Annotated in this window: 208 protein-coding genes, 2 tRNA genes and 2 pseudogenes (2 of these 212 cut by a window edge); 85 read left to right on the top strand and 127 right to left on the bottom strand. The window is 65.2% G+C overall.

Translation table 11 applies throughout. The annotated features are described in order from the left end of the window. From ACZK4Z_RS09925 to ACZK4Z_RS09915, 3 genes are all read right to left on the bottom strand, one after another. Window positions 1-601: the 5' portion of a helix-turn-helix transcriptional regulator gene (locus ACZK4Z_RS09925; RefSeq protein ID WP_125895372.1), read on the bottom strand. 182 nt of this gene lie to the left of the window's left edge; only the first 601 of its 783 coding nucleotides appear in the window; the start codon lies at window positions 599-601; its stop codon lies off the left edge, out of view. 152 nt (window positions 602-753) lie between these two features. Further along, window positions 754-1,879, bottom strand: a protein-coding gene (prfB, locus tag ACZK4Z_RS09920; protein ID WP_097048047.1) for a peptide chain release factor 2 whose coding sequence is annotated in 2 segments (ribosomal slippage) — window positions 754-1,803 and window positions 1,805-1,879 — 1,125 coding nt in all. Because the reading frame shifts where the segments join, the coding sequence is not laid out codon by codon here. 70 nt (window positions 1,880-1,949) lie between these two features. Next, a complete protein-coding gene (locus tag ACZK4Z_RS09915; protein ID WP_478451509.1) occupies window positions 1,950-2,852 on the bottom strand; it encodes a LytTR family DNA-binding domain-containing protein in 903 nt (300 codons plus the stop codon). A 135-nt stretch (window positions 2,853-2,987) separates the two neighbouring features. On the opposite strand from ACZK4Z_RS09915, the gene ACZK4Z_RS09910 reads away from it, so the two are divergent. The 3 genes from ACZK4Z_RS09910 to ACZK4Z_RS09900 all read left to right on the top strand — a co-directional run bounded on the left by ACZK4Z_RS09910 (window position 2,988) and on the right by ACZK4Z_RS09900 (window position 6,537). Then, complete coding sequence (locus ACZK4Z_RS09910; protein ID WP_478451508.1) at window positions 2,988-4,193, top strand: acyltransferase family protein; 1,206 nt, start codon at window positions 2,988-2,990, stop codon at window positions 4,191-4,193. Between the two features lie 78 nt (window positions 4,194-4,271). Continuing rightward, on the top strand, window positions 4,272-5,252 hold the full coding sequence (locus ACZK4Z_RS09905) for a phosphatase PAP2 family protein (RefSeq protein ID WP_478451507.1): 981 nt from the start codon (window positions 4,272-4,274) through the stop codon (window positions 5,250-5,252). A 127-nt stretch (window positions 5,253-5,379) separates the two neighbouring features. After that, a complete protein-coding gene (locus tag ACZK4Z_RS09900) occupies window positions 5,380-6,537 on the top strand; it encodes a hypothetical protein (RefSeq protein WP_478451506.1) in 1,158 nt (385 codons plus the stop codon). A gap of 91 nt (window positions 6,538-6,628) precedes the next feature. Here ACZK4Z_RS09900 and ACZK4Z_RS09895 read toward each other — a convergent pair whose 3' ends face one another. After that, window positions 6,629-9,541, bottom strand: a complete 2,913-nt coding sequence (locus ACZK4Z_RS09895; protein ID WP_478451505.1) for a VIT domain-containing protein — start codon at window positions 9,539-9,541, stop codon at window positions 6,629-6,631. 131 nt (window positions 9,542-9,672) lie between these two features. Between ACZK4Z_RS09895 and ACZK4Z_RS09890 the strand changes: the two genes are divergently transcribed. Further along, window positions 9,673-10,722 (top strand): DUF1176 domain-containing protein, encoded by a 1,050-nt coding sequence (locus tag ACZK4Z_RS09890; RefSeq protein ID WP_478451503.1) that lies wholly within the window; start codon window positions 9,673-9,675, stop codon window positions 10,720-10,722. 85 nt (window positions 10,723-10,807) lie between these two features. Here the strand turns inward: ACZK4Z_RS09890 and recJ are convergent, their stop codons facing one another. The 6 genes from recJ to ACZK4Z_RS09860 all read right to left on the bottom strand — a co-directional run bounded on the left by recJ (window position 10,808) and on the right by ACZK4Z_RS09860 (window position 19,666). After that, entirely contained in the window at window positions 10,808-12,565 is a 1,758-nt protein-coding gene (gene recJ, locus ACZK4Z_RS09885; protein WP_478451502.1) for a single-stranded-DNA-specific exonuclease RecJ, read from the bottom strand. A gap of 160 nt (window positions 12,566-12,725) precedes the next feature. Further along, complete coding sequence (locus ACZK4Z_RS09880; protein ID WP_189719519.1) at window positions 12,726-13,643, bottom strand: phosphoglycerate mutase; 918 nt, start codon at window positions 13,641-13,643, stop codon at window positions 12,726-12,728. Between the two features lie 4 nt (window positions 13,644-13,647). After that, the gene (gene greA, locus ACZK4Z_RS09875; RefSeq protein ID WP_026347191.1) at window positions 13,648-14,112 is read right to left on the bottom strand and encodes a transcription elongation factor GreA; all 465 of its coding nucleotides are present in this window, start codon (window positions 14,110-14,112) and stop codon (window positions 13,648-13,650) included. Between the two features lie 8 nt (window positions 14,113-14,120). After that, window positions 14,121-17,363 (bottom strand): carbamoyl-phosphate synthase large subunit, encoded by a 3,243-nt coding sequence (carB, locus tag ACZK4Z_RS09870; protein WP_071229307.1) that lies wholly within the window; start codon window positions 17,361-17,363, stop codon window positions 14,121-14,123. Between the two features lie 148 nt (window positions 17,364-17,511). Beyond that, window positions 17,512-18,639, bottom strand: a complete 1,128-nt coding sequence (gene carA, locus ACZK4Z_RS09865; protein ID WP_478451501.1) for a glutamine-hydrolyzing carbamoyl-phosphate synthase small subunit — start codon at window positions 18,637-18,639, stop codon at window positions 17,512-17,514. 355 nt (window positions 18,640-18,994) lie between these two features. Continuing rightward, entirely contained in the window at window positions 18,995-19,666 is a 672-nt protein-coding gene (locus tag ACZK4Z_RS09860; protein WP_240792142.1) for a 4-hydroxy-tetrahydrodipicolinate reductase, read from the bottom strand. Between the two features lie 138 nt (window positions 19,667-19,804). Here ACZK4Z_RS09860 and ACZK4Z_RS09855 point away from each other — a divergent pair, with 138 nt between their 5' ends. The 4 genes from ACZK4Z_RS09855 (at window position 19,805) to ACZK4Z_RS09840 (ending at window position 22,181) form a co-directional block, all read left to right on the top strand. Next, window positions 19,805-20,566: a 3-oxoacyl-ACP reductase gene (locus ACZK4Z_RS09855; RefSeq protein WP_478451500.1), complete on the top strand. Its 762-nt coding sequence runs from the start codon at window positions 19,805-19,807 to the stop codon at window positions 20,564-20,566. A 4-nt stretch (window positions 20,567-20,570) separates the two neighbouring features. Beyond that, window positions 20,571-20,966: a MerR family transcriptional regulator gene (locus tag ACZK4Z_RS09850; RefSeq protein WP_121503177.1), complete on the top strand. Its 396-nt coding sequence runs from the start codon at window positions 20,571-20,573 to the stop codon at window positions 20,964-20,966. A gap of 55 nt (window positions 20,967-21,021) precedes the next feature. After that, window positions 21,022-21,603 carry an NAD(P)H-dependent oxidoreductase gene (locus ACZK4Z_RS09845; RefSeq protein ID WP_293796857.1) on the top strand — a complete coding sequence of 194 codons (582 nt, stop codon included), beginning with the start codon at window positions 21,022-21,024 and terminating at the stop codon, window positions 21,601-21,603. A 116-nt stretch (window positions 21,604-21,719) separates the two neighbouring features. Beyond that, window positions 21,720-22,181, top strand: coding sequence for a DUF4304 domain-containing protein (locus tag ACZK4Z_RS09840; RefSeq protein WP_346485290.1), 462 nt, complete (start codon window positions 21,720-21,722; stop codon window positions 22,179-22,181). Between the two features lie 142 nt (window positions 22,182-22,323). On the opposite strand, the gene ACZK4Z_RS09835 is transcribed toward ACZK4Z_RS09840, so the two are convergent. From ACZK4Z_RS09835 to ACZK4Z_RS09825, 3 genes are read right to left on the bottom strand one after another with little or no spacing between them, the layout of a single operon-like run. Beyond that, on the bottom strand, window positions 22,324-22,578 hold the full coding sequence (locus ACZK4Z_RS09835; protein ID WP_253144509.1) for a DUF6587 family protein: 255 nt from the start codon (window positions 22,576-22,578) through the stop codon (window positions 22,324-22,326). Further along, a complete protein-coding gene (gene feoB / locus ACZK4Z_RS09830; protein ID WP_478451499.1) occupies window positions 22,578-24,443 on the bottom strand; it encodes a ferrous iron transporter B in 1,866 nt (621 codons plus the stop codon). The genes ACZK4Z_RS09835 and feoB overlap by 1 nt, the downstream gene beginning before the upstream one ends. Then, window positions 24,440-24,694: a FeoA family protein gene (locus ACZK4Z_RS09825; protein ID WP_032128790.1), complete on the bottom strand. Its 255-nt coding sequence runs from the start codon at window positions 24,692-24,694 to the stop codon at window positions 24,440-24,442. The genes feoB and ACZK4Z_RS09825 overlap by 4 nt, the downstream gene beginning before the upstream one ends. A 119-nt stretch (window positions 24,695-24,813) precedes the next feature. On the opposite strand from ACZK4Z_RS09825, the gene ACZK4Z_RS09820 reads away from it, so the two are divergent. From ACZK4Z_RS09820 to ACZK4Z_RS09795, 6 genes are all read left to right on the top strand, one after another. Next, window positions 24,814-25,602: an enoyl-CoA hydratase-related protein gene (locus tag ACZK4Z_RS09820; RefSeq protein ID WP_478451498.1), complete on the top strand. Its 789-nt coding sequence runs from the start codon at window positions 24,814-24,816 to the stop codon at window positions 25,600-25,602. A 2-nt stretch (window positions 25,603-25,604) separates the two neighbouring features. Then, on the top strand, window positions 25,605-26,006 hold the full coding sequence (locus ACZK4Z_RS09815; protein WP_180837625.1) for a VOC family protein: 402 nt from the start codon (window positions 25,605-25,607) through the stop codon (window positions 26,004-26,006). Beyond that, window positions 26,003-26,899 (top strand): hydroxymethylglutaryl-CoA lyase, encoded by an 897-nt coding sequence (locus ACZK4Z_RS09810; protein ID WP_125895386.1) that lies wholly within the window; start codon window positions 26,003-26,005, stop codon window positions 26,897-26,899. The genes ACZK4Z_RS09815 and ACZK4Z_RS09810 overlap by 4 nt, the downstream gene beginning before the upstream one ends. A 100-nt stretch (window positions 26,900-26,999) precedes the next feature. Next, window positions 27,000-27,770 carry an SDR family oxidoreductase gene (locus ACZK4Z_RS09805; protein ID WP_075674580.1) on the top strand — a complete coding sequence of 257 codons (771 nt, stop codon included), beginning with the start codon at window positions 27,000-27,002 and terminating at the stop codon, window positions 27,768-27,770. A 49-nt stretch (window positions 27,771-27,819) separates the two neighbouring features. Then, window positions 27,820-28,386 (top strand): elongation factor P-like protein YeiP, encoded by a 567-nt coding sequence (yeiP, locus tag ACZK4Z_RS09800; protein ID WP_005409468.1) that lies wholly within the window; start codon window positions 27,820-27,822, stop codon window positions 28,384-28,386. After that, on the top strand, window positions 28,376-28,909 hold the full coding sequence (locus tag ACZK4Z_RS09795; protein WP_049400134.1) for a hypothetical protein: 534 nt from the start codon (window positions 28,376-28,378) through the stop codon (window positions 28,907-28,909). Before yeiP ends, ACZK4Z_RS09795 begins: the two co-directional genes overlap by 11 nt. Before the next feature lie 50 nt (window positions 28,910-28,959). Here the strand turns inward: ACZK4Z_RS09795 and ACZK4Z_RS09790 are convergent, their stop codons facing one another. From ACZK4Z_RS09790 to ACZK4Z_RS09775, 4 genes are all read right to left on the bottom strand, one after another. Continuing rightward, window positions 28,960-29,655: a COG3650 family protein gene (locus ACZK4Z_RS09790; RefSeq protein WP_253144500.1), complete on the bottom strand. Its 696-nt coding sequence runs from the start codon at window positions 29,653-29,655 to the stop codon at window positions 28,960-28,962. Between the two features lie 83 nt (window positions 29,656-29,738). Beyond that, on the bottom strand, window positions 29,739-30,131 hold the full coding sequence (locus ACZK4Z_RS09785; protein WP_293796829.1) for a nuclear transport factor 2 family protein: 393 nt from the start codon (window positions 30,129-30,131) through the stop codon (window positions 29,739-29,741). Then, entirely contained in the window at window positions 30,112-33,261 is a 3,150-nt protein-coding gene (locus ACZK4Z_RS09780) for a multidrug efflux RND transporter permease subunit (protein WP_478451496.1), read from the bottom strand. Before ACZK4Z_RS09780 ends, ACZK4Z_RS09785 begins: the two co-directional genes overlap by 20 nt. Window positions 33,262-33,297: 36 nt before the next feature. Beyond that, on the bottom strand, window positions 33,298-34,446 hold the full coding sequence (locus tag ACZK4Z_RS09775) for an efflux RND transporter periplasmic adaptor subunit (RefSeq protein WP_172711742.1): 1,149 nt from the start codon (window positions 34,444-34,446) through the stop codon (window positions 33,298-33,300). A gap of 129 nt (window positions 34,447-34,575) precedes the next feature. Between ACZK4Z_RS09775 and ACZK4Z_RS09770 the strand changes: the two genes are divergently transcribed. Next, window positions 34,576-35,292 carry a response regulator gene (locus ACZK4Z_RS09770; RefSeq protein WP_188348094.1) on the top strand — a complete coding sequence of 239 codons (717 nt, stop codon included), beginning with the start codon at window positions 34,576-34,578 and terminating at the stop codon, window positions 35,290-35,292. Next, window positions 35,292-36,368 (top strand): ATP-binding protein, encoded by a 1,077-nt coding sequence (locus tag ACZK4Z_RS09765; RefSeq protein ID WP_478451495.1) that lies wholly within the window; start codon window positions 35,292-35,294, stop codon window positions 36,366-36,368. The genes ACZK4Z_RS09770 and ACZK4Z_RS09765 overlap by 1 nt, the downstream gene beginning before the upstream one ends. Here ACZK4Z_RS09765 and ACZK4Z_RS09760 read toward each other — a convergent pair. The 3 genes from ACZK4Z_RS09760 to ACZK4Z_RS09750 all read right to left on the bottom strand — a co-directional run bounded on the left by ACZK4Z_RS09760 (window position 36,346) and on the right by ACZK4Z_RS09750 (window position 39,933). Continuing rightward, window positions 36,346-38,142 carry a DUF7844 domain-containing protein gene (locus ACZK4Z_RS09760; RefSeq protein WP_478451494.1) on the bottom strand — a complete coding sequence of 599 codons (1,797 nt, stop codon included), beginning with the start codon at window positions 38,140-38,142 and terminating at the stop codon, window positions 36,346-36,348. The two genes, ACZK4Z_RS09765 and ACZK4Z_RS09760, sit on opposite strands and share 23 nt — an antisense overlap. A 40-nt stretch (window positions 38,143-38,182) precedes the next feature. Continuing rightward, window positions 38,183-38,482, bottom strand: coding sequence for a DUF2388 domain-containing protein (locus tag ACZK4Z_RS09755; RefSeq protein ID WP_014037036.1), 300 nt, complete (start codon window positions 38,480-38,482; stop codon window positions 38,183-38,185). Between the two features lie 62 nt (window positions 38,483-38,544). Then, complete coding sequence (locus ACZK4Z_RS09750; protein WP_049400143.1) at window positions 38,545-39,933, bottom strand: FAD-binding oxidoreductase; 1,389 nt, start codon at window positions 39,931-39,933, stop codon at window positions 38,545-38,547. Between the two features lie 169 nt (window positions 39,934-40,102). Here ACZK4Z_RS09750 and serA point away from each other — a divergent pair, with 169 nt between their 5' ends. Then, window positions 40,103-41,344, top strand: a complete 1,242-nt coding sequence (serA, locus tag ACZK4Z_RS09745) for a phosphoglycerate dehydrogenase (RefSeq protein WP_125895396.1) — start codon at window positions 40,103-40,105, stop codon at window positions 41,342-41,344. 77 nt (window positions 41,345-41,421) lie between these two features. Here serA and ACZK4Z_RS09740 read toward each other — a convergent pair whose 3' ends face one another. After that, entirely contained in the window at window positions 41,422-42,036 is a 615-nt protein-coding gene (locus tag ACZK4Z_RS09740) for an NUDIX hydrolase (RefSeq protein ID WP_125895397.1), read from the bottom strand. Between the two features lie 133 nt (window positions 42,037-42,169). On the opposite strand from ACZK4Z_RS09740, the gene ACZK4Z_RS09735 reads away from it, so the two are divergent. The 5 genes from ACZK4Z_RS09735 to mtnC all read left to right on the top strand — a co-directional run bounded on the left by ACZK4Z_RS09735 (window position 42,170) and on the right by mtnC (window position 47,669). Beyond that, window positions 42,170-43,645 (top strand): amino acid permease, encoded by a 1,476-nt coding sequence (locus ACZK4Z_RS09735; RefSeq protein WP_121503164.1) that lies wholly within the window; start codon window positions 42,170-42,172, stop codon window positions 43,643-43,645. Between the two features lie 82 nt (window positions 43,646-43,727). Continuing rightward, window positions 43,728-45,155 (top strand): amino acid permease, encoded by a 1,428-nt coding sequence (locus ACZK4Z_RS09730; RefSeq protein WP_049424691.1) that lies wholly within the window; start codon window positions 43,728-43,730, stop codon window positions 45,153-45,155. A gap of 523 nt (window positions 45,156-45,678) precedes the next feature. After that, window positions 45,679-46,320 carry a methylthioribulose 1-phosphate dehydratase gene (locus ACZK4Z_RS09725; protein ID WP_478451492.1) on the top strand — a complete coding sequence of 214 codons (642 nt, stop codon included), beginning with the start codon at window positions 45,679-45,681 and terminating at the stop codon, window positions 46,318-46,320. Window positions 46,321-46,412: 92 nt separating this feature from the next. Continuing rightward, window positions 46,413-46,970 (top strand): 1,2-dihydroxy-3-keto-5-methylthiopentene dioxygenase, encoded by a 558-nt coding sequence (locus tag ACZK4Z_RS09720; protein WP_005409451.1) that lies wholly within the window; start codon window positions 46,413-46,415, stop codon window positions 46,968-46,970. A 3-nt stretch (window positions 46,971-46,973) separates the two neighbouring features. Beyond that, the gene (mtnC, locus tag ACZK4Z_RS09715; RefSeq protein WP_478451490.1) at window positions 46,974-47,669 is read left to right on the top strand and encodes an acireductone synthase; all 696 of its coding nucleotides are present in this window, start codon (window positions 46,974-46,976) and stop codon (window positions 47,667-47,669) included. An 80-nt stretch (window positions 47,670-47,749) separates the two neighbouring features. On the opposite strand, the gene ACZK4Z_RS09710 is transcribed toward mtnC, so the two are convergent. The 6 genes from ACZK4Z_RS09710 to ACZK4Z_RS09685 form a co-directional block, all read right to left on the bottom strand. Further along, the gene (locus ACZK4Z_RS09710; protein ID WP_478451489.1) at window positions 47,750-50,368 is read right to left on the bottom strand and encodes a beta-mannosidase; all 2,619 of its coding nucleotides are present in this window, start codon (window positions 50,366-50,368) and stop codon (window positions 47,750-47,752) included. A 91-nt stretch (window positions 50,369-50,459) separates the two neighbouring features. Beyond that, window positions 50,460-51,686, bottom strand: coding sequence for an AGE family epimerase/isomerase (locus ACZK4Z_RS09705; protein WP_100468325.1), 1,227 nt, complete (start codon window positions 51,684-51,686; stop codon window positions 50,460-50,462). Then, entirely contained in the window at window positions 51,683-52,678 is a 996-nt protein-coding gene (locus ACZK4Z_RS09700) for a carbohydrate kinase family protein (protein WP_032130344.1), read from the bottom strand. Before ACZK4Z_RS09700 ends, ACZK4Z_RS09705 begins: the two co-directional genes overlap by 4 nt. Window positions 52,679-52,685: 7 nt before the next feature. Then, the gene (fucP, locus tag ACZK4Z_RS09695) at window positions 52,686-53,942 is read right to left on the bottom strand and encodes an L-fucose:H+ symporter permease (RefSeq protein WP_373695424.1); all 1,257 of its coding nucleotides are present in this window, start codon (window positions 53,940-53,942) and stop codon (window positions 52,686-52,688) included. A gap of 116 nt (window positions 53,943-54,058) precedes the next feature. Then, window positions 54,059-55,108, bottom strand: coding sequence for a LacI family DNA-binding transcriptional regulator (locus ACZK4Z_RS09690; RefSeq protein WP_049424705.1), 1,050 nt, complete (start codon window positions 55,106-55,108; stop codon window positions 54,059-54,061). A gap of 96 nt (window positions 55,109-55,204) precedes the next feature. Further along, a complete protein-coding gene (locus ACZK4Z_RS09685; protein ID WP_478451488.1) occupies window positions 55,205-57,670 on the bottom strand; it encodes a GH92 family glycosyl hydrolase in 2,466 nt (821 codons plus the stop codon). A 1,053-nt stretch (window positions 57,671-58,723) separates the two neighbouring features. Here ACZK4Z_RS09685 and ACZK4Z_RS09680 point away from each other — a divergent pair. Then, entirely contained in the window at window positions 58,724-61,801 is a 3,078-nt protein-coding gene (locus ACZK4Z_RS09680; RefSeq protein ID WP_125892809.1) for a TonB-dependent receptor, read from the top strand. A 200-nt stretch (window positions 61,802-62,001) separates the two neighbouring features. Then, window positions 62,002-62,196 carry a heavy-metal-associated domain-containing protein gene (locus ACZK4Z_RS09675; protein WP_021204511.1) on the top strand — a complete coding sequence of 65 codons (195 nt, stop codon included), beginning with the start codon at window positions 62,002-62,004 and terminating at the stop codon, window positions 62,194-62,196. Window positions 62,197-62,275: 79 nt separating this feature from the next. On the opposite strand, the gene cueR is transcribed toward ACZK4Z_RS09675, so the two are convergent. The 20 genes from cueR to hisS form a co-directional block, all read right to left on the bottom strand. Continuing rightward, entirely contained in the window at window positions 62,276-62,731 is a 456-nt protein-coding gene (cueR, locus tag ACZK4Z_RS09670) for a Cu(I)-responsive transcriptional regulator (protein WP_125892811.1), read from the bottom strand. A gap of 11 nt (window positions 62,732-62,742) precedes the next feature. Next, on the bottom strand, window positions 62,743-65,244 hold the full coding sequence (locus ACZK4Z_RS09665; protein WP_125892813.1) for a heavy metal translocating P-type ATPase: 2,502 nt from the start codon (window positions 65,242-65,244) through the stop codon (window positions 62,743-62,745). Window positions 65,245-65,417: 173 nt separating this feature from the next. After that, entirely contained in the window at window positions 65,418-68,375 is a 2,958-nt protein-coding gene (locus ACZK4Z_RS09660; RefSeq protein WP_279912696.1) for a TonB-dependent receptor plug domain-containing protein, read from the bottom strand. Window positions 68,376-68,778: 403 nt separating this feature from the next. Further along, window positions 68,779-69,510 carry a copper homeostasis protein CutC gene (locus ACZK4Z_RS09655; RefSeq protein ID WP_049424717.1) on the bottom strand — a complete coding sequence of 244 codons (732 nt, stop codon included), beginning with the start codon at window positions 69,508-69,510 and terminating at the stop codon, window positions 68,779-68,781. Beyond that, on the bottom strand, window positions 69,507-70,505 hold the full coding sequence (locus ACZK4Z_RS09650) for a glycosylasparaginase (protein ID WP_478451487.1): 999 nt from the start codon (window positions 70,503-70,505) through the stop codon (window positions 69,507-69,509). Before ACZK4Z_RS09650 ends, ACZK4Z_RS09655 begins: the two co-directional genes overlap by 4 nt. Before the next feature lie 51 nt (window positions 70,506-70,556). Then, the gene (locus ACZK4Z_RS09645; protein ID WP_478451486.1) at window positions 70,557-71,579 is read right to left on the bottom strand and encodes a glucokinase; all 1,023 of its coding nucleotides are present in this window, start codon (window positions 71,577-71,579) and stop codon (window positions 70,557-70,559) included. Between the two features lie 84 nt (window positions 71,580-71,663). Continuing rightward, on the bottom strand, window positions 71,664-71,948 hold the full coding sequence (locus ACZK4Z_RS09640; RefSeq protein ID WP_005409434.1) for a hypothetical protein: 285 nt from the start codon (window positions 71,946-71,948) through the stop codon (window positions 71,664-71,666). A gap of 36 nt (window positions 71,949-71,984) precedes the next feature. Then, window positions 71,985-73,574 (bottom strand): calcineurin-like phosphoesterase C-terminal domain-containing protein, encoded by a 1,590-nt coding sequence (locus ACZK4Z_RS09635; RefSeq protein WP_478451485.1) that lies wholly within the window; start codon window positions 73,572-73,574, stop codon window positions 71,985-71,987. 154 nt (window positions 73,575-73,728) lie between these two features. Next, on the bottom strand, window positions 73,729-74,349 hold the full coding sequence (gene hisIE, locus ACZK4Z_RS09630) for a bifunctional phosphoribosyl-AMP cyclohydrolase/phosphoribosyl-ATP diphosphatase HisIE (RefSeq protein WP_075674606.1): 621 nt from the start codon (window positions 74,347-74,349) through the stop codon (window positions 73,729-73,731). Then, window positions 74,339-75,115, bottom strand: a complete 777-nt coding sequence (gene hisF / locus ACZK4Z_RS09625; RefSeq protein WP_478451483.1) for an imidazole glycerol phosphate synthase subunit HisF — start codon at window positions 75,113-75,115, stop codon at window positions 74,339-74,341. Before hisF ends, hisIE begins: the two co-directional genes overlap by 11 nt. Further along, complete coding sequence (gene hisA, locus ACZK4Z_RS09620; protein WP_478451482.1) at window positions 75,109-75,843, bottom strand: 1-(5-phosphoribosyl)-5-[(5-phosphoribosylamino)methylideneamino]imidazole-4-carboxamide isomerase; 735 nt, start codon at window positions 75,841-75,843, stop codon at window positions 75,109-75,111. Before hisA ends, hisF begins: the two co-directional genes overlap by 7 nt. Continuing rightward, window positions 75,840-76,442, bottom strand: coding sequence for an imidazole glycerol phosphate synthase subunit HisH (hisH, locus tag ACZK4Z_RS09615; protein WP_478451481.1), 603 nt, complete (start codon window positions 76,440-76,442; stop codon window positions 75,840-75,842). The genes hisA and hisH overlap by 4 nt, the downstream gene beginning before the upstream one ends. Further along, the gene (gene hisB, locus ACZK4Z_RS09610; protein WP_478451479.1) at window positions 76,439-77,512 is read right to left on the bottom strand and encodes a bifunctional histidinol-phosphatase/imidazoleglycerol-phosphate dehydratase HisB; all 1,074 of its coding nucleotides are present in this window, start codon (window positions 77,510-77,512) and stop codon (window positions 76,439-76,441) included. The genes hisH and hisB overlap by 4 nt, the downstream gene beginning before the upstream one ends. Continuing rightward, window positions 77,509-78,603, bottom strand: coding sequence for a histidinol-phosphate transaminase (hisC, locus tag ACZK4Z_RS09605; RefSeq protein WP_478451478.1), 1,095 nt, complete (start codon window positions 78,601-78,603; stop codon window positions 77,509-77,511). The genes hisB and hisC overlap by 4 nt, the downstream gene beginning before the upstream one ends. Beyond that, entirely contained in the window at window positions 78,600-79,895 is a 1,296-nt protein-coding gene (gene hisD / locus ACZK4Z_RS09600) for a histidinol dehydrogenase (protein WP_478451477.1), read from the bottom strand. The genes hisC and hisD overlap by 4 nt, the downstream gene beginning before the upstream one ends. Beyond that, entirely contained in the window at window positions 79,892-80,803 is a 912-nt protein-coding gene (gene hisG, locus ACZK4Z_RS09595) for an ATP phosphoribosyltransferase (protein ID WP_032129944.1), read from the bottom strand. The genes hisD and hisG overlap by 4 nt, the downstream gene beginning before the upstream one ends. Window positions 80,804-80,837: 34 nt before the next feature. Then, on the bottom strand, window positions 80,838-81,146 hold the full coding sequence (locus ACZK4Z_RS09590; RefSeq protein ID WP_088025802.1) for a YerC/YecD family TrpR-related protein: 309 nt from the start codon (window positions 81,144-81,146) through the stop codon (window positions 80,838-80,840). Window positions 81,147-81,488: 342 nt separating this feature from the next. Further along, window positions 81,489-82,451 carry an IS110 family transposase gene (locus ACZK4Z_RS09585; protein WP_182266802.1) on the bottom strand — a complete coding sequence of 321 codons (963 nt, stop codon included), beginning with the start codon at window positions 82,449-82,451 and terminating at the stop codon, window positions 81,489-81,491. Between the two features lie 312 nt (window positions 82,452-82,763). After that, the gene (locus tag ACZK4Z_RS09580) at window positions 82,764-83,030 is read right to left on the bottom strand and encodes a hypothetical protein (protein WP_478451476.1); all 267 of its coding nucleotides are present in this window, start codon (window positions 83,028-83,030) and stop codon (window positions 82,764-82,766) included. Between the two features lie 26 nt (window positions 83,031-83,056). Next, window positions 83,057-84,454, bottom strand: coding sequence for a histidine--tRNA ligase (gene hisS / locus ACZK4Z_RS09575; RefSeq protein ID WP_014037003.1), 1,398 nt, complete (start codon window positions 84,452-84,454; stop codon window positions 83,057-83,059). 129 nt (window positions 84,455-84,583) lie between these two features. On the opposite strand from hisS, the gene ACZK4Z_RS09570 reads away from it, so the two are divergent. Continuing rightward, the gene (locus ACZK4Z_RS09570; protein WP_032127414.1) at window positions 84,584-85,336 is read left to right on the top strand and encodes a Crp/Fnr family transcriptional regulator; all 753 of its coding nucleotides are present in this window, start codon (window positions 84,584-84,586) and stop codon (window positions 85,334-85,336) included. A gap of 101 nt (window positions 85,337-85,437) precedes the next feature. On the opposite strand, the gene thrC is transcribed toward ACZK4Z_RS09570, so the two are convergent. Genes thrC through thrA form a run of 3 tightly spaced genes read right to left on the bottom strand, consistent with a single transcriptional unit; the run spans window position 85,438 to window position 90,169 of the window. After that, the gene (gene thrC, locus ACZK4Z_RS09565) at window positions 85,438-86,724 is read right to left on the bottom strand and encodes a threonine synthase (RefSeq protein ID WP_478451474.1); all 1,287 of its coding nucleotides are present in this window, start codon (window positions 86,722-86,724) and stop codon (window positions 85,438-85,440) included. 29 nt (window positions 86,725-86,753) lie between these two features. Further along, window positions 86,754-87,668, bottom strand: coding sequence for a homoserine kinase (locus ACZK4Z_RS09560; protein WP_478451473.1), 915 nt, complete (start codon window positions 87,666-87,668; stop codon window positions 86,754-86,756). Then, window positions 87,665-90,169: a bifunctional aspartate kinase/homoserine dehydrogenase I gene (gene thrA / locus ACZK4Z_RS09555; protein WP_478451472.1), complete on the bottom strand. Its 2,505-nt coding sequence runs from the start codon at window positions 90,167-90,169 to the stop codon at window positions 87,665-87,667. The genes ACZK4Z_RS09560 and thrA overlap by 4 nt, the downstream gene beginning before the upstream one ends. Before the next feature lie 27 nt (window positions 90,170-90,196). Between thrA and ACZK4Z_RS09550 the strand changes: the two genes are divergently transcribed. After that, window positions 90,197-90,517, top strand: coding sequence for a hypothetical protein (locus ACZK4Z_RS09550; protein ID WP_162489745.1), 321 nt, complete (start codon window positions 90,197-90,199; stop codon window positions 90,515-90,517). Window positions 90,518-90,526: 9 nt separating this feature from the next. Here ACZK4Z_RS09550 and ACZK4Z_RS09545 read toward each other — a convergent pair whose 3' ends face one another. Both ACZK4Z_RS09545 and ACZK4Z_RS09540 read right to left on the bottom strand, forming a co-directional pair. Continuing rightward, entirely contained in the window at window positions 90,527-91,477 is a 951-nt protein-coding gene (locus ACZK4Z_RS09545; protein ID WP_049462024.1) for a DMT family transporter, read from the bottom strand. A 160-nt stretch (window positions 91,478-91,637) separates the two neighbouring features. Beyond that, window positions 91,638-92,336 (bottom strand): helix-turn-helix domain-containing protein, encoded by a 699-nt coding sequence (locus ACZK4Z_RS09540; protein ID WP_049462025.1) that lies wholly within the window; start codon window positions 92,334-92,336, stop codon window positions 91,638-91,640. An 81-nt stretch (window positions 92,337-92,417) separates the two neighbouring features. Between ACZK4Z_RS09540 and ACZK4Z_RS09535 the strand changes: the two genes are divergently transcribed. After that, window positions 92,418-93,197 carry a DUF6491 family protein gene (locus tag ACZK4Z_RS09535; RefSeq protein ID WP_478451471.1) on the top strand — a complete coding sequence of 260 codons (780 nt, stop codon included), beginning with the start codon at window positions 92,418-92,420 and terminating at the stop codon, window positions 93,195-93,197. Here the strand turns inward: ACZK4Z_RS09535 and ACZK4Z_RS09530 are convergent. The 3 genes from ACZK4Z_RS09530 to ACZK4Z_RS09520 all read right to left on the bottom strand — a co-directional run bounded on the left by ACZK4Z_RS09530 (window position 93,194) and on the right by ACZK4Z_RS09520 (window position 95,161). After that, window positions 93,194-94,246 carry a linear amide C-N hydrolase gene (locus ACZK4Z_RS09530; RefSeq protein WP_032127421.1) on the bottom strand — a complete coding sequence of 351 codons (1,053 nt, stop codon included), beginning with the start codon at window positions 94,244-94,246 and terminating at the stop codon, window positions 93,194-93,196. The two genes, ACZK4Z_RS09535 and ACZK4Z_RS09530, sit on opposite strands and share 4 nt — an antisense overlap. Window positions 94,247-94,313: 67 nt before the next feature. Then, window positions 94,314-94,727: a DUF6691 family protein gene (locus ACZK4Z_RS09525; RefSeq protein WP_478451470.1), complete on the bottom strand. Its 414-nt coding sequence runs from the start codon at window positions 94,725-94,727 to the stop codon at window positions 94,314-94,316. After that, window positions 94,724-95,161 carry a YeeE/YedE family protein gene (locus ACZK4Z_RS09520; RefSeq protein ID WP_478451468.1) on the bottom strand — a complete coding sequence of 146 codons (438 nt, stop codon included), beginning with the start codon at window positions 95,159-95,161 and terminating at the stop codon, window positions 94,724-94,726. The genes ACZK4Z_RS09525 and ACZK4Z_RS09520 overlap by 4 nt, the downstream gene beginning before the upstream one ends. An 86-nt stretch (window positions 95,162-95,247) precedes the next feature. Here ACZK4Z_RS09520 and ACZK4Z_RS09515 point away from each other — a divergent pair, with 86 nt between their 5' ends. Further along, window positions 95,248-95,568, top strand: a complete 321-nt coding sequence (locus tag ACZK4Z_RS09515; RefSeq protein ID WP_071228893.1) for an ArsR/SmtB family transcription factor — start codon at window positions 95,248-95,250, stop codon at window positions 95,566-95,568. 3 nt (window positions 95,569-95,571) lie between these two features. Here ACZK4Z_RS09515 and ACZK4Z_RS09510 read toward each other — a convergent pair whose 3' ends face one another. From ACZK4Z_RS09510 to ACZK4Z_RS09490, 5 genes are all read right to left on the bottom strand, one after another. Continuing rightward, entirely contained in the window at window positions 95,572-96,000 is a 429-nt protein-coding gene (locus tag ACZK4Z_RS09510; protein ID WP_478451467.1) for a BLUF domain-containing protein, read from the bottom strand. Between the two features lie 83 nt (window positions 96,001-96,083). Beyond that, window positions 96,084-97,217, bottom strand: coding sequence for a hybrid sensor histidine kinase/response regulator (locus ACZK4Z_RS09505; protein WP_049421342.1), 1,134 nt, complete (start codon window positions 97,215-97,217; stop codon window positions 96,084-96,086). Then, a complete protein-coding gene (locus ACZK4Z_RS09500; protein ID WP_293794822.1) occupies window positions 97,214-97,789 on the bottom strand; it encodes a chemotaxis protein CheB in 576 nt (191 codons plus the stop codon). Before ACZK4Z_RS09500 ends, ACZK4Z_RS09505 begins: the two co-directional genes overlap by 4 nt. After that, window positions 97,789-98,613, bottom strand: coding sequence for a CheR family methyltransferase (locus tag ACZK4Z_RS09495; RefSeq protein ID WP_005409408.1), 825 nt, complete (start codon window positions 98,611-98,613; stop codon window positions 97,789-97,791). Before ACZK4Z_RS09495 ends, ACZK4Z_RS09500 begins: the two co-directional genes overlap by 1 nt. Then, window positions 98,610-101,720, bottom strand: a complete 3,111-nt coding sequence (locus tag ACZK4Z_RS09490; protein ID WP_478451466.1) for a response regulator — start codon at window positions 101,718-101,720, stop codon at window positions 98,610-98,612. Before ACZK4Z_RS09490 ends, ACZK4Z_RS09495 begins: the two co-directional genes overlap by 4 nt. Before the next feature lie 151 nt (window positions 101,721-101,871). Here ACZK4Z_RS09490 and ACZK4Z_RS09485 point away from each other — a divergent pair, with 151 nt between their 5' ends. Beyond that, window positions 101,872-103,035, top strand: coding sequence for a two-component system sensor histidine kinase NtrB (locus ACZK4Z_RS09485; protein WP_478451465.1), 1,164 nt, complete (start codon window positions 101,872-101,874; stop codon window positions 103,033-103,035). Further along, window positions 103,025-103,384 (top strand): response regulator, encoded by a 360-nt coding sequence (locus tag ACZK4Z_RS09480; RefSeq protein ID WP_010482617.1) that lies wholly within the window; start codon window positions 103,025-103,027, stop codon window positions 103,382-103,384. The genes ACZK4Z_RS09485 and ACZK4Z_RS09480 overlap by 11 nt, the downstream gene beginning before the upstream one ends. Window positions 103,385-103,414: 30 nt before the next feature. Here ACZK4Z_RS09480 and ACZK4Z_RS09475 read toward each other — a convergent pair whose 3' ends face one another. Beyond that, on the bottom strand, window positions 103,415-103,981 hold the full coding sequence (locus tag ACZK4Z_RS09475) for a TetR/AcrR family transcriptional regulator (protein WP_107431768.1): 567 nt from the start codon (window positions 103,979-103,981) through the stop codon (window positions 103,415-103,417). A gap of 171 nt (window positions 103,982-104,152) precedes the next feature. On the opposite strand from ACZK4Z_RS09475, the gene ACZK4Z_RS09470 reads away from it, so the two are divergent. Further along, window positions 104,153-104,983, top strand: coding sequence for a universal stress protein (locus tag ACZK4Z_RS09470; RefSeq protein ID WP_032127431.1), 831 nt, complete (start codon window positions 104,153-104,155; stop codon window positions 104,981-104,983). On the opposite strand, the gene ACZK4Z_RS09465 is transcribed toward ACZK4Z_RS09470, so the two are convergent. Next, window positions 104,931-105,824: a helix-turn-helix domain-containing protein gene (locus ACZK4Z_RS09465; protein ID WP_049421337.1), complete on the bottom strand. Its 894-nt coding sequence runs from the start codon at window positions 105,822-105,824 to the stop codon at window positions 104,931-104,933. The two genes, ACZK4Z_RS09470 and ACZK4Z_RS09465, sit on opposite strands and share 53 nt — an antisense overlap. A 146-nt stretch (window positions 105,825-105,970) precedes the next feature. On the opposite strand from ACZK4Z_RS09465, the gene ACZK4Z_RS09460 reads away from it, so the two are divergent. Then, window positions 105,971-106,528 (top strand): GNAT family N-acetyltransferase, encoded by a 558-nt coding sequence (locus ACZK4Z_RS09460; RefSeq protein ID WP_132809997.1) that lies wholly within the window; start codon window positions 105,971-105,973, stop codon window positions 106,526-106,528. 7 nt (window positions 106,529-106,535) lie between these two features. Here the strand turns inward: ACZK4Z_RS09460 and ACZK4Z_RS09455 are convergent, their stop codons facing one another. Next, window positions 106,536-107,009, bottom strand: coding sequence for a GNAT family N-acetyltransferase (locus ACZK4Z_RS09455; protein ID WP_262220526.1), 474 nt, complete (start codon window positions 107,007-107,009; stop codon window positions 106,536-106,538). A gap of 108 nt (window positions 107,010-107,117) precedes the next feature. Between ACZK4Z_RS09455 and ACZK4Z_RS09450 the strand changes: the two genes are divergently transcribed. Continuing rightward, entirely contained in the window at window positions 107,118-108,008 is an 891-nt protein-coding gene (locus ACZK4Z_RS09450; RefSeq protein ID WP_478451463.1) for a dihydrodipicolinate synthase family protein, read from the top strand. Window positions 108,009-108,044: 36 nt separating this feature from the next. Here ACZK4Z_RS09450 and ACZK4Z_RS09445 read toward each other — a convergent pair. Next, window positions 108,045-108,113 (bottom strand) — tRNA-Arg (locus tag ACZK4Z_RS09445). 293 nt (window positions 108,114-108,406) lie between these two features. On the opposite strand from ACZK4Z_RS09445, the gene ACZK4Z_RS09440 reads away from it, so the two are divergent. Then, window positions 108,407-108,772 (top strand): DUF6713 family protein, encoded by a 366-nt coding sequence (locus ACZK4Z_RS09440; protein WP_478451462.1) that lies wholly within the window; start codon window positions 108,407-108,409, stop codon window positions 108,770-108,772. Here ACZK4Z_RS09440 and ACZK4Z_RS09435 read toward each other — a convergent pair. Beyond that, window positions 108,766-109,266: a hypothetical protein gene (locus ACZK4Z_RS09435; RefSeq protein ID WP_478451461.1), complete on the bottom strand. Its 501-nt coding sequence runs from the start codon at window positions 109,264-109,266 to the stop codon at window positions 108,766-108,768. The two genes, ACZK4Z_RS09440 and ACZK4Z_RS09435, sit on opposite strands and share 7 nt — an antisense overlap. Before the next feature lie 471 nt (window positions 109,267-109,737). On the opposite strand from ACZK4Z_RS09435, the gene ACZK4Z_RS09430 reads away from it, so the two are divergent. Beyond that, a complete protein-coding gene (locus ACZK4Z_RS09430) occupies window positions 109,738-110,013 on the top strand; it encodes a hypothetical protein (RefSeq protein ID WP_478451459.1) in 276 nt (91 codons plus the stop codon). Here ACZK4Z_RS09430 and ACZK4Z_RS09425 read toward each other — a convergent pair. From ACZK4Z_RS09425 to ACZK4Z_RS09415, 3 genes are all read right to left on the bottom strand, one after another. Next, window positions 110,010-110,459: a BLUF domain-containing protein gene (locus tag ACZK4Z_RS09425; RefSeq protein ID WP_346484651.1), complete on the bottom strand. Its 450-nt coding sequence runs from the start codon at window positions 110,457-110,459 to the stop codon at window positions 110,010-110,012. The two genes, ACZK4Z_RS09430 and ACZK4Z_RS09425, sit on opposite strands and share 4 nt — an antisense overlap. Window positions 110,460-110,942: 483 nt before the next feature. Next, window positions 110,943-111,296 carry a hypothetical protein gene (locus ACZK4Z_RS09420; protein ID WP_478451458.1) on the bottom strand — a complete coding sequence of 118 codons (354 nt, stop codon included), beginning with the start codon at window positions 111,294-111,296 and terminating at the stop codon, window positions 110,943-110,945. After that, entirely contained in the window at window positions 111,297-111,557 is a 261-nt protein-coding gene (locus ACZK4Z_RS09415; RefSeq protein ID WP_478451457.1) for a hypothetical protein, read from the bottom strand. It abuts the gene before it with no gap. Between the two features lie 346 nt (window positions 111,558-111,903). Here ACZK4Z_RS09415 and ACZK4Z_RS09410 point away from each other — a divergent pair, with 346 nt between their 5' ends. Further along, the gene (locus tag ACZK4Z_RS09410; protein ID WP_478451456.1) at window positions 111,904-113,478 is read left to right on the top strand and encodes an N-acetylmuramoyl-L-alanine amidase; all 1,575 of its coding nucleotides are present in this window, start codon (window positions 111,904-111,906) and stop codon (window positions 113,476-113,478) included. Between the two features lie 37 nt (window positions 113,479-113,515). Here ACZK4Z_RS09410 and ACZK4Z_RS09405 read toward each other — a convergent pair. From ACZK4Z_RS09405 to ACZK4Z_RS09385, 5 genes and pseudogenes are all read right to left on the bottom strand, one after another. Beyond that, a pseudogene (locus ACZK4Z_RS09405) lies at window positions 113,516-113,689 on the bottom strand (SOS response-associated peptidase family protein); the annotation flags it as partial. A gap of 72 nt (window positions 113,690-113,761) precedes the next feature. Beyond that, window positions 113,762-114,337, bottom strand: a complete 576-nt coding sequence (locus tag ACZK4Z_RS09400; protein WP_197618003.1) for a hypothetical protein — start codon at window positions 114,335-114,337, stop codon at window positions 113,762-113,764. A gap of 169 nt (window positions 114,338-114,506) precedes the next feature. Then, window positions 114,507-115,151 carry a hypothetical protein gene (locus tag ACZK4Z_RS09395; protein ID WP_478451455.1) on the bottom strand — a complete coding sequence of 215 codons (645 nt, stop codon included), beginning with the start codon at window positions 115,149-115,151 and terminating at the stop codon, window positions 114,507-114,509. A gap of 22 nt (window positions 115,152-115,173) precedes the next feature. After that, the gene (locus ACZK4Z_RS09390; RefSeq protein WP_478451454.1) at window positions 115,174-115,494 is read right to left on the bottom strand and encodes a hypothetical protein; all 321 of its coding nucleotides are present in this window, start codon (window positions 115,492-115,494) and stop codon (window positions 115,174-115,176) included. A gap of 54 nt (window positions 115,495-115,548) precedes the next feature. Further along, window positions 115,549-117,228, bottom strand: a complete 1,680-nt coding sequence (locus ACZK4Z_RS09385) for a hypothetical protein (protein WP_478451453.1) — start codon at window positions 117,226-117,228, stop codon at window positions 115,549-115,551. On the opposite strand from ACZK4Z_RS09385, the gene ACZK4Z_RS09380 reads away from it, so the two are divergent. Then, window positions 117,199-117,933, top strand: coding sequence for a tyrosine-type recombinase/integrase (locus ACZK4Z_RS09380; RefSeq protein ID WP_478451451.1), 735 nt, complete (start codon window positions 117,199-117,201; stop codon window positions 117,931-117,933). The genes ACZK4Z_RS09385 and ACZK4Z_RS09380 overlap by 30 nt on opposite strands. Before the next feature lie 6 nt (window positions 117,934-117,939). Here ACZK4Z_RS09380 and ACZK4Z_RS09375 read toward each other — a convergent pair whose 3' ends face one another. From ACZK4Z_RS09375 to ACZK4Z_RS09360, 4 genes are all read right to left on the bottom strand, one after another. Further along, entirely contained in the window at window positions 117,940-118,896 is a 957-nt protein-coding gene (locus ACZK4Z_RS09375) for a hypothetical protein (RefSeq protein WP_478451450.1), read from the bottom strand. Between the two features lie 21 nt (window positions 118,897-118,917). Further along, a complete protein-coding gene (locus ACZK4Z_RS09370; protein WP_478451448.1) occupies window positions 118,918-119,913 on the bottom strand; it encodes a hypothetical protein in 996 nt (331 codons plus the stop codon). Further along, a complete protein-coding gene (locus tag ACZK4Z_RS09365; protein WP_478451447.1) occupies window positions 119,910-120,428 on the bottom strand; it encodes a DUF6932 family protein in 519 nt (172 codons plus the stop codon). Before ACZK4Z_RS09365 ends, ACZK4Z_RS09370 begins: the two co-directional genes overlap by 4 nt. 125 nt (window positions 120,429-120,553) lie before the next feature. After that, window positions 120,554-120,630: transfer RNA gene (locus ACZK4Z_RS09360), tRNA-Arg, on the bottom strand. A gap of 109 nt (window positions 120,631-120,739) precedes the next feature. On the opposite strand from ACZK4Z_RS09360, the gene ACZK4Z_RS09355 reads away from it, so the two are divergent. The 6 genes from ACZK4Z_RS09355 to ACZK4Z_RS09330 all read left to right on the top strand — a co-directional run bounded on the left by ACZK4Z_RS09355 (window position 120,740) and on the right by ACZK4Z_RS09330 (window position 126,539). Beyond that, entirely contained in the window at window positions 120,740-121,330 is a 591-nt protein-coding gene (locus tag ACZK4Z_RS09355; protein ID WP_478451445.1) for a phosphatase PAP2 family protein, read from the top strand. A 109-nt stretch (window positions 121,331-121,439) separates the two neighbouring features. Next, window positions 121,440-121,748 (top strand): hypothetical protein, encoded by a 309-nt coding sequence (locus tag ACZK4Z_RS09350; RefSeq protein WP_478451444.1) that lies wholly within the window; start codon window positions 121,440-121,442, stop codon window positions 121,746-121,748. Between the two features lie 88 nt (window positions 121,749-121,836). Further along, the gene (locus ACZK4Z_RS09345; RefSeq protein ID WP_010484747.1) at window positions 121,837-122,943 is read left to right on the top strand and encodes a polysaccharide biosynthesis/export family protein; all 1,107 of its coding nucleotides are present in this window, start codon (window positions 121,837-121,839) and stop codon (window positions 122,941-122,943) included. 13 nt (window positions 122,944-122,956) lie between these two features. Next, entirely contained in the window at window positions 122,957-123,649 is a 693-nt protein-coding gene (locus tag ACZK4Z_RS09340; protein WP_478451442.1) for a YjbF family lipoprotein, read from the top strand. After that, window positions 123,646-124,419 (top strand): capsule biosynthesis GfcC family protein, encoded by a 774-nt coding sequence (locus ACZK4Z_RS09335; RefSeq protein ID WP_478451441.1) that lies wholly within the window; start codon window positions 123,646-123,648, stop codon window positions 124,417-124,419. The genes ACZK4Z_RS09340 and ACZK4Z_RS09335 overlap by 4 nt, the downstream gene beginning before the upstream one ends. Then, complete coding sequence (locus tag ACZK4Z_RS09330) at window positions 124,419-126,539, top strand: YjbH domain-containing protein (protein WP_478451439.1); 2,121 nt, start codon at window positions 124,419-124,421, stop codon at window positions 126,537-126,539. The genes ACZK4Z_RS09335 and ACZK4Z_RS09330 overlap by 1 nt, the downstream gene beginning before the upstream one ends. 190 nt (window positions 126,540-126,729) lie before the next feature. On the opposite strand, the gene ACZK4Z_RS09325 is transcribed toward ACZK4Z_RS09330, so the two are convergent. Together ACZK4Z_RS09325 and ACZK4Z_RS09320 are read right to left on the bottom strand one after the other, a co-directional pair. Further along, the gene (locus ACZK4Z_RS09325; protein ID WP_478451437.1) at window positions 126,730-128,958 is read right to left on the bottom strand and encodes a polysaccharide biosynthesis tyrosine autokinase; all 2,229 of its coding nucleotides are present in this window, start codon (window positions 128,956-128,958) and stop codon (window positions 126,730-126,732) included. 38 nt (window positions 128,959-128,996) lie between these two features. Then, window positions 128,997-129,437, bottom strand: a complete 441-nt coding sequence (locus ACZK4Z_RS09320) for a low molecular weight protein-tyrosine-phosphatase (protein ID WP_049421330.1) — start codon at window positions 129,435-129,437, stop codon at window positions 128,997-128,999. A 309-nt stretch (window positions 129,438-129,746) separates the two neighbouring features. On the opposite strand from ACZK4Z_RS09320, the gene ACZK4Z_RS09315 reads away from it, so the two are divergent. The 15 genes from ACZK4Z_RS09315 (at window position 129,747) to ACZK4Z_RS09245 (ending at window position 145,537) form a co-directional block, all read left to right on the top strand. Then, window positions 129,747-131,168, top strand: coding sequence for an undecaprenyl-phosphate glucose phosphotransferase (locus ACZK4Z_RS09315; protein ID WP_478451436.1), 1,422 nt, complete (start codon window positions 129,747-129,749; stop codon window positions 131,166-131,168). Between the two features lie 99 nt (window positions 131,169-131,267). Next, window positions 131,268-132,602 carry an oligosaccharide flippase family protein gene (locus tag ACZK4Z_RS09310; protein WP_478451435.1) on the top strand — a complete coding sequence of 445 codons (1,335 nt, stop codon included), beginning with the start codon at window positions 131,268-131,270 and terminating at the stop codon, window positions 132,600-132,602. Between the two features lie 66 nt (window positions 132,603-132,668). Continuing rightward, the gene (locus tag ACZK4Z_RS09305; RefSeq protein WP_478451434.1) at window positions 132,669-133,457 is read left to right on the top strand and encodes a glycosyltransferase; all 789 of its coding nucleotides are present in this window, start codon (window positions 132,669-132,671) and stop codon (window positions 133,455-133,457) included. Further along, entirely contained in the window at window positions 133,454-134,764 is a 1,311-nt protein-coding gene (locus ACZK4Z_RS09300; protein ID WP_478451433.1) for a polysaccharide pyruvyl transferase family protein, read from the top strand. Before ACZK4Z_RS09305 ends, ACZK4Z_RS09300 begins: the two co-directional genes overlap by 4 nt. A 2-nt stretch (window positions 134,765-134,766) precedes the next feature. Beyond that, complete coding sequence (locus ACZK4Z_RS09295; RefSeq protein ID WP_478451432.1) at window positions 134,767-135,876, top strand: glycosyltransferase; 1,110 nt, start codon at window positions 134,767-134,769, stop codon at window positions 135,874-135,876. Then, window positions 135,866-137,002, top strand: a complete 1,137-nt coding sequence (locus ACZK4Z_RS09290) for an EpsG family protein (RefSeq protein ID WP_478451431.1) — start codon at window positions 135,866-135,868, stop codon at window positions 137,000-137,002. Before ACZK4Z_RS09295 ends, ACZK4Z_RS09290 begins: the two co-directional genes overlap by 11 nt. Before the next feature lie 10 nt (window positions 137,003-137,012). Beyond that, window positions 137,013-137,561, top strand: coding sequence for an acyltransferase (locus ACZK4Z_RS09285; RefSeq protein ID WP_478451430.1), 549 nt, complete (start codon window positions 137,013-137,015; stop codon window positions 137,559-137,561). A 63-nt stretch (window positions 137,562-137,624) separates the two neighbouring features. Beyond that, window positions 137,625-138,662, top strand: coding sequence for a UDP-glucose 4-epimerase GalE (gene galE / locus ACZK4Z_RS09280; protein WP_478451429.1), 1,038 nt, complete (start codon window positions 137,625-137,627; stop codon window positions 138,660-138,662). Window positions 138,663-138,820: 158 nt separating this feature from the next. Beyond that, window positions 138,821-140,353, top strand: coding sequence for an L-piperidine-6-carboxylate dehydrogenase (gene amaB / locus ACZK4Z_RS09275; RefSeq protein ID WP_478451428.1), 1,533 nt, complete (start codon window positions 138,821-138,823; stop codon window positions 140,351-140,353). A 40-nt stretch (window positions 140,354-140,393) separates the two neighbouring features. Continuing rightward, the gene (locus ACZK4Z_RS09270) at window positions 140,394-141,203 is read left to right on the top strand and encodes an SDR family NAD(P)-dependent oxidoreductase (protein ID WP_478451426.1); all 810 of its coding nucleotides are present in this window, start codon (window positions 140,394-140,396) and stop codon (window positions 141,201-141,203) included. A gap of 219 nt (window positions 141,204-141,422) precedes the next feature. Then, window positions 141,423-141,707 (top strand): DUF4190 domain-containing protein, encoded by a 285-nt coding sequence (locus ACZK4Z_RS09265; RefSeq protein WP_010484694.1) that lies wholly within the window; start codon window positions 141,423-141,425, stop codon window positions 141,705-141,707. Between the two features lie 5 nt (window positions 141,708-141,712). Beyond that, window positions 141,713-142,483, top strand: coding sequence for a class I SAM-dependent methyltransferase (locus ACZK4Z_RS09260; RefSeq protein ID WP_478451425.1), 771 nt, complete (start codon window positions 141,713-141,715; stop codon window positions 142,481-142,483). Between the two features lie 8 nt (window positions 142,484-142,491). Then, a complete protein-coding gene (locus tag ACZK4Z_RS09255; protein WP_293794770.1) occupies window positions 142,492-143,547 on the top strand; it encodes a quinone-dependent dihydroorotate dehydrogenase in 1,056 nt (351 codons plus the stop codon). A gap of 8 nt (window positions 143,548-143,555) precedes the next feature. Next, the gene (murB, locus tag ACZK4Z_RS09250) at window positions 143,556-144,617 is read left to right on the top strand and encodes a UDP-N-acetylmuramate dehydrogenase (protein WP_478451423.1); all 1,062 of its coding nucleotides are present in this window, start codon (window positions 143,556-143,558) and stop codon (window positions 144,615-144,617) included. 32 nt (window positions 144,618-144,649) lie between these two features. Further along, window positions 144,650-145,537 (top strand): DMT family transporter, encoded by an 888-nt coding sequence (locus tag ACZK4Z_RS09245; protein ID WP_478451544.1) that lies wholly within the window; start codon window positions 144,650-144,652, stop codon window positions 145,535-145,537. A 141-nt stretch (window positions 145,538-145,678) separates the two neighbouring features. Here ACZK4Z_RS09245 and ACZK4Z_RS09240 read toward each other — a convergent pair whose 3' ends face one another. From ACZK4Z_RS09240 to ACZK4Z_RS09230, 3 genes are all read right to left on the bottom strand, one after another. After that, entirely contained in the window at window positions 145,679-146,683 is a 1,005-nt protein-coding gene (locus ACZK4Z_RS09240) for a phosphotransferase (RefSeq protein WP_478451421.1), read from the bottom strand. 99 nt (window positions 146,684-146,782) lie between these two features. Then, window positions 146,783-147,817 carry a DUF418 domain-containing protein gene (locus tag ACZK4Z_RS09235; protein ID WP_478451420.1) on the bottom strand — a complete coding sequence of 345 codons (1,035 nt, stop codon included), beginning with the start codon at window positions 147,815-147,817 and terminating at the stop codon, window positions 146,783-146,785. Continuing rightward, entirely contained in the window at window positions 147,814-148,404 is a 591-nt protein-coding gene (locus tag ACZK4Z_RS09230) for a TetR/AcrR family transcriptional regulator (RefSeq protein ID WP_071228922.1), read from the bottom strand. The genes ACZK4Z_RS09235 and ACZK4Z_RS09230 overlap by 4 nt, the downstream gene beginning before the upstream one ends. Window positions 148,405-148,547: 143 nt before the next feature. Between ACZK4Z_RS09230 and ACZK4Z_RS09225 the strand changes: the two genes are divergently transcribed. Next, on the top strand, window positions 148,548-148,973 hold the full coding sequence (locus ACZK4Z_RS09225; RefSeq protein ID WP_088025763.1) for a DoxX family protein: 426 nt from the start codon (window positions 148,548-148,550) through the stop codon (window positions 148,971-148,973). Here ACZK4Z_RS09225 and ACZK4Z_RS09220 read toward each other — a convergent pair. Both ACZK4Z_RS09220 and ACZK4Z_RS09215 read right to left on the bottom strand, forming a co-directional pair. Then, window positions 148,946-149,749, bottom strand: coding sequence for an APH(3')-II family aminoglycoside O-phosphotransferase (locus tag ACZK4Z_RS09220; protein ID WP_478451418.1), 804 nt, complete (start codon window positions 149,747-149,749; stop codon window positions 148,946-148,948). The genes ACZK4Z_RS09225 and ACZK4Z_RS09220 overlap by 28 nt on opposite strands. 41 nt (window positions 149,750-149,790) lie before the next feature. After that, window positions 149,791-150,294, bottom strand: coding sequence for a DUF2938 domain-containing protein (locus tag ACZK4Z_RS09215; protein WP_478451416.1), 504 nt, complete (start codon window positions 150,292-150,294; stop codon window positions 149,791-149,793). 55 nt (window positions 150,295-150,349) lie between these two features. Between ACZK4Z_RS09215 and ACZK4Z_RS09210 the strand changes: the two genes are divergently transcribed. From ACZK4Z_RS09210 to ACZK4Z_RS09200, 3 genes are read left to right on the top strand one after another with little or no spacing between them, the layout of a single operon-like run. Next, window positions 150,350-151,015, top strand: coding sequence for an ArsR/SmtB family transcription factor (locus ACZK4Z_RS09210; RefSeq protein ID WP_478451415.1), 666 nt, complete (start codon window positions 150,350-150,352; stop codon window positions 151,013-151,015). A 14-nt stretch (window positions 151,016-151,029) separates the two neighbouring features. Next, window positions 151,030-151,758, top strand: coding sequence for a GNAT family N-acetyltransferase (locus ACZK4Z_RS09205; RefSeq protein WP_478451414.1), 729 nt, complete (start codon window positions 151,030-151,032; stop codon window positions 151,756-151,758). 28 nt (window positions 151,759-151,786) lie between these two features. After that, window positions 151,787-152,503 carry an SDR family NAD(P)-dependent oxidoreductase gene (locus ACZK4Z_RS09200; protein WP_478451412.1) on the top strand — a complete coding sequence of 239 codons (717 nt, stop codon included), beginning with the start codon at window positions 151,787-151,789 and terminating at the stop codon, window positions 152,501-152,503. Here the strand turns inward: ACZK4Z_RS09200 and ACZK4Z_RS09195 are convergent. Then, a complete protein-coding gene (locus ACZK4Z_RS09195; protein WP_478451410.1) occupies window positions 152,497-154,008 on the bottom strand; it encodes an MFS transporter in 1,512 nt (503 codons plus the stop codon). The genes ACZK4Z_RS09200 and ACZK4Z_RS09195 overlap by 7 nt on opposite strands. A 120-nt stretch (window positions 154,009-154,128) precedes the next feature. Between ACZK4Z_RS09195 and ACZK4Z_RS09190 the strand changes: the two genes are divergently transcribed. Continuing rightward, on the top strand, window positions 154,129-155,031 hold the full coding sequence (locus ACZK4Z_RS09190; protein ID WP_478451409.1) for a LysR substrate-binding domain-containing protein: 903 nt from the start codon (window positions 154,129-154,131) through the stop codon (window positions 155,029-155,031). Window positions 155,032-155,094: 63 nt separating this feature from the next. After that, a complete protein-coding gene (locus ACZK4Z_RS09185) occupies window positions 155,095-157,041 on the top strand; it encodes an EAL domain-containing protein (protein ID WP_478451408.1) in 1,947 nt (648 codons plus the stop codon). Here the strand turns inward: ACZK4Z_RS09185 and ACZK4Z_RS09180 are convergent. Continuing rightward, window positions 157,038-157,649 (bottom strand): TetR/AcrR family transcriptional regulator, encoded by a 612-nt coding sequence (locus ACZK4Z_RS09180; RefSeq protein WP_049398557.1) that lies wholly within the window; start codon window positions 157,647-157,649, stop codon window positions 157,038-157,040. The two genes, ACZK4Z_RS09185 and ACZK4Z_RS09180, sit on opposite strands and share 4 nt — an antisense overlap. Window positions 157,650-157,753: 104 nt before the next feature. On the opposite strand from ACZK4Z_RS09180, the gene ACZK4Z_RS09175 reads away from it, so the two are divergent. Next, window positions 157,754-158,830 (top strand): MBL fold metallo-hydrolase, encoded by a 1,077-nt coding sequence (locus ACZK4Z_RS09175; protein ID WP_478451407.1) that lies wholly within the window; start codon window positions 157,754-157,756, stop codon window positions 158,828-158,830. A gap of 80 nt (window positions 158,831-158,910) precedes the next feature. On the opposite strand, the gene ACZK4Z_RS09170 is transcribed toward ACZK4Z_RS09175, so the two are convergent. Continuing rightward, complete coding sequence (locus ACZK4Z_RS09170; RefSeq protein ID WP_071228931.1) at window positions 158,911-159,207, bottom strand: hypothetical protein; 297 nt, start codon at window positions 159,205-159,207, stop codon at window positions 158,911-158,913. A 198-nt stretch (window positions 159,208-159,405) separates the two neighbouring features. Here ACZK4Z_RS09170 and ACZK4Z_RS09165 point away from each other — a divergent pair, with 198 nt between their 5' ends. After that, a complete protein-coding gene (locus tag ACZK4Z_RS09165; RefSeq protein WP_478451406.1) occupies window positions 159,406-162,525 on the top strand; it encodes a galactose-binding domain-containing protein in 3,120 nt (1,039 codons plus the stop codon). 175 nt (window positions 162,526-162,700) lie between these two features. Here the strand turns inward: ACZK4Z_RS09165 and ACZK4Z_RS09160 are convergent, their stop codons facing one another. From ACZK4Z_RS09160 to ACZK4Z_RS09120, 9 genes are all read right to left on the bottom strand, one after another. Continuing rightward, window positions 162,701-163,675 carry an ABC transporter substrate-binding protein gene (locus ACZK4Z_RS09160; protein WP_478451405.1) on the bottom strand — a complete coding sequence of 325 codons (975 nt, stop codon included), beginning with the start codon at window positions 163,673-163,675 and terminating at the stop codon, window positions 162,701-162,703. 16 nt (window positions 163,676-163,691) lie between these two features. Further along, on the bottom strand, window positions 163,692-165,437 hold the full coding sequence (locus ACZK4Z_RS09155; RefSeq protein ID WP_478451404.1) for an amino acid ABC transporter permease/ATP-binding protein: 1,746 nt from the start codon (window positions 165,435-165,437) through the stop codon (window positions 163,692-163,694). After that, window positions 165,434-165,985: a GNAT family N-acetyltransferase gene (locus ACZK4Z_RS09150; protein WP_125892936.1), complete on the bottom strand. Its 552-nt coding sequence runs from the start codon at window positions 165,983-165,985 to the stop codon at window positions 165,434-165,436. The genes ACZK4Z_RS09155 and ACZK4Z_RS09150 overlap by 4 nt, the downstream gene beginning before the upstream one ends. Beyond that, window positions 165,982-167,202 (bottom strand): M20 aminoacylase family protein, encoded by a 1,221-nt coding sequence (locus ACZK4Z_RS09145; RefSeq protein WP_346484686.1) that lies wholly within the window; start codon window positions 167,200-167,202, stop codon window positions 165,982-165,984. Before ACZK4Z_RS09145 ends, ACZK4Z_RS09150 begins: the two co-directional genes overlap by 4 nt. A 4-nt stretch (window positions 167,203-167,206) precedes the next feature. Further along, window positions 167,207-168,550, bottom strand: a complete 1,344-nt coding sequence (locus ACZK4Z_RS09140; RefSeq protein ID WP_329810478.1) for an LLM class flavin-dependent oxidoreductase — start codon at window positions 168,548-168,550, stop codon at window positions 167,207-167,209. Between the two features lie 18 nt (window positions 168,551-168,568). After that, the gene (locus ACZK4Z_RS09135; protein ID WP_478451403.1) at window positions 168,569-169,546 is read right to left on the bottom strand and encodes an MsnO8 family LLM class oxidoreductase; all 978 of its coding nucleotides are present in this window, start codon (window positions 169,544-169,546) and stop codon (window positions 168,569-168,571) included. Window positions 169,547-169,560: 14 nt separating this feature from the next. Then, window positions 169,561-169,938: a DUF3088 family protein gene (locus ACZK4Z_RS09130; protein WP_219626372.1), complete on the bottom strand. Its 378-nt coding sequence runs from the start codon at window positions 169,936-169,938 to the stop codon at window positions 169,561-169,563. A gap of 142 nt (window positions 169,939-170,080) precedes the next feature. Continuing rightward, on the bottom strand, window positions 170,081-170,668 hold the full coding sequence (gene msuE / locus ACZK4Z_RS09125; protein WP_478451402.1) for an FMN reductase: 588 nt from the start codon (window positions 170,666-170,668) through the stop codon (window positions 170,081-170,083). A 118-nt stretch (window positions 170,669-170,786) separates the two neighbouring features. Beyond that, a complete protein-coding gene (locus tag ACZK4Z_RS09120) occupies window positions 170,787-173,363 on the bottom strand; it encodes a TonB-dependent receptor plug domain-containing protein (RefSeq protein ID WP_478451401.1) in 2,577 nt (858 codons plus the stop codon). A gap of 312 nt (window positions 173,364-173,675) precedes the next feature. Between ACZK4Z_RS09120 and ACZK4Z_RS09115 the strand changes: the two genes are divergently transcribed. Both ACZK4Z_RS09115 and ACZK4Z_RS09110 read left to right on the top strand, forming a co-directional pair. Beyond that, window positions 173,676-174,677, top strand: coding sequence for a helix-turn-helix domain-containing protein (locus ACZK4Z_RS09115; RefSeq protein ID WP_478451400.1), 1,002 nt, complete (start codon window positions 173,676-173,678; stop codon window positions 174,675-174,677). A 123-nt stretch (window positions 174,678-174,800) separates the two neighbouring features. Continuing rightward, window positions 174,801-176,045 (top strand): hypothetical protein, encoded by a 1,245-nt coding sequence (locus ACZK4Z_RS09110; protein WP_478451398.1) that lies wholly within the window; start codon window positions 174,801-174,803, stop codon window positions 176,043-176,045. Window positions 176,046-176,088: 43 nt separating this feature from the next. On the opposite strand, the gene ACZK4Z_RS09105 is transcribed toward ACZK4Z_RS09110, so the two are convergent. Both ACZK4Z_RS09105 and ACZK4Z_RS09100 read right to left on the bottom strand, forming a co-directional pair. Beyond that, a complete protein-coding gene (locus ACZK4Z_RS09105; RefSeq protein WP_478451396.1) occupies window positions 176,089-177,858 on the bottom strand; it encodes an oleate hydratase in 1,770 nt (589 codons plus the stop codon). Window positions 177,859-177,999: 141 nt separating this feature from the next. Beyond that, window positions 178,000-178,524: an N-acetyltransferase family protein gene (locus ACZK4Z_RS09100; protein WP_478451395.1), complete on the bottom strand. Its 525-nt coding sequence runs from the start codon at window positions 178,522-178,524 to the stop codon at window positions 178,000-178,002. 166 nt (window positions 178,525-178,690) lie between these two features. On the opposite strand from ACZK4Z_RS09100, the gene ACZK4Z_RS09095 reads away from it, so the two are divergent. From ACZK4Z_RS09095 to ACZK4Z_RS09085, 3 genes are read left to right on the top strand one after another with little or no spacing between them, the layout of a single operon-like run. Beyond that, complete coding sequence (locus tag ACZK4Z_RS09095; RefSeq protein WP_478451393.1) at window positions 178,691-179,146, top strand: SRPBCC family protein; 456 nt, start codon at window positions 178,691-178,693, stop codon at window positions 179,144-179,146. A gap of 10 nt (window positions 179,147-179,156) precedes the next feature. Continuing rightward, entirely contained in the window at window positions 179,157-179,489 is a 333-nt protein-coding gene (locus tag ACZK4Z_RS09090; protein ID WP_005409330.1) for an ArsR/SmtB family transcription factor, read from the top strand. 2 nt (window positions 179,490-179,491) lie between these two features. Beyond that, the gene (locus tag ACZK4Z_RS09085) at window positions 179,492-179,950 is read left to right on the top strand and encodes an SRPBCC family protein (protein ID WP_032129304.1); all 459 of its coding nucleotides are present in this window, start codon (window positions 179,492-179,494) and stop codon (window positions 179,948-179,950) included. Between the two features lie 72 nt (window positions 179,951-180,022). On the opposite strand, the gene ACZK4Z_RS09080 is transcribed toward ACZK4Z_RS09085, so the two are convergent. Next, window positions 180,023-180,805 carry a 3-hydroxybutyrate dehydrogenase gene (locus ACZK4Z_RS09080; RefSeq protein ID WP_478451543.1) on the bottom strand — a complete coding sequence of 261 codons (783 nt, stop codon included), beginning with the start codon at window positions 180,803-180,805 and terminating at the stop codon, window positions 180,023-180,025. Between the two features lie 152 nt (window positions 180,806-180,957). Here ACZK4Z_RS09080 and ACZK4Z_RS09075 point away from each other — a divergent pair, with 152 nt between their 5' ends. Continuing rightward, on the top strand, window positions 180,958-182,376 hold the full coding sequence (locus ACZK4Z_RS09075; protein WP_478451391.1) for a M1 aminopeptidase family protein: 1,419 nt from the start codon (window positions 180,958-180,960) through the stop codon (window positions 182,374-182,376). Between the two features lie 12 nt (window positions 182,377-182,388). Here ACZK4Z_RS09075 and ACZK4Z_RS09070 read toward each other — a convergent pair whose 3' ends face one another. From ACZK4Z_RS09070 to ACZK4Z_RS09060, 3 genes are all read right to left on the bottom strand, one after another. Then, the gene (locus ACZK4Z_RS09070) at window positions 182,389-182,868 is read right to left on the bottom strand and encodes a hypothetical protein (protein WP_346484697.1); all 480 of its coding nucleotides are present in this window, start codon (window positions 182,866-182,868) and stop codon (window positions 182,389-182,391) included. Between the two features lie 85 nt (window positions 182,869-182,953). Beyond that, window positions 182,954-183,685 carry a hypothetical protein gene (locus tag ACZK4Z_RS09065; RefSeq protein WP_329893210.1) on the bottom strand — a complete coding sequence of 244 codons (732 nt, stop codon included), beginning with the start codon at window positions 183,683-183,685 and terminating at the stop codon, window positions 182,954-182,956. Between the two features lie 98 nt (window positions 183,686-183,783). Beyond that, entirely contained in the window at window positions 183,784-184,623 is an 840-nt protein-coding gene (locus ACZK4Z_RS09060) for a type 1 glutamine amidotransferase domain-containing protein (protein WP_478451389.1), read from the bottom strand. Window positions 184,624-184,719: 96 nt separating this feature from the next. Between ACZK4Z_RS09060 and ACZK4Z_RS09055 the strand changes: the two genes are divergently transcribed. After that, window positions 184,720-185,643: a LysR family transcriptional regulator gene (locus ACZK4Z_RS09055; RefSeq protein ID WP_478451388.1), complete on the top strand. Its 924-nt coding sequence runs from the start codon at window positions 184,720-184,722 to the stop codon at window positions 185,641-185,643. Between the two features lie 544 nt (window positions 185,644-186,187). After that, entirely contained in the window at window positions 186,188-186,544 is a 357-nt protein-coding gene (locus tag ACZK4Z_RS09050) for a hypothetical protein (RefSeq protein WP_478451387.1), read from the top strand. 69 nt (window positions 186,545-186,613) lie between these two features. Here ACZK4Z_RS09050 and ACZK4Z_RS09045 read toward each other — a convergent pair whose 3' ends face one another. The 10 genes and pseudogenes from ACZK4Z_RS09045 to moeB all read right to left on the bottom strand — a co-directional run bounded on the left by ACZK4Z_RS09045 (window position 186,614) and on the right by moeB (window position 200,611). Beyond that, a complete protein-coding gene (locus ACZK4Z_RS09045; RefSeq protein ID WP_478451385.1) occupies window positions 186,614-187,675 on the bottom strand; it encodes a hypothetical protein in 1,062 nt (353 codons plus the stop codon). A gap of 32 nt (window positions 187,676-187,707) precedes the next feature. After that, entirely contained in the window at window positions 187,708-189,393 is a 1,686-nt protein-coding gene (locus tag ACZK4Z_RS09040; protein WP_478451384.1) for a hypothetical protein, read from the bottom strand. Beyond that, window positions 189,390-190,583 (bottom strand): N-6 DNA methylase, encoded by a 1,194-nt coding sequence (locus tag ACZK4Z_RS09035; RefSeq protein WP_478451382.1) that lies wholly within the window; start codon window positions 190,581-190,583, stop codon window positions 189,390-189,392. Before ACZK4Z_RS09035 ends, ACZK4Z_RS09040 begins: the two co-directional genes overlap by 4 nt. A 172-nt stretch (window positions 190,584-190,755) precedes the next feature. After that, a pseudogene (locus ACZK4Z_RS09030) lies at window positions 190,756-191,989 on the bottom strand (IS3 family transposase). Window positions 191,990-192,085: 96 nt separating this feature from the next. Next, window positions 192,086-193,651, bottom strand: coding sequence for a glutamine-hydrolyzing GMP synthase (guaA, locus tag ACZK4Z_RS09025; RefSeq protein ID WP_478451380.1), 1,566 nt, complete (start codon window positions 193,649-193,651; stop codon window positions 192,086-192,088). Beyond that, window positions 193,648-194,124: a hypothetical protein gene (locus tag ACZK4Z_RS09020; RefSeq protein WP_478451379.1), complete on the bottom strand. Its 477-nt coding sequence runs from the start codon at window positions 194,122-194,124 to the stop codon at window positions 193,648-193,650. The genes guaA and ACZK4Z_RS09020 overlap by 4 nt, the downstream gene beginning before the upstream one ends. Window positions 194,125-194,231: 107 nt before the next feature. After that, window positions 194,232-195,689 carry an IMP dehydrogenase gene (gene guaB / locus ACZK4Z_RS09015; RefSeq protein ID WP_164161824.1) on the bottom strand — a complete coding sequence of 486 codons (1,458 nt, stop codon included), beginning with the start codon at window positions 195,687-195,689 and terminating at the stop codon, window positions 194,232-194,234. Between the two features lie 572 nt (window positions 195,690-196,261). After that, window positions 196,262-197,140, bottom strand: coding sequence for a bifunctional methylenetetrahydrofolate dehydrogenase/methenyltetrahydrofolate cyclohydrolase FolD (gene folD / locus ACZK4Z_RS09010; protein ID WP_014036908.1), 879 nt, complete (start codon window positions 197,138-197,140; stop codon window positions 196,262-196,264). A 283-nt stretch (window positions 197,141-197,423) separates the two neighbouring features. Continuing rightward, complete coding sequence (locus ACZK4Z_RS09005; RefSeq protein WP_478451377.1) at window positions 197,424-199,256, bottom strand: monovalent cation:proton antiporter-2 (CPA2) family protein; 1,833 nt, start codon at window positions 199,254-199,256, stop codon at window positions 197,424-197,426. 218 nt (window positions 199,257-199,474) lie between these two features. After that, a complete protein-coding gene (gene moeB / locus ACZK4Z_RS09000) occupies window positions 199,475-200,611 on the bottom strand; it encodes a molybdopterin-synthase adenylyltransferase MoeB (protein WP_478451375.1) in 1,137 nt (378 codons plus the stop codon). A gap of 89 nt (window positions 200,612-200,700) precedes the next feature. Between moeB and ACZK4Z_RS08995 the strand changes: the two genes are divergently transcribed. The 4 genes from ACZK4Z_RS08995 (at window position 200,701) to ACZK4Z_RS08980 (ending at window position 204,454) form a co-directional block, all read left to right on the top strand. Next, complete coding sequence (locus ACZK4Z_RS08995; RefSeq protein WP_478451373.1) at window positions 200,701-201,516, top strand: helix-turn-helix domain-containing protein; 816 nt, start codon at window positions 200,701-200,703, stop codon at window positions 201,514-201,516. Window positions 201,517-201,590: 74 nt separating this feature from the next. Beyond that, complete coding sequence (locus ACZK4Z_RS08990; protein WP_329892095.1) at window positions 201,591-202,220, top strand: LysE family translocator; 630 nt, start codon at window positions 201,591-201,593, stop codon at window positions 202,218-202,220. Between the two features lie 94 nt (window positions 202,221-202,314). Then, a complete protein-coding gene (locus tag ACZK4Z_RS08985) occupies window positions 202,315-203,097 on the top strand; it encodes a lysine transporter LysE (protein ID WP_478451372.1) in 783 nt (260 codons plus the stop codon). Between the two features lie 139 nt (window positions 203,098-203,236). Beyond that, window positions 203,237-204,454 (top strand): amidase family protein, encoded by a 1,218-nt coding sequence (locus ACZK4Z_RS08980; RefSeq protein ID WP_478451371.1) that lies wholly within the window; start codon window positions 203,237-203,239, stop codon window positions 204,452-204,454. A gap of 307 nt (window positions 204,455-204,761) precedes the next feature. Here the strand turns inward: ACZK4Z_RS08980 and der are convergent, their stop codons facing one another. The 7 genes from der to ndk form a co-directional block, all read right to left on the bottom strand. Beyond that, window positions 204,762-206,159, bottom strand: coding sequence for a ribosome biogenesis GTPase Der (gene der, locus ACZK4Z_RS08975; RefSeq protein WP_049453247.1), 1,398 nt, complete (start codon window positions 206,157-206,159; stop codon window positions 204,762-204,764). Window positions 206,160-206,176: 17 nt separating this feature from the next. Next, window positions 206,177-207,385 (bottom strand): outer membrane protein assembly factor BamB, encoded by a 1,209-nt coding sequence (bamB, locus tag ACZK4Z_RS08970; RefSeq protein ID WP_121503076.1) that lies wholly within the window; start codon window positions 207,383-207,385, stop codon window positions 206,177-206,179. Then, a complete protein-coding gene (locus ACZK4Z_RS08965) occupies window positions 207,385-208,023 on the bottom strand; it encodes a YfgM family protein (RefSeq protein ID WP_478451370.1) in 639 nt (212 codons plus the stop codon). Before ACZK4Z_RS08965 ends, bamB begins: the two co-directional genes overlap by 1 nt. Before the next feature lie 65 nt (window positions 208,024-208,088). After that, on the bottom strand, window positions 208,089-208,961 hold the full coding sequence (locus ACZK4Z_RS08960; protein WP_189719610.1) for a RodZ domain-containing protein: 873 nt from the start codon (window positions 208,959-208,961) through the stop codon (window positions 208,089-208,091). Between the two features lie 18 nt (window positions 208,962-208,979). Next, window positions 208,980-209,765 (bottom strand): type IV pilus biogenesis/stability protein PilW, encoded by a 786-nt coding sequence (gene pilW, locus ACZK4Z_RS08955; RefSeq protein ID WP_032130491.1) that lies wholly within the window; start codon window positions 209,763-209,765, stop codon window positions 208,980-208,982. Then, window positions 209,752-210,957, bottom strand: a complete 1,206-nt coding sequence (gene rlmN / locus ACZK4Z_RS08950; RefSeq protein WP_005409296.1) for a dual-specificity RNA methyltransferase RlmN — start codon at window positions 210,955-210,957, stop codon at window positions 209,752-209,754. Before rlmN ends, pilW begins: the two co-directional genes overlap by 14 nt. Before the next feature lie 10 nt (window positions 210,958-210,967). Beyond that, window positions 210,968-211,393: a nucleoside-diphosphate kinase gene (ndk, locus tag ACZK4Z_RS08945; protein WP_008265389.1), complete on the bottom strand. Its 426-nt coding sequence runs from the start codon at window positions 211,391-211,393 to the stop codon at window positions 210,968-210,970. Window positions 211,394-211,718: 325 nt separating this feature from the next. Here ndk and ACZK4Z_RS08940 point away from each other — a divergent pair, with 325 nt between their 5' ends. The 3 genes from ACZK4Z_RS08940 (at window position 211,719) to ACZK4Z_RS08930 (ending at window position 216,084) form a co-directional block, all read left to right on the top strand. Beyond that, on the top strand, window positions 211,719-212,372 hold the full coding sequence (locus tag ACZK4Z_RS08940; RefSeq protein ID WP_006431024.1) for a TetR/AcrR family transcriptional regulator: 654 nt from the start codon (window positions 211,719-211,721) through the stop codon (window positions 212,370-212,372). Window positions 212,373-212,411: 39 nt separating this feature from the next. Beyond that, window positions 212,412-214,784: a 3-hydroxyacyl-CoA dehydrogenase/enoyl-CoA hydratase family protein gene (locus tag ACZK4Z_RS08935; RefSeq protein ID WP_180836855.1), complete on the top strand. Its 2,373-nt coding sequence runs from the start codon at window positions 212,412-212,414 to the stop codon at window positions 214,782-214,784. A gap of 91 nt (window positions 214,785-214,875) precedes the next feature. Further along, complete coding sequence (locus ACZK4Z_RS08930; RefSeq protein ID WP_478451368.1) at window positions 214,876-216,084, top strand: acetyl-CoA C-acyltransferase; 1,209 nt, start codon at window positions 214,876-214,878, stop codon at window positions 216,082-216,084. A gap of 618 nt (window positions 216,085-216,702) precedes the next feature. Here ACZK4Z_RS08930 and galU read toward each other — a convergent pair. The 8 genes from galU to cmk form a co-directional block, all read right to left on the bottom strand. Continuing rightward, window positions 216,703-217,581: a UTP--glucose-1-phosphate uridylyltransferase GalU gene (gene galU, locus ACZK4Z_RS08925; RefSeq protein ID WP_164081207.1), complete on the bottom strand. Its 879-nt coding sequence runs from the start codon at window positions 217,579-217,581 to the stop codon at window positions 216,703-216,705. Beyond that, entirely contained in the window at window positions 217,578-219,491 is a 1,914-nt protein-coding gene (locus tag ACZK4Z_RS08920) for a polysaccharide biosynthesis protein (RefSeq protein ID WP_032130079.1), read from the bottom strand. The genes galU and ACZK4Z_RS08920 overlap by 4 nt, the downstream gene beginning before the upstream one ends. Window positions 219,492-219,494: 3 nt before the next feature. Further along, the gene (locus ACZK4Z_RS08915; protein WP_049399455.1) at window positions 219,495-220,484 is read right to left on the bottom strand and encodes an MraY family glycosyltransferase; all 990 of its coding nucleotides are present in this window, start codon (window positions 220,482-220,484) and stop codon (window positions 219,495-219,497) included. A 3-nt stretch (window positions 220,485-220,487) separates the two neighbouring features. Continuing rightward, window positions 220,488-221,666, bottom strand: coding sequence for a lipopolysaccharide assembly protein LapB (gene lapB, locus ACZK4Z_RS08910; protein ID WP_005416232.1), 1,179 nt, complete (start codon window positions 221,664-221,666; stop codon window positions 220,488-220,490). 6 nt (window positions 221,667-221,672) lie between these two features. After that, entirely contained in the window at window positions 221,673-221,957 is a 285-nt protein-coding gene (locus tag ACZK4Z_RS08905; protein ID WP_010484569.1) for a LapA family protein, read from the bottom strand. A 77-nt stretch (window positions 221,958-222,034) separates the two neighbouring features. Continuing rightward, window positions 222,035-222,340 (bottom strand): integration host factor subunit beta, encoded by a 306-nt coding sequence (locus ACZK4Z_RS08900; RefSeq protein ID WP_005409286.1) that lies wholly within the window; start codon window positions 222,338-222,340, stop codon window positions 222,035-222,037. Window positions 222,341-222,427: 87 nt separating this feature from the next. Then, window positions 222,428-224,113 carry a 30S ribosomal protein S1 gene (gene rpsA / locus ACZK4Z_RS08895; RefSeq protein WP_005416230.1) on the bottom strand — a complete coding sequence of 562 codons (1,686 nt, stop codon included), beginning with the start codon at window positions 224,111-224,113 and terminating at the stop codon, window positions 222,428-222,430. A gap of 198 nt (window positions 224,114-224,311) precedes the next feature. Beyond that, window positions 224,312-224,989 carry a (d)CMP kinase gene (cmk, locus tag ACZK4Z_RS08890; protein ID WP_125895521.1) on the bottom strand — a complete coding sequence of 226 codons (678 nt, stop codon included), beginning with the start codon at window positions 224,987-224,989 and terminating at the stop codon, window positions 224,312-224,314. A 197-nt stretch (window positions 224,990-225,186) separates the two neighbouring features. On the opposite strand from cmk, the gene ykgO reads away from it, so the two are divergent. The 4 genes from ykgO to ACZK4Z_RS08870 all read left to right on the top strand — a co-directional run. Beyond that, entirely contained in the window at window positions 225,187-225,312 is a 126-nt protein-coding gene (gene ykgO, locus ACZK4Z_RS08885; RefSeq protein ID WP_005409283.1) for a type B 50S ribosomal protein L36, read from the top strand. 176 nt (window positions 225,313-225,488) lie between these two features. Continuing rightward, complete coding sequence (locus ACZK4Z_RS08880) at window positions 225,489-225,788, top strand: hypothetical protein (RefSeq protein ID WP_423175526.1); 300 nt, start codon at window positions 225,489-225,491, stop codon at window positions 225,786-225,788. Window positions 225,789-225,827: 39 nt separating this feature from the next. Then, entirely contained in the window at window positions 225,828-226,865 is a 1,038-nt protein-coding gene (locus ACZK4Z_RS08875; protein ID WP_478445700.1) for an agmatine deiminase family protein, read from the top strand. 162 nt (window positions 226,866-227,027) lie between these two features. Next, window positions 227,028-227,273, top strand: the start of a protein-coding gene (locus ACZK4Z_RS08870; RefSeq protein ID WP_005409280.1) for a carbon-nitrogen hydrolase. It continues 642 nt past the right edge of the window; only the first 246 of its 888 coding nucleotides appear in the window; it begins with the start codon at window positions 227,028-227,030; its stop codon lies off the right edge, out of view.

Here is a 227,273-nt window from a genome sequence, read left to right as displayed (position 1 = left end):
CCTCGGCCAGCGCAAGGAACGGGGCCTTGTCCGGCGCCTGCGCCATCGCCGCGCGGAAGCCTGCCAGCAGGCCGCGGGTCATTTCTTCCCAGTTGAGGATCAGCGTGCGGTACGGCGGGTACAGGAACATCAGCCGCAGCGTGTTGCGCTCATGTGGCGCCAGCTGGCTGTAGTCCACGAACAGGTCGGCGATGGCCGGGTTCCAGGCCAGGATGTCGTAACGGGTATTGCGCACGTAGGCCGGGATCGGCTGCATGGCCTCGACCAGCTGGCGCAGGCCGTCGGTCACGCTCTCGTCCGGTGATTCCAGCGGCACGCCGTAGCCGGACAGCGCGAACGCGTAGGCGCGTTCGTCGTCGCTCATGCGCAGCACCTGCGCCAGCCGCTCCAGCACCTCGGGCGAGGCGCGCACTTCGCGACCCTGCTCGATCCAGGTGTACCAGCTGACACTGACCCCGATCGCCAGTGCCACTTCCTCGCGCTTCAGGCCCGGGGTACGCCGGCGCCCGGCCGGCAGGCCGAGCGTGGCGGGATCGACACGGGCGCGGCAGGCCTTGAGGAAGCCGCCGAGTTCCTTGCGTTCACTTTCGCTGCGCATCATCGGCCCGTCCTACACTTTGTAGCGTCGAGCCATGCTCGACGCATCCACCAGCTCGCGAAAAGCAGCCGAGCATGGCTCGGCTCTACACAAAAACGGTTCAACCACCCTCGGCGTTGCGCACGAGGGTGATGATATCCGCGCAGGCACGTCGATCAGGCATCGACGCGCTTGGAGCCCACGGCCAGGCCGGCCTTCAGGCTGGCCTCGACGAACTCGTCCAGGTCGCCGTCCAGCACCTTCTGCGTATCCGAACGCTCGATGCCGGTACGCAGGTCCTTGATACGGCTCTGGTCGAGCACGTAGTTGCGGATCTGGCTGCCCCAGCCGATGTCGGACTTGGTGGCTTCCACGGCGTCCTTCTCGGCGTTGCGCTTCTGGATCTCCAGCTCGTACAGCTTGGCGGCCAGCATCTTCATCGCGTTGTCGCGGTTCTGGTGCTGGCTGCGGCCGGTCTGGCAGGCCACGACGATGTTGGTCGGGATGTGGGTGATACGCACCGCCGACTCGGTCTTGTTCACGTGCTGGCCACCGGCACCGGACGAACGGTACACGTCGGTACGCAGGTCGGCCGGGTTGATGGTGATGTCGATGTTGTCATCGATCTCCGGCGACACGAACACCGAGGTGAAGCTGGTGTGGCGGCGGTTGTCCGAGTCGAACGGCGACTTGCGCACCAGGCGGTGCACGCCGGTCTCGGTCTTCAGCCAGCCGTAGGCATAGTCGCCTTCCACGCGCAGCGTGGCCGACTTGATGCCGGCGACGTCGCCACCGGAGACTTCCATCAGCTCGGTCTTCCAGCCGCGCGATTCACACCAGCGCAGGTACATGCGCAGCAGGATCTCGGCCCAGTCCTGGGCTTCGGTGCCACCGGCACCGGCCTGGATGTCGACGAACGCGGCAGCATTGTCCATCTCGCCGGAGAACATGCGCTGGAACTCCAGCTTCTCCACGTGCGACTGGTGCTTGTCCAGGTCGGCGACCACGGCCAGCGCGGTGTCTTCGTCCTGTTCGGACTCAGCCAGCTCAAGCAGTTCGGTGGCATCAGCCAGGCCGTCCAGCACCGAGGCGATGCCGCCCACGGTCTTTTCCAGGCTGGAACGCTCGCGGCCCAGGTTCTGGGCGTATTCGGCGTTGTTCCAGACGTCGGGGCTTTCCAGCTCCCGCGTTACTTCTTCAAGACGCTCTTTCTTGGCGTCGTAGTCAAAGATACCCCCGAAGCGACAGCACGCGATCGGTCAGATCGGTGATGCGCTGGCGGACAGGATTCAGTTCGATCATGTCGGCGGTTATGCATTCAAAAGATGACTGGTAATGATACCGCAGGCCGGGGATGCCCGGAATGAGGGCCTCACCCTGCCCCCAGCGCCTGCCGCAGCAGCGGTAGCTGGCGCCGGCTGCAGGGCACCTTCGCCCCGTCGGCCATGTGCAGCAGGGCCTCGCCGCCGTCCAGCGGCTCGATCGAGCGCAGCTGGCCCCGATGGATCAGCCAGCTGCGGTGCGGACGCAGGAACTCGCCCGGGTCCAGCCGCTGTTCCAGTACCGCCATGGTGATCCGCAGCGGGTAGTCGTGGCCGCGTACCCGCAGGTTCACGTAGTTCCCCGCCGCCTGGGCGTACTCCACGTCGGCGGTGGCGACCAGGAACTCCTTGCCCAGCTTGCGCACCAGGAAGTGCTGGGGGCGCTCGACCGGCTCCACCGGCGGGCCGACATCGGGCTCGGCCAGCAGGTGCGCTTCCCCCTGCCGCTGGCGGCCGAACCAGGCCACGGCGTGCACGGCAATCACCAGCAGGCTGTAGGTCTGCACGTCCTTGAAGAACTCGTAGAACCACTGCGCCGGCCAGGCGCCATAGGTGTAGTGCTGGCCAATCAGGGCGAAGGCCAGCTTGCGCATCAGCACCATGGCACTGACATGCAACAGCCACCAGGCAACGCCACCCAGCACGTAGAAGCCGATCCGGCGCCGCCAGGTGTCTGCATGCAACGGCCAGCGGTGAGCGGCGGCATGCAGAAGTGCCAGCAGGCCCAGGCTGGCAACCGCACTGCTGAACTCCTCGATCGAGACAGTCCCTGCGGAAAAGGGCTGCGCGTCGCGCAATGCCCGCATCCACTGCGCCAGCACATTGCCTGCGGCGGTGCCCAGGAACAGCAACGACCAGAATGCGACGGCAAGCCCGGGGCGACGCGTTCGTTCTGCAACTGGGGCGGTCAGCGCCGCCGAATCTCCATTCTCCATGCCTCCATTGTTGCCCATCCGGCTCCATGCGCATCAGCCATTGGTCCCAGCCACCCCACCACTGGCCCCTGAACGTCCGCCATCGCGCCCCATCCACTGGCATCCGGGCCTTGGCTGGCAGAGCGTGCAGCTTCCTCCCGAAGCCCGCCGCTCATGCACCGTCGCCACGACTTGGACACCCTGCGCATCGCCGCCTTCGCCCTGCTGATCCTCTACCACGCCGCCATGGCCTACGTGGCCGGCTGGGACTTTCACCTCAAGAGCACCTACACCTCCGAATGGCTGCAGTGGCCGATGATCGCGCTGAATCGATGGCGCATGCCGCTGCTGTTCGCCATCAGCGGTATCGCGCTGGGCCTGTCCCTGCCCGACCGGGGCCGGTTGCAGCACACCCTCCGCCGTGGCTGGCGCCTGCTTCTGCCATTGCTGTTCGGCATCGTCGCCGTCGTGTCCCTGCAGGCCTACTACGAAGCGCTGGACAAGGGCGACGTGGCACCGGGGCTGGCCCGGTTCCTGTGGCGCTACTGGCAGTTCCAGCCGTGGCCGGGCGCGCATTTCAGTGGTGCCGCCTACGGCTTCACCTGGAACCACCTGTGGTATCTGGCCTACCTGCTGCCTTACACCGTACTGGCGGTGGTACTGGCCAGCCTGCTGCGTCCACTGCGCAAGCTGCTGCCAGGCTGGCAGCCGAGCGACCGCCTGCTGGGCGCCTCACTGCTGGTAGTGCCAGTGGCCTGGCTGGCCTGGTCCCTGCTGGTACTGATGCCGCGTTGGCCACCCACCCACGCCCTGCTGGACGACGTTTATGTACATGCCGAGTCGCTGCCGCTGTTCCTCGGCGGCTTCCTGGCGGCACGCTGGCAGCGCGGCTGGGATCTGCTGGTGCGCGGGCGTCGCGTGACCCTGGCCCTGGCGGCGCTGGGGCTCTGCCTGGAGCTGGGCATCCGCGCACTGGCCCGCCTGCCGCATGTGGGCGATCTGGATGCGTGGGTGCTGGCATTGCCGTGGGCCCAGACCGAACGCGTCGGCCGCGCGTTGTATACGTGGTGCATGCTGCTGACCCTGTTCGGCTGGGCGCGGGTGCTGCTGTCCCGCCCGTGGCCAGGCCTGGGCTATTGCGGGGAAGCGGTGTTCAGCTGGTACAGCCTGCACCAGACCGTGCTGATCGTCTTGTTGTACGCGCTGCGACCGTTGCAGCTTGGCCCATGGCTGGAGCCTGCCTTGCTGGTGGCCGGCACGGTCGGCGGCTGCCTGCTGATCCACGAACTGCTGATCCGCCGCGTGCGCTGGCTGCGTCCGCTCTTCGGCCTGCGCGCCGCATCGCCATCGCTGCTCGTGGCACGTGTTGCGCCGGTTTAGAGCCGAGTCCACACTCGGCTGCTTTGGCGCGGTTCTGTTGAGCTGCGCCTGATTACCAACGGATGATGAGGACAACGGATGTTCCAGACCCACTGGCACCTGTGGCTGCAGCAGACTCTCGACAGCGGCTGGATGCTGGCGCTGATGCAGTTCATCAGCATGCTCGGCTATGAAATGGCCTATACCGCGCTGATCCTGGTGTGTGCATTCGGGGCACGCCTTCGCGCTGGCCTCTGCGTGATGCTGGCGGTGCTGCTGATGGCCTGTGCCACGCATGCAATCAAACAGGGCGCCGCCCTGCCCCGTCCCTCCGACGTGGATGCGGCGGTGCTGGACAAGGGCGAGCCTTCGCACCCGTTCGTGGTGGATGGTGGCGGCCACACTTTCTGGTCGCTTCCCGATGCGCAGGCCACCGCCATGCTGCGCGCCCAGCCGCATGCCGACTATGGTTTCAACAGCGGCCACGTAGGCATCACCACGGCCGCAGGCGTTGCGCTGCTGCTGGCGTTCGGCATCCGCCGCCGCTGGCTGCGCTGGACGCTGATGCTGGGCTGGCCGCTGCTGATGGCGCTGTCACGGATGTACCTGGGCCGGCATTTCCTGGCCGACGTGCTGGGCGGATGGCTGATCGGCATCGGCGTGGCTCTGTTGGCATGGCAGCTGATGCCAGGGATGCGCTCAAGCAGGCAATGGCAACTGCCGGTCCTGTTGGGGCTTGGCGTGCTGCTGGCATGGGCGGCGGCGACCACCCACTTCGTTCCAGTTGGTGAAGCCGGGCGACTGCTCGCGCTGGGCCTGCTGGTGGCGTGGATGCAATGGCGCGGCTGGCCGGTGGATCCGAAGAACATCGTGCAGCGGGGGTTGCGCGTGCTGGCTGTGGTGGTGATCTATCTACTGGCACGGCCGTTGATCGATCTGTTCGCCGCGGCCATTCCGCTGCCTGATGTACCGGCGACCGAAGTGCTGTGGCAGACCGTTGGCACGCTGTTGATCCTCGGTGGCGGTGTGGCACTGGCGCGGTGGATGCAGTGGATTCCGCATGGGGTCTCCAAGGTCTGAGACTAACCCTACCTGTTGGTTACCTTCACGGCATTTGCAACTATTCGCATTGGATGTTCCCAAGAACCTTGCGATTCTCCCTGGTCGCCTTCCAGACGGAAGTGGACCTTTGCCCTGGAGACCTGCAATGGATCAATCCGACATCAATATGCTGGCCGCCTTCATTGAATCAGAGGAGGCTGCGCTTGCTGAAGAACGTCAGGGCGACTTCTATCCGAGTTATCACTATCAACTCGCGGCACTCGCACCAAGGGCTGGTAACGGCCTGCCCCAGGATATGCTGCAACGCTTCTACTTCCATTGGCTGCGAGTGGGAGACTGGAAGGTCGCAGGACTTCCGCAGAGAGACTTTCCCATCCTTGTTGCCGCGTACCAGGAGCTCACGAAGCTCCCTGTGGGCTACGACACACGCCAGCCAGGCCTCAGCCTCCCGCATCTCTTCTGCTTCGGCTTCAATGAACATGGCGAGCTGCCAAGCGGTGTGGTTACCAATGCCGCGGATCTGAAACAGCGCACGCGTCTGGTGGAGCACTGCAGGAAGTACCAGTCGTTCCAGGCCCAGCGAGAGAAGGTCGATAAATTTCTGCCATATCGCCCATTTGCGCGAACCATTCTCGAGACAGCTCGGTTCCTGCAACACGATATCAAGGGTATGGGTCGAATCCTCTATTGGGGCATGGCGCTCATTGCACTGCTCGATGAGGACACACGCATCCAGATGACAAACGACCTGATAGCCAGGAACTGGCCCGAAGACAGGGAACGCGGCCACGTGCTCTCCCTGCTTCATCACACCGCCGAGGCGACCCGGCCCCATTGCGCAGCGGACGCCGAGTTCGACGTTCTCTGCGAACATCTGGCGCAGCTGCACGACACCCGGATCATGACGAGCGACGCAGTCCAGTTGGCGCAGCGGGAGGGCTGGCACGTTGACAACATCCGTGATTGGAATGCCAGCATCACCCTCTATCACGGAGGTGAGTACAGCAGCGAGCCGGGGCATCCCCGGATCAGACTTGATCTCAACAGCTGGCCTGATACCCCTTGGTCAATCAATCTGAGCGTCGGCAATGGCTCCTACGTCGCCTACCGGGACGAACCCACCAGCAATGATTTCCAATTGCCGCCAATCATCGGCGCCACGCTTGATTATTTCCCTGAATGGGTCAAGCAGATAAACGCACGACTAGGAATCAATCTGGTTCCAGACACTGGCTCAGCTGCATCTGCCTACAAGAATCGTACGTTGGCTAGACAACTCGACGCATGGATGCGCGGGAAATAGCAGCAGGATTGCGTCGTATAGAGCCGAGCATGGGCTCGGCTCTACATCGAGGCAGTCGAGCAAGCTCGACTCTACATATGCCTGGGGTCGGTCATTTCACCTCGAACTCACCCACCAGCACCGTCTCGGCACGATCCTTCAATCGCATCGTGACCACCTGGTCCTTCTGCTTCGGCGTGCCCCAGTGCGTGGTCAGCCGCAGCATCAGGGTCGTCGCACCGGTCACCAGCTGCTGGCGGCTGCCGAAGTAATTGGCCTCCACCTTGTACTTGCCGGGCTTGGCATTGCGCAGCGAGAACTGCTCGGGGCCATAGCCGCCGGTGAAGTCCTGCGACATCTGCCCGCCTTGGTAGGTCAGGCGGTTGCCGTAGTACGAGCGCTCGCCGTTCGGGTCGGTCACCCACAGGTCCATGTCGCTGTTGTCGGCATCCCACGACAGCACCACGCGCAGGTCCAGCGGCATCGCCTGCAGCAGGCGCGGGTCGATGCTGCGGGTATCCAGCCGTGGCGTGCTGCGTGCCACCAGGTTGTTCAGCTCATCCAGCGCGATCAGGGCGATGCCGTCGAAGCGGTTGTCCCACGGCCGCACCACCACCTGATACAGCGGCGCCAACGCCTGCTGCGGCTTGCCCGCAGCCGCCAGTGCCAGGCCAAGATCGCGGAAGCTCTGCGGTTCTTCCTGGCCCATCGCCAGCACCTGCTCGAACACCGGCACCGCCAGCGCGGGGGCATCCGCCTGCATCAACCGGTAGCCGAGCACACGCAGCAGGTGGCGGTTGTCCAGGTCCATCTCGGCCAGGTTCGACAGCACGCGCAGTGCAAGTTCGCGCTGGCCCTGCTCCAGCAACAGATCGGCCACATCGAGGAAGAACGCGCTGCTGTCGGCATGTGCATCGCGCTCGGCCAGGTAGCGGTCATACAGTTGCGACGCCGGGCCCTGGCGCAGCCGCCGGGCGATGGCCGAATCCGGCTGCCAGGCCGCCAGCTGGATGCCGAGCTCGCCCTCGTTGGCGGCAGCGGGCGCAGCGACACGACCACCAGTGACCGTGATTGAATCCAGGGCCTTGTTCGATGCGGACGCTGAGCGACGTGCACGCGCGCTGCTGGCTTCCATGCGTTGCTCGGCGGCTGCGGCCATCGGTGCCGGCGCGGGCGGTGCCGCGGGGGCCGGCGCAGCGAGCATCGCCACCGGCGCCGAGTCCATCGCGTAATCCGCGGATGCAACTTCCAGCGCCCCGCCCTTCAACTGCGGAGGCGCTCCCTTCGGCCAGCTTCGGTTCCACCACTGCTGGCGCTCCTTCCAGCGTGCGGCAACCTGGTCCAGGCGCTGGCGATCGGCGGCGGCGCGATCGCTCACCTGCCGTGCGAAGCGGGCATCGTACTCGGCGCGCAGTTTGCCGGACGGGCGGATCGCGTAGCGCAGGTAGTCCTCCAGGGTTTCCAGCACGATCAGCGAGGTGTCCGGTCCGACCTGGCCGAACTGCTGCGACAGCAGTTGCATTGCCTCGCGGTTGCCTCGGCGGTCGGCGCCGAGTTGCTGCAGACGGGCCTGCGCCCACAAGCCGGCCAGCAGCTCACCGTCGTCACTCTTCTGCGTTGCCGGCAGCGCCTGCCATTCACCGCCGCCCACGCGCACCCGCATCGGCACGCCGTCCGCCGCAAGGCGGGCATGCAGCCATAGCCAGCCTTCGGCCTCGCTGCGACGATCGATCACAACATCCTGTACGCCACGGCCCGCATCGACCTGCACGTCCAACGGCGACGACAGCAGTTCGCGAGCGGCCGCATCAACATCCTTGCCCAGCGCGACAAAGCGACCGCCATGCGCTTCGCTCCAGCCGCGCAGGCGCACTACATCGGTTCGCGCACCAGCACTGCTGACCGCGAACAGGCGCTGCTGCGGTGCGAGTGCTGGCAGTGCTTCCGGTCCATAGGTCAGCAGGCCATCGCTGACCAGCAGGTATTCCTTCACGCTCGGTTGCGGCTGCCACTGCGCCAGCGCGCTGGCACCGTCAGGGCGTACGGCCTGCAGTGCTGCACGCAGCTCGCTCCAGTTGCCTGCACGGACACGGAAGCGACGCATCGGTTCGGCACGGTCACGCAGCACGGTCAATGCCACAGTGCCGTCACCCAGCGCTGCGAAATAGCGATCCAGCAAGGCGAACTCACGTGTGCGATCGCGCTGGCCCGCCGAACCGGAACCGTCCCACAGCAGGCCGATTTCGCTGGGAAGCGTGCGCGGCGTGCGGCTGACCGTCACCGGCAGCTGCGCCAGCAGGTAGTGACCATCCTGCCAGGGTGCCACCTGCACCTGTGCCTGACGTGCCGCCGGCAGGCTCCACTGCAGCTGCGCCGGCAACTGCGCGCCCCTGCCCTGCCACTGCAGCCGGCCTGCGTTGATACGGAACGGAGCCGTACCTGCGGTGGCCGCTTCCGGCGCCTGCAGCTTCAGCTCAACCGATGCAGCGCCAGCGGCGAACTGCAGCGGCAGCGTCCACTGCCAGCCCTGGCCGGCGAAGGCCAGCGGTTCGCGAATCACCAGCTGCACGCGTCGGCTGCCACCGGCCGGCAGCGGATAGATGCGCAGGCGGAACTGGTTGCCGGCGGTCTGTTCCAGCAGGCCCGGGTCGACACCGCGGCGGGCGATTTCCTCGAATACCTGGCGGCCACGGTCCTTGGGCACCGGCACGGCGTCACGCAGTTCACCGTTGATGTCCAGCGCGAAGCCCGTGATCTGCTGGCCATCGGCCAGCGGGAACTGCAGCTCGCCCTCCAGCACGCGCCGGTTCGGGTTATGGAATTCGAGGGTGATCCGGGTCTGGGCGACGCCGGCCTGGACCTCGCCTTCGATGCGGGCGCGCTGCAGTTGCACCGGCTGTTCGGCGGCGGGCGCAATCAACAGCGGGGTGGTGGCTTGCGGCCTGGCAATGCGTGGCGACTGAGCGCCGACAGGCCCGGCCGCGAGGGCCAGCAACAACACAGCGCAGCAACGGACGAAGACCATGACAGGGCTCCAGAGGGATCGTGGACATTTGAACGCACGGACAGCCGGAATGGGGTTGGACCGTGCGCGGCTTTTCTTTGCCCGCATCCACAGGCACCATGCCCCACGCTCCCACACGCGCAAGGATGCCGATGCGATTGCCCCTGCTGGCCACTCTGTTGGCACTGGCCTGCCCCCTGACGGCCCTTGCTGCGGCTCCGGCCAAAAGCCTGTATTTCCAGCACCACGACTGGGTCGTGGCCTGTGACAACACCTTGACCTGCCGCGCCGCCGGCTACGCCACCGACGATGACAGCACCCTGAGTGTGCTGCTCACCCGCAAGGGCGGCCCGGATCAGGCCATCCAGGGCCGCCTGACGCTGCAGCCGGAAGAAGGCCAGACCCAGCCCAAGGGCGCGCTGCATCTGCGCATCCAGCAACAGGACCTGGGTGTCCTTGCTCCCTTGAAGAGCGCAGGCAGGCACAGCTTGACTGCTGCGCAGACCAGCGCACTGCTTTACGCATTGGTGCGCGGCGGTGGAATCAGCGTGACCGATGGCGCTGGCCATCGCTGGCCGCTGTCGGACAAGGGTGCCGCAGCGGTACTGCTGAAGATCGATGAGTACCAGGGCCGCCTCCGCACGCCCGGCGCCGTGATGCGCAAGGGCAGCATGCCTGAATCCAGCGTCCCCGCCGCACTGCCGGTGCCGGTGGTGCGCAAGGCCGCCACCCTGGACTCGACCCCGGACGACCCGGCGTTCGCGCGGCTGGCCGCCTCACCCGCCCTGCGCGCAGCACTGCGTGCCACGCTGGAGGACGACAGCTGCGAAGGTCTGCAGGAAACTGATGCCGACGTTCCGCTCAGCAACTCCCCGCTGCAGGTCCGGCGCCTGGACGCGCAGCATGTGCTGGTCACGGTCCCGTGTTGGCGCGGGGCCTACGACATCGGCGATGGCTATTGGGTCGCGCGCCCGCAGGCGCCGTTCCAGGCGCAATGGGTGACCAGCGATGCCATCGACTACGACGATGGCCAGATCATTGCCGCGCAGAAGGGCCGCGGCCTCGCTGACTGCATTTCGCACGCAGCCTGGACGTGGGACGGGACGAACTTCATCGCGACGTCGGAGGTGGCACCTGGGCTATGCCGGGGCGTGCCAGGGGGCACCTGGGAACTGCCGATGCTGGTCAGCGAGGTCCGCTGACGTCACAGAAAAAGGGGACGGAGGGGATTAAGTCGCTTGTGCCTTGTTTGCCACTTGCGACTTAATCCCCTCCGTCCCCTTTTTCTCAAGCAGGCAGGCAGTGCTCGACGATCAGTTGGATGGCGCTGCCGCCGCGATAGTCGTCGCAGGCCAGTCGATAGGCCAGATGCACATGACGGCCGGGTGCGTTGCCGTGCCAGCCGCCGAAATGGATCGCGTTGATCGTGCCGGGTACACCGGGCAGGCGCAGTTCCAGCTTCAGGTGGCGCTCTTTCAACACGCGCCAGTTGGCCACTTCGAAGTGGCCATCGAACAGCGGCTCGGGGAAGCCCTGGCCCCACGGTCCAGCCAGGCGCAACGCATCGGCGTGGCGATGGTCGAGCTCGTCTGCGGCCAGTTCGCCGTCGCTGAGAACCTGCTGCTGCAATGCTGCGGGGTCGAGCATTTCCAGCACGACAGCCACGAAGGCCGCCTTGAAGTCATCGACGTGATCCAGCCGCAGGCTGAGGCCGGCCGCCATGGCGTGACCACCGAAACGTTCGATCAGACCCGGATGCCGCGCATCGACCAGCGCCAGTGCGTCACGGATGTGCAGGCCGGGAATCGAGCGCGCCGAGCCACGCAGCGTGTCGGCACCGGGTTCTGCAGGCGCGAAGGCGATCACCGGGCGATGCAGGCGATCCTTCATCTTCGACGCGACCAGGCCGACCACGCCCGGGTGCCAATCGGCGTCGAACAGGCAGGCCGCCACCGGTCGCTGGCCGGCCATGTCCAGCACCACGCGGGTCAACGCCTGCTCGGCGTCGTCAGTCATCGACTGCTGCACGGCGCGCCGTTCCGAATTGATCTGCTCCAGCGTCTGCGCGATCTCGCGCGCCTGGCGCGGGTCTTCGGTCAGCAGCAGCGCGATGCCCAGCGCCATGTCTTCCAGCCGGCCCGCCGCGTTCAGGCGCGGGCCGAGTGCGAAGCCGATATCGGTGGCGGTCAGTCGCGCGGCATCACGGCCACTGGCTTCGATCAGCGCACGCAGGCCGACACAGCCCTGCCCTGCGCGTAGACGGCGTAGGCCCGCACTGACCAGCGCACGGTTGTTCGGATCCAGTGCCACCAGGTCGGCAACGGTGCCCACCGCCACCAGGTCCAGCAGCGTGGTCAGGTCCGGCCCCTTGCCATCGGCAAAGACGCCGGCCTCGCGCATCTGCCGGCGCAGCGCCATCAGCACGTAGAAGATCACGCCGACACCGGCCAACGACTTGCTGGGGAAGGCATCGCCGTCCAGATTCGGATCGACGATGACATCGGCAGGCGGCAGCTGCGGACCGGGAAGATGATGATCGGTGACCAGCACCTGCCAGCCACGCGCCTTGGCCGCGATGACACCCGCGTGGCAGGCAATGCCGTGGTCGACCGTGACCAGCAGATCCGGCTGCAGCTCGGCCAACTCCTCCACCAGTGAAGGTGACAGGCCATAGCCGTGCACCATGCGGTTCGGCACCGCGTGGAAGACATGCTGCGCGCCGAGCATGCGCAGGCCACGCACACCGACCGCACAGGCGGTAGCACCATCGCAGTCGAAATCGCCGACCACCAGGATGCGCTTGTCGTTGGCGATGGCCTCGACCAGCAGGCCTACTGCATCGTCGATGCCGGTCAGCAGCTCGGGCGCATGCAGGCTGCCCAGCTTCGGCAGCGCCAGCTCCGGGGTACCGGCACCGCGACTGGCGTAGAGCCGCGCCAGCAACGGCAGAGTGCCCTCCGGCCAGTTGGCGGGCGCAACCGCATCGCGGCGGCGGATCGTCGGCGTATCAGAGGAGGGCTGCACGGCATCGGCGGCAAGGGACATCGGCATCGCCGGTTACGAAAGACAGAGGGATGATACCGCGCGTGGGAGAGGCTGGCGGGATTGCGCCCGGCTCCTGCGGTAGTGCCGGCCGCTGGCCGGCAACCCCGGCAAACGTCCAGGGTCAGAGCCGTTTTCCGATGGAAAACGGATCCGATCCCGCTCAATCGTGAAGCTGCCGCGGCTTTTTCCAGAACTGCCAGCGCTGGCCACGATCCAGCTGGAACTGCAGGCCATCCTCGAAATCCAGCACCAGTCGCTGCAGCTCGCCGCGTTTCAGCGCGGCCAGCAGTGGCCGGATCGCATCATTGCCGAGCTGCTGCAGGGAGCGCAGCTGGCGCAGGTCGACCAGTGCATCCACCGCCTGCTCGCCATCCACGGCCACGCCCGCCGCCAGAGCCAGGCCCTGCAGCAGGGCATCACGACTGCGCACCTGCGCATGCGCCGTGCTGACCGACACTGGCATCACGCCACCGCCCCAGAACCACAGCGAATTGATCGGCTGTTGTCCCTGCGCGGCGCGCTGCTGGTTCCAGGAATGGTTGTGCAGCAGCACCTGCGCTTCGGTCATGAGCGCCCGCCAGCGGCGACCGCCCTCGCCTTCCGGCAGGTGCGAGAACAGGTCATCGCCCAGCACCTCGTCCGGACTGTCGAAGTCCGGCAGGGCCAGGTCGATCGGAAGCCGCAGGTACCAGCGCGAGGGGTCGGGCGCGTCGAGCACGAACCCGGCATCGGCGAACAAGGGCTGCAGCACCGGCAGCAGGGCCAGGCAGTCGGCCAGCGTCGGCCGCAACGTTTCGCCGTAGGCCATCATCCGCGCGCCGTGCATGTCCGGCACCATGCAGGCCGGATCGGCACGCAGCCAGCACGCGCCGGCAGCATCGCCGACGTCACGCTGGCGGCTCAGTGCGGCCACCGGCCAGTGCGGCGCAGCGACCGTGAAATGGCGCTGCAGCTGTGCCCGCTCGCCGGCTTCGAACTGCGAGGCGTTGGCGCGGCCCAGGGCACGCGCCACGTCATCAGGCAGCGCAGCCGCGGCAAAGCGGCTGCGCGCGGGCAACAGCAGGGTCGCCGTTGCCACCGGGTCAGTCCACGTAGCTGACGCTGACGATCTCGTACTCGCGCTGGCCTGCCGGGGCGTCGATCACGATCGAATCGCCTTCCAGCTTGCCGATCATCGCGCGCGCCACCGGCGAAGAGATGGCGATCAGGCCCAGCTTGATGTCCGCTTCCAGGTCACCGACGATCTGGTACTTCTTCTCTTCGTCGGTTTCCACGTCGGCCAGGGTCACGCTGGCGCCGAACACCACCTTCGAGCCGGCATTGAGCTTGCTCACGTCGATGATCTCGGCGTGCGACAGCTCGCCTTCCAGCTGCTTGATGCGGCCTTCGATGAAGCCCTGCTCCTCGCGCGCGGCGTGGTACTCGGCATTTTCCTTCAGGTCGCCATGCTCACGCGCTTCGGCGATGGCCGCAATGACCTTCGGGCGCTTGACCGACTTCAGGTGATCCAGTTCGTCGCGCAGCTTCTGCGCGCCCTTCATCGTGATGGGGGCTCTCATGCATTCAACTCCTTGTGCAGCTCCTGCAGCGACCAGACGGGGCCGGTGCCGCGGAATTCCAGTGAATCCACCAGCGCCTTGGCGCCGGCAATGGTGGTCGAGTAGGTGACGCGATGCTGCAGCGCCTCGCGACGGATCGAGAACGAGTCGTTGATCGCCGAACGACCTTCGGTCGTGTTGACGATGTAGACGATCTCGCCGTTCTTGATCGAGTCGACGATGTGCGGACGGCCTTCGACCACCTTGTTGATGATCTCGCAGTCCATGCCGTGCTGCTGCAGCCACGCGGCGGTGCCACGGGTGGCGACCAGGCTGTAGCCACGCGCCAGCAGCGCCTTGGCCACCGGCAGAACGCGCTTCTTGTCCGGATCGCGGACCGAGACGAAGGCCTTGCCGACCGGCGGTGCCTTGATGCCACCGGCCTCCTGCGCACGCGCGAAGGCAGCGTTGAAGGTGCGGCCGACGCCCATCACCTCACCGGTGGAGCGCATCTCCGGCCCGAGGATCGGGTCGACGCCCTGGAACTTGGCGAACGGGAAGATCGCCTCCTTCACCGAGTAGTAGTCCGGCACGATTTCCTTGGTCGCGCCCTGCTCGGCCAGGGTCTTGCCGGCCATGCAGCGGGCGGCGATCTTGGCCAGCGGCATGCCGGTGGCCTTGGACACGAACGGCACGGTGCGCGAGGCACGCGGGTTCACTTCCAGCAGGTAGATGGTGTCGGCACCTTCATCGCTGGTCTGGATCGCGAACTGGGTGTTCATCAGGCCGACCACGTTCAGGGCCTTGGCCAGTTCCACCACCTGGCGACGCAGCTCGGCCTGGGTTTCAGCCGACAGCGAGTACGGCGGCAGCGAGCACGAGGAATCGCCCGAGTGCACGCCGGCTTCTTCGATGTGCTCCATCACGCCGCCGATCAGGACGTTGCCCTGGGCATCGGCAATGATGTCGACATCGCACTCCACGGCATTGTCGAGGAAGCGGTCCAGCAGCACCGGCGAATCGTTGGACACCTTCACCGCGTCGCGCACGTAGCGGGCCAGGTCGGCTTCGCCGTAGACGATTTCCATCGCACGGCCGCCCAGCACGTAGCTCGGGCGCACCACCAGCGGGTAGCCGATCTCGCGGGCCAGCAGCAGGGCTTCCTGGTCGTTGCGGGCGATGCGGTTCGGCGGCTGCTTCAGGCCCAGCTTGTCGACCAGCTGCTGGAAGCGCTCACGGTCTTCAGCCAGGTCGATGGAGTCCGGGCTGGTGCCGATCACCGGCACGCCGTTGGCTTCCAGCGCGCGCGCCAGCTTCAGCGGGGTCTGGCCGCCGTACTGCACGATCACGCCCTTCGGCTGTTCCAGTTCGACGATTTCCAGCACGTCTTCCAGGGTCAGCGGTTCGAAGTACAGGCGGTCGGAGGTGTCGTAGTCGGTCGACACGGTTTCCGGGTTGCAGTTGACCATGATGGTTTCATAGCCATCCTCGCGCAGCGCCAGTGCCGCGTGCACGCAGCAGTAGTCGAACTCGATGCCCTGGCCGATGCGGTTCGGGCCACCACCCAGGATCATGATCTTGTCGCGGTTGCTCGGCGCGGCCTCGCACTCGTCCTCGTAGGTCGAGTACAGGTAGGCGGTGCCGGTGGAGAACTCACCGGCGCAGGAATCCACGCGCTTGTAGACCGGGCGCACCTTGTGCGCACGACGCAGCGCGCGGATGGCGGCTTCGTTGGTGCCGGTCAGCTGCGCCAGGCGCGCGTCGGAGAAGCCAGCGCGCTTCAGCTTGCGCAGGCGGGCGGCGTCCAGCGCGTCGATGCCACCGGCAGCGACGTCGGCTTCGGCCGCGATGATTTCCTCGATCTGGTCCAGGAACCAGTGATCGATGAACGACAGTGCGTAGATCTCTTCCACGCTCATGCCGGCACGGAACGCATCGGCGACGAAGAACAGGCGCTCCGGGCCCGGGGCCTTCAGCTCGCGGCGCAGGGTCTGCAGGTCTTCTTCATTGCTCAGGTCCAGGCCGGTCGGGTCGAAGCCGACCTTGCCGGTTTCCAGGCCACGCAGCGCCTTCTGCACCGACTCCTGGAAGGTACGGCCCATCGCCATCACCTCGCCCACCGACTTCATCTGGGTGGTCAGGCGGGCGTCGGCAGCCGGGAACTTCTCGAAAGCGAAACGCGGGATCTTGGTGACGACGTAGTCGATCGACGGCTCGAACGAGGCCGGGGTCAGGCCACCGGTGATTTCGTTCTTCAGTTCGTCCAGGGTGTAACCCACGGCCAGCTTGGCGGCGACCTTGGCGATCGGGAAGCCGGTGGCCTTGGAGGCCAGCGCCGAAGAACGCGACACGCGCGGGTTCATCTCGATGACGACCACGCGGCCGGTCTTCGGGTTGATGCCGAACTGCACGTTCGAGCCACCGGTATCGACGCCGATCTTGCGCAGCACGGCGATGGAGGCGTCGCGCAGGCGCTGGTATTCCTTGTCGGTCAGGGTCTGCGCCGGGGCCACGGTGATCGAGTCACCGGTGTGCACGCCCATCGGGTCCAGGTTCTCGATCGAGCAGACGATGATGCAGTTGTCCGCGGTATCGCGGACCACTTCCATCTCGAACTCCTTCCAGCCCAGCACCGACTCTTCCACCAGCACTTCGGTGGTCGGCGACAGTTCCAGGCCGCGGCTGACGATCTCGACCAGCTCTTCGCGGTTGTAGGCGATGCCGCCACCGCTGCCGCCCAGGGTGAAGCTGGGGCGGATGATGGTCGGGTAACCGACGCGGGTCTGGATCTCCAGCGCTTCGTCCAGGGTGTGGGCGACGGCGGCGGTCGGGCATTCCAGGCCGATCTCACCCATGGCGACGCGGAACAGCTCGCGGTCTTCGGCCATGCGGATCGCTTCGCGTTTGGCGCCGATCAGCTCGACGTTGTACTTCTCCAGTACGCCGTTGTCGGCCAGGTCCAGCGCGCAGTTCAGCGCGGTCTGGCCACCCATGGTCGGCAGCAGCGCATCGGGCTTTTCCTTGGCGATGATCTTCTCGACCGTCTGCCAGTTGATCGGCTCGATGTAGACGGCGTCGGCCATCTCCGGGTCGGTCATGATCGTGGCCGGGTTGCTGTTGACCAGCACCACGCGGTAACCCTCGTCACGCAGGGCCTTGCAGGCCTGGGCGCCGGAGTAGTCGAACTCGCAGGCCTGGCCGATGACGATCGGGCCAGCACCGATGATGAGGATGGTCTTGAGGTCAGTGCGCTTGGGCATTTTCTTCTCTAAGTCAGTACAGCGTGACAAGGGGGGTGATCGCACGCTGTCGATCAGGAATCTTGATCCGCAGCACCGCGCCAGCGGCAGCAGCGATGCGGGGTTTACGGTCCATCGCGACGCCACCGGCGGGCCGGCGGCGTACTGATCACGCCTTGGCCTGCTCCATCAGCACCACGAAGCGGTCGAACAGCGGACCGACATCGGTCGGGCCCGGCGACGCTTCCGGGTGGCCCTGGAACGAGAACGCCGGCACGTCGGTGCGGGCCACGCCCTGGTTGGTGCCGTCGAACAGCGAACGGTGGGTCACGCGCAGGGTCGGCGGCAGGGTCGCTTCATCGATCGCGAAGCCGTGGTTCTGCGAGGTGATCATCACCCGGCCGCTGTCCAGGTCCTGCACCGGGTGGTTGGCACCGTGGTGGCCGTGGCCCATCTTCATGGTCTGCGCGCCCGAGGCCAGGCCCAGCAGCTGGTGGCCCAGGCAGATGCCGAAGGTCGGGATCTTCACCTCGATGAAGGTCTTGATCGCTTCGATGGCGTAGTCGCACGGTTCCGGGTCACCCGGGCCATTGGACAGGAACACGCCGTCCGGCTTCAGCGCCAGCACTTCGGCGGCCGGGGTCTGTGCCGGCACCACGGTCACTTCGCAGCCACGCTCGGCCAGCATGCGCAGGATGTTGGTCTTCACGCCGAAATCGTAGGCCACGACCTTGTACTTGGCCGGCACGCTGACGAAGGCGTTGGCATCCAGGTCCAGCTGGCCCTCGGTCCAGGTGTAGGTCTTCTCGGTAGTGACGACCTTGGCCAGATCCATGCCCTTCAGCCCCGGGAACTTGCGGGCGGCTTCCAGTGCCTTTTCCACGTCGATGTCACCGGCCATCAACGCACCGTTCTGCGCGCCCTTCTCGCGCAGGATGCGGGTCAGCTTGCGGGTGTCGATGCCGGCGATGGCGACCACGCCACGCTGGATCAGCCAGTCCTGCAGCGACACCTGGCTGCGCCAGTTGCTGGGACGGCGGGGAACATCGCGCACGATCAGGCCGGCCGACCACACCTTGGACGCTTCATTGTCCTGGTCGGTCATGCCGGTGTTACCGATATGCGGATAGGTCAGCGTGACCATCTGCCGGGCGTAGGACGGGTCGGTCAGCACTTCCTGGTAGCCGGTCATGGCGGTGTTGAACACCACCTCACCGACGGACAGGCCGGGCGCGCCTACGGATTCGCCCTCGAATACGGTGCCGTCTTCGAGGACGAGGATTGCGGCTTGGGTCACGGGAATCTCACTTTGGCTACCGAGGGGGCTGCCGAAGTCACGCCTGCGCTTCACGGAAATCCGGTTGCAAAAAAGCGCGGACGTGCGGTCTGGGACCGGTCCGGCTTTCGTGATTCGGCGAGTGCGAATTGTAGCGCTGCCGGGGCGCTCGCGCCAGCGGTTATCGCACTTCATGAACAGGCGATTGCGCATTCATTTCAATCCGGCGGCGTATGCGGGGTCCGCCGCCAGATCGTGCCAGCCGCTGGCCGGCAATCTGCATATCATCAGGCGCCTGGTAGTGCCGGCCGCTGGCCGGCAATCCCCACGCCTTCGGGCGCCCGCAAGCTGCCGGCCAGCGGCCGGCACTACCGCCTTACTGCAGCAGGTCCCGCACCCGGTAGCTGCCCGGGGCGCGGCCCTGCAGCTGGCGGGCGGCAAACAGGGCGCCGCGGGCGAAGATGTCGCGGTTGGTGGCCCGGTGCACCAGCTCGATGCGCTCACCCAGGCCGGTGAACTGCACCAGATGCTCGCCGACGATGTCACCGGCACGCAGGCTGGCGTAATGCGGCTCCGCCCCGCCCCGCTGCGCGGCCGCGCCCAGGGTCAGCGCGGTGCCCGACGGCGCGTCCTTCTTCTGCGTGTGGTGCGACTCGACGATGTCACAGTCCCAGCCGGCCAGCGCCTGCGCCGCGCGCTCGACCAGCTCGTCCAGTACCGCCACGCCCAGGCTGAAATTCGACGCCCAGACCAGCGGGATGGACGCCGCCGCGGCCTCCAGCGCCTGCCGCTGTGTGCTGGAGATGCCAGTAGTGCCCGAGACCAGGCCCGCACCCCGCTCCACGCACAGCGCCAGCATCGGGTCGAAGCCCTCCGGCAGGCTGAAGTCGATCGCCACATCGAACACCGGCGCGCCAGGCAGTTCGCTGGCGCCGAAGAACGGCACGCCGTCGACCACGCGCTGGGTCGGCGCACGGCCGGTTACCGCAGCCACGATCTGCAGGGTTTCGGGATGTTCGGCGGCCAGCCGCAGCAGGGCCTGGCCCATGCGCCCGGAGGCACCGTGAATGAGCAATCGCAGGGGAGTCTGGTTCATGCCCGCAGGCTAGCGGCAGCACGCCCGCTCCGGCAAGCGCCATCGCTGCTACGCTGCATGCCCTTTCATGCAATGGATGGCAGCTCCTTCATGCAGATCAGCGAACAGCTGGTGCTGGTCACCGGCGCCGGCCGCGGCCTTGGCAAGCACATCGCCCGCGCCTTCGCCACCCAGGGCGCCCGCGTCATCATCAATTACCACCGCAGCGAAGCCGCCGCACGTACGCTGGCCACTGAGCTGGGCGGACAGGCGATCGCGCTGCCGGCCGACGTCACCGACCGCGCCCAGGTCGATGCGATGCTGCAGCACGCGCTGGCCCACTTCGGCCAAGGTGTCACCACCGTGGTCAACAACGCGCTGGCCGCTTTCTCGTTCAATGGCGATGCCCGCGACGGCGCCGCGGAAATCGGCTGGCCGGCCTTCCAGGCGCAGTTCGAGGGCAGCGTGCGTGGCGCACTGAACACCGTGCAGGCCGCCCTGCCCGGGATGCAGGCCCGCCGTTTCGGTCGCGTCATCAACATCGGCACCAATCTGTTCCAGAACCCGGTGGTGCCCTATCACGACTACACCGCTGCCAAGGCCGCGCTGCTGTCGCTGACCCGCACCCTGGCCGGCGACCTCGGCCCGCATGGCATCACCGTCAACATGCTGTCCGGCGGCCTGCTGCGCACCACCGATGCCAGTTCCGCCACGCCGGAAGCAGTATTCGACTACATCGCCGCCAACACCCCACTGCGCAGCGTCACCACCCCGACCGAATTCGCCGATGCCGCGCTGTTCTTCGCCAGCCCGTGGTCACGCGCGGTGACCGGCCAGAACCTGGTGGTGGATGGCGGACTGGTGCGGGACTGAGCCGATGCGCATCTCCGAGGTCAGCCGCCTGACCGGTGCCAGCGCCAAGGCCATCCGACTGTACGAGGCGCGCGGCCTGCTGCCGCCGGTGCCACGACTGAACCGCTACCGCGACTACAGCGAACAGGACGTGGCCTGGGTGCAGCTGATCCGCCAGGCGCTGGGGCTGGGTATCACGCTGGCGGCAATCTCGCGCCTGCAGGGCCGCGACGGGCGGCTCGACTGGCAGGCAGTGCTGGCCCTGCTTGAGCAGCAGCGCAGCCGCATTGCCAGCGAGCGGGCACGGCTGGCGCAGGTCGAGCTCGACCTGCAGCAGGTCAGCGACGAACTGCAGCAGTGGCTGCTCTCCGGCAGCAATGACTGCGTGCTGGAACCCAGCGGCTGCACGACCCAGGCTTGACTCTGCCCTTGGGGCAGACCGCAGCCTCGCGCACTTTCCATTGCCCGAGGTTGCCGTGTCCCGTTCCATCCTGATCCTGCTCGGCCATCCCGACCGCGACAGCCTGTGCGGCGCCCTCGCCCAGCGCTATGCCACGGCCGCCGAGAACGCCGGTCATCGGGTGCGACTGATCGCACTGGGCGACCTTGAGTTCGATCCCGTGCTGCGCCATGGCTATCGCCAGATCCAGCCACTGGAAGCCGATCTGCAGGACGCCGCCGATGCGATCGAGGCCTGCGATCACCTGGTGCTGGTCTACCCAACCTGGTGGGGTGCGATGCCGGCGCTGCTGAAGGGCTTTTTCGATCGTGTGCTGCTGCCGGGGTACGCCTTCCGCTACCGGCGCGATTCGGTGTGGTGGGACCGGCTGCTGGCCGCGCGCAGCGCGCGGGTGATCACCACGCTGGATACGCCGCCCTGGTACTACCGCTGGATCTACCGCGACCCGGGCATCACCCAGATCCGCGCCACCATTCTGGAATTCTGCGGCATCCGCCCGGTGCGGGTCAGCCGTCTCGGTGCGGTGCGCAGCAGTACCCCAGCACAACGCAGCAAGTGGCTGGCGTTGGCAGCAGAGCTGGGTTCACGCGCCAGGTAGATCCACGCCATGCGTGGATGAAATGCCGGCCACATTCCATGTGTCGCGTTTGCCAATTGACCGCCAGGCACCGCGCCTCAAGGCTGTAGGCACTTCTTACGGCCCAGGCAAAGCCCATGAAATCCTCGACTGTCTTCAGCAAGTGCGCCAGGAAGACCGGCTTTTCCGGCACGTCGACGACCCGCTACCGCTTGCTGGATGCCGCCCTGCTTGTCGTCAATCACCAACGCGCCAGCGAAAGCCGGGGCTTCTATGTGAATGCCGGGCTCTACTTTCCAGAACTGCTCGCGTATCCCCTCGCGCCTGACGACCTTGAAACCGCCTTCAGATACCGCTCCAGCATTCCCACGCCTCATGTCGACTGGCGGATCGAAGAGACGCCCGGCCTGCGCCGGGCTTTTATCCAGCAGGATCTGGATGATCTGCTGGAGGCCGGCAATCGCGATGGGATGAAATGCCTGCTGCTCGATGCCCTTGCCGACGTGGCGGGCTTCGCGACAACCCATGGAAACAGGGAGTCGGTGCGGCGATTGAATCAGGACGGAAGTTTCCGCGCGATCATCCGTAGAGAGGTTTGAATCCAGCCGAGGTCCGGTAGATCCACGCCATGCGTGGCGGCCATGCGTGGCGGAAAACCCACAGTAGATCCACGCCATGCGTGGATGAAGCCCGCAAGCGTGCGAACCAAGGTTCGCACCCACCAGGGCAGGAAAAGCAGCGTCAGTGCTGCTTCGGCGGAGTCGGCCCGCAGCTGTCGCAACCGCCACAGGCACCACCACCGCCCGTCGCCGGCGGCGCGATTTTCCGCCCCAGCGCCTGCAGCCAGGCAGCGCGGCCCGGCTTCAGCAGGGCCAGCGCCAGCGCCCCGCGCAGCCTGCGCACGGTGCCGGGGAACTGCTTCTTCAGCACCACCCAGGCACTGACCAGCACGGCCACCGCGATGATCAGGTACTGCAGCAGCAGGCCGGTATCCATCAGCCGCCTCCCAGTGCCTTGGTCACCTGGTAGGTGATCAGCGCCGCCACGTAGGCCGCCGCGAACAGGTAGAACGCAGCGAAGCCCATCTGCTTCCACGAGTTGGTCTCGCGCTTGATGGTGGCCAGCGTCGAGATGCACATCGGGGCATAGATGTACCAGACCAGCAGCGACAGTGCGGTGGCCAGCGACCAGCCATCGCTGATCAGCGGGGTCAGCGCCTGGCTGGCGGCATCGTCATCGGCTGCGGACAGCGCGTACACGGTCGCCAGCGAGGACACCGCCACTTCGCGCGCGGCCAGGCCCGGAATCAGCGCAATGCAGATCTGCCAGTTGAAGCCCAGCGGCGCGAAGAACACCGCCATCGCATGGCCGATCTGGCCCGCATAGCTGTAATCGATGGCCGGCATGGTGGCGCCGGCCGGAGCCGCCGGGAACGACAGCAGCACCCACAGCAGGATGGTCAGCGCCAGGATGATGCCGCCGACACGCTTGAGGAAGATCATGCCGCGCTCATACAGGCCCACCGCCAGGTCGCGCAGGTGCGGCAGGCGGTACGACGGCAGCTCCAGCATCAGCGGGTGCTCGCTCTTGTCGCGGCGCCACTTCTTCATGATCCACGACATCGCCAGCGCACTGAGAATGCCAGCCGCATACAGGCCGAACAGCACCAGGCCCTGCTGGTTGAACACGCCCCACACCGTCTTCTGCGGGATGAAAGCGCCAATCAGCAGTGCATACACCGGCAGGCGCGCCGAGCAGGTCATCAGCGGCGCCACCAGGATCGTGGCCAGGCGGTCACGCGGGTCCTGGATGCTGCGCGTGGACATGATGCCCGGCACCGCGCAGGCGAAGCTGGACAGCAGCGGGATGAACGAGCGACCAGACAGGCCGGCGGCGGCCATCATGCGGTCGAGCAGGAACGCCGCACGCGGCAGGTAGCCGGATTCCTCCAGCACCAGGATGAAGAAGAACAGGATCAGGATCTGCGGGAGGAACACCACCACGCCACCCACACCGGCGATGATGCCGTCAGTCAGCAGGCTGGCCAACGGGCCTTCCGGCAGCACGCTGCCAACGAAGGCACCAAGCCAGGCGAAACCGGCCTCGATGCCATCCATCAACGGTGTCGCCCAGGCATACACCGCCTGGAAGATCAGGAACATCACCACCGCCAGGCTGATCAGGCCGAACACCGGGTGCAGCAGCCAGCGGTCCAGCGCGTCGTCGACTTTGGCGGTCCGTGCCGGCATGCGCACGGCCACTGACAGGATCTCGCGCACCTTGGCGTGGTAGTCGATGCCACCTTCCGGGCCCGGCACCGGCGCATCCAGGTGCGGCACCATCGCATCGAGGCGCTCGACCAGGGCCTTGGCGCCCTGCTTGCGCACCGCCACGGTTTCCACCACCGGCACGCCCAGCTCGCGCTCCAGCGCGGCCACGTCCACCTGGATGCCACGGCGCTGGGCCGCATCGACCATGTTCAGCGCAACCACCATCGGCTTGCCCAGCTCGCGCAGTTCCAGCGCGAAGCGCAGGTGCAGACGCAGGTTGGTGGCGTCGATCACGCACAGCAGCACGTCCGGTGCAGCCTCGCCCGGGTAGAAGCCCCGGCACAGGTCACGGGTGATCGCCTCGTCCAGGCTGGCCGGGTGCAGGCTGTAGGCACCGGGCAGGTCGAGTACGGCGAACTCGCGGCCGGACGGCGCGCGCAGGCGGCCTTCCTTGCGCTCAACGGTGACGCCGGTGTAGTTGGCAACCTTCTGCCGGCTGCCGGTCAGCTGGTTGAACAGCGCGGTCTTGCCACTGTTGGGGTTACCGACCAGCGCAATGCGCAGGGGCGCGGTAGAAGTTGCAGCGGTCATGCGCGACGCTCCTGGCGGTTGGCGTCGACCACGACGCGCTTGGCTTCACTGATCCGCAGCGCAAACCGGGTGAACCCGACCTGCACCAGCAGCGGCTCGCCACCGACCGGGCCCTTGGCCACCAGGCGCACTTCCTCGCCCTTCACGAAACCCAGCTCGCGCAGGCGACGGGCGATGGCATCGTTGGCATGGAGGTCCTGCACGGACTCGACCACGGCCGAGGCGTGCAGCGGCAGTTCGGACAGCGTCATCTAGCGCATTCTCTGCTGGATGTAAATGGTTCTCGATTCTAACATTCCCGCGTCGCGTCATGGCCCATGACCAATGGCCCGCTATGATCCATACAGGTATGGAGTGACCCTGGAATCCCATGAACGATGCTTTGCAGATCGAGCGCAGCGGCGCCGTCCTCACCCTCTGGCTGAACCGGCCCGAGCTGCACAATGCCTTTGACGCCGGCTTGATAGCGCGGCTGACCGCCGCCCTCGAAGCCGCCGGACGCGACGACGCGGTGCGCGCGGTAGTGGTGGCCGGCCACGGCGCCTCCTTCTCGGCCGGCGCCGACATGCAGTGGATGCGTGGCATGGCCGCCGCCAGCGAGGCCGACAACCGCGAGGACTCGCTGGCCCTGGCGCGGCTGATGCGCACCCTGGACGAGCTGCCCAAGCCGACCCTGGCCCGGGTCCACGGCGCGGCCTTCGGTGGCGGCGTCGGCCTGGTCGCCTGCTGCGACATCGCCATCGCCAGCACCGCGGCCCGCTTCGGCCTGACCGAAAGCCGCCTCGGCCTGCTGCCGGCGGTGATCTCGCCCTACGTGATCGAGGCCATCGGCCCGCGCCAGGCCCGTCGCTGGTTCGCCACCGGCGAGCATTTCGACGCCGAGACTGCGCTGCGCATCGGCCTGGTCCACCTGCTGGTCGAGCCGGAACGCCTGGACGAGGCCGTGCAACGCCAGCTGGCCCTGCTCGACAAGGCCGGCCCGATCGCTTCTTCCAGCGCCAAGCAGCTGGTGCGGCAGGTGCGTGACAGCCATGACCGCGATGCCCTGGATCGCGATAATGCCGCCCTGATCGCGCGCCTGCGGGTGTCCGCCGAGGGCCAGGAAGGCCTGGGCGCCTTCCTCGACAAGCGCGCGCCCCACTGGGTCACGGAAGCCTGAACATGCTCGATCATCTTGGTTTGACCAGCGCCGACCTGGCGCGCAGCAAGACCTTCTTCCTGCAGGCGCTGGCGCCGCTGCAGATCGGCGTGGTGATGGAAGTCACCGCCGAACAGACCGGCGCGCACGACCACATCGGCTTCGGCAGCGAGGGCAAGCCGTTCTTCTGGCTCGGCAATGGCGGCACCGCCAGCCACGGTGTGCACGTGGCCTTCGCCTGCGCCAGCCGCACCCAGGTGGACGCCTTCCATGCCGCTGCCCTCGCCGCCGGCGGTCGCGACAACGGCGCGCCGGGCCTGCGCCCGTGGTACCACCCCGACTACTACGGCGCCTTCGTGCTCGACCCCGACGGCAACAACATCGAGGTGGTCTGCCATCGCCCCGTCAGCGAGGTGGCCGCATGAGCGACTACGTCCGCATCGTCGAAGTCGGCCCGCGTGACGGGCTGCAGAACGAAAAGCAGTCGGTGTCCACCGCGGACAAGATCGAACTGATCAACCGCCTGTCGGCCACCGGCCTGCGCAGCATCGAGGCGACCAGCTTCGTCAGCCCGAAGTGGATCCCGCAGCTGGCCGATGCCGCTGAGGTCTACGCCGGCATCCAGCGCCGGGCCGGCATCCACTACCCGGTGCTGGTACCGAACGAACAGGGCTACGACCGCGCCCGTGCGGTGGGCGTGGAGGAAGTGGCGGTGTTCACCGCAGCATCCGAAGCGTTCAACCGCACCAACACCAATGCCGGCATCGACGAATCGCTGGCCCGGTTCGAGCCAATCCTGCGCCGCGCCGCCGCCGATGGCGTGCGCGTGCGCGGCTATGTCTCCACCGTGCTCGGCTGCCCCTACCAGGGCGAGGTGCCACTGGCCGACGTGGTGCGGGTGGCGCGTGCCCTGCACCAGATGGGCTGTTACGAAATCTCGCTGGGCGACACCATCGGCGTCGGCACCCCGCGCAAGGCACGGGCGATGCTGCAGGCGGTTGCCGCCGAGATTCCGATGGCCGCACTGGCCGTGCACTTCCACGACACCTATGGCCAGGCCATCGCCAACATCGCCACCTGCCTGGAAGAAGGCGTGCGCGTGGTCGACAGCGCGGTGTCTGGCGCCGGTGGCTGCCCGTATGCCAAGGGCGCCAGCGGCAATGTCGCCAGCGAGGATGTGGTCTACCTGCTGCAGGGCCTGGGCCTGGACAGCGGCGTGGACCTGCCTGCACTGGCCGAGACCGGCCGCTGGCTGGCCAGCCTGCTCGGCCGCGCCACTGCCAGCCGCACCGGCCAGGCACTGGCCGCCGCCGGCTGACCGCCGCACTGCGCCGCCCTGCAGCGGCGGCGCAGTGCACAACAGCGGCGGTCGCGGCTTCCGTTAGAATCGGCGGTTCTCGAACCTGCAGGACCGTGCAATGCAGCTGTCTTCCGTACGTGCCGTGATCACCGGCGGCGTCTCCGGCCTCGGCCTGGCCGTGGCCCAGCACCTCGTCGCCCAGGGCGGCAAGGTGGCCCTGTTCGACCTCAACGACGACAAGGGCGCCTCCGCCGTCGCCGATCTGGGTACCGACAAGGCCCGCTACTTCAACGTCAACGTCAGCGATGAAGCGGCCGTCTCGGCAGCCATCGACCAGGCCCACGATTTCCTCGGCGGCCTGAACGTGGCGATGAACTGCGCCGGCATCCTCGGCGCCGGCCGCGTGCTGGGCAAGGAAGGCCCGATGCCGCTGGCCGGCTTCCAGGGCACGGTGATGGTCAACCTGGTCGGCAGCTTCAACGTTGCAAAGGCCGCGGCCAACCGCATGCAGCACAACGAGGCCGGCACCGACGGCGAGCGCGGCGTGATCATCAACACCGCCAGCATCGCCGCCTATGAAGGCCAGATTGGCCAGGCCGCGTATGCCGCCAGCAAGGGCGGCGTGGTGTCGATGACGCTGCCGATGGCGCGCGAACTGTCGCGCTTCGGCATCCGCGTCAATACGATTGCTCCAGGCGTGTTCTGGACGCCGATGGTCGACGGCATGCCCGAGGCGGTGCAGCAGTCGCTGGCCGCGTCGATCCCGTTCCCGTCGCGCCTGGGCAAGCCGGAAGACTTCGCCAGCCTGGTCGGCTTCATCCTCGGCAACACCTACCTCAATGGCGAGACCATCCGCCTGGACGGCGCTACCCGCCTCGCTCCGAAGTGATTCCCCCCGGGCGCCGGGACGGCGCCCTCCCCCAACGACCTAGATCACCATGAAAGCCAACGACATCAAGAAGGGCAACGTCGTCGAGTACAACAACGGCGTGTACCAGATCCGCGACATCGAGCGCAGCTCGCCGCAGGGTCGCGGCGGCAACGTCCGCTTCCGCTTCATCATGTACAGCGTGCCGGGCGGCAACAAGCTCGATGCCAGCTTCGATGCCGACGACAACCTGGTCGAGGTCGAACTGCTGCGCCGCCAGTCCACCTATTCGTACAAGGACGGCGATGCGTTCGTGTTCCTCGATGACGAGGACTACACCCCGTACACCCTGGACGCAGACGTGATCGGCGACGACGCCGGCTACATCACCGACGGCCTGACCGGTATCTACGTGCAGGTGATCGACGAACAGCCGGTGGCGATCCAGCTGCCGGCCTCGGTGGTGCTGGAAGTGATCGAGACGCCGCCGGAACTGAAGGGTGGCACCGCCACCAAGCGCCCGAAGCCGGCCAAGCTCAACACCGGCATCGAAATCATGGTGCCGGAGTACATCGTCAACGGCGAGCGCGTGCTGGTGAACACCGCCACCGGCGAATTCGCTGGCCGTGCCGACTAAGCGCCTTGCGCTGATCGGTTGCCTGTCCCTGCTTGCGGCATGTTCGCCGCAGGCAGCGGACAATGCTGCCGACGCCACGCCAGCCGAACCGGCCGTGACCGCCGCACCAGCGGTGGAGGCACCGGCCGCCGTGGAGGCCATCGCCGAAGCGGAGCCCGCTACCGAGCAGCCCTCGGGCGAAGAGGACCTGGACAAGGTACGTGCAGCCGCAGGCTGTCCGGTCCCGGAGGATGTGTATGACGTCGACGACGTGCGCATCTACTGCGCGATGCCGGCCGACGTGCAGGCCTTCCTCGCGCGCGAGAACACCTGCCAGCATTTTGCCGGCGAAGAGCCGTACGACGACGAGCGTCGCCGTGAACTGGAAGAGGCCAGCGCCAAATACTGCGAAGGCCGCGAGAAGAACTTCACCGATCTGGTCGCGCGTCATCGCGGTGACTGCGCTGTCCGCGCAGCGCTGATCGGGATCAACGGCCGCTATGACCTGGACTTCGATCTCGACCTGAAGCCCTGCGGGGGCTGATCGATGCACGCCGGGCATGGCCCGGCGTCACCGATCCGCGGAATCGGGCGTTACTTCGCGCCGAAATTGCCGCAGCCGTGGTACTGGCGGGTGCCGATGGTCAGGTTCACCTTGGCCTCGAACGCCTCACCACTCATGTCGTCCTGGCAGGTGGTGCGCTGGAAGCTGAGCTTGACGTCGGTACCGTCGGACGCCTTGCCACTCCATCCGTCGGCCCCCTCGGCGGGCTTGGCCACATCGAAGCGGCGCTCGCCGTAATCGACTTCCACCTGCAGGCCCGGCGCATCGCCGTCAACGACTGCAAGCCAGCCGGGTTCATTGCCGGTGGCACGGAACGCGGCATTGCCGGCGCTGCCATCGCCTTCGGTGGCTTCGACCGCATGGCACTCGCGATCGGCCTCGCCCTTCAGGCTCAACAGGCCGTCATCGCTGCCCTTGGTCCAGAAGCTGTTGCCCTGGCCATCGCCATACTTCGCGCCCGACGCCGCACGCTCGGAGGTCATGGCGAAGGTACGTTCGCCGATCACTACCGTCGCCGCATCCTCGCCATTGAAGGTCGCGCGCACGTTCAGATCACCACACCGGTACATGGTCTCGCTGCCGGTACCGGCGCCGGTGCTGGCAGCCGGTTCGGGCGCGGCCGGCGGCGCGGCATCAGTGCCGCCCGCAGCGGGTGGCTGTGCCGGCTGGCACGCGGCCAGGACCAACCCGAGGGAGGCTGCCAACAGACTGGGGACTACACGCATGGCTCGACTCCTTGTCGACACTACAGAGATCTTCGACCCTACCACCTGCCGGTGAGCGGGGCCTGAAAGCGGCCTGACCGCACTCACGCGGCCAGCACCGCCATCGACAGCAACTGTGCGCCACTGTCGCCGGAACTGCAGGTCCAGACCCGCAGCAGGCGCAGTTTCAGCTCGCGCTCCTGGCCCTGCCCGCGCACCGACAAGCGCACGTCACTGGACAACAATGCCAGGCGTCCGCACAGCAGCGTTTCCACCGCGTGCAACTGCAGGTTCCGTACCTGCAGGCCACCGGCCAGCCAATCGCCCAGCCACGGCAGGTCGAGCATGCGGCCGCCATGGCCGTCCATCATGAACAAGGCCGGCGATACCAGCGCGGTCAGCGCATCGTGATCATTTTCCAGCAGCGCTGCGCACAGGCGCTGCTCCAGCGCCATCAACTGTTGCTCGTGCAGATCTTCAACGATGTTCCGTTCCATCCACGATTCCTTCCGGCATCGGCCGGCGCCTGCGCAGGCGCTGCGCGATCCACTGCCGCGCACCCTGCACTACTACATAGAAGACCGGCACGAAGAACACCGCCAGCACGGTCGCACTGACCATGCCGCCGAACACGCCGGTTCCGATCGCCTGCTGGGTTTCCTTCGATGCGCCCTGCGCCAGCATCAGCGGCACCACGCCCAGCGCGAACGCCAGCGAGGTCATTACGATCGGCCGCAGGCGCAGCCGTGCCGCCTCCAAGGCCGCTTCGACCAGGCCACGGCCCTGCTGCTGCAGCTGGCGTGCGAACTCGACGATGAGGATCGCGTTCTTCGCCGACAGCCCGATCACCGTGATCATGCCGACCTTGAAGAACACGTCGTTGGGCATGCCGCGCAACAACACGGCGGCGACCGCGCCGAGCAGGCCCAGCGGCACCACCAGCATCACCGCCAGCGGAATCGACCAGCTCTCGTACAGCGCCGCCAGCACCAGGAACACCACCAGCATCGACAGCAGCAACAGCCACGGCGCCTGCGCACCGGATTCGCGCTCCTGCAGCGACTGGCTGGTCCATTGCAGGGCGAAGCCAGACGGCAGCTTCTCCGCCAACCGCTCCATCTCCGCCATCGCCTGACCGGTCGACACGCCGGAGGCCGGGGCGCCGGACAGATTCAGCGCCGGGAAGCCGAGATAGCGCTGCAGCTGCAGCGGCGCCTCGGTCCAGTGCGGGGTCACCAGTTCGGACAGCGCCACCATGCCGCCCTCGCTGTTACGCACGTACAGCTTCAGCACGTCCTCCAGTTCCATCCGGTGCGAGGCGTCTGCCTGCAGGATCACCTGCTGCAACCGGCCCTTGTTGGGGAAGTCATTGACGTACTGCGAGCCCATCGCAGCCGACAGCGTGCTGCTGATGTGTTCGAAGCCCACGCCCATCGCCTCGGCCTTGGCCCGGTCGATGTCCAGCCGCACGCTGGTGCCGGCCGGCAGGCCATCGGCATGCACCTCGGACAGCAGCGGGCTGGCCTCGGCCAGCTTCAGCAGCTGCTGCAGGGCCGCGCGTAGTTCGGCCTGGCTCTGCCCAGTACGCGCCTGCAGGGCGAGCGAGAAGCCGGACGAACGGCCCAGGCTGTCGATCGCCGGCGGCATCACGCTCATCACCTCGCCCTCGGCAATCGTGGACATCGCCTTCTGCGCGGCCTCCACCTCGCCGGCCGCGGTGGCGCCTGCACGCTCGCTCCAGTCCTTGAGCATGGTGTAGGTCAGCGCCGCGCTCGGGCCGGAGCCGGAGAAGCTGTAGCCGAGGATCGACTGGTTGGAGCCGATGCCCGGACGCGAGGCCACGTGCCGCTCGTAGGCTTCGACCACGGCCAGCGTGCGCTCGGCGGTGGCTTCGGCCGGCAGCTGGATCGAAGTCATGAAATAGCCCTGGTCTTCTTCCGGCAGGAATGCGCCCGGCAACCAGTGCAGGCCCAGCAGCAGCGCCACCACCAGTGCGGCGAACACGCCCATCACCCGCCCACTGCGCTGCAGCACCGAGGCCACGCCACGCTGGTAGCGCCCGGTCATCTTCTCGAAGCCACGATTGAAGGCACCGAACAGCCCGACACGACCATGGTGTCCATGGGTATTCGGGCGCAGCAGGGTCGCGCACAGCGCCGGCGTCAGGCTCAATGCCAGCAGCGCCGAGAACAGGATCGACACCGCCATCGCCACGGTGAACTGGCGGTAGATCGCGCCCACCGAGCCGCTGGCCAACGCCATCGGAATAAACACGGCAGTCAGCACCAGGGTGATGCCGATCACCGCACCGGTCAGCTCGCGCATCGCCTTGATGGTGGCCTCGCGCGGCGGCAGTCCTTCCTCGGCCATGATCCGTTCCACGCCCTCGACCACCACGATGGCGTCGTCGACGATGATGCCGATCGCCAGCACCATGCCGAACATGGTCAGCACGTTGATCGAGAAGCCCAGTGCCAGCATCACCGCGAAGGTGCCGAGCAGCGCGATCGGTGCGACCAGCGCCGGAATCAGCGTGTAGCGCCAGTTCTGCAGGAACAGGTACATCACCGCGAACACCAGCAGCATGGCCTCCAGCAGCGTCTGCACCACCTTCTGGATCGAGATCTTCACGAACGGTGCGGTGTCGAACGGAATGCTCGACTCCACGCCGCGCGGCAGCAGCGGCGCCAGCTCGGCCATGCGCTCGCGCACCGCCGACGCGGTGCGAACCGCGTTCGCGCCAGGACTTAGCTGCACGCCGGCGGCGGTGGCCGGATGGCCATCCTCGCGGGTGCCCCAGGCATAGCTCTGCGCGCCCAGCTCGACGCGGGCGACATCGCCCAGCACCACCCGCGAGCCGTCGGCCCCGGCGCGCAGCACGATGGCAGCGAACTGCTCCGGCGTGGACAGCTGGCCATCGGCACTCAGCGGCACGGTGATGCGCTGGCCCGGAACACCCGGAGAATCGCCGATGCGCCCCGGCGAGATCTCCAGGTTCTGCTGCTCGATGGCAGCGGCCACGTCACCCATGGTCAGCCCATAGCCGGTCAACCGGGTCGGATCCAGCCACACGCGCATCGCCTGTTCGGCACCGAACAGCTGCACGCGGCCGACGCCATCGATGCGGCGCAGCTCCTCGATGATGTTGCGCGCCATGAAGTCGCCCAGTGCGGCCTCGCTGACGCTGGCATCCGGCGAACGCAGGCCGACCAGCATCAGGAAACCGGAATCGGCGGCCTCCACGAACAGGCCGTTCTGGCGCACGCTGCGCGGCAGGCGCGGCTCGATCGCCTTGATCCGGTTCTGCACGTCCACCTGCGCCAGCTCCGGGTTGGTGCCCGGCTTGAAGGTGGCGGTGATCGAGGCTTCGCCGGAGGTGTCCACCGACGACTCGAAGTACAGCAGGTGCTTGACGCTGGACAGCTCGCGCTCGATCAGGCCGACCACCGCGTCATTCAGCGTCTGCGGGCTCGCACCCGGGTAACTGGCATAGATGCTGACGCTGGGCGGGGCAACCGCCGGATAGCGCTCCACCGCCAGCCGCGGGATCGCCAGCACACCGGCCAGGATGATGAAGATCGCCAGCACCCAGGCGAACACCGGGCGATCGATGAAGAAACGTGCCATGTTGGATTTTCCTGGAGGGACCGGCTCGGTAGAGGCTCAGCCCTTGCTGCCGGCCTGCACCGCGCCGGCGCTGGCGACCGGCATCTGCCAGTCGCGCGCATCGACCACCACGCCTTCCTGCAGGCGCTCCTGGCCTTCGACCACCACCTTTTCGCCCGCCTTCAGGCCGGTGCGCACCAGCCATTGGCGATCGACACTACCGTCCACTTCCAGCGTGCGGATCACCGCCTTGCCATCGCCACCGATCACCCAGGCATAGGCCTGGCCACCGGCACTGCGCAGCACGGCCTGCTGTGGCACGGTCAGCGCGCTGGCCGGCGCACCCCGCGGCACCTTCGCGCGCACGTACATGCCGGGCAGCAGCTGGCGCTGCGGGTTGTCGACCAGGATGCGCAGGATCACATCACCGGTGCGCGCATCGACATTGATACCGGAGAACAGCATCTGGCCACGTTCGGGCAGCGGCTTGCCGGCCGCACCGATGATCGTCACCGGCAGCTCGCCGCCACCGGCAGCGCTGCGCTGCAGCGACTCCAGCTGCGCGGCCGGCTGGCGTACATCGACGTAGACCTGGTCGATCTGCTGCACCACCGCCATCGGCTCGGCATCGGCCACGCCGACCAGTGCACCTTCGGTCACCAGCGCCTGGTCGATGCGGCCGGCAATCGGCGCGCTGACCGTGGCATAGCGCAGATCGAGCTGGCGACGCGCCAGGATCGCGCGCGCTTCGTTCACCGCGGCACGGGCCTGTTCGTACTCGGCACTGGCATCGTCGCGGTGCTGCTGGCTGACCGCCTGCGCGGCCGCCAGCGCATGCAGGCGCTGCGACTGCACGCGGCTGCGGCCCAAGGCTGCCTCACTGCGCTGCAGTGCGGCCAGTGCCGAGTCGACATCGGCACGGAACGCCGCCGGATCGATCTGGAACAGGGCCTGGCCGGCGCGCACTTCCGCACCCTGCTCAAACAGCCGGCGCTGCACGATGCCGCCCACTTGGGCACGGATCTGTGCGGTGCGTACGGCGGCCACGCGGCCGGGCAGTTCGTCATCGCGCTGCACGACCTGCGGGCCGACAGTAACCACGCTGACGCGCGGTGCCGCTTCGGGCGTGGCTTCGGGGGCGGAGCAGGCCGTCATGGCCAGGGCGAGGGCCGCGATCAACGCGACCGGAGTCCTGAAGGTTCTCATTGCTGTGCACAATGCCGCGCGGGCGGCTGATAGGTTCTGAAGCGTGCAGTCTGCGGGGCGATGATGGGGTTTCGATGGAGGAACTGTGGAGATACGATGGAGGCAAGCACCTTAAGGCCCCGCCCCTGCATGCATGCCGCCCCTGCCCTCGCCGCCCTCGTCCTGATCGTCGAGGATGAGGCCGAGATCGCCGACATTCTTACCGCCTATCTGGAACGCGAAGGACTGCGTACGCTGCGCGCCGCCGACGGCCACAGCGCACTGGACCTGCATCGCAGCGCCCGCCCCGACCTGGTCCTGCTCGACGTGCAGCTGCCGCGGCTGGATGGCTGGAGCGTGCTGACCCAGCTGCGCCAGCGCGGCGAGACGCCGGTGATCATGCTGACCGCACTGGACCAGGACCTGGACAAGCTGACTGCGCTGCGCATGGGCGCCGACGACTACGTGGTCAAGCCGTTCAATCCAGCCGAAGTGGCAGCGCGCGTGCGCGCCGTGCTGCGGCGTACGCTGCGTGGCTCGCGCGTGGACGCACCGACCGCACTGCGCGCGGGCCCGTTGCTGATCGACTCGGCCACCCATGCCGTGCATGTGGAAGGCGACGGCTACAGCCACGAAGTGCTGCTCACGCTCACCGAGTTCAAGCTGCTGCACTGCATGGCGCTGGCGCCGACCCGCATCTTCAGCCGCAGCGAACTGATGCACGAATGCCTGCCGGAAAGCGAGGCGCTGGAGCGCACGGTCGACAGTCATGTCAGCAAGCTGCGCCGCAAGCTGGATGAAGTGGGCATGGTCAATGTGCCGGCCAGCGTGCGTGGCGTCGGCTACCGGTTGATGGCCGACCGCTGATGGCCCGCCTGCGCCGCTCCGGGCTCAGCCGCCACATCATCGTCTCGATGTCGTTGATGGTGATCGGCGTCATCGTGATGATGATCCTGTCGTCCTGGCTGCTGTATGCGGTGCTGGTCGAATTCTTCCCCGGCACTACCGAGGAACCGGAAAGCTGGCTGCCGACCGGCCCTGAACTGGCATGGATGGTCGGCGTGATCCTGACCGGCCTGGCGCTGGCCATCGCCGCCTCGTTCCGTCTTGCCCATCGCATCCTGTCGCCGTTGAATTCGCTGGTGGACAGCGTGCGCGCGCTCGCGGGCGGCGACCTCGGTGCCCGTGCCAGCGTCGAGGAAAACTCGCCGGGCGAAGTGGCCACCTTGGTCGAGGACTTCAATGCCATGGCGCGGCGGCTGCAGCACGTGGAGAGCGAGCGTGCGATGTGGCATGCAGCCATCGCCCATGAACTGCGGACTCCGGTGACGATCCTGCGCGGCCGCCTGCAGGGCCTGGCCGAGGGCGTCTTCCAGCCGGACGAATCACAGTTCCGCAGCCTGCTCGCCCAGGTCGAGGGCCTGTCACGACTGATCGAGGATCTGCGCGTGCTGAGCCTGTCCGACAATGCGCGGCTGGACGTGCGCCGCGCACGTACCGACGTGGTGGCCGAAGTGTATTCGGTGATGACCCTGGTCGATCCCCAGTTCCGCGCCGCCGGCTTCGTGCTGGAGCTGGAAACCAGCCGCGAAGAACACAACGCGCACTGCGACCCGACCCGCCTGCGCCAGGCGCTGCTGGCGCTGCTGGAGAACGCGCGCCGCTATGCCAGCCCGGGCAAGGTGCGGATTGCCGTGCATGACACACCGGGCCATGTGCAGGTAGCGATCGAGGATGAGGGCCCGGGCATCGACCCTGAGCTGCACGCCGACATCTTCTCTCCGTTCATGCGTGCCGACGGTTCGCGTTCGCGCCAGGGTGGCGGTAGCGGGCTCGGCCTGGCGGTGGTCAAGGCCATCGCCGACGCGCACGGCGGCCGCGTCTACTGCACGGCGGGCAACGCTGGTGGCAGCCGTTTCGTTATCGAGCTGCCGCGCCAATAGCCGGCGTGGCTGCCTGTTCCCGCAGGCGGGCACCGAGCGCAGCGAGGTTGGCGTCGATCGCATCCATTTCGTTGCGCTGCTTCTCCGGCAGCTGCTGACGCAGCTGTACGCGCAGCGCCTGCCAGGCCGGCACCGCCTGTGCGCTGGCGGTGGCAACCGCTTCGGCCAGCACCGCCTGCTCATCGGCCAGCGGCAACCCGTAGCCGCCGTCCGCCAGCAGCGTACCCGGGCGCAGCCATTGCCCACCCTGCTCCAGCAACTGGCGCAGGCCCCGGGTCTCGGCACTGTCCGGTGCGGCCAGCAGGCGCCGTTTCAGCACATCGCGCGCGCGCAGCTCGGCGCGGCGTTGCGCAGCCTGTTCCAGCAGCAGCAGGCCGGCGCTTGCGCGCAGGTCGCCCTGCAGCAACCACAGCGCACGCTGCTGTGCGGGCAGCTTCAACCAGCCGCGTACGTCGCGTGCGGGCAATGCCAGCTGGGCTGCCGCCGCGCCGAACAACTGCTGGTAGTGATCGCGTGCCGAGGCGAAGTAGTAACCCTGCGCCTGTGCTGCATTGCGGTCCGTGAGTACCTGCTCGTCCAGCACATGCAGCTGCGACAGCCGACGCTTCAAACCACGCGGACTCAGCTGGGCCAGCCCGGCCTCCCCCAGCCGAGGCACACCCGCCTGCAGCAGCTTGGCGGTTTCCACCGCGCAGTTGTTGCTGACGAAGTAATAGCGCCCGTCATAGCTCCAGTGCACCTGCGCAGTGCGCTCGAGCAGGCTGGCGATCTCGCCGGGCGACAACTGCAACGGCAGCGACTGCAACCCGCGCAGTTCCACCTTGGTGTACTCATCCACCACCTGCTGCAGCGGCAGCACGAACAGTCGCGACGGGTAGCCACCGGTAAGGCCACGCCAGTTGGAAATCTGCACGTCACCAACGAAGGCACGGAACGAAAGCACACGGTGGTATTCCAGGTCCAGGCGACAGTCCGGCCCCGGCGCACGGCCCGGCCGGCAGATCACCAGCCGCAGCATGCTGTGGCCCCAGCGGCTCATCGGCTGCGCGCTGCCTTCGGCAAACAGGTAGTCCACCGCGTAGACGCGTGCCGGGTCGAGGTGCAGCAACGACGCCGCACCCTCTTCCGGTTCGGCCTGCAGCAACGGCAGTGTCGTAGCGCATTGCGGCTGCGGCAACGAAGGCGGCGTTCCAAAATGCATCTGGTACCACTGCGCCAGTGCCGGTCGCCGGCAGGCGAATTCACTGTCGAGCACGAAATGCTCGGCGTTCACTGCCAGGTACTCGGCCGGATCTTTCAGTTCATACGCATCGGGACTACGGTCTCGGAAGTCATTGCCGCCACGGCCGAGATGCCACGGCTTGCGCTGCCACCCGGCCAGATCACGCCAGCGCACACTGCGCGACCAGTTCGCCGCCGTACGGTCGGCAACATGGGTCAGTTCGTGTACCAGCGCGCTGCGGCGTGCGCGCCGGGCGCCGGGCATGCCGTCATCCAGAAGATCGCGGCGCAACGTGATGCGGCCGGCGAAGGCGCGGCCATGCACCTCGGCGGGAAGGCCATCACTCCAGCGCACCTGCACCTGCGCCGGCAGGGCGCGCAGCAGGCCATCTGGCAACAATGACTGCACGTCGGCCAGGGTCTGCGTCGCCACCTGCTGCTGTGCAGGGCTCAGCCCTGCAGGATCGAGCTGCAGGCGATCGGCCGCGTGCGCGACGTGGGCGATCAGCAGTAGAGCCACGCCATGCGTGGCTGCGTTCCGTGCAGATGTCATGGCGTTGCCGGCCAGCGGCTGGCACTACCCGAAGGCGGGATCAACGTGCCAGCAGCGCGCGGGCCAGTTCCAGATCGCTCTGCTGCTGTGCGGCAGTGCTCTGCTCACGCAGGTGGACCAGCGCCGCTTGCAGGCGGGCACCACGGATCTGGCCGTCGCTTGCGACGAACGCAGCGGCATCGTCGCGCGCAGCCAGTACCACCTTGTCATCGCCCGAGCTGCTGCCCGAGGAACCGGAGGAAGCGCCCGTGGCGGAACCGGCCGACGTGCCGGCGAAGCTGGAAGCGAAGCCGGCCAGCGGCAGGGACAGCAGGGCGAGCAGCAGAAGCGGACGGGTCATCGGTTCGAAGCCGGTTGTTAGGAAGCGTGGAGCGTAACGGGTGCGTGAAGGATTTGCCCGGCTCAAACGTCGAACAGCTTGCCGGGATTCAGCCGCGCTTGGGGATCGAACGCGCGTTTGACCGCCTTCATCAGGGCGATCTCGGCCGGGCCGCGGGTGCTGTCCAGGTAGCCCTTCTTGACCAGGCCGATGCCGTGCTCGGCCGAGATGCTGCCATCGAAGCGGGCCAGCACCTGCGCCAACAGCTTGGTTACGTGCTCGCATTGCGCCACGAAATCAGCGTCGCTGGTGTCGTCCGGCTTGAGCACATTGATGTGCAGATTGCCGTCACCGATGTGGCCGAACCAGACCACGTCGAAATGCGGATAGGCCTGCCCGATCAGCGCCTGGGTCTCGGCCAGGAACGCCGGCATCGACGAGATCCGCACCGAAACATCGTTTTTGTAGGGCTTGTAACGGGCAAGCGACTCAGTGATGCCTTCGCGCAGGCGCCACAGCTGCGCGGCCTGCGCGTCGCTGGCACTGATTACGCCATCGCTGACCCAGCCATTGCCCATGCAGTCCTCGAACGCGGCCATCGCCGCCGCTTCCTGGGCCTCGTCGCCCGCGGCGAACTCGGTCACCACGTAGTACGGATGCACCTCGTCGAACGGTGCCTGTGCGCCATGTGCCAGCACGTGCTCCAGCGCCCGGTCGGTGAAGAATTCGAAGGCCTGCAGCTGCAGGCGCGCGCGGAACGCGGCGAACACCTGCATCAGAACTTCAAAGCTCGGCACTGCCAGCAGCATCACGTTGCTGGCCGGCGGCGGGTCGGTCAATTTCACTGTGGCTTCGACGATCACACCCAGCGTGCCCTCCGAGCCGATCAGCAGCTGGCGGAAGTCATAGCCGCTGGAGTTCTTGATCAGCCCCTTGTTGAGTTCCAGCAACTCGCCGTCAGCGGTGACCACCTTCAGCCCTGCGATCCACTCGCGGGTGTTGCCGTAACGGATCACGCGGATGCCACCGGCATTGGTGGCGATGTTGCCGCCGATCGAGCAGGACCCGCGCGCGGCGAAATCCACCGGGTAGATCAAGCCATGGTCCAGCGCGGCATTGTGCACGGCTTCCAGCGGCATGCCGGCCTGCACCACCAGGGTGCGATCGACCGCGTCGTAGGCCAGCGCCTTGTTCATCCGTTCCAGGCTGAGCACCAGCTCGCCGTTGGCGGCCACCGCGCCACCCGAGAGGCCGGTGCGGCCACCGGACGGCACCACGGCCACGCCCTCGCCTGCGCTCCAGCGCATCACCGCCTGCACTTCCTCGACCGTGGCCGGCAGTGCGATCGCCAGCGGCGCCGGCGTCCAGCGCCGGGTCCAGTCGCGCCCGTAATGCTCCAGGTCGGACGGATCGGTCTTCAGCTTCAGGCCGGGGCAGGCTTGTTGCAGCGAGGCAATGCGGGAATCGGTCATGACGGTCCAGCGCGGTGCGTGAAGAACGGGCAAGCGTGCCAGCGGCACGCGCCAGCGTCCAGCCCCGCAGCCGTGCAGATAGCTACGGATGCAACCAATTGCGCACTGCACCATGGTCGCTGCGATCTGGCATAGTGGTCAGCCCCTGTCCCACTGGCCGTGTCGCCCCATGTCGCCGAAGAAGACCTCGTTCCCGAAGCAGGATATCCGCGTGCTGTTGCTGGAGGGGGTCAGCCAGACCGCCGTGGAGGTATTCAGCGCCGCCGGCTACAGCCAGATCGAAGCGCACACCAAGGCGCTGCCCGAGGACGAACTAAAGGCGCGCATCGCCGAGGCGCACATCGTCGGGATCCGTTCGCGCACCCAGCTCAGCGCCGAAGTGCTGGCCGAGGCCAAGCGCCTGATCGCGGTGGGCTGCTTCTGCATCGGCACCAACCAGGTCGACCTGGACGCGGCCGAGCTGGCCGGCATCCCGGTGTTCAATGCGCCCTATTCGAACACCCGCAGCGTGGCCGAGCTGGTGATTGCCGAGGCCATCATGCTGACCCGTGGCATTCCGCAGAAGAATGCCGAGTGCCATCGCGGCGGCTGGTCCAAGTCGGCCAGCGGCAGCCATGAGGTGCGTGGCAAGACCCTGGGCATCATCGGCTATGGCCACATCGGCACCCAGGTCGGCGTGCTGGCCGAATCGCTGGGCATGCAGGTGATCTTCCACGACGTGGAAACCAAGCTGGCGCTGGGCAATGCGCGTGCTGCGGCCAGCCTGGACGACCTGCTGGCCCGCGCCGACATCGTCACCCTGCACGTGCCGGAGACCCCGTCCACGCAGTGGATGATCGGCAGCACCGAGCTGGCGAAGATGCGCAAGGGCGCGCACCTGATCAACGCCGCGCGCGGCACCGTGGTCGACATCGATGCGCTGGACGCGGCGCTGGCCAGCGGCCACGTCGGCGGCGCCGCGCTGGACGTGTTCCCGGTCGAGCCGAAGGGCAATGGCGATATCTTCGAATCGCCGCTGACCCGCCACGACAATGTGATCCTGACCCCGCACGTGGGCGGCAGCACGCTGGAGGCGCAGGACAACATCGGCGTGGAGGTGGCGGCCAAGCTGGTGCGCTACAGCGACAACGGCAGCACCCTGTCGGCGGTCAACTTCCCGGAAGTGACCCTGCCCGAACACGAAGACAGCCTGCGCCTGCTGCACATCCACCAGAACGTGCCGGGCGTGCTGTCCAAGGTCAACGAGATCTTCTCGCGCCACAACGTCAACATCGACGGCCAGTTCCTGCGCACCGACCCGAAGGTGGGCTACGTGGTGATCGACATCACCGCCAGCGAGGAACAAGCCGCCGCCGTGCGCGACGAGCTGGCCGCGATTCCGGGCACGCTGCGCACGCGCATCCTGTACTGAAAAAAGGGACGGAGGGGATTAAGTCGTTTGCGGCACATGCGGCGTAAACGACTTAATCCCCTCCGTCCCCTTTTTCTTCAGCGCGTCAGCCACCGGCGCGCCATGCGCTGCATGGATTCGTCCGATTCCGGATCGGCGGCGACCTCGGTCACCGGCCGCCAGGCCAGCTCCAGCGATTCCTCGCTGAGCACGAAGGCCTCGCCACCCAGCGCCCGGATCACGAAACGCACGTCGTAGTGCCAGTGCCCCGGCACGTCCTTGCGCTCCGGAATCCAATGCTTGTCCAGATCGAAGATGGCCGGGTCTTCCAACACCAGGCCGCTCAGGCCCGACTCCTCCTCGGCTTCCTTCAGCGCCACCTGGGCCAGGTCGCGGTCGCCGTCGGCGTGGCCGCCCAGCTGCAGCCAGCGCTGCAGCTTGCGGTGATGGGTCAGCAGCAGGCGCTGGCCGTCGGCACTGACCAGCCAGCAGCTGGCGGTGAAGTGGCCGGCCAGCCGTTCGCGCCGGAACGGATCTTCCGGATCGTCCAACAATGTGCCGAATTCGGCAGCCAATGCGTCGTGGGCGGGCTCGCGGCGGGCGTAGTCCCGCAGCAGGCCACGCAGGCGATCGTCAAGCACGGCAAGGGTTTCGGCGGTCTGGCTCATGAATGGGCGGCGTTTGGAAAAATACTGCTCATTATCGCCGTTCATTGTTGCGATTGCGCTTGTGCGTTGGCTTCAGCTTTGGCTAAGGTACAGCGGGCCGTTCGCGCGGCCTTCACCATTCCAGGGTTGCCGGCAACGTATCGGCGGCCCACCCAATCCGATCACTAGGAAGTACTGCATGCTGAAAGCTCTGTTGAGGGTCAAGCCGGTTGAACCGGCCGGGCACGTCGATGCTGGCGAACCCATCGAAGGCAGCCTGGACGGCGAAGCCACGTTGAAACGGACCCTCACGGCTAAACACCTCATCCTGCTTGGCGTGGGTGCGGTGATCGGCGCAGGTATCTTCGTGCTGACCGGCCAGGCTGCGGCCAACCACGCTGGCCCGGCAGTGATGCTGTCGTTCGTCATCGCCGGTTTCGCCTGCGCCCTGGCGGGCCTGTGCTACGCCGAATTCGCGGCGATGATGCCGGTCTCCGGCAGCGCCTACTCCTACTCCTACGCCACCCTCGGCGAGGGCATGGCCTGGTTCATCGGCTGGTGCCTGGTGCTGGAATACCTGTTCGCCTCGGCCTCGGTCGCGGTGGGCTGGTCGGCGTACCTGATCAGCTTCATCACCACCACGCTGCACATGCCGTTCCCGGATGCGCTCAGCGCAGCCCCGATCGCCTGGACCGGCAGCGAGTTCATCGCCTCAGGCAAGCTGTTCAACCTGCCTGCAGTACTGATCGTGGCGGCGGTGTCCGGCCTGCTGTACGTGGGCGTGACCCAATCGGCCTTCGTCAACGCGATCATCGTGGCGATCAAGGTCACCGTCATCTGCCTGTTCATCGGCATCGGCGCGGCCCACATCGACCCGGCCAACTGGCAGCCGTTCATCCCGGAAAACACCGGCGTGGCGGGTGAGTTCGGCTGGAGCGGCGTGTTCCGTGCGGCCACCATCGTGTTCTTCGCCTACATCGGCTTCGATGCGGTCTCCACCGCCGCCGGTGAAACCAAGGACCCGCAGCGCAACATGCCGATCGGCCTGCTCGGCTCGCTGGCGGTGTGCACCATCGTCTACATCATCGTCTGCGCGGTGCTGACCGGCATGATGCCGTACCACCTGCTGGGCACCGACAAGCCGGTGGCCACCGCGCTGGAACCCTACCCGACCCTGTCCTGGCTGAAGACCCTGGTCGAGATCGGCGCCATCGCCGGCCTGTCCTCGGTGGTGCTGGTGATGATGATGGGCCAGACCCGCATCGCCTACACCATCTCCCGCGACGGCCTGCTGCCGAAGTTCTTCGGCAGGGTCCACGCCCGCTTCCGCACCCCGTACGTCGCCACCATCGTGGTCGGCGTGATCGCCGCGGCACTGGCCGGCCTGGTACCGCTGAACGTGCTGGGCGAACTGGTCTCGATGGGCACCCTGCTGGCCTTCGCCACGGTCTGCATCGGCGTGCTGGTGCTGCGCTATACCAAGCCGGAGATCCACCGCCCGTTCCGCGTGCCGGCGGTGTGGATCATCTGCCCGCTCGGCGCAGCCACCTGCCTGTTCCTGTTCTGGCAGGCGTTCGTGGTGCACTGGCACCTGTTCGTTGGCTGGACGCTGCTCGGCCTGCTGATCTACCTGGGCTACGGCATCCGCAACAGCAAGCTGGCCAAGTCGCCCTGATCCGCCTACGGGCCGGCCTCGCGCCGGCCCGTCCGTTTTCCCCGCGCGCCGGTCATGGCGCGCTTCGACAAGACCACCACACATGTTCAAGCAACTGTGGGCCACCAAGCACCCGCATGCCGCCCATGAAGACGCCAACGGCCTGAGCCTGCGCCGCCACCTCGGCCCCTGGGGGCTGACTGCCCTGGGTATCGGCGCGGTGATCGGCGGCGGCATCTTCGTCATCACCGGCCAGGCCGCCGCCAACCACGCCGGCCCGGCCATCATGCTGTCCTTCGTACTGGCCGCCATCTGCTGCGCCTTCTGCGCACTGGCCTACGCGGAATTCGCCTCGATGGTGCCGGTCTCCGGCAGCGCCTACACCTACACCTACGCCACCTTCGGCGAGCTCTCGGCCTGGTTCATCGGCTGGATGCTGGTGCTCGAATACGGCGTCTCCGCCTCGGCGGTCGCGGTCAGCTGGACCGGCTATTTCCTCAGCCTGCTCAGCCAGTTCGACATCCATCTACCGGCGGCGCTGGTCAGTGCCCCACTCGATGCACAGCTGCGCCCCACCGGCGCGATCGCCAACCTGCCGGCCGCCGCGCTGGTGCTGCTGCTGACCTGGCTGTGCTACGTCGGCATCAGCAAGTCCTCGGCGATGAACATGGCGATGGTCGTGCTCAAGACCGGCCTGATCGTGCTGGTCATCGTGGTCGGCTGGAAGTACGTGGACACCAGCAACTGGACCCCGTTCATTCCGGCCAACGAAGGCCCCGGCAAGTACGGCATGGAAGGCGTGCTGCGCGGTGCGGCGATGGTGTTCTTCGCCTACATAGGCTTCGAGGCGGTGTCGGTGGCGGCGCAGGAATCGAAGAATCCACAGCGCGACATGCCGTTCGGCATGATGCTGTCGCTGGTGATCTGCACCGTGCTGTACATCGCGATGGCCGCAGTGATGACCGGCCTGGTGCCGTTCCAACTGCTGGGCACCGACGAGCCGGTGGTGACCGCGGTGGCCGCGCATCCGCAGCTGGGCTGGTTGCGCTGGGTGGTCGAGGTCGGCGCACTGGTCGGCCTGTCCTCGGTGGTGCTGGTGATGATCATCGGCCAGCCGCGCATCTTCATGATCATGGGCCGCGACGGCCTGTTGCCGCCGGTGTTCACCAAGATCCACCCGAAGTACCGTACCCCGCACATCAACACGGTGATCACCGGTATCGGCATCGCGCTGCTGGCGGCGCTGTTCCCGCTGGACATCCTCGGCGAGCTGACCTCGATGGGCACGCTGATCGCGTTCGCGGCGGTGTGCGCGGGCGTGCTGATCCTGCGCCGCACCCAGCCGGACCTGCCGCGTCCGTTCCGCATGCCGATGGCGTGGCTGATCTGCAGCCTGGGCGTGCTGAGTTGCCTTGCCCTGCTGTCGGCGATGACGATGCACAACTGGATGCTGATGGGGGTGTGGACGTTCGTCGGCTTCGTGATCTATTTCTGCTACGGGTTCAGGCACAGCCGCCTGCGGGTGAAGTAAAGGGATTGCAGGGCCTGCGGCCCTGCACCCGCCCGGAGCAACGGCAACAGCTGGGCTGAGGGGTTTGGCGGGGAGGCATGGGTTCGCGGGGGACGCCGTGAATCCGTCCATGGAGGCTTAGCCGCGCCATCCATGGCGCGGATACCCCCGCGAACCCATGCCTCCCCGCCCATGACAGTCTCCCGGCGCATCCGGTGGATCCACGCCATGCGTGGATGAATTCGGTCTGGGAAATGAATTCTCTGTAGAGCCGAGCCATGCTCGGCTCCGAGCAAGCGCAGCGCCGCGACCCGCTTCTGCCTTTCCTTCTTCACTCCGTGGCTGACGCGCACGGAACCTGTCCGTGGTCGGGCGGGTGGGTTGTGCAGGGGTGTCCGCGGCATGGATGCCGCGGCCAAGCCCCCAAGGAAGGGTCTACGGCGTCCCCTGCACAGCCCACCCGCCCGGCCAAAGCAAGAAATCCAGCCCGGCGAGACAGCCACGAGGGGCTCAGCCGTTGGCCGAATCCAGTAAAATCGCCGGCATGAACGCCCCCACCTTCCCGTACGACACCGCGCGCCTGAGCGAACTGGCCCAGCTGCTGATCGACAACGTCCGCGAACTGGCCCAGGCCGGCTGGACCCCGGCCACCAGCAGCAACTTCTCCCACCGCCTGGACGACCGCCACGCCGCGATCACCGTCTCGGGCAAGGACAAGGGCCGCCTGATCGAGGACGACATCATGGTGGTGGACTTCGATGGCAAGGCCGTCGGCCGCCCGCTGCGCCCCTCCGCCGAAACCCTTCTGCACACCCAGCTGTACCGCCGCTTCCCGGAAATCGGCTGCGTACTGCACACCCATTCGCCGGTGCAGACCATTGCCTCGCGCCTGTACGCGCCGCAGGGTCATGTGCACCTGGAAGGCTACGAACTGCTGAAGGCCTTCGCCGGCAACAGCACCCACGAGATGGCCATCGACGTACCGGTGTTCGCCAACACCCAGGACATGAACGTGCTTTCGAAGCAGGTCGATGACCTGCTCGACCGCCAGAACCTGTGGGGCTACCTGATCGACGGCCATGGCCTGTACGCCTGGGGCCGTGACATGGCCGAGGCGCGGCGCCACCTGGAAGCCTTCGAATTCCTGTTCCACTGCGAACTGGAACTGCGCAGGCTGCGCGGCTGAACCCGCGCGCAGGTGCAGATGCCGATCCGGAATCTGCACCTCGCCCCCACCCTGATACCCTGTCTTCCCCCCGAGACGTTCAAGCTGCCGCCATGAGCCGACTGCGCATCTACGACGACACCCGCCCCGAATCGCCGCTGCTGGACACCCAGGACGGCGCGGTCATCGCTGCCGAACTGCAGAAGATCGGCGTCACCTTCGAGCGCTGGCAGGCCACCGCACCGGTTGCGCCCGGCGCCAGCCAGGAGGAAGTGTTCGCCGCCTACCGCGCGGACATCGATCGTCTGGTCGCCGAGCGCGGCTTCAAGAGCGTGGACGTCGCCTCGATCGCCCCGGACAACCCGAACCGCGCCGAGCTGCGGAAGAAGTTCCTCGACGAGCACTTCCACAAGGAAGACGAGGTGCGCTTCTTCGTCGCAGGCTCCGGCCTGTTCACCCTGCACGTGGGTGACAAGGTCTATGAGATCGAGTGCGTGAAGGACGACCTGATCGCCGTGCCCGATGGCACCACCCACTGGTTCGACATGGGCGACGAGCCCAGCTTCGTGGCGATCCGCTTCTTCACCGAGCCGGATGGCTGGGTCGGTCACTTCACCGGCACCGACATCGCGCAGAAATTCCCCCGTTACGTACCTACCCAGGCGTCCTGATCCATGCAGCCCCGCGTCATCCTGACCGATATCGAAGGCACCACCAGCAGCATCTCGTTCGTCAAGAACGTGCTGTTCCCCTATGCCCGCAAGGCGCTGCCCGCGTTCGTCGCCGAGCACGGCCAGCAGCCGGAAGTCCGCCGCTGGCTGGATGCGGTGGCCACCGAGATCGGCGGCGCCTGCGAGGACAGCCTGGTGGCCGAGACGCTGCAGGGCTGGATCGACCAGGACCGCAAGCACACCGCACTGAAGGCGCTGCAGGGCCTGATCTGGGACGAAGGCTACCGCCGCGGCGACTACACCGCGCACTTCTACCCGGAAGTGGCGCCGGTGCTGAAGGGCTGGCACGCCTCCGGCCTGCCGCTGTACGTGTACTCCTCCGGCTCGGTGCCGGCGCAGAAGCTGTTCTTCGGCTTCAGCGACGCCGGTGACCTCAGCCCGTTGGTGTCGGGCTGGTTCGACACCGAAGTCGGCGGCAAGCGCGAGGCCGACAGCTACCGCCGCATCGTGCAGGCCATTGGCGTGCCGGCCGGCGAGATCCTGTTCCTGTCGGATGTGGTGGAAGAACTGGATGCTGCCCGCGAAGCCGGCCTGCAGACCCGCCTGATTGATCGCCTGGATGACTACCCGCTGCCGCGCACCGGCCAGGCCGCCAACGGCCACGAGCGGGTCGAGAATTTCCAGCAGATCCAGCTGTAAGCAAAATGGTAGATGCCAACCTTGGTTGGCATGTTTCGGGGTGCCAACCAAGGTTGGCACCTACCAATGCGGGATACCCCTCAACGGTCGTTGAGGGTCTTCACCTTCAGCGCTTCGCGCAGGGTCACCAGGTCCACCGGGCCACGCACTGCGATGTCGCGGGTTTCGCCCGGCAGCAGATCCAGCAGGTTGTCTTCCACCTGCACGTCCAATGCACCGAAGTCGATCCACGCCGAACGCATGTAGGCCGCGCTTTCCAATCGCAGACGGTAGTGGTCGCCGTCAATGGACAGGCTGGCCTTGAGCTTCTGCCGCGGCAGGATCTGATCCTTGGCCTCAACGAAGCCGACCACCTGGCGGGCACTCACCGCCCCGTTCTGCAGCAGTTCGAACACGGCCACCGTGCGCTTTGGATCGGCACCGGCCAGCAATTCGGCGTCGCGGAAATCACCGATCGAGGTGACACCGGCGGCAGCCAGCGACACCGCTTCCTCGCGGCGGCGAAGCACCTTGCCGTCTACATCCACCACCCGCAACCGCCAGCGTGCATCCAGCGCGGCACCGTCGTTGATCAGGCGCACCCGCGTACTGCCCTCGTCGCGCAACGCCGCCACCGCCACCGGCGCGAAGAAACGCCGCGCGGCGAAGTGCAGCGCCTTCCAGCGACCGAAGTAGTCCACGCTGGACCATGAAGCACCTGGCCAGACGTCGTTGAGCTGCCAGTACAGCGAGCCCATCGTGTACGGCCGCGAGGCGCGATGATGCAGCGCCGCCAGTGCGATGCCATCGGCCTGCATCACCTGGCTGAGGTAGACGAAGTCCTCGAAGTCCTTCGGCGTGCCGTAGCCCAGTTCGATGTAGTGCAGCAGGCGGCTGTTGCCCTCGCCGGCCATGAATTTCTGGTGCGCGCGGATCACCGGGCTGTCGATGCGCTGCTCGGCGCGGGTGGCGATCTGGTCCACCGTCGCCACCGACGGCCACGCCTGCAGCCCGTACTCGGACATGAAGCGCGGGGTCTCACGCAAGTAGGCCTGCACCGGAAGCGCTGGATTGCCCCAGACCTGCCAGTAGTGCTTGTCGCCGCGGGTGGAATCGTTGGCCTTCTCATCCAGATCATTGCTGGGCGAGCTGGACCAGTACGGCACGCCCAGCCCCTCCTCACCCACCACCTGGCGCAGGTCGTTGCCGAACAGGTCGACGTAGCCCTGCCAGACCTTCGCCGCAAATGCCGGGTCGGCCGCCTTCAGGTCGCGGCCGTGGCCCCAGTCCTTCCAGGCGGTTTCTTCCTCGTTGTTGCCACACCACAGCACGATGCTGGGGTGATGGCGCAGCCGGCGCACGTTGTCGCGCGCCTCGGCCACCACGCTTGCCCGGAAGGCCGGATCGTAGCCCGGCTGCATGCCGCCGCCGAACATGAAGTCCTGCCAGACCAGCAGGCCCAGCTCATCAGCGATGTCAAAGAACGCATCGTCCTCGTAGTAGCCGCCGCCCCAGTTGCGCAGCATGTTCATGTTGGCGTCGCGCGCGGCGGTCAGCACCTGGCGCAGGCGTGCGGCATCGACGCGTGCGGGGAAGGCGTCGAACGGAATGACGTTGGCGCCCTTGGCAAAGATCTCCACACCATTGATGACGAAGGCGAAGCCCTGCCCTCCCTTGCCGTCTTCCTCGCGGCGCAGTTCGACCGTGCGCAGGCCGATGCGCTGCTCGCGCGCCAGCGTTGCATCGCCGCCACCATCCAGGCGAGCCTTCACGGTATAGCGATCCTGCGCACCATGGCCCACCGGCCACCAGCGCCGCGGCGTGGCCAGCTCAACCGGCAGCTCAACCGTATTCTGGCCCGGCTTCAGCAACACCGTGCGTTGCACCTGGGCAACGTTGCGGCCTTCCGGATCCTGCACATCCACAGTGACCATCGCAGAACCGGCAGCGCTGCCCTGCTCCACCTGCAGCAATACCGCCAGCTTCGCCTGCTCTGCACTCAATGCATCGGTGCGCACGGCAAGATCGGTCAGACGGTGCGCGTCCCAGGCCTGCAGGTCGACCCCGCGCCACACGCCGGCGGTGACATAGCGCGGGCCCCAGTCCCAGCCGAAGTGATAGGCCGGTTTGCGCGCGAAGTTGCCGACCATCGCGTCTTTGGGCTCATCCCCATAGGGTGAAGGATAGTTGCCGGCAATCTTGTGCGGCATCGCCTGTACGCTCGGCAGCAGCGTGCGGATCGGTGAGCGGAACACGATCTGCAATTCGTTGCCGCTCGCGCGCAGGCGCCCGTCCACACGTGCATGCCACGTGCGGTGCGCGTTGTCCGCGCGCAGCAGCGGCTTGCCGTTGAGGCTGACCTCGGCGAAGGTATCCAGCCCGTCGAAACGCAGCTCGGCATTCGGCTTGGCCAGCGTCGCCGCATCCACGTCAAAGCGGGCGCGGTACTCCCAGGCAGCCAGGCCGATCCATTGCAGCTCGGCCTCGGGTGCACCGACGTACGGATCGCGGATCAGCCCATGCGCCAGCAGGTCGGTGTGCATGCTGCCCGGCACCTTCGCCGCCCGCCATTGCTGCAGGCCCGGGTGGGCTGCACCCTCGGCGTCGCCGGGCAGCATGCGGAATTCCCACTGCGCCTGCAGAGGCGCTGCAGTTGCCGGGAAAGCGGAGGCTGCGACCAGCAGCAGGAGCAGACGGACAACGAGGGAAAGGCGATGCACGTGGCGCTCCTGTTTTTCCGCCGGGCGTGACCCAGCGCTACCGATTTCGGATTGCCAGGCATGGCCTGGCACTACTGCATTCGAACGATCTTCAACGCACGACGTTCAACACTTCGTAGCACGCGCCCATGGTGTGGTAATCCACCTTGCCGGCAGGGCTTTTCTCGTCGCTGTACTTGCGGTTGTCGGCATCGAGAATGCGGAACCATGCACCGTACTGGTGGTCGACGAAGTGCTCCCACGAATACGCCCAGATGCGTTCGTACCACTGCCAGTAGCGGTCATCGCCGGTGCGCTTGGCCATCAGCGCGGCCGTAGCCAGCGTTTCGGCCTGCACCCAGAAGTACTTGTCATCGTCGCAGACGAAGCTGTCGCCGCCGATCGGGGCGCCGTCCATACCGGGCTGCCGGCGCGATTCCGGTGCGAAGCCGTAGTACAGGCCACCACGGGTGTCGTCCCAACTGCGTGCGACGGCGACGTCGAACAGATGCTGCGCGGTCGGCACCAGCCAGTCGGCCTGCACGTGGCGATCGAGGATCAGCAGCAGTTTGGCCCACTCGGTCTGATGCCCCGGCTGGAAGCCCCACGGGCGGAACAGGTGCTTGGGATCGTCCAGGTTGTAGTCCCAGTCGATTTCCCAGTTCACATCGTAATGTTCCCAGACCAGGCCACCGGCCTTGGCGGCCTGGCGGCGGGTCATGTTGTCGGCCAGCTGCAGCGCGCGCTCGACATAGCGCTGCTCGCCACTGGCCTCGAACGCGGCCAGCATCGCCTCGCACATGTGCATGTTGGCGTTCTGGCCGCGGTAGCCAGTGAAGCTCCACTGGCCGTCAGCCTCGTCCTTGTACAGGCCATGCTGCGGCTCCCAGAAGCGTGCTTCCAGCAGCTGCCAGGTCTCGTCCATCCAGTCGCGCGCCTGCTCGATGCCCGCCTTCAGCGCGCAACTGTAGGCCAGCAGCACGAAGGCCACGCCGTAGCAGTGGTTCATATCGTCCTCGACCTTGCCGTCGCGCAGGGTCCAGGCATAACCGCCGGTGGCCGGGTTGCGGTGCACCTCGCGCAGATAGCGCACGCCATGCTCGACAGCCTCCCGGTATTCGGCATTGCCGAACTCGCGGTAGGCCATCGCATAGTTGAAGACGAAGCGGGTGCTGCTCACCAGGTGGCGGTGGCTGGCATCGTAGATGCTGCCGTCATCACGGAAGTAGTGGAAGAAACCGCCGTCCGGATCGATGCAGCGCGGGTGGTAGAACGCCATCGTGTCGGCGATATGCGCGCGCAGGAACGCGGGCGAACGGAAATCGGGCGAGGTGCTCATGCGGTAATGTCCTGGGCCTGCAGCAGCTGCTGCACTTCATCGAGCGAGGGCATCGCGGCGAACGCGCCCTTGCGGGTAACAGCCAGCGCACCCACGGCGGCACCGAAGCGCAGCGTGGCGGTGATCGCCTCCGGGTCCTGGCAGAACGCGGCAAAGCCTGCGCCCGCCCCACCACGCTCCAGCAGGCCGACCAGCACGCCACCGACGAAGGCATCGCCGGCGGCCGTGGTATCGACGGTGGCCACGCGGAAGCTGGTGACCGTGCCGTGGTTGTCGCGCGTGTACCAGTGCAGCGTGGCCGCACCATCGGTAACGATGACCCAGCGCGCCTGCGCGGCCAGAAGGCGCTTGAGCACCACTGACTCGCCATCGGCACCCAGCGGTGCCGCCAGGTAATCCAGCTCCTCGCGCGACAGCTTGACCAGGTCGGCGCGCTCCAGCGCCTGCCACAGGCGCGGCGTCGGATCTTCGTTGGCTGGCCACAGAGCCGGGCGCAGGTTGAGGTCCAGGCTGACCACCGCACCGGCGGCACGGGCGCGCTCCATGCCGGCGAAGGTCGCCTCGGCGATGGCCGGCTCGGTCAGGCTGTTGGAACAGACGTGGAAGCACTGCGCGCTGTCGAGGCACTCCGCCTGGAAGTCACTGTCACGGAACAGCAGGTCAGCCGCCGGCGGGCGGTAGAAACTGAAGCTGCGCTCGCCACTGGCATCCAGCGCGACGAAGGCCAGCGCAGTCTTGGCGGCGTCGGTGCGCACGATGTAATCCGTGCCCACGCCGTGCTCGACCAGACTGTCGGCCAGGAAGTCACCGAACATGTCGCGGCCAAGCATGCCGACGAACTGGGTCTTCGCCCCCAGCCGCGCAGCCGCCACCGCGACGTTGGCCGGCGCACCGCCGGCGTACTGCAGGAACGCGCGCGGGGTATCGGCCGAGGCCGGCGGCTGCGCTAGTAGATCGATCAAAATTTCGCCGAAGCAGACAATGGCACCCATTTCCGACTCAGCCTCCCTGCGTTGCGGAAGCCGGCGGGCGCGAACCCACCAGACCGTAGAAGATGATGTAGACGTAGCAGACCACCGGCAGCACGAAGCTGAGGTGCAGACCGATGCGGTCGGCCAGCATGCCCTGCAGCAGCGGGATGATCGCGCCGCCGACAATGGCCATGATCAACAGGCTGGACGCCTTGTTGGTCAGCGGGCCCAGGCGTTCGATGGCCAGCGAGAAGATGGTCGGGAACATGATGGAATTGAACAGACCGGTCGCCACGATGCCGTACAGCGCGACCTTGCCACCCGACGCCAGCGTGACGCCCAGCAGCACCACATTGGCCACTGCGAATCCGGCCAGCAGGCCGCGCGGCGAGTACTTGGCCAGCAACCACGCACCTGCAAAGCGACCAACCATGGCGCAGCCCCAGTAGGCCGACACATAGTGCGTGGCCTGCTGTTCAGTCATGCCGCCGATCTCCGGCAGTGCCAGGTAGTTCACCATCAGGCTGCCGATGGACACCTCAGCACCGACGTAGAAGAAAATAGCCAGCACGCCGAAAAGTACGTGCGGATGCTTGAGTGCATCCAGCAGCGTGTGGTGGCCGCTGTCGGCCTGCTCGGTGGTCTCGGTCAGGCTGGGCAGGCGGAACAGGTAGACGAACACTGCCAGCAGCACCAGTGCGATGGCCAGGCCCACGTACGGGCCCTGCACCGACTGCGCTTCGGCGGTACGGTAGGCAATCTGTTCGGCCACGGGCAGCGCGTTGATCTCGTCGCCGCTCTTCACTGCGGTGCTCAGAATCAGGAAACCACCAAACAGCGGCGCCAGCGTGGTACCCAACGAGTTGAGTGCCTGCGCCAGGGTCAGACGGCTCGATGCGGTCTGTTCCGGGCCCAGCAGCGCAACGTAGGGATTGGCTGCCACCTGCAGCACGGTAATGCCGGTAGCAAGTACGAACAGCGAACCAAGGAACGCTTCATAGGTGCGCAATGCGGCCGACGGCCAGAAGCCCAGCGCGCCCACGCCGGCGATCAGCAGGCCGGCGATGATGCCCTTCTTGTAGCCCAGGTGGGCCACCAGCCGACCGGCCGGCACCGACATCAGGAAGTACGCGCCGAAGAAGGTGAACTGCACCAGCATCGCGCGGGTGTAATTCAGTTCGAACACCGCCTTCAGGTGCGGAATCAGCACGTCGTTGAGGCTGGTCAGGAAGCCCCACATGAAGAATATGGTGGTGGCAACCGCCAGAGCAGCACGGACATTCATGACCGGCGCCTGGCTGCTGGAGGTACCCGATGGACGGGGCGTTGCGGAGATCGGCATGCGGTACGCGCCTCGATGCGCGGAAGGTCGTTGTTGCGTGGAAGGGGTGTACGGAGGAATCAGTTCGGTCGTGCGGCACTGCTTTCGCGGATGCGCAGCTGCACCGGCGCAACCGTGCGCCGTGGCGGCGCATCCGGTTCGTCCAGTCGTTGCAGCAGCAGCGCGGCAGCTTGCCGGCCCCGCTCGCGCGGATCGGCAGTGAGTGTGGTCAACGGCGGCACCGCGACCGACGCCTCGGAAATATCATCGAAACCGGTAACGGCAAAGTCACCGCCCGGACGGATGCCACGCGAATTCAAGCCCAGCATCAGGCCCAGCGCGACGGTGTCGTTGTAGCAGACCGCTGCACTCGGGCGATGTCCGTCGGCAAACAGCTCATCGGTGCGCGCCGCAGCTTCCAGGCGGTTCGGCGCCGACTCGATCATCCAGCCCGGCGGCAGCGACAGACCGGCCTCGGCCAGCGCCTGCTGGAAACCGGCACGGCGCTGGTGGCACGAGCTCGATGCAGCGTGGCCGCCGAAGAAGGCGATCTGGCGATGGCCGCGCTCGATCAGGTGGCGCGTGGCCAGATAGGCGCCGTGCTGGTTGTCCAGGGTCAGGAAATCCCAGTCGGCCCCGTCCAGCTCGCGGTTGAACAGCAGCACGTTGGCGTTGGCACCCAGCGCCTGCCGCAGCAGCGCGGTGTCGCTACCCTCGGCCGGCGACAGGATCAGGCCGGCCGGTGTGTGCTCCATCAACGTGGACAGCACTGCCTGCTGACGCTCCGGCGACTCGCCGGTGCTGCCGAGCAGGGTCACGTAACCGCGTCCGCCCAGCGCCTCGTCCACGCCAGACGCGAATTCGGCGAAGAACGGGTTGGACAGATCGTTGATCACCAGCGCGATGCTCGACGAGGTCCGCCGGCGCAGGTTGGCCGCCGCGCGGTTGTAGACATAGCGCTGGCGGCGCAGTTCGGCCTCGACCTTGGCGCGGGTATCGACGTTGACCAGCGGGCTGCCGCGCAGCACCAGCGATACGGTTGCCCGTGACACGCCGATGGCACGCGCGATGTCGGTCACCGTCACCGCCTTGCCGGCGCGCTTGCTGGGACTGCTGCCGTTGTCGTTCATCGTCTTCCCGGACTCCGCTGGATGCTCAAGCCTAATGGATCAGGGCCCTGTCGTGCCGTGCCGTTCGCTGGGTCACCGCGAACGGCACAATCCGTCTCAGCGCAGCTGGCTACCCGGTGCCGCACACCAGGACACCGGCAGGTCCTTCACCGCCGTGCCCCAGCCCTGCTCCGGCGCCTTCGCATCGAGCGCGAACTGCAGGCGCGGGCCCTGCTGCAGCTGGTTCCAGTCCAGCCACACCGGCGCATGCGCCTGGCCATCGACCTTCACAACCTGCACGTACTGCAGGCGGCGGCCATCGGCACCCGGCGCGTCGATGCGCAGGGTGCGGCCATTGCCCATGTCCACTTCCACCTTGCTGAAACGCGGGGTATGCAGCAGGAACTGGCCGCTGCCCGGCACCGCCGGATACACACCGATGGCACTGAACAGGTACCAGGCCGACATCGTGCCGAGGTCATCATTGCCGGTCACGCCATTCGGGGCATTGGTGAACAACTGCTGCGCGGCACGCACCACGGCAGCGGTCTTCCACGGCTGGCCGATCAGCGTGTACAGCCACGGCGAGTGCAGGTCCGGCTCGTTGTTCGGGTTGTAGCGGAACTGGTTGTAGTAGCTGTACGGCCCGACCACCCACTCCTTGCGGGCTGCATTGAGCGGGTCGGCCTGCAGCGCGTCCATCGCGAAGAACGCATCCAGGCGGCGGCCAGCCTGTTCGCGGCCATCCATCGCTTCGACCAGGCCCGGCACGTCCTGCTGCGCCAGCCACTGATACTGCCACGCCGTCCCCTCATGGAAACCATGGTGCGAGCGCGGGCTGTAATGGCCATCGGCCGGCGTGTACCACTGGCCGTCCTCGGTACGCGGGCGCGGGAAACCGGTGAAGCCGGTCTCGGCATCGCGCACCTGCGGGTCCCACACCTTGCGCCAGTTGCGGCCGCGCTCACGCAGCGTCGCCGCGTCCTGCGCGTGGCCGAGGCCATCGGCCATCTGCGAAAGCGCGCAGTCGGCCAGCGCATATTCCAACGTGGCCGAACCGCCGTGGTGCGGATCGACGTCCATGCCCTTGGACGGGAACGCGCGGTCGTAGACCACGTAGCCCTTGTCCAGGTAGGTCGGGTTACCGGAACGGCCGGCCATGCGCGAGTTCAGCGGCGGCGTGCCGAACGCATTGCGACGCAGCGCATCCCACGCCTGTGATTCGCGGCCCTTGAGCGCACCGAAGCGCCACAGGTCGACCATGAACGGCGTGACCGGATCGCCGGTCATGATGTTGGTCTCGAAGTTGGCATAGCCCCAGCGCGGCAGCCAGCCACCCTGCTCGTCGATCGCCAGCAGGGTACGGCCGATGTCACGCGCCACGTCCGGGCGGGTCAGCGCCAGCCACTGGTTCTGCGCGCGGTAGGTATCCCACAGCGAGAAGTACTCGTAATAGGTCCAGCCATCGGCGCGGTGGATACCATCGTCATAGCCGCGATAACGGCCGTCGGCGTCGTTGCCGGTCATCGGCTGCAGCAGCGCGTGGTAGGCCGCACTGTAGAACACGGTGCGGTCATCGGACGTACCGCCCTGCACACGCACCCGACCCAGCTGCTCGCGCCACGACTGCTGGGACAGCGCACGCATGCGGTCGAAACCGAGCAGCGCCCCACCCTGCATGCCGTCTGCGCGCAGATTGATGCGCGCGCCTTCGGCGTCCACATGCGAGATCGCGCTGACCGCCGTCACCGACTGGCCCTTGGCCAGGTCGAAGCTGAGCCAGGCGCCGTTCGGCTTCTGCTCGCCTTCCATGCTGTGGCGCGCACCCGGCAGGCCACCGCCTTCGCCCCAGGTACCGTGTGCCTTGAACGGGCGGTCGAACTCGATGCGGAACCAGGTGGTGTACTGATGGCCACCACAGAAACTCTTGGTGACCAGCTTGCCTTCCACCACGCGGTCGCCGACCACATCAACCACGCTGCCGATCACCGAGTGGCGCTCGTTCGCCTGGCCGACATTGACCAGCACGTGGCCATCGCCACTGCGCTGGCTGAAGGTGTAGCGCTCGGCCGCGGCACGCGTACGCGCGGTGGTCTCGGCATCGATGCCGCCGTAGCTGGTCAGCCGCACCTTGTAATAGCCCGCCTGGCCGATCTCGCCGTCATGCGTGTACGACGCGGCATAGGCCTTGTGGTCAAACTTCTTCGCGTTGCCGGTATCGAAATCGCCGCCGGGACCGATCGAACCGGTCACCGGCAGCACCGACACCTGCCCGCCCTGCTCCCAGCAACCTGCGCCGGAGATGAAGGAGTGGCCGAAACCGCGGATCTTCTCGTCGTCGTAGCGCCAGCCCGAATAGTGGCTGCCGATCGGGCTGACCTGGATCAGGCCGAACGGTGCCGACGCGCCCGGGAACGTGTTGCCGTCGTCCTTGCTGCCGATGAAGGTGTTGACCTCGCGCTCCAGCGCAGCCGGCGCGGCCTGCAGCAGCACCGGCACTGACGACAGTGCGAGCAGGCAGGCCAGGCGCAGCAGCGGGCGCGAGGACACTGGGACGGCGGGATCGGACGGCACTGGACGCATGTCGGGTTCCTGTAGTCGATGAGGCGGAGGCAGACGGCCGGGGCCGTCCGGCACCGTTCCGCTGAGCCCCGCCATGACTGGCAGAAAGCTCCCCCTGGAATGACGCCCGACCCACCAGACCGTGAATTTAGATCGATTCAAGTAGAGCATGCAGGTTCAGCCGAATGCATTCTGCGGCGCAGCATGAGAGGGGGGGTTCGGCAGGGCTGCGCCCTGCACTCGCTCCGAGCTGGAGCAACAGCAACAGCAACAGCTGATTTCCTGTGGGGAGGCGGGGTGGGTCCGGTTGCGGGGGCCGCTGCAAGTACGTCCATGTAAGCTCGGTCGCCGCATCCATGCGGCTCACGCCCCCGCAACCGGACCCACCCCGCCTTCGACAGTTTCTCGCGATCTGCAGTAGATCCACGCCATGCGTGGATCAATCTCTGTCGGATAACGAAATCAATCGGGATCAGATCCGTTTTCCAACGGAAAACGGATCTGACCCCATGACCTCGCGTGATTCCAGGACCTATCCAACCGTCACCAGGAAACTGTCGGGGGTGGGGCGATGTGGGCTGGCAGGACCGTTGGCGCCATGGATGGCGCCATCGAGCCCCCATGGACGGGTTTACGGCGTGTCCTGCCAGCCCACACCGCCCCGCCAAACCAGCAGAAACCCAGAGCCGCTTTGGCTTTGGCTTTGGCTGTTGCCGGCCAGCGGCCGGCACTACAGCAGGTGCAGGGCGCAGCCCTGCCGCCCCACCCTCCCCTGCGCACGAAAACGATTTCACTGATTTCAGCAAACCGTCATGCCTTCGCCACGCCAGTACCATATTGCGGAGCAGCATGCGCCCGCGGGCGACCCATGCTAAAAAACGCCCGCCCATCGCTTAGATCGATCCAAGAACGACACTGCGATGGCCGGGAGTTGGGGGAGCAGCAACAGGACGTACCAGGCCACGCGCACGGTGCTACTGCCACTGCATGGCAATAGCGACAATGTCACTTCAAATTAGATCGATTCAAGTTGTCCGTGCCACGTCACCGGATCAATCCAGGAGAGAGGGAGAGATGGGAATGAAGCATTCAACACGTACGCATGGCCAGGACGCACTGGCGCTGGCCATCGCGCTGGCCTTGGCCGCCGCCGTCATTCCGGCTGGCGCCGCCGCGCAGCAGGCCGCTTCCACCGGCTCGCAGGAAGCCACCAACCTGGACAGCGTCCAGGTCACCGGCTACCGCTACGCCATTGAAAAGAGCCTTGAGCAGAAGCGCGACGCCAACGCCGTGGTCGAAGTGATCACCGCCGAAGACGTCGGCAAGTTCCCCGACAAGAACGTGGCCGACGCACTGCAGCGCGTGCCCGGCGTGGTCATCACCCGCAGTGGCGGCGAAGGCAAGAGCGTCAGCGTGCGTGGCCTGGCACCCGACCTGACCCTGACCCAGTTGAACGGCAACTACGTGGCCACGTCGGAAACCAACGACGAAGCCACCCGTTCGTTCAACTACACCCTGTTGCCGTCGAACATGCTGTCCAGCGCCGAGCTGTTCAAGTCGCCGGAAGCACGCATCGATGAAGGCGGAATCGGCGGCACGGTCATCCTGCACACCCGTCGCCCGCTGGACATGGAATCCAACTCGGGCTTCGTCACGCTCGAGGGCACCTCCTCCGATACCCACCACGATATCGACCCGCAGGCGTCGGCCCTGTATTCGTGGCACAGCAAGGACGAGCGTTTCGGCGTGCTGATCGGCGTGACGCAGCAGAAGCGCACCACCCGCACCATGGAAGCCAGCACCGAGGACTACCAGTGGTATGGCGCCGGCAAGGCGCGCGATGCCTATGGCAACGTGCAGGCGCAGGATGGTATCCACTACTGGTGGGGCAAGTCCGGCTTCAACAACCAGACCGGCGGCAACTACAGCGACTTCTTCATGCCGACGTCGGTCAACTTCGCGGTGAAGGAAGAGAAGCGCGAACGCAAGGGCGGCCAACTGACCTTCCAGTTCAAGCCGGTCGACAACGTTACGATGACGGCCAACTACTTCCGCTTCGAGCTGCAGGGTGACTACACCCAGAACATGCTGAAGATTCCGGAATGGAGCATGGCCCGCTTCAACGGCGATGGAAACTGGGCCGGCGGCCGCCTGCTCAACGGCCTGGATTTCGATCCCAGCGGCAACACCGTTACCGGCGCCCAGTTCGAAAAGCTGGCTGGAAAGACCTACTACTGCAGCGAAGACCAGGCCAAGGCCGCTGGCCTCAAGCCCGGCGGCTGGGGCCCGGACGACTGCACGGTTCCGACGCCGCAGCTGACCGGTGGCTACAGCAAGGAAAAGGCGCTCTCGCAGACCGCTGACCTGACCATCGACTGGGACATCAGCCCGCTGTGGAAGGCCTCGTTCACCGGCGGCCGTACCTGGTCCGAAGGTGGTCCGTCGATGAACTTCCGGATGTCGGCCAAGCCGCGCCGCAAGGTCGGCAACGATTACCTGTCGGGCAACCTGTACAGCGCCTGGGACCTGACCGGTACGCCGTCGGCCACCTTCTCGCCCGACCTGCAGCAGCAGCTGATGAACGGCATCGCCGAAGTCGACACCGGCTCGACCGATTCGTCGTGGAAGCGCACCGAGGTCAAGCAGAACTACTTCCAGGCTGACGTCACCAAGCTGTTCGAGTCCGGCTGGCTGGACTCGATCCAGTTCGGCGCCAAGTACCGTGACGGCAAGGTCCACCGCAATACCGGCAACACCTACTGGGTGTGCCCGGGCCGCGACCCGGCCGACTATGACAACAGCCGCTACCAGAGTGGCTGCGATCCGACTGCGGGCGACGCGCAGCCGGGCTTCTTCCTGTCCAATCCGATCAACAACATCGCGGGCGGCTTCAATGCCAACGTGTTCCCGGGCATCAACTACCCGGCCTACATCGATTACCTGAACAAGACCTACGGTGGTTCTCACAACCGCACCGAGGAAGACTTCGTCTACAACGTCAACGAGAAGATCTACTCGGGCTACTTCCAGGCCAACTTCCGCACCGAACGCGTGCGCGGCAATGTCGGCGTGCGCGTGGTGCGTACCAAGCAGTTCGCGCAGTCCTCCGACTCGATCGAGAAGTTCAACGACTACTTCCTGGACAACGCGTCCGGCGCACCGATGGCGTGCACCGATCCGGCCGCTGCGGCCTACCCGACCTACAGCTGCGAGAGCGGCTTCGTGCGCCTGCCGCACGATCTGGCGCAGAGCAAGACCTACAGCCTGATCGGCGTGGATCGCACCTACACTGACGTACTGCCGAGTTTCAATATCGCCTGGGACATCACCGACACGCTGGTGCTGCGTGGTGCCGCGTCGAAGGTGATCGCCCGCCCCGGCTACACCGACATCGCAGCACCGGGTGCACTGAGCTACTACAGCGAGGAGTACGTCAATGATCGCCGCGTTGCCGGTGGCGCATCGACCGCAGGCTGGGTCGGCCAGGGCAGCAACAAGCAGCTGGAACCGTTCAAGGCCACCCAGTTCGACCTGGGCCTGGAGTGGTACTTCCAGCCGGGCGCGGTCGCCGGCGTCGGCCTGTTCCGCAAGAACGTGGACAACTTCACCCTGCCGGTGGTGCGCGACACGCCGATGGTCATCAACGGTGAAGCGGTGAACGTGCAGCGCTACGAGACCCAGGCCAATGGCCGCGATGGTGTCTCGCAAGGCGTCGAGCTGTATGGCCAGTACACCTTCGATTTCGGCTTCGGCGTGCAGGCCAACTACACCTACAACGACACCAACCTGGCCTCCATTGTTCTGGACGGTCAGGAAATCGGCTCCTCGCCACTGGTCGGCAGCGCCAAGAACCAAGCCAACGTGACGGTGTTCTACGAGAACGAGAAGTTCCTCGCGCGCGCCTCGTTCAACCGTCGCGGTCAGGTTGTCGGTGGGCTCAACAATGGCCTCACCGTCTACACCGAGCCGTATGACCAGCTGGATCTGAACGTGGCCTACAACCTGACCCCGGACTGGACCCTGACCGCCTCGGTGATCAATGCCACCAAGTCCGAGCAGCGCGTGCACCTGGGAAGCGACACCAAGGCACGCCTGATCTCCAATACCTACGCAGGCCGCCAGCTGTACTTCGGCGCTACCTGGAAGTTCTAAGGCAACACCGGGTTGCCCGGGCCCGCCCCGGTGCAACCCACGCCCCGCCCTGGCGGGGACGTTCCTCCACGGCAGCCGCGCTGGTACAGGTGGCTGCCGTTTTCATTGGTGCTTTGTCTTCGGTTCAGCCCTGCGCTTGACCCTGCCAATGTTGGAAGGTGCACACTGGCGCCACCCCAAGAGCACCGAAGGAGCTACAGATGGAATTCCACGTGGAAGGCATGACCTGCGGCGGCTGCGCACGCAGCGTGACCAAGGCGATCGAGCTGGTCGATCCGCAGGCCAGCGTGCAGGCAGATCCCGCCAGCCGTCGCGTGCAGGTACAGACCTCGGCCAGCGAAGCGCAGATCGTGGCGGCGCTGACCGATGCAGGCTTCCCGCCGCGCACGGCCTGATCCCCTAGCCTGCGCCTGCAACGAAAAACCCGCCCGGTGCAGCTGCACCGGGCGGGTTTTTCATGTATGCAACGCCAGGTCAGTGCTTGTGCGTGCGGCGCCGTACTGCACCGGTCTTCGCGGTCTCCGGCGGTGCCAGGGTCTCTTCATCCTCGCCCAGCCGCTGCAGGATCGGGCATTCCGGGCGCTCATCGCCCGCACAGCAGCTGATCAACGACTTCAGCGTGTCGGCCATCTGCCGCATGCTTTCGATACGCTGCTCCAGGTCGGCGATGTGCTGTTCGGCAAGTTGCTTGACGTCGGCACTGTGCCGCGAGGTGTCGTTCCACAGGCCGAGCAGATCGGTGATCTCGGCCACCTGGAAGCCAAGATCGCGCGCCCGCCGAATGAAGCGCAGGCGGTGGATGTCCGCCTGCGAGTACGCCCGGTAGCCGGACTCGGTGCGATCGGCCGCGGGAATCAGGCCGATCTGTTCGTAGTAGCGGATCATCTTCGCCGAAACGCTGGAGGCCTTGGCGGCTTCACCGATGTTCATGCGGTTCTCCTTCAGTGGCTCGCGGCGGGGGTATCCGCCATCGGCGCCTGGAAGCGGCGCAGGCGCAGCGCGTTGCCCAGCACGAACACGCTGGACAGCGCCATCGCACCGGCGGCGAACACCGGCGACAGCAGCACGCCCCAGACCGGGTACAGCACGCCGCCAGCCACCGGAATCAGCGCGGTGTTGTAGGCAAAGGCCCAGAACAGGTTCTGCCGGATGTTGCCCAGCGTTGCCTTCGACAGCGCGATGGCATTCGGCACGCCCTGCAGGTTGCCCGACATCAGCACCACATCGGCCGACTCCACCGCGATATCGGTGCCGGTCCCGATCGCCAGGCCGACATCGGCCTCGGCCAGCGCCGGCGCATCGTTGATGCCGTCACCAACGAAGGCGACATGGCCGTGCGTGGCCTTCAAGCGACGCACCGCTTCGACCTTGCCTTCCGGCAGCACCTCGGCAACGACTTCATCGATACCCAGCTGGCGTGCGATCGCCTGCGCGGTGCCGGCATTGTCGCCGGTGATCATCGCCACCTTCAGGCCCAGCTGGTGCAGTGCCGCGATCGCGGCCGGCGTGCTCGGCTTGATCGGATCGGATACTGCGATGATCGCTGCCAGGCGTCCATCGATGGCCGCGTACAACGGCGACTTGCCCTGCGCGCCGAGTTCGGCCGCCAGCGCCGCAAATGCAGTGATGTCCACGCCCAGGTCGCGCATGAAGCGATCAGCACCGACCTCCACACGCGCACCCTCCACGCTGGCGCGTACACCCATACCGGTGACCGATTCGAAGTCGACCATGGCCGGCAATGCGAGGCCCTGCTCGGTGGCTGCATCGACAATGGCACGGGCGATCGGATGCTCCGAACGTGACTCCACGGTAGCCACCGCGGCCAGTACCGTGGCGCGATCAAAGCCGTCGGCGATCTCCAGGTCGGTCAGGCGCGGGCGGCCTTCGGTCAGCGTGCCGGTCTTGTCCACCGCCACCACCTGCGCGTCCTTCAGCAACTGCAGTGCTTCACCCTTGCGGAACAGCACGCCCATCTCGGCGCCACGACCGGTTCCGACCATGATCGACGTCGGCGTCGCCAAGCCCATCGCGCAGGGGCAGGCAATGATCAGCACCGCCACCGCATTGACCAGCGCAAAGCTCAGCGCCGGCGATGGGCCGAAGATCAACCAGACCAGGAACGTGGCCAGTGCGGCCAGCATCACCGCCGGCACGAACCACAGGGTGACCTTGTCGACCACCGCCTGGATCGGCAGCTTCGAGCCCTGTGCCTGTTCGACCATGCGGATGATCTGCGCCAGCATGGTCTGCGCGCCCACCGCCGTGGCACGCACGGTCAATGCACCTTTCTGGTTGACCGTGCCGCCGACCACGCTGCTGCCCGGCTGCTTCTCGACCGGAATCGGTTCGCCACTGATCATCGACTCGTCGATGTAGCTGCGGCCCTCGATCACCTCGCCATCGACCGGCACGCGCTCGCCCGGGCGCACTTCCACCACATCGCCGCTCAGAACCTCGTTGACCGGGATCTCGATCGTGCGGCCGTCACGGATCACATGCGCGACCTTGGCCTGCAGGTTGACCAGGCGCTTGATCGCCTCGGAGGTACGGCCCTTCGCGCGCGCCTCAAGGAAGCGGCCGAGCAGGATCAGCGCGACGATCACCGCCGCTGCTTCGTAGTAGACGTTCACCGTGCCCGGCGGCAGCAACCGCGGTGCAAAGGTCGCCACCACCGAGTAACCGAACGCTGCGGCGGTACCCACCGCCACCAGCGAGTTCATGTCCGGCGCCAGCCGCAGCAGTGCCGGGAAACCCTTCTGGTAGAAACGGCGGCCGGGAATGGCCAGCACCAGCAGGGTCAGTACGAACTGCAGGTACCAGCTGGTCTGCATGCCGAGGGTGGCCATCACCCATTCGTGCATGCCGGGAATCAGGTGCGAACCCATTTCCAGCACGAACACCGGAAGTGCAAGTGCGGTGGCCACGATCAGGTCGCGTTTCAGTTCGGCGCGCTCGGCATCCTTCTTTTCCGCCGCTTCGTCATCGGACTGAACGCCCGCTTCGATGGCATGGGCGGCATAACCGACCTTGTCGATGGCCGCTATCAGCGCGTCTACGCCCGCAACGCCGCGCACGGTCGCACGCTCCGTGGCCAGGTTGACGCTGGCTTGGCTGACGCCCGGTACCGCCAGCAGCGCGCGCTCGACGCGGCCGACGCAGGAGGCACAGGTCATGCCTTCCACTGCCAGCTCGATGGTGCCGGCCGGCACGTCATAACCCACCCGCTCCACCGCCTGGATCAGCGCGGCGCGATCAACCGGACCGGACGCGCGGATATCCGCACGTTCGGTGGCCAGATTGACCGAAACACTGCCGACGCCCTCGACCTTGGACAGCGCCGCTTCGACACGACCGACGCAGCTGGCGCAGGTCATGCCCTCGATGGGCAGGCTGATGGTGGACGGGCTTGCGGGGACTGCAGTGGCGCGGGGCGTGCTCATGATCGGATTCCCGGGGTTCCTTCTGGATGCGGACAGGCTAAACCTTGCCATCGTGGGAAGGTCAAATCCAGCCACCCCGGGGTTCATGAAGGGATTCATCCACGCATGGCGTGGATCTACCGGGCGGACGGGGGCGCCTTGCGGATCAAGGCCCGACGCCCCCGCTGTCCGCCTCAGAAGGTGAACACGTACTCCAACGCGAACTCGCGGCCAACCGCGCCGAGCAGGCGGGTCGGGGCGAAATCGTAGTCCAGCTTGTACGGGTCCTTGTGGTTCCAGCTGGCCGAGTTGAACGCGTTGTTGACGTAGACGTTGACCTTGGCGTGCTCGGTCACCTGGTAGCCCACGTTGAAGTTCCAGGTGATGAACGGCCCGACCCGCCCGTAGTAGCGCGCCGTCTGCTGGCCGGCGTTGGGATTCGGATTCGGCGAGCCGTCCGGACGCGTCGCCGGCTCCAGGCAGTTGAGCGACGGGCTGTCGCTGGGCACGTAACCATCGGCGAACGGCAGGCAGCCGCCAGGATTGTTCAGGCGATCGGTGCCCCAGTGATAGCGCACGCCCGGCACCGAACCGATGCGATCGGCATAGACATTGGCGTTCCAGTTGCCGCGCTGCCAGGCCAGGCTTGCACGCAGCTTGCTGCGCAGGTCGCGATCGCGGCGTTCCGGATTCGGATCGTTGGCGTAGCGCTGTTCCTTGGTTGAGATCTGGTTGGTGTAGTTAAGGCCGAGCTGGAAGCTGCCCCACTGCGCGGTTTCAAGGCGATAGCGTGCGGTCAGGTCGATGCCGCGCACTTCGCGGCTGGCCAGGTTGAACGGGCCACGTTCAATCGATACCAGGCGACCATTGCTGTCACGGTTCACGCGGGCCAGGATGCCAGCGCAATACTCGCCACCGGCCGGATTGGCCCACGGCGTACCGTCCATGTTCTTGCCGGTCAGGCAGCCCGCTTCGCTGGCCAGCACCTCGTCGGCGCCAACGTCGACGATCATGTCTTCCAGCTTGATTGCCCAGTAGTCGGCACTGACCGACAGATTGGGCATCACGTCCCAGACGAAACCGACCGTCCACGAATCACCGGTCTCCGAGCGCAGCAGCGGCGTGCCACGCCGGTTCACGTCGAACGTGTACCAGACATCGGTATTGCCCACGCCACAGTTGTTGACCAGGTACGCGCCGCTCTGGATGCAGCGCAGGCGGTCATAGGTCTGCACTTCGGAGCTGCTGGGCTGGCCCAGCAGGTAGTGCATGTCCGGCGCATGGAAGCTGGTGGCATAGGAGCCGCGCACCAGCAGCGACTCCACCGGGCGCCATTCCAGGCCGACATTCCAGGTGGTCTCCTTCTGGCTGCCGATGTCCAGCGCTTCGCCGCTGTTGTCAGCCTTGTAGCTGCCATAGCGGTCATAGCGCGCGGCCGCAGTGGCGGTCACGCTTTCCAGCAGCGGAATCTTGAACTCGACACCGGCCGAATAGCGGGTGCGCTCGCCGCCACCGCGATCGACGTTCTGCAGGTCGAAGTCGATGCCGGCGCGCGGATCCGGACTGAGGTGGTAGCCCTGCTGCGCGACTTCGGCCACCGCCGCGAACGAGATCGGGCCGGCCCAGCCCTGGAACAACTCGCCGGTGATATCCGCCGAAGCCTGATTGACCCATGAGGACGCACGGTTCTTCGCCACGGTGCCCATCTGCCAGTACTGATCCGGCGTCAGCGGGTTCCACCAGCGCGATTCGTTCAACGCATAGATCGCCTCGCCGTCGGCGGTAGTGCCCAGCTTCGGGCCGAGGAAATAGTCGTACGACTTCTGCTTGTCGACCACGTTCTGCCGCTCTTCAACGCGGTAGTAGGAACGCCCCACCGTGGCGCTCCAGTCGAAGCGATCGGCCAGGCGACCACGCAGGCCCGCACTCCAGTCCCAGGACAGTTCACGGTTGGTGTTGCGCAGCGTATCCAGGCCGCCCACCTCGTTCGGGGTGAACTGGCGCACGCCGAGGATCGGGCGATTGCGGTTGGCATCCCAGTAGTAGCCGTTGTCATCGTCGATCAGCGACACGCCGGGCGGATTGGTGCCCCAGATCGCTTCGGAACGGTATACCGCCAGGTTGGTCCAGGCCTGCAGGTCGTTGCTGAAATCGAAGGTGGCATACAGGTTGCCGGACACGTTCTCGGCACCGCCGGTGAGCAGCCAGTTGGCGTAGTCGGCGCTCATGCCGCACAGGCGGCCGGTGTTGGTGATGGTGTTGGCGGCGTAGTTGTAGACCAGGCGATCGGCGGTGTAGTACTCCCCGTCGAACTTCTCGCAGGTGCCGGTGGGCGGCGCCAGGCGCTGGCCGGTGGTGGGATCGATCAGCGCCAGGCCGGCGGTGGGACGGAAGCCGACCTTGCGTTGTTCCATGTTCCAGGACGGGTACGGCGCATCGTCGGCATCGTCCATCTGCGGACGGTCACGGCCGAACAGCGGATCGCGCTTGGTGTACTGCAGCGCGTAGGTCACGCTCCAGTTGTCGCCGGTCTTGCCGCCGGCCCAGGACAGATCCCAGGTATCGCGACCGCCTTCGGTGGAGGTGCCGCCGCGCACGCGCACTTCGTCGCCGTCGTAGTTCGTCTTCAGGATGACGTTGACCACGCCGGCGATCGCATCCGAGCCATAGATGGCCGAGGCGCCACCGGTCAGCACTTCGATGCGCTCCACCGCGGCAGCGGGAATGTTGCCGTAGTTGGAGAAGTTGGTTTCGCCGCCGTAGGGCAGCGGGTAGTCCGCTACGCGACGCCCGTTGACCAGCAGCAGCGAACGGTTCGGGCCCATCCCGCGCAGGTTCAGGCCGCTGGCATTGGGCGTGTGCGAACCCCACTGCGAGGCCGCCTCGACGGTACCGGTGGCTTCAGTGAGCGTCTTCAGTGCGTCGTAAACGCTGACGAAGCCTTCCTTCTGGATCTGTGCGGCGGTGATCACGTTGACCGGCGCCGGGCCTTCAACGCTGGCGCGCTTGATGCGCGAACCGGTGACGGTGACCGCGTCGAGATCCTTGGTGGACGAACTGGCGGCCTCCTGCGCGCTGGCCGCCAGGGGCAACAGGGCCAGGACCAGGGCCTGGGACAGCAGATGACGACGCTTGCGGACGATCTGAGCCATGGGTGGTTGCTCTTCGAAAGTGTGGACGCACGGACGGGTGGTGGCGCGGCACTACGGCTGATCCGGGCACCTGGATCGGTTCAAGACCGTCCCGACACCCTCCCCTGTGGATCGATCCAAACTAAAGCACAGCTGAACCACGCCCGGCATGCGGCGACGCAGCAACACGTGGCGTAATGCCGTTATCGGCTGCAGGTATCCAAAACAATCAACGGGTTGCGAAACATCGCTGAGAAGACGGCGCACACGTCGATGACACGATCGCGACAATCGTGCGCGGAACTATTTTGTCCGTGGCGGGCCGGCATACGGGGTCGGATCCCCTCAAGGAGGGGCCCTGACCCGACTGCATCCAGATGGAGTCAGAGCCCTTCTGCGAAGGGATCCGACCCGGGGCTTGCGATCAGGCGTCCAGCGCCTGCCGCAGCGCGGCTACGGTGGCGGTGGCGGTCTGGCTCCAGTCCGGGTCCAGCCCTCGCAAAGCCGGGTTCTGGAACTGCATGGCCGAGCGCCGCAGGCCCTTGGCCGAGGCGTGCAGTTCGGTGCAGCCGGTCTGCCTTGCCACGGTAGCGATGTTGCCCGGTGCCAATCCGGCACCAGCCATCACCGTAATGCGGCCTGCTGCCTGGGTAACGAGGCCTGCCAGCACATCGGCACCCGCCTCGGCACTGACCTGACCGCCCGAGGTCAGCACGCGCTGGCAACCCAGCCCGATCACCTGCTCCAGCGCCGCCGGCAGATCGCGGGCGGCATCGAAGGCACGGTGGAAGGTCACCTGCAACGGCCCGGCAGCCTGCACCAGCTCGCGGCACAGCGCCACGTCGATCCCGCCCTGTACATCCAGCGCGCCGATCACCACGCCATCGCAGCCCAGTGCGCGGCACTGCGCGATGTCACGCAGCATCAGTTCGGCTTCCAGCCCGTCGTAGTGGAAGTCGCCCGGGCGCGGCCGCACCAGCACGAACAGCGGAATCGACAGGCGTTCGCGGGCAATCGCAATGCTGGCGAACGACGGTGTGGTGCCGCCTTCGGCCAGGTTGTCGAACAGCTCGATGCGGTCGGCACCGCCGGCCTGCGCGGCCAGCGCCGATGCCAGCGAATTACTGGCGATCTCCAGGGTGAGCCGCGTGCTCACGTCTGGGTGCTCGTGTAGATCGATGGCGAGTCGCGCAGGTCATCCTGGCGCTGCCCATCGCAGACCGCGTAGACAAAGCCGCGATGCAGCGCGTAAGCGCCGACCTCGCCCTGCTTGTTCATGGCCAGGAAGCAGACCTGCAGTGTCTTGCTCGCTTCCGGGCGCTTGCGCACCACGCGGTCGATCGCTTCGCGGCAGGCCTGCGCCGGCGAGCGCCCCTGGCGCATCAGCTCGACCACCAGGAACGAGGCGGCGTTGCGGATCATCTCTTCACCCACGCCCGAAGCAGTGGCCGCGCCCACTTCGTTGTCGACGTACAGGCCGGCACCGATGATCGGACTGTCGCCAACGCGACCGTGCAGTTTCCACGCCATGCCGCTGGTGGTGCAGGCACCGGCCAGATGGCCCTTGGCATCCAGCGCCAGCATGCCGATGGTGTCGTGGTTGTCGCTGTTGCCGGGAATACCGCGGCGCTCGGCATTGATCTGTGGCTGGTACTTCTCGGTCTTCAGCCACTCGCGCCAGGCCGCTTCGGCCTGCGGCGTCAGCAGGTGCTTGCGTTCGAAGCCCTGCTGCACCGCGAACTGCTGCGCGCCCTCGCCCACCAGCAGCACGTGCGGGCTGTTCTCCATCACTTTGCGCGCCACCGACACCGGATGCAGGATGTCGACCAGCGCCGCCACCGCACCACAACGGCCATCGCCATCCATGATGCTCGCGTCCAGGCTCAGCACGCCGTCGCGATCCGGATTGCCGCAATGGCCGACGGTGGGGTTGCACAGCTCGCTCTCGGCCCAGCGTGCGCCTGCTTCCACCGCATCCAGTGCGCTGCCACCCTGCGCCAGTACTTTCCATGCGGCCTGGTTGGCCGGCACGCCGAAGTCCCAGGTCGAAACCACCTTGGCCCCACCCTGCGTGCGCGCCTGCACGCCCGGCAAAGCCGCCATGCCTGCGGCCAGTGCACCGGCCTGCAGGAACTGCCTGCGATCCACCATCGTCCCCTCCCAGTCTGCAATGCACGGCCGGCCCGATGCCGGCCCTGCCGATCAGTCGTGCATGGGCTGCCGTGCGGCGTGCCAGACCGCTGCACCGAGCACGCCCAGCTGGCCGTGCTCCACGCGCCATACCGGCACCTGGCGCAGCACTTCGGTCAGCACGCCCTTGTTGAGGAAGCGCTCACGGAAGCGGCCATCGGCCAGGAAATCCTGCACATGCGCGGAAATGCCCCCGGCCAGGTACACCGAACGCGCGCCGACGGCGATCGCCGCGTCGCCGGCCAGGCTGCCCAGCCAGGCACAGAAGACCTGCAGCGTTTCCACCGCCAGTGCATCCTCGGCGCTGCGCGCCGCGCCGATCAACGCCTCGGTGCTGGTCCACACCGGGGTGACGCCGCGCAGTTCGCACAGGCACGGATACAGGTTCATCAGGCCACTGCCGGACAGCACGCGCTCGTTGTCCACGTGCGCCCAGCGCTGCAGCAACTTGCCCAGCACCTGCAGTTCCAGCGCGTTGCCGGCGCCGAGCGCGGCATGACCGATCTCGCTGGCCAGCACCGGGCGCTCGCCATCGGCGAAACGCAGCGCGGCGCCCAGGCCGGTACCGGCACCCAGCACCAGCGCCGGAAAGGCCTGCGCCGGATCGGCGTCGCCATTCAGTGGGACCAGGGTTTCCGGCTGCAGGTACGGGATGGCCAGCGCCACCGCTTCGAAATCATTGATCAGCTGCAGTTCGCGCAGGCCGGACTGTTCGCGCGTGGTCGACAGCGAGACTGTCCACGGCAGGTTGGCATTGATCAGCACATCGCCATCGAGCAGGCCGGCGATGGCGACCACCGCGGTCTGCACCGGCTGGCCAAGGCCTGCGGTGAAATCGGCCAGGATCGCGGCCAGGCTGGGATGCTCGGCGCAGGCATAGGTGCGATGGCTGCCCAGCAGCGGCGCGTGGCCGGGTTGGGTCTCAGCCAAGGCCAGGCGGGCGAAGGTGCCGCCGACATCGGCAACGACCAGATGGCGCGGAAGACCGCCGCGGGCGGAGTCGGAGGAAACCGGGGACGCTGCTGCGATGGTCACGCTGGCCTGCTTGGATCGATTGAATCGCCCCGATTCTCAGGCATCGGGGCGGCTTTGCCTAGCACGCCGATGGTTCAGGTTGGCCTACATGCCTTCCTGTTCGGCCACCTGCACACCATCCACCAGCACGCGCAGCCGCTGCGGGCGGAAGCCGGCAAACAGCAGCGGCCGGGTGCGCTCGACCAGCACTTCGTGGCCGGCGATGTGACGCAGCCACGACTGTACCAGCGAGAACGAGAAGTGGGTGCCCGGATGCAGCGGGTGCTGCACCCAGACCTTCTCGGTGGCGCTCTGCAGCAGCATCGCGCCGGTGAACCAGTGGCGGCTGAGGGTCACCGGCGTGGTGCCGGCCATGAAGCGGATATCCATGCGGGGTCCTTTCGCGTTGGGCAGCGGCGCCCTGGATCAGGGCTGGGCAGTCTGCAGGCTGTAGCTGGTGGTGGCGGTGAACACTGCACCATCAGGCTGGGTGGAGCGTACCTCGACCTTGTGGCTGCCCACCGCCAGATCGGTCGGCAACGCGCCGCGCCACAGGTGCGGCGATGCAGTGGCCTCCGGCGAGCGATCGTAGCCACGCAGGCTGCTGGCCAGATCATCGGCCACGTTCTCCACCATCAGGCGCGGATCGGGCTGGCTGACCTGCTTCATCGGCTGCCAGGCGCCGCCATCCACGCGGTACTCGACCACGCTCGCGTCCTCGCCCATGTAGACGTTGGCATAGATGCCCCAGGCCGGGTAGGCGCCCTGGCGCAGCACCTTGGGTGCATGCAGGCCGATCTGCTCGGTGGCCGGCTGGCCGGCCACGCGGTACTGCAGCTTGTAGCTGCCGTTGCCGGCCACGTCGAGCAGCGCATAACCCTTCGGTGTGCCATCGCTCATGGTGCTGTCCGGCACGCCGGCGGCATTCTTGACGCCCGACCAGAACGCACCACAGTTGGCACCGACGTTGTATTCGTGCAGCGGCTTGTCACCGTTCCAGCCCTCGGCCTTGCCGTGGTAGACGTGCTGCTGGGTGTGGCTGTGGCCGCTGAGCACCAGCACGTTGCGGAAGTCCTTCAGCAGGTCGAACAGGCGCTGGCGGTCGGCGTGACGGAAGGTCTCGCGCCCCGGCGCCGCGTCGAACAGCGGGATGTGCATGCCCAGCACCAGCAGGCGGTCCTTGTGCAGGCCCTTCAGGTAGCTGGCGAGGAAAGCGAACTGGTCTTCGCGCAGGCCACCGACATACTTCGGCTTAGCCTTGGGGTCATACACCACGTCGTCCAGGAACACGAAACTGGCGCCGCCCTCTTCCACCGCGTAGGTGTCCGGGCCGTAGATGTTGCGCCAGCTGTCCAGCGAATGCTCATCGCTGGCCGCATCGAAGTCGAGGTCGTGGTTGCCCGGCACGTGGAACCACGGCAAGCCGAGCGCGGTGGTGACCTTGTTGATCGCCGGGTACAGGGTCAGGTCATCGTTGACGATGTCACCCAGGGTGGTGCCCATGCGCGCCCTGGTCTGGCCAACCAGCGGCGCCACGATCGACTGCTGGTAGTAGCCGATGTCCTTCAGGCTGGCGGTCTGCGAATCGGTGAACACCAGCATCTGGAAACCACGGCGGCTGTCATGGCGGTCCGCCTGCAGCGCGAAATCCCAGTTGCGGGTGATATCGCTGGTGGCGGCGATGCCACCGTACTTCAGTGCGGGCGAGCCATTCGGGCGGTAGTGGCGCCAGAACGACGGCAGGCCGTCGGTCGCCTTCGGGAAGGCGTAGGCATCGGGCTTGATCACGAATACGGTCTGGCCGTCGCGCACCGGCAGGCTGTAGCTGCCGTCGGCGGCCGTCTTGACGATGGTCTCGCCGTTGGAAACCTGCACCCCGGCCAGACCCGGATCGGTCGCACCCCGCCCGGGCCTGCCGTCGCGCTCCAGATAGACCTTGCCGCTGACCACGGTATCCGCGGCCCAGGCCGGCGAGGTCAGCAACAGGCAGCACAGCCAGGCGGCAGGCAGTTTCATGGGCGGTCCGGGAAAGAAAGACCGCCTATTGTAGATTCCGTTGATGACATCGCGCACGCGGTGGCGCATTGCCGGTAGTGCCGGCCGCTGGCCGGCATCCAGCCGATGCCCGACGATCATGAGGTTGCCGGCCAGAGGCCGGCACTACCGTTCCTCAACGATGGCGCTTTTCCAGCACCGCCCGCGCATCATCCAGCGACAGCCCGCGCGCGCGCAGCAGCACCAGCAGGTGATACAGCAGGTCCGAGGCCTCGCCCAGCAACGCCTCGTCATCCTGCGCCACGGCGGCCAATGCGGTCTCCACGCCCTCCTCGCCCACCTTCTGCGCGATGCGGCGGATGCCGCCCTCGAACAGGCTGGTCGTATAGCTGCCCGGCGGACGCTGCGCTTCGCGCATCGCCACCAGCTGGCCCAGCCCGCCCAAGAAGTCCTTTGGCGCCTGGTCGAAACAGCTCTCGGCACCGGTGTGGCAGGTTGGCCCTGCCGGGCGTGCCATCACCAGCAGGGTGTCGGCATCGCAGTCGACACGGATCGACTGCACCACCAGCACGTTGCCGGACTGCTCACCCTTGGTCCACAACCGCTGCTTGCTGCGGCTGAAGAAGGTCATGTGGCCGATGGCCAGCGTGGCCGCCAATGACTCGGCACTGACATAGCCGAGCATCAGCACCTGCAGGGTATCGGCATCCTGCACCACCGCCGGCAACAGGCCGTCGCCCTTGCCCCAGTCCAGCGCCTGCAGCGCATCCAGCGACGGCCTCACTTCAATAGACATCCCGCACCTCGATCTGCTGTCCGCGCAGGTAGCGCTTCAATTCTGGAATAGCGATGGCGCCGCTGTGGAACACACTGGCCGCCAACGCGCCGTCGACGTCGGCCTGGTCGAAGGCCTCGGCGAAGTGCTCCATCGCGCCGGCACCGCCCGAGGCGATCAGCGGCACCTGGCACAGGGCCCGCGCCTGCTGCAGCTGCACGACATCGTAGCCACGGCGCACGCCATCGCTGTCCATGCAGTTCAGCACGATCTCGCCAGCGCCACGCCGTTGTGCTTCGACAATCCAGTCCAGCGTGCGCAGCGCCACCGCTTGGGTCTTGCCCGGGTCGCCGCTGAAACGGCGCACCCGCCACTGGCCATCCGCCTCGCGAACCGAATCGACACCGACCACCACGCATTGCACGCCAAACTCGTCTGCCAACTCGGTGATCAGCTCCGGGCGGCCCAGCGCCGGCGAGTTGATCGACACCTTGTCGGCACCGGCGAACAGCACGCGGCGCGCGGTTTCCACGCTGTCGATGCCACCGGCCACGCAGAACGGAATATCGATCAACCGCGCGATGCGCTCGATCCAAGCCACGTCCACCGAACGCGCTTCGGGGCTGGCGCCGATGTCATAGAACACCAGCTCGTCGGCGCCCTGGTCGCGATAGCGCTGGGCCAGTTCGGCGATGTCGCCCATGTCGACGTGGTCGCGGAAGCGCACGCCCTTGACCACGCGACCGTCGCGCACATCCAGGCACGGAATGATGCGTCGGCTCAACATGCCAGCGCCTCCGCCAGGTCCATGCGCTGCTCCAGCAGCGCCTTGCCGAGGATCGCACCGCCGCAGCCCACACGTCGCGCTTCGGCCACATCGGCCACGTTGCGGATGCCGCCGGAGGCCTGCACCACCACGCCCGGCAGCAGCGCCGACAGGTGCTGGTAGAGACTGATGTTGGGCCCGGCCAGCATGCCGTCGCGGGCGATGTCGGTGCACAGCAGATGGCGCATGCCGGCGCGCGCGTAGCGCCGGGCCAGGTCATCCAGGGTCACCCCGGCGTTCTCGGTCCAGCCGTGCACCGGCAGCTGCCACTGCCCCTGTGCGTCCTGGCGAGCGTCCAGCGCAATCGTGATGCGCTCGGCGCCGAACTCTTCCAGCCAGCCGACCACTTCATCGGGACGGCGCACCGCCAGCGAACCCACCACCACGCGGTTGGCACCAGCATCGAGAATGCGCGACACATCATCACGACCGCGCACGCCGCCACCGGTCTGCACCCGCAATGGCGTCTGCCCGCGGATATCCGCCAGCAGCGGCGCGAGCGTGTAGCCACCGGCGCGCGCAGCGTCCAGGTCGACCAGATGCATCCACTGCGCACCCTGCGCGGCAAAGGCCTGCGCGCGCGGCAGCGGATCGTCGCCATAGGAGGTTTCCTGCGCATAGTCGCCCTGGCGCAGCCGCACCACGCGGCCGTCGCGGATATCCAGCGCGGGGTAGACGATGAAACTCATGCAGTAGTGCCCTCGAGGAAGTTGCGCAGCATCAGCGAGCCGGTCTCGCCGGAGCGCTCCGGATGGAACTGTGCGCCGTAGTAGCGCCCCTGCTCCACCACAGCGGTGAACAGGCCACCGTGGTCGCAGGCAGCGACGGTGTGGGTATTGAGCGGCGCCGCATAGCTGTGCACGAAGTAGGCGCTCGCGCGCTCCGGCACACCGCGCAGCAGCAGCGATTCGCGCAGCGGGAGCAGGCGGTTCCAGCCCATGTGTGGCACGCGGATGCCGCAGGCCGGCACCAGCTTGCGCACGACGCCGGGAATCAAGCCCAGTGTCTCGACGCCGGCCTCCTCGGAGCGCTCGAACAGCAGCTGCATGCCCAGGCAGATGCCCATCAACGGAACTTCCAGTCGTTGCAACAGCTCCACCAGGCCCTGTGCGTGCAGGCGCTGCATGCCGGGACCGGCGGCGCCGACGCCGGGCAGGATCACCCGCTGCGCACCGACCAGACCGTCCGCATCGCGCACCAGCCGCACCGTCGCGCCCAGGCGCTCCAATGCGTAGCGCACCGAGCCCAGGTTGGCACCGCCGGCGTCGATCAGCGCAACGTCGCTCACAGCGCCCCCTTGGTGCTCGGCAGTGCCGTGCCCTGGCGGGCCAATGCCGGGCGCAGCGCGCGCGCCAGTGCCTTGAAGCAGGCCTCGACCTTGTGGTGATCGTTGTCACCGCGCACCTGCAGGTTGAGGTTCAGGCCGCTGGCATCGCACAGCGAACGGAAGAAGTGCGGCACCAGCTCGGTCGGCATATCGCCCACGCGCTCACGCTTGAACTCGCCCTCGAACACGAAATAGGGGCGGCCGCTGAAATCCAGCGCAGCGCTGGCCAGGGTCTCGTCCATCGGCAGGGTGAAGCCGTAGCGGCCGATGCCGCGCTTGTCGCCCAGCGCCTCGCGCAGGGCCTGACCCAGCGCCAGCCCGGTGTCCTCGATGGTGTGGTGCTCGTCGATGTGCAGGTCGCCCTCGGCCTGGATGTCCAGCGCGAACCCGCCGTGCTTGCCGATCTGTTCCAGCATGTGGTCGAAGAACGGCAGTCCGGTGGCGATGCGCGCATCACCGGCACGGTCCAGATCCAGTTCAACTCGGATCTTCGTCTCCTTGGTGTTGCGCTGGACCACCGCGATGCGTGGCGCGTCGGCCAGTGCGTGGGCGATGCCCGGCCAGTCCCACTCGCCACCGAACTGTTCAGTGCGCAGCTGGAAGCCACGGATGTTGAGGTTGTCGGCGAACTGCAGGTCGGTGATGCGGTCGCCGACCATGCCCGAGCGCGCCCAGTCGATGCTGCGGTCCTGCAGGTAGGCGGTCATCAGGCCGATGCCCGGCTTGCGGGTCGGCGCATTGTCCTGCGGCCAGCTGCAGTCGATCAGCACGTCACGGAAGGTGATCCCCTGGCTCTCGAAGATCTGCAGCATCAGGTCGTTGGGGCCATCGAAGCTGGCGCGCGGATAGCTGTCGCTGCCGAGGCCATCCTGGTTGGTGACAATCACGAACTGGTAGCCGGCATCGCGCAGCTTCAGCAGCGCCGGGATCACCTGCGGCACGAAGCGCAGCTTCTCGTAGGCGTCGATCTGGAAATCGGACGGCTCCTCGATGAGGGTGCCGTCGCGGTCGATGAACAGGATCGGTGTCATGCTGCGGCCCTCCGCGCCGACAGGGCCGCAAGCACGCGGTCATTCTCTTCGGGGCTGCCGATACTGATGCGCAGTGCATCACCCAGCTGCGGCGCGGCGCGCTGGTCGCGCACCACCACACCGGCATCCAGCAAGGTGTCGAACGCTGCCTGCGCATCAGCGAAGCGGACCAGCAGGTAGTTGCCGGCCGAGCGGTACACGCGACGAACGCCGGGCAGGCCTGGCAGCGCCGCGAACAGGCGTTCGCGCTCGGCAATGACCGTGGCTACGCGCTCGGCGGTGCGTGCCAGTGCGGCCGGCTGCAGCGCCTGCACGGCCAGCTCGGCGCACGGGGTCGGCACCGGGTACGGCGCCTGGCAGCGCCGCAGTACGGTAATCAGTTCCGGCGCGGCGATCAGGGTGCCGATGCGCGCGGCCGCAAGTGCGTGCGCCTTCGACAACGTGCGCAGCACTGCCAGATTGGCATGCGTGGCCAGCAACGTGGTCGCCGACGGGCGCTGCGCATACTCGACATAGGCCTCGTCCACCACCACCAGCGCCTGCCCACGCAAGGCAACCGCCACGCGCTCGACCTCGTCCAGGGTGATATCGCTGCCGGCCGGGTTTGACGGTGCGCACAGGAACACCAGCGTGGCATTGCGTGCCCTGGCCGTGTCGATCACAGCATCCAGATCGGCACGCAGGCCGTCTTCGGTATCCACCAGGGGCACTTCAATCGGTGCGGCGCCCTGCAGGCGCGCGCAGACCGCGTACATGCCAAACACCGGCGGCGTGACCAGCACGCCATCGCGGCCCGGCACGCACAGGGCACGCACCAGCAGATCAATGGCTTCGTCGCTGCCACGGCCGATCAGCAGCTGCGGCGGCGTCACGCCGTACAGCGCCGCCAGGCCCTCACGCAACGCCAGCGGCTGCGGCTCCGGATAACGCCGGCTGCTGCCCGCGGCGTCGGCCGGATTGGCCCAGGCCGACTCGTTGGCGTTCAACCAGACCTCGCCCTGCACCGCCGCGCTGCGCGCCGAACTGTAGCCGGCGAAGGCCTGCAGATCGGGGCGCACCAGTGCGAGCACCTCATCGATAGCCGCGTTCATGCCGCTGCCTCCATGCGAAGCGCAACCGCACGCTCATGCGCATCCAAGCCTTCGGCGCTGGCGATGATGCGTGCGCAGCCGCCGATTGCCGCCAATCCTGCAGCGCTGGCGCTCTGTACGCTGATCAGGTTCTGGAAGCTGGCAACGCTGACGCCGCTGTAGGCACGTGCGGCACCGGCGGTGGGCAGCACGTGATTGGTGCCGCTGCAGTAGTCGCCCAGCGCTTCGGGGGTGTAATCGCCCAGGAACACCGAGCCGGCGGCCTGCACCTTGTCCAGCCACGCGCGCGGATCGCGCAGGGCCAGGATCAGGTGCTCGGGCGCATAGAGGTTGCTGATCGCGAAGGCCTCGTCCAGCGAATCGACCTGGATCAGCCGCGACGCCGACAACGCCTGTCGCGCGATCTGCTGGCGCGGCAGCAGGGCCACCTGGCGCTCCACCGCTGCCTCGACCGCCGCCAGCATCGCGGGGTCGTCGGTCAGCAGCAGTACCTGCGAATCCGGACCGTGCTCGGCCTGCGACAGCAGGTCGGCGGCAACGAACGCCGGATTGGCGCCGGCATCGGCGATCACCAGTACTTCGGAGGGACCAGCCGGCATATCGATGGCGGCGGCGCCATCCTGTGCGACCTGCTGCTTGGCTTCGGTGACGAAGCTGTTGCCGGGCCCGAATAGCTTGTCGCAGGCCGGAATGCTGGCCGTGCCATAGGCCATCGCGGCGATCGCCTGCGCGCCGCCCAGCTTGAACACGCGCTGCACGCCGGTCAGGCGCGCGGCCACCAGCACTGCCGGATCGGCGCTGCCATCGGCGCGCGGCGGCGTACACAGCACCACCTGCGGGCAGCCGGCCAACTGCGCCGGAACGCCCAGCATCAACGCGGTGGACGGCAACGGCGCGCTGCCGGCCGGTACGTACAGGCCCACCCGGCCGATCGGGCGCAACATGCGTTCGCAGACCACGCCCGGCGCGGTTTCAACTGCATAGCCTTTGCCCATGCCAGCGGCGTGGAAGCGCGCGATGCGTTCGGCGGCTTCGACCATCGCCTGTCGCAGTTCGGCGGGCACGGCGGCTTCGGCAGCGGCGAATTCGGCTTCGGAAACTTCAAACGAGGCCAGCTCGACACGGTCGAAACGTGCAGTAATCGCACGCAATGCGTCGTCGCCCTGCGCGCGCACCTGTGCAATCAGGGCCGCCACCGCGTCACGGGTCTGCTGCGCCACGGTCTGCACCGGGCGGGTCAATGCCGCGCTGCGCGCGGCCTCATCAAGTCGGGACCAGATCAGACGGTTCATGCCAGCGACCGCTCCACGCTCAGTACCATCAGGCCCTGCGCACCCGCGCGCTCGAGTTCCTCCATGCGCTGCCAGCTCAGCGGGCCGGGGCACATGGTCTGCAAGCGCAGCGCACCGCCATCGGCCGGCAACCGCACCAACGGCTCGGCATCGGCCAGCAGCTGCGCCAGCGCGTCGACGCGGTCCTCGCTGGCACGGAACATCAACAGCTTGCGGTCCTGGCGCTGAACCACGCCGTCGAGGCGGCGCAGCAGCATCGCGCGCAGCGATGCACGTGCATCATCCGGCGCGCGCACCGCGCCGGCCAGCACCGCCTCGCTGTCGAGCAGGTTGTGCACTGGGGTCAGCTGATTGGCGCGCAGGGTGGCGCCGCTGGACACCAGATCGCAGATCAGGTCGGCGGTGCCCAGGCGCGGGGCGATTTCCACCGAACCGGACAGCTCGACCACCTGTGCGTCCACGCCCTGCTCGGCCAGCCACTGCTTGAGGATGGCCGGGTAGCTGGTGGCGATGCGGGTGCCGGCCAGCTGCGCCGGACCCTGCCACTGCCATTCCTCGGGCACCGCCAGCATCAGCCGGCACTGGCCGAAGCCCAGCCCGCGCAGCGCCTGGTAGGCGTCCGGCAGGCCGATCTGACGGCGTGCCGCGGCCTGTTCGTCCAGCTCGTTGCGGCCGACGATGCCGAGGTCGCAGACGCCGTCGGCGATCAGGCCGGGGATGTCGTCGTCGCGCACCAGCAGCAGGTCCACCGGCAGCGATTCGCCGTAGCAGAACAGCTTGTCGCGGCTCTCGCGCCAGCTCAGGCCGCAGGCGCTGAGCAGGTTGCGGGCGGGTTCGGCCAACCGGCCACTCTTCTGGATGGCGATACGCAGCCGGTCTCGTGCCGGCGCTGCCTGGGTTGCACTCATGGGGGATGTCTCGAAGTTCGGAACGGGGCGCGGATCAGCGCGAAGCAAGGCGGTCGATGGCGGCGGCATAGCCTCGATGGCCATGCTCGAGCGTGCGTGCCACCCGTCCGGTGGTGGTCACGCTGACGCCGGTGCGCTCGTGAATCTCGCGGTACGGCACGCCCTGCTGCAGCAGCGGCACCACCTTCCAGCGGTCAGCCATGGCTTCCAGCTCGGCCGGGGTGCACAGATCACGCAGGAAGGCTTCGACCTGTTCCGGCTCGCGCAGGGCGGCAAAGGCTTGGGCCAGGGCTTCCAGGTCGGCCTTCGGGTCTTTGGCGGCAATCTCGGGGCGGGCTTTCACGGGGTCGTTTCCATGCATCAATGTAATAGCGCGTTAGTACGTTAACGCATTCTTGCGCAGTGCGTCAAATCGAGGATTGAGGGGGCCGCAGGGCTGCTGCCCTGCACCCGCAGAGGCAAGAGCCAGAGCAACAGCAAAAGCCGGTTTCCTGAGCGTTGGCGGGCAGGGTCCGGTGGCAGGGGACGCCGTAAACCCGTCCATGGGGGCTTGGTCGCGGCATCCATGCCGCTCACACCCCTGCCACCGGCCCCACCCCGCCTTCGACAGTTTCCCGCGATCTTTCAGAATGGCGTGGGTCGGATCGAAACCGGCTTTTGTAGAGTCGAGATCCTATGTTCGTGGTCAAGCCTGCTGGAAGCAGGCTTGACCCACCTTCAGCATGGCCGGATCGAAGTCCCGGCCGCTTTTGAAGACACCCCAGGCGATCCTGGCCAGCTTTCTGGCCAGGATGTTGAAGACGGCGGTGCTGGGGTGACCGCGTTTTGACAGCTCGTCGTAGAGCGGTTGCCCCCGACGACACCGCTTGAGCCCCATGGCGGCCATGTAGAGCATCTGGCGCAGCACTGGCGCGCCCTGTTTGGACAGCCGACGCCGTCCCGTTCTGCCGCCAGACTCGTTAGGCCGGGGATCCAGGCCGGTGCAGGCGATCCACGCGTTGGCGTTGGCCAACGGCCAGCGCGTCATGTAGTAGATCAGGTGAGCGGCGACGGCAGGGCCGACACCAGGGATGGTCAACAGGCGCTTGTAGAGCGTGCCATGCTCTCCATCGCGACCCAAGCGCTGCAGTTCGCTTTCCAGCTCGGACAGCGTCCCAGCCAGAGCGCAGAACAGATCTGACAGCTCCCCGGGGGCACTTTTGCTTACCCCGAAGGATTGCTCCAGGCGCGCGCGTGTCTTTACCAGCGTCTGCCGCTTGCGCAGCAAATCGTGCATCTGCTGCTGCTCATCGGTACGCGGTACGTATTCACGCAGGCGATCGTTCTCCTTCTTCACGTACCGGGCGATCGCTTCGGCGTCCATGGCGTCCGTCTTGCCACGCGAGCCCGTCGCCCGGCCGTAGTGCTTGATCAGACGTGGATTGATCACATAGACAACGTGGCCTGCCTGGCCAGCCATCCGAGCCAACAACTCGTAGTACCGCCCCGTCGCCTCCATGCCAATCCGGCATCGCTGGGGCAAGGTGTTGAGCCACTGGGCTATGCCGGCCCGGGTGTTGGCGATCCTGTCGCCGGCCTTGCGGTCGGCCACTGCCGGTACGAACTCCTTGGAGTCCACGTCCACGCCAATATCGAGAGAATCAGACATTTGTACGGCTCCCAGCTATCTTTAAGGGGCTGGGGTGGTACCGCACCGACGTTAGCTTGCCTACATCGACGATCCCCTTTGGGGGCCGTACGATCCTTTATCGACGTTCGTGTGCGGGATGGGGATCGCTCGACTCGTCTGTCGGCTAGTATCCGCAGATGCATGCTTGACGGTCCCTCCACCCTGGCTCCTACATACCGCGTAGGAGCCGGGAGGAACATACAAGCCATGCTCGACTGCTGTTCGCCCTAAAACGCAGAACGCCCACCAAAGGGCGGGCGTTCTGCTTTCAAATCAACAATCTGGCCCGACTCAGGGCAGACAGCGCACCTCCGCCTGCAGCGCGCCGCGCCGCAGGCATTCGCCGAACAGGCTGCCCTGCCGGCTCGGCCGGGACTGAATGTTTTCCAACGCCCCCGCACCTGCCGTGCACTTGCGCGAGGCCAGGGCCTGAAGGTCGTCCTCCAGCTGTGCGCGGTCGATCGCATGGCAGCGATCAACCACCAGCCGATACTGCCCCGGACCGATCCGCGTGCTGTGCAGCGCCGGGTCGCTCTGGCAGCCCGCCAGCAGGAGCACGCTCAGCACTCCTGCGGCGGCAGGCTTCACACCATCGCCTTGGACTGCTCCAGCTCCACCAGAAGGGTGCTGGCCAGTTCGTCGCGCGACACTTCGAACTGCTGCTCGCGCAGCAGGTCCTTCACCGCAACCACACCGCGCGCCAGTTCATCCTCACCCGCCAGCACCACGAAGCGGATGCCTGCCTTGGCCGCGTACTGGAACTGCTTGCCGATCTTCTTCGGCTCCATCTGCACTTCGGTGTTGATGCCACCGGCACGCAGGCGGCGGGCAATGTCCAGCGACTGCGGCATGCCCTGCTCGTCCATCAGTGCAACCAGCGCCTGTACGCTGCTGGCTTCGATGCCGTCGATCAGGCCGGCCTCACGCAGCTGCCAGAACAGGCGCGACAGGCCGATGGAGATACCGACGCCCGGCAGCTTCGACTTGCTGTAGTGGCTGGCCAGGTCTTCGTAGCGGCCGCCCGAGCAGATCGAGCCGATCTGCGGGTGGTCGGTCAGCGTGGTCTCGTAGACGGTGCCGGTGTAGTAATCCAGACCGCGCGCGATGGAGAAGTTCAGGCAGTAAGCGGTTTCCGGCACGCCCAGCGCCTGCACCAGCTGCAGCACTTCGCGCAGTTCGGCGACGCCGGTGCGCAGGATCTCCGAAGAACCGGCGTCGGCTTCCAGCGTCGCCAGCTGCGCCAGCGCATCGGCATGGCCCTGCGAACGCACGGCGACGAACGCCAGAATCTTCTCGACCTGTTCTGCCGGGATGTTGAAGCCCTCGCCCACCAGCGTCTCGCGCACATAATCGGCGCCGCGCTTGTCCAGCTTGTCCACTTCGCGCAGCACCGCCAGCTGGCGCTCGCCTTCGGCCACGCCCAGGCTCTCGAAGAAGCCGCGCATCAGCTTGCGGTTGTTCAACTGGATACTGAAATCACCGATGCGCAGTTCAGAGAACACCGCATGGATGACCGCCAGCACTTCGGCGTCGTACCGCACGCTCAGGCTGTCCTTGCCGATCACATCGATGTCGCACTGGTAGAACTCGCGGAACCGGCCGCGCTGGGCGCGCTCGCCGCGGTAGACGCGCTGCATCTGGTAGCGGCGGAACGGGAAGGTCAGTTCGTGTTCGTGCTCGGCCACGTAGCGCGCCAGCGGCACGGTCAGGTCGAAGCGCAGCGCCATTTCCGGCAGCGAGCGATCGCCCGACTCGGCCGCGTTCGCCAGCGCCCCGGTGGACTGCACGAAGTACACCTGGCGCTCGGTCTCGCCACCGGACTTGGTCAGCAGCACGTCGGACAGCTCGAACACCGGCGTCTCCACCGGCAGGAACCCGAAGCGCTCGTAGTTGCGGCGGATGACGTCCAGCATGCGCTGGAACGCAATCTGCTCGCGCGGCAGCAGTTCAAGGGTGCCGGGCGGGGTACGGGGCTTGATCACGGGCGGAACTCCTGCTGGAACGGGACGTGGGAGGGGGCGACATTCTAGCGCCCCCGCCACGGGCAGGGTCGAACGGCCGCTTGAAGTATCATAAGGCCCTCCCCGCCCGCGATACGCCCCCCCCGCAACATGTCACGGCCTTCCGGCGCTCCGCCCGCCACCAACGATCCCGCCTCGCCGTCCTGCACCACGCTGGACTGCCTGCACTGCTCGGTTCGCCACCTTGCGGTGTGCTCGGCGCTGTCGCCCGATGAAGTGCAGGCGCTGGAGCAGGTCACCGTCTCGCAGCAGGTCAGCATGGGCAGCACGCTGGCCCGCACCGGTGAAGAGCGCGACCATGTCTATACATTGACCGGCGGCGCACTGCGCCTGGTGCGCACCCTGGCCGACGGCCGCCGCCAGATCAACGGCTTCGTGCTGCCCGGCGACTACCTGGGCCTGAGCGGCAGCGACCACCATCGCTACGACATCGAGGCCATCGCCGACAGCCGCGTCTGCCGCGTCGCGCTGCCACAGATGAAGGCCCTGCGCAGCCGTTTCCCGCACCTGGAGCGCAAGCTGCTGCAACGTGCCTGCCAGGAGCTGGATGCCGCACAGGATGCCGCGCTGGCACTGGCGCGCCTGCAGCCGGCCGAGAAGCTGGCCGATTTCCTGCTGCGCCTGGCCGCGCGCGAGGCCAAGCTGGGTGGCGACGGCCTGCGCGTATCGCTGCCGATGGGCCGCGGCGATATCGCCGACCATCTGGGCCTGACCATGGAAACGGTCAGCCGTACCTTCACCAAGCTGCGCCAGCAGGGGTTGATCGCCTTGCCCCACCTGAACGTGGTGGAGATCCTCGACGAGGATGGGCTGCGTACGCTGGCCGGTGAAGGGTTGATCTGACCGCATCGCGGTTCATGGGGTTGCCGGCCAGCGGCCGGCACTACCAGATAACGCAGCACGGGTAGTGCCGGCCGCTGGCCGGCAACCGCGTCCCTCTCCGCTCAGCGCAGCAGTACCTCACGCAATGCGGCGTAATCGGCCGACAACGGTTCGGCGTGCGCCGGCCGCTGCAGCAACGCATCCAGTGCAGGCGGCACCGCCACCGTTTCGCCGATCAACGGCTCGACCACGGCCTCGAACTTGGCCGGATGCGCCGTGGCCACCACCGCCCAGTCGCCCTTGGCACCGCGCGCACGCAAGTCCTGCAGCACCTTCACCGCCGTCGCCGTGTGCGGACAGAACAGCTCGCTGCGGCTGGCATGCGCTGCCGCAATCGTCGCGCGGATGGTCACGTCATCCACCGCGAATGCACGGAACGCAGCACGCAGTTCCGCGTCGTCGCCGTGGTAGAGCCAGCGCAGTCGCTCGAAGTTGCTCGGCGCACCCACGTCCATTGCATTGGCCACCGTCGCCACACTGGCCTGCGGCTGGTACTCGCCGCCATTGAAGTACGCCGGCAGCACCGCATTGGCATTGGTGGCCAGCACGATCTGACCGATCGGCACGCCCAGCGCGCGCGCCAGCACGGCCGCCATCGCATTGCCCAGGTTGCCGGTCGGCACCACCAGATTGAGCCGGCGACGATGCGCCGCGTAGTGGCTCAACGCCGCATGCGCGTAATAGCTCATCTGCGGTAGCAGTCGGCCCAGGCTGATGCTGTTGGCCGAGCTCAACGGCACCTGCGCCTGCAGTTCGCGGTCAGCCAGTGCCTGCTTGACCATCGCCTGGCAATCGTCGAACGCGCCCGCCACACGCAGGGCCTGGATGTTGTCGCCGAAACAACCGAGCTGATGCGCCTGGCGCGGAGATACGCGGCCATCCGGATACAGCACCACCACGCGCACGCCCGGCTGGCGATGGAAGGCCGCTGCCACCGCAGCCCCCGTGTCGCCGGAGGTGGCGACGACAATCGTCAGATCGCGGTCCTTGCCGGCCTGCAACTGCGACAGCGTACCGGCCAGGAAGCGCGCGCCGATGTCCTTGAACGCCGCGGTTGGTCCATGGAACAGCTCCAGCACGTGGTCACCATCGCCGAGAGCGCGCAGCGGGACCGGGAAGTCGAAGGCGTCGCGACAGATCGATGGCAGAGCAGACTCCAGCGCGTCGCCAGCAAAGAACGGCATCAGCAGATCGGCGGCGGTATCGGCCAGCGTCGCGCCGGCCTGCAGCTCACGTGGCGCCGGCAGCATCTGCGGAACATACAGCCCGCCATCGGGCGCCAATCCGGCGGCGATCGCCGCGCTGAGGCCAACGGCCGGAGACTGGCCGCGGGTCGAAACAAATTGCATGGGTTCGGTATCCAGTAAAGGGGTAGGATTCAGCACAAGCGGGCTCCCGGTGCATCCAGCGGTGACACCCAGGCATCGCTGTCAAAACCTGCGGCGGCGAATGCCGCCTGCACCGGTGTGGCGGCGGCACGCGCCTGGTCGGCATCCTCGAACCAGGCGAACACGCTGGGACCGGCACCGGAGATGCCTGCGCCCATTGCATTGGCCGACAGCGCCGCATCACGGGCAGCTTCGAAGCCGGCAATCAATCCGGCCCGGCGCGGCTCCACCAGCACGTCGCGCAGTCCCGCGCGCACCAGTGCGGCATCGCTGCGATGGCAGCCACTGAGCACCAGCGCGAGGTTCGCGCTCTGCGCCACGAACTCGCCCAGCGCATAGCTGCCCTGCAGCGCCTGGCGTGCGCGGCGCGTTTCCAGCACCGCGTGCGGATGCACCAACAGGCTGTGCCAGGTAGCCGGCACTGGAATCGGCAGCAGCCGATCGGCCGTGCACAGCGCAAGACCACCCAGCAGCAGCGGCCCCACGTTGTCACCGTGGCGGCCACCACTGGCCACCGCCTCGCCATCCAGCGCAAACGGATACAGCGCCTCGCGCGACAGCGGCACATCCAGCAGCGCGTTGGCGGCGACCAGCGCCGCGACACTCGACGCTGCCGAACCGCCCATGCCGGAACCGAACGGAATGCCCTTGTCGATCTCCACCGCGAAACCGAAGTCCAGGCCCAGCCCTGCGCGCAGCGACATCAACGCTGCACCCGCAGTGTTTCCAGCCGCATCCAGCGGCAAATCAATGGCACTGCCGCGGATCGCCTCGATGCGCACCAGCGGCTCATCGATGCGGCGCACGCTCACGGTATCGCCAATGCCGGCAATGGCATGGCCGAGAATATCGAAGCCCACCGCCACGTTGGCCACCGAGGCAGGCGCGAACGCACGTGCGATCACAGGCGCGCTCCTTCACCGGCCGCGACCCGCAGCAGGTCGGCAAACACACCCGCCGCGGTGACTTCCGGGCCGGCGCCCGGCCCCTGCACCACCAGCGGGTTGTCGCAGTAACGGCGGGTGCGGAACTGGACCACGTTGTCGGTCAGCCGCAGGTTGGCGAAGGCATGATCGGCCGGCAGTTCCTGCAGGCCGACCGAGGCGCCGTCGGCACCCAGCCGTGCCACATAGCGCAGCACCGCCCCCCGCGCCCGCGCGTCCTGCAGGCGCTGCAGCAGGCTGGCATCAGACTCACCCAGCCGCGCCATGAACTCATCCACGCTGCCATCGCGCAGCAGCGCCGGCACCAGGCTTTCCACCTGTACCTGTTCCAGGCTGAGCGCGTGGCCGGCTTCGCGGGCCAGGATCACCAGCTTGCGCGCCACATCCACGCCCGAAAGATCATCGCGCGGGTCCGGCTCGGTGTAGCCCATCGACCGCGCCTGCGCGACCAGCTGCGAGAACGGCTGGCTGCCATCGAAGCGGTTGAACAGCCAGGCCAGCGTGCCGGAGAAGATGCCTTCAATCGCCAGCACCTCGTCCCCGGTATCGACCAGATCGCGCAGCGTGGTGATCACCGGCAGGCCTGCGCCGACCGTGGCCTCGTAGCGGAAACGCGCGCCACTGGCCGCCGCTGCAGCACGGATGCGCTGGTAACGCGGCAGCGGCCCGGCACCGGCCTGTTTGTTGGGGGTGACCACATGGATGCCGGCCGCCAGCCAGCCCTCATAGCGCTCGGCCACCTCGGCACTGCCACTGCAGTCGATCACCACCGCATGCGGCAGGTGTGCGGCCAGCAGGTGCTCGGTGAAACGATCCAGATCGCTGGACTCGCCGGCTTCGCGCAAGGCCTCCCGCCAGTCGGCGTGCAGGCCATCCACTTCCAGGCGCATGCGCGAACGCGAGGCCAGCGCGCGCAGGCGCAGATCCACATTGGCCTTGGCCAGCAGCTGCGGGCGTGCGGCAAGCAGCTGGTCCAGCAGTGCGGCACCGACGTTGCCCGGCCCGATCACACCGACCGCAAAGGTCTGCGGCGACAGCCAGAAGCCGGCATGCGCGGCGCGCAGGGCGCGGGTGGCATCGGCACTGTCCACCGCCACCGAAATGTTGCGTTCGGACGAGCCCTGCGCGATCGCCAGGATGTTCACCTGCGCACGGCCCAGCGCCTCGAACAGACGTGCGGCCACACCGGGCTGGCCGGCCATGCCGTCACCGACCGCGGCCAGCACGCTGACCCCCTCGCTGACCTGCACGCGTTGCACCTGGCCCACCGACAGCTCATGCGCGAACGCATGCAGCAGCGCTTCGCGGCCACGGCCGGCTTCAGCAGCACGCACCACGCAGCAGATCGAATGTTCCGACGAACCCTGCGAGATCATCACCACCGACACCTGCGCCTGGCGCAGGGCGGCGAATACGCGCTCTGCAGTGCCCGGCACGCCGATCAGACCGGTGCCTTCCAGGTTCAACAGGGCCAAGCCGGGGCTCAGGGTCAGGCCCTTCACCGGCCCACGCGGCGAGCGCTCGGCACTGATGCGCGTCCCCGGATGCGCCGGCTGGAAGGTATTGCGGATGAAGATCGGCAGGCCGAGGCGGATCGCCGGCGACATCGTCTGCGGGTGCACCACCTTGGCGCCGAAATAAGCCAGCTCGCAGGCCTCGTCGTAGCTCAGCGACTCCAGCTGCACCGCCTCGGGCACCAGCCGCGGGTCGGCCGACAGCACGCCGTCGACATCGGTCCAGATGTGCAGTTCATCGGCGTTGAACAGCGCGGCGAAGATCGCGCCGGAGTAATCGCTGCCGTTGCGGCCGAGCGTGGTGATGCGGTCATGACGGTCACGGGCGACGAAGCCGGTAGCGACCAGACGTGGCTGCGGATGCTGCAGGCGCCACTTGGCCAGGCGGTCGGCGCTGGCTTCCCAGTCGACATCCACGCCCAGTTCGCCATGCCCCACCACCAGTACGTCGCGCGCATCCAGCACTGCACAGTCTGCGCCCAGCGCCTGCAGGTGCGTGCCGAGCAGCTGCGCGGAAAACACTTCGCCCAGGCCCTGCACGCGGTCGAGTACTTCGCGTGGCAGCTCGCCGATCACCGCCAACGCTGCCAGCACGTCGGCCAGTTGATCGAAGCGGGCGTCGATCCATTCGACGGTCTCGCCCACCTGCTCGCCCAGCAGCGCCACAGCGGCGCCACGATGGCGCGCGCGCAGCGCATGCCAGGCCTCGCGCCAGCCTTCGTCCCTCTTGGCTGCCAGCTGGGCCAGATCGATCAGTGCGTCGGTGACGCCCTTCATCGCCGAGACGACAGTGACCTGCAGCGATTCGGGGCGGGCCAGCAGCAGGCCGGCAACATGGCGGTAGCGTTCGGCATCGGCCACCGAGGTGCCGCCGAACTTGTGCACGACGATGGACGGTGCAGCCAGATCGGCCGGGGCAACGGGATGAGCGGGGGCGTGGGAAGACATGCAGACCTCGGTAGGAGGCCCCGTCGCATGCAGGTGTCGAGTTTCCCCGCCACCTGTATGGTGCGGGGCCGTGGTTTTCGGGAGTTACACGAAGACGACGGGCCGCACCAGGGCAGTGGTGACGGTGGTGGTGGTAATGGTGGTGGTGGCGACCGGCGCAGTCGAACGGCCCGCAGTAGCGGGGGCGATCAGGCTGGCGTGGGCGGCATCAAGAACCATGACGCACAGAAAACACCGTGCGCCGGGCCGCTGTCAAGTGCTGCGGTGCAAAAAGTCGTTGCCGCGATCATCGGCCAACGTGCCGGCATTTGGTTGCATCTGAGACAAAGCGGCCATCAGTATGCTTGACGGCCGCATTCAGCCGGCATGTTCGGCGATCGCGCGGGGCGTGCGATGCGCATGCGCGCACAGCATCACGCCGGCCACCAGGAACACGATCGCCAGCGCTTCGAGCAGCGAGGGCCAGCGCTGCTGCCAGGCGAATGCGTAGAGCAACGCGAACAGGGTCTCGAACACGATCATCTGGCCGGTCAGGGTCAGCGGCAGCAGGCGGCTGGCACGGTTCCAGAACGCATTGCCAAGGATCGAGGCGACCACCGCCACACCCGCGCTGATCGCCCAGAAACCACTCCACTGCGCCGCCGTGTGCCCGCCGGTGTGGCCGATGAAGGCCATCGGCACCAGCAGTAGAGCCAGGCCGCCGGTGGTGACACCGGTCAGCAGCGACCAGTCGTGGCTGGACAGATCCGGTCGGCGCGCCAGCCAGCGGCTGTTGCCGATCGAGTACAACGCCCACGAGAACAGCGCGCCGAACGCGCACAGCAGGCCGATCAGGCGCTGCCGCCACGGTGTCGCGAGGTGCTCAGACATCAGTGCTTCCCAGCCAACCAGTGCCACGCCCAGCACGCACAGGCCCAGTGCCGGCAGCAGCTGCTTGAGCGGCACCGCGCCCTGCTCGCGCACACCGACCAGGGTCACCACCACCGGAATCAGGCCGACAATCAAGGACGCCGCCGCACCGCCGGCCCACTGCACCGCCGTCGCCAGCAGCAGGAAGTACACCAGGTTCCCGGCCAGGCTCAGCCACAACAGGCCGATCCACTCGGCGCGGCCCAGCCGTGGTGCCAGCCGCTTCCAGCGCGGCAGCAGCAGGGCTACAGCGATCAGACCGTAGACCAGATAGCGGCCGGCCGACAGTTGCAGGGCATTGAACGACTGCAGCACGGCGGGCGCGAGGAAGACCACGCCCCACAGCGCGCCAGCGGCAACGCCATTGGCGATGCCCAGGGCCATCGGGTTGTTGCGCATTCGGGTTCTTCGGGGGGAGAGAACAGGCCGCGCAGTGTAAGCGCTGGCCGCTGGGCGCTCTTGACCGAGGCTACTGCCCTCCCGCCTTTGTAGCGTCGAGCCATGCTCGACTGCCGTTCGCCAGGTGGTCGGTGCAGAAGCAGTCGAGCATGGCTCGACGCTACAGTCCGGCGTTCCTGCGCCACGCGGCGGGGGTCTGCCCACACTCACGGCGCAGCGCGCGGGTCAGTGCGCTCTGCTCGGAATAGCCTGCGGCCAGCGCGATATCACTGATCGGCGCCGTGCTGGTGCGCAGCTGGTGCTTGGCCCAGCGCAACCGGCTTGCACTGAGCCAGGCCTGCGGGCTGAGCCCGAACTCACGCTGGAACAGCGCGTGCAACCGGCTCTCGCTGACCCCGACAGACGCGGCCATGCGCGCCACCGGCCACGCCTGGCCCGGATCGGCCTGCACTGCCGCACACAGTCCCTGCATGCGCGCGCCACTGCCGGCCGGTGCAAATACCTGCAGCAGCTGCGGCAGCAGGGCCGGCATCGGCTGCCCGTCCTGCACGCCCGCCAGGCGTTGTCGCAGCGCATGCGGCAGGTGCAGCCAGCGCTGCCGGCACAGATGCTCCTGCGTGCCGTCATCAAGCACGCCGGGAGGACAATCGACGATCACGAAACCGTTCGGGCCATCGGCCATCTGGTCATGCGCTTCGCCGGCCGCAACGAAAACCCCCTGCAGCAGGTCGAGGCGGCCACCGCGGCCTTCCATCTCGAAGTGCAGTTCGCCCTGCAGCGGCAGCACCCATTGCGCGTAGTCATGGCGGTCCAGGCCGGTGGCCTGGCCGTAGTGCCGCAGATGGAAGATGGCGCCCATCCGCGCAGTGTGCGCGTGTAGCAACGGCCGTGCAAACCGCTGCTATAGTCGAGCCGTCATCCAACGCAGGGAGTGCAGGACATGACCCATCGGCAGGTGTCACTGATGCTCGCCACCAGCCTCGGCCTGGCGCTCGCAGCTTCGGTCTCAGCACAGGAGCGTACGCCCCCGGCCCCGCACTGCATGGACGCGGTCGGCGTGCAGGAAGTGGAGCAGGCATCACCGCGCTCGATCGCACTGCGCGCCGCCTCCGGACAGGCCTATCGCATCGACTTCAGCGAGGATTGCCCCGGCGTCCGCGGTGCTACCTCGCTGAAGCTGGAAGCACCTGCCGGCTGGGCCTGTGGTCGCCCCAGCGAACGCGTCGTGGTCGACGGCCGCCGCTGCGCCGTCAGTGCGGTCACCCCGCTGCAGGATCGCGACTACGCCAGCGTCGCCCGCGACAGCGACCGCCTGCGCACGGCCACCCTGCCCGCCGTGACCATCCGCGAGCGCAAGGAAATCCGCCGCAGCTTCGGCGGCTCACCGTCGTACTGCTTTGCCACCCGCAACGTGCGTGCCTGGTCATCCGACCCGCAGGGCATGCTGGTGGAGACCAATCCGCGCCGCAATGGCGGCCACCGCTACTACCGGGTCGAACTCGGCAGCCACTGCCGCCAGCTCGACCGTGCGCCGCAGCTGAGCTTCCACTCGGGCCTGCAGAACGGCCTGATCTGTGGCAATCCCGGCGATCGGATCATGACTGCCGAGTTCGAGACAGACGATCTGCGCGGTGAAAGCATCGCCCCACTGCCGCAGTACACCCGCGGCAGCTGCACGATCCAGGCGGTCTACCCGGCCTCCAGCCAGGCGTCGAACTAACCGTCGACGCCAAGGAAGGTGAACGGTGCGCTGGGCACGAACTGGCCCAGTGCATCGCCGGCAAAGGTGTTGCGCTGGTCCTTGCCAAGATCGAGCTTGAGCACCTGGCCGCCGAAATCGACCTTGTTCAGATCGACCCAGAAGGTGTTCGGGGTCAACGCCGACTCGAAGAAGTACAGCCGCCGCTTGTGATCGGCCACCGTGCGCCAGCGCGTGGATGAGATGTTCGGCTCACCCGGCGTGGTGATGCCATACGGCACCGACGCATTGCGGATCACGCTGAACACACTGGCCAGCGCCTCCACCGGATCTTCGGCCTTGGGAATGGCGTTGATGTAGAACGAGGCGCGCGCGAAACGATCGGCGGAGCGGTTGGTGCCCGGCAGCATCACCGTGCCGCCGATCTGCTGCCAGTAGCTGTTGAGGGCCAGCTGCTGCTCGAAGATCGGCGAGTTGGTCATCACCTGATAGCGGCGGTCATGGTGAATCACCTGGCGACCGCCGATGTACTCGACGATGGCGCTGTCGCCGGTGGCATCGGACAGCGACAGGTGCAGCGTCGCCTGGCGGTCTTCGCCCGGCACCTTGTCGGTGACGATCGAGTACGGCTCACGCTTGAGCGCCGCGACCGCCTCGTCCACGGTGGCGAAATTGTCCAGCACATACTGCGCCCACAGCGAGATCGCCAGTCCCGGCTTGTTGCCACGCTGCTGCGGATACTCCGATTCCACCAGCCACAGCAGGTTGGCCACCAGCCCCTTCTCGTTCATGCCATCGGTGGTCGACACGTCGTAGCCGGTGGCCACCACGCTGCCGTAGCGCGCAGTCCAGGCCAGCGATTTCGGACCGGCCAGGCCGGTGCGTGCGATGCCACGCGGCAACACGTAGAGGTTGGTCGCTACATCGACCTTCCAGTCCATCGAGCGCGCAGTGATCACATCGCCGTTGTCGCCCCGATACACCGCACGCGTGCAGGCCAGTGCCGGCGTGATCGCAGATGCCAGCGCCATGGCCAGCATTGCCTTTCCCTTCCACTTCATCCGTGCCATGTCGTTACGCTCCTTTCCCCGTGGTCCGTCGATCTGACCCGATCCATGGTGACACAGGGGTGAAGCCTCAGCGCACGAAGCGATCGTGCAGCCAGAAGCCCACCACCATGGCAGGCACGAACCACAGCGCTTCACGCGATGCGACAGCCAGCCCGGCGATGGCCGGTCCGGGGCAGTAACCAGCCCATCCCCAGCCGATACCGAACAGTGCAGCGCCCAGCAGCAGGCGAGCATCAACATCACGTGCACTGGGTAGCTGGAAGCGCAGCGCGAACCACGGCTGCGCGCGTCGCAGTACCCAGCGCTGCCCGACGGCACTGACCAGCAGTGCCGAGCCCAGCACCCACATCAACGTTGGATCAAAATCACCGGCCACATCGAGGAAGCCGAGTACGCGACGCGCGTCGGTCATCCCCGAAAGCGCCAGTCCCGCGCCGAACAGCGCACCCGCCGTAGCGGCGGCCACGACCGCGCGACTCATGCCAGGCCTCCGCCGTGACGGACCAGGAACGTGGTCAGCATCGCGCAGGCCATGAACACCAGCACTGCCAGCAGCGAGCGCTTCGAGCCGCGGGCCATGCCACAGACGCCATGACCACTGGTACAACCACTCCCCAGGCGCGTGCCGAAGCCCACCAGCAGGCCAGCGCCGATCAACTGCCAGGCAGGCAAGGCATCGCGCAGCAGCACACGTGGCGAGGCCTCGGGCAGCGACTGCCACCACAGCACCCGCCCCGCTGCTGCGAGCAGCCCCAGCAGGAATGCCCAGCGCCAGCCACGCTCGCCTTCCGCTGCGCGCAGGCTGCCCGCAGCGATCCCGCTGATACCCGCCACGCGCCCGACAGTGGCGAGCAGCAACACCGCGGCGGCGCCGATCAGCGCTCCGCCAGCCACCGCAGTCCATGGCAGGTTCATGCCCTGCCCTCTTTCACGCCGCTCATGGGATTGCCCTTTGATTTAGATTTATCTAAATTAGACACTTCTAAACAAAAAGGTCAACCATGGCCCGCACCCCGCTCGACAGCGCCGCCATGGCCGAACACGCCGCAGAGGCTGCAACGCTGCTTAAGAGCCTGGCCCATCCTGCGCGGCTGCGCGTACTGTGCCGCCTGGTCGAAGGTGAGGCACCAGTACCGGAACTGCAGGCATTGACCGGCCTCAGCGCATCGGCGCTGTCACAGCATCTGGCGGTGCTGCGCGAACTGGATATCGTCGCGACGCGTCGCGAAGCGCAGGCCATCCACTACCGCGTGATTGAAGGGCCCGCACTGGGCGTGCTGCAGGCGCTGCATGCCGCCTACTGCGGCGGCACTTCGCGTTGACACTCAGCCGGCGTGCAGGGCAGGCTGCACGACGTTGTCGAGCAGATCCACCGGGGTCGGCTCCGAACGATCACCTTCCAGCGCCCGGCTGAAACCCGACCAGTCGCTGGCCGACAGCTGGCGCAGCAGCGCCGCATCCACCGGCAACGCGCGCATCGACCAGTACGGAAACTGACGCTGGCCCAGGCGGCCGCGCGCCAGCTCGATGATGTCGACATGGCTGCCGGCCTGCAGGATGCGCTCGTACACCGAATCGATACCGTCCGGCGGCCCCTCGATGTACTGCAGGAATCGCCCGCCGTCATGCAGCAGCACACCGGTCACGCCCGCCATCTTGTTGAAGCGGGCGGCATCGTCGACCAGCGCCTGCAACCGTTCAGCGGAAAGATCCGGCAACGCCTGGCTGACGTAGGCGATGGCACGCAGTGGCATGGTGCTTCCTTGACAAGATGTACACCCACGGTAGCAGTTGCGGACGAGTTCGTCTCAGTGCCCGCGGATGTTTCCTGAAGAATTCAGTTTGCCGCTGCAGGCAGCCCTTCTGCGCGTCTCGGCAGCAGGGCTTCGAACACCACCTGCCCGGCCTCGTTGCGCGCTGCGATGCGCCCTCCGTGCGCGCGCACGAACTGATCGACGATATACAGGCCCAGCCCCAGGCCCTTGCTCTGGTGGAAGCTGGCCTTGAACGGTTCGAACAGCCGCGGCAGCAGCGCGTCGTCGATCCGGCCGGCATTGCTGACCCGCAGCAGCACGCTGCGCGGATCGCGCCCGTCCACCTCCACCCTCGCCTCGCTGCCGTGGGTGAGCGCGTTGCCGACCAGATTGGCGGCAACCTGGCCGAGACGGTCCAGATCGCCCTGCAGCCGCGTATCGCCGTGCATGTCCAGATGGATCCGGTCCGCGCCATGCGCGCTGCCGGCTTCGGCCACCACCGCGCGGGTCACGTCGGCCAGATCGCAGGCACTGGCCTGCAGCCGCAGGCCACCGCTGCGGATCCGCGAGAAGTCCAGCAGCTGTTCGACCATGCGTGCCATGCGCAGGGTGCTGGCCTCCAGGTACTGCAGGGTCTGCTGCGCACCCGCATTGTCCTGCGGGATCTCCAGCGCCAGCTTGTCACTGCACAGCAGGATCGCCGACAGCGGCGTGCGCAGGTCGTGGGTCAGCACCGCCGCCATTGTTTCGTTGAGCTTGAGCGCGCGTTCCAGCGCCTCGTTGCGCGCCTTCAGCAGCTGCCGCTGCTGGTAAAGCTCGATGAAGACGTTGACCTTGCTCAGGATCACCTGCGGCGCCACCGGCTTGTGCAGGAAATCGACCGCACCGCTCTCGTAGCCCTTGAACACGCGCAGGGGATCATCCGGGGAGGCGGTCAGGAAGATGATCGGCACGTCGCGGCTGCGATGCGAACCGCGCATCAGTTCGGCCAGGGTGAAGCCATCGATCTCCGGCATGTGCACGTCCAGCAGGGCCAGTGCCACCTCGTGCTCGAGCAGCAGCTCCAGCGCCTGCGCGCCGGAACCGGCCAGCAGCAGATTCACGCCCTCGCGCTGCAGCAGCGCCTGCATGGCCACCAGGTTCTGCGGCACGTCATCGACGATCAGCAGGTTGACCGGGGACTGCGACTGCGCAGGGTCCGGTGGCAGCAGGTTCATGCAAACAACTCCTTCAGGCGACGACACATCAGTTCAAGGGGCAGCACGGCATCGGCGCCGGCGTACTGCAGGGCGGAGGCCGGCATCATCGACGCTTCGGCTTCCTCGGGACATTGCAGCCAGGCACGGCCACCGGCACGGCGCACGGCGGCAACGCCCTCGCTTCCATCACTGCTGGCACCGGTCAGCAGCAGGGCCAATACCCGCCTGCCGAACACCGCAGCAGCGGAGTCGAACAGCGGATCGATGGCCGGACGGGAGAACAGCACCGGCGCATCCACCGACAACGCCACCGCCCCCTCGTCCTCCACCAGCAGGTGGTAATCCGGCGGCGCGAATGTCACCGTGCCCAGCTGCAACGGCTGCTTGTCTTCGGCTTCGCGCACCGGCAGCGCGCAGTACGGCGCCAGCACCTCGGCGATGCGGCTGGTGCGGTCACGCGGCAGGTGCAGCACGGCCAGTACCGGCACCTGCAGCGTCGCCGGCAGCGCACCGAGTACGGCCTGCAGGGCCGCCACGCCACCGGCAGACGCGCCGATCACCAGCACGGCAGGACGCGCCGGCGGCGCCATCAGGCCACCTTCCGGTACAGGCGGTGCTCGCGCGAACAGACCTCGAAGGCGTCATGGTGGCACCCGAACTGCAGCGATTCCTTGCTGCCAAGACCGAGGAAGCCCCGGTGCACCAGCGCTTCGCGGAACAGGCCGACAGCGCGGTCCTGCAGGTCGCGGTTGAAATAGATCAGCACGTTGCGGCACGACACCAGGTGCACTTCGGAGAACACGGTATCGGTGGCCAGGCTGTGGTCGGCGAACACCACGTTGCGGCGCAGCTGGCGGTCGAACACCGCGCCGTCGTAGGCCGTGGCGTAGTAGTCGGACAACGACGCCGTGCCACCGGCCGCCAGATAGTTGCGGCTGAACTGGGCCATCCGGTCGATACCATAGGCGCCCGCCTCGGCGGTGGCCAGCGCGGCCGGATTGATGTCGGTGGCATAGACGATGCTGCGCTCGAGCAGGCCTTCCTCATGCAGCAGGATCGCCAGCGACCACACTTCCTCGCCCGTGCTGCAGCCGGCCACCCACAGCTTCACCGAGGGATAGGTACGCAGCACTGGCACCACCTGCTCGCGCAGCTCACGGAAATACGCAGGGTCACGGAACATCTCCGAGACCTGCACGGTGAAGAACTGCATGGCCTGGGCGAACAGGTCCGGCTCGTGCAGCAGCCGGTACTGCAGGTCGACCAGCCGCTCGCACTCATAGCGCTGCATCGCCTGGCGCATGCGCCGGCGCAGCGACGACACCGCATAGCTGCGGAAATCGTAGTGGTAACGCTGGTACAGCGCCTCCAGCAGGACCTTCAGTTCCAGGTCGAACAACGCCTGTTCGTTCATTGCCGCGAGCACCAGACCCGGCACAGCGAGACCAGCTTGTCGACGTCGATGGGCTTGGCGATGTAGTCGTTGGCACCGGCCTGCAGGCAACGCTCGCGGTCATCGGGCATGGCCTTGGCGGTCAGCGCGATGATCGGCAGGTCCTGCAGGTGACGTTGCGCGCGGATCTCGCGCATCGCGGCCAGGCCGTCCTTCTCCGGCATCATGATGTCCATCAGCACAAGGTCGACCTCGCGCTCGGCCAGGCGATCCACCGCTTCCTGGCCGTTGCGCGCGATCTCCAGCGTCACGCCCAGCGGCTCAAGCACGCTGGACAGCGCGAAGATGTTGCGTACGTCATCCTCGGCCAGCAAAACAGTACGGCCATCGAGCACGGTGTCGCGACGGCGGGCCTCGCGCAGCAGGCGCTGCTGGTCGGTGGGCAGGCTGGCTTCCACGCTGTGCAGGAACAGGGTGACCTCATCCAGCAGGCGTTCGGGCGAACGCGCGCCCTTGATGATGATGCTCTTCGAATAGCGGCGCAGGCGCTGCTCTTCCTCGCGGCCGAGCGCGCGACCGGTATAGACGATCACCGGCGGGAAGCCGACATCATCATTGCCGGCCATGTGCTCGAGCAGGTCGTAGCCGCTGCCGTCGGGCAGCGACAGGTCCATCACCATGCAGTCGAAGGTGACCGTGCTGAGTTGCTCCAGCGCGCCGGCCAGCGTTCCCACTGCAACGATCTGCAGCTGATCACGGCCCAGCAACAGTTCCAGGTTGTGGCGCAGCTCGCTGTCGTCCTCGACGATCAGCAGGCGCCGCACGTCGCGCTGGCTGGTCTGTTCCAGCTGTTCGATGGCCGTCACCAGCCGCTCGCGCGTGGTCGGCTTGATCGCGAAACCAATCGCACCCAGCTCGCGCGCCACCTGGCTGCGGTCCATCGCCGAGACCACGTGCACCGGGATATGCCGGGTATCGGGGTTGCGCTTCAGGCGCTCCAGCACGCTCAGGCCGGACACGTCCGGCAGGCCGATATCGAGCAGGATGCCGTTCGGGCGCAGTTCGCTGGCCAGGGTCAGCGCCTCTTCGGCGGTCCCGGCCACCACACAGTCGAAGTCCAGTTCATGGGCCAGGGCCACAAGCGCTTCGGCGAACGTGGCGTCGTCCTCGACGGCCAGGATCAAGCGGCCGGCGCGTTGGCGACGGCCGCGGTCATCGGCCACGCTGGCGGTGATGGGCGCCACGGATGCAACGGTCGGTGCGACAGGGGTGCGCGCAGCGATCGGCGGCGCAGGCTGCGGCGCAGGCGCTATTGAGGCGGCGGCAGGCACTTCGCGCGGCTCCGAAACCGGCGCGCCCTGCAACGGCAGTTCCAGGATGAAACAGCTGCCGCGACCCGGTTCACTGTCGACCTGGATGCTGCCACCCATGCGCTCGGCCAGATCGCGCGAGATCGACAGGCCCAGGCCGGTGCCACCGTAGCGGCGGCGGGTGCTGCCATCGGCCTGGCGGAAGGCTTCGAAGATGACCTGCAGCTGCTCGCGGGCAATGCCGATACCGCTGTCGCAGACCTCGAAACGGATGCGTCCTTGACCGCCCGCACGCACGTGCAGGCTGACCTTCCCATGCTCGGTGAACTTCACCGCATTGGCCAGCAGGTTCTTCAGGATCTGCTGCAGGCGCTGGCTGTCGACCACCAGCTGGCTGGGGGCCAGCGCATCGGCCTCGATCTGCAGGGCCAGGCCCTTCTGCCGCGCCATCGGCTCGAAGGTCTCGCGCAGGCGCTGCAGTACGCTGCCCGTCACCACCACTTCATCGGCCAGCTCGACGTGGCCGGCCTCGATGCGCGACAGGTCCAGGATGTCGTTGATCAGCGCCAGCAGATCGTTGTTGGACGACAGGATCGCGCGCGCATACTTCACCTGTTCTTCGGTGAGCGTGCCGTCCTTGTTGTCGGCCAGCAGCTTGGCCAGGATCAGCGAGCTGTTCAGCGGCGTGCGCAGTTCATGCGACATGTTGGCCAGGAACTCGGACTTGTAGCGCGAAGTGGCGGCCAGTTCGTTGCTGTTGCGCACCAGCTGGCTCTGCGCGACCAGCAGCGCCTGCTTCTGCGCTTCCAGCTCATGGGTGCGCTCCTCCAGCTGGACGTTGCTCTGTTCCAGCTCGGCCTGCTGTTCTTCCAGATGGGTCTGCGAGTGCTGCAGGCTGCGGCTCTGCTCTTCCAGCTCCTCATTGGCCACGCGCAGCTCTTCCTGCTGGGCCTGCAGTTCCTCGCCCTGACGCTGCGATTCCTCCAGCAGCACCACCAACTGTGCGCGCAGCAGCGATGCACGCAGCGCCATGCCGATGGTCTCGCCACAGCGCTCCAGCAGCTCGACATCGAGTCGATCCTGTTCGCCGGCGCGGGTGCGTCCCAGTTCAATGATGCCCACCACCGCGCCATCGCTGCTGATCGGCGCCAGGATGCGCTCGCGCACCGGCAACCGCCCCAGGCTGGTCTGCAGCTCAAGCACCGCATCATCACCCCCATGCAGGTGGCGGATGCGCTCGTCCCGTGCCACCTGCCCGGCCACGCCTTCCTGCAATGCCAGCGACGCCGGCATACCGGACGGCAACGCCAGGCCGCCGGTCAGCTGCAGTCGCCCGCCTTCCAGGCGGTAGACGGCGGCGACGTCGGCCTGCAGCTGGGCCCCCAGGCTGGTCGCCGCCGCCTCGGCGATCTGCTCCGGCCCCAGATCACCGCGCAGGCTCATCGCCACCGCGTTCTCGGCCTCCTGCAGCCACAGCGCGCGCATCGCGTCGCGCCGCGCCTGGATGGCGCGGGAGACGATCAGCGCGATCATCAGGAACGCACACCCGCCAATGCTGCGGTTGACGAACGAAAACGCCGAGTTGGAGCTGGCCGGGGCAACGTTGTAGCCGATGATCAACAGGATGCAGGCGACGACGGTCACGATGAACGGCGCGCGTGCACTGCGCTGGAACAGCGTGACGCCGACAGCGAGGAAGTACGCCAGCCAGACGGCGTAGCCCAGCGGAACCACCAGTTCCAACGCAATGGTCGCTGCCAGCAGTACGGCGGAGGTCATCCAGATCCAGCGGTCACGCGTAGTCGCACCAGGACGCATGCAGGTCGGTTCCAGAGCACAAAGGGTGGGTGATGGTACTCCGTGTCGTATTCAGCCGCACAGGACCATTGGCACGTGCCGCGCCTGCACGCACTCTTCACACTGCACTGCCTAGCTTCACGTCCCTTCCAGGGGTAATGCTCATTTCCACGTGGACGCAGCTGCTTCTACGACGTCCGTGCTGACGGACCCTTCCCGCCAACTGCGACTGCTGATCGACAGCGTGCGCGACCATGCGCTGTACCTGCTTGATCCGGATGGCATCGTCTGCAGCTGGAACCCGGGTGCGGAGCGCATCAAGGGCTATTCAGCCGATGAAGTGGTCGGCACCCACTTTGGTCGCTTCTACCTGGCCGCCGACCGCGAGGCAGGAGAACCGCAACGCCTGCTCCGCCATGCAGCGCAGCATGGCCACGTTGCCAATGAGGGCTGGCGGGTACGCCGCGATGGCTCGTCATTCCGTGCCAGTGTTGTCATCGAGCCGGTGGTTGAAGCGGGTGAGCTGCTCGGCTTCGTCAAGATCACCCGCGACATCACCGAGCAGTGGCAGGCACAGCGCCTGCTGCGTGATGCCCAACGAGCGCTGCGCAATACCCAACAGTTCGAGACCGTCGGCCGACTCAGCCGCGGCCTGTCGCATGAGTTCAACAATCTGTTGACCACCATCGGCAACGCGCTGGACCTGCTGTCCCTGCGCGTGAACGGTGACGATGCACGCGCCGCCGAGCTGCTTGATGCGGCGCAGACTGCGACCGATCGCGGTGCGCTGCTGACCCGCCAGCTGCTGGCCTTCAGCACCGGCCAGACCCTGATTCGCGAGCCTCTGGATATCAATGCGCTGATACGGCAGTGGCTGCCGGACCTGCAACGCGCCTGCCCGCCCACGGTGGTGCTGGATGCCCAGCTGGCGCCCGGCCTGCCTGCGATCAACACCGATGCGCTGCAGCTGCAGACGGCGCTGGCCAATCTGGTCGCCAATGCCGCGGATGCTACCCTTGAAGGCGGCCGCATCCTGATCGGCACTGCACTGGAGCATCGCCTCGACCCGGATGCGGACTCCACGCTGCAACGTGGCTATGTCACCCTCAGCGTCTGCGATGAGGGCCACGGGATGGCGGCCGACATCGCCGAACGGGCGACCGAGCCGTTCTTCACCACCAAGGACATCGGCAAAGGCAGCGGCCTGGGCCTGAGCCAGGTGTTCGGATTTACTACCCAGAGCGGCGGCTTCGTCGACGTGTCCACCACGCCCGGTGTCGGCACCACGGTCAGCCTGCTGCTCCCCGCAATGGAGGACCCTGCCGATGACCGATGACCCGATCCGCGTGTTGATGGTGGAAGACCAGACCGATCTGCGTGAAATGATCGGCCTGGCCCTGCGCGACCTCGGCATCGACGTGGCCACGACCGCCGATGCGCATGAGGCCGCCGCCCTGCTGAAGGGCGAAGCGCGTTTCGACGTGGTGTTCAGCGACGTCAGCATGCCCAACGGCATGTCCGGCATCGAGCTGAGCGAGCACGTGGCACGCGAGCAGCCGCAGGCACGGATGATCCTGTCGTCCGGTTATGCGCGCTCGCAACTGCCGCCCCTGCCGGAACAGGTGGAATTCCTGCCCAAGCCGTACCGCCTGCGCCAGCTGGTGCAGTTGTTGAAGCAGGCGTAAGCCACGGCGCCCCGGCAGCAGGCCCCTGGGTCAACCCTTCATCGCTCCCCGCTGGAACGAAGCCAGCAGCGTAGAGGCTGCCGCTGCCGGCGCCAGCCGACCGCGCGCCAGTGACCAGGTGATGCCGTAGAAGCAGGTCCAGTAGAAGTCCGCGAGCCACACTGCGGTGAAACCAACGTTGAACTCTCCGGCCGCCTGACCACGCAGGAAGAAGGCCTCGAAGCGCTCGCCGATCGGCGCCCAGCGCTCCGGCAGCAGATGCAGGTCACCCTGGCGCTGCTGCTCTTCCATCATCCGCGCGAACAGCAGCGTTACCAGCTCCCAGTCCGCCAGCAGCGTGGCGGTGACCTGCTCCAGCACGTGGCGCGCATCACCGCCCTCATCGAACCAGACCGCCGCCGCTTCCACGCGCTCGAAGCCGGCCGCGAACAGTGCCTCGTCGATCGCCTCCCGAGTGGGCGCAAACCGGTACAGAGTCGCGCGGCTGATACCGGCCCCGCGCGCGAGTTCGCTGAGGGTGCAGCGTGGATGGCTGACCAGGGTGGCCGCCAGCGCGTGAGGCAGGTCGCGGCGGGTGCGTGCTGCGGCAGGTCGCATGAAAGCGCTGAGGTGTGGGTTCGCCCTCACGCTAGCATGAATCACCAATTAATAAACTGAATCAAAGATGATTCATTCGGATCACCGATGCGCTAAAACAGGGATGCGTCCGGTGCACCCGGGTCGGTGCACGGCAGGGAACGCGTCACAGGCATCGAAGGAGACAACGCCATGCTGCATCCACTACGCGATATCGCTGTGCTGTTCGACGCCAGCGACACCGGGGACCGCGTTCTCAACATCGCCGCCCATCTGGCGCAGGCACAGCAGGCCCATCTGGTCGCGGTCTCCACCGCCCAGCATCCCACCGACATCGCCAACGGCTTCGCGCGCGGTGCCGGCATCGCCGCCGCGCTCGACCATGAGGCGCGTGCGGATGCCGCCTGCACCGCGCAGCTGATGCAGAACCTGCGTGCCGTGTCCGAGCCGCTGCAGATCAGCACCGAACTGCGCATCGTCTCGGACTATCTCGGCGGCGCCGACCTGGCCCTGCAGTCGCTGTACTGCGACCTGATCATCGCCGGCTATCCGCGTACTCCCGGCGCCCCTTCTGGCTGGCACCCGCTGGGAACGCTGCGCCAGACCGGCGTGCCGATGCTGCTGGTGCCACCGCATTGGCATGGCGACCAGGTCGGCCATCGCATCGTGGTGGCCTGGAATGCCAGCAAGCAGGCACGCCGTGCGGTAGCCGATGCGCTGCCGTTGCTCGCACGTGCAAAAGCGGTGCACCTGCTGATGGTCGACACGCCCAAGGCCGAGGCCACACCTGGCGCCGAGATGGCCCAGCACCTGGCGCGGCACGGCGTCGAAGTAGAGATCCAGGCGATCAGTTCAAGCCAGGGCGGCGTTGCCGCGACCATCCGCCAGCACGTGCTCGATGCCGACGCCGACCTGCTGGTGCTGGGCCCCTACAGCCGCAGCCGGGTGGTCGAGCGTGTGCTCGGCGGGGTCACCGAGGATCTGCTGGCCGAAGTACCGGCGCCCTTGTTCGTGTCGCACTAGTACCGCCCTGCCCTGCCCGGCGATAGCCGGTCAGCGACTGCCCGGTGTGCCGCCGGAAGTAGCGGCACAGGTAGGATGCATCCTCGAAGCACAGGCGCTCGGCGATACGACCGATCGGCAATTCGCTGTAGGTCAGCAGCGCCTTGATTTCCAGCACCACCTGGCGATCAATCAACGCCTTTGGCGTTTCGTCGAAGCACTCGCGGGTCAGCTGCGAAAGATAGAACGGGGTGATGCACAGCGCGTCGGCATAGGACTGCACGTCGCGCTGGCGCGTGCTGCGCTCACCGACCAGTTCCCAGAAATTCCAGGCCAAGCGCTCGCGTCGGCTGACCTGCGCCACGGCCACACTGCGCGCCGGCAACAGCGTTGCGAATTTGAGGAAGAACGTCTGCAGCAGGTTGCGCAGCATCACGTGACGATAGCGGCCGCCATTGTGCTGTGCATCCATCAACTGCTGCAGCCAGCCCTGCAGCAGCGGCACGTCCAGCGGCGACGGCACGCAGTGGGGCTGATCGTGCAGGAACTTGAACAGTGCATTGGGAAGCACATAGGCCACCTCCGATGCCAGCGCCTTGGGCATCAGGCAGACCACCGCCAGAAAGCCGCGTGAGCGCTGCCGCAGCAGCGCCAGCGTGTCCTCTGCCAGCACCAGCACATCGTGCCGCTGCACCGCTACCTCGCGGAAGTTCAGTGCAAAGCGTGCGCGCCCCGATACGCATACCAGCACCGCCAGATAAGCGTGGCCGAACGACAACGGGACGCCCTGCCCTTCGGCCAGCGTACTGACCTCCAAGCGCATGGATTCGTCCTGGTCCAGGAGCTGGGGTACGCGATCCATGGGCCGATCCGGCTGTATTCCGGGCCCCAGCATACCCGGGCTCGGCCACCCGTTGTGAAAAGTACCGAAACCATCAAGGTCCCGCTCTGGGCCGATCGCGCCTGGCGACCTAGCCTGTGCACTCTCTTTGTTCCCGTGGAATCGACATGCAGCTGCACACCGAACGCTTGATCCTTCGCCCCTGGCGCGACACCGACGCTGCCGATCTGTACGAGTACGCCCGCGACCCGCGCGTGGGCCCCATCGCCGGCTGGCCGGTGCACACCAGCGTTGAGGAAAGTACCGAAATCATCCGCACCGTCTTCAACCGGCCAGAGGTCTACGCACTGCAGAGCCGCGAGGACGGCCATGCGATCGGCTGTGTCGGCATCCTGATCGGCACCGACAGCAACTTCGAGATCAGCGATCGAGAGGGTGAGATCGCCTACTGGATCGGCGTTCCGTACTGGGGCCGCGGACTGGTGCCCGAAGCGGTGCGCGAAGTGATGCGGCACGCCTTCATGCAGCTGGAACTGGACGCACTGTGGTGCGGCTACTTCGCTGACAACCTGCAATCGCTCAGCGCACAGAGCAAATGCGGTTTCCAGCATCACCATACCGAAGTGAACAAGTTCAACAGCTTCCTCGGCGACTACCGCACAGAGCACATCAGCCGCATCACCCGCGAGCAATGGTTTGCCCTGCAGGCCACCTTGCCAGCATGAGCGAAGTTCAGGCCGACGTGCGCTGCATGAACAGAAGTTCCGGCGTCGAGGACGCATCAACCTGCTGGAAGCCGAGGTCGCGATACAGGGCCACGGCAGCTGCGTTGTCACGATAGACGCGCAACGTGAGGCGCTGCACACCGGCTTCGCGCATGGCCTGTGCACTCAAGGCCTGCATGAGCAGCCGGCCAAGGCCGCGCCCGCGTGCCAGCGGGGAAACAATGATGCGGCCCAGGTGCGCGGTACCGGCGTCGGTCATCCAGTACTGACCAAAGCCCAGGCACTGGCCCTGCTCGTCCAGCAGCGCCCAGCCCGGCCTCGGCCCGAGTTCGAGCACCTGCGCGAACCGTTCCTGCGGCAAGGGAAACGGCACGCCGGGGCCCGCCCAGCGCTGGGTGGCCTCGGCGGAATCAAGCCAATCGGCAATGGTGGCGTAGTGGGAAGGCTGGACGGCGCAAAGGCTTGGTTTCATGACCCGCATGGTGCGTCATTCGTGACGATTAAACACGCTGCGTGGCGACACTTGAGATTTGTCATAGGACAATAAACAATTCCAGGCGTCCAGCCCATTCCCCCTTCGGGAGATCCCATGTTCAAAGGCCTCAGCGCGTTTCCACTGACCCCGCTCTCTGAAGCCGGCATCGACTTTCGTGCGTTTGCCGGACTGATCGAGCGCCTGGCCGATTCCGATGTTGATTCGATGGGCGTGCTTGGCTCCACTGGCAGCTACGCCTATCTGGAGAAGCACGAGCGCAAGCGCGTGCTGCGCGAAGCACTCGCGCACGCCGGGGGTGTTCCGGTGATCGCCGGCATCGGTGCATTGCGTACCCGCGATGTGCTGGAGCTGGCCCTGGACGCCGAGGATGCAGGTGCTGCAGGCCTGCTGCTCGCCCCCGTGTCTTACCAGCCCCTGAAGGACCATGAGGTGCAAGCACTGTTTGAGACCATTTGTAGGGCGGTGCGTACACCGATCTGCGTCTACGACAATCCGGGCACCACGCACTTCCGCTTCACCGATGCACTGCATGGCCGGATCGCCGCACTGCCCAACATCGCTTCGATCAAGATTCCGCGCCTTGCTGATGATCCCGTCGAGGCTGACGCGCGCGTTGCTGCACTACGTGCGTGCGTTCCCGCACATGTGACGCTGGGCGTCAGTGGTGACGCCTCGGCGGTTCGAGGGCTGCTGGCGGGGTGTGACGGCTGGTATTCGGTGACCGCCGGACTGTTCCCCGAGGTTGCGCTGCAGATCATGCGGGCCGTGGGTAGTGGCGATGAAGAGGGTGCTATTGCCCTGTCTGCGCGGCTGGCGCCGCTGTGGTCCCTATATGAGCGGTTCGGCGGGATTCGCGTCATGGCCTGCGCGGCAGCCCTGCTGGGACTGTGCGGCGAGAACTGCCTGCCGTTGCCGTTGCAGGGGCTGCGTGGCGGGGATCGCGAGGAGGTGGAGGCGGTGCTGGGTGGGCTGGGGTTGTTGTAGAGCCCCGGAGTGCGGCTGCCATGCGCCTGCGGAAGATGGTGACCCCGGCCCGATTCGAACGGGCGACCTTCCCCTTAGGAGGGGGGCGATCCGGCTATATCCGTCAATGCTCTTGGTGCGATCTGTGCCAAAGCTGTGCCAGATTACGCGCCGCCAGGGGGCCGCAAGCGCTGTAAAACGCAGTATCCCCAGCCATGGCGGAGCGTAGTCGGATCTTTCAGACCCCCGCCGCTCTGCTCCAGCCCTGCCCTCACCCACGCCTTGCGCGCGTCCCTCGGGCGGAGCTTGGTCGCCGGCGGCTTGGCCGGCTCCAGCGCTTCCTTGACCCGCTGCGCCTCCCTGCTCTGCATAACCGAGCCCGGCTGCTAGAATTCGCGCACCTTTGGACGGGAAGCCCCATGGAACGGTGGTATCTGGCAACACTGCTGGCCTTGATCCTGCACCAGATCGACGCCGCGTTCTGGCATGAATGGGACATGTTCCGGGTCCCCGGGGGCATCCAAGGGTTCCTGATCTTCAACTTGGCCGCTGTGGGCGCCCTGCTGCACGGGTATCGCCAAGTCGCGCTGGCCAAGCCATCCGCGCGAGCGTATGCCCGCCTGTGCGGGATAGTCGGTGCCGGCACAGCGGCAATCCACGTTGCGTTTGCCATTGCTGGCCGCGAGGAATTCCATCTCCCTCTGTCCATCGCAGCCCTAGCCGCATGTCTCGTTACCGGCGTCGGCTTGCTGCTGAGCAGCCGGAAACCGGCCATTGGTCAGTAACCGCCCCGGAGCTGCGCCCGCCCCGCCCTGACCCACGCCTTCATGGGATCCCTCGTCCTGGGCTTGGTCTCCTTCGGCGGTCGGCCCGGCTCCAGCGCCTCCTTGATTCGCGCTAGTTCCACCGCCCCGGCCTCGGCCAAGCGCCGGGCCTGTTGCTGCTGCTCGCGGGTTGGCGGCAGGCTTGGCAATGGTGGTGGCGGCTGGATCGGCGTGCTGTCGGTCAACCGGGCAACCGCCTGGCGCAGCGGCATGTCGGGGTACAGCCTGGCCGCGCACCAGCGCTCGGCGCAGCGCTTCGCCTGCCGGACGTTGGCGGCGCGCGCTTCTTTGGTGTGCCACATCTTTTGGCCTTCCATCCACAGCCGGACGCCAGGACCGCCATCGAGCGTGACGTTCGCCGTTTCCCGACCGTTGTACCAGAGCGCCCAGCGCTCACCGGTCTGGACCCAGCCAGAGGGAATCGGGGCGCTGCGGAAGCCGTGGGAGGAATGCATGGCCGGAAGGATACGACCGGCCGTCGCAGATCCTGCGAAGGCACACCACCGCTCAGCCCGCTGTGATGAAGTGTTCACGTTAGGGCGAGCACAGTAGGGTCTCGCGGCTCTTCTCCGGTGCAGAATCCTTTGCTCCCGTGTCCAGCCCTCCAGCGGCACGGCTATGCACCCTCCCAACGCTTTCAGGATCCATTCGATCCTGCCCCTGCTTGCGCCCAATGGCGCAATCATCCGATTGGAGCAGGTGCGATCAACCTGTAAAAGCTGTGGGCTCAGGTCGTCGATGACTGAGGGTGCAGGCTTTCAAAAGGATCGAACGGGAACCACGCTTACGTGCCCTGCTTGCGGAACGACAGGATTGATGGACGAAATGGAGATCTGGCATCACTGGCTAGAGCAGTGCCGTCGCGAACGACTTCTGGCGCTCTTCGACCCCAAGCCCGACGATCCACTCGACATCGAGGACCCAAAATGACCGATGGCATCTCCGAACTGCGGGACCGCCTCCACTCCTGCGAAGTTGCGATCGAGGTTCATCGCGGCTATTTGAAAGCTACGGTGTACGCGCTGAGGGTTTGTGTACTGACCCACCCGGCGCCCGAGCAGCTGACCGACACCTGGTTACGCCTACTTCCCAGCATCGCGACGAAGCACAAGCACGATGGCGGCGATCTCTTCGCCGCCGCATTTGAGCAATCGCTGATGGTTCTGACCGAGCAAATCGGCGAGCCAAGCAGCAAGCGCTAGGCTGCGATGGCGTACGGCTCAACTAACGCGACCAACAGATCCATCGCGGTCGCATAGGCGGCCTGGGCATCGCCGCGCTGATTGAACCGAGTCCAGTCCGCATGGGCCGCCCGCTTAAGCTCCTCCGGCTCAACTGGCAGCCATTTCATGGGCCAGAACGGCAGGCGGCGTTGCCCCACCCTGCCCCGCTGCAGCTCCACAATGCCGTTGTGGCTGGTGGCACCCAGAACCCTGGAGTAGGCCACTGCCAATCCGTCCTCTGGCCCCTCCATGTATTGGAGGAAGCGTCCGCCATCGAAGAGGAGCACCCCCGTAACCCCAGCATTACGGTTGAACCGGGCCGCGTCATCCACGATCTGATCCAGCTTTCCGTTGGACAGGCCCAGCTTGTCGCCGGCGATTCCCTCTCCGGCACCGCTCACATATACAACCGCCCTGATGGGCATTGCGCACCTCCTTGATGAAGGACCACCGTAGCAGCAGCGGGCTCATGTGCGCGTGAGGTCGTTGAATCGTCCTGAACGCGTCAGCTTCGGGTGTTGCTGGATTCGGACCTTCGTCACAAGATGCAGGCACCACAAAGCGCAGCATGCGCAAAATTTTCAGGTAGTTAGCAATGCCAGATACAGGCCTTTTTTACGTTATCGACCTCGACGCGGACCGCGACGAGCTGGGCAAGTTGAAGCACGTAGGTGCCATTACTGTCCGCTGCAACCAGTGCAGACATGTCACCCATTCAAGCGCTCCGGACCTGCAGACAATGCCGGGAGGAACCCTGCTCGCTTGCGCTGGATGCGGCGAGCGTCAGGCAGTCAGCAACGCCCGCTTGGTCGAATGCGACCAAGTGCTGGGGCCTACGATGCCTCTTGCGATGCCGGCCTGAATCGCGCCATGTGCGGCCGATTCGTCCAGCTACCTCGCCCAGATCGTCAGATCGGTCCCAAGTCCTTCACCACAGCCTGGCCCTGCTGCAAGAACCCGATCAGCAGACGCCCGCCGGCGACCTGGCGGCCCATCTGCTCGTTGAGGTAGCTCGCCTGGAGCCGTCCCGCCGCCATCAAGTCGACCTGCAGCATGCTCGGTGCCACGCCTTTGAGTGGATCACCTGGTGATGCAAACTGGCCGCCGATCGGCTGCACTGCCGTAGCCTGCCGGCTGTCGCTCTTGGCATAAACCGTGGCCATCATTCTGCCGCTTCTGGGCGACCAACCGCCCAGGACAATCTCAGTCCCGAGCTGTTCGATAGGCAGCTCAGCCTCTGCGGCCGCCTTCTCATAGTTCAATCACAGTTGGTCCATTACAGGCCCCATCTCGGCCGAAAGCTGCTCAATGGAGAAGTCGGCCCTGAAGCTCGCCTGCAGAGCCAGCTCGTAGATCTTCAGGAAGAACTGGGCCCCACCTCTGGTGGCCAGTAGCACGTTGTGCTGCGGTATCAGGAGCACCTTGGCACCGGCAGAGTGGGCGCCCGTCAGGACATCCTCCGCAAGCGTATCCACTGCAACGACAAGCTGGTCACGGCTGATCAGTACGTTGAGGATGCTCATAGGGCACATCCATTGGCCAGCCGTGACTATGGCCACAGCCCTAACCAACTGTCCACTGCAGTTGAGCCGGCGCGGCGCTGCTCACGCGCCCCCGGGTTGAGCTGCCTGCGGCCCCGGATCCGACAAGGTCAGAATGCCCGTCTTGCTCAGCGAGCTCAATCGGGCAATTCCGCGTTGAAGCCTAGCCATTCCCCTACGGCGGCCGCTTGCACCAGCAGTGAGGCTATTCTTCACCTTCACAAAACTTCATCTATTTGCAACAAACGCAATGGCCCACCATTTCACCTAACGGGGTCATTGCTGTTACCCTCAAAAGCGGGGGATCCATCAGCAAAGGAGATGCATGATGTCTGTTACTCAAGGCAAGAAGCTTGCTTGTATAGCTGCAGGACTAGCGCTTTCTTTGGCGCTTACCACCAATGCAAGCTCTCAATCAACGCAGCCTATAAAGGAACAACCACTTCGATCCGTTGCTCAAAGCACGGCGATTTTCGCCCAACTTGAACCTGAGCTACAGCGCTTCGTTGATAAACAGAAAAGACTACCCGGACAGGAATCGAAGGTACTAGTTAGAATTTCTCCTGATCAATCTACCGGAATAGTCTGGATAGACCTTGATTCGGGCTATCTGCCCAAAGGCACCACGGAGCTCAACGAAGATCTAAGCGACAAAATTGGCGACATCAAGATGGAGCTCTACAACTATCTATCTGGTGTCGTTTCCTTCAAATTTGTTAGCTTGAGAATTGGCGGCAGGACACTCAGTGAGATATTCCCACCTGAGTACGTCAAAGAAAGGAAAATCCAACGTAGTACTCGCGCTGCGGCATCCCCTGTGCCGGGAATGGTTCTCATCAATCCAGGCCACGGAAAATACTTCCACCATGGCGATAACGTTTGGAAGTACCAGCGCCCGACTGCCTATGCAGGCACCACCAATGTCCATGAGGACGACATCACGCCGCAGTATGCGTCGATGCTGGACACATACCTGACCTCGCGCAGCTACATGCACGTCACTGACGTCCGCCACACCCGTGACATCCTGATGCCATTCATCGAACCGGAGAGCAATCTTCCGTGGAAAGATCTAGCCGCCCGTTACTACATCAAATCACTACTGCCTAATGAAGGCTCCACGATATGGAATCTCTACCCAAATGGGAAACCCAATCGGGCAAATCTTCGGGAGTACGACGACGATCTGATGGCCCGCGCCAAGTACGCTAACCACATCAATGCCGAGACCTTCATCTCTCTGCATACCAATGGCGCCGCCCCAACCGCCCGCGGCACCCTCGTCATGACAAAAACGGATGATCCACAATCCGTGCAGCTCTCTAAGAACATCCTCTGCTACATGAAGGAACAGATCAATGCAGTTGAAAAGTATGCTGACTTTACCATCCGGCCTGACCTCGTAGACGGCAGTGAGAAGGCTGAAGTCCGAGAGGCGGAGATGCCCACGGCACTGATCGAGGTGGCCTTCCATACCAACACCGAAGATGCGGCGGCACTTCAGGACTCGGAATTCCGCTCAGCAGCCATGAAAGGCGTGGAAAAGGGTTACCGCACGTTCAAGAAGGGTGAAACCGATTGCCGACCGCTGACAATCACCAACTTGCCACCAGTCACAGGCCCGCACCTCACTGATATCCCTTACACCTTGCAGTTCGTAGGCTCTCCTACCTATCCGCTCTACCTTCGCAGTAAGGTTGTGACCTGCCCTCCGAACTACAACTGTAGTCAGAACTCTACGCAGTATCCTTTCCCCGGAAGCACTCCAGGCACGCTTAATGCGGTGGCCCGCTGCACTAACGCTTACCCAGTTTCAGGCAGCGTCATCGTACTGGACCGCTACCTTGAAGACAGTGATGGCGTAAAGAGCCCGATGGTTCGCACCTCGATTACCTGCGTGTAACTAGCAGTATAGATCAGCCTGTTCTCTCTACTTGAGCCCGTCCAGTTGACCGATTGATCCCGAGGGCATCGTCAATCGCCTTCGGGGTCTTGGGCCGCTTCTTGCCCGGATCGTGGGCGTAGAGGGCGGCGAACTCCTGCAGCGACAGCGTGGCGCCCGTCATCCGGACCAGCTTCTGATAGGCGGCGGTGATCTGGGCGGAATAGCACATGCCCACCATCTCACTGCAGAAAGTATCGTGCCACGGTGAAGCCGCCTAGCCACAGGCTAGGCGGCTACCACATCACATGAAGACGTAGCCTTGCGGCCCGTCGTTGTGGGCGCCCGAAATTCCCTCGCAGCCAACATCGCGGGTGTCGAAATGACGGAGCTTCCCCTTCCACGTGTAAGCGCATCGATACAGTGGTGCGGTTCCTGGCAGCTGCACCGACGATACATAGCCGATCGGCCCTTGATTGGGAGGAATGACTTGTCCCTCACAATTCATGTCCTTTGAGGTGAAGCCATCCCATGGGGTGTGACTGAAACACTCCCTAATCGGGTGACTGTTCTCAAAGGGTGTCGTGGAGATAAACCCGATGACCCCCTCGTCCATCCAGCCCGAACGCACCCACGAGGCAATATCGTAGTGAAGAATTCTGTGGGTGTTGTTCTTGCCTTGGTAGATGCGGTGGAGTTCTGCCAGCGTGACACCAGCCGGCACAGCAAGACTGGGATCCATCTGCACCGCCGCATTCGCCACGGATGCCAGGTCAGTCCCGCTTGCATGGGCGACGGACGCGCCACCAACTGCGAGAAGCAAAGAAATACTCAGAAGACTCGATTTCACGAAATGCTCCATTTCTTCAATCGCGAACATCTTGCTCGCCCTTTGATCGTATCCAGAGCAGCGAGTCCACAAAGTGACAAAGTTCAAATCGATCAATTTCAATTAGCCAATGAACGGTTGGCATTGAATCTAACCTGCGTCTCGCACCAGGTGACTTCCGACTGATGCTGCATGGTTTGCGGAGGCATGAGACCGACAATCAATGGCCGGTTACATCGATCAGCACGAAGTGACCGGATGCGCTGAACTGTGTCGCATTGTCGGACTGCGGGATCAGGGCAGTCGCGCCAGCATAGTAGAAGCGCCCCGAACCCGCTGCACCGGTCCCATCCCCCTGCGGCCCGGTCAGGCGGAAGCCCACGCCGCGCTCAATCCGCTGACACGAACGAGACGAGATCACCGCGTAGCGTCTTCCAGCCGGGACCTGCATGTATGCACCCTCAGCCGCTCCGAACGGAGCAGTCGTCACGCCCATGATGCGTACGGGCTTCGCCCAGGAAGCGAAGGCCAGTTCGCCGGTGTGCTCTCGGTACACCTCGATTCCTTCCTTGCCCGGTGTTCCAGTCACAACCGAGTCGTACACCCACGCCGTGCCAGCGACCCATGTTGAGCCGGTGTACGCTGACACTCGCCAGTTGTTGCCACCGAGATTGGTCAGAATAACGCTGAGCCCGAAGTTGTTGTTCGGACCGGTGACCGCAACCACTGGGCTCTTGGCCTGGAAGTCACGGGTGACGAACCGGGTTACTACGATCCCTGACACCTCGTACGCAACGGCGCCAGCTTCGTTGATATCGAACTTGTGACGTAGATGGAAGTTGAGCAGGTCACTTCGGACCTGCACCGTTCCAGATGGGGTGTATGCCTCAAACCCTCCTACTAGCATTTCGGTGAACCCCGTAAAGGACAGTTGCCGGAACCAGGGAAAAGGCCGGCTGCCCGTTGGCATCCACATCAGTGCCCCAGTACACCCGGCCATCTGAATACCAAACGCTCGGTGTACGGCCAGGCTGCGCCGGAGGCGGCACCACGTAGAAGAGGAAATCCCCTGGTGGCAGTGGCCCCACCCAGGTCGAGTTACCGTGCACGGCGTCGGTCTGAACCGTGCCAATGAACAGCCCCAAGCGGGTGGTGTAATCAATCTCCAGCGATCCGTCGAGATTGAAGGTCTGAATGCCCGCAGGCATGCGCTCTACTCCTCTAGTGATTGGCGGGAGGGCGCTTGCGCCTCCCGCCATTTGCTATTGCCACCAACCCATGCGAGTGGCGAGCTGCCCGTTCGGGTAGAAGCAACGCCAGTGACCGTCGCTGTACTCGGTGCGCTGGCCGCTGTTGCTAGGGGAGGACACGCGGAACACTTCCGCCAGAACATCAAAGGCAGATATCTCACCCGTAGCTGAGAGCTGCACTCCACCAATCTTTTTGTCAGCTCGAACACTCACCCCCCACTGCGCGGTGGCCTGCGCACCTGATGCGGAAAACGTCGGGGGCTTGGTTGCTCCATCGGCGACTTCGCTGAACATCGGATACCACATCCAGTAGAAGGGATCCAACTCACCTGTGCCCACCAACAAATAGAACACCACGGCCTGCACAGCTCCAATTGGAGCTTTACCGATGACGAACGGCCGGTTGTACTGATCCAGTGGAAGCTTCGCTTGCCCAGTTGGGCCCACGACAGGTGTGAGCATCCGCCCAATGACCTGATCCGCTGCGTTCTTCCATTCAACGTACAGCTGTATCCGACAGCGATGGACATTTATGTATGCGGAAAAGCAGTAGAACCTGCCTGCAACCACAGGAATACCCGGCCCCCAGCCAGCATTCTGCGAACCTGCAGCCCACTGCCCTGCACGGTAGCCAGACGCAGCGGACCGCACACCGTAGGGCAGATACGCTTCGTTGCTGCTACTTGCGAATTGATTCGGTGCAACCCAGGTGACGTTGCTCCAAGCGGGGAACAGACTATTGGGAATCAAGTTGCCGGAGCTTCCTTGCTCATTGATCTGCGCCTGCATGGTCACCACCACGGCCGCGTCAGCCTTATCCTCCAGCCCGACTTGCACTCCTTGAAGCGCCACGGCGTTAGCGCTGATCCTCCCGTCCTGCCGCGAAACCTCCGTCTTTAGCTGATCGAAGCCATCCGCCGACACGTCCCCCACCTGCGTCTTCAGGCTCACCAGATCCTGCGCAGTCGCGTCCAGCTTGCTGCCCTGCTGGTTCACCGTCGTGGTGAGGCCGGCCGTTGCAGCAGCATTGGCGGTGATCTTGACCTCGTTGGTAATGTCGTAAAACTCGATCCGGTCAATCAGGACTCGGGCCGGGCCCGTAGACCCTGCACGGTTCGTCACCCACACGTGGGACAGGACTTCCGTACGATCGTCACCGATGGGGTGCTCTAGCTGGAACCGCTGCCACTCCGTGGTCAGGTTCGGGGTTGTCTGGTCGTTGCTACCCTCGCCAGCCACCCCACCCGTACGCACACGGCAGCGAGCCGTGATCGACGCAGTGCCCGAGATTGCCCGAGCAACAACGACGGTGCGCATGCGGCGGCCGGTGCCCGCCTTCATACCCGACCAGCGATTACCGTTGGCGAACAGACCTGGCGACTGGGTCGCGTTCTGTACCACGGTCACGTCTACCGCCGAGCCGATCTGCCCCGCACCGTTGGACCACACAATGTCACCACCAGTAGCGCCCGTGTTCGTCTTCACGAACGGGGCCATGCCGCCGTCGAAACCGGAATTGGTGTTGATGTTGTCGCCGCGGTTGAACGTGGTGGTGATGGTGGTATTTAGATCGGTGACCTGGCTTGCTGTGCTGGCCAAGGTGTTCTCGGCGCTCGTTACCCTGGAGGCCACCCGACCACGATTTCGAAGGCCAGGAGCGAAGTGAAGCGATTCATCGAGCGCTTCGGCCACCGGCCCATCGATAGTATCCGGGCAGTCGAGGTCGAGCAGTACAAGCGCTCCAGGCTGCTGGACGACAAGGCGGCAAAGGAAACAGTGGGGAAGGAGATTCGACGGCTGAAGGCGGCGTTCAACCGCGGCGTCGAATGGAAAGAGCTGGACGTTAACCCGCTCGCCTCAGTGAAGGCGCCTCGCGGCGTGCGGAGCGTGGCAGTCAAGTTCTATGACAGGGCGGCCATGCGCCGTCTGTATCGGGCGAACCCTGAGCGGGCGCCGCTGTGGCTTTTCATGGCCCACACCGGGCTAAGGCGGGGCGAGATCATCGGCCTGGAGAAAAGCTCGGTTGTCGCGGGCCGCCTCCTGGTGGAGAGTGACCCGGATGAAAGCGGTGAAGGCAGGACGAAGTCAGGAAAATGGCGGGAAGTTCCCCTCAACCGCTACGCCAAGTGGGCGCTACGCCACTTGCCTGATCCGCTCGTCACGGTGCACAAGGACACCGTATCCGACTGGTTCAAGAAGGATTCGGACCTAGCCGGTGTAGGCGGGCACCTTCACAGGCTCCGTCACACGTTCTGCGCATACATGGTGATCGCCGGAGTGCCTCTCCGCCGAGTACAGCTGCTAGCAGGACACGCAGATTACGCGACGACTGAAAAATACTACGCCCATCTATCGCCAGAGGGTGATGAGAGAGCGGTATCTAAACTCAAGTACTAGCTGACGCTAATCCGGATGGTTGACTTGCCGACCAGCACAAGTCGCGCATTTCAGCCAATCATCCGAAATCACATTCCCGCGACACAATTCATCCTCACAGCTCAACCGATAAACGGGTTGCACCTTATCGCACAGAGGACACCATATGGTCTTCGATTCTGGCGAATTTGGCTCCAGCACAGCCGAGAACACCTTCACGCCAGAATCCGAAAATGTCTCCCACGTACACTGGGGACAAATGTAACGCCGCCTACCCGCGGGGAGACCAAAGTGCTCCTCAAACTCAGCACCCGAAAGAATGGACTCAAGGGTCAAAAACTCTGATACGACATGCCCATCGCTCCATCGATCTTCGTCAGGATAGAGTTTACTACCACTCGATTGATCAAGAGATGCCCTCCGGAAGTCCAGCCATTTACCCCCAACTAGATTCTTATGAATAGCGAGAATCGACCTGATCAACTCTTTCACCTTAACAGCAACACCCGAGTCAACAATATGCATAATGGAATTTCGGCGAATTCGCAGATTCTCCAGCTGCGACTTGAACGAATCGCTGAGCGAAGACGACGAGCAACGATCGTGCAAGCGCACAATATCCTGCGCATCGATCGTACGAAGTTTAGAGAATGATGTGTCGCCACTAGCATCAGCCTTAGGCCAGTCCCTAACGCTATTTGAAAGCAATAGAAACGGGCTCACATCCGCAATTCTTCCTTTAAGATAGAACTCAGCAGATTGGTGGGCAATTGCGAGTATGGTGCTCAGCCTGGTCGTAGCCGATCTCCAGTACTCCTCCTCTGCAACCACCCTCGACTCGTCCCCCTCAATCTCTGAGTCGGCAAGCCACTCCTGAGCTGCCTGAAGATCGACCAATAGTGACATCAAATCTCCCCACGCCTGATTCAGAAGTGCGGAGCCAATAGCCTCAAAATCTGCACCAGTTGGGATGTCCTTGATCAAACCTATCTCTCTTCAACGATCTTAGATCAGGGTCGGCTGAAGCACGGAACGATCTCCGCCGAGGACGCGCACTTCGGAGACCAGCAGCATTCTTGGAAGCTCACCAGCTGCTTCTGCAGCCAAACCAATGACCTCCACGTGCTGCCCAACAAGCGCCTGGATATCTATGAACACTTCCGGGCTCACTCGACAGCGGACCGACCGATCTGGATATTGTTCGATTCGCCTGAGTTCGAATCTTTCGAAATCCAAGTCAAGCTCCCGAACCTCGCCGCGCAGAGTCACTACGTTATGTCCGGAGCGGAATGATCCTCGCAGCTGGTGCTTTAGTTCATTCCTAACTTTGGGTGTAAGCCCCTCACCCATAAACGCCCTACCCTGATCTGCAGAGGCGAGAGTGATCTTGGTAATACCCACTCTCCCTGTGGGAGCGAGACGAGCAACGGCAACAAGAGCAGCATCCCGAACCACAGCGTCTGGGATCTCCGCCAACACTTCGGGAGCGTCATCATTTAAATGTTGGCTGACCAGCCGAATTGACCTCATCGCCTCTCGGGTTGCAATGAGAATCCGATCATCTTCGCCCAGCAGATGCTGCTGCCCAGTCCGTGATGTTGGGGGCTCCGCCTTGACCCCGATGTAGAGACTTCCTGGCGCGAGCGCAGAGAGCGACAGCTCGACATCCTTGTCGGATAGGTGCGTGCCAGCTCCCATGTTCGCCACAGCCTTCGCGACGGAAAACACCTGGGTTCGGATGTTCGCGAAGATTGACTCGACCAGACTGAGCTTGGGGGTGTGATCAGCCAGTGCTGGGCCTTCAATGTGGAACACCAGATCGGAATCATCCATCGCACGGGCCAACGGAAATTCCGCCTCATAGATTCGCTCTACTTCTCGCAGATAGGGCGCGATCGCATCTGCCTCATTGAGACCGAATTCTCGCGCCATCGAGCGCGCATGCTCGATCTGCGCCTGAAGTATCTGGGCCTTCGAATGAACCTCGGTAACCCATTTCATTGCGGTATCCTTAGGATGCCCTTGCGCGCGCCGACAGACATATTTTTAGCCTGCATTTCCTCCACCCGAACGTACTGGAAGAACTTTCGCAGGTCACTAGGCGCCCCGGGGAAGTACACCCAAAAATCCACTTGATAGATGTTCTTGATTTCCTGTTGCCGCGTGGTCATCAACAGAAAGGCAGCACGAATCTGGTCACCGGAGGCCGCTGAGCAATCCAAAACGAAATCGATGTCTCCAGGGAAAGCCTTGTCCGTCGAATAGCTCCCGTCCAGGTAGTACGGCAGGGCTAAGCCTTCACCATCGAGAAATCGAAGGAAGTCTCGCAGCTTTGCCAGTAAGGCAGCACGGTGCTCATTGTGAGCGAACGTCTCTTCGAACTCTGTGAAATCACACAGATGTTCACCCGCAGGAAGATATCCCTCCTGCGTTAAAGCCGGGATCGGCATCCCCTCCCCCTGTTCATCGGTCCCTGAAGCCGCAAATTTCCCAGATGCTGAGACCGAGCGCAACAATCACGCGCCTCCGGACTCCGAGTCCTGCGCCGAAGGAGCGTGTGCCAACTGTGCCAAAAAGCATGCTTAGGACAGCAAAATAGAGCACCCTGAAGCCAAGGGCGAACAGCTAAGTGCTTGATATATGGTGACCCCGGCCCGATTCGAACGGGCGACCTTCCCCTTAGGAGGGGGACGCTCTATCCAGCTGAGCTACGGGGCCATTGGCAGCGGGAAAGGATACCTCGTCTGGCTGAATGGACCAAGCGCGGGGCGTTCTGCAGGGCACTCGGAGTAGATATGCTGGCCCGCCGCGACCCGTTGTGAACTGGATGTCCGACGTCTGGCGAACCCTCTCCGCCCTCGGCGACAGCCGCTGGCTGCTGCCGATGGCCCTGGTGCTACTGATAACCCTGCCCCGTGCAGACGCACGCCTGAAATGGCGATGGCTGCTGGCCGTCGCCGTCACCGCCGGCGTCACGCTTGCCTCAAAGCTGGCCTTCATGGGCTGGGGGATTGGCATCAAGAGCGTGCACTTCACCGGTTTCTCCGGGCATGCCGCAATGTCCAGTGTCGTCTATCCGGTCGTTGGTGTACTGATTGCCGGCCCCGGCAATCGCGCACGGGCGATCGGCCTGGTAATGGGCGTGCTGCTGGCCACCGCCATTGCCTGGTCACGAATCCCGCTGCATGCCCATAGCCTTTCGGAAGTCATTGCCGGGCTGGCTCTTGGGCTGAGCTGCAGCACGTGGGCACTGCAGGCCGCATCACCCGTCGGTCGCGCCCCTGCGCTGGCTGTTGTCGCTGCCGTACTCGCAGGAATGGTGCTGCCCCTCGCCTTGCCGGACGTCCATACGCACCAACTCGTCATTGCACTAGCAAAGCTCATCTCCGGCAGGGCTGAGATCTTCCAAAACTTCTGAGAATCGCCAGGGCGACTCCACATTTCCTTCACGTTCCTTGACAGGGCAAATGAATAGAAGCCAACATAGCGGTGGAAAAATTTCCCTCACGGAGTAGGAGACCCCGTAGATGAAGAAGATGATTGCCGCCCTGGCCCTGCTGGGCCTGTCCTCGCCGGTGTTCGCTCAGGAAGCTCCTGTCGCCACCGAAACCAGCGCTGAAGTTGCTGGCGCTGAAGCTGCTGGCGCTGCCGCCACCGGCACCCTGACCACCGTCGCTACCGTGGGTCTGGGCATCGCCGCTGCTGGCGTGCTGTACAGCGTTGCTGCTGACAGCAGCAAGGATGACGCGGGCAACAACGGCGGTACCGGCACCACCAACCCGCCGACCGGCACCACCGGTACGACCGGCACCACCGGCACTACCGGCACCAACTGATCGGTCCGCCGAAGCAGTAACCCCGCCCTCGCCGGGCGACGTTCGGCGAGGGCTTTTTCATGCCCGATCGGGCCAGGAACAGATTTCGATGGACTGCAAGCGTTTCGTAGCCACAATGACGGTGGCACTCACCCTGACCGGCTGCATGTGGGCGCCAGGCCAGCATCTTCGCTCGAGCACCTTCGCTCGCGATGATCAGCCCATTGGCAACGACCAGATCGAACTGATTCCGATCACGCCCAAGTTGATCGCCATGGAGCGCGCCACCCGCGATGTCGCGGCGCTGCCCGCCGCCCTGACCCAGTATCAGCCGGGCCCCTACCGCATCGGTGCGGGCGACATTCTCTACATCACCGTCTGGGATCACCCCGAACTGACCGTGCCGGCCGGCCCGCAGCAGCAGCTGAACGCCGCAGGCCGCCTCGTGCAGTCCGACGGAACGCTCTTCTATCCCTATATCGGCAAGATCACCGCCACGGGCAAGACGCCCGGCGAACTGCGCGAAGAGATCTCCACCAAGCTGGCCCGCTACATCGAAGCGCCGCAGGTGGACGTTTCCATGCTGACCTATGCCAGCCAGCGCGTCTGGGTTACCGGCGCCTCGCGTCAGGCCGCCACTGTTCCGCTGACGGTAACGCCACTGACGATGGGCGACGCCATCAGCCAGGCGGGCCTTGATCCGGCACAGGCCGACCTGTCCGGCATTCGCCTGACACGTGACGGCACCACCTACACCATCGACCTCGACCGACTGGGTCGCAGCGGCGGCGGCGACACCAATGTGTTCCTCAAGTCCGGCGATCACATCTACGTGCCCTATCTCGACCACAAGGAAGTATTCGTGGTCGGCGAAGTCAATCAGCCGGGCGCTATGAACTTCAAGACCGGCGAGATTTCCCTGAGCCAGGCACTTGGCCGTGCGCGCGGCCTGTTGCAGACCACCTCCAACGGCAACGCTGTCTACGTGATCCGCGGTTCGAATGACCTGCAGAGCACTCCGTCGCAGGTGTTCCACCTGGAAGCCAAGTCGCCGACCGCATTTGCCGTGGCCAGCCAGTTCGACCTGCAGCCCGGCGATGTCGTGTTTGTCGGTGCCGCCGGCGTAACCCGCTGGAGCCGGTTCGTGAACCAGCTGCTGCCGTTCACCTCCATTATCAGCAACGCCGCCAGCGCGCGCAGCGACCTGGACAAGTAAGGTGGCCCGCACCATGAGCAGGATCGCTCAGGCTGCCACCCGACATGCAACCCGCCAGCGCCCCGTGGCGCTGGCCTTGCTTGTTCTCATCACCGCAACCAGTTGCGGTGTCGTGGGCAAGACCAGCGTCAAGTCGGTCCAGATGGCACTGCAGGGCAAGCCCAACGTGGAACCCACGGCCACCGAGGTGGGCGCCAATCGATTCCCGCAGATCAAGGTCACCGGTCCAGCGGGTGGCGCCGTTCTGGTGCTTGGCAACATCGACTCCGGGCGCCAGGCGTGGTACAGCTCCGAGCGAAGCATCGTCTTCCTAAAGGATGGCATCGTCGTCGGAACCCATGGCAGCAGCCCGGAACTTGAGGACTTGACGCTCGAAGGGGATTCCCCCTTCCACGCGCTGCATCGGATAGCGGATGGCACGACCGTGCAGCGCCATTACGACGTCATGCCTTATTACCGGTATGGAATGAGCGTCACCGGCACCCTGACCACCCTGGGCAAGGAGAAGGTCCATATCCTGGAGAGCGAGCGCGAGCTGTTGCACGTGCGGGAGCGACTTCAGGGCGACGGCTGGAAGCGCGACAACCACTACTGGGTCGATCCTGCCAACGGGTTCATCTGGAAGAGCATCCAGGCCATCGCTCCCGACACCAGCCTTGAAGTTGTCCAGCTCAAGCCCTACTCGCAGGACCTGCAGAACCGATGACACTGCGACCGATCATCCTTGGGCTGGCACTGGCGCTGGCCTCACATGCGCACGCCTCATCGCCGATCAACGTCGAAGCGGCCGGTCATGTTCGCAATCCCGGCATGCACACGCTTCCCGCCGAGGCCCGCCTCAGCACAGCCGCACTTGCTGCAGCGCCGGAAGAGGAAGCCTATATGCTGGGCGCCGCCCTTCTTCGGCAACGTGCACTGACGCCACAGACCCGCCTCAAAGCGGGCCTGCTCTTCGATCTTGAAACACTCGCCTCCCAGCAGGATGCTCCGGAGCTTGCCGACGCGGCCGCACAGCTGGCGCGCGAGCTCGGTGACATGCCAGTGACCGGGCGCGAACCGCAGCTCCTTGATCCGCGCCGCCTGGAAGCCAGTGTCGCGGAAAATCGACCCGCGCTGGCCGGCGACCGCATCGTCTATCCCGGCCGACCCGAAACCGTGCAGGTTGTTGGCGCGGTCGTACAGCCGTGCAAGCTACAGCATCAAGCCACACTTGACGCACGAAGCTACCGCAACGCGTGTGCCTTGCTGCCAGCAGCGAGCCGGGATGATCTCTACGTCATCCAGCCCGACGGCAAAGTGCAGCAACTCGGCGTGGCCCTGTGGAACCGCAGCACCCCCGTGCACCTTGCCCCTGGCGCCATAATCTACGTGCCGCTGGACGCCGCCAAGATCCGCACGATCGCCCCCGATGTCAACGAGGATGCCGTGCGCTTCCTTGCCACCCAGGTGCTGGATGCACCCGGAGTTTCATACTGATGCGCCATCGCTCCATCCCACTGGCACGCGCCAGTGTTGCCCTTCTCAGCCTGAGCGTCAGCGCTGTATTGCACGCACAAACAGCCCCTGCGCCCACCGCCAGCGATTGGGGCGGCGTCGGCCTGCTGCAGACCCCCACCGCACGTATGGCCGACGACGGCGAAGTGAGCTTCACCGCAAGCCATACCTCGCCCTACAGTCGCTACAACGTGGTGATGCAGCCCCTGCCATGGGTTGAAGGTGCGTTCCGCTATGTTTCGGTCGCAAACCGACGCTACGGTCCGGAATGGCTGAGCGGCAAGCAGAACTACAAGGACAAGTCGATCGACCTCAAGGTCAGGCTGTGGCAGGAAAGCCGATGGGCCCCCGAGGTGTCCGCAGGCTTCCGCGATATCGGTGGTACCGGCCTGTTCTCCAGCGAGTACCTGGTTGCAAGCAAGCGGTTCGGACCGATCGATGCAAGCCTTGGTCTTGCCACCGGCTACATCGGCAATCGAGGAGACTTCTCGAATCCGCTTCGGGTGATCAGCGATCGCTTTGAAGAGCGCCCGCGCGCGCAGGGCACTGGCAACTTCAACAGCAAGGGCATGTTCCGCGGTCCCGTCGGCATTTTCGGCGGCATCGCCTACCAGACACCCTGGGAACCCCTGCAGCTGAAGCTTGAGTATGACGGCAACGACTACAAGCGCGAACCACAGAACAACAATCAGACTCAGAAGAGCCCGATCAACCTTGGCGCAAGCTATGCCGTGAATCCCAACGTGCAACTGCATCTTGGCTGGGAACGGGGCGACACAGCCATGTTCGGCATTACCCTGCGCGGCAATGTGGCGCGGGCGAAGTCCACGCCCAAGCTGCTGGATCCGCCTCCGGTTGCGCGAGCATCCGCGGCACCCTCTGCGCAGTCAATGGGTGACATCGACTGGTCCGCCTTGAGCCGGACCCTGGAAGAGAACGCCGGCCTTCGTGTCACGGGCATCAGCCGACGTGGATCGGAAGTCATCGTCAGCGGTGAACAGCGTCGGTTCTACTACCCCGCGCAGGGTGTTGGGCGTGCGGCGCGCATCCTGGATTCCGAACTGCCATCCGATACCACCTGGTTCACGATCGAGAATACCCGTCTAGGCGTACCCGTCGTGGAAAGCAGCATCGAGCGCAGCACCTTCAACAGCTACCTCGACAATCGCACCCCGTTGAGCGAGCTGGCTGGCCACATCGAGCAGGCGGCGCCTGCGCAGCAGCGCCGCGAGAGTCTCTATATGGCCCCACTTCGACGCTATGACGGCGCGTTCAATATTGGATACCAGCAGCAGCTGGGTGGACCGGATGGCTTCTTCCTGTTCCAGGTCGCAGGCACCTACTCGGTCAACTTCCACTTCACGCGGAATACCTGGCTGAGTGGAACGGCCAGCTACAACGCGTACAACAACTACGACCGCTTCCGCTACGACGCGCCTAGCAACCTGCCCCGGGTCCGCACCAACATCCGTAAGTACCTGACCACGGAAGACCTGACCCTGACCAACCTGCAGTTCACCAGCAATCATCAGCTGGGCAAGGACCTGTATGGTTCGGCCTACGCCGGCCTGTTCGAGGCCATGTACGGCGGCGTGGGTGGCGAGATCCTCTATCGCCCCCTCAACGAGCGCTGGGCGGTGGGTGCCGAGCTGAACTGGGTGAAGCAGCGCGATTTCGATCAGCGCTTCAGCTTCCGCGACTACAGCACCACCACCGGCCACGCCAGCTTCTACTATCAGTGGGGCGATGAGCACAAGATCACCAGCATGATCAGCGCTGGCCGCTATCTGGCGAAGGACTGGGGCGCCACGATCTCGGTCGCGCGCGCCTTCGACAACGGCGTGAACATGGGCGCGTACGCCACCAAGACCGACGTTTCGTCCAAGGACTTTGGCGAAGGCAGTTTCGACAAAGGCATCTTCATTTCGATTCCCTTCGACTTCCTGCTGCCTCGCTCGACGCGCGCGCGCGCAACGTTCGCATGGAATCCGCTGTACAGGGACGGCGGCGCACGCCTGAGCCGAAGCTATGCGCTTTACCAGCTGACTTCAGAGCGGGATCCGGACTTCTTCTTCGACAATCTCGACAGAATTGACGACTGACGACTGACGGCGGGCACCCTCTCCATTCGACAGAAACCAAGGAAGGGCCGACTGCCAGCGCAGCCGGCCCTTCTCGTTTGCCTACGCTGCTCCAGTCTCCTGCAGCCAAAAGAAAGGGCCGGTTGCACATGCAACCGGCCCTTTCTGTCTCTCGGAGGGGAAAGCCCTTTAGCTGACCCCGTCCGGGCAATTACTTCTCGCTTGAGGCGTACTCGTAGTAACCGTAGCTGTAGTAGCCCGTGGCACGCTTCTCCACCGCATTGAAGATCGCGCCCTTCACCTTCACGCCATTCTGCTCTAAGCGCTTCATCGAAAGCTCGATCTCCTTCGGCTGGTTCACGCCGAATCGAGTCACCATCAAGGTAGAGCCGGCGTGGTTGGCCACAATTGCGGCGTCGGTGACGGCAAGAATCGGCGGCGTATCGACGATCACCAGGTCGTACTCCTTGGCCAGGCCCTCCAGCAGCTGAAGGAACCGCGGGTGCATGAGCAGCTCCGACGGGTTCGGCGGAATATCACCCCGGGTGATGTAATGCATGTTCTCCAGGCCCGGGACAGCATGAATTGCATCCTGCAGGGTCACCTTGCCAGCCAGTACATCAGACAAGCCCCCGGAATGCGACACGCCCAGCACCTTGTGCAGGGTGCCCTTTCGCATGTCAACGTCGATGACGAGAACCTTCTGGCCCGCCTGAGCGACGACAGCCGCCAGGTTCGCCGAAATGAAGGTCTTGCCGACGCCGGGGCGCGGCCCCGAGATGGCCAGAATGTTGTTCTTGGCCTCAAGCATCGCAAAGTGCAGGCTGGTACGGAGGCTGCGCAGTGCCTCCACCGCGAGGTCGGCAGGCTCGGCAGCGGCCAGAAGATGGGAGCGGCCATCTGCCACCACGCGCTTCTTGCCACCCTTGCCCTTCTGAACCTTCAGTAGATTCCGCGAGTTGCTGAGCGGAATGGCCGCGTACACCGGCAGCCCCAACTCCTCGATCTGCGCCGGATCCTCCACACCAGGATTCAGCATGCGAAGCAGGAAGACCGCGGCAGTGGACAGGAATGCGCCCAACAGGAACGACACAAGAACAATCAGCGGCTTGCGAGGCTTCACCGGCTTGCTGATATCGACGATCGCGTCGTCAACGATCCGGACATTGCCAACCGTACCGGCCCGCGCAACATCCAACTGCTGCGCCTGGTTCAACAGCGCGGTGTACAGCTCGTTGCTGACCTGCAGATCACGGGTATGTCGCAGCAGCTCCTGCTGCGTATCGGGCAGTGCGCTCACTTCACGCCGGAAGCCACTCTTGCGCGCCTCAAGCTCGCCAATCTGGTTCAACATCGCACGGTAAGCCGGATGCTCGCGCGTGAAGCTGCGATCCATCTCCGCCTGCTTCAGGCGCAGCTGCTGGATGCTGGCCTCAACGGCAACCTCCTGCTCGAGCAGCCCCTTGGTCTGCATCGTAATGTCGACGGAATTCGAACGGGACTGGTAGGCCGCCATTGCCGCCTGCGCGTCCTCAACCTGCTTGCGCACGGTTGGCAGCTGATCCTTCACAAAGGCAAGCTGCGTTGCCGCTTCAGCAGAGCCTCGATCAACATTCTGCCGGACGTACGCTTCGGCAATGTTCTGCACCAGCGCCTGCGCACGATCCGCATCGGTGTCTTCATAGCTGACACGAAGGATGCCAGAGTCCTTGCCCTGTTCGGATGCACGGATGTCTTCCTGCAGCCCGGCGATCACGTCCAGGCGACGCTGCTTGGTCAGCGTGAAGCGCATGCCCGGATTGGCATTCAGGCTCGCGACTTCAATCTTGATCCCGCGGGCCTCGGCGGGCATGCCGACCTTGCCGGCAAGAATGGTTTCGCCCTCGTCATCAAGCAGCGAGTACTCCCCGGCCTTGTCACCCGCAACAAGCATCATCGGCTCGTCGAGCAACCGTGCTGGAACGTCCAGGCGATGGATCTTCAGCTCATCGCCGCCCCAGCCATAGCTGGAAAGCCCCAGAACCGGAGCCGCCACTTCGCCCTCAGTCTCACCCGAGAAACGACGCGCAATCAGTCCGCCCACCAATGGGAAACGCCGAGGCTCGATGACCGTCTCGAGCTGCATCTTGTCGACCGCGGTACCAACGATCGTGCGCGAGGTCAGCAGCGCAACTTCAGTGGTGGATGCGGTACTGCCGCCCCCGCCCAGAGAGGTCAGATCTGCAAGACCCGGAATGGTGGGCATCTTCGACTCAACCTGCACCGTGGCCTCAGCCCGATACACTGGCGGCGTCAGGATCGCGTAGGCGGCGCCAACCATCGCGAACAGGAAGGTTGTTCCCAGGATCCACCACTTGCGGTCAATCAGAACGCCCAGCAGATCCCGCAGATCAATCTCGTCGTCTTCGCGGGTAGGCCGCGCACTGGTTTCCTTGGTCATAGCTTCCGTTTCGTGAAAAAACCGCACCAGTGCGGCAATTACTTGATGTGGCTGGCCCAGCGGGCAACGCCCTGCTCGATCAAACCGTAGACGTGTTCGAACGCAATCCGCTGCTGTCGGTAAGGATCGGGGATCTCCGACCTTCCGTCCCAATGCCCCAACAGGAACGTCTTGCCGCTCACCTGAGGAACCTCGCGGGCGATTCGCGCCACGTGGGACTGCTCCATCACCAGCACCAGGTCAGCCGCCGCAAGCACAGATGGCGTCGCCAGACGCCCTCGATGGGCGCTGGGATCATGCCCCTTCTCCCGAAGCAGCTCTCCTGCGGTCTCATCTATCGGCCGACCGACCAATGCCTGAAGCCCTGCAGATGAGACCTCTACCCCCGTGCGGTCCCGAAGCTGGTGCCGCATGAGCACTTCTGCGGTTGGGCTTCTACAGATGTTTCCGATGCAGACCAGCAGCACCTTGTTGAACATGAGCCAATCCTCTGGCGGGCGACGTGGAGCGCGTACGCCAGCAGGCAACGCTACGCATACGAAAGAAAACTAGCCGAGCAGCATACCTGACATGAGGGCGTAACTGAACCCAGCCCTACCAGGGCAACGGAGCGGCACCCTACCCCGGAAATCCTGACCCGGGTCACGTTTGGGTGAAGGTTCTGTTATCATCCTGTGATCGATTGTAACAGCTAACTGGTTGGACTGACCGCCGGATCGGCGCCGCCAGCCCCCCGGGCAGCGAGGCGATTGCTGGATGCACGGATCCTCAACAAGGAAGAAATCGACATGTCTTACATGCCCGCACGGCACCAGGCCGGGCTTTGGAACGTCTCGGGAAACAGGTTCACTCCTGCGCTCAGCCTGGCCTTGAGGATCGGGGATCCTGTCGTCCTGGTGGCGGCTGCACTAGCAGCCTATGCAATGAGATTCGGCGATCTGCACATGCCGATGAACTACGCCCGGCTGGTCTCCATCACAGTTCTTTTCGCGCTTCTGGTCCTTGGATCCTCGTCATTGTACGAGAGCTGGCGCGGGCGCGGCCTGCTCGCGGAACTCGGCAAGGTCGTGATGAAGCTTGCCGTGATCTTCGGAGGCCTTCTCGCCTACTCGACCGCAATCCAAGTCACGGATGAGCTTTCGCGCATTTGGCTTGCTACCTGGTTTGGCTTGAGCCTGACTGGCGCATTTGCCCTCCGAGTTGGCGTTCGCGGCATCGCTGGCTGGATCCGTGCTCGTGGCGCAGACCTCCGCAGCGCTGTCATCGTCGGTGCCACTACCGACTCGGAGCACATTGTCAGCTCCCTGCGATCGGCGACCTGGGCAGGCATCGATGTGCGCGGCTGGTTCGCGACCCCATCTGATCGAGGCAGCGTGCAGCACGCAAGCAGACTGGGCGATCTGGAAGGGCTCGGCGCGTACGTGGAGGCCAATCATATCGACCAGGTGTGGATTGCCCTGCCGATGCGCGACGAAGACAATATCGCAATTGCCCTGAATCAGCTGCAGCATTCCACTGCCGATATCAAGTTCGTGCCTGACATGTTCGGGCTGCATCTGCTGAACCATTCCGTCGAGCAGGTCGCCGGCCTTCCCGTCATCAATCTCCAGCAGACTCCGCTCCAGGGCGGCGCCCGCCTGATCAAGGCCTTGGAAGACCGTATCCTTGCCGGCCTCATCCTGCTCATGATCTCCCCGATCATGCTCGCGATTGCGGTGGCGGTGAAGCTGAGCTCCCCGGGCCCGATCTTCTATCGGCAAGAGCGGATGAGCTGGAACAACAAGACGTTCTGGATGCTGAAGTTCCGCTCGATGCCGGTCGACGCCGAAGGCGCGTCTGGCGCAGTGTGGGCGAAGGCCGGCGAGAATCGCGCGACCCGCGTGGGCAGCTTCCTTCGGAAGACCAGTCTCGATGAACTGCCGCAGTTCATCAACGTCCTGCTGGGCGACATGTCGATCGTTGGACCGAGGCCGGAACGACCGGTGTTCGTGCACAAGTTCAAGCACGAGATTCCGTCCTACATGAAGAAGCACATGGTCAAGGCGGGCATCACCGGCTGGGCTCAGGTCAACGGCTGGCGAGGTTCGACCGATCTTCACAAGCGCATCGAGTGCGATCTTTTCTATATCGAGAATTGGTCGCTTTCGTTTGATCTGAAGATTGTCGTGATGACTCTGTTCAAGGGATTTGTCAACAAGAACGCATACTAAATCTCGACCGCCAGCCAGTGCAGAGTACAGCCGAGCACGAGGCAATATCGCAACCGATATCCCAGCTTGCGCCCGTTCGCAAGACGCTAGAAGAACATTGTGAGCAGCCCACCCCGCACCTCCAAGTCCCCTCGACTTACAGCCGCAATTCAAATCTGCCTCCTGTGGGGCGGCTCACTGGCGGGAGCAGGACTGGCCTTCCTTACCCAGGTCGTGCTCGGCAGACATATGGGGCCAGGCGACTATGGCATCTTCAGCAATGCGCTTGCGCAATGCATGTTGCTTTCGCAGGTAGCTGGACTTGGCCTCCAAACTTTTTGGCTCAGTGTTTATGGCCGAGAAGGGCGTCATGGGGCAAGATGGATTCCCGGCAGCCTGAAACTCCTTGCAGCATCCTCGACACTGGCGGTGCTCACACTGTTCCTCATCGCAGCTCTTGGCCCAGGCTCCCATCGCACAGCCGAAACACTCGCTTTAATGGCGCCAAGCATTTTGGGCTTCGCAGCAGTCGAGCTTGTGGCAGCCAAGCTTCAGCTTGAGGAACGATTCGCATCAGTCGCAGCATGGCAGGTGATTCATCACGGGCTGAGATTCGCGCTCATCTTTCCCATTGTGATGACTGCCACTGGCGAAATCCTGCTTGAGACCACCGCAGCGTACTCGCTAGCAGCAGTGATCATTGTTGCTATCGCAATCCAGCAGCTGCGCCGGATGCTGCGCAATGATTTTGAACCGCTCGGGCACCACGGCCACCGGGCGCGCGAGGACACAGACGAAGCCCCGGGAGTACTGAGGACGCTCGTACACGTCTGGCCCTATGGCGCCGACACCCTTCTCTACCTTGCCTACTTCCAATGCAGCAATATTCTGCTGCTGTATCTCGCCGGGGATCGCGACGCAGGCATATATTTTGCCGCCTTCACGATAATGAATGCGGCGTACCTCTTGCCGACGACGCTTTACACCAAGTTTCTTCTATCGAAGCTTCATCGATGGGCTCATCATGATCAGACCAAGCTGCTCCGCGCGCTCAAAGCCGGAAGCGCCTCGATGCTCGCGGCCGGTACCGCATGCGGACTTGCCATTTGGCTCGCCAGCGACTTCATCATCAACGTCCTGTATGGCTCGAGATTCCAGGACGCCAAGCCCGTCCTTGTGACTCTGGCGATCTGCGCCCCGATTCGATTCGTCAGCACCAGTATCGGTGCGATTCTGACTACCGGCTCTCAAATGCGAATGCGCGTGACAATCAAAGCACTCTGCGCTGCCCTCTGCGTGGCCCTCAACATGCTACTTATTCCGGGGCACGGAGCTACGGGAGCGGCGGTCGCCACCCTCGGAACCGAAATAGGGTTATTACTGCTTTTTTCGATTGCCATCTACGTTAGACGCACCGCTATATTCAGGAGTGCGCACACTCAGTATGCGCACTAATCTAAATAGAATAACATCCTGACAGGAACTACAGTGGAAACAAGGAATCCAGCCATCTCAGTCATCATGGCTGAATTTAATACGGACCCAGGGCATCTTGAGGCATCGGTACGGAGTATCACGACTCAAACGTTTGATGATTTTGAGCTCATCATTGTGGACGATGGCGGAAGAAATGACCTCGAAGAACTGAAGGCACGAATTGGCGACAGCAGGATCAGGATTATCCACAACGGCGAAAATAGAGGCTTCGTCTATTCGCTAAATCTAGCAATCCAAGCCGCGAGGGCGCCGCTCATCGTAAGAATGGATACTGATGACATAGCAATGAATGATCGCATTGAAAAGCTTTATAAATTCATGTGCGACCACCCAGAATTCACTGTAGCAGCCTCTCTTGCAATAGAGTTTTCCAATGAAACCGGCAATGGTCATATTCTCGGAAAGCCCGGAGAGAAGGGACCAAAGCAGCTCATGCACGGCGACGCCCCAATTCATCCGGCGGTAATTTATCGTCGTAGCGACGTCATTTCGGAAGGAATGTACGACAATTATCACCGCGCGGAAGATTTGGCACTTTGGTGCAAGCTCGTCGTAGCTGGGAAGCGAATCTTCGTTATGGACGAAATCCTGCTCAACTATCGCGTCAACCCGGGCGACTTCAGGAAGCGAACGCTGAAGAATCGCAGCGGCGAAATCAAGGCGCGTCTGCACTACTACCCCGCACTGGGCGCTTCTCCATTTGATTACTTTCATATCTGCAGATCAATTGTCGCCGGAATTCTCCCAACCAAGCTGGTGATCAGCCTACGCAATCTGTTTGTACTCGGCCCCAAGAAGGAACCCGGCGCATGACGCATGATCAGGCCCTCAATACTTACATGGACGTCAAGTGGAAGATAAAGCGCATCGTGTCCGACGCAAAATTTCCGCTACGCGGTAAGTTCAACCAAACAAGACATGAATTGAAGTCGCTTCGCGAAGTCGGGAAGCCGGATCAGAGTAAGCTCGGCATCAAGGGCCGAATTTATGTATTTCTTCTTGGGAACGAACTGGCCGCTGCGCTAATTCTTCTTGAACTCGCAATGCTGAAGGACGCCAAACGGCTAATCCCTTCTCAAATTGTCAATCTGTTTAAGTATCACTTCCTCCCGGCAAAGCTCCCCTCTAGCCACCAGCGGAAGGGCCGTACAGCGTATATTTTCATGGTCCCCGACCTAGGCAATATTGGCGACCTAGCAATTGGCCTTGCACAGAAATCCTTCCTAGAAAAGAATCTCCACGGCTACGACGTGGTTGAAATTACTCACAGCAACACTTACGAGTCGGCCCGAGTGGTCAAGAAGCACTCCACCGTGGATGACATTATATTTCTGACAGGTGGCGGAAATATGGGGACCATCTACAAAGATGCGGAGCAGCAACGCCGATTCTTGATACGTCTATTTAAAAGAAACCGCATCTATCAGTTTCCGCAATCAGTATTCTTCGAGCACTCCTCGGCCGGCGCAAAATTTCTTGCCAAATCCAAACGCATCTACTCGCAGCACACCAGATTGACGCTAATTGCCAGAGATCAGACCAGCTACAACAAGATGAAGTCCAGCTTCCCACAAAATGAGATTGCGCTTTACCCAGATACCGTCATCAGCTTGGCACCAGTTTCCTCCACAGAACCCAGAAGAAACCAGGTAGTACTTTCGATTCGCAGAGATATCGAGTCGGGACTCGATGGCAAAATGATTAATTCACTGGAGCATGAGCTGGTGAAGGCCGGAATTCAAGTCATACACCGTGACACCAACGTTGACAACATGCATCATCAGCTGGACGAGCGCGAAGGCTCGATATCAGCAATTTGGGACGCCTATCTTTCGTCCCGACTGGTAATCACTGATCGATTGCATGGCGTCATATTCTGCGCAATTACGGGCACACCCTGCGTTGCAATGGATAACCTCAACGGGAAAGTCCGGAATCTCATTGAGACATGGCTGCAACAGGCCAGTTACATCACGGCGGTCGACTGCCCCAGTACGGAAGAGATCCTGGAGAAAGCGTCCGCGATGCTGTCGAAATTCCCCCAAGGTGCAGCACCGATCACTCTGGATGCCGACTTCGAGCGCATGGCCGAGCTTTTCAAGCGCACAGGAAGGCATTGACCATGAGCAGAGTTGTTCACGTCGTCGAAGCGACCGCTACTGGCACTCTCACCATGGTATGTGCCGCAGCGAATCTTTCGGCAGCTAGAGGCATAAATGTTCATGTTATCTACTCCAGACGACCTGAAACTCCACGCAATGTCGCTACTCTGTTTCATCAAGATATCAAGCTCCACGAGCTTCCGATGGGAGGCTCGAATGCATTCAGAGCGATTTGGTCATTGCGCAAGAAGATGGTTCAGCTAGGACCGGATATCGTCCACCTGCACTCCTCTTTTGCGGGATTCATCGGACGCCTCGCCACATTTGGCATTTTGCGGAAAGCAAAGATTTTTTATAGCCCTCACTGCATCTCTGTCATGCGCCAGGATATCGGCGCCAAGCGATTCATATTCGCAGCTCTGGAACGCCTGGCCAGCATTAGGCGATGCACATACCTCGCGTGCTCAATGAGTGAGAAGAATGAAATTCTTCGCTGGACCGGCGCCAACGCCAAGCTTCTGGAGAATGCCGTAGAGTCCGTTTCGACAGTTGAATCAATTGACGCCACGCCACGCAACGGCCCGATAAAGGTCGTAACAGCAGGGGGCGTGCGCTTACAGAAGGGACCCGAGGAATTTGCGACCATTGCAAGAACGTGCCTGGAAGAAGGCATCGACGTAGAATTCAAATGGATCGGCCACGGGGAGCTTGAAGCAGTTGATAAGCTAGCCGACAGCGGCGTTTCAATTACTGGATGGTTACCCAAGACTGGCGTCTACGCAGAGCTGAACGCCGCAGACATTTACCTCTCAACCGCACGATGGGAGGGCCTTCCTGTATCCATCATCGAGGCAATGACCAGCAATACCTTAGTAATTGCCAACAAATGTGCAGGGAATGTCGATGTCATCGATCATGGGAGAACTGGGCTACTCTACTCCAATCCGCGTGAAGCGAAGGAGTTTATTCAGAGCATCGTCAATGACAGCCTTGATTTCAATCGAATCAAGCGCGCGGCAAATATTGAAGCGAAGACCCGTTTCTCGCTGTCCGCCTTTGACAAACGCCTACACGAACTTTACGGCATCCCTCTGAAATCCGACAAGACAGCCTATCACAATGAGCACTGAAGTCTTGCTCTCACTATTCCTTCCGATTTTCTTTGGCGCTGCAATTATTTGCCTCACCATTCGGAACACGCCAGCGTATGCAGCGACCACAAGCGCCAGCGCGCGGGCGCTGAAACTGATGCTTCTGGCAGCACCGGTATTTGTATACGGGTTCTATTTAGTCGCACTAAGACCCCTTGACGCTGGTAATGACACATTTCGCTACGTCCTCACCTACTCCAATCTGAATGGGCCAACTAGCGCAATCGCGATCGGGACCCTTTACTACGGCAATACGGAATTCCTCTGGTGGCCGCTTCAGAGCATTCTGGCAACCTTTCTTAATGCCTCGAACTGGCTGATCGCCAATTTCGTATTGGTGTTCGTCGCAACATGGCTCTTTTATCGTAGCGCGGCGCGCTCGTTAGGGCTGTCAAGCGCGATATTCGCCCTGGTTTTTCTTACGTTCTTCCTCGTGTACTCAGGGAACATCATGCGACAGGCGCTTGCGGCTCCGCTGGGCGCGCTTGGATTCTTCCTGTTCTTCCAGAGGCGCCGCATCTCTGCATCCCTCCTCATTGCCGTAGCGATTGGCTTGCACTGGTCCAGTGTGGCGTTCCTCGCAGCTCCATTGTTTAACCTACGCCTTCTTGATCGAGACAGGGCCTACCTGATCGTTGCTCTCAGCGCACTTATCTTCTCCACGCTGGCCTCCAAGATCATAGGAGACCTAGTCGCCACTATTGGCATATCTAGCTTGACTGACAAGTTCAATCTGTATTTCTCGGGGACACATGAATCGCATGTAGGAGCGGTATGGAAGACGGCAAACTTCTGGATATGCACCCTATTGTCAGCAACATTCCTTTCCTTCATTAACCCAAGATCTCTAAGTAACAGCTTCCTACACAAGTACACCTGCCTTTTTCTATCGCTAATTCTATTTGGCGTAAACACAGCAGACTTTGCCGAACGGTACATGCCCTTCTTGTTGCTGGCGGCCCCCCTCCAGGCAGCGCTATTGGTTGACAGGTTAAGAGCACCCTCCCCTCTTAAGAGCGCCATGTACCTCTACTCATTCATCGTCCTTTCCGCGCTCGTATTACTCGCCGAAAGTTCCCAGCACACGCTTGGCTACACATTGTAGAGGAATTGAAATGACCTATAGAGTCATGAGGCTAGTGGAGCTGGTACTAGCCGCCTTGAAGATCATATTGCTGAGGATGTGCTACGGCCCTAGCACACTGGCGGCACATCCCATCGGATTCGGCCCTCGCCTGAATATAAAAATAAGATCGGGAGGAAGCGTATCCATTGGAAAAATAATTTCTAGAAGCGATCTTTCGATATTCTGTGACGGAGGAAAGGTCATCATTTCCTCGGGCGTATTCTTTAATAATGGATGCTCTCTCAACTGCATGAGCAGGGTAGACATTGGAGATAACACGCTCTTTGGCGAAGGGGTTCGCATTTACGATCACGATCACGCCATTTCAGAAACGGGCATACCGCTGAAAGATAGCTTCCTGACCGCCCCCATAGTGATCGGCAGCAACTGCTGGGTTGGATCCAACGTATTGATCCTCAAGGGCGTGCGAATTTGTGATGGCGTAACCATCGGAGCGGGAGCAGTTGTCCGCAAGTCGATCTCCGAGCCTGGCGTCTACGTCGCAAAGCAGCTCACGAACCTTTCAAAGGTAGGCTAAATCCCTCGCCTGAAGTAAACCGACACCCTCTCGTGAATTAGTAACATCAAGGACGGAAACCTCATGACGCATATCCTCATCTGCGGCGGCGCCGGCTACATCGGCAGCCACATGGCCCAGTACCTGGCCGAGGCCGGCCACTCTGTAACCGTGCTCGACAACCTGTCCACGGGCCACCGCGACGCGGTCCGCTGGGGCGAACTGCTGGAAGCCGACCTGCTGGATCCCGAAGCGCTCGAACGCGCTCTCCATGGCCGCCAGTTCGATGCCGTGATGCACTTCGCTGCCCGCTCGCTGGTCGGTGAGTCCGTTACTGATCCTTATGCCTACTACGCCAACAACGTCACTGGCACACTGAACCTGCTTGCCGCCATGCGCCGCCACAACATCGATCGCATCGTGTTCTCCTCCACCGCTGCGGTATTCGGCAATCCACAGTCGGACGTGATCGATGAGGACCACCCCAAGGCGCCCATCAACCCTTACGGCGCCAGCAAGCTGATGGCAGAGCGGATTCTCGCTGACGCAGCCACAGCCTACGGCCTGCGTTCAACCTGCCTGCGCTACTTCAATGCCGCAGGCGCCCTGCCCGACCAGGGCATTGGCGAGGCCCATGCCTGCGAAACCCACCTGATTCCCAATGTCCTGCGTGCCGCATTGGGCATCGGCAACGCCATGAAAGTGTTCGGCAATGACTACGCAACACCCGATGGCACCTGCGTGCGCGACTATGTACACGTGCAGGATCTGGCCCAAGCCCACGCGCTGGCACTTGAGTACATGGAGCACACGCCCGGTGCGCACGCCTTCAATCTGGGCAATGGGCAGGGTTTCTCCGTCCATGAGGTGATTGCAGCCGCGGCAGCGGTCAGCGGACGCGAAATTCCGTTTGAGATGGCGGAACGCCGCCCGGGCGATCCGGCCAGCCTGGTGGCGTCTTCTGCCCGCGCTCGCGAGATCCTGGGTTGGCAGCCGCGCTGGACCGAGTTGGCGCCAATCATCGCCAGTGCCTGGCATTGGCATCGCTATCCTCCCGCGTGGTCGCCGCAGCCGGCCATTCCTGACACCGCGCGCAGCTTGGACGAAGCCCTGCCTGCCTGAACAGGCACCCCGAATAGGGATGGCCTATCGGTGCGGTTTCACCCCGCACCGCACCAAAGCCCAGCAACCTCCCTCTGCTACCATCGGCGGTTCTGTTCATCGCGTCCCCCACCTGCCCGCGATGGCGCCAAACAACGTAACGAAACACAGGAGTCTGCATGTCTTCCGAGCTGCTCAAGTCCCTTGGCCTGGACGCGATCAACGCTGGCACGTACCTGGGCAACGGGGAGTGGTCGAGCGCGACCAGCAGTGAGCTGATCACCCCGGTCAACCCGACCACCGGCGAGCCGATCGCGCAGGTCCGCGCGACCACCGAGGCCGAGTACGAGACCGTCGTCGCCCGCGCCCAGGAAGCCTTCAAGATCTGGCGCACCACGCCGGCCCCGCGCCGCGGTGAAGCCGTGCGCCTGTGCGGTGAGGCGCTGCGCAAGCACAAGGACGCTCTGGGTTCGCTGGTCGCCCTGGAAATGGGCAAGAGCAAGCCGGAAGGCGATGGCGAAGTGCAGGAGATGATCGACATCGCCGATTTCGCCGTGGGTCAGAGCCGCATGCTGTACGGCTACACCATGCATTCCGAGCGCCCCGGCCACCGCATGTACGAGCAGTACCACCCGCTGGGCCTGGTCGGCATCATCTCGGCCTTCAACTTCCCGGTCGCGGTGTGGAGCTGGAACTCGTTCCTGGCCGCCATCTGCGGCGACGTGTGCATCTGGAAGCCGTCCAACAAGACGCCGCTGACCGCCATCGCCTCGCTGAAGATCTGCAACGACGCCCTGCGTGAAGCCGGCTTCCCGGACATCTTCTTCCTGATCAACGATGCCGGCACTGCGCTGTCGGAGAAGATGGTCGATGACCGCCGCGTGCCGCTGATCAGCTTCACCGGCTCGACCCAGGTTGGCCGGACCGTCAACGAAAAGGTCGCGCGCCGCCTCGGCCGCTGCCTGCTGGAGCTGGGTGGCAACAACGCCATCATCCTGGACGAAACCGCCGACCTGAAGCTGGCCGTGCCGGGCATCGTGTTCGGCGCCGTCGGCACCGCCGGCCAGCGCTGCACCACCACCCGCCGCCTGATCGTGCACCGCTCGATCTATGCCGACGTGCTGGCCACGCTGGTCAAGGCCTACAAGCAGGTCGAAGGCAAGATCGGCGACCCGACCCATGCCGCCAACCTGATGGGCCCGCTGAACAGCGACGGCGCCGTGCAACAGTTCCTCGATGCCATCGCCCAGGCCAAGGCTGCCGGCGGCACCATCGAAACCGGCGGCACCCGCATCGACCGCGCCGGTAACTTCGTGCTGCCGGCGATTGTCTCGGGCCTGAAGAACAGCGACGCCGTGGTCCAGCACGAGACCTTCGCGCCGATCCTGTACGTGATGCCGTACGACACCCTCGATGAAGCCATCGACATGCAGAACGGCGTGCCGCAGGGCCTGTCGTCTTCGATCTTCACCCAGAACCTGAAGACCGCCGAGAAGTTCCTGTCGGCGGCCGGCAGCGACTGCGGCATCGCCAATATCAACATCGGCACGTCCGGTGCTGAGATCGGTGGTGCCTTCGGTGGCGAGAAGGACACCGGCGGTGGTCGCGAGTCCGGCTCGGATGCGTGGAAGGTCTACATGCGCCGCCAGACCAACACCATCAACTATTCGGATTCGCTGCCGCTGGCGCAGGGCATCAAGTTCGACCTGTAACGCTATCTGTAGTGCCGGGCCATGCTCGGCAGGATGCGCCATGAACACCGCAGATAATGCAGCCGAGCATGGCTCGGCTCTTCAGGCTGGCAAGCCGGTGATTGATTTCACCGGCCGCCGCGTACTCATCGCCGGCGGCAGCAAGGGCATTGGCCGTGAAATGGCGCTGGCGTTTGCCGGCGCCGGTGCGCAGGTCTCGGCCTGCGCGCGCGGCCAGGCGGGCCTGGATGCGCTGCGCGCCGATGCACAGGCACAGGGTTTCGAACTGCACACGTTTTCCACCGATCTGGCCGATCCAAGCCAGATCCAGGCCTGGCTGCAGGCCGCCGCCGATGCGCTCGGCGGCATCGACGTGCTGGTCAACAACGCCACCGGCTATGGCATGGCCGACGACGAGGATGGCTGGGCCGCCAGCCTGCAGATCGATCTGATGGCGGCCGTGCGTGCATCGCGCCTGGCCCTGCCTTGGCTGCGCGCGTCCAGTGACGCCTGCATTCTCAATCTCTCTTCGATCGCCGCGCAGCAGCCGCGCCCCGGTGGCGCACCCTACGCCGCCGCCAAGGCCGCGCTTTCGCACTACACCACTTCGCAGGCGCTGGCGCTGGCCAAGGATCGGATCCGGGTCAATGCCATCGCACCGGGCTCGATCGAGTTCGATGACGGCCTCTGGGACCGCCGCCGCACCGAAGACCCGGCGCTGTACCACGGCACGCTGGCGAAGATTCCGTTCGGCCGCTTCGGCCACCCGCGTGAGATCGCCGATGCCGCCCTGTTCCTGTGCTCGCCGCTGGCGCGCTGGATCACCGGCCATGTGCTCAACGTGGATGGTGGCCAGGTGTTGATGGGCTGACACCGGCACGCCGGTAGTTGCCAACCTTGGTTGGCATGCCTTTCGTCGACCAAGGTCGACGCCTACCACGGCTGGAATGCCTTTCGTCGACCAAGGTCGAGGCCTACCTGGCTGAAATGCCCTGCCTCTGCCAAGGTCGACGCCCACCATCGCATCCGCCGGGCATGGGATTGCCCGGGCAGAGGCACTATCATGTGCACACTGCCAAGGAGGACCCCGATGAGCGTGGCACCCCGACAGACAAGCGCCCTGGCCGTGGTCAGCCTGGTCATGGGCATCGCCAGCTGGACCGTCCTGCCCTTCGTGGCCAGCATCGTGGCCATCATCACCGGCCACATGGCCCGCGCCGAGATCCGCCGCCGCCCGCATGAACTGGAAGGCGATGGCCTGGCCGTCACCGGTCTGGTACTGGGCTGGGTGATGGTCGGCGCGGTGATCGCCGCCATCCTGGTCTTCATCCTGTTCTTCGGCGGCCTGGCCTGGCTCGCTGCGATGTCGAACTGACTGCCATGACCGCCTCCGACAGCACTGAACGCTTCAGCAGCCGCGTCGCCGATTACGTCCGCTACCGGCCCGATTACCCACCCGCGCTGCTGGAATGGCTGCACGGCCCGATGGGCGTCAGCCGCGAGGCGCTGGTCGCCGACATCGGCGCCGGGACCGGTATTTCCAGCCGCCAGTTCCTGGCCAGCGGCCATCCGGTAGTCGCGGTTGAGCCCAATGCCGCCATGCGGGGCGCGGCCGAGCAATGGCTGGCACCGCAGTACCCGCAGTTCCGCGCGGTCGACGGCCGCGCCGAGGCCACCACACTGGACGACGCCAGCATCGATCTGGTCAGTGTCGCGCAGGCCTTCCACTGGTTCGACACCGTGGCGGTGCGCGCCGAGTGGCAGCGCATCCTGCGCCCGGGTGGCCTGGCACTGATCTACTGGAATTCGCGCCTGCTCGATGCCAGTCCGTTCCTGGTCGGCTACGAACAGCTGCTTCTGGATTACGGCACCGACTACTCCGCCGTGGCCGAGCGCTACCAGGACGATGCCACCATGCAGGCCTGGTTCGGCCCCAGCCTGCGCGGCATGGTCGAGCTGCCGAACGTGCAGCACCTGGACTTCGACGCCCTGCGCGGGCGCCTGCTGTCCTCCTCCTATGCCCCGCAAGCCGGTCATCCGCGTCACGCGCCGATGATCGACGCTCTGCAGGACCTGTTCGCCGCCCACGCGGTCGACGGCCAGGTCGCTTTTGAATATCGAACCCGAGCCTTCCTCGGCACGCTGGACTGAACCGACGCATGTATTCGCTTGCCCGCCCCTTCCTGTTCTCGCTCGACGCCGAGCGCGCCCACGGCCTTGGCCTGTCCGCACTGGACCTGGCCTACCGCACCGGCACCACGCCGCTGCTGGCCGCACGCATCGCGCCGATGCCCAGCACGGTGTTCGGGTTGACCTTCCCCAATCCGGTCGGCCTGGCCGCCGGCCTGGACAAGAATGGCGAGCACATTGATGCGCTGTTCGCGCTGGGTTTCGGCTTCGTCGAAATCGGCACCATCACCCCGCGCCCGCAGGCCGGCAATCCGCAGCCGCGCCTGTTCCGCCTGCCGGAACACAACGCGATCATCAACCGCATGGGCTTCAACAATGCGGGCGTGGACGCGCTGGTGCGCAACGTCGAGCGCGCGCGCAACCGCCGCGGCCTGCTCGGCATCAACATCGGCAAGAACAAGGACACCCCCAACGAACAGGCCGTGGACGATTACATCGCCTGCCTGGACAAGGTGTACCCGCTGGCCGACTACATCACTGTCAACATCTCCTCGCCCAACACCGCCGGCCTGCGTGAACTGCAGGAAGAAACCGCGCTGCGCCAGCTGGTCAGCCAGTTGCGCGACCGCCAGGAAGATCTCGCGGCCCGCCACGGCCACCGCGTGCCGATGCTGGTCAAGGTGGCACCGGACCTCAGCGAGCGCGACATCGATGCCGCTGCCCGCGTACTGGGCGAACTGCAGGTGGACGGCGTGATCGCCACCAACACCACCATCGACCACAGCAAGGTGGCCGGCGACCCGCTGGCCAACGAGGCCGGTGGCCTGTCCGGCGCGCCGGTGCTGGAGCAGTCCACCCTGGTACTGCGCCGCCTGCGTTCGCGCCTGCCCGAGTCGGTGCCGTTGATCGGGGTCGGCGGCATCCTGTCCGGTGCCGACGCCGTGGCCAAGATGGCTGCTGGTGCGGCCCTGGTGCAGTGCTACAGCGGCCTGATCTTCCGCGGCCCGGCCCTCGTCTCCGAATGCGTGGAGGCGATCCGTCGCCGCCGCGAAGCGCCGAGCCGCGGCGCGGTGGCCCCACTGTGAGCACACCCATGGATACCGTCGACGGCAACGCCCCGCTGCGCTGGACGCTCACCCGCAATGCGCCGCTGCAGGCCCTGAACACCTTCCATGTGCAGGCCAGCGCCGCTCAGCTGCTGGAACTGCACGATCCCACGCTGCTGCCGGAAGTGCTGGCATTGCCCGACGTGGCCAGCGGCCCGCTGCTGGTGCTGGGTGCCGGCAGCAACGTGCTGATCGCCGAGGACCTGCCGGGCACCGTGCTGGTGTTCGGCAACCGTGACATCAGCTTCCTCGAGCATCGCGCCGACCATGCCGTGATCCGCGCCGGTGCCGGTGTGCCGTGGCACGGCCTGGTGATGTGGTCGCTGCAGGAAGGCCTGTCCGGCCTGGAAAACCTCGCCCTGATTCCCGGCACCGCCGGTGCCGCGCCGATCCAGAACATCGGCGCCTACGGCGCGCAGGTCGGCGAGTTCATCCAGGCCGTCGAAGCCTGGGACTGCCAGGAACAGGCCTGGGTGCGGCTGGACAACGAACAGTGTGGCTTCGCCTACCGCGACAGCGTGTTCAAGCAGCAGATGGACCGCTACCTGATCACCGCCATCGAACTGAAGCTGCCACTGCTGCATGACCTGCGCATGGACTACGCCGGCATCCGCGAGGAACTGCAGGCGCAGGGTGTGGAATTGCCCAGTGCGGTGGACGTGGCCAATGCGGTGATCGCGATCCGCCGCCGCAAGCTGCCCGACCCGGATGTACTGGGCAACGCCGGCAGCTTCTTCAAGAACCCGGTACTGCCGCTGGAACAGGTCGACGTGCTGCTGCAGCACTTCCCCGACCTGCCCGTGTTCCCGGCCGAGCAGGACGGCAAGCGCAAGGTCTCGGCGGCATGGATGATCGAGTCCTGCGGCTGGAAGGGCTTCCGCGAAGGCGATGCTGGCGTGGCGCCGAGCCACGCACTGGTGCTGGTCAACCACGGCAACGCCACCGGCGCTGAACTGCTGGCGCTGGCGCGACGCATCTCTGCTTCCGTGCTGGAGAAGTTCGGCGTGCCGATCGAACCGGAGCCCCGCCTGCTCGGCGCACAGTGGTGAACACCCCCGCCCTCTCCCCCAGCGCCACCCCGATGCGGGCGGCGCTGCTGATGCTCGGCAGCACGATGGCATTCGGCCTGATGGCCCTGGCGATCCGCTACGCCACGCGCTACGTGCCCACCCAGGAAGTGGCGTTCTTCCGCAATGCCTTCGGCCTGCTGGCGTTGCTGCCGATGCTGCTGCGGCCAGGCCACGCGCCGCTGAAGACCCAACAGCTGCCGCGCTACTTCGTGCGCAGTGCGATCGGCCTGGGATCGATGCTGTGCGCGTTCTGGGCCCTGGGCCACCTGCCGTTGGCGCAGGCGGTGTCGCTCTCCTACTCCACGCCGCTGTTCGTCACCATTGCCGCCGTGCTGTGGCTGGGCGAGACCGTGCGCGTGCGCCGCTGGGCGGCGGTGGTTGTCGGTTTCATCGGCGTGTTGGTGATCGTCCGCCCCGGTACCGCGGGCTTCACTGCAGGCAGCCTGGTGGCGGTGGGTGCGGCCGTGCTCAGTTCGCTGGTGGCGATCCAGATCAAGCAGCTGACCCGCATCGACAGCGCCGACACCGTGGTGCTCTATACCTACGTGTTCTGGGTGCCGCTGTCGCTGATCCCGGCAGTGTTCGTCTGGGTCTGGCCCACCGGCATGGCGTGGCTGTGGCTGCTGGCCACCGGCGTGCTCGGCACCATCGGCCAGCTGCTGTGGACACGTGCGCTGCGCCTGGGCGAAGTCTCGGCACTGACCCCGATCAGTTTCCTGCAGCTGCCGCTGGTCACGTTGTGCGGCTGGCTGCTGTTCAACGAAACGGTGGACCGCTGGACGATCATCGGTGCCGGCATCATCCTCGCCGCCAACGCCTACATCGCCCATCGCGAGGCCGTGCTGTCGCGCCGCGCCGCAAGCGCGGCGGCCTCGGCAGCGGCCAAGCCCGCCGAGTAGATCCGCGCCCTGCGCGGATGATTCCTGTCCGCCTGATCAACGATGGCGGCGCGAAGAGCAGCCGAGCGCAACTGTAGAGTCGAGCCATGCTCGACTCATCGCGCGCAGCGCGACGCCTCATCGATGGCAGGTGACGTGCATTTACAACGCCCGATACACCCGCTCCGCCGCATCGAACACATTGCCCGGCGCGAACTGCTCGCCCAGGTAATGCAGCGACTGCCGGCGCAGTTGCGGCGAACGCTCCTCACCATCGCTGCCCAGCAGCATCTGCTGGAACTCGATCAGGTCCTGCAGGATGCGCCAGTGCCGGTACCAGGCGATCCAGCGCGGATCCCCCAGGTCGCTGCCATAGCCTGCTGCGAAATCGAGCGGATTCTCACGGCCCCAACGTCCGCCCACGGCACCACCGATGAACATCAGGTCGCGCTCGCGCGGTGCCAGCGACAGGCCATCCCAATCAATCAGGTGCAGGCCCCCGTCATTGCCCATCAGCAGGTTGCCGGCATGCAGATCGGTGTGGCACAGGTGCAGGTCTACCGGCACGTCCTGCAAGGTCGCGAGCAGTTCCCGTGCCTGTGAATGCAGCGCCGCGATGCGCGCATGCTGCTGGTCCCATACCGAAACGAATGCGCGGCCCAGCCCGTCCTTCGCGGCCGCCAGACCCTCGCCGGCCAACCACTGCCCGACGGTCTCCAGCGCCGCGGTTTCCAGCCGGACGATCGGCAGCGCCTGCTGCAGTTCCGCCGGCAGCTGCGCGCCGTGCAGGCGCCGCAGCACCTCACCCAGCCGTTTCCACTGGGTGCGGCTCAACGCTGCCTCGAACCCGGACTGGCCTTCCACATAAGGGAACAGGGTGAACTGCAATCCCCAGCGCTGTACCGACGCACCACCGGTCAGTGCCGGCCACGGCGCGACGATCTCATCGAGACCCAACGTGCCGCGCATCCAGTGCAGGCTGTCCCACACCGATGGGTCGACCTGGTAGGTGCGGCATTTCAACCACCACTGCCCGTGCCGCGCATCGACGCGATACACGCTGGCATTGGCGTCGGCGCCCACCGGGCGTGGCACCACGGCGGTGGGGGTGATGCCATAGGATCGTTGCAGGACTTCGCCGAGATGCTGCGCCGAAGCGAATGACATGGATGCAAGCGGAAAGTGTTACCTGCCGCCACTATCGCAGATGCGCTCGCCACGACACAGACATGTCCGTCACAACATCACCTCGGCACGACCAAAGAACTAGCCTGCAATACGGCGCATCACCGCCTCCAGCGGACCGCGCGCGAACTGCCATGACCACAGCCACGCCGCAGCGGTCGCCAGCATCAGGAACAGCAGCGCCCACAGCAGCACCGACGCGAGCGAGGCACTGCCATCAAGCAGGCCCAGGCTTTCCAGCGTGCCCATGCCCAGCAGGATGTGACCCACATACAGGGTCAGGGTCATGCGCCCGGCCGCGGTGAACGGCTCCAGCCAGTCGCCTGGATGTACCCGTGCCAGCCACAGGCAGGCGGCGATGACACTGCAGGCCGCGCCCGCACCAGTAAGCACGTAGGCGGGTCCTGGCGGCATCGGATGCGTACCCAGCCACGCCTGCCAGGGCGTTCCGTGCGCAAGATGCTGCACGCCCTGGCCGGCGCCGATCAGCAGCAGCCCCAGCACCAGCAACGCATGCTGCACCCGCGGCTGCGACAACGGAAGGCGCGCCAGCAGCATGCCCAGCAGGAAGAAGCACAGCCACGGCATCAACGGGTGGAAGCCATTGAACAGCAGGTTGCGGGCCGCGCCCGGCCATTGCCACAGACCGGCGTATTCCAGCGTCTGCCAGTTCCATCCCTGGCTGTAATCCCAATGCAGCAACGCCCAGAACGAACAGGCCGCCAGGCCCACGATGCTGGCCAGCAACACCCGCGGCGAGGCACGCAGCCACAGCACCGCCAGCGCGAAGTACACCGCGTAGTAGTGCAGGATATCGGCCGGGAACAGGGTCAGGTTGAGCAGGCCCAGCACCATCAGGAACAGCGCGCGCCTCCAGGTCTGCACGCTGGCCGGCCACCCCCCTTGCCGCTGCGTGGCCAACACCAGGCCCAAGCCAGCCAGCGTAACGAACGTCGCCGAAGCCTTGCCTTCCAGCAGATGGAAGAACCCTGCCAGCCAACCCTCACCCTCTGCCGGCACGGCCATCGCCAGACGGAAATTCACCAGCACCATGCCGGCCAGTGCCAGGTAGCGTGCCAGATCCAGGCCGTGCAGCCGCCGGTCCATGGCGCTCATGCACGCGCCCCCAGCAGCAGCGCGAGCAGGCCAAGATCCAGCGATGCTTCATCGGTGCCCTCGGCTTCGCCCAGCCCCCGACGCAGTGCGTCGCTTTCGATGGCATCCAGCAGCACCTGCGCCTGCAGTGCCGGCGCCAGTACGGGACGCCGACGTTCGCGCTGTGCCATCTGCTGCAGGGCTTCGGCCAGCGTCGCCTGCAATTGCCTGCGATTGGCCGCGAAGGCCTCGGCCACGGCCGGATTGCGTGCGCTCTCGGCCAGCACCTCCACCGCAAGTGTTGCCCATTCCGGCTGCCGGCACAGCGCATGGAAGTCCTGCAGGAAGGCCATCACCTGTGTGCGTTCGCCATCGGACGCGGCCAGTCGCTGCAGCAACGGTGCCAGTTCTTCGCTCTCGGCCACCGCCACCGCAAGGATGATCGCCTCCTTGCCCGGGAAGTGGTTGTAGAGATTGCCCAGGCTGACGCCGGCCGCCTGCGCGATGTCACGCATGCTGGTCTGGTGGAATCCCTTCACGAGGAAGCACTGCAGGGCGGCCTGCAGGATCTGCGCGATGCGTTGCTCGTTGCGGTCGGCTCGGTTCATGGCGCAAATAGTGAACGAACGTTCGTCCGATTAGAAGCTGGCAATCCAGCCAACGCCGGGCTCCGTTCAGCCAGCCTTGACCTCAACTGCGGTTGAGGCCCGATGCTGCGCGGCCTGTCCCACGCTCAACCCGGAGTTCCTGCATGCCACGGATGATCACCACCCTGCTCGACAGCCGCGTGCTGTGGTTCCTCGCGCGGCTGTTGCTGGCCGTGGTGTTCCTGTCCTCGGGCCTGGCCAAGCTGCTGGCGTGGGACAACAGCGTGGCCGAAATGCAGGCCGCCGGATTGCAACCGCCTGTGCTGTTCAACATCGCCAGCGCCGTGGTGCTGCTGGGCGGCGCACTGTGCCTGCTGCTCGATCGCCTGCTCTGGCTGGGCAGCGGCGCGCTGGCGGTGTTCATGCTGCTGACCATCGTCATCGTGCATACCTTCTGGAACAAGCACGGCGCCGAACAGCAGCTGGCCCTGTTCTTCGCGCTGGAACACCTGAGCGTGGTCGGTGGCCTGATCTGCGCGGCCATCGCCAGCCATGCGCGGGCTCAGAAGAACTCGTCGAGCAACCGGTAGAACGCCAGCCGGCGCTCGTCGGCCACCGCACCGTAGCGTTGGAACAACGGCGCAACCCAACGCGTGTCGCCGAAGTTGTGGACCAGGCTGCGCGCGGCCAGCGCCAGATCCTGGTAGCGGTCGGCCACACCCAGCCGGCCACAGTCGATGAAACCACTGAAGCGGCCCTCGACCACCATCAGATTCGGCAGGCACGCATCGCCATGGCTGACCACCAGGACTTCATGGTCGGGCCGGGTACTGCACAGTTCAGCGAAGACCTGCTGTGGGCTCTGGCCCAGGCGTTCGTCATCGAAATCATCGGCATCCACCAGGCCCGCTTCAACGCGGGCCTGCGCAACCTGCACGCGCGACGCCAGTCGCTGGTCGAACGGACAGGCTGCCACCGGCAACGCATGCAGCCCGCGTAGCGCGTCGGCCAGCAGCTCCACCAGCTGCTGCGGCGCGAGCTCCGGCGACGAGGCCAGGTCGCGGCCAGGCAGCGCGCTCATCAGCAACCAGCGCCGGCCCGCCTCTTCGGCAGTGGCAATCACCGCTGGCACCGGTTGTCCCTGTGCCTGCAGCCAACGCAGGCGTGCGATCTCATCGCCCAGCTCACTGAAGGCGTCGATCACTTCCGACTTCAGGAAGGCATCGGCCTGGCCCGGCCGATGCACGCGGGCAACATCCGCACGCGACACACCGATCGATTGCCGCTCGATGCGCGCATCGGCCAATGCGTCCTGCCACGCCCACGGCAGCGGCATGTCATCAGTGATGGGTTTGGGTGCTTCCATGCCGAGGTGTTCCTGTTGCCGGTGACCCCACGGATTCTCGCTCATCCTGCATGGACCGCAGCCAACAACAACGCGGAAAGGTACATGCCCAGGCCGAACACACTGTGCGCCACCAGGCTGCGCAGGCGCGCCTTGCCCGGCGCCGGGGTCTTCGAAGCGGCAATGCCCGCGCCCATGCCCGGCTGCAGGATGAGGAACGGTGCGGCGACGCTGAGGATGCCGAAGGCCAGCGCCGGCCACAGTGTCGGCGCCTGCACCCAACCGTTCCCCACCACGGCCAGCAGCAACGCGGCGAAGACCACACCGATCACGTAATGCGCGGTCCAGCCCAGCGCGCGCTCGCCACTGACCGCAGCCGCGCGGCCGATGCCATCGTGGCGGAAGCGCCCGCGCGGCAGATGCCCCAACCAGCGGCCCACCATCGCGAAATCCAGCGAGGGAATGCCGAGCAGCCGCCGCTGCACCAGCGCCCACAGGTCCATCACAGCGGTCGCTCCCACGCCGACTACCACCGAATCCATCACGAATGTCGCCAGGCCAGCCATATCGCACACCTTCAATTATTTGCTTGAATGATAGAGCGATGCTAGCGTGCGCCGCATGAACGCTGCAACAGAGCCACCGCTCTCACCGCTGGAAGCCTTGGCCGAAATCGCCCGCACGCTCGGCCATGCCCATCGCCTGGCCCTGCTGGAGCACATCGCCCAGGGCGAGCGCGCCGTGGAGCGCCTGGCCGACCTGACCGGGCTGTCGGTGGCCAATACCTCCCAGCATCTGCAGCAGCTGCGCCGTGCCGGCCTGGTTCAGACCCGACGCGATGGCAAGCGCATCCTCTACCGCAGTGGTGAGGGTCCGCTGGGCAACCTGCTGGCCGCGCTGCGCGACTATGCCGACCACCAGCGCAGCGAGATGCACGGCGTGATCCACGACAGCCTGCAGCGCCGCGATGCTCTGGAAGGCCTGACTGTCGAGCAGTTGCTGGAACAACGCAGCAGCGTGGTGCTGCTGGATGTGCGGCCGCGTGAGGAATTCGATCTGGGACACCTGCCCGGCGCGCTGAACATTCCCGTTACGGAACTGCGTGCACGGATGGACGAACTGCCGCGTGCCGTCCACATTGTCGCGTATTGCCGCGGTCCCTACTGCGTGCTGTCCAACGATGCGGTGGCGATGCTGCGCGAGGCCGGACTGACCGCGCAGCGGCTCGCCGCCGGTTACCCCGAATGGAAGGCCGCCGGCCTGCAGGTGGACCTGCCCCGGCACTGAGCGAGACACCGGTCATGGATGATGTGTTTGCCCCGTTGATCGATGCGACCTGGCGCAGCGTGTTCTCCGGGCAGCGCATGCTGCAGGATGATCCACTGCTGCAGTTGGCGTGCAGCGATGATTTCGATGAGGGCGAGGACGGCATGCTGCTGCAGCCGGTCGTGGGCCCCGCGCGCGCACTGCTGCGCCCGGCCCTGGCCGCTCGCCTGCAACTGCACGCGCAGCCGCACTGGACGCTCCCGCAGCTGCAACTGCGCCTGCAGCAGCTCGGCCAGCGCACGCATGGCGCGGATCGCGTCTTCTACTTCCCCGCCGCAGAACTTGCGGCCCTGGCCGAGCGCCCTGCACCGCCACATATCCGCTGTCTTGGCCCGGCCGACGCAGCCGCGTTCGACGGGTTCCAGGCCAGCGCGAGCGAGGAGGATCTGGATGCCGCCTGGGTCGAGCTGGACCACTGGCAGGTGTTCGGCGCCTTCGATGGCGAGCGGCTGGTTGCCGCGGGAAGCATGTACCCGTGGAGCCTGGATCCGGCCCTGGCCGACATGGGCGTGCTGACCCTTCCCGAAGCCCGCGGTCGCGGGCACGCGCGCCAGCTGGTACGCGCCATGGCCGTGTCCGCGCGGGCGGCCGGGCTGCAGCCGCAGTACCGTTGCCAGCTCGACAACACCGCCTCGATCATTACCGCCGAACGCAGCGGCCTGCGTGCGTTCGCCGATTGGGACACCGTTCTGGCGGTCGACTGAGGCCGCCGCAGTACAACAAGGAAGCAACATGAAATTGATGGTCATCGGCGCCAGCAGGGGCCTCGGTCGGGCGTTCGTGGAAGGCCTGTGCAGTGCAGGCGACACCGTCATCGGCGTTTCACGCAACCGACCGCGCGATATTGAATGCCCCGAGGGCGTCACCCTGCAGTGGATCGAAGCCGATCTGTCCCAGCCGACCGTGGCTGCCGACCACATCGCAGCACAGGCACCTGCCGATCTGGATGTGCTGATCCACAACGTGGGCATCTGGGAACAGACCGCCTTCAGCGACGAGTACGCCTTCCTCGACCAGAGCGATGCCGCACTCACCCAACTGGTCGACGTCAACATCACCGCAACCCTGGTGCTGCTGCAGCGCCTGCTGCCGCGGGTGCTGCGCGCATCACGCCCGCAGCTGGTGCTGACCGGCTCGACCTCGGCACTGCCACGCAGCGGCCGCCCGGAAGTGGCGTTCGGCGCATCCAAGTTCGCGCTCAACGGCATCGCCGATGCACTGCGCGAGGGCTTCCGCGATCGCCGCCTGGCGGTGACCAGCCTGCAGCTGGGCTACCTCAACACCGACGATGCACTGTCAGTGCCGGTGGCCGAGGCCGCAGCGCGCGGCGACGGCGAGCTGGTGCCGGTGCACGACGTCGTTGCGATGGTGCGCGCGTTGCTGCAGTTGTCACCGTCCGGCTTCGTGCGCGAACTGGTGCTGCCGGCCATCGCCGACCCGCGCTACTGACCGACTCTGCGCAGGCCAGGCTCGGCCTCTTCGCGCAACAGGTACCCAAGCACGATGGCGGTCAGCACGGTCGCCATCGCCAGGACAAACAGCTGGCCACGGACGGACTCCATGTATGCCTGGGCCAGCGCCGTTCTCGAAACGCCGGGCAATGCCTCCACCGCTCCGCCAAGGTCGCCCATGGACAGCCGATGCACGGCGGCACGGGCCACGACGCTGGCCTCAAGCGCCATACTCCCACCAATGCGGGATGAGAGCATGATGCCGACAAGCGCGAGGGCAATGGAATCGCCTGCCAGTCGCATTGCGTTGAAGATGCCCGCGGCCATGCCTGCCTGCTCTTTGCCAACCACGCTGACCGCCAGGCCATCCATGATCCCCCAAGGCAGACCGATGCCGATCCCGATGACCAGCATCGGCATCCAGCGCACCGAAGGTAGCTGGAACACCTGCGCCAGCCATGCCAGCCCAAGCGCGCCGATCAACAGGCCCGCACAACACAGCGTCCGCGCCGGAATCCAGCGCAGCAGGTGACCCGCAACCAGGGGGACAACCAGCAATGGCGCAGACAGTGCTGCCATCGCCAGTCCAGCCTCGGTGGGCCGCAGCCCTTCAACACCGATGAACCCCGCCGGCAGCACCACCAGAAGAACGACGTACGAGAACGCGGGGGCAGCGGCGAGAATCTGCACGCCAACAAAGCGCCGGTTGCGGAACAGGCCGAGATCCAGCAGCGGTGTTCGATGGGAGCGCTCGACGGCAATGAACGCGGCCAGCAACACCATCGAGAGCGCCAGCAGTACCAGCGTCTGCGGATGCAACAGGCCGCGTTCCGGCAGCACGATCATGGCGTAGGTGAGTGACCCCAGCGCCAGCATGAAGGTGACGGCGCCCAGCCAATCCAGGCGTGGCGAACCGGTGCTCTTCGATTCGACGGATGACAGGGCGACCAACGGTACGGTCAGGGCGGCCAGCAACGCAGGCAGGAAGAACACCCATTCCCAGCCCAGCGCATCGATCAATCCGCCTGCCAGCAGCGGACCGCCTGCGGCTCCTGCACCAAAGGTGGTGCCGATCAGGCTGAACACCCTTGCCCGCGCCTGGCCGTCGAACACCTGCGCCAGCGACGCCATCGCACCGGCAAACGCAGCCGACGCCGCCATCCCCTGAAGCAGTCGCAGTGCATTGATCCACGCCACACCGGGCATCAAGGGGATCAGGCCGGTGACCAGCGCAAACGACGCGCCGCCCAGAAGCCAGATCCGGCGCCTGCCATGCAGATCGGCCAGCCCACCGGCCACCAGCGTGGTGCAGCCGTAGGTCAACAGATAAGCGTTGATGATCCAGGACAACGCCGCAGGCGAACCGCCCAGCGCGTCCCGGATGGCGGGAATGCCAACGGCGGGGCTGGCAATGCTCAACGGAATGGTGAGCGCCGTCAGGCAGCCCGCCAGCACCACTCCAAAGCGTGATGATCCGGCCGTCTCAGCAGAAGCAACTGACATGTCGATGAAACTCCAGCGTGGCCAGGCGCCACCGCATTGATGCTAGCGACGACGCTATCGCGTAAAAATCCATCGTTGTGTCCGTGCTTTAATGACATTAACGTCATCAATGGCCATGTCATGGACAGCTTTGCCGGTCTCAGCCTCTTCGTTCTGGTCGCCGAGGCACGCAGCTTCGCGGCCGCAGCACGACAGCGTGGCATCACCCCTTCGGCGGCAAGCAAGACCATCGCCCGGCTGGAAGAGCGTCTGGGCACCCGCCTGCTGAATCGCAATACCCGCAGCGTCAGCCTGACTGCCGAAGGCGAGCAGTTCCTTGAACGCTGCCGTCGCATCATGACCGAGGTCGCCGCAGCGGAGCGCGAGCTGACCGACGCCCAGGCCGCGCCCAGCGGTCGCCTGAAGGTCAGTCTTCCACTCGCCAGCGGACTGATGCTGCCGGTGCTATCGGCCTTTGCGCACCGCTTTCCCGCCATCGAGCTCGACCTGCACTTCAGCGACCGTCTTGTCGATGTCATCGAGGAGGGCTTCGACGCCGTTGTCCGCACGGGCATCCCCGCCGACTCCAGGCTGCACGGCCGCAACCTCGGCAGTGCCCGCCTGCTCTGTGTGGGCGCCCCTGCGTACTTCGCCAAGCGCGGCACGCCACAGCACCCGGAGGATCTGAGCGGCCACGCGTGCCTTCTCCATCGCTTTCCCGGCACCGGCCTGATCGAACGTTGGCCACTGCCCACGCATGAGGGAGGCACCGAGCTGCGACTGACTGCCGCAATGACCGCCAATCATCTTGAGACGATCCTGCACATGGCCATTGATGGCCATGGCATTGCGTGCCTGCCCGACTTCGCCACGCGTGATGCGCTGGACCGCGGTGAACTCGTCAGCGTCCTGGACCCATGGAGCACCGAGCGCAGCACCTTCTGGGCCCTCTGGCCAAGCCATCGCCATCAGCAGCCGCGTGTACGCGCGTTCGTGGATTTCATGGCCGAACACCTCCTGCCCGAACGCAGCCAGCGCAATTGAACCTGCGCGCTGCTGCGACTACGCTGCTCGTCACTGGCCGTCGGTCACAGGCGGGAACCTGCTATGGATGCGCTTTCACGGGTCTCGGCCCAGGTCCTGGACAGCGCCCTGCCCAGCCTGCCGCTGTACCTGCTGCAGGCCACGGCGGTGATCGGCATGATCGGCGTGCTGCTGATCGCCACCCGCCGCGCCGGGCACGCCATTGAAGGCCGTCGCCTGTATGTCGGCGTGGCGCTGGGCCTGATCTACCTGTTCAATTCCTGGTTCGTGGCCCGTTACACCCAGGGTGTGGTCAAGCTGCACCTCGGCTTCGACATCCTGCTGGTCAGTGGCCTGCTGGGCGGTTGGCGCGGCGGCCTGACCTGCCTGGCCGCCAGCCTGCTGGCGCGCTACCAGTTTGCCGGCACCCAGTATTTCCTGCCAGCCGGCCTCGAGGCCACGCTGCAGATGCTGGCCGGCGTCTGGCTGCGCAGGCGCCTGCACCCGCGCATGCTCAATGAGCTCTCGCTGCGCGTGATCCTGCAGGCCTGGGGCGTGCGTATCGCCGTCACTGCGTTGGGCCTGGCACTGGGCGTCGCAATCATCGGCGCCAATCAGCTGCCCGTGGAGGAGTTGGCAATCCAGCGGCTGCTGGCACTGCCACTATCGCTGCTGATGCTCGGCGCGGTGTTCGCGCTGGTCTACAACGATGCGCAGATCGATGCACAGCGTCAGCGCGAACAGGCCTGGCTGCGCATCGATCCGATCAGTGGCCTGCCCAACATGCGTGCACTTGGCGAACGCCTGCAACATTACTGGCGCGACAACGACGGCATCGGCAAGGCCTGCCTGATCGTGGCCGAGATGGGCAACCTGCGCGATCTGCGCCTGCGCTATGGTCCGCTGCAGGACAACGGCCTGTGGCAGCGCGACAGCACCGACGAGGTGCATCGGCTGCTGCCCTCGCTGCCAGCCGGGCAGCTGGAGATCTACCAGTTCGGCGATGCCGCGCTGGCGATCCTGGTGCGCGACCTGACCTTGTTCGAACTGCGCACGCAGCCGCAGATCACCGAGCTGGCCAGCAACCTGGCCGATCGGGTCGGCCGCGATTGGCCCGGCTTCCGGCCGCTGTTCCGCTGTGCGGTGGTCGAATTGAAGCCCCCCGCCGATGCCGACGAAGGACATCTTCCGTTCCGCGCGATCACCGTGGCGCTGAGTGCGATCGAATCCGGCGTCGTGTTCTTCGACGACCCGATCCAGCGCGACAGCGAGATCGACGCCCTGATCGAAGTCGCCCTCGAACGCTGGCTGCAGCAGGGAGATGCCCCCCTGTGCTACCAGCCCAAGCATCGTCTGCAGGATCGCCAGCTGGTCGGCGCCGAAGCACTGCTGCGCATGCGCGACGGCGAGGGCCGGCTGATCGCGCCGATGCGGGTGATCTCGCTGCTGCGCCGGCAGGGGCGGTTGGCTGAACTGGAATGGGCCACGCTGCAGTCGGCCATCCACTTCCTGCAGCATTGCCGACGCGATGGCTCGCAGCTGAAGATCGCCGTGAACGTTTCGGCCGAGTCACTGCGCCTGCCCGACTTCGGCCTGCGCCTGCAGGAATTGCTGGCACTGCACGATGTGCCCGGCGTGATGCTGCGCCTGGAGATCGTCGAATGGACCGAGATCGTCGAGCGCGACGTGGTCGATGCCAACATCGCACAGCTGCTGGCGGCGGAGGTCACGCTGTCACTGGATGATTTCGGTGCCGGCTATTCAACCCTGATCCTGCTCTCGCAGCTGGCCATTGCCGAGGTCAAGATCGAGCAGGCGTTGATTGCCACCCTGTCCGACGCCAAGTCGCAGTCGATCGTTCGCTTCATCGTCGAAGTCGCGCATCGCTGCGGTGCGATCGTGGTGGCCGAGGGTACCGAAACCCTCGCGCAGGAACAGCAACTGCGCGCACTGGGTGTGGATGTCGGCCAGGGCTATCTGTACTCGGCGGCGCTGCCGGCCGACGAGTTCCGCCGCTTCGCCGCCAGCTAGACCGCGTAGTAACCCAGGAACATCGCCACCGCCGATTCGGCCACGCGTGCGCGCTCCTGTTCGTTCAACGGCGCCTGCCCCATCGTCACCTGTGGCCAGAATGCAAAGCTCTTCACCAGCCCGTGCAGCTGGTGGCCGGCGAACTCCGGATCGACCTGGCGCAGCCGGCCATCGGCGATTGCCGCGCGGATCCACGCACTCTCACCGCTTTCCTTCTCGCCCATGCGGCAGACGATGGCCTGCGCACGTTCCGGCGAATGGATGATCTCGGCCATCGCCACCCGCGCCAGGTCGATGAAGTTGGCATCACTGAGCAGCTCCAGCTTCTGCCCCAGCAGCTGCATCAGCTGCGCCTGCAGCGGCTGGTCGGCGCGGTACGGCAGTGCGTCGCTGGCCACGCTGCGCTCCCACAGCTCCTCCAGGATCATCGAGAACAACGCTTCCTTGCTCGGGAAGTGGTTGTAGACGGTGCGCTTGGAGACCCCGGCCACCTCGGCGATGCGGTCCATGCTGGTCGCCTCGTAGCCCGATGCACGGAACTCCTCCACCGCCGCACGCACGATGGCTTCGCGTTTGCGGTCGGTCAGGCGTTGCGGGGCACGGGACATGGCAGGAACCAGATAACTGAACGGACGACACCATTTTACACCCGGCAGTGTACTTTTGAAAAACACGAAACTACACTGTGCAGTGTACCCAGCGGACGTCACCCATGAAGCGCCTGCTCCTTGTCCTTTTGCTTGGAATCCTCGCCGTGACCGCCTACACCTTCTGCAAGTCCTGGTCCCTCCCCGACTTCCCCGATTCGCCGCAGTACCGCGACGGCAAGTTCCGCAATGCCCTGCCGCGTCCGGCGATGGGCCTGCGCGATGGCGCGGAGATCTGGTGGACGTTCCTGTTCAACAAGCCCAAGGGCACCGTGCCCGCCCACCCCATTCCGGTGCTGCCGCTGGACCGCGCCACCCTGGACGCCGCGCCTGATCGCAGCCTGTTCCGGCTCGGGCATTCCACGATCCTGCTGAAGTTGCGTGGCCAATACTGGCTGACCGATCCGGTGTTCTCCGAGCGCGCCTCGCCGGTGCAGTGGATGGGCCCGGCCCGCTTCCACGCGCCGCCGATCAGCATCGACCAGCTGCCGCCGATCGCCGGCGTGATCCTCTCGCACAACCACTACGACCACCTGGACCATGCCGCGGTGATGCAGCTGGCCGGCAAGACCGCGCGCTTCATCGCACCGCTGGGTGTGGGCGACCAGCTGATTGCGTGGGGCGTGGACGCCAGCAAGGTGGAACAGCTGGATTGGTGGCAGTCCACCGAAGCCAGCGGCCTGCGCCTGACCGCCACCCCGGGCCAGCATTTCTCCGGCCGTGGGCTGGGCGACAGCGATCGCAGCCTGTGGGCGTCATGGGTGATCCAGGACGATGACTTCCGCATCTTCTTCAGCGGCGACACCGGCTACTTCGACGGCTTCAAGGCCATCGGTGAGAAGTACGGCCCGTTCGACCTGACCATGATCGAAACCGGTGCCTACGACCCGCGCTGGGCGTTCGTGCACATGCAGCCCGAGCAGACCCTGCAGGCGCACCTGGACCTGCGCGGCAAGTGGCTGCTGCCGATCCACAACGGCACCTTCGATCTGGCGCTGCACGCCTGGCAGCAGCCGTTCGAGCGCATCACTGCATTGGCTGGCGCAAAGAACGTGCCGGTGGCCACGCCGATGATGGGCGAAGCACTGGACATGCAGGCGCCGCAGGCGGGTACGCGCTGGTGGGAGACGGTGGAGCTGTAATGGAGGATGTCGCTTGACCTGCCGGAAGCCATGTAGAGCCGAGCCATGCTCGGCTGCTTCTGAGAAGTGCGCCGTGGACGTCAAACAAGCTCAGCTTTGGAGTCACCGCAATTGGAGACGCCGCCAGCATTGCTGACATCGACATGCACGGTTATCAATTCGGCTTCCGGTACCGCATTCTGGACCTGCACGCATGCGGCACGCGCGACATCGTCTGCGGCTGTGCCTTCTCGCTGGAATCGCAACGCCAACACGCCCGGCGAACCACTGCCCAGCAGCGCATCGTCGCACCCCACCTCTGCAAGACCTCGCTCAAATGCACTGAGATCTTTTCCGGTATCAGGCACTCGGTACATCAGCGTGAAACTGAACTCCATCATCAATCCATTTCAGATCGGTGGTCGTTGCCAATCAGCATAGGGGCAAGCCTGCAGCCGTCCAGAGCCACATCCGTCAGCGCTCCCGCGATGGCAGCGCCAGCGCCCGGCGGCGCTGCAGTGCGTCATGTAACCGATTACATCCCTTGCTAGCCTAGCGCTCGCCCGAATCCGGCCGAACCTGCGAGGCTGTCCGTAATGACGTTGCGCGCCGAACGTTCCAAGGTCTTCCGCTCACCTGCCCCATGGCGACCTGCCGCCACTCTGATGCTCGCCGTCCTGGCATCCTCCGCGCAGGCACAGACATTGCCACCACGCAGCCAATGGCAGGCCAGCGCGTCCTCGCAGCAGGTACCGGCGATGGCGATCAGCCACCTGATCGACGGCGACCCCAAGACCGTCACCGGCGGCGCCTTCAGTCCGGGCCACTGGTTCCAGATCGATCTGGGTGCACCGACGATGCTGGCGGGCGCACGGATCACCTGGGATGTCTCCAATCCAGAGGGCTATTCACTGCAGACCTCGCTGGACGGCACACAGTGGCAGACCGCGTACACCATGGCCGATTCGCTGGGCGACGTGGAAACGCTGTCCTTCGCGCCACGCCAGGCGCGCTACCTGCGGTTGGCCAGCCCACAGCGCACATCCGATTGGGGCGTGTCGATCTTCGAGATGGAGCCGCTGGACAGCACGCTCAGCGCACGCATCAGCGGTGTCGATGCAGCGCAGGCGGCGGCGCTCTGGCAAGGCGGTGGCACCGTCGCGGTTCCAGCCGGAAAAGGTGGATCCCATACGCTCGAGATCATGCTGCCTCGCACCCAGTCCACGGCCGGTCTCGCGGTCGACTGGGCCGATGGCGGGCGCGGCGCCGCCCGCTTGCGGGCGCAGGACGCACAGGGCCGATGGCAGGACCTCGCACACGATGCACAGGCGGCCAGCCATCGGCAGAGTTGGCTGGCTGCTGACACGGCACAACCTCTACGCGCATTCCGCCTGGCCGTGGACGGCGCTGCCCCGCAGATCGCGCGCCTGCGCCTGCTTGGCCCGAAAGCCGTGATGACGCCGATGAAGCGCTACCAGATTGCCGCCAGCGGTGCGCAACGTGCCTTGTTCCCCGCCTCGCTGCAGATGCAGCAGACCTACTGGACCGCCGTGGGTGTGCACGCGGGTCGGCAGAAATCCATCTTCGACGAATACGGCAACCTGGAAGCGTTCAAGGGTGCGCCGCTGGTACAGCCGATCTGGCGAAGCGCCGACGGGCGTGCTGCAGGTGCCGCCGGTCAGCCCGTACAGCACGCCCTGCGCGATGGCTGGAAGCCTATGCCTTCGGCCACCTGGTCGCCGCAGCCTGGGCTGGAGCTGCGCAGTGAGGTGTTCGCCATCGAGCGCGATGGCCAGCCGGTGACCTTCCTCCGCCATCGACTGCACAACACCGGCAGCACCCGGATCGACGGCACGCTCAGTCTGGTCGTGCGTCCGATGCAGATGAATCCGCCGTGGCAGAACGGCGGGCTGTCGCCGATCCGGGACGTGCGCATCGACGGACAGGCCGTGCGCATCAATGGCCGCACGCTGCTGCATTCGCTCACGCCAGTGGCTGCGTCCGGCGTGGCGCCGTTCGGGAAGGACGGCGCAACGGAGATCACCGCGGACGTCGCTGCCGGCGAACTGCCTTCCTCGCAGCAGGCACGTGACGAGCAAGGACTGGCCGCAGCCGCATTGAGCTACCGGATCCGCCTCGCGCCCGGTGCCAGCGATGCGGTGGTCGTGGCGTTCCCACTCGGTACCGCCGCTGCCGATGCCAATGGCGTGCTGCCCGAGGCGCCTGCGCTTGACCTGTCCACGCTGCCCCGTGATGCCAATGCGGCGTTCGAGACGCTGGCCACGCAGGCGTCCGCAGATTGGCAGGCGCGGCTGGGCCAGGTCGGCCTGCGCCTGCCCGATCCCTCGCTGGTCGACATGCTGCGCGCGCAGGCTGCCTACATGCTGATCAACCAGACCGGCCCGGCCATGCAGCCCGGCCCGCGCAACTACAACCGCTCCTTCATCCGCGATGGCATGGCCACCTCGGCGGTGCTGCTGCGCATGGGCGAAGCCAAGGTCGCGCGCGACTACCTGGCGTGGTACAGCCAGCACGGCGTGCACGGCAGCGGACTGGTCTCGCCGATCCTCAACGACGATGGCAGCGTCAACACCGGCTTTGGTTCGGACATCGAGTACGACAGCCAGGGCCAGTATGTGGCACTGGTCGCCGATGTCGCCCGCCTCGATGGCGGTGCGGAGTCGGTGCGCGCGTACCTGCCGAAAGTGAAGGCGGCGCTGCGCTTCCTGCAGCAGCTGCGCGAGCGCACGCTGGTAGCGGGTTACATGGCTGACCAGCCAGCGCCGGAGCGCTTCGCGGGCATTCTTGCGCCGTCGATCAGCCATGAGGGCTATCCGTCGCCCACCCACAGCTACTGGGATGACTACTGGGGCCTGAAGGGCTGGCACGACGGCGCGTGGCTGGCAGAGGCACTTGGCGACCATGAAACCGCCCGTTGGGCGCGCGAACAGTACAAGCTGCTGTACGACGCACTGCATGCCTCGATCCGGGCGACGATGGCGTGGAAGGGCATCGACTTCATTCCGTCCTCGGCGGATCTGGGCGATGGTGATCCCACCGGCGTTTCGATTGCATTGGACCCCACCGGTGCGCAGAGCGTGCTGCCGGCAGATGCATTGCGGACCACCTTCGCCCGCTATCTGGACGATGTGCGCAAGCGCAACCAGCCCGGCGCGCTGTACGCCTATACGCCCTACGAAATCCGCAATGTGCTGAGCTATGTGCACCTGGGCCAACCCGAAGCAGCCGACGAACTGCTGCAGGGCCTGCTGCATGATCGGCGCCCGCGCGAGTGGCAGGTTCTGGCCGAGGTCGTGCACTCTCGACTGCGTTTTCCGCGCTATCTCGGCGACATGCCGCACACCTGGATCGGCGCCGAATACGGCCGCACGCTGTTCGGCATGTTGATGCGCGAGGACGATGACGCGTTGTCATTGCTGCCGGGCACACCGCCTTCGTGGGTGGCGGGCGATGGATTGGCGGTGGAGCGTCTGCCGACCGCGTATGGCACGTTGCAGATGCAGGCGCGGCAGCGCGACGGGCTGCTGACAGTGGTGATTGGCGAGGGGCTGCGCAAGGACACCGCCGTGCGCATGTGGTGGCCGAACCGGACCGCGCCGAAGTCTGTGCGCGTGGATGGACGCAGCGTTTCCGACTTCGATGCAGAGGGCGTGCGCCTGGCGAAACCGTTCCGGACGTTGGAAGCGGTCTGGTAATGCAGCCGAGCATGGCTCGGCTCTACAGAAATCAGACTCTGCGAGTAGATCCACGCCATGCGTGGATGCTCTTGTAGAGTCGAGCCATGCTCAACGCATCGCACACCACGCGAACTGCAGCCGAGCATGGCTCGGCTCTACAAAAGCAGCGGTAGCTGCCGGGCCATGCCCGGCGTCAGAGCGTCGGCAGCCCCGGCGGGTTGGTCTGCGACTGCGGCACGGCCTCCTCGGCCACATTCCACCGCTTCAGCGCCTGCGCATAGGTGCCGCTGCCGATCTGGGTGTTCAGCGCCTGCGTCACCGCATCAGCCAGGCCACTGCCCTTGCGTGTGGTCACCGAGATCGCTGCGGCGTTCGGCCAGCCCCCCGGGAACAGGCCCACACGCCGCACCTTGCCATCGCGCGCCGAATAGGCACCAGCGGCGTTGGGCTCGAACGAGACATCGGCGCGCCCGGTGATCACCGCCAGCCGCCCAACCACGGCGTCATCGAAGTACTGGTACTCCACCGGCTTCAAGCCAGCGGCGATGTTCTGCTGGTCCCACTGCCGCAGGATCTGGTCCTGGTTGGTGCTGGCGCCGACCACCACCTTCAGCCCGGCCACGTCGGCCGGCTTTTCGATCTTCTGGATCGGGCCATCACTGCGCGTATAGATGCCGAGCAGGTCGTAACGGTAGCTGGAGAAATCGAACTTCTTCTTGCGCTCTTCGGTCACCGTCACGTTCGACAGCACCGCATCGTACTTGCCTGATTCCAGACCCAGCGGCCAGTCGGCCCACGCCACCGGCACGATCACCAGCTTCAGGCCCAGCCCATCGGCGATCAGCCGTGCGATGTCCGGCTCGATGCCGACCACGTCCTTGCTATCGGTACCGTAGTCGGCCAGCGGCAGCTGCCCCGGATGGGTGGCAACGGTGAACGTACCGGCTGTGACGAAGCGATACCCCGTGGGGATCAATGCCTGCGCCTTCGGATCGAACGTGCCCTTCAGGATGGCGGTGTTCGCACCCGCCAGGCTGGTTGCGGCCACGGTGCCGGCATCCGGTCCCTGACGCACGCGCGAATAGACGATGCCGGCGATGCCGATGACCAGCACGCCCACGATCAACAGGGTGCTGCGTGAGGGGCGACGCGGTGCTGCAGGGCTCATGGTCTTCCTTCCGGGGTTACAGGGTCTTGGCCAGGAAATCGGCGGTGCGTTGCTGGCGCGGGCGCTCGAACAGCGCCTCGGGCGAGCCCTGCTCGATCACCCGCCCCTGGTCCATCATCACCACGTGGTCGGCCACGCGGCGGGCGAAGCTCAGTTCGTGGGTGACAATCACCAGCGTGGTGCCGGAGCTTGCCAGCTCCTCGATCACGCTGAGCACTTCGGCCACCAGCTCCGGGTCCAGTGCCGAGGTCGGTTCGTCGAACAGCAGCACCTTCGGTTGCAGGGCCAGCGCACGAGCAATCGCGATGCGCTGCTGCTGGCCGCCGGACAGCTGGCGCGGGACGGCATCGGCCTTATCGGCCAGGCCGACCCGTTCCAGCAGCGTGCGCGCCTGCTGCTCGGCCTGCGCGCGCGACACGCCACGCACTGCGATCGGTGCCTCGATGATGTTCTCCAGCGCAGTCAGGTGCGGGAACAGGTTGAAGCCCTGGAACACCATGCCCACCTCCGCACGACGGCGGCGGATCTCACGCTCGGGCAGCTCGTACAGGGTGTCACCATCGCGGCGGTAGCCGATCAGCTGGCCGCCGACGGTCACGTAACCGCTGTCGGCACGTTCCAGGTGGTTTATCAGCCGCAGCAACGTGGACTTGCCGGCGCCGGACGGGCCGATCAGCACCGTCACGCTGCCAGCGCGCAGGTCCAGGTTCACGTCTTCCAGCACCGGCTGGTCGCCGAACACTTTGCCCACACCGTGCAGCGATACCGATGCCCCCTCGCCCGCTTCAACCTGCGCGGCGATGCGCGGGCGATTGACCACGCGCGGTGCAGCCTCACCTGTGGCGCGCGTCGGTGACGAGACACGCGATACCGAACGCTCGCGCTGCAGCTGACCGCGTGCGAAGCGCTGCTCCACGCGCCGCTGCAGCAACGACAGCACGGTGAGGATCACCAGGTACCAGACCGTGGCCACCATCAGCAGCGGCACCACTTCCAGGTTGCGGCGGTAGATCACCTGCACCGTGTAGAACAGCTCAGGCAGCGCCAGCACGTAGACCACCGAAGTGCTCTTGGCCAGGCCGATCACATCGTTGAACGCGGCCGGCAGGATCGAGCGCATCGCCTGCGGCAGGATGATGCGGCGCACCTGGCGGCCACGCGGCAGGCCAAGCGCGGCGGCCGCCTCATACTGCCCATGGTCCACAGACAGGATGCCGCCACGGATCACCTCCGCCGAGAACGCCGCCTGGTTCAGGGTCAGGCCCAGCACCGCCGCGGTGAACACACCAATCAGCTGCGTGGTCGGGTACGAGAACAGGCTGATACCGGTGAACGGCACGCCCAGCTCGATGGTGGTGTACAGGTAGCCCAGGTTGTTCAACAGCAACAACAGCACCAGCAGTGGGATCGAACGGAACAACCAGACATAGCCCCACGACACCGCCGACAGCAGCGGTGAACCGGACACCCGGGCCAGCGCAAGCAAGGTGCCCAGCGCGAAGCCTAGACCGGTACCGAGTGCGGTCAACAGCAGCGTACGGCCCAGGCCTTCCAGCACCGGGCGTGCGAAGAACCACTCGGCGAAGGTGCCCCAGCCCCAGCGCGGATTGCCCAGCACTGATTGCAGCCCGATCAGGATCAGCGCCAGTGCCAGCACCGTGCCGAAGACCTGCAGCGGATGCCGGGCCGGCACGATCTTCAGCGCCGGTGCTGGCGCCGGCCGGGTTGCAATGCCATCCAGCGCGGTCGAAGGCGTGCTCACGCGTGGGCTCCTTGCAGCTGGGTCTGCGCAGGCGCAACGACAGGCGTCGCTGCCCGCAGGTGCTTTTCGAACGGCAGATGCGCAACCGTTTCCGGGTCGGCCTCCAGGTCGAACAGCGCGGTGTAGCCATGGCTGAGGTACAGGCCAACAGCCTCAGGCTGGCGGAAGCCGGTCGTCAGGAACACCCGCCGGTACCCTTGCCGCGCCGCCTGGTCTTCCAGCTCCTGCAGCACGCGCCGCGCGATGCCCTGGCGGCGCAGGCCGGGCAGCGTCCAGATGCGCTTGAACTCGGCGGTGTCCGGATCACGGTGCGGCATGAACGCGCCGCCGGAAATCGCCACCCCGTCGCGCAGCAGCAGCACGAAGGCACCGACCGGGGCCGCAAAGGCCTGCGCCGGGTAGCGCTGCAGCTCCTCGCGGGCGCTGCCACCGATGCGTCGGCGCACGTCGGCATAGCGGCTGTCGTACTCCTGTTCCAGACCATCAAACAGCGGCCGCGCCAGCGGATCATCCACCGAGGTGTAGAGGAAGCGTTCGTTGCTGCTCATGCCACGTCCTTCACCAGATAGTCTTCAGCCAGCCGCGCCCACAGGCTGGCAGCGGGCGCGATGGCGGCGTCGTTGAATACATAGCGCGGGCTGTGCAGCGGCGCGCTGTCGCCGTTGCCGACGAACACGAAACTGCCCGGCCGCGCCTGCAGCAGGAACGCGAAATCCTCACTGGCAGTGCGCGGCGCGAATTCGGGCACCACGTGTTCGCTGCCGAAGCCCTGCACGGCCACCTCACGGATGTAGGCGGTCTGCTGCGGATGGTTGATCACGCTCGGGAAGCCACGCGGGAACTCGATCTCCGCGCGCGCGCCGAACGCGGCGGCGGTCCGCTCGGCGACCTCGGTAACACGGCGCCGCAGGGTGTCACGTACCTCGGGCAGGTAGGCGCGCACGGTCAGCTTCAGCTCCACTACGTCCGGGATCACATTGGCGGCCTGCCCGCCGTGGATCGAACCGACGGTGACCACGCCCATCTGCCGTGGATCCACATTGCGCGAGACAACGCTTTGCAGCGCCGTGACGATATGCGCTGCCGCCAGGATCGGGTCGACGCTACCCTGAGGCTCGGCACCGTGACCGCCCTTGCCGATCACTTTCAGCCGCGCCCAGTCCACCGATGCCATCGCCGGACCGTCGACGAAGCCGAAGTGGCCCACCGGCACACCCGGCCAGTTGTGCAGGCCATAGATCGCATCCACCGGGAAGCGTTCGAACAGGCCGTCGGCAATCATCTTCGAGGCCCCCGAACCGGTTTCCTCGGCCGGCTGGAACACCAGCTGCAGGGTGCCGTCGATGCGGCCGTGATGGGCCAGGTAGTGCGCCGCGGACAGCAGGATGGCGGTATGCCCATCGTGGCCGCAGGCATGCATCAGCCCCTCGTTCTGGCTGGCGTAGGCCAGGCCGGAGTCCTCATGGATCGGCAGTGCATCGATGTCGGCACGCAGCCCAAGGCGACGGCTGCCCTGCCCGCGCTGCAGCGTACCGACCACGCCGGTACCGCCGAGGCCGGTGGTGACCTCATAGCCCCACTGCTGCAGCAGCTCAGCCACGCGTGCGCTGGTGCGGTGTTCCTCGAAGGCCAGCTCCGGGTGCCGATGCAGGTCATGGCGGATCGCGATGGCCGCCTCGGCGCGTGCCGCGATTTCCGGCAGCACGCCAGTCGTTGGGGAATTCCGCCGGGCATGGCCCGGTGCTGCCGCGCTTTCTCCGCTCATCGCCTTACCCTGCCTTCCGCGCCGGCTCGGCATCGGTCGCATGGCGGCTGGCCTTGTACGGCAGGCCCAGATGCGCTCGCAGCGTCTGCCCTTCCAGCTCGCGCTGGTGGTAGCCGCGCGCCTGCAGGATCGGCAGCACCTGGGTCACGAAATCGTCCAGGCCTTCGCGCTGTGCCGCGAAACCGAGGATGAAACCGTCGCTGGCACCGGCATCGAACCAGCGGATCAACTCGTCGGCCACATGCTCCGGCGTGCCGATGAAATTAGGTCGCGGGCTCACCGCTTCCAGTGCCACCTGGCGCAGGCTCAGGCCCTTCTCACGTGCATCCTGCTTGATGCGGTCGGTGGTGGAACGGAACGAATTGCTGCCGATGTCACCCAGCTCCGGGAACGGCGCGTCCGGATCGTACTGGCTGAAATCATGGTGGTCGAAGAAGCGCCCCAGGTACGCCAGCGCATCCTCCAACGTGGCCAGTGCGGCGATCGCCTGGTACTTGGCTTCAGCCTCCTCCGCGGTGCGACCGACGATGGGGCCGATGCCCGGGAAGATCTTCACGTCATTGCCGCTGCGGCCGTGGGCGATCGCCGAGTTCTTCACCTTCTGGGTGAACGCGCGGGTCTCCTCCAGCGATGGCGAATGGGTGAACACCGCATCGGCGTACTTCCCGGCCAGCGCGATGCCATCGTCGGACGACCCGGCCTGGAAGATCACCGGCTGCCCCTGTGGCGAACGCTGGATGTTGAGCGGCCCTTCCACCTGGAAAAAGCGGCCCTTGTGGTCGAGGCGGCGGAACTTGTCCGGCGCGAAGAACGTGCCGCTGTCGCGCTCACGCACGAAGGCATCGTCGTCCCAGGAATCCCACAGCCCTTGCACTACGTCCAGGTACTCGTCGGCGATCTGGTAGCGCAGCGCGTGCTCCGGGTGCGGGCGACCGTAGTTGCGCCCCGAACCCTCCAGCGGCGACGTCACCACGTTCCACCCCGCACGACCGCCGCTGAGCAGGTCCAGCGAAGCGAACTGCCGGGCCACGGTAAACGGGTCGCTGTAGGAGGTCGACAGCGTGCCCGCCAGGCCGATCTTCTTCGTCGCCGTGGCCAGCGCCGACAGCAGCGAGATCGGCTCGAAGCGATTGAGGAAGTGCGGGATCGACTTCTCGTTGATGTACAGGCCGTCGGCTACGAAGCCGAAGGCGATGCCGTTTTCCTCGGCGGTACGCGCGATGTCGATGTAGAACTGCAGGTTGACGCTGGCATCGGCCGGATTGGAGGGATGCTTCCAGGCATGCATGTGGCTGCCAGGACCCTGCAGCATGATGCCGAACGGAATGTGGCGCGGGGTCGTGCTCATGGGAATCGCTCCTGCAGGTCAGGCCACCGCCGCGCGCGGCGCGGGCGACAGCAGTTCAAGGGATGTCAGGCGTGCATCAAGGTCGGCCACCGGCGCATCGAGGATGAACTCGCCCACGCCGAAGCGCCGGTGCAGCGCATCCAGTTCGTCACGCACGTGCTGCGCATCACCGGACAACACGCTGGGGCGAGTTTCCTCGATGCGGAAGTCAGCCACGCCCACCTGGCGCGCGTACTCGGCAGCCGCCTCGGGACTGGGCAGATTCACCGTCTGGCCGGGGCCGAGGTGCAGCTTGTAGACGCGCAGCGCGCCGATATGACGCGCTGCGGCTTCGGCAGTTGGTGCGGCGAAGGCCACCGTGGCCAGCAGCGGCGGCTGCTTTGAAACGTTGCGGTAGGCATCGAACGCGGCCTCGATATGCTTCGGGTCACCATCGAAGTGCGCGGCGTAGACGAAGCGCCAGCCCAGTTCGGCCGCCTGCTGCGCGCTCTGCGGGCTGGCCCCGAGCAGGAAGCGCTCCGGTGCCTGCTGCGGAACCGGCCGAGCCTGTGCCTCGGTGTCGGCCCCGGACAGATAGCCTTCCAGGTCACGCAGTTGCTGGTCGAAGTCGGCGAACGCCGGACGCCCGGCTGCCAGCGCCGCGGTCGAGGCCGGCAGGCCACCGGGGGCCTTGCCCACGCCCAGATCGACACGCCCCGGCGCCAGCGCCGACAGCAGGTTGAAGTTCTCCGCCACCTTGTACGGCGCGTAGTGGCGCAGCATCACCCCGCCACTGCCGATGCGGATGCGCCGGGTCTGCGCCAGCACCCACGCAGCCAGCACTTCCGGTGCAGGGCTGGCCAGCGTCGGCGTAGCGTGGTGCTCGGCAAACCAGTAGCGGTGGTAGCCCAGCTGCTCGGCGCGCTGCGCCAGCTGCAGGCTGTTGCGCAGCGCCTGCTCCGGCGAGGCACCTTCGGCCACCGGGCTCTTGTCCAGCACGCTGATCTGATAGCTCATGGTCACGTCCTCGCTCAGGGGTGGGCCACGGGAATGCCGAGCAAGCCGTTCAACGCGGCCAGGATCGGCTCTGCACCGGAGATGTACTGGCGGTCCTGGTGCGCGCCACTGGCCAGTTCGCTGCGCACGCCCTGCGGCAACACCAGCTTGGGTAGTGACTGGTCCTGCTCACCGATCTCGGCGATCACCTCGCGGCGCGGCCGCGCGAAGCCGATGCGGCGTACATCCAGCTGCGCGTCCAGGCCATCGATGCTCGACAGCGCGCCCTCCAGCAGCAGGCTGTGCCGACAGAAGAAGCGCTGGCCGGGAATCTGGCCGTCCTCGAACTCACGGTCGAGCAGGAACAGGATGGGTTTGCTTGCTGCGTCGAAAGTCACAGGGGTCGTCCTCATCGGGGCCGGCAATGCGATGCCGCTTCGATATCGATGCTAGAGATGCCAGCAGCCGCAGCAGCGACGGCTGGCGACAATCGGCGGTCAGATCCGGCCACGCAGATGCGGCGTAGCCATAAGCAAAGCGCTGCCGGTTATGGCGTCAGGCGATACGTCGCAGCGGCGCCGCTACCGTCAGCGCCTGCGCCTGCGTGGCCAAGTGCCCGGCCGCACGCTCGGTCGCCAGTTCGATGCGTGCCTGCAAGGCCGCACTGCTGATGTGCTCGCCCTCGAAGTCGGCCGGTGTGGCATACACCCCGATCGGCAGCGTGTGCGCCTGCAGGAAACTGAACAACGGCCGCAGCTGGTGATCGATCACCAACGCATGTCGCTCGCTGCCGCCGGTGGCTGCCAGCAGCACCGGCGTATCCACCAGCGCCTCCAGCTCGATGAAGTCGACCAGGTGCTTGAACAAGCCGGGATACGAGCCGCGATACACCGGCGCGGCCACCACCAGCAGCTCCGCCGCTTCGATGGTCTGCAGTGCCCGTTCCACCGCCGGCTCCGCCTCGCCGCGCGACAGCGACTGGCCCAGCGAACGCGCGATCGGCGCCAGCTCCACCAGGTCCACGCTGGCGTGCACCCGCTGCTGCAGCGACGCCAGCAGATGCCGCACCAGCAACAACGTGCGCGACGTCGCCGAGCTGGTCGGTGACCCCACCAATGCAACCACCCTCAATGCAGAAGACATGAACTGCTCCCGTATGGAGCCGAGCCATGCTCGGCTGCCTTTCGCTTTTGTAGAGTCGAGCCATGCTCGGCTGCCCTTCGCTTTTGTAGAGTCGAGCCATGCTCGACTGCTTCCCACCTCAGAACCGGTAACTGACCCGGCCAAACCAATACGCACCCACATTGCTCAGCACATCGCCGCTGTCCCACGTGGTCTCGATGCTCGCCACATCGGTGGCACTGCGCGCGTACTCCGGCACCTTGCGGGTGCGCTTGTCGAACACGTTGTTGATGCCCAGCGCCGCACTCCAGCCCGCGCCCAGCTCCACGCCACCGGACAGGTTGGTCACCAGCACCGGCGGCTGCCTGTACTCCACGCCGTTGTTCAGGCGCTTGATCGGGCCGTAGTAGGTGAAGTCCAGATTCGAGCGCCAGCGCCCGTTCTGCCAGCCCAGCCCCGCCACCTGCGTATAGCTGGGCGTGCGGAAGCGCAGCGCATACTCGCTGGATCTGGTCAGCAGGTTGATGTTCGGCAGGCCCTGCAGCGCCGCCGGAATGTCGCTGACCTTCTGGATCGTGGTACGGCCGACGTTGGCCGCGTAGCTCCAGCGCAGCTTGCCCCACGCGGTTTCCTGGTTCGCCTCCAGGGTCAACTCCACACCCCGTGTACGGGTATTACCCACGTTGGTGAAGTAGCTGGCGTAGAACGCATCACCCGGCAGGATGCTGATGCCGGCCGAACCCAGCAGTGCATCGATGGTGTTCTTCTGCGCCGCACTCAGCACCGTGCCGCTGTTGTCGGTGACGCGCGCCGGATCCTGCGCGTTGTAGCCGATCTGGCTGGACTGGCCGAGCTGGCCGCGGATGTCGATCTGATAGGCATCCAACGCCAGATGGAACGCCGGGCTCGGGTCCCAGGTCACGCCCAGGCTGTAGTTGGTGGCCTTTTCTGGCTTCAGCGGTGTGGCACCCAACGCAATCGCCGCGGGCGAAGACACCTGCGCCACCAGCGTGGTCCCGCACGGGCAACTGCCGGTGGCCTGGTAGTACTGCGCGCCCAGACTGGGCGCATGGAAGCCATTGCTGACCGTGGCACGCACACCCAGCGCGTCGGTGAAGTCGAAGCGCGTGGTCAGGCGGCCGGTGGAGACACTGCCGAAGTCGGAATGGTCTTCCCAGCGCGCGGCCGCATCCAGGTACCAGCGCGAGGTGATGTTGGTGGCCGCACCCACGTACACCGCCTTGCTGTTACGGGTGGCTTTCACCGCGTCCGCAGTGGAATAGCCGACGAAGGCTGCAGCGCCGAAGCCGGTATACGACTCCCACTGCCCTGCTCCACGCTCGTACTGTTCGTGCTGATACTCGGCGCCCGCGCTCACCTCCAGCGGCGAAGCAAATGCCGCCACCTCGAAGCCACGGCGCAGGTCCAGGTTGGCGATGCCCTGCTGGTAGTCCAGCTTGCCGTCATAGAAATCAGTGGGTGAACCGGGATACGGCAGCGAGTAGTTCACCGAGTTACGCGTATAGGTGCGCACGGTGCTGCGGTTGCCGGTCAGGCTGGCATCATAGTCCCAACCCGCGATCTGGCCTTTTACCCCGGCCGTACCGGTGTACTGCTTCTCCTTGGTTTCCAGCACCGGCAGGAAGCCGTCAGGAAACACGCTCAGAACGCCGGGAGCCCTGTAAGTGGTGAAGATGGTCGCCGGCAGACGGAAATTCTGGATCGCCTGTGCAGTGCGATCGCTGGCCGTAGCATTGGCGTAGAACTGCGCGCTCTCGCCCAGGCCATGGCCCACGTTCACCGCGAAGGCCTTCAACGCATACGACGGCGAGCTGAGGATGGTATTGGCTTCGGCATTGCGGCTGGCCTCGGCCGGGTTCGGCGTGGCACCTGCAGGCAGTCGATTGTTCGGCCGCAGCGCCACCAGATTGCCGTTGCCATCCACGGCCGGATAGCTCAGGTAGCCGTCGATGTAGCGCCGGGTGCGGATTGCATGGTGCTGGCGGGTGGTCTCACCGGACAAATTGACGAAGCCATCCTCGCCCCACGGCAGGCCGACGTTGGCGCGCACGCTGGTTCGCGAACCATCACCATCGGTGCTCTGCCCGCTCTCCACCGACACATCACCACCGTGCGCCTGCGACTTCAGGATCACGTTGACTACGCCGGTGATCGCGTCCGAGCCGTAGATGGCGGAGGCACCATCACGCAGCACTTCCACATGGTCGATGGCCGAGACCGGAATCAACGCCAGGTCCGCCCACGCATGTCCGGGGAAGCCGCCACCATTGGCCCCGCTTACATAGGCGCTGGCATTGCGGCGCTTGCCGTTGACCAGTACCAGCGTGTAGCCCGGCGACAGGTTGCGCAGCTGGTAGCCGCGGATCAGGCTCTCCTGGTCGCTCTGGTAACCGCCGATCTGGCTCAGCGACGGCAGGCTGCGCTGCAGGGCTTCCAGCAGATTGCCCTGACCGGTGGCGGCGAGGTCTTCAGCGGAAATCACATCGATGGGCGTGGAGCTGTTCTTCACCGTGCGCGTGCTGGTGCGAGAGCCGGTGACCACCACCGCATCCAGCGTGGAGGCTGCCACATTGGCAGTGGCTGCAGTGGTGGCAGGGTCTGCATCGGCTTCCGCCGCATGGCGGGGCGATGCAGCGAGGGCGGCCGCGATCAGGACGGCAAGAGTGCTCAGGACAGGATTGTGGGCGGCAGGCATGGGGGCTCGTGGGGGTGGGCCGGAAACACGCTTCCATTCAAGGGCCTGTTCACCCACCGCGACAGGCGGGATCGCGTCACCCAGCCGTAACATCCGGCCACCCACATGACTGCTGGTAATGACGTTAGGCGGCCTGCACCGGCGCACTGCTCTCTGTAGAGCCGAGCCATGCTCGGCTCAATGCCAGACGAAGCCCATTCAATTGAGCCACAAAGAACAGCCGAGCATGGCTCGGCTCTACATGCTCCGCAGGCATCACCTCATGCCCGCGCACCGCTCTGCGCCACGCACCGCCACCCGTAGCATCAAGCCATGCCCAGCCCACCCGCCGATCCTACTGCGCCACTCGTCGCCATCGTCGCCTGCCACGGCCAGGGGCTGTTCGAGTTCGGCTGTGCTGTAGGCCTGTTCGCACCGATACGCCCAGAGCTGGGCGTGGCCTGGTACCGCACCCAGCTGTGCGCGGGCGAACCCGGAGCGCTGCGCATGCTCGGCAGCACCCAGGTGCAGCTGCCCTACGATCTCAGCAGCGTCGATGACGCCGACATCATCGTCATCCCCGGTTGGCGCGAACCCAGCGAACGTCCGCCGCAGGGCCTGCTCGATGCACTGATCCGCGCCCATGCACGCGGCGCACGCATCGCGTCGATCTGCTCCGGTGCGTTCGTGCTGGCCTGGGCCGGGCTGCTCGATGGCCGCGAGGCCACCACTCACTGGCGCCTCACCGAAGCGCTGGCACGCGACTTCCCACGCATCGACGTGCGCGACGATGTGCTGTACGTGGACACCGGCAGCATCATCACCTCGGCCGGCTCGGCCACCGGCATGGACATGATGCTGCACATGGTGCGCAAGGATTACGGCGCGCGCGTGGCTAATCTGGTGGCCGAGCGATTGGTGTTGGCACCTTGGCGTGATGCCGGGCGCAGCCAGCGCGTCAGCCGGGCCATCCCCAACGGCGAGCCCACGCGGTTGGCGAAGCTGATGGAGTGGATGCGCCGTAACCTGCGCGAGCCACATTCGCTAGGCAGCCTCGCCGAGCAGGCCGCACTCAGCCAGCGCACCCTGCAACGGCAGTTCCTGGAAGCCACCGGTCTGTCGCCCATCGATTGGCTGATCCGCGAGCGCGTAGCCCTCGCCCGTGAGCTGCTGGAAACCACCGACCGGCCACTGCAGTGGATTGCCGAACAGGCCGGCTTTGGTTCGCAGGAGTCGTTCCGTCGGCACTTCCGTGGCCAGGTCGATGCCAGCCCCACCGAGTACCGCAGCCAGCATCGCAACGGCATCAGTGCGGACCGCCTGGTCGGCTGCTGAGCCCCGGGTAATGCCGGCCCCTGGCCGGCAGGCAAGGCCCCCCGCCCTCTTCGTCGACGACTTTCCACGCCATCACCACCACTGCACTATAGGGGCATGCCCCGCACTGCCGACGGACCGGTGATGACCGACAGTCCCTACAGGACCTACCGCGTTGGAATCGGCGTATCGCTGCTGTTGGCGGCACTGATCGCCACGCTCTCGTTGATTGCCGTGGCCAGCCCCAACCTGGGTTGGGGCGTCGTGGCGCTGGCCACCATCGCGATCTGGGTCGGCCTCCCGCTGCTGCTGGTCCTGCTGCTGGTGTGGCTGCGCTACATGGTGCGACAGCGCGGGCAGGTGCCGGGCCGCATACACGTGCTGATGTTGGTGCCAACCGCCGCCGCCATGCTCATCATTCCACTGTGGCACTTCCTGCAAGGCAGTGTGGACAGCCTGGCCGGCGGCTCACGTGCGTCCATCGCCGAGCTGCACGTCAACCTCAGCGGGCAACCCCTTTGGCTGGACACCTCGCCGTATGCATCCACCGGTTCTGGCGCTGGCCCGGACCTGCCCATGCAGGGCGAAACGCCCCAGCGCTTCCTGGCCTTCCACCGCTACCCCAACCCGCAGTCCGATGCAGACAGGGCCTTCCCGTATGAACAAGCGCGCCTGAAGCCCTCCGTCGACCACTACCGCTACGCCACACCGTCTGGAGATCGCGCCGTCACCGATGTGCCGCTGGTCCGTCGGCCGTACCCTGACCTTGCGCCATTCAACGCGGCCTGGCGACGTGCGGGTACACCCGAGCTCGTGCATATCTACTACCACTACAGCGATCACGTAGAGGTCGCGCCCGCGCTCGCACGCCTCAGTGGCTTCACCACCGATGATCTGGAGCGCAGCCGCTTCGAAGGCCTGACGCTGTTCAAGATCCACAACTACGGCAGTGCGCCCATCCTGCGGATGGAAATCAATGGCCTCACACTGGACATCGGCGACGGGGCCATCGCGAACATCCCGGAAGCGCCCCGGGATTGCACAGCCTACGGCTACCCGGTCAGCCCCGCGCTGTTGCCGCTCAACCTGCCCCTGCAGGTGCGCTGGCAGACTGCAGACGTGCCGACGCGGTGGCACAGCGCGCGCGTGCAGGTGCCCGCGTTCCGGCAGCCGCAGCCACTGCAGGGGCAATCCACATTGCAGCGCGTCCTGCTGTACATGCTGCCCGATGACGCGCTGGCCGCCGAACGCTACGCCGAACTGTTTGACGGCGATTCGCGGCGCGGCATCAAGGCCACTGGCCTGCCAGCCAGCGCTGCCACCTACGCGGTGTGTGGCAGCGCCAGGGCAACCTATGGCGAAGGAGCGGGTACTGTGCTGGCCGACTGATCCGCGGCGTTGCCGGCACGCTCCCCTCTACGCTGACGCGCGCTCAGTCTTCCTGCACCAGCTTGAACTCGCGCAGGAGGCCACCGATCTGGGTCTTGTCCAGCTTGTTCATCAGCAGGTTGCGCAGGAACGCAGGCCCGGGAATATCCAGCTCCTTGCCATCGCGCAGGCGACCGGTGGCGGCCAGCAGCGAGCGCACGTCATAGGTGGAATTGAACACCTCGGGCACACCGCGCTCGATCCCAAGCAGTGTGTACACCGCTTCCATCGGTGTGCGCACCGAATACTCGGTGGTGAAGATACAGTCGCGCTGCTTCGATTCGGCGAACTGTCCGATGAAGGCGAAGTTCACCGCACCCTCCGGCACCACGTCCGGCCGATCACCGGCCTGGCGCGGCATGAAGAACGCGGTGATGTACGGCATCATCACCGGCACCGTCTTCGCGCCGGTCGCGGCCAATTCGTCGATCTCCTCCACCGGCACGCCCAGGTGGTACAGCCACTCGCGGGTGACCTCTTCGCCGGTGCAGTCCTGCATTGGCTTCTTCACGTAGTCTCCGGGCGTATCCACGAACAGCGAATACACCCAGACCACGATCTGGTCCTTGGGCTGGTTCTTGAAATGCGGCTGGCGGTTCACGGTCCAGCTCATCAGCCAGCGCGAGTCGCGCACGCTGACGATGCCGCCGGTCACCACCTTGCCGCTGAAGGGATCGCGCTTGGCGATCTTCTGGATGTAGGCCGGAATGCGCGCATCCAGCGTGGTCACCGTCGCCGATTCCCACTTGGTTTCCGGAATGTGCGCGCCGAACACGTCCGGGCGCCCGAACGCTGCATCCTTCGCGGCAATGCGCCGCCACAGGTCCCAGGCCGGCGCCGGGCCTTCATTCAGGCGTGCCGCAGTGTGGTGGTCGCCATTGTCCGAGTTCTCAGTCAGCGAGCCGATGGTCATGAACAGAAGATCGTCCGCGCCCAGACCCACGCCACCGGCTACACCATCACGCATCCAGTGGATGCGCGTGGCCTGCTTGCGGCCCGGCTGCAGATCGAAGTCGACGTCGGTCACCTCGGTGCCGTACTGGAACACCACGCCATGGTCCTGCAGCCACTTCACCAGCGGCAGCACCAGCGATTCGTACTGGTTGTACTTGGTGAACTTCAGCGCCGAGAAATCCGGAAGCCCGCCAATGTGGTGAATGAAGCGATGCAGGTACAGCTTCATCTCCAGCGCCGAATGCCACTCCTCGAACGCGAACATGGTGCGCCAGTACAGCCAGAAGTTGCTGTCCAGGAAATCACGGCCCAGCACCTCGTCGATGCGCTTGTTCTCCATCTCCTGCCGGGTGGCCAGGAACAGCGCGATGATGTCCTTCTGCGCCTGCTCGGTCAGGGTGAACAGGCCGTCGGTGTGTGCATCTTCGCCGCGATTTATCGTGGCCCGCTGCAGCGAATAGTTCGGATCATCCTTGTTCAACCAGTAGAACTCGTCCAGCACACTGGCATCTTCAATCTCCAGCGACGGAATCGAGCGGAACAGGTCCCACAGGCACTCGAAATGGTCTTCCATCTCGCGGCCGCCGCGGATCACGAAGCCCTTCTCCGGCACCTTCAGGCCATCCAGCGCGCCGCCGGCAATCTGCTGCTGCTCGAGAATGGTGATGCGCTCACCGGCCATGCGGCCGTCGCGCACCAGGAACGCGGCGCCGGCCAGCGAGGCCAGGCCCGAACCGACGAACCATGCGCGCTTGTCATCGACACCCGCGGGCTTGCGCGGGCGCGCAAAGGCTTCGTAGTTGCCACTGCTGTAGTACATGCGTTGCTCCTTCCTGGAGGGGGTCATCAGGAACCCGCAGCGGAATGACACAGCCATCCGATGCAGGTCATGCCCCTACTCTAGCGCCGAACCGATGTACCGTTTCCTGCATGCGTGCTGCGACGGAATGACGCAGCCGCGTCAGAGCTGTCGCCGCAGCAATATCCCCGGCCAGCCGTCCACATTGAACGGCGCGATGCGCGTATACCCGCAGGACTCATAGAAGCGCACCAGATCACCGTTGCCACCGCCGTAGCAGTCCACGCGCAGATGGTCGAGCCCGGCAGCGCGCGCCTGCTCATCCGCAAAGGCCATCAGGCGGCGGCCGATGCCACGCACGCGCACGTCACGCGATGCCACCAGTACCCGCACATACAGTTCCGGGCCGGTGGGCGCAGGCACATAGGGCATCGACTCGCCCAGCGCCAGGAACGCGCGCACCTCACCCAGCTCGTTCTGCGCAACCCATGCACCCGGCAGCGCGCACGCATCGGTCACCTGGGTGATCCGGCGCGGCATCGTCGACCACGGCTCGCTGCCCCATTGCTGCAGATTGCCGATCGATACGAACCACTCGATCACCTCATCGAACAGCGCCAGCACTGCAGGAGTATCCGCCTCGCTGGCGCGGCGGATGTTCAAGATGTCCTTTCCAGCTTCAGTCATGCATGCACTCCCTGACGTTCCGTAGATCCAGTAGTGCCAGGCCATGCCTGGCAGGTGCCCAGTGTATTGATCCAGTCCACCGTCCACCGGATTTGACATGCAGGCATTTACCTGCATATAGTCCAATCAAGGGCGGCGCCTGCCGGCCCATCGCGAGGAACCCGCAATGGTGGATATCGCACACAGGGTCGGCATCAAGGCCCCCGCAAGCCAGGTGTACCAGGCCCTGGCCACGCCCGAAGGCGTCGCCGCCTGGTGGGCCGAAGACACCCAGGGCGACCGCGAGGTCGGCGGCACGGTCAAGGCGCGCTTCACGAACAACGGCGAGGAGATCGGCGTCATGGAAATGAAGCTGGAACAGCTCATTCCAGGCGAGCTCGTGCTCTGGCGGTTCCTCGCCGGTCCCGCCGAATGGATCGGCACCCACGCGCGCTTCGTGCTGAAGCAGGAGGGCGACTATTGCATCGTCCTGTTCACCCACGAGGGCTGGAAAGAGCGCGTCGAGTTCACCTCCCACTGCAGCACCAAGTGGGCGGTGTTCCTGATGAGCCTGAAGGCCCTGCTGGAAACCGGCAAGGGCCAGCCCAATCCACACGACGTCAGGATCGACAACTGGAACTGAAGACATCCCCATGGCGGTAGACAACGTGCGCGACGCAGACAAGGTCTTCAAGGCACTGGCCGATCCCACGCGCCGGACGCTGCTGGACCTGCTCTGCGAAGACAACGGGCAGACGCTCGGCCAGCTGTGCGAGCACCTGGACATGGCCCGGCAATCGGTCACCCAGCACCTGGGCCTGCTGGAAGACGCCAACCTGATCAGCACCGTGCGCCGCGGCCGCGAGAAGCTGCACTTCATCAACCCGGTGCCGCTGCACGAGGTGTACGAACGCTGGGTACGCAAGTTCGAGCAGCAGCGCCTGAGCCTGCTGCATGACCTGAAACGAGAACTGGAAGGAGAATGACGATGTCCGCAGAGTCCACCCGCTTCATCCACGTGATCTACATCGCATCCACCCCGCAGAAGGTGTTCGAGGCCATCACCCGCCCCGAGATCGCCAGCCGCTACTGGGGCCACGAGAACGTCTCGGACTGGAAGCCCGGCTCGCGCTGGCAGCATGTACGTGCGAACGAAACGCGCTCGGTTGAACTGGTCGGCGAAGTGGTGGAAAGCACCCCACCCTCGCGGCTGGTCATCACCTGGGCCGCCGCCTCGCAGGCCGAAAACCCGGATGCCTACAGCCGCGTCACCTTCGACATCGTGCCCTACCAGGACATGGTGCGGCTGACCGTCACCCATGACGAACTGGAACCGGGCAGTGGCATGGATACCGGCATCCGCCAGGGCTGGCCGATCGTGCTGTCGAGCCTGAAGTCGCTGTTGGAGACCGGCAAGGGATTGGATGTGTTTGCCAAGCCGCAGTAAACGGCTGCGCCGGGACGACGCCGCAGGCGCCTTGGCCGCTGCGGCGTCGGCAACGCGGCCGATGCCGGTCCGCTAGCGGGCCGTCCAACCCCCATCCACCGGCAACGCCGTGCCGGTGATCTGCGCCGCCGCGTCCGAAGCCAGGAACACCACCACCTCGCCCAGCTGCTCGGGCGTCACGAACTGCAACGACGGCTGTTTTTCAGCCAGCAGCGCACGCGCAGCGGTCTCCTGATCCGTGCCTTCGTGCTCGGCCAACGCGGTGATCTGCTGCTCGACCAGCGCCGTCCGCACCCACCCCGGGCAGATCGCATTGGCGGTGATGCCGGTGCCCGCGTTCTCCAGCGCTGTCACCTTGGTGAACCCCACCACGCCGTGCTTGGCCGCCACGTAGGCCGACTTGTTCACCGAGCCCACCAGCCCGTGCACGGATGCGATGTTGATGATGCGGCCGGCGCCCTGCTGCTTCATATGGGGCAAGGCTGCCGCCGTTGCATGGAACACCGCCGACAAATTCAGCGCGATGATCGCATCCCACTTCTCTATGGGGAATTCCTCGATCGACGCGGTGTGCTGGATGCCTGCGTTATTCACCAGGATGTCGATGCGCCCCATCGTCGCAACGGCGTGGGCGATCATTCCGCGCACCGCCTCGCCACGGGACAGGTCGGCACCGTCATGCGCCACGCGAACACCGAACTCGGTTTCCAGGTTGGTACGGATGCGTTCGATCTCCGCCGCATCGCCAAAGCCATTCAGCACGATATCGGCGCCTTGCCGCGCCAGCGCCGTAGCGATGCCAAGACCAATACCGCTGGTGGAGCCGGTAACCACCGCAACCTTTCCAGAGAACATGGGTGAGCTTCCAAGGGGCGTAGGTAGGCAGTGTAGCCCTCTGGATCCACCGCACGCTTGGATCAGTAGATCCACGCCATGCGTGGATGCTGCCCCTCGGCAAAGATCCACATCCCCCCTATATTCACCCCAATCCACCCATGGATGGCCCGATGAACCCCTGCAAGGCCCTGCTGCCCGCCGTTGTTGCCGCACTGCTCGTCCCTGCCATCAGCCAGGCCGCGCCGCCTGCTCAAGACGCCACACCGCTCACCACCGGCAGCGTGCGGTTGGATATAGCGACCGGCCGCGTGGAAGGCAACGTCTGCGTATCCAACCGCCCTGCCGAATCGATGGGCTCATTCGTGCTCAACGCCGGCCTGAATGTCGCCCGGGTCACCGATGGCGATGGCGCTCCGATGGACTTCGAAGGCTGGTATGCCCCCGGCGTGGATGGCGAAGCACGCGTGTACACCGTGGCAAAGCCACCCGCCACGCTCTGCGTGCAGTACGTGGGCGCCTTCCCGGTCTACGCCCGGCACGATGCCCCGACCGACTTCAAGGGCCTGATGGCCTTCAACGGCGACAGCGCCCGCTTCACCGAACAGTCCGCATGGCTACCGCAGGCGTTCGATCCCAGGGCCCGCGTGCGCAGCAGCGAAAGCCGCTACGACCTGCAGGTGGATTGCGCCGGCTGCCGGTTCCTGTATCTCAACGGCAGCCAGGCCATCGAAGGCGCGCAGGGCCGCTTCCGCAGCGACAACGCACGACCGATCCTGCTGTTCGGCGGCAGCGGCCCGATCACCCGCACCGCGCAGGTCACGATCCTCAACGAGACGCTGCCCGCGGCCAAGGTCGATGCTCTTTCCGGCACCGTGCAGAAGATAGCCGACGTGCACAGCCGCTATATGGGCGTGCCGCTGGCCGACCGCCCCACCTTCCTGCGCATGGTCACGCTCAACCAGATCGAGCGCGACCGCGAGGGCAGCGAATGGGGCTTTGCCACCTGGCCGACCATCGCCATGAGCGGCAGCATCGGCAACGTGGCCGATTCATTGCTGGCCGGTGGCGAGAAGGCCGAGCGGCGCGTGCAGTACATCGCGCACGAAATGGGCCATTACTACTTCGGCACACTGAACCGCCCGCAGGGCCCCTACTTCTGGGTGCTGCTGGAATCCAGCGCGGAATTCCTGTCGATCAAGGCGCTGCGCGAGATCAGTGGCGATGCCGCGGCGGATCGCTACATTGCGCGACTGCAATCGGCCATCGATAAGCAGGAGAAGCCGCTGCCGGCGTTCGATGCCATCGACGGCAACTCGGATCTGGGCGAGATGTATCGCTACGTCTATGCGCCCTTGCTGCTGCTCTCGTTGGAGAAGCAAGTGGGCGAAGCGAAGATGCAGGCCTTCATGCGCGGGCTGCTGGCCTCGCCTTCGCCGAAGAATTGGGCGGAGCTGCAGGGCATCGCGATGAAGGCTGGCATTGATGCCAAAGCCTGGGAGCATTGGCGGGCAAGCTGTGTGGCTGGCGGCAGGCCAAGCTGTAGATCCACGCCACGCGTGGATTCACTCCCTCAACGCCCGCACATCTGAATCATCCAGCACTCAGAAGAACAGACTCGCTCGCTCAACGGTCGCGAGCGGATTAGCCTTCCGCACCGCCTCCAGAAAGAGCAGAAAGTCGCGGTTGAACAGCGAAAGGTTGTTGGTGAACATCACGCACTTTCTACCCGATGCTCTGCTGAAGCATACCTGCCAGAAATAGCGCGCATAGATGACGTCGGACGTTCGAGTGACTGAGGTGATCTGCGAAAGCGGAACTGCCGTGGGAACCGGCCCCCGCCGCAGGTAGAAGTATTCTGTATCAAAGAAGTAGTGCTCCCGATCCTCTTTCCCATCCACCATCACCAAGGTCATGGACGTGCCGGAGATCCGGCGCGGAGGATTCAGACGCAACCCTGATCCCAACGCCGAACGGGCTCTCGCTGGCATTTGCCGAAGGATGAACCAAAGGATCACCAACGGAAGTGCCACAAGGACAACAAAGCCTACGGTCTTCAAAACAGTTTCCAGCGTGCTGGGCACACAGATCTCCAGGATGAACGTTCAGGCACTTGCAAGGCCCGACTAGATCCACGCCACGCGTGGATGCTCTGGCTTCAACGCCCCATCACTTCCAATGATCCGGCCCCAGGAACGGCAGGCTCAACACAAACACCGGAACCGCCACAGGAATCAACGCCGCGCCCAGCACCTTGCCGGCCGCCGTCCCCACACCCGGCTTGTCCTCCCTCTCCGGCAGGATCCGCTGCGCCCGCGCACTGATCGGCTGCGCCAGCTTTCCCTTCTCCGCCAACGCAGCAGCGTCCGGCAACTTCACCCGCTCGCCGTCGCCCTCGAACAGCGCGCTGTAGTAGCTGCCGCCCTTCTTTGAAAGATTGCAGGCCCGATCAAACGCCAGCGCATAACGGCTTCGGTCCTGCGGCAGGTAGTAGCGCGCACGCTCATCCACATACTTCGCCTCGCGCGGGAGCACCTCAATCCGCTCCAGCTTGAACTGCGCGGCCTGTTCCGGCGTCACCTGCTCCGGCCGCAGCAGCAGCGCATAGCTGCCGTGCACCTTGGCCTTGTTGGCCGGGTCGCGCCAGTCCTCATGGAAGTACATCTGCGCGCAGGCCACCGCCTCGCGCAGTGGGCTGTCCATCAGCGCCCGGTACTCGCGGAACGGCGCGGCATTGAAACGCATCGGCTCTTCAAAGCGCGGCAGCAGGTACAGCTGGCCATCGTCGGCCACGAACGCACCGGTGATCTCGCGGCTTGAGGCGTGCTCCTCCGGGCCACTGGCACAGCCGGACAGCAAGCCAAGGCACAGGGCGGAGAGAATGAAAAGAGACGTTCGCATGTCGTGTTCGAGGGCTTCCCTGGGAAAACGGCCCCGCCCGGAAGGACGAGGCCAGTCCGCCATGGTGCCACGGCACCGCATGCGATACTGAATCCGCCCTACTTCAACCGCTCCACCAACCGCTGCCCCACCTCCAGCGCCGAAGCCGGGTTCTGCCCGGTAATCAGCTCACGGTCCACCACCACATGCCCCGTCCACGGCGCGGCATTGCTGCTGAACCTCGCCCCCGCCCGCACCAACGCAGTCTGCGGGTAGAACTTCATCTCACCGCCGCCCAGCAGCGGCTTGGCCTGCTCTTCCTCCTGGTTGCTGATCACCGTCATCTGGTAGCCGCTGTAGATCCACTTCGGCGTAGCCGGCATCGCACCCGCGTCCAGCTTCGCCACGAAACCCGCCGCATCCGGCAGCGTGGACAGCAGCGCGATCGGCCCGTGGCAGACCAGCGCGGTGGTCTTGTTGCGCTGGTGGAAGTCGGCCAGCAGCCGGCCCAGCGCCGGGCTCTTCAGCAGGTCCTGCATCGGCGCGTGGCCACCGGGAATGTAGACCGCATCGAAATGCGCATAGCCCTGCTGCTCGACACGCGCAAGGCTGACCACCGGCGAGGCGGTCGGCGATGTCAGCGCCAGTTTCTCCAGCAGTTCCTTGTGCAGCGCCAGCTGCGCGGCATCGTTGCCGAAGTACGCCGCCGTCACCGAGGACGCATCCACCGTCGGCGCCCGCCCCTGCGGCGTGGCAAAGGTCACCTCGTGGCCCGCGTCCAGCAGCAGCTTGACCGGCTGCATCAACTCGTTGAGATAGAAGCCGGTGGACAGCACCTTGCCGTCCTTCAGGTCCAAGTGGTTTTCGTCGGACAGCACCACCAGCACGTTGGCGGCATGCGCGCCGCTGGCGGCCAGGGTCAGGGCCAGCGCTGCGGCCAGCCGGGTCATCAGGTTCATGGGGAGCTCCTATCGGGGAATGGCCGCCACTTTATTCATCGCCCCAGCGGCGATAAATTGGCCCCATCGCAAAACATCTGTTCCCCGGAGAGCTAAATGAGCCGCAAGTTCGACTACCTGGGCGACGTGGAGGTGTTCCTGGCGGTGGTCGAGCACGGCTCGTTCACGGCCGGCGCGGTGGCGCTGTCCACCACGCCTTCGGTGCTGAGCCGCGCGGTCACCCGCCTGGAAGCGCGGCTGGGCCGGCAGCTGCTGCAGCGGACCACCCGCCGCGTGGGCCTGACCGACGCCGGGCGGCTCTATCTGGAACAGGTGCGCACCGCCTTCGGCCTGCTGGACGACGCCGAGCGCGACGTACTGGCCCAGGACGGCGCGCTGGCCGGCCGCGTGCGCCTGAGCGTGCCCACCACCTATGGCCACTACCGGCTGCCGCCCGTGCTGGCGCGCTTTGCGCAGCAGTACCCACAGGTGCAGGTGGAACTGAACATCACCAACCGCAACGTGGACCTGGTGGCCGAAGGCTTCGACCTGGCCATCCGCCTGGGCCAGCTGCCGGACAGCGGGCTGGTGGGGCGGAAGCTGGAAGACGCCCCACTGCTGCTGGTGGCCGCGCCAGACTACCTGCAGCGCCGCGGCACGCCGCAGACGCTGGACGACCTGCAGCAGCACCTGTGCCTGCCCTTCGTGATGCCGCGCACCGGGCGGCTGGCGCCGTGGATCTTCCGCGACGACGGGCGCGACGTGGACTGGCTGCCGCGTTCGTCCATCGAGACTTCCGACGATGTGCTGGGCGTGGTGTCGCTGGCCGAACAGGGCATCGGCATCTGCCAGAGCTATGCGTTCATCGTGCGCGAGCGATTGCAGCGTGGGCAGCTGGTAGAAGTGTTGCCGCAGCTGCGGGGGAGATCGCGCCCGTTCTCGGTGATCTATGCGCCGCATCGGCGGCAGTCGGCGGCGGCGCGGGCGATGATTGAGTTGTTGGTGGGGAATGCGAGCACGGCTGAGGACGGCGTTGGTTGAGGCTACAAAGCTCGTTTGCGATGTCGGGTTTGAACCGTTTTTCGGGGTGTGGGGCTGATCGCGTGCCGTTGCATGCCGAGGCGGACTAAGAACTGTTGCAAAGAAGGCCGTCGCGCTATTCGCTTGTGGCGTGGGCGATTGCGCCACGCGAATTCGCAATCGACAGAGTAGCTGCGCGAATGCGTCTACTGGCGTCGCGTGCTGCACGAATGGTGCGTGCAACAATAGTCCTCTGCTCTCGGATTCCGCGTTTCCTTCGCGAATTTCTATTGGCATTCGAAGCGGCTGCGTAAACACCATGGCGCGCCACCGACAACGGGTGGCAGCGGGCGTCCAAACCCGAGACAGATAGTTGTTTACGCTTGCCCGTCGGCACCGTCCTTAACCGGTGCCGGCGGGCAATCCGTCGGCCTTTATGGCGGGCGGTGCGTGGGGGTCTTCGGACCCGCCGGTTATTGACAACTGTCTGTCCCGGTTTGGAACCCGCACCGTCCGCCACCTCTTCGCGGTGGCGCTGTTAAGCACAGCCACGGAAGCCGCCGCCATGAACGAATCCGACACCTTCTCTTCGTACACGGTTGTTGAGCCCATCAACGACGACACTCCCCTGCCCGACCTGAACTCCCTGCTCGGCATCCTCAAGCGCATGCGCGGCTGCGAAGGGGCGGATGGGCATCCTTGGCCGGAAACCGATGTGTCACCCGGCCGCCGCGTGAGTCTGGCCAGGAGCGAGCGCGCGATGGTGGGAGCGCTGACGGTACTGGAGTTGCTGCACGCGGCAGACCGCTGCCGAGTGGCAGCGGACCCGGAGCGGCATTTGGATGAGGGGGTTGTGGATGGGCTGTTTCTGGCTTGCCGGGGGCTGGTTGAGTGGGCTTGTTGTGAGGTGAGGCCGGAGTAAGCACCCTCCAAGCGAACCACGATCATCGACGGGCAGCGGCGTCCACCCAATCAAATGGAATATCCGGCGCTATGCGCGACGGGCCTGCTTAGCCCTCTGCACTTGAGTCGCGCTGCCTTTCTCAAATGTTGATCTAAACGCATTGTATGCATCGTCGACCTGAAGAGACTCGCCAGGAGACGTTGTCTTCTGAAATATTGAGTAGTACCGGGCGAATGCCTCTCTATCGCAATCAATATTCCACTGCCAATCCAAACTCTCAGAAGAGCTTCGCTTCATAACGCCAGAGTACACATGATTATTAATTGACTTGACAAAATTAAGAAGATTAAAGGCAATAACCTCAAGCTTGGCACCCGGAATCTTTATCTTTCTTTCCAGCAGTGACTTATGCACACCAAACCCAAGCTTCATCGCGTTGCGTGTGCCAAGCCTCCCAAATCGATGAACGATACAGTGCCTCAACTGGCATATGCGGTCGTACTCCTTGATTAGATCCGAAACTCCGTCCACGCCCACACCAATAACCTTATTCAGCAGATCCCTGATCGAATCATTAGTAATAAAAGTCATATCTTCCATAAGAACTTCTGGAAGCAAGCCCGGTGCTGCGTGCTTCGCTGCACCAAATGCGATCTTCACATCCTGAACCGCCTCAGCTGTAAATTCATCAACGTGAATTAGCTGTCTAGTCAGGCAGCGAAAGTAGCTTTCTACTGCAGACATGTAGCCCAAGAAGACTAGATTATTTAGCTGCAGGGTAACCTCATCCTCGGCGGAAGAAGAGCTCGGACTCTCTGGTGAAATGGCGCGAGCCATCCCCTCGTCATCTGATGCCTCCTGATTGCTCAGACCAATCTCAACCCCATTGGAATCTTCAATTGAGTCATCAATTGCAAATAGCGACTCCAATGAGTCGCCATCATTTTCGACGGAAGCTTCAACTTCATCTATTCCAGCTGCCCCAACCTTTGAATGCCGAGCGAGCACAACATTCAGTTCCTCAATTGTGGCCACAAATTGATCAATGGCAGATCGAGCATCAATCTCGAGATCCGGGTCAATCAACTCATGACTAAGGAATGATGTCATTGGCTGGGTGATCGTCGCCTCCAAATACAAGGCGGACACATGCGACTTCTTGACTGCACCCTTGTGAGAGCTCATGAGAAATACTCATCCACGTACTTCTGTGCCTTCTCCGCGATGTTCGCGGCACGTCTTTGCCCGATCAATCCGTAGGTCCGCAACTCGGTAGCAGGATCTTGGGCGGCAATAATGTCGCCAATCGTAGAGAATTGCTCGCGAAGCGCCTCTTTCTGCCGCTCAGTTATAGGCAAGACATCAATTGAAAGGGCCATACATGCTTCGTAAGCCGACTGATTTATTAGTTCAGCGCCACAGTTGTGGCAGAATTTCTGAACCTCCGAAAGCCTTGATGTATCACATCGCGTGCAACGAGAAAGATCGAGATGAAGATGCACATCAGGAAGTAGCTTGGATAATGAAAACCTAAGGGGCTGACGCTTGTGATCAGCCCTCAGAACAGCAACCTGCCGCTTAGCCGAAAACCCACTTGAGTGCTCAAACGCCCTTCGGAATATCAGCGGAGCAAGATGAGGAATGAATCGCAAATAAGCGCGATCATCACCGTGCTTAACTGATGACATGGGATAAAGGAGGCCAACTTCAACCAGGAACCTGAGCATTCTGGCCTCAAGCGTACGAATGTCTTTCGCCGCTATACCAACAATGACCTGGCGTAAATCTTTTTGCTGACGGTTGGCTTCCGCAACCTGGTTAGCCAGCGAGTTAAACAGCGTCGCACCCGCGCCGATTACGGTGCCAAACTGAGGAACCTTCTGCGCCAGCGACTCATATTCCGCAATCATCAACTCGACCTGCTGCTCGATAACAGCATTCACACCCTGCTGAACAGTGCCCCAAGAGCCTTCTACGTAAGCTCGGAGCAATGACATGAGTACTCTCGGCACCCCGAACGACGCATACTTGAATAGATCTACGACACCTTCCGGAAGTTCTGCTAAGCGCACCGACCATGCATCGATGAGCTTACTCATTGTCTCGTCGTACGCAGGATCCTCAATGCTAAGCCATGCATTGATTGGCTGGACATCGTGTCGAAGATGCAGTCTAGGCCCGTATTGCGACGTACCTGGATAGACAGATGCTTTGGGTGAAACAGTCGGAGACTTCAGATCCTGGAAAATATTAAAGAACTCAACCAAGTACTCTGGAGTCATCGACAGCGCAGCATCGTCAAGCAGCACAATTAAACGCGTTCTATTGGACAGCCGAAGCAGCTCATCAAACCATTGATGGAGAGCCCCAAGCGTAAATCCTTCTGGAGGAATTACCTCCTTGCCACCCCTGCTTTCGATGAAAGAAACGAATCGCTCAGCATCTTCACTATTGAGATCAAAGCAATCAAGGTAGGAACGCTCAACGCTGTCAACAGGATGATCAATATCACGCAAAAGTGCAAAGCCAGCCAAAGATATTTTTGCAATAACCCAAGACTGGAATACAGTAACAGCCGAACGAGATGTCTTCAGTAGCGGCTCAAGGCGCACATAGCGGGAGAAGCTAGAGAATATTGCCGCAGGCTTGGTGGAATCCCTGACACACTCCTGATAAACAAAGCGCATCTGGTGAGTCTTTCCAGTCCCACGCGGCCCGACCAGCAATTTTGCGCCCTGTGAAAGGAGGCGGCGGCGAATGTCAAGATAGAATTGATTATCAACGGTCTTGCGGACCAACGTAGCCTCATCAAGCTCGTCCGCACGCTCAACAAACGCAACGTCCGTTGCAGCCAAATTCCCGGTCACTTAATAAACTCCGCCACTGGAAACATCTGAAGATCATCCTTGGTTATGTACTGCGCACATGCACCGCGGGCACGCGCCTGCAGCCACTGCTGACCAGCCTCGCTCGTGAAGGCACCGAACAGCTGAGACGGCTCATATGCATTTGAGCGAATTGCAAATACACAATCACTCAGAGGCGCTTCATCACCGTCCAAAACAGCGATTTTCGCGAAGAAATTTCGGCCAACCCTAGCGAGAAGCAAATCTCCTTGTCGCGCTCGAACGGTAGAGTCAGGAAGCTCGCCAACCCGATCTCCCGACCAAGTCACGCTCCCACCTTGTATATCCGTGGTGTGGATCAGCCTTGCACCCAAGCGTCGCGCACTACCAACCTCCACTGTCCCACGAAGAACTTCCAAATCGCCTAGCTTTGCTTGTTTGACGCTTGAATGATGCTCGGCCGCGTAATGCGAATAATCCATCCGAGAGGCAGCCTCCGTTGCTCCGATCGCAATAGGGGCTCCCTCAGACCCATCAACATCGAGGCGACGAAGGGTGACTGGCGCGTTCGTTCGACTTCCTTTCTGAATACAAAGGAGGTATGTGCGTACTTCGGTATTACTAAAGACACCAGCGGGCAGTTCAACGACTTGGTGAACTTGATGTTGCTCCAACAGTGCCTCGCGAATCGCCTGACTCCTACTCCCAGCAATTAATCCGGCCGGGACTATCACGCCTAGCTCGCCATGCTGCTTTAGCAGCCACAGATTCTGCGCAATGAAGAAAGCGTCAGCTCCAAAGGTTGCTGCGCCTGCGGTCGGAAGACCTGCGCGAGAAAGGATCTGCTGATATCGCTTGTCCCACTTGCGTAGAGCAAAGGGTGGATTGCACAAAGCTAGATCCGCACTCCCTTCAGCCATACCGATGCGGGCTGGCAAGTCATGCCGCAATGCGTCGTCGACAAAGTGAGAACGAGAAGTCGCAATTCCCGTGGGCGCATTCCTCGGGTCTATATCAACAGACACGAAATGTGCGCTTGGCCAACGCCCCCGGGCTGCTGCGATCAAGGCCCCCTCTCCGGCCCCCAACTCCAAGGCTGTTGCGACATCGTTCTGCCGCAGTGAGGCGACCAACAGCCTACCAATCGCTGCCTTGGTGTAGTACTGACTGTGGAATTTGCGAGCGAGGGATGAATTGTCAGCTTGGCGCATAGCTATCGCCCATTTGTTTCAGGAAATGGTAGCTGAACATTGCCTGCAAGACATCATCTCCCACGACGGCAATGCCCCCCAAGGGTGCCAAGGCGACAGGCATGCCTTTAGTTCATCCTGTTGACTCGTCCTGCCATAGGTTGACACCGATGGGTGGATGGTCCGGCCGCCGTCAGGCGGCCAAAGACGCCCGATGCATCGCATCGGGCGTCTGCATTTTAAGGGACAGGGGGGGCGCTCAGCGTTGTAGATGTCTACGGCCTCAGCCACCATCTGGCGGGCTTGCCCCAGGTCCCGTGGGCGATGAAGCAGGAACTCGCACTTGAGGATCCCGTTGACTCGCTCTGCCAGAGCGTTCTGATAGCAGTCGTAGCCGTCGGTCATCGAGCAGGTCAGGCCGTGCCGCGCATGGATCTTCTGGTAGTAATCCGAGCAGTACTGGATTCCACGATCAGAGTGATGGATCAGCTTCTGCGGTGTCTTTCTCCCTTTCAGCGCCATCTCCAGCGCCTGAGCTACCTGCTCTGTCTGTAGCGTTTCATGCACGCTCCAGCCCACGATCTTGCGCGACCAGGCATCGGTGACCAGGCTCAGATACACGAACTTCCCCTGCGTCGGCAGATAGGTGATGTCCGCCACCCACACCTGCTCGCTACCGGTTGGTATTACGCATCCTTGGCCAGGTTTGAGCAGATTCGGATGCCTGCGAAAGCGATGATGGCTGTCGGTAGTCTTGTGATAAGCCCGACGTTTCGGTACCAGCAGGCGCGCTTCCCGAAGTACGTCAAACAACCGGTCACGTCCCATGGTGATTCCCGCCGCCTGCAGCTTCGGTTCGATCAAATGGTGCAACTTGCGCGTCCCGATCCGTGGCTGCCGCACGCGGCAATCGCTCACCAGCGCCAGTGCTTTGGTCTCGCTGGCGCGTCGTCGTTGATGCCGGCACCCCGCTTGATAGAACGCCTGTCGACTGATGCCGAAATGGCGGCAAGCCCTTGCCACGCTTACGCCTTTGAGGCGCCCTTGCGTGAGGACTTGCCTGAAGGCTTTTTTACGATGCGCACCCCGTAATCCTCTTTGAGGACATCCACGATGGCTTCGAAAAGCTGTGCTTTCTCGTTGGCCTCCCGCAACTGGACCTGCAGGGCCTTGATCTGTTGTTCCGGCGTCAGCGGCGTGGCCGGTCCACTTTTGAGAGAAGTCGTCATGGGGGCAGATGATGCACCACCTGACCAATCCTGCCGACCATGGCGGCGAAGCCACTTCAGAACCGTGCTGCTGCCTTGGATACCGTATCGCTCCTGAGCCTTCTTATAGGTCAGTTCTCCACGCTCGACCTGATCGACCACGGACAACTTGAAGGCCAGCGAGTAATCCCGCTGACTGCGCCTGATTGTTGATTTCATTGAACATTCCTTTTCCAGAGGGAAAAGGTGTCAACCCAATTCAGGACGGGTCATGTGGATAAAAAAGGGCGCCTCTCGGCGCCCTCGCTCTTCAACTCATTCCCACTCAATAGTCGCCGGCGGCTTCCCCGAGATGTCATAGACAACCCGCGAAACCCCCCGCAACTCATTGATGATCCGGTTGCTCACCGTACCCAGGAACTCATACGGCAGATGCGCCCAATGAGCCGTCATGAAGTCAATCGTCTCCACGGCCCGCAGCGCAATCACCCACTCATAAGCCCGCGCATCACCCACCACGCCCACCGACTTCACCGGCAGGAACACGGCAAACGCCTGGCTGGTCTTGTCGTACAGGTCGGCCTTGCGCAGCTCATCAATGAAGATGGCATCGGCCTTGGCCAGCAGCTCGGCGTATTCGCGCTTCACTTCGCCCAGGATACGCACGCCCAGGCCCGGGCCCGGGAACGGATGGCGGTAGACCATGGTGCGCGGCAGGCCCAGCTCAACGCCCAGGCGGCGCACTTCGTCCTTGAACAGCTCGCGCAGCGGCTCCACCAGGCCCAGCTTCATGTGTTCCGGCAGGCCGCCCACGTTGTGGTGGCTCTTGATCACATGCGCCTTGCCGGTCTTGCTGCCGGCCGACTCGATCACGTCCGGGTAGATGGTGCCCTGCGCCAGCCACTTGGCGTTCTTCAGCTTGTTCGACTCTTCATCGAAGATCTCGACGAACAGGTTGCCGATGATCTTGCGCTTGGCCTCCGGGTCGCTCACGCCTTCCAGCGCGGCAAAGTAACGGTCGGCGGCATTCACGCGCACCACCTTTACGCCCATGTGCTCGGCGAACATCGCCATCACCTGGTCGCCTTCCTGCCAGCGCAGCAGGCCGGTATCCACGAACACACAGGTCAGCTTCTCGCCGATGGCCTTGTGCAGCAGCGCAGCCACCACGGACGAATCGACGCCGCCGGACAGGCCCAGGATCACCTCGTCATCGCCCACCTGTTCGCGCACGCGGGCGATCTGGTCGTCGATGATGTTGGCGGCGGTCCACAGGGTCTGGCAGCCGCACACATCCACCACGAAGCGGCGCAGCAGCGCCTGGCCCTGCAGGGTGTGGGTCACTTCCGGGTGGAACTGCACGCCGTACCAGCGCTTTTCTTCGTTGGCCATGGCGGCCACCGGAATGCGGTCGGTGGTGGCGGTGATGGTGAAGCCCGGCGGTGCGACGGAGACGTGGTCGCCGTGGCTCATCCAGACATTCAACTTCGGCGCGCCGCCGTGGTCGCTCAGGCCCTTGAACAGTGCATCCGGGTTGATCACGTTCACTTCGGCGTGGCCGAATTCGCGCTGGTCAGCGGCTTCGGTGGCACCGCCCAGCTGAGCGGCCAGGGTCTGCATGCCGTAGCAGATACCGAAGATCGGCAGGCCGCTGTCGAACACTTCCTGCGGTGCGGCCGGCGCACCCGGCAGCGTGGTCGATTCCGGGCCACCGGACAGGATGATGCCCTTGGCGCCGAACGCGGCGATCTCGGCCGGGTTGTGGTCCCACGCCCAGATTTCGCAGTAGACGCCCAGCTCGCGGATGCGGCGGGCGATCAGCTGCGTGTACTGCGCGCCGAAATCGAGGATGAGGATCTTGTCGTTATGGATGTTGGTCATGGTGCCGTTCCAGTGGTGTTTTTCGCAGCGCCCGGCGCTTCAAGGCTCTGCGTCAGCGTGGCGATGAACGCCTCGCGTTGTTGAATATGTGAGGTGTCTTCCTCGTCCCAGCGCAGCATCAGCAGGCCGTGCGGTGCGCTGGGGTTGGAGCGGTCGGCGCGCGGCAGCTCGGCGATTTCCTGCACTTCGGTGCCGGGCACGATGCGCCGTTGCAGCGCCGCCATCGAGACGCCCGACTCCGCAGCGCCCCAGGACGCCCAGCGCACGCTCATGCGTGCGGGCTCCAACGGACCGAGCACCGGCGTCAGCACCGGATCATCCGGCCCGTGCAGCAGCTCGGTAATGCATTGCAGCGTGACCTGCAGCGGACGCTCGCCAGTACCTTTCAGCAGCCAGCGCTGTTCGCCAGCGGCCTGCACCTGCCAGCCCTTCGGCAGCGAGAACGCGTTCTGGCACGCCTGTACATCCTGCAATTGCGAAACCGCCGCGCCCGGAGACCCGGAGCGCGGCGGCGGTTCGGACAACGAACAGCCTGCCATCAGCAGGCTGCCCGTAATCGCAAGAGCAGTTCGCAAGCGCATCAGGCGCGGTAGTTCGGCGGCTCTTTGGTGATCGTCACGTCGTGGACGTGGCTCTCACGCTGGCCGGCGCCGCTGATCTTCACGAACTTGGGCTTGCTGCGCATGTCTTCGATGGTGGCGCAGCCCACGTAGCCCATGGTGGCGCGCAGGCCGCCCATCAGCTGGTGGATGATGCCGCCCACCGGGCCGCGGTACGGCACGCGGCCTTCGATGCCTTCCGGCACCAGCTTGTCGGCGGTGGCGGCGTCCTGGAAGTAGCGGTCCTTCGACCCCTTCTCCATGGCAGCCAGCGAACCCATGCCGCGATAGCTCTTGTACGAACGGCCCTGGTACAGCTCGGTCTCGCCCGGCGATTCCTCGGTACCGGCCAGCAGGCCACCGACCATGATGGTCGAGGCACCGGCGGCCAGCGCCTTGCCGATGTCGCCCGAGTAGCGGATGCCACCGTCGGCGATCAGCGGGATACGGTCCTGCAGCGCTTCGGCCACCAGGTCGATCGCGGTGACCTGCGGCACGCCGACGCCGGCGACCACGCGGGTGGTGCAGATCGAGCCCGGGCCGATGCCGACCTTCACGGCGTCCGCGCCGCTGTCCAGCAGCGCCAGTGCGGCTTCGCCGGTGCAGATGTTGCCACCGATGACCTGCACGCCCGGGAAGTTCTTCTTGACCCAGCTGACGCGGTCCAGCACGCCCTGCGAATGGCCGTGCGCGGTATCGACCACGATCACGTCCACGCCGGCGGCGACCAGCGCTTCCACGCGGCGATCGGTGTCGCCACCCACGCCGACGGCAGCGCCGACCAGCAGGCGGGTCGACAGATCCTTGGCAGCGTTCGGGAAGTCGGTGTTCTTCTGGATGTCCTTGACGGTGATCAGGCCACGCAGTTCGAACGAATCATTGACCACCAGCACCTTTTCGATGCGGTTGCGGTGCAGCAGCTGCAGCACTTCGTCGGAGGCGGCGCCTTCCTTGACCGTGATCAGGCGATCCTTCTTGGTCATGATGTGGCGGACCGGATCGTCCAGCTCGGTCTCGAAGCGCATGTCGCGGTGGGTCACGATGCCGGCCAGCAGGCCGTCGCTGCCCACCACCGGCACGCCGGAGATGTTGTGCGCCTGGGTCAGGGCCAACACGTCGCGGATGGTGGTTTCCGGGCCGACGGTGATCGGGTCGCGGATGACACCGGCCTCGAACTTCTTGACCTTGGCCACTTCCGCGGCCTGCTGTTCCAGGCTGAGATTCTTGTGGATGATGCCCATGCCGCCGAGCTGTGCCATGGCGATGGCCAGGCGGGCTTCGGTGACGGTATCCATCGCGGCGGACAGGATCGGAAGCTTCAGCTTCAGGTCTCGGGTCAACCGCGTTTCGAGGTTGACGTCCTTGGGCAGGATGGTCGAGTGGGCGGGGACGAGCGAGACGTCGTCGTAAGTGAGTGCTTCAGCCTGGATGCGCAGCATCGGCATACCCGAGATGTGGGGAAGCGCGACATTTTACCCCTTTTTGGCACCCTGTGGCAGGGGGTAGATGCGACGCAGTGTCGCGCGGGCGGTGGTTGGTTCAGGGGGGGGCCTGGGTGGGTACCAACCTTGGTTGGTACCCACGGAACCGCCATGGACATGGAACCGCCTCGGAACGCCTTTGGTAGGTGCCAACCTTGGTTGGCACAAACAGGGAGAGGCCTTCACCCCATCTGGGGTCCAGCGCCGGACGGATCGTGCCAACCAAGGTTGGCACCCACCGAACCGCCACGGACATGGAACCGCCACGGAACCGCCTTTGGTAGGTGCCAACCTTGGTTGGCACAAGCAGGGAGAGGCCGTCATCCCATCTGGGGTCCAGGCGCCGGACGGATCGTGCCAACCAAGGTTGGCACCTACCAACAGCCGGTCGTCGGCCTGCCTGTGGTGGGTGCGGACCGTTGGTCCGCACTCTCTCTCAGACACCAGTGCCCCAGCAGGAGCCCCACCCCTCTGGCATTGTGCCGACCAACGGTCGGCACCCACCGACGGCAGATCTCCCCAACAGCAGGTCAGCTCAGCGCTTCCGCGGCTTCCAGGGTGTTCTGCATCAACGTGGCCACGGTCATCGGGCCCACGCCACCCGGCACCGGGGTGATCCAGCTGGCCCGCTGGGCCGCCGCTTCAAACCCGACATCACCCACCAGGCGGCCGTCATCCAACCGGTTGATACCCACATCGATCACCACCGCGCCCGGCTTCACCCACTCGCCCGGCACGATGCCCGGGCGACCGACGGCCACCACCAGGATGTCGGCGTTGCGCACGGCCTGTTCCAGCACGTCCTTGGGGGTGAATTTGTGGCAGCTGGTCACGGTGCAGCCGGCAATCAGCAGTTCCAGGCCCATCGGGCGGCCGACGTGGTTGCTCACGCCCACGATGGTGGCGTTACGGCCGCGCACCGGCTGGTCGGTGTGGCCCAGCAGCGTGGTGATGCCGCGCGGAGTGCAAGGGCGCAGGCCGAACTCGCGCAGGGCCAGGTGGCCGACGTTTTCCGGATGGAAGCCGTCCACGTCCTTGCGCGGGTCGATGCGCTGGATCAGCCGGCGCGCGTCGGGAATGCCCGGCAGCGGCAGCTGGATCAGGATGCCGTTGATCTTCGGGTCGGCGTTGAGCTGGTCGATCAGGTCGAGCAGCTCGGCTTCGGTGGTACCGGCCGGCAGGTCGTAGTCATGTGCTTCGATGCCGACCTTCTCGGCGGCACGGCGCTTGTTGCGCACGTACACGGTCGAGGCCGGGTCGCCACCGACCAGCACCACGGCCAGGCCCGGACGGCTGCCACCGGCGGCCACGCGGGCGTCGACGCGCACCTTCAGGCTGTCGAGCAGGTCCTCGGCGATACGGCGGCCATCAAGGATGCGGGCAGGAAGCTGGGGGGCGGAATCGGTCATCGGGAGCAGGCGTGGGGCGGCGGGGACGCTATTGTCCCCGATTCAGGCCCCCTCGCCCACCGCCGGCTTTGGCAATGCCGGCCGCTGACCGACAACGGCACATTGCCACCGACCGGCAACACGGGCCGCTGGCCGACAACGGCAAATGGCCGACCACCTGGTAGTGCCGGCCGCTGGCCGGCAACCTCAGCGCACTATCCGTCGGTAGTGCCGGCCGCTGGCCGGCAAATACGGAAACGTCCCGACGTCATGAGGTTGCCGGCCAGCGGCCGGCACTACCGGGCTATTCTTCCTCTTCCGGCACATCCTGCGGGTTCAGCGTCTTGCTCTCACGCTTCGGCGCAGTGAACGGCGTCGGCGTCGGTACACCCTGCGGGCTGTTGCCGTAGATCATCCGGGCGCCGGCATTCAAACCACCACCGGCAATTTCCAGCTCAAAGCGCTCGGCATCGCGACGGCGGATCTGCTCGGCGATCTCCACCGCGTCATCCTCATCCGCCCCCAGCTCCACCAGCGCGGCCTGGCCGAACAGCACTGCCGATTCAAACGTCTCGCGGATCTGGAAATCGACACCGGCATGGATCAGCCGCAGCGAATGCTCGCGGTCGAACGAACGCACCATCAGCTTGGCCTGCGGGAACTCGTGCGCCACCAGCTCCACGATGCGGTCAGCCGCTTCGGCCTTGTCCACGCACACGGCAATCGCGCGCGCAGTGGCGGCGCCGGAAGCATGCAGCACATCCAGACGCGTGCCGTCGCCGTAGTAGATCTTGAAACCGAACCGCGCCGCGCTCTGGATCATCTCCACATCGTTGTCGATGATGGTCACGTCCACGTCGCGCGCCAGCAGCGACTGGCTGGCAACCTGGCCGAAGCGGCCGAAGCCGATCAGCAGCACGCTGCCGGACAGGCCATCGGCCTCGTCCACGCCGTCCATGTTCACCGTCGGCTTCGGTGCGATGCGCTTGTAGACCAGCACCACCAGCGGGGTCAGCGCCATCGACAGCACCACCACGGCGGTGAAGTTGGCATTGATCTCCAGATCGATCACGCCGGCCGATGCGGCGGCGGAGAACAGCACAAAGGCGAACTCGCCACCCTGCGCCATCAGCACGCCGCGATCCAGCGCCTGCGCGTGATCGCTGCCCATCACGCGCGCCACCACGTAGATGCACAGCGCCTTGGCCGCCATCAACGCCAGCACCAGGCCGAGGATCAGCTGCCAGTGCGCGGCCACCACACTCAGGTCCAGCGCCATGCCCACGCTGAGGAAGAACAGGCCGAGCAGAATGCCGCGGAACGGCTCGATGTCCGCTTCGATCTGGTGGCGGAAGGTCGACTCGCTCAGCAGCACGCCGGCCAGGAACGCGCCCATTGCCATCGACAGGCCGGACAGCTGCATCAGTAGCGCCGCACCCAGCACCACCAGCAGCGCGGCGGCGGTCATCACCTCGCGCGCCTTCGATTCGGCCAGCACGCGGAACAGCGGATTGAGCAGGAAGCGGCCGACCAGCACCAGGCCGAGGATGGCGCCGACGCCGATCGCTACCGACAGCCAGCGCGAACCTTCGCCATCGGCGCTGCCAGCGCTCGGGCCCATCCAGGCCACCAGCGCCAGCAACGGCACGATCAGCAGGTCTTCGAACAGCAGGATGGAGACGATCTTCTGCCCCGACGGCAGCGCGATGTCACCACGCTCGGCCAGCAGCTGCATGACCACCGCAGTGGAGGTCAGCACGAAACCGGTGGCGCCGATGAAGGCCACCTGCCACGGCAGGCCGAACAGCTTGGCGATGCTGGTCAGCACCACCGCACAGGTGACGATCTGCAGCGTGCCCAGCCCGAAGATTTCCTTGCGCAGGCTCCACAGGTGCGAGGGCCGCATCTCCAGGCCGATCACGAACAGGAACATCACCACGCCGAGCTCGGCGGTATGCAGGATGGCCTGCGGGTCGGAGAACCAGCCCAGCCCGAACGGTCCGATCGCCAGGCCAGCGGCGAAGTAGCCCAGCACCGAGCCCAGGCCGGCCCGGCGGAACAAAGGCACCATCACCACCGCCGCGCCCAGCAGGGCCACGACCTTGACCAGCTCGCTGGTCGCTGCTTCTACCGCCATGCGGTGTTTTCCCCAAGATCCAGAATCGGGTTCAACAATAGAGCAATGCCGATGACGGCAATAGCACGCATGTTGCGCCGGATTGTCTTGGAGGTGGAACGATGTGAGGAGCGACCCCCAGCATCATCCCGAAACCCGATACATCCATCCACGCATGGCGTGGATCTACCGAAGCATTAGTAGATCCACGCCATGCGTGGATGAATCCCCGGCCGGGTTCACCCGCCCCGGCAAAACGCGGCGTAGTCGATATACCCCGGGAACGGCACGCCCGGCGCGCACACCGGGCAATGCGGGTCCGGCCGGATGCCGGTCTCGCGGAAGCGCATGCCCAGCGCATCAAAGCGCAGCAGGCGGCCGACCAGCGGCTCACCGATGCCCAGCAGCAGCTTCAGCACCTCGGTGGCCTGCAGCACGCCGGCCAATCCCGGCAGCACACCCAGCACGCCGGCCTCGGAACAGTTCGGCGCGAACTCCGGCGGCGGCGGCTCGGGGAACAGACAGCGGTAGCACGGCGCCACGCCGCGCTGGCGGCCGGCATCGAACACGCTTACCTGGCCGTCAAAGCGCTCGATGGCGGCATACACCAGCGGCGCGGCGTGCTTGATGCAGGCGTCGTTGAGCAGGTAGCGCAGCGGGAAGTTGTCCGAACCATCCAGCACCACGTCCACGCCCTCCAGCAGCGCATCCACATTTTCGGAGGTGACCCGCTCCGGCACCGCCTCGACCTCGATCGACGGGTTCAGCGCCAGCAATCGCTCGCGCGCGGAATCGACCTTGAGCTGGCCGACGCTGGCTTCGGTATGCACGATCTGCCGGTGCAGGTTGCTGCGCTCCACGCGGTCATGGTCGGCGAAGCGCAGGTGCCCCACCCCCGCTGCGGCCAGATAGAAACCGGCCGGCGCGCCCAGGCCACCCGCGCCCAGCACCAGCACGCGCGACTGCTGCAGCGTACGCTGGCCAGCCTCGCCCACCTGCGGCAGCAGCAGGTGGCGCGAATAGCGGTCGTAGAAGTCGCGGTCGGCGGCGCTGGCCAGCGGCTGCACCAGCGGCAGCGACTGCTCGCGCCAGGCCACGGTGCCGCCGCTCACGGAAGCCACATTGGTATATCCAGCCTCCAGCAGGAACTGCGCGGCATCGGCCGAGCGCTTGCCGCTCTGGCAGATCAGCAGGATCTCCTGGTCGTGCTTTGGCAGATGCGCGGCCGGGTCGGCCTGCAGCGCGCCCTTGGCCACGCCACGCGCGCCCTCGGCCATGCCCCCGGCCCGTTCATGCGTCTCGCGCACATCGATCAGCACGGCGCCGTGGGCCAGGCGTTCACGCGCCTGCGCGGGGGAAAGCTCTTGGATGCTCATGGCCGCATTATCGCGCAGACACCCTCGACGCGCCTTGCCCCGAACATGGCACCATGCGGGCGTTGCTCCCTGCATCCCGGAACCGCTGCATGCGCTCTGCCACCGAATTCTGGCGTGACCCGCGCATGCCCTTCGTCGAAAGCCGACGGGCGTGCGACAGCCGCGCCTGCCATCGCCCGCACAGCCATGACACCTTCTCGATCGGCGCCGTGGACGCCGGCAGCAGCCTGTTCACCGGTGCTGTGGAAGGACCGCGTCTGCTGCAGCCTGGCAGCCTGGTCGGCGTACCTGCAGGCCGCGTGCACGCCTGCAACCCCCTGCCCGGCCAGGTCTGGAGCTACCAGATGCTGCATCTGGACGCGCGCTGGATGGCCGAGGTCCGCGCCGAGTATGACGACCTGCCCGAACCCGACTGGCAGCAGGAACCGATCCGGATTTCCAACCATCGCCCGCGCTACCAGCAGTACTGCCAGCTCAACCAGACGCTGTTCTCCGACGATCCGGTCAGCGTCAAGGAAGCTGCCCTGATCGCGTTCGTCGGCGATCTGGATGAACACGATGGTGTAGCCGTCGCCGGCCCACCTGAAGATGCCGCACTACAGCAGCGGATGCAGCCGGTGATGGACCTTCTGCGCCAGCGGCTCGAACACACCCCGGCCCTGCAGGAACTGGCATCGCTGGCAGGCATGAGCCGCTACCAGCTGATCCGCGCCTTCCGACGTGCCACGGGCCTGACCCCACACGCCTGGCAGATCGACCAGCGCATCCAGGAGGCTCGCCGACGGTTGTGCGAAGGCCAGGCACTGGCCGTGGTCGCGCATGCACTGGGCTTTGCCGACCAGAGTCATTTCCAGCGGGTCTTCAAGGCCCACGCCGGTGCGACCCCGGGCCAGTACCGGCGCTGAGCCTGCAATAACGTTCAATACCACCGCACGGCACATCCCCAGACTGGCGCCCCAGCCAGCCGCCGCCGGACCCGATGGAACAGTTCCTGATCATCGCCACCGTTCATTTTCTCGCCCTGCTATCACCCGGTCCCGATTTCTTCCTCGTTGCACGCACCGCGATCACCTCTGGCTGGCGCACCGCCAGTGGCGCCTGCGCAGGCATCGCCGTTGGCAACGGCGTCTTCATCGTGGCGGCTTTCACTGGAATGGCCATGCTGCGCGCGGGCAGCGCAGGGTTCATTGCGGTGCAGTTGGCGGGCTGCGGATTCCTGCTGTACCTCGGCACGCTGTTCCTGCGCCATGCGGGCTCGACGACGCTGCAGGCACCTGCCGCGGAATCGCGCGCAGGCGATACGCACGGGTGGTGGAAGGCGGCAGGGCTGGGCGCCCTGTCTGCGCTGCTGAACCCGAAGAATGCGCTGTTCTATGCAACGTTGGCGGCAATGCTCAACGGCCCGCAGGCCAACGCCGCAACGAAATTCTTCTATGGCGCGTGGATGTTCGGCATCGTCCTGCTTTGGGATCTGCTGGTCGCCGCGCTGGTCGGCCACCCGTGGGTACTGCGTCGGTTCGCACGCGCCCTGCCCTGGCTGGAGCGGGCCGCAGGGCTTCTGATGATCGCACTGGCGCTATGGATCGTCGTGTCGCTGTGGGCCGGCTGATGCCGGCGATTCGCGCCTGTCGCAATAGCGTTCAATACGGCGCGTCCGCACCAACCCACACTCGGCACTTTCTGTAGGTCGGTGGCAGGTTTACGTGCAGCAGTTCTTCATCGTCGCGGTGCTGTACGGCTTCGCCATGCTCCTGCCTGCTTCCAATCACGCGAAGATCCTGCGCACCGCAATGGGCGCGGGCGGGCACGCCGCCATGGCCGCGTCGTTCGGTATCGCCACCGGTACGGGCGTCATCTGCGCCACGGCTTTCGTTGCAGCGGGCATGCTGGGAAACCGCGGCCTGTGGACGCTGGCGATGCAGTGCGCGGGCTGCCTCCTGCTGCTGCGCCTGGCGGGCATGTGCCTGCGCGACGCCGGCTTGACCCCGTTCTCTCCGCTTTCCCTGCAGATGCCCTTGGGCCTGCGCGCCCGCTCCCGTTGGCCGCACGCCGAAGCAGGATGCCTGCTGGCGCTCGCCAGCAGCAGCAACTGGATGCTGCAGTTCGCGATTGCAGCCCTGGTTACCGGCCTCGTCGCCGACACGGGCACCCAGGCCGCCTACGTGGCCTGCCTGAGTGGCGTCGCGCTGTCGCTCGGCCTGCTGATGGCGTGGCTCGGCAGCCACCCGCGCAGGGCACAGGGGTGTTGCCGATTGCTTCCATGGCTGGAGCATGCCGCGGGCCTGCTGATCGGGGCGGTGTCGGTGGCGTACCTGGCAGGTGCACTGGGTACGACCCTGGTCTGGGCAAGCATCACGGGGCAGGTGCAGCTGCCGGAATCGATCCCCGCCACAAGCCAGGTGCAACCGGCTTCAACATCGCGGCGCGGCCGAGGCATGCCATGCGCGTTGCCTCATTGCCGCGCTCGTCGCAGCAGTCCGCCATGATCGAGACATCGAGAACCAAACCCATGCCTGGCTGGCGCGCCCAGCGCGCCCGCAACAGCAGCGTTCGGGTTTCATACTATTAGGCCGATGTTCGCACGGACAATCGTCACAACGCTTCGGAACCGACCACGAGATGAGCATGCACAGTAGTTACCCTGATGATCCGTCCGGCTCGATCGTCGAAAGGATCGACATAGCACCGCTTGGAGCAGGGCCTTTGGAGGGAACAACCTTCACGGTGAAGGACAATATCGATCTGGCGGGTCATAAGACCTCCTATGGCAGCCCGGCCTGGCGGGCCAGGCATCCTGCGCCGAAGCTCAATGCGCTTTGCGTCGATCAGGTATTGGCTGCGGGCGCGCGCTGCGTGGGCAAGGTCGTCGCGGACGAATTCACGTATAGCCTCGATGGCGAAAGCCAATTCTTCGGCACGCCGGTGAATGCCAGGGCTCCAGATCGCATTCCCGGCGGCTCTTCAAGTGGATCGGCAGCGTCGGTCGCCAATGGCGTAGCCGATTTCTCCATCGGCACCGATTCGGGCGGCTCGATCCGTGTTCCTGCGAGCCTGTGCGGCATCTGGGGCATGCGCCCATCCCTGCACCGGATTTCCGAAGCCGGCGTGCTGCCCTTCATGCCGAGCGTCAGCACGGTGGGCGTCGTTGCTGCATCATTGAACCTGCTTGATGCAGCGACACGGGTTTTGCTGCGCAGCAGCTCAAGCCAGCCGGCGCCGCTGCGACGTATCCTGGTCCTCGCCGATGCGCTGGACATTGCTGACGAAGCAGTGAGAAACCAGGCGGAGGCCGCCTTGCAGGCGATCGCCACCCGCACAGGCATCGAGCCGGAGACAGTCCGCTTCTCGCAGATCGTCGGCGCGGACGTTCCGTTAGTCGATTGCAATGTGAAGGCGCTTCGGAATCTGCAGACGGCCGAATTCCAGAGCACGATTGGCAGCTGGATCGAAACACACAAGCCCGAGCTTGGCTTTGCCTTCTCCATGGCGTATGGAAATGTGCAATCGTTCGACCGGCTTACCGCACTCGACAGCATCACCCGCTGCGAATGGTTCTTCGAGAGGATCAATGCTTTCCTCATGCCCGGAACCGTCATCTGCTTCCCCACGACGCCTGTCATTGCCCCCCTCAAGGGATCGCTGACGACGCTGGAGGCCGTGCTGGACTTCTACGATAGGACAATGGCGATCACCGCCTTTTCCGGTGTCGCGCGGCTGCCCGAGATTTCCATGCCGTTGCTGACTGTCGACAATTGCCCGGTTGGACTCTCTGTTGCCGCCGGTCACTATCAGGATGAATTCGTGCTGGCCTCAGCCAGGCAGATGACAGAAGGAACTGCATAAGTCGAATCCAGTCCTGGCCATAAAGAAGCGTCCATACCCAAATCCCGTCGCTGAAAGGTCCTCTCGTCGAGTTCCACATTGAGGTAGGTCCCCCAGCGACCGCCTAGCGCACATCAATCATCGCGGCGCCGTAGGCCAGGCGCTCACACGCCTACGCGGGGGAAAGCTCTTCGATGCTCGTGGCCATATTGTCGGGCACGGGGCGCCGGACCGCCTCGACCGGTATCTGCGAACACGGGGGATTGCCGGCCAGCGGCCGGCACTACCACAAACGAAAAAGGCGGCCCTGCGGCCGCCTTTCTCTGCATCACTTGCCCTTGACGTGCTTCATCAAGCGCCGCTTGGCCTTGACCTGCCGCTCGGTGAGGACGTTCTTCTTGCCCTCGTACGGGTTGGTGCCCTCGCGGAAGATGAAGCTCACCGGCGTGCCGATCAGCTTGAAGCGCTTGCGGAAGAAGTTCTCCAGGTAGCGCTTGTACGATTCCTGCAGCTCCTTCAGGCGCGTGCCGTGCACGATGAAGGTCGGCGGGTTGGCCCCGGCCGGGTGCACGTAACGCAGCTTGGAGACATGGCCGCGGATGGTCGGTGGCGGGTTGGTCTCGTACGCCACTTCCAGCGCCTTGTTCACTTCGCTGGTGGTGAAGGTCTTGTTCGCCGATTCGTGCGCGCGGTGCACCGCACGGAACAGCTCACGCAGGCCCGAGCCATGCTTGGCCGAGATGCGCACGGACTCGGCCCACGGCACGAAGCCCAGCTTCAGCGACAGCATGGTTTCGGCCTGCTCGCGCTGGTACTCGGTCAGGCCATCCCACTTGTTGATGGCGATCACCAGCGCGCGGCCGGCGTCGAGCACGGCACCGAGCACGGTGGCGTCCTGGTCGGTCACGCCTTCGGTGGCGTCGAGCATCAGCACGGCCACCTGGCACTGCTCGATCGACTGCATGGTCTTGACCACCGAGAACTTCTCGACGACCTCGTCCACGCGCGAACGACGGCGCAGGCCGGCGGTGTCGATCAGGCGGTACTCGCGGCCATCACGCTCCAGGTCCACGGCGATCGAGTCGCGGGTGGTGCCCGGCACGTCGGAGGCGATCATGCGCTCCTCGCCGAGGATGCGGTTGACCAGCGTCGACTTGCCCACGTTCGGGCGGCCGACGAAGGCGATGCGGATGCGGTTCGGATCGTTGTCCAGCTCTTCGCCGCTGCCTTCTTCCGGCAGGCGCTGGACCACTTCGTCCAGCAGGTCGTCAAGGCCCTGGCGATGCGCGGCCGACACGGTCAGCATCTCGCCGAAGCCGTAGCGGGCGAACTCCGAACGCACGGTGTCCTCGTCGGTGCCGTCGATCTTGTTGATCAGCAGCAGCGTCGGGCGCGACAGCTTGCGCAGCCAGGCCAGGATCTCGTCGTCCATCGCCGAGGTGCCCTCACGGGCATCGACCACGAACAGGATCAGGTCGGCTTCCGCCGCAGCGGCGCGGGCCTGGCGGGTGGTAGCCCCTGCCAGACCCTCTTCCTCTTCCGCGATACCGCCGGTGTCGACGACGAGGAAATGATTGTCCTCGTCCAGACGGCAGACACCGTAGTTGCGGTCGCGGGTGACGCCGGGCTGGTCATGGACCAGCGCGTCACGGGTGCGCGTAAGCGCATTGAAAATAGTCGACTTGCCGACATTCGGCCGTCCAACCAGGGCGACCAAAGGCAGCATCGCGATTACTCCAATTTTTAATTTGCCAACCGGAAGGCGGTCAGCTTGCCATCAACGTTCTGCACCAGCAGCACCCCGTCTACGACGATTGGCTGGGCCAGCAGGGCGTCACCGCCGCTCTTTGCCCGTGCCGCCATCGCACCATCGGAGGTCTGCAGCCAGTGCACGTATCCCTTGTAGTCGCCGACCACGACGTAGTCGCCGTGCAGTGCCGGGCCGGTCAGCGAGCGACGGGCCAGTGCGGTCTGCGACCACATCGCCGCACCGCTGGCCTTGTCCAGGCCGAACACGCCGCCCTTGTTGTCGGTGACGAACACATTGCCAGACGAGACCGCCACGCCACCGGCACCGCCATGGTCGCGCGCCCACAGCGGGCGACCGGTCGGGCCTTCGATGGCCATCGTCTGGTTCTTGAAGCTGCTCACGAACAGGGTGTTGCCATCCAGCACCGGCGCGCCGTCGACATCGGCCATGCGCTCCAGCTCGGTACGGCCTTCACCGTTGCCCACATTCTGTTCCCACAGGGTGCGGCCATCCTGCTGGGCCAGGGCGGCAACCGCGCCCTCGTCCTTGCCGATGAACAGCACGCCCGGGCCGGTCACCACCGGCGCGTTGCCACGCACGGTCAGCGCCGGCAGCTCGCTCGGGTTGAACCACTTCTGGGTGCCGTTGCCGGCATCGAACGCGGTGATGCGGCCGTCATTGCTGCGCACGTAGACCGCGCCCTGGGCGATGGCCGGCGCGGCGATGACTTCACCCGGAACACGGGCGCGCCACTTCTCGCTGCCGTCGTTGATGTCCAGGGCGATGACCTGGCCATCGAGCGTGCCGATCACGACCAGGTTCTCACCGACCCCCGGGCCGCCGGACAGGCGCAGCTTGGCCTTCTTCTTTTCCTTCTTCGGCTCCCAGGTCCAGACCTTCTTGCCGGTCTGCAGGTCGATGGCGTGCACGCCACCGGTGAGTGCCGCAGCGAATACGTGGCCGTTGGCAACGGCCGGGCCCTGGCGCACGCCGATGCGGCGCTCGCCCTTGCCGAGGTTGACCGACCAGGCCTTGTTGACCTTCAGGGTCGGCTCGAACTTGACCAGCTCAGCCGGTTCCTGTGCCTTCTTCGCGGCCGCGTCCTTGCCGGCGAACCAGCCCTTCACGGTGCTGCAGCCGGTCAGGGCCATGCCCATCAGGAGCACGGTGGCGACGCGGGTGATCATGACCTTCTGACTCATCAAACCGACTCCGCAGGGGCGGCAACGGTGCCGCCGGCGTCCATAACCTTGGTTTCCAGCAGGCGCCGCTGCGGCGCTGCCACGTCCAGCGACTTCAGCGCTTTCTCGTACTGGCCTCGGGCGTCATCACGCTTGCCCTGCGCCATCAGCGCGTCGCCATGGATTTCCAGGCTGCTGCTGTCGGTGGCGCTGCCCAGCAGCTTGATCGCCTCGTCACTCTTGCCGGTGGCCACCAGCAGGCGGGCCACACGCTGGTCGACCACGCGCTGCAGGTCACCTTCGACCTTCACGGCGCGCAGGGTGGCCAGGGCTTCTTCGTTCTTGCCGGCGTCGACCTGGGCCTTGGCCAGCTGCAGCGCCGCGAGGTCGCCGTAGATGCTGGACGGGCCGGCTTCGAGCGCCTTGACCGCCTTGGAGGCGTCGTCGAGCTTGTTCTGCTGCAGGCCAACGAGCGCCTTCTGGTACTCGACATTGGCCGAGGCCAGCTTGCCGCCCTGATCCTTCTGGTACCACTGCCAGCCGGCAATGGCACCGATGGCGATGACTACGCCACCGAGGATGCTGGCGCCATTCTTCCGCAGCCAGCTGCGGACGCGTTCACTTTGTTCGTGCTCGTCGAGCAGATCGTCGATCGCCATGCGTACTCTCGCCCCGCCCATCGGGAGGGACCATTGGGATTAATCGAAGGTGGTGAAACCGCGCCTCAGTGCGAAACCGGGACTACGGAGCCTTCAGAGGATACCTGAAAGCGTGCCACGTTGGCTCGCTGGTAGGGGGTCAGATCGACGATAGCGCCGTTCTGCTGAACCTGGACCGCCGAGGCGTTGCCCAGGGTCACCCGGGTCACCTGGCCCGGCGTGAAGCTGCGGCTCTCGCCGGATTTGATCAGCGCCTTCTCGACGGTAGCGCCGTCCGGGCCGCCGATATCGACCCAGCTGTCGCCGCTGAACTGCATGTCCAGCGTGTTGGCGGCAGCCGCTGGTGCCGGGGCTGAACGCGGCACCGGGGCCAGCGAGGCTACGTACGGGGTGGCGGCCGGCTTGCTGGCCGGGGCGCTCGCCACGTCAGCCACGGCAGCCGGCTCGACGCCGGCGGCAGACGGGGTCACCGGCACAGCGGCCGGGATCGCGTCCAGCGAAGCGGTGTTCGGCGACGGCGTCGCACTGCCGTCAAAATGACCACGGGTGGCGAACCACACCGGCACCGCCAGCACCGCGGTGATACCGACATACAGCACGCGACGGCCGAGATTCTCGGCAATGCGGCGCGCACGCGGGGTGTGGGTATGGCTGACCAGGGTGGGTGGAACCACCGGGCCGACCTGGGCCTGCTCCAGCAGCTGGCTCACATCCACGTCCAGCAGGCGCGCGTAGCTGCGCAGCTGGCCGCGCACGAACACCGGCGCCCCCAGCTTCTGCCATTGTTCCTCTTCCAGCGACCTGACCACCTGGACCGGCATGCGCAGGCGCGAGCCGACATCTTCGAGGGTCAGTCCGGCCGCCTCGCGGGCCTGGCGCAGGCGGCTGCCGCAGCCGGCCGCAGTCTCGAGAGCGCTCACAGTCTGGTCATCAATCACAATGCATCAACCCTGGAGTTAGGAGCCCGCTTCCTGCGGAAATTCCTGTCGAATGCGCTGAAGATAGCGGTCAGATGCCGCCCGATCTCCCAGCCGCGCTTCGATTTGAGACGCAAGTTGTAACACGGAACGCGTTGCGGGTGCAGCCGCAATCCTACGTTCGGCGAAGGCCCGGGCCTCCATGAAGCGCCCCTGGCGGAAGCTGAGCTGGGCCATCGCCTCCAGCGCGACCGGGTTTCCCGGCAGCGTTGCCAGCGCCGCACGCAGGTCGCGCTCGGCACGTTCGAACTGGCCGGCATCCAGCGCACAGCCCCCGGCATTGGCCTGGGACTCGGCCGGCGTGGCGTAGCCCGGCGCCTGCAGCGCACGATCGAACCAGACCAGCGACTCGGCCGGCCGGCCCTGCTGGCACAGCCACGCGCCGTAATTGTTGAGGATGTCCCCGCGCTGCGGCGCCTGCTCGGCAGCCCTGCGGAAGCTCTCGCCAGCCTGCTGGGTCCGGCCACGGCGCTCGTCGATGCCGGCCAGCAGCACCAGCGCATCGGGCGACTCGGGGGCCAGCTTCAGCGCCTCGCGCGCCTTGCGCTCGGCCGCATCGAGGTTGCCCACCTGCATGTCGCGGGCGGCCAGGGCCAGCAGGTCCTGCAGGCGCACCTGGCGCCGCACGCTGTCCGGATCACGGACCGAGTAGACCGGCGCCTCGCTGGGGCCCAGCTTGGCCTTGGGATGGGATTTGCAGCCGCCGACCGCAACGGCCAGCATGCCTGCGAACAGAACCAGCCAGAGGCGGTCAGGCCGCGGCATCGCTCCCCTTCCCCGCCTGCAGCGTCTTGTTGAACTCCGCCTGGCGGCGGGTGCGGTCCATCACCTGGCCCTTGAGCTGGCCACAGGCGGCGTCGATGTCGTCGCCACGGGTGCGGCGGACCATGGTCAGCACGTTGCTGTCGAGCAGGATCTTCTGGAAGGCACGGATGTGCGCTTCTTCCGAACGCTCGTAGCGGGTGCCCGGGAACGGGTTGAACGGAATCAGGTTGACCTTGCCCGAATCCTTGGCCTGCACCGCGTTGTCGAACTGGCGCATCAGGCGGGCCAGCTCGCGGGCATGCTCGGGCTTGTCGTTGATGCCCTTCATCAGGGTGTATTCGAAGGTGACCGATTCGCGGCGCTTGTTGGCGCGCAGGTAGCGTGCGCACGAGGCCATCAGCTCGGCGATCGGATACTTCTTGTTGAGCGGCACCAGCGTCTCGCGCAGCGCGTCGTTCGGCGCATGCAGCGACACCGCCAGAGACACGTCGCTTTCGGCAGACAGGCGGTCGATCTGCGGCACCAGGCCGGAGGTCGACAGGGTCACGCGCTTGTTGGCCAGGCCGTAGCCCAGGTCGTCGCGCATCACGCTCATGGCGCGCACGACGTTGTCGAAATTCATCAGCGGCTCGCCCATGCCCATCATCACCACGTTGGTGAGGCGGCGCATCTGGTGCGGCACGTTGCCCAGGTGGCGTGCGGCAACCCACACCTGGCCGATGATCTCGGCGGTGGTCAGATTGCGGTTGAAGCCCTGGGTGGCAGTGGAGCAGAACGTGCAGTTCAGGCCGCAACCGACCTGCGAGGACACGCACAGCGTGCCGCGGGTCTTGTCCGGGATGTACACGGTCTCGATGGCGTTCTTGCCATCCACGCCCATCGCCAGCAGCCACTTGTGGGTGCCGTCGGCGGAGGGCTTGTCGAACACGATGTTGGGAACCAGCACCTCGGCATGGGCCTGCAGCTTGGCGCGCAGGACCTTGCCGAGGTCGGTCATTTCATCGAAATCGGTGACGTAGCGATGGTGGATCCACTTCATCACCTGATGGGCACGGAACTTCTTCTCGCCGAGAACCTCGACGAAAAACTTCTCCAGGCCCGCGCGATCGAGGTCGAGCAGGTTCTGCTTGCCAGCCGTGGGTGCCGACTTCGGCAGCGGCTGGATGGCGGGGGACTGTACGACCTCGTTCACGGCATTACTCTCAGCGCGAAACGACTTCGGTGGCGGCGAAGAAGTAGGCGATTTCAATCGCGGCATTCTCGACCGAGTCCGAGCCGTGGGCGGCGTTGGCATCGATGGATTCGGCGAAGTCGGCGCGGATGGTGCCCGCAGCGGCTTCCTTCGGGTTGGTGGCGCCCAGCAGGTCGCGGTGGGCCAGGACGGCGTTCTCGCCTTCCAGGGCCTGGATCATCACCGGGCCGGAGATCATGAACTCGACCAGCGCGTTGAAGAACGGACGCTCGCGGTGCACGGCGTAGAAGCCTTCGGCTTCACGGCGCGACAGCTGCTTGTACTTGGCGGCCACGACCTTCAGGCCGGCCTTCTCGAAGCGGGCGTAGATTTCGCCGATGACGTTCTTGGCAACGGCGTCCGGCTTGATGATCGAAAGGGTGCGCTCCAGCGCCATGGGATGTCTCCAATGGAATCGGGCCGCTGATGGCCCGAAGGGTAACATGAAAAAAACCCGCGTCGGGACGCGGGCTTAGCCTGATAAACGTAGGCGAATTGTAAAAGATAAAGCGGCAGGGTGGTAGTGCCGGCCGCTGGCCGGCAGGCTGGCGCCTCACGGGCTGCCTGCGGTTGCCGGCCAGCGGCCGGCACTACCCTTTGCGCCCATTCACCCACCTGAGTGAAATCTGACCGGTCCGGGCATTTTTGCTGCACTGCAAAATGCCATACGCTACCGTCTGGTCCTAGTATCAAACAATCGTTTGATTAAGGTCCGCCCGCCGATGGCCAAACCCGCCCACTTCTCGACCAAGGACCGGATCCTCGGCGCGGCCGAGGAGCTGTTCGCACAGCACGGCTTCGCCGGCACTTCGCTGCGCCAGGTGACCAGCCAGGCCGACGTCAACATCGCTGCGGTCAACTACCACTTCGGCTCCAAGGAAAACCTGGTCAACGAGGTGTTCCGCCGCCGCATGGACGAGATGACCGGCGCGCGCCTGGCGCAGCTCGAGCGCGCCCGCAGCGAACACCCCGGGCAGCTGCGCCCGGTGCTGGCCGCCTTCGTCGAGCCGGCACTGGCGCTGGCCCAGGACCGCCAGAACGGCGGCGCCTTCGTGCGCGTGATCGCCCGCGCCTACGCCGAGAAGAACGACAACCTGCGCAAGTTCCTGTCCGACCACTACGGTCACGTGCTGCGTGCGTTCGGCAAGGCGATTGCCGAATGCGCCCCCGACCTGAGCAAGGAAGAGCTGTACTGGCGCCTGGATTTCCTGGCCGGCTCGCTCACCTATGCCATGGCCGACTTCGGGCTGATCAAGCGTCCCGCCGGTGTCACCGAAGCGGCGCATCGTGCCCATGCCGCCCACGAACTGATCCATTTCGCCGAAGCCGGGTTCCGCGCCGCCGCACGCGCCAGCGCCCTGCCCGCTTCCCCTTGATTCCACCCAGTAACTGCTGACCAACAAAGGCCCTACACCATGTCCAATTCCCTGCTAGTCCGCCGCGCCGCCGTGCTGGGTGCCGGCGTCATGGGTGCCCAGATCGCCGCCCACCTCACCAACGCTGGCGTCGACACCGTGCTGTTCGACCTGCCCGCCAAGGAGGGTCCGGCTGACGGCATCGTGCTGAAGGCGATCGCCAACCTGGGCAAGCTGAGCCCGGCGCCGCTGGCCAGCAAGTCGCTGGCCGAAGCCATCACCCCGGCCAACTACGAGTCCGGCCTGGAGCAGCTGAAGGACTGCGACCTGATCATCGAGGCCATCGCCGAGCGCATGGACTGGAAGCAGGACCTGTACAAGAAGATCGCGCCGTTCGTGGCCGACCACGCGGTGCTGGCCTCCAACACCTCGGGCCTGGGCATCAACAAGCTGGCCGACGTGCTGCCCGAGCAGCTGCGCCACCGCTTCTGCGGCGTGCACTTCTTCAACCCGCCGCGCTACATGCACCTGGCCGAGCTGATCCCGGCCACCACCACCGACGCCGCCGTGCTGGAAGGCCTGGAAGAATTCCTGGTCACCACTTTGGGCAAGGGCGTGGTGTACGCCAAGGACACCCCGAACTTCATCGGCAACCGCATCGGCGTGTTCTCGATCCTGTCCACCATCCACCACACCCAGCAGTTCGGCCTGGGCTTCGATGAAGTGGACGGCCTGACCGGCCCGCTGGTCGGCCGCCCGAAGTCGGCCACCTACCGCACCTCCGACGTGGTCGGCCTGGACACCATGGCCCACGTCATCAAGACCATGGGCGACACCCTGCCCAACGACCCGTGGCATGAATTCTTCAAGTCGCCGAAGTGGCTGGACGCGCTGATCGCCAAGGGCGCGCTGGGCCAGAAGACCGGCGCCGGCATCTTCCGCAAGGTCGGCAAGGACATTGTGGTGCTGGACCTGGAGAAGCAGGACTACCGTCCGGCCGACCGCGCCGCCGCACCGGAAGTGGTCGAGATCCTGAAGATCAAGAACCCGGCCGAGAAATTCGCCAAGCTGCGCGAAAGCCAGCACCCGCAGGCGCAGTTCCTGTGGGCGACCTTCCGCGACCTGTTCCACTACAGCGCCTACCATCTGGCCGACATCGCCGAAACCGCGCGCGACGTCGACCTGGCCATCCGCTGGGGCTACGGCTGGTCGCTGGGCCCGTTCGAAACCTGGCAGGCCGCCGGCTGGAAGCAGGTGGCGCAGTGGATTGCCGATGACATCGTCGCCGGCAAGAGCATGAGCAACGCCCCGCTGCCGGACTGGGTGTTCGATGGCCGCGACGGCGTGCACGCCGCCGAAGGCAGCTACAGCCCGTCGCGCAACGCCAAGCTGCCGCGCTCGTCGCTGCCGGTGTATCAGCGCCAGCGCTTCCCGGATCCGCTGCTGGGCGAGAAGTTCGCGCCGGGCGAGACCGTGTTCGAGAACGACGGCCTACGCATGTGGCACGACGGTGATGGCATCGCCGTGGTCAGCTTCAAGACCAAGATGAACACCGTGTCCGACCACGTGCTCGACGGCCTGCAGGAATGCGTGTCACTTGCCGAAAAGAACTTCCAGGGTCTGGTGATCTGGCAGCAGAAGGAACCCTTCTCCGCCGGTGCCGACCTGGCCGGTGCGCTCGGCCTGCTGCAGGCCGGCAAGGTCGACCAGTTCGAAGAGATGGTCGCCAACTTCCAGCGCACCAGCCAGCGCATCAAGTACTCGCTGGTGCCGGTGGTGGCTGCCGTGCGTGGCCTGGCGCTGGGTGGTGGCTGCGAGTTCCAGATGCACAGCGCCAAGACCGTGGCCTTCCTGGAAAGCTACATCGGCCTGGTCGAGGCCGGCGTCGGCCTGCTGCCGGCCGGTGGTGGCCTCAAGGAACTGGCCGTGCGCGCCTCGCAGGCCGCTGGCCCGGGCGGTGACGTGTTCGCCGAACTGAAGAAGACCTTCGAAACCGTGGCGATGGCCAAGGTCTCCAACTCGGCGGTCAACGCCAAGGAACTGGGCCTGCTGCGCAGCACCGACAAGGTGGTGTTCAACAGCTACGAGGCCCTGCACATCGCCAAGGCCGAAGCGCGCGCCCTGGCCGAAGCGGGCTACCGTCCGCCGCTGCCGGCACGCCGCATCCAGGTGGCCGGCGACGTGGGTATCGCCACCTTCAAGATGATGCTGGTCAACATGCTGGAAGGCCGTTTCATCAGCCCGTACGACTACGAGATCGCCGAGCGCATCGCCACCGTGCTGTGCGGTGGCAAGGTCGACCGCGGCACCCTGGTGGACGAAGAGTGGCTGCTGACCCTGGAGCGCAAGCACTTCGTCGAACTGGCCCAGCAGGAAAAGACCCAGGCCCGCATCGCGCACATGCTGAAGACCGGCAAGCCGCTGCGTAACTGATTGATGGCGGGTGCCGGCTGCGGCCGGCACCACCTGCTGTGGCAGTCGAGCATGGCTCGACTCTACAAAACCTATTCGAGAGATCACTGCAATGACCAAGCAAATCCAGGACGCCTACATCGTCGCCGCCACCCGTACCCCGGTTGGCAAGGCGCCCAAGGGCATGTTCCGCAACACCCGCCCCGACGACATGCTTGCGCACGTGCTGCGCAGCGTCGTCGCCCAGGCCCCGGGCGTGGACGTCAACCGCATCGATGACGCGATCATCGGCTGCGCCATGCCGGAAGCCGAGCAGGGCATGAACGTGGCGCGCATCGGCGTGCTGCTGGCCGGCCTGCCGAACACCATCGCGGCGCAGACCGTGAACCGCTTCTGCTCCTCCGGCCTGCAGGCCGTGGCGCAGGCCGCCGACGCAATCCGCCTGGGCAATGCCGACCTGATGCTGGCCGGTGGCACCGAATCGATGTCGATGGTGCCGATGATGGGCAACAAGATCGCCATGGCGCCGAGCGTGTTCGACAACGACCACGTCGCCATCGCCTACGGCATGGGCATCACCGCCGAGAAGGTCGCCGAAGAGTGGAAGGTCTCGCGCGAAGACCAGGACGCCTTCGCCCTGGCCTCGCACCAGAAGGCCATGGCCGCGATCCAGAACGGCGACTTCAAGGACGAGATCAGCCCGTACGAGATCGTCTCGCACCTGCCGGACCTGGCCGATGGCCAGCGCATCATCACCCGCAACAAGATCGCCGACACCGACGAAGGCCCGCGCCCGGATTCCTCGGCCGAAGGCCTGGCCAAGCTGCGCCCGGTGTTCCGCAACGGCCAGTTCGGCGGCACCGTCACTGCTGGCAACTCGTCGCAGATGAGCGACGGCGCCGGTGCCGTGCTGCTGGCCTCGGAACAGGCGATCAAGGATTACGGCCTGACCCCGCTGGCCCGTTTCGTCAGCTTCTCGGTGGCCGGCGTGCGCCCGGAAGTGATGGGCATCGGCCCGATTGCCGCGATCCCGAAGGCACTGAAGCAGGCCGGCCTGACCCAGGACCAGCTGGACTGGATTGAGCTGAACGAAGCGTTCGCCGCGCAGTCGCTGGCGGTGATCCGCGATTGCGGCCTGGACCCGAACAAGGTCAACCCGCTGGGTGGCGCGATTGCCCTGGGCCACCCGCTCGGTGCGACCGGCGCGATCCGTACCGCGACCCTGCTGCACGGCCTGCGCCGTCGCCAGCAGAAGTACGGCATGGTGACGATGTGCATCGGCACCGGCATGGGCGCAGCGGGTATTTTCGAGGCGCTGTAAGGTTCAAAGCGTTGCCTCGTTGGGCTTCATGGCGTGGGCCGGGTCGGCAGGGCTGCCCGGGACACGCCGTGAACCCCCCTCCGGGGTCCGGCCCAGCCGCTGGCGGCTGTGCGTTCGGGCGCTTGCGAAGCGGTGCTTCGCAAGCAAAGCGCCCTCACCCCTGGGGGCTCGATGGCGCCTTGCTGGTGTGCGCTGTCCTGCGCACACGGCAAGACCGGGGTTGGGCGTCCTGCCCAACCCGCCCAAGGCATGCCTTGGGCCCATGGCGCCAACGGTCCCGGGCAGCCCTGCCGACCCGGCCCTTCCAGCCTCCCCCGGCGGAGGAGTGAGCAAAGGCAAGGGCAGTAGAGCCACGCCATGCGTGGATGCTCGCGGAAACGGAAAAGGCAGCCATTGGCTGCCTTTTTCGTTTCTGTTTTTGCCTTTGATTCCGCCCTTCCCGTCCGCGCCCGCAGGAAACATGACAGGCGGGGCGGGTGGGCCTTTGCAGGACCGTTCGCCGCATGGATGCGGCGACCGAGCCCCCATGGACGGGTTTACGGCGTGTCCTGCAAAGGCCCACCCGTCCCGCCCATCACGTATCAATCAAGGCGCAGCACGGAGCGCTTGATAGAACCCTTACTCCGCCAACATCGCCGTCAGTTTCTCCCGCGCCGGCCCTGCCAGCTTCGGGTTGTCCAGCGCGAAGCGGATCGTCGCCTCCACCAGCCCCAGGTGCGTGCCGCAGTCGAAGCGGGTGCCCTCGAAGCGGTAGGCATCGACCTCTTCGGTCTTCAGCAGCTGCGCGATCGCATCGGTCAGCTGGATCTCGCCACCAGCACCACTGCCGGTCTGCTCCAGCAGCTCGAAAATCTTCGGGCTCAGCACATAACGGCCAACCACCGCCAGGTCGCTCGGCGCGTCCTCCGGCTTCGGCTTCTCCACGATCTGCGAAATGCGACCCTTGCGGCCGTCGAACGCGTCAGTGGCAACGATGCCGTAGCTGGCAGTCTTGTCGTGCGGCACGTCTTCAACGGCGATCACGCTGGCACCACTGGCCTCGTTGAGGTCTGCCATCTGCTTCAGTGCGCCGTCGCCGCGGTTCCAGATCAGGTCGTCCGGCAGCAGCACCGCGAACGGCTCGTCACCGATCACGGCCTTGGCGCACAGCACCGCATGGCCCAGGCCCAGTGCTTCGGCCTGGGTCACGAAGATCGCGCGCACGCCCTTGGGCAGCACATGGCGGATCATCTCCAGCTGCTCCTGCTTGCCGGCGCGCTCGAGCTTCTGCTCCAGTTCGTAGGCCTTGTCGAAGTAGTCGGCCACGGCATGCTTGTAGCGGTTGGTGATGAACACCAGCGTATCGCAGCCTGCTTCGATTGCTTCATCCACAGCATATTGGATCAGCGGACGATCAATGATCGGCAACATTTCCTTCGGAACCGTCTTGGTTGCCGGCAAAAAGCGCGTCCCGAGCCCTGCCACTGGAAAAACTGCCTTGCGAATTCGCTTGCTCATTGGTGCCTGTTGGCCTCACGTGCCGGAAAGGGCACGACTTTAGCGGATGAAATGTAAGCATCCTGTTCGATGGGAGAGAACTCCGGCATCGTCGCGAACAGGATCTCCTGGATGCTGGTCGTGTCGTAACCAGCCACGGCATCGCGCAGGCGCGGGACATTGCCCAGCACCAGGTCACGCGAGAACGTACGTACACCGGCCTCGAGAATCTTCGGGTGCGCGGTGGAACGGTAGTCCTCGTCCGAATAGAACAGCGTCTCGTGCAGCTTCTCGCCCGGACGCAGCCCGGTGTAGATGATCGGAATGTCCTTGTACGGCTGCTTGCCGGCCAGGCGGATCATCTGCTCGGCCAGCACGCGGATCGGCACCGGCTCGCCCATGTCGAGCGTATAGATCGCACCATGCGATGCCGAAGCGGCCGCCTGCAGGATCAGCTGGCAGGCCTCCGGGATGGTCATGAAGTAGCGACTGACTTCCGGGTCGGTGACGGTCACCGGACCGCCACGCAGGATCTGTTCGCGGAACAGCGGCACCACGCTGCCGGCTGAGGCCAGCACGTTGCCGAAGCGCACCGTAACAAAACGGGTATGCGTGGACTTCTGGTCCAGGCTCTGGCAGATCATCTCCGCATAGCGCTTGCTGGCGCCCAGTGCATTGACCGGGTCGACCGCCTTGTCGGTGGAGATGAACACGAAATGCTCAACGCGCGCTTCCAGGCAGGCGCGGGCCACGTTCTCGGTGGCCAGGATGTTGTTGCGCACCGCTTCGCGCAGCTGCCGCTCCAGCACCGGCACGTGCTTGTAGGCAGCCGCATGGAAGGCGGTGTCGACCGGATGCAGCGACAGGGCGTGGCGGATCACCGCCGGGTCACCGCAGTCGCCCAGCACCGCTTCGATCTCGACATCGGGGAAGCTGCGCCGCAGCTCGCCTTCGATGGTCAGCAGCAGCAGTTCGCTGATCTCGAGCAGGATGATGCGGCCGGCGCCATGCCGTGCGCACTGGCGGCAGAGCTCGGAGCCGATCGAGCCACCGGCGCCGGTGACCATCACCGTACGCCCGCCCAGCCAGCCACGGATCAGGTTCCAGTCCGGCATGATCGGCTTGCGGCCCAGCAGATCCTCGATCGCCACTTCCTTCAGCTGCCCCGGCAGCGACTGGCCCTGCAGGATGTCGCTGAGCTTGGGCACGGTGCGGAACGGCACGCCGGTGCTTTCGCAGATGGCGACGATCCGCTGCATGCCCGCCGCGTCCAGCGAAGGAATGGCGATCACCAGCAGCTTGGCCGCCGTCTCCCGGACCACTGTCGGCGCATCGTCCAGTGTGCCGAGGATCGGCAGGCCCTGCAGCTTGGCGCCGCGCAGGTGCGGCGCGTCGTCCAGCAGGCCGACCGGCTCGAAATTACCGGAACGGCGCAGGTCACGGACCAGGGTCTCGGCGGCCTGGCCGGCACCCAGGATCAGCACGCGGCGCGCGGACGAGTCCGACTGCAGTGCCTGATAGTCCTTCCAGGCCCGGTACAGCAGGCGCGGCGCGCCCAGCAGCGCCGACAGCGCGAACGGATAGATCACCAGCACCGACATCGGCACGCCGTCGAAGCGCTTCCACATCAGCACCAGCACGATGGCGACCATGCCGATGAAGCTGGCCTTGAAGATGTTCAGCAGGTCGCTGACGCTGGCGAACCGCCACAGGCCCCGATAGAGGCCCACGCGCCAGAACACCATGCCCTGCAGCAGCAGCACCAGCGTGGTGTCGACGTTCCAGAGAGGGAGCTCGGGGGCGTTGGCCAGGATCGAATACCGCCCCGCGTGGAGCAGCTGCCAGCATGCCCAGACCATGAACAGGTCGTGGCAGACGATGGCCGAACGCGGCATCAGGCCGAGGATTCTGTCCCGCCAGGGTGAAGCCATAAGTCAGGTATTTCCTTTTGGGTGGCGCAATCCATTGCGCAGGAGGAGCCAGAGGACGCTCAGCGCAATGAACCACGCGATCGCCACGGCAGCCTCCCACCTCGGCTGCAAATTGGAGCAGACATTAAGCACTGTAATACTGAACAGGCCCAAAGCAAAGTACATCCCTGTTACCTGGGCGTGACTGGCTCCTGCCTGCACCGCGCGCTGGTAGACATGCTGGGTATGGGGTTCCATCCAGCGTTGTCCCGAAATGATGCGCGCCAGCAGTGTGAAGCCTGCGTCCACAAGGAACGGCGATGCCGACACCAGCAGCAGGATCCAGTGGATGTCGGTCTTGACGCTGGCCAGTGCCAGCACTGCCGCGACCGCGTAGCCCAGCGCGCCACTCCCGACATCGCCCATGAAGATCCGGGCCCGCGGGAAGTTGAACGGCAGGAAGCCCAGGCAGGCCAGGCCCAACGCGACCGCCGCCAGCGAGTACGGCCAGGGCAGCAGCGGCGCCAGCCCCAGCGCGACCACGATGGCCTGGCTGGCCGCGATGCCGTTGATCCCATCCATGAAATTCCAGATGTTGATCAGCGAGGCGGTGAACAGCAGGACCAGTACGGCCAGCAGCCAGCTGCCACCGTGGACCTTGACCAGCGCGGCCAGCAGCGCGGCGGCGATGAAGTGCACCATCAGGCGGCGCATGGCCGGCAGCGGCCGGTGGTCGTCCCACCAGCCGATACCCGCCACCAGCGCCAGGCCAAGGCTGGCGACCAGCAGGCTCGGACGGGCTTCGGGCCAGGCCCACATGGCAACACCGGCGGTCACCAGCAGGCTGATGACAATGGCGATGCCGCCGCCGCGGGGGGTCGCCACGCTATGGCTGCGGCGCTCGCCCGGCTGGTCAAACAGTTGCCGGCGCAGCGCGTAACCCCGCGCCGCCCAGGTCAGTGCCGCACTCAGCAGGGCCAGGCCCAGCAGCGCGCCCATCACGAGCCACGGCATGGATCAGAGCACCGCGTAGTTCAGCAGCGGCTTGACCGTACCCCACTCCTTGCAGCTCGGGCACTGCCAGTGGTGGGTGCGCGCACCGAAACCACAACGGGTGCAGCGATAGGCCGGATTGCGCACCAGCAACTGGTCGGTGATGTGCTTCAGGTCGTGCAGGGTCGCCGTGGAATCGGCGCCTTCAGCCAGGGTCAGGTCGATCAGCGCGGACTCGCCACGCACCGACGGGCGATCCTTGAGCTGGCGGCCCAGGTAGGCACGGGCCGGCGCCACGCCCTCCTGCTCTTCCATCAGGCGGGTCAGCGCCAGCACCGGGGCGATGCCGCGGTAGTGCTCGGTCATCTCCGACAGGAACGCGCGTGCGCCTGCCAGATCGCCGACCTTGCGGTAGTTCTGCATCAGCGCCGGCAGCAGCTCCGGCAGGTACTCCGGATCGTTGCGCGCGGCACGCTCGAAGGCGCGTACGGCCGCTTCCGGATTGCCGGCATCGGTTTCCAGGCGTCCTTCAATGATGCCGGCACGTACCGACATCGCATCGGCCTGGTAGGCCCGGGCAATCGCTGCCCTCGCCTCTTCCAGCTTGCCAGCACCGCGGAAGCGTTCGGCCAGTTCGCACTCGAACTGCCCGATCAGCTTGCCCATCGGCTCGCCGGTGACGTCCTCGAAACGGGTCGCGTTGTCGATCGCCTTTTCCCAGTCGCGCTCGGCCTGGTAAATGCCGATCAGGTGCTTGAGTGCCTGCGGAGCACGCTGATCCAGCTGGGCCAGTTCGGTGAACACGGTCTCGGCGCGGTCCAGCAGGCCGGACTTCATGTAGTCCTCGCCCAGCGCCAGCAGCGCCTGCACGCGTTGCGCATCACTCAGGTCATGGCGATTGACCAGCCCCTGGTGCAGGCGGATGGCGCGGTCGACTTCACCACGGCGGCGGAACAGGTGGCCCAGCGCGACCTGGGTCTCGAAGGTTTCCTTGTCCAGCTCGGCGATGTGCAGGAACAGCTCGATGGCCTTGTCCGGCTGTTCGTTGAGCAGGTAGTTCAGGCCGCGGAAGTAGGTGCTGGACAGGCGGCTGACCTGGCTGTCACCGTGGCGTTGACCACCACGCCGTCCGATCACCCACCCGGCCAGTGCGGCCAGCGGAACGAACAGGAAGAACCAGAACCACTCGGTGACGAAATCCATCTTCGATCAGCGTCCATCAAAAGATTGGGGGGAAGCAACCGGTGCCGGCGTGGCGACAGCGGACTTGTTGGCGCGGCGCAACTGGCTGTAGAGCGGAATGACCACGCTCACCAGCACCAGGCCGGCACCGACGATGACACCCACCAGCAGCGCGGCGATCAGGGCCACGCCTACCGAGGTATGCAGTTGGGTAAACAGCAGGTTGATCGACATCGCGGTCATGTTGACCGCACCGATGATCAACCCAAGGATCAGAACCGCCAGCAGGACCAGCAGACGAAAAACCTTCATGCGACAGCTCCAGTGGCAGGAGTCCGTAGCTTATCCGACTCGCGGCTGGATTCGCACGCGGTGGCGCGACGGAAGGCTCAGGCCGGATCGGCGTCCAGCGGCAGCACACTGCTGACCCGCTCACGCAGTTCCTTGCCCGGCTTGAAATGAGGGACGTGCTTGCCCGGCAGGGCAACCGATTCGCCGGTTTTCGGGTTGCGACCCAGGCGCGGCGGACGATAGTGCAGCGAGAAGCTGCCAAAACCACGGATTTCGATGCGATCCCCGGCGGACAGCGATCCGCCCATCATTTCCAGCAACGACTTCACCGCCAGATCGACATCATCGGCCTTCAGGTGCGCCTGGCGGCGCGCAAGGATTTCGATCAGTTCGGATTTGGTCATTACCGGCTCACATCAGGGGTATCTCAGCCTGAAACGGCCCGGGCAATGCCCGGGCCGTCCAGGAAACAACGAACAGCGTAAGGCCGATTACTCGGACTTGTTGCCGTTCAGCTGTGCACGCAGCAGCGCGCCCAGCTGGGTGGTGCCGCTGGAAGCCGAAGAGGACTGGTATTCCTCCAGCACTTCGCGCATTTCAGCGTCGTCCTTGGCCTTGATCGACAGCTGCAGGGTACGGCCCTTGCGGTCCATGCCCACGAACTTGGCTTCGACCTTGTCGCCGACCTTCAGGTGCTGGGTGGCGTCGTCAACGCGCTCGTTGGCGATGTCGCGTGCCGAGACGTAACCTTCGATGCCGTCAGCCAGCTCGATGATCGCGCCCTTGGCGTCGACTTCCTTCACCACGCCTTCGACCTTGGAGCCCTTCGGATTGGCAGCCATGTACTGGCCGAACGGATCCTGCTCCAGCTGCTTCACGCCCAGGGAGATGCGCTCGCGCTCCGGATCGACAGCCAGGACGACGGCGTCCAGGGTATCGCCCTTCTTGAAGTTGCGAACGACGTCTTCGCCGGTGGTGTTCCAGCTGATGTCGGACAGGTGAACCAGGCCGTCGATGCCGCCGTCCAGGCCGATGAAGATGCCGAAGTCGGTGATCGACTTGATCTGGCCCGACACCTTGTCACCCTTCTTGTGGGTGGCAGCGAAGGTTTCCCACGGATTGGCGGCAACCTGCTTCATGCCCAGCGAGATACGGCGACGCTCTTCATCGACGTCCAGCACCATCACTTCGACTTCATCACCAACCTGGACAACCTTGGACGGGTTGACGTTCTTGTTGGTCCAATCCATCTCGGAGACGTGCACCAGGCCTTCGACGCCCGGCTCGATCTCAACGAACGCGCCGTAATCGGTGACGTTGGAGACCTTGCCGAAGACGCGGCTGTTGGCCGGGTAACGACGGCCGATGTTGTCCCACGGATCCTCGCCCAGCTGCTTCAGGCCCAGCGAAACGCGGTTGCGCTCGCGGTCGAACTTCAGCACGCGGACGTCCAGCTCGTCGCCGACGTTCACGACTTCCGACGGGTGACGCACGCGCTTCCACGCCATGTCGGTGATGTGCAGCAGGCCGTCGATACCGCCCAGGTCCACGAACGCGCCGTAATCGGTCAGGTTCTTGACGACACCCTTCAGGATCGCGCCTTCCTGCAGCTTGTCCATCAGCTGCTCGCGCTCTTCCGAGTGCTCGCTTTCGACGACAGCGCGGCGCGAGACCACGACGTTGTTACGCTTGCGGTCCAGCTTGATGAGCTTGAACTCGAGTTCCTTGCCTTCCAGGTAGGCCGGATCGCGCACCGGGCGCACATCGACCAGGGAACCCGGCAGGAAGGCGCGGACATCCTTGATGTCCACGGTGAAACCACCCTTGACCTTGCCGCTGATGCGACCGGTGATGGTTTCGTTCTTTTCCAACGCTTCTTCCAGCTCGTCCCACACCATCGCGCGCTTGGCCTTCTCGCGCGACAGGACGGTTTCGCCGAAGCCGTTCTCGATCGAGTCGAGGGCGACCTTGACGATGTCGCCTTCGGCGACGTCGATTTCGCCAGCGTCGTTACGGAACTGTTCGATCGGCACGATGCCTTCGGACTTCAGGCCAGCGTTGATCACCACGACGTCGCCGCGGACCTCAACAACGGTACCGCTGACGATGGCGCCCGGCTTCAGCTTGGCCAGATTGGCCTGGCTGGCTTCAAACAGTTCGGCAAATGATTCGGTCATTAGATTTACTCTGTTGGACACATGGGTCGGTGGCGTCCCCTTCAGGGGAATGGCGACCGCCCGCCTGTTGGTCGACCCCGGAAACGCAGGTCGTGTGTAGTAGGAAAACCGCCACGCATCATTGCGCGACGGAGCTGGTACAGCACTGCTATGCGCGACCACCACCGATGCTGCTGGCAGTGCTCCCGCGCGAACGGATCAGGCAGCCGGAACCGGAAGCAGATCCATCACTCTGGCAACGACATCTGCGATGCCGATGCCTGTGGTGTCGATGAGGACAGCATCGTCTGCCGGCTTCAGGGGCGCCACGGTACGCTGAGCATCACGGGCGTCGCGGGCCATGATCTCGCGCAGGAGGTCATCAAAGTTAACAGAAACCCCCTTGTCTTTCAACTGCTTATGCCGGCGCTCGGCGCGCTCCTCGGCACTGGCGGTCAGGAAGACCTTGAAGGAGGCGTCCGGGAAGATCACCGTGCCCATGTCGCGGCCATCGGCGACCAGGCCGGGCAGCTCCCTGAATGCGCGCTGGCGCTCCTTCAGGGCAGCCCGGACCTCGGGAATGGCGGCGATGGCCGAGGCCAGCGCGCCGGTGGTCTCCAGGCGCAGCTCGTCGGTGGCATCGGTCCCGTTCACCATGACCCGCATGGCTTCACCCTGCTCGACAAACTGAACGTGGGTATCAAAGGTGCAGCGGACCAGCGCCGAGGCATCGGAGGTATCGATGTCGGCCCAGCTCGCGGCCACGCCCACTGCCCGGTACAGCGCGCCCGAATCCAGGTAATGCCAGCCCATCCGGCGCGCGATGATGCGGCTGATGGTACCCTTGCCAGCCCCTGAAGGGCCGTCGATGGTCAGGACGGGAGCGAGTGGATTCATGGGGTTCCCAGAGCGTGTGAAGGGGTCATTCTAGCCCCTGTCAGACGCCCCCAATGGGATCTTTTGTGCAACCACTTGAAACCACGAGGAAAAGCCCGGTAGAATGGCGGGCTTGAACGAGCGTCAACTGCCGATTGTCTTTCGCATATCGCGGCCACGCTCCACCCGAACAACTACTGTTTACGCCGAGGTATGCCATGAAAGTCCTGTCCTCCCTGAAGTCGGCGAAGGCCCGTCACCGTGACTGCAAGGTCGTGCGTCGTCGTGGCAAGATCTTCGTCATCTGCAAGTCGAACCCGCGTTTCAAGGCGCGTCAGCGCTAAGCCCAACAGCCTTCGCGGCTGCGGCTGGCCCTACGCGGGGCCGACCCGATGCAAAAAGCCGCCTTCGGGCGGTTTTTTGTTTATGCGGCTTTTTCCTGCCGTTTTTGCTGTAATCGCCTTTCTTGACCACTGGGGAGTAGATCGAGATGAAGCGTTACCTGTCCGCCCTGGCCGTGATGGCCACCCTGGCCACCGCCACGCCGGCGCTGGCCGATACCCTGCTTGTCGACCGTGCCCGCGAGAAGCCGGCCGGTGCCCTGCCCGTGCGCGGCCAGAGCATGCAGCAGGTACAGGCGCAGTTCGGCGCGCCGAGCGAGCAGCTGCAGCCGCGTGGCGGGCAGAAGCGGCAATGGCCGACCATCAACCGCTGGGTGTACCCGCAGTTCACCGTCTACTTCGAGAAGCAGAAGGTGATCGACGTGGTGGCCAACCAGGCGGACCCGAACGAAATCGGCCCGAAACCGCCGATCCGTTGATCCCTTTACCCGCCCTGGGCGGGCCTGTGTAGCGAGACCATGAACCAGACCCTTCGTTTTCCTGCCGAGTGGGAAGCCCAGAGCGGCGTCCTGATTGCCTGGCCCACCGCCGACACCGACTGGGCCGACCGCCTGGGCCAGGTGGAAGAGACCTACATCGCCTTGGTCGCGGCCATCACCCGCTTCCAGCCGGTGCTGATCTGCGTGGCCGACGACGATGTGGAGACCTATGCCGAGATGCGGCTGCGCTCCAACCGCATCGACATGGACAAGGTCCACTTCACCACGGCGGCCTACGACGATACCTGGTTGCGCGACTCCGGCCCGATCACCCTGCGCCGTGCCGACGGCGGCTTCCAGCTGCTGGATTTCCGCTTCACCGGCTGGGGCGGCAAGTTCGACGCCACCCTGGATGACCAGCTGGTGGGCGTGCTCGACCAGGCCGGCGTGTTCAACGACGCACCGGTGCGCAGCATTCCGTTCGCGCTGGAAGGCGGCGGCATCGAAACCGATGGCGAAGGCACCCTGCTGACCACCTGGAAGTGCCTGCATGAGCGCCACCCGGACCGCGACCGCGCCAGCCTGACTGCCCACCTGGCCGACTGGCTGCAGCAGGACCGTGTGCTGTGGCTGGACCACGGCTATCTGGAAGGCGACGACACTGATGCGCACATCGATACCCTCGCCCGCTTCGCCTCGGCTGACAGCATTGTCTACCAGGCCTGTGACGACGAGAGCGACTCGCACTACGCCGAACTGCAGGCGATGGGCAATGAGCTGGCCGCGCTGCGTACCAAGGATGGCCAGCCGTACCGCCTGTTCCCGCTGCCGTGGGCACAGCCGGTGATCGACGAAGGCCGCCGCCTGGCGGCGTCGTACGCCAACTACCTGATCGTCAATGGTGCGGTGCTGATGCCGGCCTATGGCGATCCGGCCGATGACCTGGCCCGCGATGTACTGGCGCAGGCGCACCCGGGCCGCGAGATCGTGCAAGTGCCCTGCCGCTCGCTGATCTGGCAGAACGGCAGCCTGCACTGCATCACCATGCAGCTGCCGGCCGGGTTGTTGAAGGCCTGAGGATGGGTAGTACCGGCCGCTGGCCGGCAACCATGCAATGCCTGATGGATTGACGGGGTTGCCGGCCAGCGGCCGGCACTACCAACACCCATTCAGCGCGCGACACGCCGTCGCCGCCCATCCGCGCTAACATGCAGGTTTTCCCCCGCAGGAACGCCCCGCATGAACTCGCGCAGCCCCCTTACCGTCGCCCTGATCCAGGAGCGCAACCACGGTGATGCCGCCGCCAACCTGGCGGTGATCGAAGCACGCGTGGCCGAGGCGGCTGCGCAGGGTGCCAAGCTGGTGCTGCTGCAGGAACTGCACAACGGCCCGTACTTCTGCCAGCACGAATCGGTGGACGAGTTCGACCTGGCCGAGCCGATTCCGGGCCCGAGCACCGAGCGCCTGGGCGCGCTGGCGAAGAAG

Source organism: Stenotrophomonas sp. 71799_Sma, assembly GCF_056482505.1.
This window is presented reverse-complemented; position numbering and strand designations above follow the sequence as displayed.

Coding starts and splice junctions, on each gene's coding strand:
- ACZK4Z_RS09110 (WP_478451398.1), top strand. CDS start 174,801: ATGACCGACAGTCCCTACAGGACCTACCGCGTTGGAATCGGCGTATCG.
- serA (WP_125895396.1), top strand. CDS start 40,103: ATGTCGCCGAAGAAGACCTCGTTCCCGAAGCAGGATATCCGCGTGCTG.
- hisD (WP_478451477.1), bottom strand. CDS start 79,895: ATGAACCGTCTGATCTGGTCCCGACTTGATGAGGCCGCGCGCAGCGCG.
- ACZK4Z_RS08875 (WP_478445700.1), top strand. CDS start 225,828: ATGAACCAGACCCTTCGTTTTCCTGCCGAGTGGGAAGCCCAGAGCGGC.
- ACZK4Z_RS09235 (WP_478451420.1), bottom strand. CDS start 147,817: ATGAGCGCCATGGACCGGCGGCTGCACGGCCTGGATCTGGCACGCTAC.
- ACZK4Z_RS09265 (WP_010484694.1), top strand. CDS start 141,423: ATGAGCGTGGCACCCCGACAGACAAGCGCCCTGGCCGTGGTCAGCCTG.
- ACZK4Z_RS09035 (WP_478451382.1), bottom strand. CDS start 190,583: ATGCGCCAAGCTGACAATTCATCCCTCGCTCGCAAATTCCACAGTCAG.
- ACZK4Z_RS09335 (WP_478451441.1), top strand. CDS start 123,646: ATGACACTGCGACCGATCATCCTTGGGCTGGCACTGGCGCTGGCCTCA.
- ACZK4Z_RS09160 (WP_478451405.1), bottom strand. CDS start 163,675: ATGAGCCCTGCAGCACCGCGTCGCCCCTCACGCAGCACCCTGTTGATC.
- ACZK4Z_RS09455 (WP_262220526.1), bottom strand. CDS start 107,009: ATGCGGGTCATGAAACCAAGCCTTTGCGCCGTCCAGCCTTCCCACTAC.
- ACZK4Z_RS09050 (WP_478451387.1), top strand. CDS start 186,188: ATGAACGAATCCGACACCTTCTCTTCGTACACGGTTGTTGAGCCCATC.
- ndk (WP_008265389.1), bottom strand. CDS start 211,393: ATGGCGCTGGAGCGCACCCTTTCGATCATCAAGCCGGACGCCGTTGCC.
- ACZK4Z_RS09270 (WP_478451426.1), top strand. CDS start 140,394: ATGAACACCGCAGATAATGCAGCCGAGCATGGCTCGGCTCTTCAGGCT.
- ACZK4Z_RS08990 (WP_329892095.1), top strand. CDS start 201,591: ATGGAACAGTTCCTGATCATCGCCACCGTTCATTTTCTCGCCCTGCTA.
- amaB (WP_478451428.1), top strand. CDS start 138,821: ATGTCTTCCGAGCTGCTCAAGTCCCTTGGCCTGGACGCGATCAACGCT.
- ACZK4Z_RS09145 (WP_346484686.1), bottom strand. CDS start 167,202: ATGAGCGGAGAAAGCGCGGCAGCACCGGGCCATGCCCGGCGGAATTCC.
- ACZK4Z_RS08980 (WP_478451371.1), top strand. CDS start 203,237: ATGCACAGTAGTTACCCTGATGATCCGTCCGGCTCGATCGTCGAAAGG.
- guaB (WP_164161824.1), bottom strand. CDS start 195,689: ATGCTGCGCATCCAGGCTGAAGCACTCACTTACGACGACGTCTCGCTC.
- ACZK4Z_RS09730 (WP_049424691.1), top strand. CDS start 43,728: ATGTTCAAGCAACTGTGGGCCACCAAGCACCCGCATGCCGCCCATGAA.
- ACZK4Z_RS09065 (WP_329893210.1), bottom strand. CDS start 183,685: ATGCGAACGTCTCTTTTCATTCTCTCCGCCCTGTGCCTTGGCTTGCTG.
- ACZK4Z_RS09055 (WP_478451388.1), top strand. CDS start 184,720: ATGAGCCGCAAGTTCGACTACCTGGGCGACGTGGAGGTGTTCCTGGCG.
- ACZK4Z_RS09245 (WP_478451544.1), top strand. CDS start 144,650: ATGCGGGCGGCGCTGCTGATGCTCGGCAGCACGATGGCATTCGGCCTG.
- ACZK4Z_RS09675 (WP_021204511.1), top strand. CDS start 62,002: ATGGAATTCCACGTGGAAGGCATGACCTGCGGCGGCTGCGCACGCAGC.
- ACZK4Z_RS09210 (WP_478451415.1), top strand. CDS start 150,350: ATGAACGCTGCAACAGAGCCACCGCTCTCACCGCTGGAAGCCTTGGCC.
- ACZK4Z_RS09290 (WP_478451431.1), top strand. CDS start 135,866: ATGAGCACTGAAGTCTTGCTCTCACTATTCCTTCCGATTTTCTTTGGC.
- ACZK4Z_RS09300 (WP_478451433.1), top strand. CDS start 133,454: ATGACGCATGATCAGGCCCTCAATACTTACATGGACGTCAAGTGGAAG.
- moeB (WP_478451375.1), bottom strand. CDS start 200,611: ATGAGCATCCAAGAGCTTTCCCCCGCGCAGGCGCGTGAACGCCTGGCC.
- ACZK4Z_RS08930 (WP_478451368.1), top strand. CDS start 214,876: ATGACCAAGCAAATCCAGGACGCCTACATCGTCGCCGCCACCCGTACC.
- ACZK4Z_RS09355 (WP_478451445.1), top strand. CDS start 120,740: ATGTCCGACGTCTGGCGAACCCTCTCCGCCCTCGGCGACAGCCGCTGG.
- ACZK4Z_RS09285 (WP_478451430.1), top strand. CDS start 137,013: ATGACCTATAGAGTCATGAGGCTAGTGGAGCTGGTACTAGCCGCCTTG.
- ACZK4Z_RS09705 (WP_100468325.1), bottom strand. CDS start 51,686: ATGAGCACCTCGCCCGATTTCCGTTCGCCCGCGTTCCTGCGCGCGCAT.
- ACZK4Z_RS09905 (WP_478451507.1), top strand. CDS start 4,272: ATGTTCCAGACCCACTGGCACCTGTGGCTGCAGCAGACTCTCGACAGC.
- ACZK4Z_RS09095 (WP_478451393.1), top strand. CDS start 178,691: ATGGTGGATATCGCACACAGGGTCGGCATCAAGGCCCCCGCAAGCCAG.
- murB (WP_478451423.1), top strand. CDS start 143,556: ATGGATACCGTCGACGGCAACGCCCCGCTGCGCTGGACGCTCACCCGC.
- ACZK4Z_RS08900 (WP_005409286.1), bottom strand. CDS start 222,340: ATGACCAAATCCGAACTGATCGAAATCCTTGCGCGCCGCCAGGCGCAC.
- ACZK4Z_RS09170 (WP_071228931.1), bottom strand. CDS start 159,207: ATGGAGTTCAGTTTCACGCTGATGTACCGAGTGCCTGATACCGGAAAA.
- ACZK4Z_RS09735 (WP_121503164.1), top strand. CDS start 42,170: ATGCTGAAAGCTCTGTTGAGGGTCAAGCCGGTTGAACCGGCCGGGCAC.
- ACZK4Z_RS08935 (WP_180836855.1), top strand. CDS start 212,412: ATGTCCAATTCCCTGCTAGTCCGCCGCGCCGCCGTGCTGGGTGCCGGC.
- ACZK4Z_RS09390 (WP_478451454.1), bottom strand. CDS start 115,494: ATGCCTGCGGGCATTCAGACCTTCAATCTCGACGGATCGCTGGAGATT.
- ykgO (WP_005409283.1), top strand. CDS start 225,187: ATGAAAGTCCTGTCCTCCCTGAAGTCGGCGAAGGCCCGTCACCGTGAC.
- ACZK4Z_RS09205 (WP_478451414.1), top strand. CDS start 151,030: ATGGATGATGTGTTTGCCCCGTTGATCGATGCGACCTGGCGCAGCGTG.
- ACZK4Z_RS09780 (WP_478451496.1), bottom strand. CDS start 33,261: ATGGCACGTTTCTTCATCGATCGCCCGGTGTTCGCCTGGGTGCTGGCG.
- ACZK4Z_RS09240 (WP_478451421.1), bottom strand. CDS start 146,683: ATGTCATTCGCTTCGGCGCAGCATCTCGGCGAAGTCCTGCAACGATCC.
- ACZK4Z_RS09150 (WP_125892936.1), bottom strand. CDS start 165,985: ATGAGCAGCAACGAACGCTTCCTCTACACCTCGGTGGATGATCCGCTG.
- ACZK4Z_RS09080 (WP_478451543.1), bottom strand. CDS start 180,805: ATGTTCTCTGGAAAGGTTGCGGTGGTTACCGGCTCCACCAGCGGTATT.
- ACZK4Z_RS09465 (WP_049421337.1), bottom strand. CDS start 105,824: ATGGATCGCGTACCCCAGCTCCTGGACCAGGACGAATCCATGCGCTTG.
- ACZK4Z_RS09175 (WP_478451407.1), top strand. CDS start 157,754: ATGAAGCGCCTGCTCCTTGTCCTTTTGCTTGGAATCCTCGCCGTGACC.
- hisC (WP_478451478.1), bottom strand. CDS start 78,603: ATGAACGCGGCTATCGATGAGGTGCTCGCACTGGTGCGCCCCGATCTG.
- ACZK4Z_RS09660 (WP_279912696.1), bottom strand. CDS start 68,375: ATGGCTCAGATCGTCCGCAAGCGTCGTCATCTGCTGTCCCAGGCCCTG.
- ACZK4Z_RS09340 (WP_478451442.1), top strand. CDS start 122,957: ATGAGCAGGATCGCTCAGGCTGCCACCCGACATGCAACCCGCCAGCGC.
- ACZK4Z_RS09750 (WP_049400143.1), bottom strand. CDS start 39,933: ATGACCGATTCCCGCATTGCCTCGCTGCAACAAGCCTGCCCCGGCCTG.
- ACZK4Z_RS09315 (WP_478451436.1), top strand. CDS start 129,747: ATGTCTTACATGCCCGCACGGCACCAGGCCGGGCTTTGGAACGTCTCG.
- ACZK4Z_RS09100 (WP_478451395.1), bottom strand. CDS start 178,524: ATGACTGAAGCTGGAAAGGACATCTTGAACATCCGCCGCGCCAGCGAG.
- ACZK4Z_RS09895 (WP_478451505.1), bottom strand. CDS start 9,541: ATGGTCTTCGTCCGTTGCTGCGCTGTGTTGTTGCTGGCCCTCGCGGCC.
- ACZK4Z_RS09770 (WP_188348094.1), top strand. CDS start 34,576: ATGCATGCCGCCCCTGCCCTCGCCGCCCTCGTCCTGATCGTCGAGGAT.
- ACZK4Z_RS08880 (WP_423175526.1), top strand. CDS start 225,489: ATGGCCACCCTGGCCACCGCCACGCCGGCGCTGGCCGATACCCTGCTT.
- ACZK4Z_RS09180 (WP_049398557.1), bottom strand. CDS start 157,649: ATGTCCCGTGCCCCGCAACGCCTGACCGACCGCAAACGCGAAGCCATC.
- msuE (WP_478451402.1), bottom strand. CDS start 170,668: ATGTCTTCTGCATTGAGGGTGGTTGCATTGGTGGGGTCACCGACCAGC.
- guaA (WP_478451380.1), bottom strand. CDS start 193,651: ATGACCAACATCCATAACGACAAGATCCTCATCCTCGATTTCGGCGCG.
- ACZK4Z_RS09225 (WP_088025763.1), top strand. CDS start 148,548: ATGCCACGGATGATCACCACCCTGCTCGACAGCCGCGTGCTGTGGTTC.
- ACZK4Z_RS09855 (WP_478451500.1), top strand. CDS start 19,805: ATGCAGATCAGCGAACAGCTGGTGCTGGTCACCGGCGCCGGCCGCGGC.
- pilW (WP_032130491.1), bottom strand. CDS start 209,765: ATGCCGCGGCCTGACCGCCTCTGGCTGGTTCTGTTCGCAGGCATGCTG.
- ACZK4Z_RS09195 (WP_478451410.1), bottom strand. CDS start 154,008: ATGTCAGTTGCTTCTGCTGAGACGGCCGGATCATCACGCTTTGGAGTG.
- ACZK4Z_RS09085 (WP_032129304.1), top strand. CDS start 179,492: ATGTCCGCAGAGTCCACCCGCTTCATCCACGTGATCTACATCGCATCC.
- ACZK4Z_RS09725 (WP_478451492.1), top strand. CDS start 45,679: ATGAACGCCCCCACCTTCCCGTACGACACCGCGCGCCTGAGCGAACTG.
- ACZK4Z_RS09640 (WP_005409434.1), bottom strand. CDS start 71,948: ATGGATATCCGCTTCATGGCCGGCACCACGCCGGTGACCCTCAGCCGC.
- ACZK4Z_RS09740 (WP_125895397.1), bottom strand. CDS start 42,036: ATGAACGGCGATAATGAGCAGTATTTTTCCAAACGCCGCCCATTCATG.
- carB (WP_071229307.1), bottom strand. CDS start 17,363: ATGCCCAAGCGCACTGACCTCAAGACCATCCTCATCATCGGTGCTGGC.
- ACZK4Z_RS09215 (WP_478451416.1), bottom strand. CDS start 150,294: ATGGCTGGCCTGGCGACATTCGTGATGGATTCGGTGGTAGTCGGCGTG.
- ACZK4Z_RS09345 (WP_010484747.1), top strand. CDS start 121,837: ATGGACTGCAAGCGTTTCGTAGCCACAATGACGGTGGCACTCACCCTG.
- ACZK4Z_RS09635 (WP_478451485.1), bottom strand. CDS start 73,574: ATGAAACTGCCTGCCGCCTGGCTGTGCTGCCTGTTGCTGACCTCGCCG.
- ACZK4Z_RS08915 (WP_049399455.1), bottom strand. CDS start 220,484: ATGCCGTGGCTCGTGATGGGCGCGCTGCTGGGCCTGGCCCTGCTGAGT.
- ACZK4Z_RS09140 (WP_329810478.1), bottom strand. CDS start 168,550: ATGAGCACGACCCCGCGCCACATTCCGTTCGGCATCATGCTGCAGGGT.
- ACZK4Z_RS09230 (WP_071228922.1), bottom strand. CDS start 148,404: ATGAACCGAGCCGACCGCAACGAGCAACGCATCGCGCAGATCCTGCAG.
- ACZK4Z_RS09120 (WP_478451401.1), bottom strand. CDS start 173,363: ATGCCTGCCGCCCACAATCCTGTCCTGAGCACTCTTGCCGTCCTGATC.
- ACZK4Z_RS09130 (WP_219626372.1), bottom strand. CDS start 169,938: ATGAGGACGACCCCTGTGACTTTCGACGCAGCAAGCAAACCCATCCTG.
- ACZK4Z_RS09105 (WP_478451396.1), bottom strand. CDS start 177,858: ATGTACTACAGCAGTGGCAACTACGAAGCCTTTGCGCGCCCGCGCAAG.
- ACZK4Z_RS09370 (WP_478451448.1), bottom strand. CDS start 119,913: ATGAAATGGGTTACCGAGGTTCATTCGAAGGCCCAGATACTTCAGGCG.
- ACZK4Z_RS08940 (WP_006431024.1), top strand. CDS start 211,719: ATGGCCAAACCCGCCCACTTCTCGACCAAGGACCGGATCCTCGGCGCG.
- galU (WP_164081207.1), bottom strand. CDS start 217,581: ATGAGCAAGCGAATTCGCAAGGCAGTTTTTCCAGTGGCAGGGCTCGGG.
- hisG (WP_032129944.1), bottom strand. CDS start 80,803: ATGAGTGCAACCCAGGCAGCGCCGGCACGAGACCGGCTGCGTATCGCC.
- hisIE (WP_075674606.1), bottom strand. CDS start 74,349: ATGTCTATTGAAGTGAGGCCGTCGCTGGATGCGCTGCAGGCGCTGGAC.
- ACZK4Z_RS09540 (WP_049462025.1), bottom strand. CDS start 92,336: ATGGGCGCCATCTTCCATCTGCGGCACTACGGCCAGGCCACCGGCCTG.
- folD (WP_014036908.1), bottom strand. CDS start 197,140: ATGACCGATTCCGCCCCCCAGCTTCCTGCCCGCATCCTTGATGGCCGC.
- ACZK4Z_RS09075 (WP_478451391.1), top strand. CDS start 180,958: ATGAACCCCTGCAAGGCCCTGCTGCCCGCCGTTGTTGCCGCACTGCTC.
- ACZK4Z_RS09900 (WP_478451506.1), top strand. CDS start 5,380: ATGGATCAATCCGACATCAATATGCTGGCCGCCTTCATTGAATCAGAG.
- ACZK4Z_RS09435 (WP_478451461.1), bottom strand. CDS start 109,266: ATGCATTCCTCCCACGGCTTCCGCAGCGCCCCGATTCCCTCTGGCTGG.
- ACZK4Z_RS09480 (WP_010482617.1), top strand. CDS start 103,025: ATGACCGATGACCCGATCCGCGTGTTGATGGTGGAAGACCAGACCGAT.
- ACZK4Z_RS08905 (WP_010484569.1), bottom strand. CDS start 221,957: ATGAAGGTTTTTCGTCTGCTGGTCCTGCTGGCGGTTCTGATCCTTGGG.
- ACZK4Z_RS09535 (WP_478451471.1), top strand. CDS start 92,418: ATGACCCATCGGCAGGTGTCACTGATGCTCGCCACCAGCCTCGGCCTG.
- ACZK4Z_RS09475 (WP_107431768.1), bottom strand. CDS start 103,981: ATGCGACCTGCCGCAGCACGCACCCGCCGCGACCTGCCTCACGCGCTG.
- ACZK4Z_RS09135 (WP_478451403.1), bottom strand. CDS start 169,546: ATGAGCTATCAGATCAGCGTGCTGGACAAGAGCCCGGTGGCCGAAGGT.
- rpsA (WP_005416230.1), bottom strand. CDS start 224,113: ATGACCGAATCATTTGCCGAACTGTTTGAAGCCAGCCAGGCCAATCTG.
- der (WP_049453247.1), bottom strand. CDS start 206,159: ATGCTGCCTTTGGTCGCCCTGGTTGGACGGCCGAATGTCGGCAAGTCG.
- mtnC (WP_478451490.1), top strand. CDS start 46,974: ATGCAGCCCCGCGTCATCCTGACCGATATCGAAGGCACCACCAGCAGC.
- ACZK4Z_RS08995 (WP_478451373.1), top strand. CDS start 200,701: ATGCGCTCTGCCACCGAATTCTGGCGTGACCCGCGCATGCCCTTCGTC.
- ACZK4Z_RS09460 (WP_132809997.1), top strand. CDS start 105,971: ATGCAGCTGCACACCGAACGCTTGATCCTTCGCCCCTGGCGCGACACC.
- ACZK4Z_RS09165 (WP_478451406.1), top strand. CDS start 159,406: ATGACGTTGCGCGCCGAACGTTCCAAGGTCTTCCGCTCACCTGCCCCA.
- ACZK4Z_RS09190 (WP_478451409.1), top strand. CDS start 154,129: ATGGACAGCTTTGCCGGTCTCAGCCTCTTCGTTCTGGTCGCCGAGGCA.
- ACZK4Z_RS09470 (WP_032127431.1), top strand. CDS start 104,153: ATGCTGCATCCACTACGCGATATCGCTGTGCTGTTCGACGCCAGCGAC.
- ACZK4Z_RS09350 (WP_478451444.1), top strand. CDS start 121,440: ATGAAGAAGATGATTGCCGCCCTGGCCCTGCTGGGCCTGTCCTCGCCG.
- ACZK4Z_RS09810 (WP_125895386.1), top strand. CDS start 26,003: ATGAGCGACTACGTCCGCATCGTCGAAGTCGGCCCGCGTGACGGGCTG.
- ACZK4Z_RS09295 (WP_478451432.1), top strand. CDS start 134,767: ATGAGCAGAGTTGTTCACGTCGTCGAAGCGACCGCTACTGGCACTCTC.
- ACZK4Z_RS09510 (WP_478451467.1), bottom strand. CDS start 96,000: ATGCCACTGCGTGCCATCGCCTACGTCAGCCAGGCGTTGCCGGATCTT.
- ACZK4Z_RS09185 (WP_478451408.1), top strand. CDS start 155,095: ATGGATGCGCTTTCACGGGTCTCGGCCCAGGTCCTGGACAGCGCCCTG.
- ACZK4Z_RS09765 (WP_478451495.1), top strand. CDS start 35,292: ATGGCCCGCCTGCGCCGCTCCGGGCTCAGCCGCCACATCATCGTCTCG.
- bamB (WP_121503076.1), bottom strand. CDS start 207,385: ATGAGTCAGAAGGTCATGATCACCCGCGTCGCCACCGTGCTCCTGATG.
- ACZK4Z_RS09520 (WP_478451468.1), bottom strand. CDS start 95,161: ATGAACCTGCCATGGACTGCGGTGGCTGGCGGAGCGCTGATCGGCGCC.
- ACZK4Z_RS09550 (WP_162489745.1), top strand. CDS start 90,197: ATGCAGGTGTCGAGTTTCCCCGCCACCTGTATGGTGCGGGGCCGTGGT.
- ACZK4Z_RS09915 (WP_478451509.1), bottom strand. CDS start 2,852: ATGGGCAACAATGGAGGCATGGAGAATGGAGATTCGGCGGCGCTGACC.
- ACZK4Z_RS09785 (WP_293796829.1), bottom strand. CDS start 30,131: ATGGAACGGAACATCGTTGAAGATCTGCACGAGCAACAGTTGATGGCG.
- ACZK4Z_RS08965 (WP_478451370.1), bottom strand. CDS start 208,023: ATGGCGATCGACGATCTGCTCGACGAGCACGAACAAAGTGAACGCGTC.
- ACZK4Z_RS09585 (WP_182266802.1), bottom strand. CDS start 82,451: ATGTCTGATTCTCTCGATATTGGCGTGGACGTGGACTCCAAGGAGTTC.
- ACZK4Z_RS09650 (WP_478451487.1), bottom strand. CDS start 70,505: ATGGTGGATCGCAGGCAGTTCCTGCAGGCCGGTGCACTGGCCGCAGGC.
- ACZK4Z_RS09545 (WP_049462024.1), bottom strand. CDS start 91,477: ATGCGCAACAACCCGATGGCCCTGGGCATCGCCAATGGCGTTGCCGCT.
- ACZK4Z_RS09570 (WP_032127414.1), top strand. CDS start 84,584: ATGTCACGGCCTTCCGGCGCTCCGCCCGCCACCAACGATCCCGCCTCG.
- ACZK4Z_RS09090 (WP_005409330.1), top strand. CDS start 179,157: ATGGCGGTAGACAACGTGCGCGACGCAGACAAGGTCTTCAAGGCACTG.
- ACZK4Z_RS09815 (WP_180837625.1), top strand. CDS start 25,605: ATGCTCGATCATCTTGGTTTGACCAGCGCCGACCTGGCGCGCAGCAAG.
- ACZK4Z_RS09415 (WP_478451457.1), bottom strand. CDS start 111,557: ATGAGCATCCTCAACGTACTGATCAGCCGTGACCAGCTTGTCGTTGCA.
- ACZK4Z_RS09400 (WP_197618003.1), bottom strand. CDS start 114,337: ATGTTCGCGATTGAAGAAATGGAGCATTTCGTGAAATCGAGTCTTCTG.
- hisF (WP_478451483.1), bottom strand. CDS start 75,115: ATGTTGAGCCGACGCATCATTCCGTGCCTGGATGTGCGCGACGGTCGC.
- lapB (WP_005416232.1), bottom strand. CDS start 221,666: ATGGATTTCGTCACCGAGTGGTTCTGGTTCTTCCTGTTCGTTCCGCTG.
- thrC (WP_478451474.1), bottom strand. CDS start 86,724: ATGCAATTTGTTTCGACCCGCGGCCAGTCTCCGGCCGTTGGCCTCAGC.
- cmk (WP_125895521.1), bottom strand. CDS start 224,989: ATGAATCCACTCGCTCCCGTCCTGACCATCGACGGCCCTTCAGGGGCT.
- ACZK4Z_RS09680 (WP_125892809.1), top strand. CDS start 58,724: ATGGGAATGAAGCATTCAACACGTACGCATGGCCAGGACGCACTGGCG.
- ACZK4Z_RS09755 (WP_014037036.1), bottom strand. CDS start 38,482: ATGACCCGTCCGCTTCTGCTGCTCGCCCTGCTGTCCCTGCCGCTGGCC.
- hisA (WP_478451482.1), bottom strand. CDS start 75,843: ATGAGTTTCATCGTCTACCCCGCGCTGGATATCCGCGACGGCCGCGTG.
- ACZK4Z_RS09720 (WP_005409451.1), top strand. CDS start 46,413: ATGAGCCGACTGCGCATCTACGACGACACCCGCCCCGAATCGCCGCTG.
- ACZK4Z_RS09530 (WP_032127421.1), bottom strand. CDS start 94,246: ATGGCACGGATGAAGTGGAAGGGAAAGGCAATGCTGGCCATGGCGCTG.
- ACZK4Z_RS09685 (WP_478451488.1), bottom strand. CDS start 57,670: ATGCGTCCAGTGCCGTCCGATCCCGCCGTCCCAGTGTCCTCGCGCCCG.
- ACZK4Z_RS09700 (WP_032130344.1), bottom strand. CDS start 52,678: ATGGGTGCCATTGTCTGCTTCGGCGAAATTTTGATCGATCTACTAGCG.
- ACZK4Z_RS09910 (WP_478451508.1), top strand. CDS start 2,988: ATGCACCGTCGCCACGACTTGGACACCCTGCGCATCGCCGCCTTCGCC.
- ACZK4Z_RS09805 (WP_075674580.1), top strand. CDS start 27,000: ATGCAGCTGTCTTCCGTACGTGCCGTGATCACCGGCGGCGTCTCCGGC.
- ACZK4Z_RS09255 (WP_293794770.1), top strand. CDS start 142,492: ATGTATTCGCTTGCCCGCCCCTTCCTGTTCTCGCTCGACGCCGAGCGC.
- ACZK4Z_RS09440 (WP_478451462.1), top strand. CDS start 108,407: ATGGAACGGTGGTATCTGGCAACACTGCTGGCCTTGATCCTGCACCAG.
- ACZK4Z_RS09835 (WP_253144509.1), bottom strand. CDS start 22,578: ATGGATACCGGCCTGCTGCTGCAGTACCTGATCATCGCGGTGGCCGTG.
- ACZK4Z_RS09430 (WP_478451459.1), top strand. CDS start 109,738: ATGACCGATGGCATCTCCGAACTGCGGGACCGCCTCCACTCCTGCGAA.
- ACZK4Z_RS09665 (WP_125892813.1), bottom strand. CDS start 65,244: ATGAGCACGCCCCGCGCCACTGCAGTCCCCGCAAGCCCGTCCACCATC.
- ACZK4Z_RS09850 (WP_121503177.1), top strand. CDS start 20,571: ATGCGCATCTCCGAGGTCAGCCGCCTGACCGGTGCCAGCGCCAAGGCC.
- ACZK4Z_RS09450 (WP_478451463.1), top strand. CDS start 107,118: ATGTTCAAAGGCCTCAGCGCGTTTCCACTGACCCCGCTCTCTGAAGCC.
- ACZK4Z_RS09790 (WP_253144500.1), bottom strand. CDS start 29,655: ATGCGTGTAGTCCCCAGTCTGTTGGCAGCCTCCCTCGGGTTGGTCCTG.
- cueR (WP_125892811.1), bottom strand. CDS start 62,731: ATGAACATCGGTGAAGCCGCCAAGGCCTCCAGCGTTTCGGCGAAGATG.
- yeiP (WP_005409468.1), top strand. CDS start 27,820: ATGAAAGCCAACGACATCAAGAAGGGCAACGTCGTCGAGTACAACAAC.
- ACZK4Z_RS09495 (WP_005409408.1), bottom strand. CDS start 98,613: ATGAACGAACAGGCGTTGTTCGACCTGGAACTGAAGGTCCTGCTGGAG.
- hisB (WP_478451479.1), bottom strand. CDS start 77,512: ATGACACCGATCCTGTTCATCGACCGCGACGGCACCCTCATCGAGGAG.
- ACZK4Z_RS09500 (WP_293794822.1), bottom strand. CDS start 97,789: ATGGCGCCGCCGGCGCGTCCTGCCGTGCTGGTGATCGGCGCGTCTGCC.
- ACZK4Z_RS09410 (WP_478451456.1), top strand. CDS start 111,904: ATGTCTGTTACTCAAGGCAAGAAGCTTGCTTGTATAGCTGCAGGACTA.
- recJ (WP_478451502.1), bottom strand. CDS start 12,565: ATGTCCCTTGCCGCCGATGCCGTGCAGCCCTCCTCTGATACGCCGACG.
- ACZK4Z_RS09060 (WP_478451389.1), bottom strand. CDS start 184,623: ATGAACCTGATGACCCGGCTGGCCGCAGCGCTGGCCCTGACCCTGGCC.
- ACZK4Z_RS09330 (WP_478451439.1), top strand. CDS start 124,419: ATGCGCCATCGCTCCATCCCACTGGCACGCGCCAGTGTTGCCCTTCTC.
- ACZK4Z_RS09525 (WP_478451470.1), bottom strand. CDS start 94,727: ATGAGTCGCGCGGTCGTGGCCGCCGCTACGGCGGGTGCGCTGTTCGGC.
- ACZK4Z_RS09305 (WP_478451434.1), top strand. CDS start 132,669: ATGGCTGAATTTAATACGGACCCAGGGCATCTTGAGGCATCGGTACGG.
- ACZK4Z_RS09320 (WP_049421330.1), bottom strand. CDS start 129,437: ATGTTCAACAAGGTGCTGCTGGTCTGCATCGGAAACATCTGTAGAAGC.
- ACZK4Z_RS09890 (WP_478451503.1), top strand. CDS start 9,673: ATGCGATTGCCCCTGCTGGCCACTCTGTTGGCACTGGCCTGCCCCCTG.
- ACZK4Z_RS09490 (WP_478451466.1), bottom strand. CDS start 101,720: ATGCGTCCTGGTGCGACTACGCGTGACCGCTGGATCTGGATGACCTCC.
- ACZK4Z_RS08920 (WP_032130079.1), bottom strand. CDS start 219,491: ATGGCTTCACCCTGGCGGGACAGAATCCTCGGCCTGATGCCGCGTTCG.
- ACZK4Z_RS09860 (WP_240792142.1), bottom strand. CDS start 19,666: ATGGGCCAGGCCCTGCTGCGGCTGGCCGCCGAACATCCCGAAACCCTG.
- ACZK4Z_RS09775 (WP_172711742.1), bottom strand. CDS start 34,446: ATGAGAACCTTCAGGACTCCGGTCGCGTTGATCGCGGCCCTCGCCCTG.
- ACZK4Z_RS09260 (WP_478451425.1), top strand. CDS start 141,713: ATGACCGCCTCCGACAGCACTGAACGCTTCAGCAGCCGCGTCGCCGAT.
- ACZK4Z_RS09760 (WP_478451494.1), bottom strand. CDS start 38,142: ATGACATCTGCACGGAACGCAGCCACGCATGGCGTGGCTCTACTGCTG.
- thrA (WP_478451472.1), bottom strand. CDS start 90,169: ATGTCTTCCCACGCCCCCGCTCATCCCGTTGCCCCGGCCGATCTGGCT.
- ACZK4Z_RS09005 (WP_478451377.1), bottom strand. CDS start 199,256: ATGGCGGTAGAAGCAGCGACCAGCGAGCTGGTCAAGGTCGTGGCCCTG.
- ACZK4Z_RS09505 (WP_049421342.1), bottom strand. CDS start 97,217: ATGAACCTGCTGCCACCGGACCCTGCGCAGTCGCAGTCCCCGGTCAAC.
- ACZK4Z_RS09325 (WP_478451437.1), bottom strand. CDS start 128,958: ATGACCAAGGAAACCAGTGCGCGGCCTACCCGCGAAGACGACGAGATT.
- ACZK4Z_RS09515 (WP_071228893.1), top strand. CDS start 95,248: ATGGCCCGCACCCCGCTCGACAGCGCCGCCATGGCCGAACACGCCGCA.
- ACZK4Z_RS09220 (WP_478451418.1), bottom strand. CDS start 149,749: ATGGAAGCACCCAAACCCATCACTGATGACATGCCGCTGCCGTGGGCG.
- galE (WP_478451429.1), top strand. CDS start 137,625: ATGACGCATATCCTCATCTGCGGCGGCGCCGGCTACATCGGCAGCCAC.
- fucP (WP_373695424.1), bottom strand. CDS start 53,942: ATGAATGTCCGTGCTGCTCTGGCGGTTGCCACCACCATATTCTTCATG.
- ACZK4Z_RS09840 (WP_346485290.1), top strand. CDS start 21,720: ATGAAATCCTCGACTGTCTTCAGCAAGTGCGCCAGGAAGACCGGCTTT.
- ACZK4Z_RS09690 (WP_049424705.1), bottom strand. CDS start 55,108: ATGAACGACAACGGCAGCAGTCCCAGCAAGCGCGCCGGCAAGGCGGTG.
- ACZK4Z_RS09820 (WP_478451498.1), top strand. CDS start 24,814: ATGAACGATGCTTTGCAGATCGAGCGCAGCGGCGCCGTCCTCACCCTC.
- ACZK4Z_RS09425 (WP_346484651.1), bottom strand. CDS start 110,459: ATGCCCATCAGGGCGGTTGTATATGTGAGCGGTGCCGGAGAGGGAATC.
- ACZK4Z_RS09825 (WP_032128790.1), bottom strand. CDS start 24,694: ATGACGCTGTCCGAACTGCCGCTGCACGCCTCGGCCGTGGTCGAGTCC.
- feoB (WP_478451499.1), bottom strand. CDS start 24,443: ATGACCGCTGCAACTTCTACCGCGCCCCTGCGCATTGCGCTGGTCGGT.
- ACZK4Z_RS09115 (WP_478451400.1), top strand. CDS start 173,676: ATGCCCAGCCCACCCGCCGATCCTACTGCGCCACTCGTCGCCATCGTC.
- ACZK4Z_RS09200 (WP_478451412.1), top strand. CDS start 151,787: ATGAAATTGATGGTCATCGGCGCCAGCAGGGGCCTCGGTCGGGCGTTC.